Annotated in this window: 201 protein-coding genes, 3 tRNA genes and 3 pseudogenes (2 of these 207 only partly in view); 94 read left to right on the plus strand and 113 right to left on the minus strand. The window is 60.2% G+C overall.

The window, feature by feature from the left end; genetic code table 11:
• A protein-coding gene (gene aceB, locus HALAL_RS0106180; protein ID WP_025273171.1) for a malate synthase A crosses the window boundary here: on the plus strand, positions 1 to 1593 show its 3' portion. Its footprint begins 21 nt before the window's first position; only the last 1593 of its 1614 coding nucleotides appear in the window; its start codon lies beyond the left edge, outside the window; its stop codon occupies positions 1591 to 1593.
• A 4-nt stretch (positions 1594 to 1597) separates the two neighbouring features.
• On the opposite strand, the gene HALAL_RS0106185 is transcribed toward aceB, so the two are convergent.
• The 4 genes from HALAL_RS0106185 to HALAL_RS0106205 form a co-directional block, all read right to left on the minus strand.
• Positions 1598 to 2194 carry a GNAT family N-acetyltransferase gene (locus HALAL_RS0106185; protein WP_025273172.1) on the minus strand — a complete coding sequence of 199 codons (597 nt, stop codon included), beginning with the start codon at positions 2192 to 2194 and terminating at the stop codon, positions 1598 to 1600.
• Positions 2195 to 2283: 89 nt separating this feature from the next.
• Positions 2284 to 3288: an L-type lectin family protein gene (locus HALAL_RS0106190; RefSeq protein ID WP_156937632.1), complete on the minus strand. Its 1005-nt coding sequence runs from the start codon at positions 3286 to 3288 to the stop codon at positions 2284 to 2286.
• 402 nt (positions 3289 to 3690) lie between these two features.
• Positions 3691 to 4104 (minus strand): VOC family protein, encoded by a 414-nt coding sequence (locus tag HALAL_RS0106195; RefSeq protein WP_025273174.1) that lies wholly within the window; start codon positions 4102 to 4104, stop codon positions 3691 to 3693.
• A gap of 954 nt (positions 4105 to 5058) precedes the next feature.
• Positions 5059 to 5526, minus strand: coding sequence for a MarR family winged helix-turn-helix transcriptional regulator (locus tag HALAL_RS0106205; protein WP_025273176.1), 468 nt, complete (start codon positions 5524 to 5526; stop codon positions 5059 to 5061).
• A gap of 74 nt (positions 5527 to 5600) precedes the next feature.
• On the opposite strand from HALAL_RS0106205, the gene HALAL_RS0106210 reads away from it, so the two are divergent.
• The gene (locus HALAL_RS0106210) at positions 5601 to 6137 is read left to right on the plus strand and encodes a carboxymuconolactone decarboxylase family protein (RefSeq protein ID WP_025273177.1); all 537 of its coding nucleotides are present in this window, start codon (positions 5601 to 5603) and stop codon (positions 6135 to 6137) included.
• Between the two features lie 78 nt (positions 6138 to 6215).
• Positions 6216 to 6581, plus strand: coding sequence for a VOC family protein (locus tag HALAL_RS0106215; RefSeq protein WP_029767482.1), 366 nt, complete (start codon positions 6216 to 6218; stop codon positions 6579 to 6581).
• Between the two features lie 126 nt (positions 6582 to 6707).
• Here the strand turns inward: HALAL_RS0106215 and HALAL_RS0106220 are convergent, their stop codons facing one another.
• From HALAL_RS0106220 to HALAL_RS0106245, 6 genes are all read right to left on the minus strand, one after another.
• Positions 6708 to 7376, minus strand: a complete 669-nt coding sequence (locus HALAL_RS0106220; protein ID WP_029767484.1) for an alanyl-tRNA editing protein — start codon at positions 7374 to 7376, stop codon at positions 6708 to 6710.
• Between the two features lie 145 nt (positions 7377 to 7521).
• Positions 7522 to 8139, minus strand: coding sequence for a LysE family translocator (locus tag HALAL_RS0106225; protein ID WP_029767485.1), 618 nt, complete (start codon positions 8137 to 8139; stop codon positions 7522 to 7524).
• Entirely contained in the window at positions 8136 to 8954 is an 819-nt protein-coding gene (locus HALAL_RS17445; RefSeq protein WP_025273181.1) for a 2OG-Fe(II)-dependent halogenase WelO5 family protein, read from the minus strand. Before HALAL_RS17445 ends, HALAL_RS0106225 begins: the two co-directional genes overlap by 4 nt.
• A 200-nt stretch (positions 8955 to 9154) precedes the next feature.
• On the minus strand, positions 9155 to 9568 hold the full coding sequence (locus HALAL_RS0106235; protein WP_029767488.1) for a hypothetical protein: 414 nt from the start codon (positions 9566 to 9568) through the stop codon (positions 9155 to 9157).
• A gap of 181 nt (positions 9569 to 9749) precedes the next feature.
• The gene (locus HALAL_RS0106240) at positions 9750 to 10112 is read right to left on the minus strand and encodes a hypothetical protein (RefSeq protein ID WP_025273183.1); all 363 of its coding nucleotides are present in this window, start codon (positions 10110 to 10112) and stop codon (positions 9750 to 9752) included.
• A gap of 319 nt (positions 10113 to 10431) precedes the next feature.
• Positions 10432 to 11655 carry a M20 metallopeptidase family protein gene (locus tag HALAL_RS0106245; protein ID WP_025273184.1) on the minus strand — a complete coding sequence of 408 codons (1224 nt, stop codon included), beginning with the start codon at positions 11653 to 11655 and terminating at the stop codon, positions 10432 to 10434.
• A 180-nt stretch (positions 11656 to 11835) separates the two neighbouring features.
• Here HALAL_RS0106245 and HALAL_RS0106250 point away from each other — a divergent pair, with 180 nt between their 5' ends.
• The gene (locus tag HALAL_RS0106250; RefSeq protein ID WP_029767489.1) at positions 11836 to 12870 is read left to right on the plus strand and encodes an Lrp/AsnC family transcriptional regulator; all 1035 of its coding nucleotides are present in this window, start codon (positions 11836 to 11838) and stop codon (positions 12868 to 12870) included.
• 347 nt (positions 12871 to 13217) lie between these two features.
• Here the strand turns inward: HALAL_RS0106250 and HALAL_RS0106260 are convergent, their stop codons facing one another.
• The 6 genes from HALAL_RS0106260 to HALAL_RS0106285 all read right to left on the minus strand — a co-directional run bounded on the left by HALAL_RS0106260 (position 13218) and on the right by HALAL_RS0106285 (position 17696).
• Positions 13218 to 13436, minus strand: coding sequence for a hypothetical protein (locus HALAL_RS0106260; RefSeq protein WP_025273186.1), 219 nt, complete (start codon positions 13434 to 13436; stop codon positions 13218 to 13220).
• 247 nt (positions 13437 to 13683) lie between these two features.
• A tRNA-Arg gene (locus HALAL_RS0106265) sits at positions 13684 to 13759 on the minus strand.
• A 149-nt stretch (positions 13760 to 13908) separates the two neighbouring features.
• Complete coding sequence (locus HALAL_RS0106270) at positions 13909 to 14595, minus strand: hypothetical protein (protein ID WP_025273187.1); 687 nt, start codon at positions 14593 to 14595, stop codon at positions 13909 to 13911.
• A 136-nt stretch (positions 14596 to 14731) separates the two neighbouring features.
• On the minus strand, positions 14732 to 16417 hold the full coding sequence (locus tag HALAL_RS0106275; RefSeq protein ID WP_025273188.1) for a DUF885 domain-containing protein: 1686 nt from the start codon (positions 16415 to 16417) through the stop codon (positions 14732 to 14734).
• A 2-nt stretch (positions 16418 to 16419) separates the two neighbouring features.
• Positions 16420 to 17358, minus strand: a complete 939-nt coding sequence (locus HALAL_RS0106280) for a prephenate dehydrogenase (RefSeq protein WP_025273189.1) — start codon at positions 17356 to 17358, stop codon at positions 16420 to 16422.
• Positions 17358 to 17696, minus strand: coding sequence for a GroES family chaperonin (locus tag HALAL_RS0106285; protein WP_025273190.1), 339 nt, complete (start codon positions 17694 to 17696; stop codon positions 17358 to 17360). Before HALAL_RS0106285 ends, HALAL_RS0106280 begins: the two co-directional genes overlap by 1 nt.
• 217 nt (positions 17697 to 17913) lie before the next feature.
• On the opposite strand from HALAL_RS0106285, the gene HALAL_RS0106290 reads away from it, so the two are divergent.
• From HALAL_RS0106290 to HALAL_RS17450, 5 genes are all read left to right on the plus strand, one after another.
• Positions 17914 to 19236: an AI-2E family transporter gene (locus tag HALAL_RS0106290; RefSeq protein ID WP_051462781.1), complete on the plus strand. Its 1323-nt coding sequence runs from the start codon at positions 17914 to 17916 to the stop codon at positions 19234 to 19236.
• Positions 19233 to 21182: an ATP-dependent DNA helicase gene (locus tag HALAL_RS0106295; protein WP_025273192.1), complete on the plus strand. Its 1950-nt coding sequence runs from the start codon at positions 19233 to 19235 to the stop codon at positions 21180 to 21182. The genes HALAL_RS0106290 and HALAL_RS0106295 overlap by 4 nt, the downstream gene beginning before the upstream one ends.
• A gap of 302 nt (positions 21183 to 21484) precedes the next feature.
• Positions 21485 to 22114: a DUF47 domain-containing protein gene (locus HALAL_RS0106300; RefSeq protein ID WP_025273193.1), complete on the plus strand. Its 630-nt coding sequence runs from the start codon at positions 21485 to 21487 to the stop codon at positions 22112 to 22114.
• A 2-nt stretch (positions 22115 to 22116) separates the two neighbouring features.
• Positions 22117 to 23118, plus strand: a complete 1002-nt coding sequence (locus tag HALAL_RS0106305) for an inorganic phosphate transporter (RefSeq protein ID WP_025273194.1) — start codon at positions 22117 to 22119, stop codon at positions 23116 to 23118.
• 637 nt (positions 23119 to 23755) lie between these two features.
• Positions 23756 to 24451: an NUDIX domain-containing protein gene (locus HALAL_RS17450; protein WP_025273195.1), complete on the plus strand. Its 696-nt coding sequence runs from the start codon at positions 23756 to 23758 to the stop codon at positions 24449 to 24451.
• Here the strand turns inward: HALAL_RS17450 and mshD are convergent.
• From mshD to HALAL_RS0106340, 5 genes are all read right to left on the minus strand, one after another.
• A complete protein-coding gene (mshD, locus tag HALAL_RS0106315) occupies positions 24440 to 25396 on the minus strand; it encodes a mycothiol synthase (protein ID WP_025273196.1) in 957 nt (318 codons plus the stop codon). The genes HALAL_RS17450 and mshD overlap by 12 nt on opposite strands.
• Before the next feature lie 142 nt (positions 25397 to 25538).
• The gene (locus tag HALAL_RS0106320) at positions 25539 to 27107 is read right to left on the minus strand and encodes a glycosyl hydrolase family 18 protein (protein ID WP_025273197.1); all 1569 of its coding nucleotides are present in this window, start codon (positions 27105 to 27107) and stop codon (positions 25539 to 25541) included.
• Positions 27108 to 27614: 507 nt separating this feature from the next.
• Complete coding sequence (locus HALAL_RS0106325) at positions 27615 to 28655, minus strand: NAD(P)-dependent alcohol dehydrogenase (protein WP_025273198.1); 1041 nt, start codon at positions 28653 to 28655, stop codon at positions 27615 to 27617.
• Between the two features lie 444 nt (positions 28656 to 29099).
• A tRNA-Ser gene (locus HALAL_RS0106335) sits at positions 29100 to 29190 on the minus strand.
• 97 nt (positions 29191 to 29287) lie between these two features.
• Complete coding sequence (locus HALAL_RS0106340; RefSeq protein WP_029767491.1) at positions 29288 to 30055, minus strand: CPBP family intramembrane glutamic endopeptidase; 768 nt, start codon at positions 30053 to 30055, stop codon at positions 29288 to 29290.
• 332 nt (positions 30056 to 30387) lie between these two features.
• On the opposite strand from HALAL_RS0106340, the gene HALAL_RS0106345 reads away from it, so the two are divergent.
• Both HALAL_RS0106345 and HALAL_RS0106350 read left to right on the plus strand, forming a co-directional pair.
• The gene (locus tag HALAL_RS0106345) at positions 30388 to 31263 is read left to right on the plus strand and encodes a hypothetical protein (RefSeq protein WP_156937634.1); all 876 of its coding nucleotides are present in this window, start codon (positions 30388 to 30390) and stop codon (positions 31261 to 31263) included.
• A gap of 134 nt (positions 31264 to 31397) precedes the next feature.
• Positions 31398 to 31485: transfer RNA gene (locus HALAL_RS0106350), tRNA-Ser, on the plus strand.
• A gap of 1511 nt (positions 31486 to 32996) precedes the next feature.
• Here the strand turns inward: HALAL_RS0106350 and HALAL_RS17455 are convergent.
• The 3 genes from HALAL_RS17455 to HALAL_RS16630 all read right to left on the minus strand — a co-directional run bounded on the left by HALAL_RS17455 (position 32997) and on the right by HALAL_RS16630 (position 34839).
• Complete coding sequence (locus HALAL_RS17455; RefSeq protein ID WP_025273202.1) at positions 32997 to 33656, minus strand: class I SAM-dependent methyltransferase; 660 nt, start codon at positions 33654 to 33656, stop codon at positions 32997 to 32999.
• Positions 33653 to 34027, minus strand: a complete 375-nt coding sequence (locus HALAL_RS0106370; RefSeq protein ID WP_025273203.1) for a hypothetical protein — start codon at positions 34025 to 34027, stop codon at positions 33653 to 33655. The genes HALAL_RS17455 and HALAL_RS0106370 overlap by 4 nt, the downstream gene beginning before the upstream one ends.
• Before the next feature lie 119 nt (positions 34028 to 34146).
• Positions 34147 to 34839: a hypothetical protein gene (locus HALAL_RS16630; protein WP_211240439.1), complete on the minus strand. Its 693-nt coding sequence runs from the start codon at positions 34837 to 34839 to the stop codon at positions 34147 to 34149.
• A 195-nt stretch (positions 34840 to 35034) separates the two neighbouring features.
• On the opposite strand from HALAL_RS16630, the gene HALAL_RS0106380 reads away from it, so the two are divergent.
• Both HALAL_RS0106380 and HALAL_RS0106385 read left to right on the plus strand, forming a co-directional pair.
• A complete protein-coding gene (locus HALAL_RS0106380; RefSeq protein WP_025273204.1) occupies positions 35035 to 36372 on the plus strand; it encodes a helix-turn-helix domain-containing protein in 1338 nt (445 codons plus the stop codon).
• On the plus strand, positions 36369 to 37718 hold the full coding sequence (locus tag HALAL_RS0106385) for a lipid II flippase MurJ (RefSeq protein WP_084471886.1): 1350 nt from the start codon (positions 36369 to 36371) through the stop codon (positions 37716 to 37718). The genes HALAL_RS0106380 and HALAL_RS0106385 overlap by 4 nt, the downstream gene beginning before the upstream one ends.
• A 253-nt stretch (positions 37719 to 37971) precedes the next feature.
• Here HALAL_RS0106385 and HALAL_RS0106390 read toward each other — a convergent pair whose 3' ends face one another.
• The 3 genes from HALAL_RS0106390 to HALAL_RS0106400 form a co-directional block, all read right to left on the minus strand.
• On the minus strand, positions 37972 to 38949 hold the full coding sequence (locus HALAL_RS0106390; protein WP_025273206.1) for an LCP family protein: 978 nt from the start codon (positions 38947 to 38949) through the stop codon (positions 37972 to 37974).
• Between the two features lie 264 nt (positions 38950 to 39213).
• Positions 39214 to 40116: a hypothetical protein gene (locus tag HALAL_RS16635; RefSeq protein ID WP_035534404.1), complete on the minus strand. Its 903-nt coding sequence runs from the start codon at positions 40114 to 40116 to the stop codon at positions 39214 to 39216.
• Positions 40117 to 40164: 48 nt separating this feature from the next.
• Positions 40165 to 40581 (minus strand): hypothetical protein, encoded by a 417-nt coding sequence (locus tag HALAL_RS0106400; RefSeq protein WP_025273208.1) that lies wholly within the window; start codon positions 40579 to 40581, stop codon positions 40165 to 40167.
• A 132-nt stretch (positions 40582 to 40713) separates the two neighbouring features.
• On the opposite strand from HALAL_RS0106400, the gene HALAL_RS0106405 reads away from it, so the two are divergent.
• A complete protein-coding gene (locus HALAL_RS0106405) occupies positions 40714 to 41481 on the plus strand; it encodes a DUF4097 family beta strand repeat-containing protein (RefSeq protein ID WP_025273209.1) in 768 nt (255 codons plus the stop codon).
• Positions 41482 to 41524: 43 nt separating this feature from the next.
• Here the strand turns inward: HALAL_RS0106405 and HALAL_RS0106410 are convergent, their stop codons facing one another.
• The 8 genes from HALAL_RS0106410 to ssd all read right to left on the minus strand — a co-directional run bounded on the left by HALAL_RS0106410 (position 41525) and on the right by ssd (position 48911).
• Positions 41525 to 42802: a serine hydroxymethyltransferase gene (locus tag HALAL_RS0106410; RefSeq protein ID WP_025273210.1), complete on the minus strand. Its 1278-nt coding sequence runs from the start codon at positions 42800 to 42802 to the stop codon at positions 41525 to 41527.
• A 1514-nt stretch (positions 42803 to 44316) separates the two neighbouring features.
• Positions 44317 to 44691 carry an Rv3654c family TadE-like protein gene (locus HALAL_RS18045; RefSeq protein WP_084471888.1) on the minus strand — a complete coding sequence of 125 codons (375 nt, stop codon included), beginning with the start codon at positions 44689 to 44691 and terminating at the stop codon, positions 44317 to 44319.
• A gap of 28 nt (positions 44692 to 44719) precedes the next feature.
• Positions 44720 to 45196, minus strand: coding sequence for a TadE family type IV pilus minor pilin (locus tag HALAL_RS0106425; protein WP_156937635.1), 477 nt, complete (start codon positions 45194 to 45196; stop codon positions 44720 to 44722).
• 24 nt (positions 45197 to 45220) lie between these two features.
• Positions 45221 to 45379, minus strand: a complete 159-nt coding sequence (locus HALAL_RS19280) for a DUF4244 domain-containing protein (protein ID WP_342670470.1) — start codon at positions 45377 to 45379, stop codon at positions 45221 to 45223.
• A gap of 157 nt (positions 45380 to 45536) precedes the next feature.
• Positions 45537 to 46142, minus strand: coding sequence for a type II secretion system F family protein (locus tag HALAL_RS18800; protein WP_051462787.1), 606 nt, complete (start codon positions 46140 to 46142; stop codon positions 45537 to 45539).
• A complete protein-coding gene (locus tag HALAL_RS18805) occupies positions 46139 to 46762 on the minus strand; it encodes a hypothetical protein (protein ID WP_025273215.1) in 624 nt (207 codons plus the stop codon). The genes HALAL_RS18800 and HALAL_RS18805 overlap by 4 nt, the downstream gene beginning before the upstream one ends.
• A complete protein-coding gene (locus HALAL_RS0106445) occupies positions 46762 to 47901 on the minus strand; it encodes a TadA family conjugal transfer-associated ATPase (protein WP_025273216.1) in 1140 nt (379 codons plus the stop codon). The genes HALAL_RS18805 and HALAL_RS0106445 overlap by 1 nt, the downstream gene beginning before the upstream one ends.
• Positions 47898 to 48911, minus strand: coding sequence for a septum site-determining protein Ssd (gene ssd / locus HALAL_RS0106450; protein ID WP_025273217.1), 1014 nt, complete (start codon positions 48909 to 48911; stop codon positions 47898 to 47900). Before ssd ends, HALAL_RS0106445 begins: the two co-directional genes overlap by 4 nt.
• Before the next feature lie 396 nt (positions 48912 to 49307).
• Here ssd and HALAL_RS0106455 point away from each other — a divergent pair, with 396 nt between their 5' ends.
• Positions 49308 to 50738 (plus strand): coiled-coil domain-containing protein, encoded by a 1431-nt coding sequence (locus tag HALAL_RS0106455; protein WP_025273218.1) that lies wholly within the window; start codon positions 49308 to 49310, stop codon positions 50736 to 50738.
• Positions 50739 to 50802: 64 nt separating this feature from the next.
• Here HALAL_RS0106455 and HALAL_RS0106460 read toward each other — a convergent pair whose 3' ends face one another.
• The gene (locus HALAL_RS0106460) at positions 50803 to 51705 is read right to left on the minus strand and encodes an aldose 1-epimerase family protein (RefSeq protein ID WP_025273219.1); all 903 of its coding nucleotides are present in this window, start codon (positions 51703 to 51705) and stop codon (positions 50803 to 50805) included.
• 576 nt (positions 51706 to 52281) lie between these two features.
• Between HALAL_RS0106460 and HALAL_RS0106465 the strand changes: the two genes are divergently transcribed.
• From HALAL_RS0106465 to HALAL_RS16655, 6 genes and pseudogenes are all read left to right on the plus strand, one after another.
• Positions 52282 to 53373 (plus strand): citrate synthase 2, encoded by a 1092-nt coding sequence (locus HALAL_RS0106465; protein WP_029767500.1) that lies wholly within the window; start codon positions 52282 to 52284, stop codon positions 53371 to 53373.
• A gap of 554 nt (positions 53374 to 53927) precedes the next feature.
• Positions 53928 to 56000, plus strand: a complete 2073-nt coding sequence (locus HALAL_RS0106470; RefSeq protein ID WP_025273220.1) for a PIG-L family deacetylase — start codon at positions 53928 to 53930, stop codon at positions 55998 to 56000.
• Between the two features lie 77 nt (positions 56001 to 56077).
• The gene (serC, locus tag HALAL_RS0106475) at positions 56078 to 57196 is read left to right on the plus strand and encodes a phosphoserine transaminase (protein ID WP_025273221.1); all 1119 of its coding nucleotides are present in this window, start codon (positions 56078 to 56080) and stop codon (positions 57194 to 57196) included.
• A 41-nt stretch (positions 57197 to 57237) separates the two neighbouring features.
• A complete protein-coding gene (locus HALAL_RS0106480) occupies positions 57238 to 58119 on the plus strand; it encodes a fructosamine kinase family protein (protein ID WP_025273222.1) in 882 nt (293 codons plus the stop codon).
• A gap of 482 nt (positions 58120 to 58601) precedes the next feature.
• Complete coding sequence (locus HALAL_RS0106485) at positions 58602 to 59627, plus strand: UvrD-helicase domain-containing protein (protein WP_025273223.1); 1026 nt, start codon at positions 58602 to 58604, stop codon at positions 59625 to 59627.
• A 266-nt stretch (positions 59628 to 59893) separates the two neighbouring features.
• Positions 59894 to 61072 (plus strand): annotated as a pseudogene (locus tag HALAL_RS16655) (MinD/ParA family ATP-binding protein); the annotation flags it as partial.
• 39 nt (positions 61073 to 61111) lie between these two features.
• On the opposite strand, the gene dnaE reads toward HALAL_RS16655, so the two are convergent.
• A complete protein-coding gene (dnaE, locus tag HALAL_RS0106495; protein WP_025273225.1) occupies positions 61112 to 64645 on the minus strand; it encodes a DNA polymerase III subunit alpha in 3534 nt (1177 codons plus the stop codon).
• A 371-nt stretch (positions 64646 to 65016) separates the two neighbouring features.
• Between dnaE and HALAL_RS0106505 the strand changes: the two genes are divergently transcribed.
• Positions 65017 to 65973 carry a DUF4192 domain-containing protein gene (locus tag HALAL_RS0106505; RefSeq protein WP_025273227.1) on the plus strand — a complete coding sequence of 319 codons (957 nt, stop codon included), beginning with the start codon at positions 65017 to 65019 and terminating at the stop codon, positions 65971 to 65973.
• Between the two features lie 4 nt (positions 65974 to 65977).
• Here HALAL_RS0106505 and dnaB read toward each other — a convergent pair whose 3' ends face one another.
• Entirely contained in the window at positions 65978 to 67399 is a 1422-nt protein-coding gene (gene dnaB / locus HALAL_RS0106510) for a replicative DNA helicase (protein ID WP_029767503.1), read from the minus strand.
• A 490-nt stretch (positions 67400 to 67889) separates the two neighbouring features.
• Between dnaB and HALAL_RS0106525 the strand changes: the two genes are divergently transcribed.
• The gene (locus tag HALAL_RS0106525; RefSeq protein ID WP_025273230.1) at positions 67890 to 68303 is read left to right on the plus strand and encodes a hypothetical protein; all 414 of its coding nucleotides are present in this window, start codon (positions 67890 to 67892) and stop codon (positions 68301 to 68303) included.
• Between the two features lie 57 nt (positions 68304 to 68360).
• Here the strand turns inward: HALAL_RS0106525 and HALAL_RS0106530 are convergent, their stop codons facing one another.
• Entirely contained in the window at positions 68361 to 69689 is a 1329-nt protein-coding gene (locus HALAL_RS0106530) for a cation:dicarboxylate symporter family transporter (RefSeq protein WP_025273231.1), read from the minus strand.
• Between the two features lie 458 nt (positions 69690 to 70147).
• Between HALAL_RS0106530 and HALAL_RS16660 the strand changes: the two genes are divergently transcribed.
• The 4 genes from HALAL_RS16660 to HALAL_RS0106550 all read left to right on the plus strand — a co-directional run bounded on the left by HALAL_RS16660 (position 70148) and on the right by HALAL_RS0106550 (position 73369).
• The gene (locus HALAL_RS16660; protein WP_025273232.1) at positions 70148 to 70603 is read left to right on the plus strand and encodes a fluoride efflux transporter FluC; all 456 of its coding nucleotides are present in this window, start codon (positions 70148 to 70150) and stop codon (positions 70601 to 70603) included.
• Positions 70597 to 70956 carry a fluoride efflux transporter FluC gene (locus HALAL_RS0106540; protein WP_211240441.1) on the plus strand — a complete coding sequence of 120 codons (360 nt, stop codon included), beginning with the start codon at positions 70597 to 70599 and terminating at the stop codon, positions 70954 to 70956. The genes HALAL_RS16660 and HALAL_RS0106540 overlap by 7 nt, the downstream gene beginning before the upstream one ends.
• 164 nt (positions 70957 to 71120) lie before the next feature.
• On the plus strand, positions 71121 to 72368 hold the full coding sequence (locus HALAL_RS0106545) for an aminotransferase-like domain-containing protein (protein ID WP_025273234.1): 1248 nt from the start codon (positions 71121 to 71123) through the stop codon (positions 72366 to 72368).
• Positions 72369 to 72385: 17 nt separating this feature from the next.
• Positions 72386 to 73369: a D-alanine--D-alanine ligase family protein gene (locus HALAL_RS0106550; protein WP_025273235.1), complete on the plus strand. Its 984-nt coding sequence runs from the start codon at positions 72386 to 72388 to the stop codon at positions 73367 to 73369.
• A 68-nt stretch (positions 73370 to 73437) separates the two neighbouring features.
• Here HALAL_RS0106550 and HALAL_RS0106555 read toward each other — a convergent pair whose 3' ends face one another.
• The 5 genes from HALAL_RS0106555 to HALAL_RS0106575 all read right to left on the minus strand — a co-directional run bounded on the left by HALAL_RS0106555 (position 73438) and on the right by HALAL_RS0106575 (position 76591).
• Positions 73438 to 73638: a hypothetical protein gene (locus HALAL_RS0106555; protein WP_025273236.1), complete on the minus strand. Its 201-nt coding sequence runs from the start codon at positions 73636 to 73638 to the stop codon at positions 73438 to 73440.
• 78 nt (positions 73639 to 73716) lie between these two features.
• Positions 73717 to 74553 carry an ATP-dependent sacrificial sulfur transferase LarE gene (gene larE, locus HALAL_RS0106560; protein WP_025273237.1) on the minus strand — a complete coding sequence of 279 codons (837 nt, stop codon included), beginning with the start codon at positions 74551 to 74553 and terminating at the stop codon, positions 73717 to 73719.
• A gap of 63 nt (positions 74554 to 74616) precedes the next feature.
• On the minus strand, positions 74617 to 75009 hold the full coding sequence (locus HALAL_RS19180) for a cold-shock protein (RefSeq protein WP_051462789.1): 393 nt from the start codon (positions 75007 to 75009) through the stop codon (positions 74617 to 74619).
• A 158-nt stretch (positions 75010 to 75167) separates the two neighbouring features.
• Complete coding sequence (locus HALAL_RS0106570; protein ID WP_245598049.1) at positions 75168 to 75995, minus strand: 1,4-dihydroxy-6-naphtoate synthase; 828 nt, start codon at positions 75993 to 75995, stop codon at positions 75168 to 75170.
• Positions 75992 to 76591 carry a futalosine hydrolase gene (locus tag HALAL_RS0106575; protein ID WP_025273240.1) on the minus strand — a complete coding sequence of 200 codons (600 nt, stop codon included), beginning with the start codon at positions 76589 to 76591 and terminating at the stop codon, positions 75992 to 75994. Before HALAL_RS0106575 ends, HALAL_RS0106570 begins: the two co-directional genes overlap by 4 nt.
• A gap of 100 nt (positions 76592 to 76691) precedes the next feature.
• On the opposite strand from HALAL_RS0106575, the gene HALAL_RS0106580 reads away from it, so the two are divergent.
• The gene (locus tag HALAL_RS0106580; protein ID WP_211240442.1) at positions 76692 to 77471 is read left to right on the plus strand and encodes a DUF3027 domain-containing protein; all 780 of its coding nucleotides are present in this window, start codon (positions 76692 to 76694) and stop codon (positions 77469 to 77471) included.
• Here HALAL_RS0106580 and HALAL_RS18500 read toward each other — a convergent pair.
• Positions 77426 to 77794 (minus strand): DUF2530 domain-containing protein, encoded by a 369-nt coding sequence (locus HALAL_RS18500; RefSeq protein ID WP_156937639.1) that lies wholly within the window; start codon positions 77792 to 77794, stop codon positions 77426 to 77428. The two genes, HALAL_RS0106580 and HALAL_RS18500, sit on opposite strands and share 46 nt — an antisense overlap.
• A gap of 394 nt (positions 77795 to 78188) precedes the next feature.
• Between HALAL_RS18500 and sepH the strand changes: the two genes are divergently transcribed.
• Both sepH and HALAL_RS0106600 read left to right on the plus strand, forming a co-directional pair.
• Entirely contained in the window at positions 78189 to 79358 is a 1170-nt protein-coding gene (gene sepH / locus HALAL_RS0106595; RefSeq protein ID WP_025273241.1) for a septation protein SepH, read from the plus strand.
• Between the two features lie 396 nt (positions 79359 to 79754).
• The gene (locus HALAL_RS0106600; protein WP_025273242.1) at positions 79755 to 81020 is read left to right on the plus strand and encodes an MFS transporter; all 1266 of its coding nucleotides are present in this window, start codon (positions 79755 to 79757) and stop codon (positions 81018 to 81020) included.
• A gap of 52 nt (positions 81021 to 81072) precedes the next feature.
• On the opposite strand, the gene HALAL_RS0106605 is transcribed toward HALAL_RS0106600, so the two are convergent.
• The 4 genes from HALAL_RS0106605 to HALAL_RS0106620 all read right to left on the minus strand — a co-directional run bounded on the left by HALAL_RS0106605 (position 81073) and on the right by HALAL_RS0106620 (position 86354).
• Positions 81073 to 81561, minus strand: coding sequence for a hypothetical protein (locus tag HALAL_RS0106605; protein ID WP_025273243.1), 489 nt, complete (start codon positions 81559 to 81561; stop codon positions 81073 to 81075).
• Positions 81562 to 81951: 390 nt separating this feature from the next.
• Positions 81952 to 83004 carry a phosphoribosylformylglycinamidine cyclo-ligase gene (gene purM, locus HALAL_RS0106610; RefSeq protein ID WP_025273244.1) on the minus strand — a complete coding sequence of 351 codons (1053 nt, stop codon included), beginning with the start codon at positions 83002 to 83004 and terminating at the stop codon, positions 81952 to 81954.
• Positions 83005 to 83016: 12 nt separating this feature from the next.
• Positions 83017 to 84465: an amidophosphoribosyltransferase gene (purF, locus tag HALAL_RS0106615; RefSeq protein WP_025273245.1), complete on the minus strand. Its 1449-nt coding sequence runs from the start codon at positions 84463 to 84465 to the stop codon at positions 83017 to 83019.
• Positions 84466 to 84833: 368 nt separating this feature from the next.
• Positions 84834 to 86354, minus strand: a complete 1521-nt coding sequence (locus tag HALAL_RS0106620; RefSeq protein WP_025273246.1) for a carboxypeptidase-like regulatory domain-containing protein — start codon at positions 86352 to 86354, stop codon at positions 84834 to 84836.
• Between the two features lie 282 nt (positions 86355 to 86636).
• Between HALAL_RS0106620 and HALAL_RS0106625 the strand changes: the two genes are divergently transcribed.
• Positions 86637 to 86969, plus strand: coding sequence for a sterol carrier family protein (locus tag HALAL_RS0106625; RefSeq protein ID WP_029767512.1), 333 nt, complete (start codon positions 86637 to 86639; stop codon positions 86967 to 86969).
• Between the two features lie 18 nt (positions 86970 to 86987).
• Positions 86988 to 88229 (plus strand): arginine deiminase, encoded by a 1242-nt coding sequence (locus HALAL_RS0106630; RefSeq protein ID WP_025273248.1) that lies wholly within the window; start codon positions 86988 to 86990, stop codon positions 88227 to 88229.
• A gap of 183 nt (positions 88230 to 88412) precedes the next feature.
• On the opposite strand, the gene HALAL_RS0106635 is transcribed toward HALAL_RS0106630, so the two are convergent.
• From HALAL_RS0106635 to HALAL_RS0106665, 8 genes are all read right to left on the minus strand, one after another.
• Positions 88413 to 91463, minus strand: a complete 3051-nt coding sequence (locus HALAL_RS0106635) for a S8 family peptidase (protein WP_084471891.1) — start codon at positions 91461 to 91463, stop codon at positions 88413 to 88415.
• Positions 91464 to 91863: 400 nt separating this feature from the next.
• Positions 91864 to 92457 carry a DUF1707 SHOCT-like domain-containing protein gene (locus HALAL_RS0106640; protein WP_084471892.1) on the minus strand — a complete coding sequence of 198 codons (594 nt, stop codon included), beginning with the start codon at positions 92455 to 92457 and terminating at the stop codon, positions 91864 to 91866.
• Between the two features lie 132 nt (positions 92458 to 92589).
• Complete coding sequence (locus tag HALAL_RS0106645; protein WP_025273251.1) at positions 92590 to 93018, minus strand: hypothetical protein; 429 nt, start codon at positions 93016 to 93018, stop codon at positions 92590 to 92592.
• Positions 93019 to 93314: 296 nt separating this feature from the next.
• Entirely contained in the window at positions 93315 to 94115 is an 801-nt protein-coding gene (locus HALAL_RS0106650) for a hypothetical protein (protein WP_025273252.1), read from the minus strand.
• 241 nt (positions 94116 to 94356) lie between these two features.
• The gene (locus tag HALAL_RS18505) at positions 94357 to 94623 is read right to left on the minus strand and encodes a hypothetical protein (RefSeq protein WP_156937640.1); all 267 of its coding nucleotides are present in this window, start codon (positions 94621 to 94623) and stop codon (positions 94357 to 94359) included.
• A 101-nt stretch (positions 94624 to 94724) separates the two neighbouring features.
• On the minus strand, positions 94725 to 94976 hold the full coding sequence (locus HALAL_RS0106655; protein WP_025273253.1) for a hypothetical protein: 252 nt from the start codon (positions 94974 to 94976) through the stop codon (positions 94725 to 94727).
• 215 nt (positions 94977 to 95191) lie between these two features.
• Complete coding sequence (locus HALAL_RS0106660; protein ID WP_025273254.1) at positions 95192 to 96160, minus strand: hypothetical protein; 969 nt, start codon at positions 96158 to 96160, stop codon at positions 95192 to 95194.
• 339 nt (positions 96161 to 96499) lie between these two features.
• Complete coding sequence (locus tag HALAL_RS0106665) at positions 96500 to 97297, minus strand: class I SAM-dependent methyltransferase (RefSeq protein WP_025273255.1); 798 nt, start codon at positions 97295 to 97297, stop codon at positions 96500 to 96502.
• A gap of 317 nt (positions 97298 to 97614) precedes the next feature.
• On the opposite strand from HALAL_RS0106665, the gene HALAL_RS0106670 reads away from it, so the two are divergent.
• The 3 genes from HALAL_RS0106670 to HALAL_RS0106680 all read left to right on the plus strand — a co-directional run bounded on the left by HALAL_RS0106670 (position 97615) and on the right by HALAL_RS0106680 (position 100456).
• Positions 97615 to 98037, plus strand: a complete 423-nt coding sequence (locus HALAL_RS0106670; protein ID WP_025273256.1) for a hypothetical protein — start codon at positions 97615 to 97617, stop codon at positions 98035 to 98037.
• 111 nt (positions 98038 to 98148) lie between these two features.
• Entirely contained in the window at positions 98149 to 99879 is a 1731-nt protein-coding gene (locus HALAL_RS0106675) for an alpha/beta hydrolase (RefSeq protein ID WP_025273257.1), read from the plus strand.
• Positions 99880 to 99943: 64 nt separating this feature from the next.
• On the plus strand, positions 99944 to 100456 hold the full coding sequence (locus tag HALAL_RS0106680; protein ID WP_156937641.1) for a hypothetical protein: 513 nt from the start codon (positions 99944 to 99946) through the stop codon (positions 100454 to 100456).
• Positions 100457 to 100549: 93 nt separating this feature from the next.
• Here the strand turns inward: HALAL_RS0106680 and HALAL_RS18510 are convergent, their stop codons facing one another.
• The 4 genes from HALAL_RS18510 to modA all read right to left on the minus strand — a co-directional run bounded on the left by HALAL_RS18510 (position 100550) and on the right by modA (position 104673).
• Positions 100550 to 101869: a hypothetical protein gene (locus HALAL_RS18510; RefSeq protein ID WP_025273259.1), complete on the minus strand. Its 1320-nt coding sequence runs from the start codon at positions 101867 to 101869 to the stop codon at positions 100550 to 100552.
• Between the two features lie 156 nt (positions 101870 to 102025).
• On the minus strand, positions 102026 to 103093 hold the full coding sequence (locus HALAL_RS0106690) for an ABC transporter ATP-binding protein (RefSeq protein ID WP_025273260.1): 1068 nt from the start codon (positions 103091 to 103093) through the stop codon (positions 102026 to 102028).
• Complete coding sequence (locus tag HALAL_RS0106695; protein ID WP_051462791.1) at positions 103083 to 103925, minus strand: ABC transporter permease; 843 nt, start codon at positions 103923 to 103925, stop codon at positions 103083 to 103085. The genes HALAL_RS0106690 and HALAL_RS0106695 overlap by 11 nt, the downstream gene beginning before the upstream one ends.
• On the minus strand, positions 103864 to 104673 hold the full coding sequence (gene modA, locus HALAL_RS0106700) for a molybdate ABC transporter substrate-binding protein (protein WP_025273262.1): 810 nt from the start codon (positions 104671 to 104673) through the stop codon (positions 103864 to 103866). The genes HALAL_RS0106695 and modA overlap by 62 nt, the downstream gene beginning before the upstream one ends.
• Positions 104674 to 104807: 134 nt before the next feature.
• On the opposite strand from modA, the gene HALAL_RS0106705 reads away from it, so the two are divergent.
• Positions 104808 to 105209 carry a GNAT family N-acetyltransferase gene (locus HALAL_RS0106705; RefSeq protein ID WP_025273263.1) on the plus strand — a complete coding sequence of 134 codons (402 nt, stop codon included), beginning with the start codon at positions 104808 to 104810 and terminating at the stop codon, positions 105207 to 105209.
• Positions 105210 to 105437: 228 nt separating this feature from the next.
• On the opposite strand, the gene HALAL_RS18515 is transcribed toward HALAL_RS0106705, so the two are convergent.
• The 3 genes from HALAL_RS18515 to HALAL_RS0106720 all read right to left on the minus strand — a co-directional run bounded on the left by HALAL_RS18515 (position 105438) and on the right by HALAL_RS0106720 (position 108278).
• Positions 105438 to 106022 carry a hypothetical protein gene (locus tag HALAL_RS18515; RefSeq protein WP_156937642.1) on the minus strand — a complete coding sequence of 195 codons (585 nt, stop codon included), beginning with the start codon at positions 106020 to 106022 and terminating at the stop codon, positions 105438 to 105440.
• A 79-nt stretch (positions 106023 to 106101) separates the two neighbouring features.
• A complete protein-coding gene (locus HALAL_RS0106715; protein WP_025273264.1) occupies positions 106102 to 107853 on the minus strand; it encodes an alpha/beta hydrolase in 1752 nt (583 codons plus the stop codon).
• Positions 107853 to 108278, minus strand: coding sequence for a hypothetical protein (locus HALAL_RS0106720; protein ID WP_025273265.1), 426 nt, complete (start codon positions 108276 to 108278; stop codon positions 107853 to 107855). Before HALAL_RS0106720 ends, HALAL_RS0106715 begins: the two co-directional genes overlap by 1 nt.
• Positions 108279 to 109843: 1565 nt before the next feature.
• Between HALAL_RS0106720 and HALAL_RS0106725 the strand changes: the two genes are divergently transcribed.
• From HALAL_RS0106725 to HALAL_RS0106770, 9 genes are all read left to right on the plus strand, one after another.
• Positions 109844 to 111628: a hypothetical protein gene (locus HALAL_RS0106725; protein ID WP_025273266.1), complete on the plus strand. Its 1785-nt coding sequence runs from the start codon at positions 109844 to 109846 to the stop codon at positions 111626 to 111628.
• 56 nt (positions 111629 to 111684) lie between these two features.
• Entirely contained in the window at positions 111685 to 112356 is a 672-nt protein-coding gene (locus tag HALAL_RS18520) for a hypothetical protein (protein WP_156937643.1), read from the plus strand.
• A 559-nt stretch (positions 112357 to 112915) separates the two neighbouring features.
• A complete protein-coding gene (locus tag HALAL_RS0106740; RefSeq protein WP_035534410.1) occupies positions 112916 to 113221 on the plus strand; it encodes a hypothetical protein in 306 nt (101 codons plus the stop codon).
• A gap of 329 nt (positions 113222 to 113550) precedes the next feature.
• Entirely contained in the window at positions 113551 to 114108 is a 558-nt protein-coding gene (locus tag HALAL_RS18525) for a hypothetical protein (RefSeq protein WP_156937644.1), read from the plus strand.
• A complete protein-coding gene (locus HALAL_RS0106750; RefSeq protein WP_025273270.1) occupies positions 114098 to 114466 on the plus strand; it encodes a hypothetical protein in 369 nt (122 codons plus the stop codon). Before HALAL_RS18525 ends, HALAL_RS0106750 begins: the two co-directional genes overlap by 11 nt.
• A gap of 259 nt (positions 114467 to 114725) precedes the next feature.
• Positions 114726 to 115319 carry a TetR/AcrR family transcriptional regulator gene (locus tag HALAL_RS0106755; RefSeq protein WP_025273271.1) on the plus strand — a complete coding sequence of 198 codons (594 nt, stop codon included), beginning with the start codon at positions 114726 to 114728 and terminating at the stop codon, positions 115317 to 115319.
• On the plus strand, positions 115316 to 116503 hold the full coding sequence (locus HALAL_RS0106760) for an FAD-dependent monooxygenase (RefSeq protein WP_025273272.1): 1188 nt from the start codon (positions 115316 to 115318) through the stop codon (positions 116501 to 116503). The genes HALAL_RS0106755 and HALAL_RS0106760 overlap by 4 nt, the downstream gene beginning before the upstream one ends.
• A 208-nt stretch (positions 116504 to 116711) precedes the next feature.
• Positions 116712 to 117455: a hypothetical protein gene (locus tag HALAL_RS0106765; protein ID WP_025273273.1), complete on the plus strand. Its 744-nt coding sequence runs from the start codon at positions 116712 to 116714 to the stop codon at positions 117453 to 117455.
• Between the two features lie 109 nt (positions 117456 to 117564).
• Positions 117565 to 118896 (plus strand): S8 family serine peptidase, encoded by a 1332-nt coding sequence (locus HALAL_RS0106770; RefSeq protein ID WP_025273274.1) that lies wholly within the window; start codon positions 117565 to 117567, stop codon positions 118894 to 118896.
• Between the two features lie 169 nt (positions 118897 to 119065).
• On the opposite strand, the gene HALAL_RS0106775 is transcribed toward HALAL_RS0106770, so the two are convergent.
• Entirely contained in the window at positions 119066 to 120406 is a 1341-nt protein-coding gene (locus HALAL_RS0106775; RefSeq protein ID WP_025273275.1) for a WXG100 family type VII secretion target, read from the minus strand.
• Positions 120407 to 120430: 24 nt separating this feature from the next.
• Entirely contained in the window at positions 120431 to 120937 is a 507-nt protein-coding gene (locus HALAL_RS0106780) for a hypothetical protein (protein WP_025273276.1), read from the minus strand.
• A gap of 366 nt (positions 120938 to 121303) precedes the next feature.
• Between HALAL_RS0106780 and HALAL_RS0106785 the strand changes: the two genes are divergently transcribed.
• On the plus strand, positions 121304 to 122254 hold the full coding sequence (locus HALAL_RS0106785) for a hypothetical protein (protein WP_025273277.1): 951 nt from the start codon (positions 121304 to 121306) through the stop codon (positions 122252 to 122254).
• A 7-nt stretch (positions 122255 to 122261) separates the two neighbouring features.
• Here HALAL_RS0106785 and HALAL_RS0106790 read toward each other — a convergent pair whose 3' ends face one another.
• From HALAL_RS0106790 to HALAL_RS0106815, 6 genes and pseudogenes are all read right to left on the minus strand, one after another.
• Positions 122262 to 123404 carry a M23 family metallopeptidase gene (locus HALAL_RS0106790; RefSeq protein WP_025273278.1) on the minus strand — a complete coding sequence of 381 codons (1143 nt, stop codon included), beginning with the start codon at positions 123402 to 123404 and terminating at the stop codon, positions 122262 to 122264.
• On the minus strand, positions 123401 to 123937 hold the full coding sequence (locus HALAL_RS0106795; RefSeq protein WP_025273279.1) for a hypothetical protein: 537 nt from the start codon (positions 123935 to 123937) through the stop codon (positions 123401 to 123403). The genes HALAL_RS0106790 and HALAL_RS0106795 overlap by 4 nt, the downstream gene beginning before the upstream one ends.
• The gene (locus HALAL_RS16675; protein WP_156937645.1) at positions 123937 to 126171 is read right to left on the minus strand and encodes an MFS transporter; all 2235 of its coding nucleotides are present in this window, start codon (positions 126169 to 126171) and stop codon (positions 123937 to 123939) included. The genes HALAL_RS0106795 and HALAL_RS16675 overlap by 1 nt, the downstream gene beginning before the upstream one ends.
• A gap of 698 nt (positions 126172 to 126869) precedes the next feature.
• Positions 126870 to 129728 (minus strand): annotated as a pseudogene (locus HALAL_RS0106805) (ATP-binding protein); the annotation flags it as partial.
• A gap of 716 nt (positions 129729 to 130444) precedes the next feature.
• Positions 130445 to 130792 (minus strand): annotated as a pseudogene (locus HALAL_RS19285) (hypothetical protein); the annotation flags it as partial.
• Between the two features lie 187 nt (positions 130793 to 130979).
• Positions 130980 to 131288: a hypothetical protein gene (locus HALAL_RS0106815; RefSeq protein ID WP_025273283.1), complete on the minus strand. Its 309-nt coding sequence runs from the start codon at positions 131286 to 131288 to the stop codon at positions 130980 to 130982.
• Between the two features lie 665 nt (positions 131289 to 131953).
• On the opposite strand from HALAL_RS0106815, the gene HALAL_RS0106820 reads away from it, so the two are divergent.
• Both HALAL_RS0106820 and HALAL_RS0106825 read left to right on the plus strand, forming a co-directional pair.
• Positions 131954 to 132460: a hypothetical protein gene (locus HALAL_RS0106820; RefSeq protein ID WP_025273284.1), complete on the plus strand. Its 507-nt coding sequence runs from the start codon at positions 131954 to 131956 to the stop codon at positions 132458 to 132460.
• A gap of 23 nt (positions 132461 to 132483) precedes the next feature.
• A complete protein-coding gene (locus HALAL_RS0106825) occupies positions 132484 to 133836 on the plus strand; it encodes a hypothetical protein (protein WP_025273285.1) in 1353 nt (450 codons plus the stop codon).
• A gap of 155 nt (positions 133837 to 133991) precedes the next feature.
• Here HALAL_RS0106825 and HALAL_RS0106830 read toward each other — a convergent pair whose 3' ends face one another.
• A complete protein-coding gene (locus tag HALAL_RS0106830) occupies positions 133992 to 135311 on the minus strand; it encodes a S8 family serine peptidase (RefSeq protein WP_025273286.1) in 1320 nt (439 codons plus the stop codon).
• A gap of 432 nt (positions 135312 to 135743) precedes the next feature.
• Between HALAL_RS0106830 and HALAL_RS0106835 the strand changes: the two genes are divergently transcribed.
• The 5 genes from HALAL_RS0106835 to HALAL_RS0106855 all read left to right on the plus strand — a co-directional run bounded on the left by HALAL_RS0106835 (position 135744) and on the right by HALAL_RS0106855 (position 140131).
• Positions 135744 to 136181 carry a hypothetical protein gene (locus tag HALAL_RS0106835; protein WP_025273287.1) on the plus strand — a complete coding sequence of 146 codons (438 nt, stop codon included), beginning with the start codon at positions 135744 to 135746 and terminating at the stop codon, positions 136179 to 136181.
• Positions 136178 to 138058, plus strand: a complete 1881-nt coding sequence (locus tag HALAL_RS0106840) for an alpha/beta hydrolase (RefSeq protein ID WP_025273288.1) — start codon at positions 136178 to 136180, stop codon at positions 138056 to 138058. Before HALAL_RS0106835 ends, HALAL_RS0106840 begins: the two co-directional genes overlap by 4 nt.
• Before the next feature lie 102 nt (positions 138059 to 138160).
• Entirely contained in the window at positions 138161 to 138703 is a 543-nt protein-coding gene (locus HALAL_RS0106845) for a hypothetical protein (protein WP_156937646.1), read from the plus strand.
• A 249-nt stretch (positions 138704 to 138952) separates the two neighbouring features.
• Positions 138953 to 139489 (plus strand): SH3 domain-containing protein, encoded by a 537-nt coding sequence (locus tag HALAL_RS0106850; protein ID WP_025273290.1) that lies wholly within the window; start codon positions 138953 to 138955, stop codon positions 139487 to 139489.
• Between the two features lie 126 nt (positions 139490 to 139615).
• Positions 139616 to 140131: a hypothetical protein gene (locus tag HALAL_RS0106855; protein WP_025273291.1), complete on the plus strand. Its 516-nt coding sequence runs from the start codon at positions 139616 to 139618 to the stop codon at positions 140129 to 140131.
• Positions 140132 to 140372: 241 nt separating this feature from the next.
• Here HALAL_RS0106855 and HALAL_RS0106860 read toward each other — a convergent pair whose 3' ends face one another.
• The 7 genes from HALAL_RS0106860 to HALAL_RS0106890 all read right to left on the minus strand — a co-directional run bounded on the left by HALAL_RS0106860 (position 140373) and on the right by HALAL_RS0106890 (position 149191).
• The gene (locus tag HALAL_RS0106860; RefSeq protein WP_025273292.1) at positions 140373 to 140822 is read right to left on the minus strand and encodes a hypothetical protein; all 450 of its coding nucleotides are present in this window, start codon (positions 140820 to 140822) and stop codon (positions 140373 to 140375) included.
• Between the two features lie 1434 nt (positions 140823 to 142256).
• A complete protein-coding gene (locus HALAL_RS0106865; protein WP_156937595.1) occupies positions 142257 to 142607 on the minus strand; it encodes a hypothetical protein in 351 nt (116 codons plus the stop codon).
• A 681-nt stretch (positions 142608 to 143288) separates the two neighbouring features.
• Positions 143289 to 144719 carry an L-lactate permease gene (locus HALAL_RS0106870; protein WP_025273293.1) on the minus strand — a complete coding sequence of 477 codons (1431 nt, stop codon included), beginning with the start codon at positions 144717 to 144719 and terminating at the stop codon, positions 143289 to 143291.
• Complete coding sequence (locus HALAL_RS0106875) at positions 144720 to 145835, minus strand: iron-containing redox enzyme family protein (protein ID WP_025273294.1); 1116 nt, start codon at positions 145833 to 145835, stop codon at positions 144720 to 144722.
• Positions 145836 to 145867: 32 nt separating this feature from the next.
• The gene (gene sbnB / locus HALAL_RS0106880; protein WP_029767519.1) at positions 145868 to 146851 is read right to left on the minus strand and encodes a 2,3-diaminopropionate biosynthesis protein SbnB; all 984 of its coding nucleotides are present in this window, start codon (positions 146849 to 146851) and stop codon (positions 145868 to 145870) included.
• Entirely contained in the window at positions 146844 to 147809 is a 966-nt protein-coding gene (gene sbnA, locus HALAL_RS0106885; RefSeq protein ID WP_025273295.1) for a 2,3-diaminopropionate biosynthesis protein SbnA, read from the minus strand. Before sbnA ends, sbnB begins: the two co-directional genes overlap by 8 nt.
• A 437-nt stretch (positions 147810 to 148246) precedes the next feature.
• On the minus strand, positions 148247 to 149191 hold the full coding sequence (locus HALAL_RS0106890; RefSeq protein ID WP_025273296.1) for a hypothetical protein: 945 nt from the start codon (positions 149189 to 149191) through the stop codon (positions 148247 to 148249).
• A gap of 271 nt (positions 149192 to 149462) precedes the next feature.
• Between HALAL_RS0106890 and HALAL_RS0106895 the strand changes: the two genes are divergently transcribed.
• The 8 genes from HALAL_RS0106895 (at position 149463) to HALAL_RS16685 (ending at position 157962) form a co-directional block, all read left to right on the plus strand.
• Positions 149463 to 149699 carry a hypothetical protein gene (locus HALAL_RS0106895; RefSeq protein WP_025273297.1) on the plus strand — a complete coding sequence of 79 codons (237 nt, stop codon included), beginning with the start codon at positions 149463 to 149465 and terminating at the stop codon, positions 149697 to 149699.
• A 285-nt stretch (positions 149700 to 149984) separates the two neighbouring features.
• Positions 149985 to 151559: a WXG100 family type VII secretion target gene (locus tag HALAL_RS17470; protein ID WP_025273298.1), complete on the plus strand. Its 1575-nt coding sequence runs from the start codon at positions 149985 to 149987 to the stop codon at positions 151557 to 151559.
• Between the two features lie 165 nt (positions 151560 to 151724).
• Complete coding sequence (locus HALAL_RS0106905) at positions 151725 to 152603, plus strand: hypothetical protein (RefSeq protein WP_025273299.1); 879 nt, start codon at positions 151725 to 151727, stop codon at positions 152601 to 152603.
• A gap of 249 nt (positions 152604 to 152852) precedes the next feature.
• Positions 152853 to 153734 carry a hypothetical protein gene (locus tag HALAL_RS17475; RefSeq protein WP_025273300.1) on the plus strand — a complete coding sequence of 294 codons (882 nt, stop codon included), beginning with the start codon at positions 152853 to 152855 and terminating at the stop codon, positions 153732 to 153734.
• A 39-nt stretch (positions 153735 to 153773) separates the two neighbouring features.
• Positions 153774 to 154553: a hypothetical protein gene (locus tag HALAL_RS0106915; protein ID WP_156937647.1), complete on the plus strand. Its 780-nt coding sequence runs from the start codon at positions 153774 to 153776 to the stop codon at positions 154551 to 154553.
• Positions 154554 to 154602: 49 nt separating this feature from the next.
• Positions 154603 to 155361, plus strand: coding sequence for a hypothetical protein (locus HALAL_RS0106920; RefSeq protein WP_025273302.1), 759 nt, complete (start codon positions 154603 to 154605; stop codon positions 155359 to 155361).
• A gap of 48 nt (positions 155362 to 155409) precedes the next feature.
• Complete coding sequence (locus HALAL_RS0106925) at positions 155410 to 156504, plus strand: glycine betaine ABC transporter substrate-binding protein (protein WP_025273303.1); 1095 nt, start codon at positions 155410 to 155412, stop codon at positions 156502 to 156504.
• A 357-nt stretch (positions 156505 to 156861) separates the two neighbouring features.
• On the plus strand, positions 156862 to 157962 hold the full coding sequence (locus HALAL_RS16685; RefSeq protein WP_025273304.1) for a glycine betaine ABC transporter substrate-binding protein: 1101 nt from the start codon (positions 156862 to 156864) through the stop codon (positions 157960 to 157962).
• Positions 157963 to 158153: 191 nt separating this feature from the next.
• Here the strand turns inward: HALAL_RS16685 and HALAL_RS0106935 are convergent, their stop codons facing one another.
• Both HALAL_RS0106935 and HALAL_RS0106940 read right to left on the minus strand, forming a co-directional pair.
• Entirely contained in the window at positions 158154 to 158705 is a 552-nt protein-coding gene (locus HALAL_RS0106935; RefSeq protein WP_025273305.1) for a hypothetical protein, read from the minus strand.
• Positions 158702 to 160705, minus strand: coding sequence for a SpoIIE family protein phosphatase (locus HALAL_RS0106940; protein WP_025273306.1), 2004 nt, complete (start codon positions 160703 to 160705; stop codon positions 158702 to 158704). Before HALAL_RS0106940 ends, HALAL_RS0106935 begins: the two co-directional genes overlap by 4 nt.
• Positions 160706 to 161128: 423 nt before the next feature.
• Here HALAL_RS0106940 and HALAL_RS0106945 point away from each other — a divergent pair, with 423 nt between their 5' ends.
• From HALAL_RS0106945 to HALAL_RS0106955, 3 genes are all read left to right on the plus strand, one after another.
• Positions 161129 to 165502, plus strand: a complete 4374-nt coding sequence (locus tag HALAL_RS0106945; RefSeq protein WP_025273307.1) for a HAMP domain-containing protein — start codon at positions 161129 to 161131, stop codon at positions 165500 to 165502.
• A complete protein-coding gene (locus HALAL_RS0106950) occupies positions 165499 to 166050 on the plus strand; it encodes a response regulator (RefSeq protein WP_025273308.1) in 552 nt (183 codons plus the stop codon). Before HALAL_RS0106945 ends, HALAL_RS0106950 begins: the two co-directional genes overlap by 4 nt.
• 224 nt (positions 166051 to 166274) lie before the next feature.
• Complete coding sequence (locus HALAL_RS0106955) at positions 166275 to 166586, plus strand: anti-sigma factor antagonist (RefSeq protein WP_029767526.1); 312 nt, start codon at positions 166275 to 166277, stop codon at positions 166584 to 166586.
• An 834-nt stretch (positions 166587 to 167420) separates the two neighbouring features.
• Here the strand turns inward: HALAL_RS0106955 and HALAL_RS0106960 are convergent.
• A complete protein-coding gene (locus HALAL_RS0106960) occupies positions 167421 to 168641 on the minus strand; it encodes a sulfotransferase family protein (protein WP_025273310.1) in 1221 nt (406 codons plus the stop codon).
• 280 nt (positions 168642 to 168921) lie between these two features.
• On the opposite strand from HALAL_RS0106960, the gene HALAL_RS0106965 reads away from it, so the two are divergent.
• The 4 genes from HALAL_RS0106965 (at position 168922) to HALAL_RS18065 (ending at position 172220) form a co-directional block, all read left to right on the plus strand.
• Positions 168922 to 170301, plus strand: coding sequence for a PrsW family intramembrane metalloprotease (locus HALAL_RS0106965; RefSeq protein WP_035534416.1), 1380 nt, complete (start codon positions 168922 to 168924; stop codon positions 170299 to 170301).
• Entirely contained in the window at positions 170291 to 170617 is a 327-nt protein-coding gene (locus HALAL_RS0106970; RefSeq protein WP_025273312.1) for a hypothetical protein, read from the plus strand. Before HALAL_RS0106965 ends, HALAL_RS0106970 begins: the two co-directional genes overlap by 11 nt.
• Positions 170618 to 171215: 598 nt before the next feature.
• Positions 171216 to 171719, plus strand: coding sequence for a tRNA adenosine deaminase-associated protein (locus tag HALAL_RS0106975; RefSeq protein ID WP_025273313.1), 504 nt, complete (start codon positions 171216 to 171218; stop codon positions 171717 to 171719).
• Between the two features lie 12 nt (positions 171720 to 171731).
• Positions 171732 to 172220: a nucleoside deaminase gene (locus HALAL_RS18065; protein ID WP_025273314.1), complete on the plus strand. Its 489-nt coding sequence runs from the start codon at positions 171732 to 171734 to the stop codon at positions 172218 to 172220.
• Here HALAL_RS18065 and HALAL_RS0106985 read toward each other — a convergent pair.
• Together HALAL_RS0106985 and HALAL_RS0106990 are read right to left on the minus strand one after the other, a co-directional pair.
• Positions 172101 to 173621, minus strand: coding sequence for a threonine/serine exporter family protein (locus HALAL_RS0106985; RefSeq protein WP_156937648.1), 1521 nt, complete (start codon positions 173619 to 173621; stop codon positions 172101 to 172103). The two genes, HALAL_RS18065 and HALAL_RS0106985, sit on opposite strands and share 120 nt — an antisense overlap.
• A 197-nt stretch (positions 173622 to 173818) precedes the next feature.
• A complete protein-coding gene (locus HALAL_RS0106990; protein WP_025273316.1) occupies positions 173819 to 175930 on the minus strand; it encodes a (Fe-S)-binding protein in 2112 nt (703 codons plus the stop codon).
• Between the two features lie 1169 nt (positions 175931 to 177099).
• Between HALAL_RS0106990 and HALAL_RS0107000 the strand changes: the two genes are divergently transcribed.
• From HALAL_RS0107000 to HALAL_RS0107015, 4 genes are all read left to right on the plus strand, one after another.
• On the plus strand, positions 177100 to 180174 hold the full coding sequence (locus tag HALAL_RS0107000; protein ID WP_169732413.1) for a sensor histidine kinase: 3075 nt from the start codon (positions 177100 to 177102) through the stop codon (positions 180172 to 180174).
• Positions 180175 to 180199: 25 nt separating this feature from the next.
• Positions 180200 to 180595 carry a roadblock/LC7 domain-containing protein gene (locus HALAL_RS0107005; RefSeq protein WP_029767530.1) on the plus strand — a complete coding sequence of 132 codons (396 nt, stop codon included), beginning with the start codon at positions 180200 to 180202 and terminating at the stop codon, positions 180593 to 180595.
• A gap of 167 nt (positions 180596 to 180762) precedes the next feature.
• Positions 180763 to 181143, plus strand: coding sequence for a DUF742 domain-containing protein (locus HALAL_RS0107010; RefSeq protein WP_025273318.1), 381 nt, complete (start codon positions 180763 to 180765; stop codon positions 181141 to 181143).
• A gap of 6 nt (positions 181144 to 181149) precedes the next feature.
• Complete coding sequence (locus HALAL_RS0107015; protein WP_025273319.1) at positions 181150 to 181734, plus strand: GTP-binding protein; 585 nt, start codon at positions 181150 to 181152, stop codon at positions 181732 to 181734.
• 60 nt (positions 181735 to 181794) lie between these two features.
• Here the strand turns inward: HALAL_RS0107015 and HALAL_RS0107020 are convergent, their stop codons facing one another.
• The 8 genes from HALAL_RS0107020 to HALAL_RS17480 all read right to left on the minus strand — a co-directional run bounded on the left by HALAL_RS0107020 (position 181795) and on the right by HALAL_RS17480 (position 192295).
• Positions 181795 to 182505 (minus strand): hypothetical protein, encoded by a 711-nt coding sequence (locus HALAL_RS0107020; protein WP_025273320.1) that lies wholly within the window; start codon positions 182503 to 182505, stop codon positions 181795 to 181797.
• 10 nt (positions 182506 to 182515) lie between these two features.
• Positions 182516 to 183952: a phosphohexomutase domain-containing protein gene (locus HALAL_RS0107025; RefSeq protein WP_025273321.1), complete on the minus strand. Its 1437-nt coding sequence runs from the start codon at positions 183950 to 183952 to the stop codon at positions 182516 to 182518.
• Between the two features lie 488 nt (positions 183953 to 184440).
• Complete coding sequence (locus HALAL_RS0107030; protein WP_025273322.1) at positions 184441 to 185307, minus strand: GNAT family N-acetyltransferase; 867 nt, start codon at positions 185305 to 185307, stop codon at positions 184441 to 184443.
• 311 nt (positions 185308 to 185618) lie between these two features.
• The gene (locus tag HALAL_RS0107035; protein WP_025273323.1) at positions 185619 to 186500 is read right to left on the minus strand and encodes a DUF302 domain-containing protein; all 882 of its coding nucleotides are present in this window, start codon (positions 186498 to 186500) and stop codon (positions 185619 to 185621) included.
• 53 nt (positions 186501 to 186553) lie between these two features.
• A complete protein-coding gene (locus HALAL_RS0107040) occupies positions 186554 to 187783 on the minus strand; it encodes an RNA-guided endonuclease InsQ/TnpB family protein (protein WP_025273324.1) in 1230 nt (409 codons plus the stop codon).
• 261 nt (positions 187784 to 188044) lie between these two features.
• Positions 188045 to 188746 (minus strand): GH25 family lysozyme, encoded by a 702-nt coding sequence (locus tag HALAL_RS0107045; protein WP_342670471.1) that lies wholly within the window; start codon positions 188744 to 188746, stop codon positions 188045 to 188047.
• A 360-nt stretch (positions 188747 to 189106) separates the two neighbouring features.
• Positions 189107 to 190462 (minus strand): FAD-binding oxidoreductase, encoded by a 1356-nt coding sequence (locus tag HALAL_RS0107050; RefSeq protein WP_025273326.1) that lies wholly within the window; start codon positions 190460 to 190462, stop codon positions 189107 to 189109.
• Between the two features lie 87 nt (positions 190463 to 190549).
• The gene (locus HALAL_RS17480) at positions 190550 to 192295 is read right to left on the minus strand and encodes a serine/threonine-protein kinase (RefSeq protein WP_051462797.1); all 1746 of its coding nucleotides are present in this window, start codon (positions 192293 to 192295) and stop codon (positions 190550 to 190552) included.
• Between the two features lie 103 nt (positions 192296 to 192398).
• Here HALAL_RS17480 and HALAL_RS0107060 point away from each other — a divergent pair, with 103 nt between their 5' ends.
• From HALAL_RS0107060 to HALAL_RS18900, 4 genes are all read left to right on the plus strand, one after another.
• On the plus strand, positions 192399 to 193970 hold the full coding sequence (locus HALAL_RS0107060; protein WP_025273328.1) for an acyl-CoA mutase large subunit family protein: 1572 nt from the start codon (positions 192399 to 192401) through the stop codon (positions 193968 to 193970).
• A 323-nt stretch (positions 193971 to 194293) separates the two neighbouring features.
• A complete protein-coding gene (locus HALAL_RS0107065; RefSeq protein ID WP_025273329.1) occupies positions 194294 to 196057 on the plus strand; it encodes a hypothetical protein in 1764 nt (587 codons plus the stop codon).
• On the plus strand, positions 196054 to 196503 hold the full coding sequence (locus HALAL_RS16690) for a roadblock/LC7 domain-containing protein (protein WP_025273330.1): 450 nt from the start codon (positions 196054 to 196056) through the stop codon (positions 196501 to 196503). The genes HALAL_RS0107065 and HALAL_RS16690 overlap by 4 nt, the downstream gene beginning before the upstream one ends.
• 56 nt (positions 196504 to 196559) lie before the next feature.
• The gene (locus tag HALAL_RS18900) at positions 196560 to 198602 is read left to right on the plus strand and encodes a right-handed parallel beta-helix repeat-containing protein (RefSeq protein WP_025273331.1); all 2043 of its coding nucleotides are present in this window, start codon (positions 196560 to 196562) and stop codon (positions 198600 to 198602) included.
• A gap of 75 nt (positions 198603 to 198677) precedes the next feature.
• On the opposite strand, the gene HALAL_RS0107080 is transcribed toward HALAL_RS18900, so the two are convergent.
• Positions 198678 to 199106, minus strand: coding sequence for a CBS domain-containing protein (locus HALAL_RS0107080; RefSeq protein WP_025273332.1), 429 nt, complete (start codon positions 199104 to 199106; stop codon positions 198678 to 198680).
• A 91-nt stretch (positions 199107 to 199197) separates the two neighbouring features.
• Here HALAL_RS0107080 and HALAL_RS0107085 point away from each other — a divergent pair, with 91 nt between their 5' ends.
• Positions 199198 to 199392, plus strand: a complete 195-nt coding sequence (locus HALAL_RS0107085) for a hypothetical protein (RefSeq protein WP_025273333.1) — start codon at positions 199198 to 199200, stop codon at positions 199390 to 199392.
• A 202-nt stretch (positions 199393 to 199594) separates the two neighbouring features.
• On the opposite strand, the gene HALAL_RS0107090 is transcribed toward HALAL_RS0107085, so the two are convergent.
• Both HALAL_RS0107090 and HALAL_RS0107095 read right to left on the minus strand, forming a co-directional pair.
• Positions 199595 to 199987: a hypothetical protein gene (locus HALAL_RS0107090; protein WP_025273334.1), complete on the minus strand. Its 393-nt coding sequence runs from the start codon at positions 199985 to 199987 to the stop codon at positions 199595 to 199597.
• Between the two features lie 176 nt (positions 199988 to 200163).
• Positions 200164 to 200868 (minus strand): hypothetical protein, encoded by a 705-nt coding sequence (locus HALAL_RS0107095; RefSeq protein ID WP_025273335.1) that lies wholly within the window; start codon positions 200866 to 200868, stop codon positions 200164 to 200166.
• Positions 200869 to 201254: 386 nt separating this feature from the next.
• On the opposite strand from HALAL_RS0107095, the gene HALAL_RS0107100 reads away from it, so the two are divergent.
• Complete coding sequence (locus HALAL_RS0107100) at positions 201255 to 202937, plus strand: phosphodiester glycosidase family protein (RefSeq protein ID WP_156937650.1); 1683 nt, start codon at positions 201255 to 201257, stop codon at positions 202935 to 202937.
• 345 nt (positions 202938 to 203282) lie between these two features.
• On the opposite strand, the gene HALAL_RS0107105 is transcribed toward HALAL_RS0107100, so the two are convergent.
• From HALAL_RS0107105 to HALAL_RS0107115, 3 genes are all read right to left on the minus strand, one after another.
• Positions 203283 to 203747 (minus strand): NUDIX domain-containing protein, encoded by a 465-nt coding sequence (locus tag HALAL_RS0107105; RefSeq protein WP_029767536.1) that lies wholly within the window; start codon positions 203745 to 203747, stop codon positions 203283 to 203285.
• A gap of 158 nt (positions 203748 to 203905) precedes the next feature.
• Positions 203906 to 204535, minus strand: coding sequence for a hypothetical protein (locus HALAL_RS0107110; protein WP_025273338.1), 630 nt, complete (start codon positions 204533 to 204535; stop codon positions 203906 to 203908).
• Positions 204536 to 205112: 577 nt separating this feature from the next.
• Positions 205113 to 206141 (minus strand): GNAT family N-acetyltransferase, encoded by a 1029-nt coding sequence (locus tag HALAL_RS0107115; protein WP_025273339.1) that lies wholly within the window; start codon positions 206139 to 206141, stop codon positions 205113 to 205115.
• Between the two features lie 397 nt (positions 206142 to 206538).
• Between HALAL_RS0107115 and HALAL_RS19290 the strand changes: the two genes are divergently transcribed.
• Together HALAL_RS19290 and HALAL_RS18540 are read left to right on the plus strand one after the other, a co-directional pair.
• On the plus strand, positions 206539 to 206736 hold the full coding sequence (locus tag HALAL_RS19290; RefSeq protein ID WP_156937651.1) for a transposase: 198 nt from the start codon (positions 206539 to 206541) through the stop codon (positions 206734 to 206736).
• A gap of 73 nt (positions 206737 to 206809) precedes the next feature.
• Positions 206810 to 207148 carry a transposase gene (locus tag HALAL_RS18540; protein ID WP_156937652.1) on the plus strand — a complete coding sequence of 113 codons (339 nt, stop codon included), beginning with the start codon at positions 206810 to 206812 and terminating at the stop codon, positions 207146 to 207148.
• A 139-nt stretch (positions 207149 to 207287) separates the two neighbouring features.
• On the opposite strand, the gene HALAL_RS0107125 is transcribed toward HALAL_RS18540, so the two are convergent.
• The 5 genes from HALAL_RS0107125 to HALAL_RS0107145 all read right to left on the minus strand — a co-directional run bounded on the left by HALAL_RS0107125 (position 207288) and on the right by HALAL_RS0107145 (position 212312).
• Positions 207288 to 207908 carry a GyrI-like domain-containing protein gene (locus tag HALAL_RS0107125; RefSeq protein ID WP_025273340.1) on the minus strand — a complete coding sequence of 207 codons (621 nt, stop codon included), beginning with the start codon at positions 207906 to 207908 and terminating at the stop codon, positions 207288 to 207290.
• A gap of 804 nt (positions 207909 to 208712) precedes the next feature.
• Positions 208713 to 209372, minus strand: a complete 660-nt coding sequence (locus HALAL_RS0107130) for a response regulator (RefSeq protein WP_025273341.1) — start codon at positions 209370 to 209372, stop codon at positions 208713 to 208715.
• Positions 209373 to 209396: 24 nt separating this feature from the next.
• On the minus strand, positions 209397 to 210578 hold the full coding sequence (locus HALAL_RS0107135; RefSeq protein ID WP_156937654.1) for a sensor histidine kinase: 1182 nt from the start codon (positions 210576 to 210578) through the stop codon (positions 209397 to 209399).
• Between the two features lie 21 nt (positions 210579 to 210599).
• A complete protein-coding gene (locus HALAL_RS0107140; RefSeq protein WP_025273343.1) occupies positions 210600 to 211388 on the minus strand; it encodes an ABC transporter permease in 789 nt (262 codons plus the stop codon).
• 3 nt (positions 211389 to 211391) lie between these two features.
• On the minus strand, positions 211392 to 212312 hold the full coding sequence (locus HALAL_RS0107145; RefSeq protein WP_025273344.1) for an ATP-binding cassette domain-containing protein: 921 nt from the start codon (positions 212310 to 212312) through the stop codon (positions 211392 to 211394).
• A 146-nt stretch (positions 212313 to 212458) separates the two neighbouring features.
• On the opposite strand from HALAL_RS0107145, the gene HALAL_RS0107150 reads away from it, so the two are divergent.
• Together HALAL_RS0107150 and HALAL_RS0107155 are read left to right on the plus strand one after the other, a co-directional pair.
• Positions 212459 to 213424 carry a sigma-70 family RNA polymerase sigma factor gene (locus tag HALAL_RS0107150; RefSeq protein WP_211240445.1) on the plus strand — a complete coding sequence of 322 codons (966 nt, stop codon included), beginning with the start codon at positions 212459 to 212461 and terminating at the stop codon, positions 213422 to 213424.
• 58 nt (positions 213425 to 213482) lie between these two features.
• Entirely contained in the window at positions 213483 to 215762 is a 2280-nt protein-coding gene (locus tag HALAL_RS0107155; RefSeq protein WP_025273346.1) for an AAA family ATPase, read from the plus strand.
• A 12-nt stretch (positions 215763 to 215774) separates the two neighbouring features.
• Here the strand turns inward: HALAL_RS0107155 and HALAL_RS0107160 are convergent, their stop codons facing one another.
• Entirely contained in the window at positions 215775 to 216287 is a 513-nt protein-coding gene (locus HALAL_RS0107160; RefSeq protein WP_156937655.1) for a hypothetical protein, read from the minus strand.
• A 332-nt stretch (positions 216288 to 216619) separates the two neighbouring features.
• On the opposite strand from HALAL_RS0107160, the gene HALAL_RS0107165 reads away from it, so the two are divergent.
• Positions 216620 to 216958 (plus strand): hypothetical protein, encoded by a 339-nt coding sequence (locus HALAL_RS0107165; protein WP_025273348.1) that lies wholly within the window; start codon positions 216620 to 216622, stop codon positions 216956 to 216958.
• A gap of 164 nt (positions 216959 to 217122) precedes the next feature.
• Here HALAL_RS0107165 and HALAL_RS0107170 read toward each other — a convergent pair whose 3' ends face one another.
• The 3 genes from HALAL_RS0107170 to HALAL_RS17485 are packed head-to-tail and all read right to left on the minus strand — an operon-like array spanning position 217123 to position 219048.
• The gene (locus HALAL_RS0107170) at positions 217123 to 217785 is read right to left on the minus strand and encodes an anthranilate synthase component II (RefSeq protein WP_245598054.1); all 663 of its coding nucleotides are present in this window, start codon (positions 217783 to 217785) and stop codon (positions 217123 to 217125) included.
• Positions 217751 to 218080, minus strand: a complete 330-nt coding sequence (locus HALAL_RS16700; protein WP_025273350.1) for a hypothetical protein — start codon at positions 218078 to 218080, stop codon at positions 217751 to 217753. The genes HALAL_RS0107170 and HALAL_RS16700 overlap by 35 nt, the downstream gene beginning before the upstream one ends.
• Entirely contained in the window at positions 218080 to 219048 is a 969-nt protein-coding gene (locus tag HALAL_RS17485) for a class E sortase (protein WP_025273351.1), read from the minus strand. Before HALAL_RS17485 ends, HALAL_RS16700 begins: the two co-directional genes overlap by 1 nt.
• Positions 219049 to 219391: 343 nt before the next feature.
• Here HALAL_RS17485 and HALAL_RS0107185 point away from each other — a divergent pair, with 343 nt between their 5' ends.
• Positions 219392 to 219652 carry a cell division protein CrgA gene (locus HALAL_RS0107185; protein WP_025273352.1) on the plus strand — a complete coding sequence of 87 codons (261 nt, stop codon included), beginning with the start codon at positions 219392 to 219394 and terminating at the stop codon, positions 219650 to 219652.
• A gap of 41 nt (positions 219653 to 219693) precedes the next feature.
• Here HALAL_RS0107185 and HALAL_RS0107190 read toward each other — a convergent pair whose 3' ends face one another.
• Positions 219694 to 220857 (minus strand): thiolase family protein, encoded by a 1164-nt coding sequence (locus tag HALAL_RS0107190; protein ID WP_025273353.1) that lies wholly within the window; start codon positions 220855 to 220857, stop codon positions 219694 to 219696.
• A 4-nt stretch (positions 220858 to 220861) separates the two neighbouring features.
• Positions 220862 to 221386 carry a YbhB/YbcL family Raf kinase inhibitor-like protein gene (locus HALAL_RS0107195; protein ID WP_025273354.1) on the minus strand — a complete coding sequence of 175 codons (525 nt, stop codon included), beginning with the start codon at positions 221384 to 221386 and terminating at the stop codon, positions 220862 to 220864.
• 89 nt (positions 221387 to 221475) lie between these two features.
• Between HALAL_RS0107195 and folB the strand changes: the two genes are divergently transcribed.
• From folB to HALAL_RS0107215, 4 genes are all read left to right on the plus strand, one after another.
• Positions 221476 to 221841, plus strand: a complete 366-nt coding sequence (folB, locus tag HALAL_RS0107200; RefSeq protein ID WP_025273355.1) for a dihydroneopterin aldolase — start codon at positions 221476 to 221478, stop codon at positions 221839 to 221841.
• Positions 221838 to 222356 carry a 2-amino-4-hydroxy-6-hydroxymethyldihydropteridine diphosphokinase gene (gene folK, locus HALAL_RS0107205; protein WP_025273356.1) on the plus strand — a complete coding sequence of 173 codons (519 nt, stop codon included), beginning with the start codon at positions 221838 to 221840 and terminating at the stop codon, positions 222354 to 222356. Before folB ends, folK begins: the two co-directional genes overlap by 4 nt.
• Complete coding sequence (locus HALAL_RS0107210) at positions 222349 to 222858, plus strand: DUF3180 domain-containing protein (protein ID WP_051462803.1); 510 nt, start codon at positions 222349 to 222351, stop codon at positions 222856 to 222858. Before folK ends, HALAL_RS0107210 begins: the two co-directional genes overlap by 8 nt.
• A gap of 142 nt (positions 222859 to 223000) precedes the next feature.
• Entirely contained in the window at positions 223001 to 224146 is a 1146-nt protein-coding gene (locus HALAL_RS0107215; protein WP_025273358.1) for an ABC transporter permease, read from the plus strand.
• 720 nt (positions 224147 to 224866) lie between these two features.
• Here HALAL_RS0107215 and HALAL_RS17490 read toward each other — a convergent pair.
• Complete coding sequence (locus HALAL_RS17490) at positions 224867 to 225649, minus strand: GNAT family N-acetyltransferase (RefSeq protein WP_025273360.1); 783 nt, start codon at positions 225647 to 225649, stop codon at positions 224867 to 224869.
• Positions 225650 to 225880: 231 nt separating this feature from the next.
• Between HALAL_RS17490 and HALAL_RS0107230 the strand changes: the two genes are divergently transcribed.
• Together HALAL_RS0107230 and HALAL_RS0107235 are read left to right on the plus strand one after the other, a co-directional pair.
• Positions 225881 to 226174, plus strand: a complete 294-nt coding sequence (locus HALAL_RS0107230; protein WP_025273361.1) for an ArsR/SmtB family transcription factor — start codon at positions 225881 to 225883, stop codon at positions 226172 to 226174.
• Positions 226171 to 226560, plus strand: coding sequence for a VOC family protein (locus HALAL_RS0107235; protein ID WP_025273362.1), 390 nt, complete (start codon positions 226171 to 226173; stop codon positions 226558 to 226560). Before HALAL_RS0107230 ends, HALAL_RS0107235 begins: the two co-directional genes overlap by 4 nt.
• Before the next feature lie 71 nt (positions 226561 to 226631).
• Here the strand turns inward: HALAL_RS0107235 and HALAL_RS0107240 are convergent, their stop codons facing one another.
• Complete coding sequence (locus HALAL_RS0107240; RefSeq protein ID WP_025273363.1) at positions 226632 to 227042, minus strand: hypothetical protein; 411 nt, start codon at positions 227040 to 227042, stop codon at positions 226632 to 226634.
• Positions 227043 to 227127: 85 nt separating this feature from the next.
• On the opposite strand from HALAL_RS0107240, the gene HALAL_RS0107245 reads away from it, so the two are divergent.
• Positions 227128 to 227730 (plus strand): TetR/AcrR family transcriptional regulator, encoded by a 603-nt coding sequence (locus HALAL_RS0107245; protein ID WP_025273364.1) that lies wholly within the window; start codon positions 227128 to 227130, stop codon positions 227728 to 227730.
• Between the two features lie 15 nt (positions 227731 to 227745).
• Here HALAL_RS0107245 and HALAL_RS0107250 read toward each other — a convergent pair whose 3' ends face one another.
• Positions 227746 to 228510, minus strand: coding sequence for a DUF3109 family protein (locus HALAL_RS0107250; RefSeq protein ID WP_025273365.1), 765 nt, complete (start codon positions 228508 to 228510; stop codon positions 227746 to 227748).
• Between the two features lie 155 nt (positions 228511 to 228665).
• Here HALAL_RS0107250 and HALAL_RS0107255 point away from each other — a divergent pair, with 155 nt between their 5' ends.
• The 3 genes from HALAL_RS0107255 to HALAL_RS0107265 form a co-directional block, all read left to right on the plus strand.
• The gene (locus HALAL_RS0107255) at positions 228666 to 229454 is read left to right on the plus strand and encodes a sugar phosphate isomerase/epimerase family protein (protein ID WP_035534425.1); all 789 of its coding nucleotides are present in this window, start codon (positions 228666 to 228668) and stop codon (positions 229452 to 229454) included.
• A gap of 130 nt (positions 229455 to 229584) precedes the next feature.
• Complete coding sequence (locus tag HALAL_RS0107260) at positions 229585 to 230505, plus strand: proline dehydrogenase family protein (RefSeq protein ID WP_025273367.1); 921 nt, start codon at positions 229585 to 229587, stop codon at positions 230503 to 230505.
• A 161-nt stretch (positions 230506 to 230666) separates the two neighbouring features.
• Positions 230667 to 230686 carry the 5' portion of a hypothetical protein gene (locus HALAL_RS0107265; RefSeq protein WP_156937656.1) on the plus strand. 1612 nt of this gene lie beyond the right edge of the window, so 20 of the gene's 1632 nt are visible here — the first part of the coding sequence; its start codon is at positions 230667 to 230669; the stop codon falls past the right edge of the window.

Consider the following 230686-nt stretch of genomic DNA (forward strand, 5'->3'; position numbering starts at 1 on the left):
TCGATCAAGATCAGTGGGCCGACCGTCGCGCGCCAGGACGAGATTCTCACTCCCGAGGCGCTTGACTTTGTATTGCAACTGCATCGCGCCTTCATGGGGGAGCGGCACGAGCTGTTGCTGGAGCGTCAACGCCGCCGCGAGCGCATTTCCAACGGCGAAGACCCGACGTTCCTGTCGTCCACCGCCGACATCCGCGACGACACCGAATGGCAGGTAGCGCCACTCGCTCCCGGTCTGGAGGACCGTCGGGTGGAGATCACCGGGCCGTGTGAGAAGAAGATGACGATCAACGCGCTGAACTCCGGCGCGAAGTGCTGGCTGGCCGATATGGAAGACGCTTCCAGTCCCAGCTGGGAAAACGTCATCAACAGCCAGTTGAACCTGATCGACGCCTTGGAAAATCAGATCGACTTTACCGGCGCGAACGGTAAGACCTATGCTTTGAAGTCCTCCGACATCACCGAGCTGGCCACGATCATCGTGCGTCCCCGCGGGTGGCACCTGGTGGAGCGGCACCTGGAGGTGGACGGGGTTCCCGTCAGCGGCGGACTCGTGGACTTCGGGCTCTACTTCTTCCACAACGCGCAGCGCCTGCTCGACAAGGGACGCGGACCGTACTTCTACATTCCCAAGCTGGAGTCCGCCGCCGAGGCGCGCCTGTGGAACAAGGTCTTCGTCATGGCGCAAGACCTTCTGGGGATTCCGCAGGGGACGATCCGGGCCACGGTTTTGATCGAAACCATCACCGCCGCGTTCGAGATGGAGGAGATTCTCTATGAACTGCGCGATCACAGTTCCGGTTTGAACGCGGGCCGGTGGGACTATATTTTCTCGGTGATCAAGAACTTCCGCAATCGCGGTAATCGTTTCGTGCTGCCGGACCGGCAGAGTGTCACGATGACGCAGCCGTTCATGCGGGCTTACACCGAGCAATTGGTTCGTGCCTGCCACCGTCGTGGTGCCTCCGCAATCGGTGGTATGGCCGCCTTCATTCCCAACCGCCGCGACGCAGAGGCCAATGCCAGGGCCTTTGAGGCCGTGCGCAATGACAAGATGCGTGAGGCCGGCGACGGGTTTGACGGTTCATGGGTGGCCCACCCGGATTTGGTTCCCGTGGCGATGGAGATGTTCGACGAGGTTCTGGGTGACAAGCCCAACCAGATCGATCGCCTCCGCGAGGACGTTCGCCCTGATGCGAAGGCGCTGATCGACATCAGCACCGTCAAGGGGACCATCACCGAGGTGGGCATCCGTTCCAATTTGTCCATTGGATTGCGCTACATCGAATCGTGGCTGCGTGGTGTCGGGGCCGCCGCCATCAACAATCTGATGGAGGACGCCGCCACGGCGGAGATCTCCCGGTCACAGATTTGGCAGTGGCTGCATACCGGCTCCTACACCGAGGACGGCCGTCCCGTCACCTTGGAGTGGGTGAGCCGCCTGTTGAGCGAAGAGTTCTCGTATTTGGATCGTTTCGACGGGGATCGCTTCGACGATGCCCGGGAGATCTTGCGTGAGTGTGCCCTGGGAGAGGAATACCCCACGTTCCTCACTCTGCCCGCCTATGCGCGCTACCTGGTGGCCACTCAATAGTCGTCTACCGCAATCGTCGGTAGTCGGTCGGCGCGGCGAATCGGGGACGGGAGCCGAGAGGCGTCCGTTCCCGAGCCGCTCTGCATAATTCGGTTGTTTCGGTTCTATACCAGCGCATTCCACGTGCCTGGTAGTTGCTCATCGCATGAGGGTCGTCCTCCGAACACGTGTGTAGCCATACGCGTTCGGTCCGAGGGCGGCCCTCGCCGCGTGCGGAGAACCTCCACGCCTCCGACAGGCATTCACCGAGAAACCAGCCACCGAGTCGGCGACGTCGAAAGGCGGGGAACAGTCCGAACGAGGCTATCTCCACCTCGCCGGGAATTCTGCCGTCCATTTCGCAGTAGCCGGCCGGAGTTCCGCTGACGTGTAGCAACCAGGTCTCCACATTGCCGTCGGTGGCGAATTCCCTCCATTCGGCGTCCGACCAGGCCAGGCGATCCGTCCACTGCCAGTCGGAGCCGACCGTGATGTAGCAGAAACGGTTCAACTCCGGAACGGGAATGCGGCTCTGCCGCACCACCGCCTCCGCGTCCGGCCGTTCCTTGGGCCGAACGTGTTCGGGAGACCGCGTTTCCAGGTACCAGATTGTGGATGACATGAGGCGAAGGGTACCAAGTCACCGACGGTGTTCCGGGGCGGCGGATACCGCTGTCGCGGCGATCGAGGCCGTCCCGGAGTCACTCGATTCTAGTTGTACGCGTCGATGCGCAGGTGGCGGATGAGGTGCACATCCGTCATCGCACCGGTGGAGGCCGCGAAGCCGTACTTGTAACTGTCGGGAGCCTCGAACGGCACGGTGGCTTCGAGTGCGCGCACCCAGCCGTTCCCGTCCAGGAAGTCCATGTCCACAGTGACCTCCGGATTGTCGTGGCCGCTGACGGTCAGGCGCACGAGACGTTTGGCGATGTCACGGGTAAAGTCCCCCACCATGTGCGGCAGGGTCGATCCGTAGAGCGTGGTGTCGCCTTCCTCTCCGACGACCTCGTCGGTCGCGGTGGTGTCCAGCAGGCAGTACCCCTCGAGTCCGTCACCCGGGCCACGTAGAGCGATGTTCTCCGGTGCCCGTCCACTGGTGTCGGACAGGTGGTCGGGAGCCTGATATTCGGCCGGGCAGCCTTCGCCGCGACCTTCGGAGTCGGCCGAGAAGTTCCCCCAGGCGTCGAGTCCCAGGCCGAGGAAGCCGCCTTCGATACCGGGATTGCCCACCAGCGGCGCATAGCCGAGGCTGCCGCCGTAACCGCCGACGTCCTCCACATCGGTGTCACCGTCGGTCAGGAAGAACGAAATGCCGTCGGCGCCTTCGTCGCTGTACTGCCATTGCGCGAAGGTCACTTCGATTCCCTGTTCAGCAGGAATCGGGTCATTGTGGATAATCGAACCACGGCGGTTGTTGCCCTGGTCGGTCAGCATCAAATATCCGGGTTCCTTGCCGATACGAGGAACCGGTCCTATCAGGTCGTCCCCGCAGGCGGGTATGGCGGAGTCGGGGTCGGTTTCCGTGGCGGCGGTGAGACAGGCGTCGCCGTGGACGACCAGGTTGTCGTCGTATACGGCCGCGTTGTGAAAGTCCTCTTTTCCGTCGGCGAGGCTTTCGGGGATTCCGCCGCCCGATTGAGCCTGAGCCGCAGGTGCGGTGAGTATTCCCGACGCGATCATGATTGAACTGGCGCCCAAAAGCATCAAACGCTTCACAGGAGCTCCTTTCCGTAGTTCCTTGATGAGCACGAATCTTCATTCGGCACTGCGGAAGACCGTCCGTCAGTGCCTTGCGCTTATTCGGTCTGCGTTTACTCGAATAAAACGGCCAGGCACAGGTCAGAACTAGGAATGGCCGTTCGAGTACGGTTCCCGGACTGAATCTATCGAAGAAAAGGACACTACGGATGACTATGCGAAAAGAGCCCGGAATTGTTACCGGAATAATCCCATAGGGGGATAAAAGTGCAGTTGATAGGGGTTGAACTGTGTTTGTGCGAAAAGGAGGAACAATGCCACGAATGTGTTTTTTAAAGGACCGATCGAGCCCCGATACCATCGCGTCTCAATATGGCTACAGTAGACCGGGGCCCGATCGAAAATCCCCATGGGAATTTCCTATTGCGTCGGTGTGGGCATGTAGAACAGTTCCCATTGGAACCCATTGGGATCAATGAAGGTGCGACCGTACATGCCCGCTTCCTCCTCCATTTTGCGGCGATCCTCGTCGATCTCCTCGGTGGCGCCGTTCTGCAACGCCTTCCCCGTGATGTCGTTGACCTCCTCCTTGCTGTCAAGTGCGAGCGCGTAGGTGGCACCGATGGTGCTCTGGGTGTCGCTGATGGTGCGCTTGGTGAACATCTTGAAGAACTCGGGCTTCAGCAGCATCAGGTGGAGCTGGTCTTCCTTGATGACGATGCACGCGGCATTGTCATCGGTGAACATGGGGTTGATGTCCCAGCCGAGCTTTTGATAGAACTCCTTGGACGCGTCCAGGTCGGCGACGGGAAGATTGATGAACATCTTGGTCATGGTGAACTCCTTGGACTGTTTGACCCGTTGTGGCCGCTCAAGGAGCGGTCAACGGTGTCATTGTGCGGTTCTAAGGAGGTAGACGAGCCAAGTCTTGAGAATTCATCGCGGGATCGGGGATCTTCCGACGATTTTTTGAGCCGAGGCGGGATTGCACAAACTCCACTACAAAAGGCTGCGGGGTACGGAGGTGGTCCTCCGTACCCCGCAGCCTCAAAGGGTGTTAATTGAGGGTTTTCGTATGTTCGCCAATAAAGACACGCCGCAGGGGCCAGGTCGGTTGCGACATACATAAGGATTTTTTAAGGATACGTTTCCCCGGTGTTGAATTCGCTTGTGACGCGCTGATACACCGCGCGTCGGCAGGGAGAACGGTGCTCGATCCGAACGGGTCGAAAGTCGAAAACTCCTGGGCACGTATGGAGTGTGCTTAAGGTTGTCGCTGTATGGAGCAGGATTATGATCCGTCTAACATGGGGGCATGAATATTCGACTGTCCTTCGTTCCGGTCGGTCTCATGATGAGTGCCGGGCTCCTCAATCTTGTGATGAGTATTTTCGTCATTTCTGCCACCGAGTCGCGCAATATCGGGTTCGCGCAGTTGACGGTCGGCGCAGTCCTCTTGGCCCTCGGTTTGGTCTATTGGCGTATCCCGTACCTGGCCATTACGCGCGACGCGCTGATATTTCCCTATCGGCCGTGGCAATTTCGAGTGGATATTCCAGAGGGCGCGACGCTCAAGGTCATTTATCCACATCTGTATCTCACCGATTCTGAGGGACATTCGGAACGAGTGCCGGTGCGCTTGTCGTCGACACTCCACCGTGGTGACCTCGCTGAGCTGCGGGCGCGCTACGGAAGGGAAAAACCGTCGACGATGTCGTCCGACAGTCGGAAAGCCGGACGGTTAGCGGCGCGCCTACCGTGCGGCGACACGGAAGGTTCAACCGGTCGTCAGCCTGGGCGAAACGGCTGTGTGCCGTCGTCGCCAAGGGTGTCCAGGAGCGTGTCGAGTTGCGCGCGCAATTCTGTCATCGCGCTGGTTCCGACGTGTTGAGCGAGTTCGGCCTCCAGCTCATGGAGTAGGCGCCCGGCGGTCCGCAGGTGCTCCCATCCCCGGTCGGTCACAAAGATCAGCTTACGGCGGCCTCCACCTGGATGTGGGCGACGCTCCACGTATCCGCGTTGCGCGAGATAGTCGACGATCTGTCCGGAGCCTTGTTTGGTGATGCCCAGCTTCTGTGCCAAGTCACTGCTGGTCATGCCGCCGTCTTTGAGGATCTGAAAGGTGTAGCCGTGGATGGGGCGGAGGTCGCCGTATCCCGCTTCGTTCATACGCGACACGAACTCGGCTAGAAGGAGCTGATACGACATTCCAAGTTTGAAGAGCAGTTCGGATCGTTGAACGTCGGAGGTGGTCATGAAACCATCTTGACACACATGAGTAAAGCGGGTTTACTTACTTGAGTAAAGTTATTTTACTCAAGGAGGAAATGATGACGTTTTACGAACACACGTATGAAACCGCTCCCGAGGGTGCCGTGAAACGTATGAAGGGCGTTGAACGACAGCTGGGCTTCGTCCCCGCCGCGGTAGCCCGAATGGCGACCGCTCCCGCCACTCTGGAAGGTTTTCAGACGATGAGTGCCTTGTTCGAAACCGTTTCACTGGAACCGATAGAACGCGAAGTCGTCATAATGACCGTCGCAGTCCGGTACGAATGCCGACTGTGCATCGCCATGCATTCGGCCAAACTGACAAAGCTCGAGGCAAGCGACGAATTGATCGGAGCGCTCCGGAACGGAAACCCGTTGGACGACCCACGCCTGGAGGCACTCCGCCACTTCACCCTCAACGCGATCGACAACCATGGACACGTCGACGAACCGACCATGGTGGCGTTCGACGACCACGGCTATACCCCACAACAGGCACTGGAAGTCGTCCTCGGAATCGCAGCATATACTCTCTCGACCTTTGCTAACCGCATGACCGACGCACCAATCGACGAACCCTTGCGGGCCTTCGCCTAACTGGCCGCCGAAACCGAAGCGGCCATCGAAGAACTGTGAGCCGTGAACCCGGGGCAGTGCTGTGGCAGTATGGCCGCTATGAAGATTGGTAAAAAAGGAATCGTATTCGACACGGCGGACCTGGGCGCCGAGAGCACATTCTGGGCCGGGCTGCTGGGCGGCACCGTCGAAGCTACCGACGACTGGCACACCCTCGTCACCGAGGACGACTGGTATCTAGCCTTCCAGCTCGCCCCCGACCACGTCCCGCCCGAATGGCCCAACGGGACACTGCAACAGATCCACCTCGACCTCTGGGTCGACGATCCAGAGACAGCCCACGCGGAAGTCATGGCTTTGGGTGCGACAGTGCTGAAAGAAGTCGAAGACCTCGGCGAGCCGGACGTCTTTCAGGTCTATGCCGATCCCGCCGGGCATCCGTTCTGCCTCTGTTGGTCTAAATAGACCGGTACCGGCATGGGGTCCTGGAGCTTGCATGCGCTCAGGGCCCCACCGTCCAATCCGCTGCTCACACAACCGAGCATAAGAAAAACCTCGCCTCACCCCCGGTCGTGGACAGCACGCTCGGAATCAGCGGGAGGCCGGATCGGAATAGGCGACGTCGTAGCCCACACGCATGCCGCCACGCTTGATCTTTATCCCACGCACCGAGAAATCGGACAACTCCGCCAGCGACGAAACATGCGTCCCACCGCAAAGCTCCTCACCGTGCCCCTCGATCTCCACCACACGACCATCGGCTCCATCCTGGACGCGTACCTTGTGATCAGCGGCGATGGCCGCGTTGACCCGCTCCACCACCTCACTCGACAGAGCCTCAAGATCAGGACGTTCCTCCGGCGCAAGAAACTCGATGCGAGCCTGACCAGGGTTATGGCTATGCCCCCGGTACTCAAATCCCATGGAAGCGACGATCGCATGAATCAGATGCCCACAGGTATGCAGCGCCGCGTGACGCAGCCGAGCCTCCGCATCGATCCGAGTCGTCACCGTCGCCCCCTCGGCGTGGACGAAATCCCCACTCAGACCCACCGTCAGAGACTCACCGTCGACTTTAAACGGAACCGCCTCCACACCGTCCACCGTGCCAACATCCGACGGTTGCCCACCGCCCTTGGGATGGAAGATATTGTCGGCAACCACGATATAGCGCCCGTCCGCACCGTCCCGAACTTCGACGACACTGGTCTCCTGCTCAAAAAGATAGGTATTGCCCAAATACAGGTTGTTCTGCAACACGGCAGCCGCCTTTCCCACGCTTCACAACAGAATTCACATCGGCCTGGTCGGTACCGGCAACGCCCGTAAGCGAAAACGACCAACCAAGGTACATACTAGGCGACGCTGACAGAGCGTAGACAGCCGAATGCGACAATGCCCGTCTTCAATAACCCAAAGCCACGGCACCGGCGATCCCAATCAAAATAAGACCCGTAACGACATTAACCGCGGCATTGACACCCGGCCGAACCAACACCGGACGCAGCACACCCACCAAACCAGCCAAGGTAAGGAACCACACGACCGTGATCGTGCTCGCCAGAACGGCGAGCACACCAGCTTGCCACATCCCGCTGTCCGTGGCAATGAACTGGGGAATCAACGCAACGAAGAAGACGGCGGCTTTGGGACTGAGCAGATTGCACAACAATCCGCTGCGCAAGGACTGCCACGGGCCGAATCGAGCAGAAGGGGCCGCTTCCTCGGAGGAACCCGGTGGTTTGAACGCGGCGATGATCGCGGTGATACCGAGGTAGGCGAGATACGCCGCCCCGGCATAGCGAATCGCCGCGAAAGCGGTTGGGGACGCCGCTAGCAACGCTGACAGTCCGAAGGCCGTGATGGTGACCCATACGAACACTCCGGCGGCGATGCCGACGGCCGTCCACAAACCACTGCGGCGCCCACCTGAAACACAATTTCGCACGACGACGGCGAAATCGGGTCCAGGAGAGGCGACGCCCAGGAACATAATTCCCGCAAAAGTAAAATAAGCTGTCATGACCACGCTATGAGTCGACCGTTTGCATTGATGCCGACGAAGAACGACAGCGTCACTCGACGACCGTCGCCCTGGTTCGGCTCCACCTTATGGTAGTTGCGTGGATCGAAGAACACCGCGTCGCCCACCGAGGGACGAACCGACGAAACGGGATAGTCCTCCATCAGAGAAGGCGCGTAACCGTAGCCGTCGCGATGGTCCTCATCGCCTGGAGTCCAGCGCCTCCGGTACACGACCGCTTCGCCTCCGCTGTCCGGCATTGCCAAGTGGCAGTTGAAGGCCAGTTGGACGAGCGGCTCCTCGTCCATGACGCCGGGGAACTCCCGGACGATCTCATCGAAGTGAATCCGCGCGCCCTGATTGATTTCGCGAATCATGCCGGAGAACAGCGCTTGTCCGTCGACCCTGGCCGGCTCGACCGCACTGCCCCAGGCCTTCCCGATACGGTCGAGGGCGGCGTCCAAGGGGTCGGAGCCGTCGAGGAGGGTGCCCCGCGTTTCATTCGACTGCTTCGCGTGATCCCAGTATTCGGCGGCCAGGGAACCGCCCAGGTAGTAATCGAACGCCGCCGGACCGAGTTTCATGATCCGAGGTACCACGACCTGTTCGTCGTACGAGCCGAGTTCGCAGTGCTCGAGGCGCTCGATGATCGCGGCGCACTCCTGCGGGGTGAAGAATTCCTTTACTTGTAGCGCCGATGCCGTCCCGGCGGCAAGGCTGACGATCTGGTCACGAGCGAGTTCGGGGGCGGTCGTGATGTCGAAGAGAGTGTGGGTAGGGGTGGGAGTTCCGGAGTTACCGGTGTTCGTATCCATTGTTCTCCATCGATGTAGAGGTCCTGATGTAAGTATGTCCTTGAAGTGGCGTACCCGAGTGCCAAGGCAGGGAGGAGTTCTGCCGTGACTCATCAGTGTCCACTCAGTTACTTATAGCAGTTCTCTTGCGACAGAGCAATAGTCACTGAGAATAATCTTTGTCCTACTTAGGTAAGAATGTGGATGTAGTGCGAATCCAGCTACGCTACCAAGGACGCTTCGGCTGTTTCGTGCACTGCCAGCCAACGGTAGCCACGCTCCGCTTCAGGAGAATCCACAAGCGTCGCCGTGACTAGGCGACTGGTCTGATCGCGTCCAACGGAATGAGTTTCGCGAAACCGGACCACGTTCACGTGTTGGTTCTGAACTATGACGACCACGTCCGAAATCGTGATGTTCAGGCCTGGCTGCGCATTGCGGGCTGCCGGTAGCTGTGCCGCGAGCTCAGGTCCCGACACAACGCCGCCGTCGACCGACACCAGACTGAAGTCCTCATGCTGTGCGGCGAGAAACCGGTCCAGAACCTCGGGCGCTGCCTCGGTGCCGAGCCAGAAGGCGAGATCACGATGGAGAGCCTCGATTTCCATCGAGACGGAGTGCAATGGGTCAGGCATGGAGAAGTTCCTTCCGGCGTTGTGAGGCAGCGGCGTTCATGATGCATAGTCGGTCCGGCCTTCTTAACGGCCGCGATTGAATCGTCGATTTCTGCGAGGTTGTTATCCGGGATAATACCCGGTCGTTAGGTGACGATACTTCCGCTGAGTTTTCCTGTTTGAAGGAACGGGCAGACGCCGTTCATATCAAGACGATCGTGGATACGGCCAGAGCAGCCGAAATTGCCATACCAGCGATTGTCGCAGGACGATGGACCCCGATGTCGGAGTCATGATAGTTCGGATTGAGGACGAACGTAGCGGATGACCCCGCTACTCCCGACGCGACGATTCCACTGATGAGCACTATGTTGACATCGAGGTCGGAAATATCGAGGAAAAGCCCGGTGGCCAGGATGGCAATCAAGGGAGTAAGTACGTATTTCTCATCGAGCAGATACCAACCAAGTCGGCGTTCCAATTTCGTACCTTTTGGGCGGAAGGCACCGACAACGGTTGCCGTGAGGATCAATAGAACCTGAATCATGGAGACGATCCAAAACATAGAGTCCTTTCCGACGGGCGGAATCCCGTTGGGATACCGGTACTCGATGAACTCATTCTCCCATTCGAGCCAATTTCAATGAGATCTGCTGCCGTGGAAATGCTCAGGGCTACTTCGATGTCGTTTCCCATACACGGTTCCGTTGAGAACGATCTATACGGCCGTTTCGGCGGTAGTCCAAAGGGAACCCACCCTAATGCCGGCAATGCCACTCGGGTACTCCGGCGATTGTCAGGGAGGCACGACGCGATAATCGGCTGAAGCGTTCGACCCACGTATCAGGTCGCGAGCTTCAGCCGACTGTCGGTCTATTATTACGTTAATGGGCGGAACTCGAGACGTGATGATCCGCCGGTTCCCGTTCCAAGCGCTCGAATGCGAGTTGCGCGTAGGTCGCCGCTCCGTCGGAGAGAACCGAATCGTCGAATTCGGCGAGCGGCGAATGGTTGTTGGGAGCCTTCATCGGATCAGCACCTTGAGGTACCGCGCCGAGCATGGTGAAGGCCCCCGGCACCTCACCGATGACTCGAGAGAAATCTTCCGACCCGGGGAACGGGTGTGGTGACCAGTGGAACCGTTCCTCTCCGAGGTTCTCCCTGACACTGTTGGCGACAAAGTCGGCTTCTGAATCGGAATTGACCGTGACGGGGTAGTTTTCGTCGTAGTCGAAGTCCACGCTGAGTCCGTGTGCCGCGGCCAGGTTCTTGATGACGCGAGCGCATTCGTCCTTTGCGGTGGCACGCGCCGCCTTGGAATAGGTGCGGATCGTCGCCTTGAAGGTGACCTCGTCGGTGATGACGTTACTCGCCGTACCGCCGTGGAAGCTTCCGACGGTGAGGACGACGGGGTCGTGTATGTCGAATCGTCGGGTCACCATGCTTTGTAGTGCGAGGACCATTTCGCAGGCGCCCGGCATGGGGTCGCGGGCGAGGTGCGGCATGGAGCCGTGGCCGCCTGCGCCTCGTACCGTCACATACATCTCGTCGGAGGCCGACATGATGGGGCCGTGACGGGTGACGAAGAGACCGCCGGGGATGATGGCGCTGGTGACGTGCAGCGCATAGGCTGCGACCGGTTTATCGCCGGTGGCGTCGAGTACTCCTTCTCGCAACATGTGTCCGGCACCGTCGTAACCTTCTTCTCCGGGCTGGAACATGAAGATCACGTCGCCGCGCAGGGAATCGACCTTTTCGGCGAGAAGCCGTGCCGCTCCGGACAGCATCGCGGTGTGCAGGTCGTGCCCACAGGCGTGCATTCTGTCGGAAGAAGCGGCGTAGGAGGCTCCGGTTCGTTCCGTGACCGGTAGGGCGTCCATGTCTCCGCGCAGTAGAACCGTTGGTCCCGGTTGGTTACCTTTGAGGACGGCGGTTACCGAGCTCAGATCGTTGCCCAGACTGATGTTCAAGGGGAGGTCTGAGATCGATTGGAGAACCTTTTCTTGCGTACGTGGCAGGTTGAGACCTACCTCCGGTTCCCGGTGGAGGCGGCGTCGTAGGTCGACGAGTTCATCCTGCAGTCCACGGGCGTCGTCACGGAACGACATGTGTGTTCCCCCTTTCTTAGGGCGACAGTGGATTCTCGTCGTGGGAGCCGACGGTTGAATCGTCTGTCGCGGTTCTGGACTTCCGGTATGGGGCACCCATCGAGGGTTGAGGGTCGTGCCTTGGACGTGAAGGTACCGAGCAGTCGCACGATATAGAAGAATCTGAAGTATATTGCTTCTATGGCGACGTATTCGCAGGAAATTGCCATGCTGGACGAGATTGAGTTGGAAATCGTCAACGCCGTCCAGATTAATCCGCGTGCGTCGTGGACCCTGATCGGATCTGTTTTGGGGATCGACCCCGTTACCGCAGCGCGTCGGTGGAAACGGTTGACGGATTCCGGACTGGCGTGGACGACCGTTTACCCCAGTTCAGACGCACTCAAGTCGGTGCTGGTGGCCTATATAGAGGTAGAATGCGTCGCCGGTTCGGCGGATACGGTGGCCCGGCAGTTGATCGACGATCCCAAAGTCGCGTCGATCGATCACATAACCGGCTCGGCGGATGTGATCGTGACGGTATTTACCAGCGATCTTGGCGATCTCTCTCGTATTCTTCTTGAAACCCTGGGGACCATCGACGGTGTGAAAGCGACTCGGGCACATGTCGGTACCAGTGTTCACGTCGAGGGGAGTCAGTGGAAACTGCGCTCGCTCAGTGCTGATCAGCAGGATCGGCTTCGATCGAAACTACCGCGAGTGCCCGGGGTTGTGCCTCGCTCTATTGATAGACGGGATGAACCGCTGCTCAGCGAGCTTCAAAAGGACGCGCGAACCTCCTACAGCAGCTTGGCGGAGGTGATGGGCTCTAGTGTCAGTACCGTACGTCGGCGACTGGACTCGCTGATCGGTGCACAGAAGCTGATCTTCCGTTGCGAGATCGCGCAACCGCTGTCGGGGTGGCCGGTGAGCGCGACGTTGTGGTGCCGAGTCCCGCCGGCACGGGTTGACCTTGTTGCGTCGCAGGTGGCGGCCTTGCCGGAGGCACGACTGTGCTCGGTGGTGACGGGTGGCCCCGCGAATCTGTTGTTGTCGGTGTGGTTGCGCTCGGTTTCCGACACGCATTATCTACAGACGGCCTTGACCGAACGTTTTACTGAGCTCGAAGTGCTCAGCAGTGGGCTCACATTGCGTCAAGTCAAACGCATCGGACGCGTCCTGGATAAAAAGCAACATGCGGTCGGTATTGTGCCGCTTCGCATCTGGACGGATTGATGTCGGCGGCGGGGGAACACGGCTTTCCGTCTTCATGTACTCAAATGCTCGAGCTGTTGCCCCTGGATGTAGATGTCAAAGTCCTTGGTATCGCGGTCGGTATCGTCGGCGGTCCCATGGATCAGTGCCTCTTTCGTGGGTGTCATATGGACACGTGGAAATGAGTGGTGCAAGGTAAATTGGAGCCCGGATACTCCATAATGGATGAGCACGCTGGCGGATTCCGGTTTTCGACATTAAGTCAGCATGGACGACTTGATGAACACGCGGTGTTGGGCGAAAGCCCAGTCATATTGATCATTCACCGCCGTGGGGCCTCTGCCCTCCCTTTCAAAGCGGGGCGGATCTTACGTGTTGGATCGGTGGTCGCAGCGATCGTGTTGCTTTACCCGCCTGCTCAAGGTGAGTCGACCGACCGAAGCCGCGATACCGAACCAGGCGATAAGCAACCCCACGATCATCGTCCATCCTGCAATGGCGAAGTACGGTAGGTCGATCGTGACGCTCAAAACGGCCACAGCCGCGATGAGGCATCCAATGGTGGCATGAAGACGGGGATTGGACATTCGATACCTCACTTCGCTTTCCGCTCAAGAGTTCTCCAAAGGACCGACGTCCCATGCGCTTTCGATCAGCTCGCTATGTGCTTGAGCCCCTCGAGGGTAGCAATATTCGGAGTAGCTCGACCGTAGCCGGGCGCTTTCCGCTTTATAGCCGCATCGGCGGGTTGGTTGTGCAGAGGACCATGGGGATGCACTTTAACGGCAGCAAAAAGGCCTCTAACAATGTTTCCATTGTTAGAGGCCTTTGTTTTGGCCCGCCCTGAGGGATTCGAACCCCCAACCTTCTGATCCGTAGTCAGACGCTCTATCCGTTGAGCTAAGGGCGGTTACCGGCTCCTGAGGTCGTTTCCGACCGCTCGATCAGGGCCGCATTTAATATTACTCGCTTCGGAAACGCTTCTGCACTCGGGTGTGCTTTTGTGCCGTGAGTCATGACAATAGGGATGCTTCCGTGTGTTTAGGCAGGTCGCGGCCCCTAATCCAGGATCGTTTCCATGAAATTGCGCCAGGCACCCGCGATATCGTTGTCTCCACCGTCATCGGCCCGTGCGGCGGCCTTCCACACCTGCCGCTCGGCCACGCCGACCTCTTCGTTCAACAGATGCCGGTGCGCGTACTCGGTCCGTTGAGCGGGGCCGGGATACCAGTGTCCATTGGCCGCGAACAGGGCGACATAAGCGCGGTGACAGGAATCCAGGAGCAGGGCCGTACGCTCGAACGGGTCACGTTGCGAGGCGAGCTCGTCGGCGACCTTGTCGGTATCGGACTTGACGCGCTGGATCGCGTTCGGTGCCAACAGCTCGGGCAGTTCAATCGCCCGGGCTCGGTCCTGGGCCCCCGTGCCGGAGTCGTCGGCCAGGAGAATCCCCTCGGCGAACGCGGCCATGATCTGGATCGACTGCGACGACGGATACTCCCATCCGCGCCCGGCCTCCAGCTCGTCAAGGTGGTACTGGAACTCGTTCAGCGTGTAATGGATCGTACGATCCGATTCCGATTCAGGTCGCGTGTCCAGATCCCACACACAGACAAGGACGGCATCGTCTGACTCGTCGTCGCGGGTGGCCGCTCCCGTGGCATAGGCGAACGACAACGCCGGATCATTGTTGAGCGTTGCGAGCGGCCCCGTCGTCAGCCGCAGAATCGCTTGAGGAAGAGTCATAAAACCAGTGTGGCGGGCAAAGGCTCGCACGTCCAGCGTTTGTATAACCGACGACTGAAAATCTTTCGAGGGAATTGGGCGGAACGTCAGCTCGGGCCGAGAAAAAATCCTCTCAGCCCGAGCTGCGAGGAAATTCCTACAGACGTTTCAACGCGTCGGCGAAGGGTCCCAGACCCATCGAACCAAGGTTGAGCGCGTCGGTGTGGAACTGGCGCAGGCTGAAGTCGGCACCCTTGCGGGCCTCGTAATCGGCACGGGCCTTCATCCACAGGCGCTCGCCGACCTTGTACGACGGTGCCTGACCGGGCCAACCCAAGTAACGGTTGCACTCGAACCGCAGGCGGCCCTCATCGTCACGGCAGTGCGCGCGCATGAACTCGAACATCTTGTCGGCGTCCCACTGCTCGCCCGGACGCCATCCGAAGGGGTTGTCCTCGGGAATCGTCATCTCACAGTGCAGACCGATGTCGACGATGACGCGTGCGGCGCGCATGGCTTGACCGTCGAGCATCCCGAGCTTGCCGGCTGGGTCGTCGTCGTAATAACCCAGCTCCTTCATGAGGCGTTCGGCGTATAGCGCCCAGCCTTCGGCGTGGCCGGAGCTGAACATGAGCGTGCGCTGGAAGCGGTTCAGCAATTCGCTGCGGTAGACGGTCTGACCGATCTGCAGGTGGTGACCGGGTACACCTTCGTGGTAAACGGTGGTCTTCTCCCGCCACTTCGAGAAATTCGTCTGCGACCCCGGCACCGACCACCACATGCGACCCGGACGGCTGAAGTCCTCGGTCGGGCCCGTGTAGTAGATGGCACCGTCCTCAGTCGGGGCGATCATGCATTCGATGGCGCGAATCGGCTCGGGGATGTCGAAGTGCTTATCGGCCATGTCGGCGACGATTCCGTCGGCCAATTCCTGCATCCACTCACGGAACTCGTATTTGTCCTGAACGTTCTGCTCGGGGTCCTGGTCGAGATGGGCGATCGCCTCGTCGACGGTGCCACCGGGTTTGATGCGGTCGGCGGTGGCGTCCATTTCGGCTTCGATGCGGGCCAGTTCGCCCCAAGCCCATTGGTACGTCTCGTCCAGGTCGATGGACTCACCGATGAAGTAGCGTGAGGCGCGCTGGTAGCGCTCCCGCCCGGCCGCGTCCTTCTTCGGAGCGTGCGGGGCCAGTTCCTCACGTAGGAACGTCGCGAAATCGGCGGTGGCCTGGCGAGCGGCGTTTGCTCCGGCTTCCAACTCTTCTTTGAGTTCACCGGTGGGGGCCTTACCGTTGACCGTCAGGCGGCCGAGCAGGCCCTCCCAGAAATCGTCGCCGTTGGCGCCGTTCCAGTTGTCACAGTGCCGAGCGACCTCGGTGACCTGGAGGTGGGCGGCGATGCGTCCGGCGGCGGCCTCGGCGCGGAAGGTCTCGATGATCCCGGCGACGGCCTCGGGAACGGCCTGTAGACGCTTGGCGATATTGCGAACCTGGGTTTCGCCCTCCTGCGGCATGAGATCGAAGATCATCCGCACACCGTGGAGGGGGGACCCGATCACGTTCAATTCCAGATGGGCGTCCCCGGCTTCGTGGCATTCGACCTGCAGCTTGACGCGCTCCAGGATGGCTTCTTTGGCCGCGCGCTCGCGTTCGTCGGCGGGCTCGACGGCTTCCAGGTCGGCGATGAAGGTGCGAACCTTCTCGATTTCGGCTTCGCGACCGGCGGGGGAGAAGTCGTCCCACTTGTCGTCATTGGTGTTGTCCCCGAGGAAGGTGGCCTCCGTCGGGTGGGAGGCGACGTAATCGGCGACGAATTGATCGGCGATGGTATCGATTTTGCTCATGGTCATGACGATATATGAGGGGTTTTAGTGGTCGCCACCATATTTTTGTCGATATATTGAATCCATCCGCCCTGTTTTCCAAGATTAAGCAGGTCAGCGTGGTGGAGATGCATTGTGCCGGTTTCCAGGTCCGCCTGAGCGTAGCGGCGTTGGCTGTCCTGGGCTCTTTCGAACCACTCGGTGACGGCGGCTCGTTCGGCCACGTCGTCGGTCAATCCCGCCGAGACGTGAGAGAGGAAGCCGGACAGCCGATCGACCTCGTCACGCAGACGTTCGGTATTGCCCTGCACCATCCCGTCGAACAGCTGCGCCGGGCTGGCCACAACGCGAGTGGTATCGCGATACGAACCCGCGGCCAGAGTCTGTGAGACGGGATCGGCGGCGAGGTGTGCAACGGCGGCGGCGACCACGTGTTCGACGTGGGAGATGCGCGCCACGGCGGCATCATGGTGCGCGCTGCTCAAAGGGACGACGCGACTCCCGAGATCCAGTGCCAGGCGGGTAACCGCCGTCCAATCGTCGAGATCGGTGGATTCCTCCAGGCACGACACCCAGGTACGACCGTGGAACAGTCCTTTCTCGGCCGCTTCCCAGCCGGAGCGTTCCTTGCCGGCCATGGGGTGCGATCCGACGTAGCGGGATCGGCCGCGCGCCCACTGCCACGGTTGTCCTTTGATCGAGCCGGTATCGGTGACGATGCCCTGATAACCGCCGGCCGCCACGTCCTCGAGCGTCGTTTGCAAATGGGGATAGGGTACGGCCACCACCAGTAGGTCCGAGTCGAACAGGCCTACCAGGTCGGGAGTGGTCGTGGCATACGAATCAGCCGATCGTAGCGTCCACGGATTCGGGTCGTAAGCGATGACCTCGTGCGGTGAGTCGGCGAGCGCCTTGACGATCGACCCGCCGATGAGTCCCAATCCGCAGACAGCGACGCGCATTACAAGTACAGACCCGTTCCCTCGTCGTCGACCCGTTTGGAGGCGACTGCGTGAATATCGCGTTCCCGCAGCAGTATATAGCTCTTCCCGCCGAGATCGACTTCGGCTTTTTCGGCGGGGTCGAACAGGACGCGGTCTCCGGCTTGAACGGCGTGCACCAAGGGACCGACGGCTACGGCTTCGGCCCAGCCGAGGCGTTGTCCGACCGATGCGGTCGCGGGGATGACGATGCCGCCGCTGGAACGACGTTCGCTATCGGGGTCTTCGCGGACAAGCAGCCGGTCGTGCAGGAGTTGGATGGGTAGACCGGATACGGAATCTAGTGGTTCGGCATTCACGTGACCCCAGGCTACCCGGAGAGGTGGGACGTTTGCGAATTTCGCACGATTGAGACGGCTGGACATGACGTATAAAACAACGGGCTGTGCCGCAAGGTCGCCGTCGGGTCTGGACTGAGTGCTTGACGGCGGTGTGGGCGCAGTGTTTCCTTTCGGATCGTATCCCGGTACTGTACTAAATACTGCCTCTGGAAACGACTGTTGAATGGTGACTGGAATGGGACGATGGACTGAGCGCCTGCATCGAATGTGGATCGGCCTTCGCACGAACGACCCTTCGGAGCGGAAGAGTTCGAATCGTCCTCCACGCGTCACGGTGAAGGAGTTGGAGGAGGACCCTCCCGCACCGCCCTCGCGACCGTCGTCTGCGGACGACGACGCCGACGGTCGCGTTCCCACCGGCTTGCGGATCGGTGCCGCGTGGGCGTGGCGCATGGTCGTCATCGGTATTGCCGTAGTCGCTTTCCTGTGGTTTTTGGCCAAAGCCAGCATCGTGGTGATTCCCCTGGTCGTTGCCGTTCTTTTGGCGGCCATGTTCCAACCCATGGCGGCCTGGTTGATGAAACACGGCTGGAACAAGTCGCTCGCCGCCTTGTTGGTGCTCGTCACCGGGCTCGCCGCCGTGGCAGGGACCTTGACGTTCGTGGTCGACCAGTTCATCAAAGGTGTCCCCGACTTCGGTCAACAGGCGGTCGAAGGACTCAAAGAAGCACAGAAGTGGTTGGAGTCGGGCCCCTACGGCTTGGACGGCCAACAGGTCACCGCCTACCTGTCGAACGTGGAGGATTCGGTTAGCGACTGGTTCAGCGACAACCAAACCGATCTGGCGCAGAGCGCACTCGACATCGGCGGTTCGGTCGCCACCAGTCTCATCTACACGCTCACCGGTTTCTTCCTGGTCCTGTTCTGCACGTACTTCTTCCTCCGCGACGGACGGTCGATCTGGGAGTTCCTCACCGGAATGCTGCCGGCCCGTGCGGTGGAGCCGACCCGCTACGCCGGTGGTGCGGGCTGGTCGTCGATGGTGCAGTACATGCGCACCATGGTGCTCGTGGCACTGGTGGACGCCTTCGGTATCGGTCTGGGGCTGTGGATTCTGGACATCCCGCTGTGGCTGCCGCTCGCCGCGTTGGTCTTCCTCGGCGGGTTCATCCCGATCGTCGGTGCGACTGTGTCGGGTTCGGTAGCGGTCATGGTCGCCTTGATCGGAACGGACAATCCGCTGTGGAACGCCTTGTTCGTCCTTTTGATCGTCCTCGCGGTGCAGCAAATCGAATCGAACATTCTCCATCCAGTGATGATGAGCCGAGCAGTGAAACTCCATCCGCTCGCCATCGTCCTCTCGGTGACGACCGGCGGAATCCTCGCGGGTATCGTGGGAGCTTTGATTGCCGTTCCGGCTCTCGCCATGATCAACGCCTTCGTGCGCGCCCTGTCGCGCTATCGCGAGGCACACCGACACGCTGAGGAAGAGGACGTCACCCTGGAAGGGGAGGAGTCCGTCGCCCTCCGCCGAGATGAAGAGGAACAAACATCTTGACCGAAGCCAGCGCACTGACGCTTCTCGACGCCGCCGTCAAACAAACTCCCTCCGGTGAGGCGCGAGAGGGTCAACGCGACATGGCCGCCGCGGTGGAGGACGCCGCCCACAACCAGCGACACCTGATCGTGCAGGCGGGAACCGGAACCGGAAAGTCGCTCGCCTACCTCTGCGCGGCGCTCGCCTCGGGACAACGCGTCGTCGTCGCCACCGCGACCCTGGCACTACAGGCGCAGCTGGTCAACATCGACCTACCACGACTGGTCAAAGCCGTGGCACCGGTCCTGGGGCGCGAACCGTCCTTTGCGCTGATGAAAGGACGCAACAACTACCTCTGCCACGCCAAAATGTCCGGTGAGGAGGAAGAGGGCGCCACCATCTCCGGAACCGAGGAACTGCGCTGGGAAGGACAGCGTAAAGGCTTCGCCGCCCAAGTAAAACGTCTCTACACCTGGGCCAACGACACCGAAACCGGAGACCGCGACGAACTCGACCCGGGCGTGTCCGACCAAGCCTGGCGACAGGTGTCCACCTCGTCCAACGAATGCCCCGGAGCCACCAAATGCAGCTGGGGCGACGACTGCTTCACCGAAGCCGCCCGAGCCCGGGCGATGGAAGCCGACATCATCGTCACCAACCACGCCCTGCTCACCATCGACATGTTCTCCGAAAACAACATCCTCCCCGAGCACGACCTCCTCATCGTCGACGAAGCACACGAACTGTCCGACCGGGCGACCTCGGCGGCACGCGGCGAGCTCTCCCCCAGCCGCCTGGAATGGCTCGCCAAACGCTCTGCTCGGCTCCTCGGCAGCGACATCACCGACGACTTCAACCAAGCCGCCGAACAACTCCGCGACTCCATCGACGACATGGGAGAACAACGCCTCAGCGGACCACTCCCCGAAAGCCTCGACGACGCCCTCACCCTCGTCACCGCCGCCTGCAACAACGCCGACTCGGTGATCAAGGCCCTCTCCAAAGACGACAAGAATGACCTCGCCATCAGCCAAGTGCGCGCCGGAGTCGACGAGGCACGCGACTGCGCGATTCGCGCTCGCGAACGATCCGAGCAGGATGTGGTGTGGTCGCAGCCGAAGCCGGCGACGTTGGTGGCCGCGCCGTTGCGGGTGGGTGCGCTGCTGGCGGCCCGGATGTATCAGGATCGCACGGTGGTGGCCACGTCGGCGACGTTGACCTTGGGAGGGAATTTCGACACCGTCGCACGTTCGATCGGTCTGGGGATCGAGTCGGACAACGACCTGTTCGATCCTCCCGAGTGGGACGAGTTGGACGTGGGCAGCCCCTTCGACTACTCGAAGCAGGGAATTCTGTACGTGGCGGGGCATCTGCCGCGCCCGGGTAAGGCCGGTTCGGCCGACGGCTCCCACGAGGAACTCGTGGAACTCATCGAGGCCTCCGGTGGGGGTACTCTGGGGCTGTTTTCCTCTCGACGCGCCGCCGACGAGGCGGCGAGCGTACTACGGGAGCGAGTGGACTATCCGGTCTTGGTGCAGGGGGAGGAAACCCTGTCATCGTTGGTGCGGCAGTTCAAGGACGACCGCGATTCCTGCCTTTTGGGAGTGATGAGCCTCTGGCAGGGCGTGGACGTCCCCGGCGACTCCTGCCGTCTGGTGGTCATCGACCGCATTCCGTTCCCCCGCCCCACCGAACCGCTCACGGCGGCGCGCAGTGAGGCGAGCGAGAAGCGGGGACGGTCCGGCTTCATGGACGTGTCGGTTCCGGTGGCGGCGCAGCGCCTGGCACAGGGGGCCGGGCGTCTCATCCGGCGGCAGAGCGATCGCGGGGTCGTAGCGGTGTTGGATTCTCGGCTGAGCTCCCGGATGGGTTATACGAGTTATCTGCGGAATTCTTTGCCGGACATGTGGTATTCCACCGATGGGGAAAAGGTCAAATCCGCCCTCAAACGTTTGAGTAATGGATAATTATAGCGACTCCGCTTGCCCACGTGCGGAAACCGTAGGCGATAATGGCCGTTTACCCTGCGGTGACGCTGATCTGATCGATTCGACGACCATTCCGGGGTGCGTTGTTCACGCACTTGTTAACTTGATGTTCATGTAAAATTCGTTCTTGATTTGAATTGATAAGGAATTGCGCCACAACGGTTAACTCTAATTTGAGACGTATTCATGTCGATGTTACCGTCACTGTGTTATTGCCGCTTGGGTCGGCGAAAGCCTGTACAGTGAGTGGCGTCAATTCGAGTGAAAGATCGAGGTGCCTGGTGCGATTTTCCCTAAAGCCTCAGGATGATGCTTTCTACGGCTTCTTCAACGAGGCCGCAGAGAATCTCAAACGAGGAGTGACCGTTTTGGCGGAGTTGGGCGACGACAAGCCCGACTTTCAATCCATCTCCGAACGCCTGGTGGATGTCGAACACGAGAACGACGAATTGACCCACCGCCTGTTCAACAAGGTGAACACCACCTTTGTGACCCCGATGGACCGGCAGGACATGTACCTGCTGGCCGGGAAATTCGACGACGTCATCGACGAAATCGAAGCGGCCGCGAACCTGATCTACCTCTACGGCCTGTCCGACCTCCCTTCGCTGCCCCGTGAAATGATCGAACAGATCGCCGTGCTCGAAGCACAGGCCGCGCTCACCGCCGAAGCCATGCCACAGCTCAAAGGTCTGGACCCGGCCATGCGCGACTACTGGGTGGAGTGCAACCGACTCGAAAACGACGGTGACCGGGCCTACCGGATGTTGCTGGTGCGCCTGTACTCGGGCGAATACGAAGCACTGACGGTCATGAAGCTGAAAGAGGTCGCCGACATGCTCGAAGGTGCCTGTGACGCCTTCGAGCACGTGGCCAACGTCATCGAGTCCATCTACGTCAAGGAATCCTAACCTTGGATGCCGCACTGATCACCGCAATCCTCGCCATTGGCGCGGCTCTCTGGTTCTCCTTCACCAACGGGTTCCAAGACTCCGCCAATGCCATTGCCACCTCAATCTCGACACGTGCGCTGAGCCCCCGCGCGGCCCTGCTGATGGCCGCCGTCGGTAACTTCGTCGGCGCACACCTCGGGGCCAAGGTAGCCAAAACCGTCGCCGGAGGCCTGGTCGAGCTGCCATCGGGCACCGAAGGACTCCTGATCGTCGTCGCCGGTCTCCTCGGGGCGATTTCGTGGAACTACCTCGCCACGTACTTCGGCTGGCCTATTTCCGCCTCACACTCCCTGGTCGGTGGTCTGGTCGGAGCCACCATGGCCGGAGCCGGAGTCGTCTTCTGGGACGGCATCGTCAATAAAATCGTCTTGCCCACCCTCATCTCCCCCGTCGTCGGTTTCGGAGTGGGTTTCCTCGTCATGCTGGCGATCTACTGGATCTTCCGCAAAGGACACCCCGTCAAACTGAACCGAGGCTTCCGGCGCGCACAGACCGTCTCCGCCGCCGCGATGTCGCTGGGACACGGTATGCAGGACGCCGCCAAGGTCATGGGAATCATCGTGCTGGCCCTGTACGTCGGTGGATTCCAAGACAACGCCACCAACATTCCCGAATGGGTTTACATCGCCGCCGCGCTCACCCTCGCCTGGGGTACGTACGCCGGTGGTTGGCGCATTATCAAGACCTTGGGACGCAAGATCATCGACCTGAACCCGCCGCAAGGCTTCGCCGCCGAGAGCGTTGCCGCCACCGTGTTGTTCGCCAACACATGGTGGATTGGCGCACCCATCTCTACCACTCACACCATCACCTCGGCTATCATGGGTGTAGGAGCGACCGGAGGTAAGCGAGCAGTCCGTTGGGGTGTCGCCCGATCGATTGTTCTTGCCTGGGTTGTGACGTTCCCGGTTGCGGCTCTCGTCGGTGCTCTGGTATACCTGCCTATAGGCTTGTTTTCATAGTCCGGTCTAACCCCCGAGTACGGACCGTATGAATTACACTCAATGAAGACTTAACTCAGGGGGATAATGAAGAGGGGCGCTACGGCGCCCCTCTTTTTCTTTGGTGGGTGACCGCTGGGGGCTGCTGAGGCACTACGCCTTCGCGCTGTGGGGGATTCTCACGACCTGAAGGTCGCTACGAATCCTCCTCGCACGAATTCGCAGCACCTCAGCAGCCCCCAGCTCCTCTCCAGCTCTACCGCTTCTGCGCTGCGCTCGAAGCTCGCCAGTTGCGTCAGGGGTATGCGTGGTGGTCGAGTTTTCTTGAAGGTACAGGCAGCTCTACCGCCGCATACACACGCGCTTCGCGCGCTGTTGGCGGCTCGCCGGTTGTTTTATCCGTGGGAATAGTGGAGTGGTTGAGCTCTTTAGAAACCCAGAGACCTCCACCACTTTTACGCTGCGTTCGCAGCTAGCACATTGGGTTTTCTCAATTGGATGGCCGTTGTCCACGTTTAACAGTGGTTTTCCACCGAAGAGCCGGCTTTTTTCTTCACACCAAACTAGTTTCGACGGTTTCCAGTGGGATTTCGAGAACGGAATCCGCTCATATGCGGAATTCGTTCAATTGGGGTCTGAGTTGAGTTAGTTTGTCCCTATGGCGATTCAACAGTTCGGCAAATGGGACCTACGCGGGGTGTCCGACCATGCCTTGCGCCGCGCGGAGGAGTATTACACCAGCGGTTCGCGTCCAGCCCGGGCCGAACGCGCCGCCTCGGTGATTCTACTGCGAGAGGCTCCCTTGCGGGTTTACATGATGCGTCATGTGACGGGAGGACCGTTCGCGGACAGTAAGACGGCCACAGTGGTCAACCGGTACGGCTTTCCCAGCGGAATTCACAAACCCGACGACGCCGACGTCGCTTCCACCGGGGTGCGTGAGGTGGAAGAGGAGACCGGTTCCATGGTCGCGCTGCAACGTGCCTGGGCTCGCTGGCTCACCCCCGAATACGAACCGGATCGTTACGACGTCTGGATCTATGTGGCCACCCTGGCCGAAGGCTTCCAACCACGTGCCAATCCGCGTGAGCCCGAGTACGCCACCTGGCTCGGCCCCGAACAGGCTGTTTGCCAGTACGGCGGTCAGATGTCCATGCCCGAGGCGACCGCATTGGCCGAGCTCAGCAACTTCACGACCGTAGGTGAAGTCTTTGCCGCCGCTGAGCAACGACCGATGGAACCGCTCCTTCCACGCTTGAACTACAACTTCGATCCTCCTCGCCTCCTGTTGCCGGGCGAAGAGAACTATCCCGAATACGCCACCACCATCGCGGAGGCGACGTCAGGCTGGTAAGGACAGTGGACGGGAATACTGCACGTCGGTACGGACGGTCTCGAACCCTTGCGAACGATAGAGCCGAACGGCAGGTTCATTGGACTCATCGACGAACAGGGTTATCGTCTTGGCTCCACGGGCGGCCATATGACCCATTCCAGCCCAGGTGAGGATGCGACCGAGACCCGAACCCTGCACCTCGGGATCGATACCGAGAACATAAATCTCCCCGACGGGCGTCTCACCGTCTTCCGGGATCATCTTCGTGAAATGAAATCCGACGACGCCGTCGGGCCCCTCGGCCAGAATGACCCCCTCTGAATCGAACCATTCTTCCTGTTCCCGGGTGATGACGTCCTCAAAGGTCCATTGTCCCTGTTCAGGGTGTGCGGCGAAGGCGGCGGCATTGACACGCACCAGCTCGGATTCGTCGTTGCCGGGCTCGAAAGCGCGCAAGCGCATCCCGTCGGGCAGTGACAGGCGCGGACCGTTGCCGGTCGGCCAGTCCCCGGCACCTTCGGGCCAGGTGCGTGGCCAGTGGATGCGTTGGGAATCAATGCCGAGCTCAAACAGCACGCGCGAGCGTCGGAAACCTTCCGATTCGGCGACCCGTCGAGCCGATTCACCGTCGCCATGGCTCCACAATCGCAAGACCGTCGCGTTGTTCGTGGCACTGGAAACAAGGTCTTCCATAAGCCGCCGTCCGTGCCCTTGTCGGCGATATCGGGGGTCTACCGCCATCTCGGCGTTGGCCTCCCCGTCCGTCAGGGTCAACTGGGCGTAGCCGATGGTGTGGTCACTGGAGCCGATGAGGAAGTGGACAAGGTGGGGACCGGGGATCTTGGTCAAGGACAGGAGGGTTTCTTCATTGAACGGTTCGGCACCGTCGTGCTGTTGGCAGCGGGACGCGAGTGATTTGATACCGCGTACTTGATCGTCGCTGAGCGATTCAACTTGAGCCATAATTTGACTGTACTCATTTTTACAGTCGCCGACATATGAAAAGTTTCAACGGTAGTGACATTCATATGGTTGATGTGTAAAGTGTGGAACCGCTCTGGGCAGCGGCTCCACACCGGTAATTCACCCGAATCGCTCAGTGGAGTTAATTCTGATACAGACCGTCGGTGACGGCACTCCAGAGCGTTCCCGAGGCGTCGTCGTTGGTGATGTCCCAACCCCAGACTCCGGCGAGCCCCATGTCCATGGCCCAGTCGGCTTTGGCGGTGGCGCTCGTGGTGTCGTCGTAGCTCCACCAGGAATATCCGTCCCAGCAGTACGACGTGACGGCGTCGGGGTCGAATACGGTGTCAGCGCATTCCTGTGAAGCGACGCTGTAGGGCGCGGAATACATGTCCCAATTGAACTCCTCGTATTCACCACCCGGCTCGAGTTGGTCGACACCGTCATAGACGACCGCCCACGGCAGCATGGCGATGGCCAGTTTGCCGGGGTCGACGTCGTGGTCGAGGTACCAGTCCACGGACGTGGAGACGTCCAAGCCGTCGGTGGGGCTGTTGATCGCCGCGTCCGCTGAGGTGGTGGCGCTCCAATTCCCTTCGTAATGGAAGGTGACGAGATTGAAGTAGTCGACGTATTCGGCGGCACCGGCCCAGTCGGCGACTTCGAGGGCGTCATCGGGCAGTGGGTTGATCGGGCCGACGGCGGTCACCAGCTCGTCGTCACCGAAGGTCTCGCGCAACGACTGCATCAGTAGGCGAATCGAGTCGTATCCGCTTTCATCGCAGTTGCCCCACGGGTGGCAGAGGTTGGGGAACTCCCAGTCGATGTCGATTCCATCGAAGAGACCGTCCCAACGCGGGTCGTGGACGAGGTCGTAGCACGACTGTGTCCAGGATTCGAGGTCTTCCATGGCGGTGGCAAAGCCGTCGGAGTTGTTCGCACCGCCGACGGACAGCACGATGTTCAGGTGTGGGTAACGATCCTTCAACTTTTCGAGCTGACCGAACTGGCCGCGCAGTTTGTCGTCGGGAGTATCGGCGACGCCGTCCACGGCGTTTTCGGCGGGAACCATGTATTCATGGTCGAGACTCACTCCGTCTTCGTTCTCCCCGATCAGTTCGCACTCGCCGTTCTCGCCGGGAGAGGCGAACGCGTAATAGAGGTGGGTGAGGTCTTCGACGTTGCCGGATTCGATCAGGTCCTTGGGCCAGTAATCGCTCCAGTAGTTGTAGTAGGTTCCGTTGACCCGTTCCTGGCAGGGACCGATCTCCTCCCATACGTCCCAAGTCGCGGATTGAGGTTTCTGGCCCTCGGTCCACCACTGAGCGCGGTAGGCGGTGCCACGCAGGTTGACGACGTCGCCGCGCTCGTAGGCCGTATCGGCCAGCCACGGTGATTCACACCGTTCCAGCTGGAGGCCCTCGTCGTCACAGAGACCGGTTTTGAGCCAGACGCCCCATTCCTCCTCAGGGTCCGGAGTTTCACCTTGCGTCCACCAGCGAGCGCGATACTCGATTCCCTCCACATTGGCGGTGTCGCCGCTTTGGTAGACCGTATCGGCGTCCCACGGTGCGGAGCATTCGTCGGCAAGTGTGGGTTCCTCCTGTGCGGTCGCCGGGCTCGAGAGGACCAAAAGGCTCGAACCGGCCAGTGTGGCCGCAGCAGTGAAAGTGAGCAACCGTTTCAGTGACTTTCGAAGTCGAACCGTCACAGTAACCCTCCTTTCCTCGAAGTTCTAATAGGTTAGGTTATTAATCATTCAGTGCGAGGTGAGGAAAGTCAAGGTGATCAGTTGAAGTATTAAAAATGAATAGATATTGAGATCGAGTCTTTATATGGGCAGGTAAAGGAGAGCGGCACATGCGAGATGATGGAGGGGGTGAGAGAGGATTCAGTCCATAGGGGAGCGTGTTATTTGCATTGGTGCTCAGGGAAAACGGGTAATGCGGAGAATGCCGCGCAAGTCATGAAGGGAGAGGTGAGGCTCAGGTTTCTTCGGGTGGAGTCTGAGGCTTGTTTCCCTCCAATGAATCAGGCTCAGAATGGGTCCACAGTGCGTTCATCGTGGCTCGCGCGGACCGTCGTGTGGCTCGGTAGGCGCACATCGAGCATTCTTCAATAAGGAGGACACAACAGTCTTCCGGTTCAGTCCGGGCACACGCCCCCGCACTGAACCTCAACGCCACTCCCGGCATCGCTCTTATTCGGGACGACGGACTCAGCTTTTGGGTGCCACGACCGCCCGGCCCATGATCTCACCATTGTGAAGCTTCTCGTACGCTTGCGGAGCCTCGTCGATGGAGTAGGTCTCCACGTGTACGTTCACCGAACCGCTGTGCGCCAACTCGAATACCTCGATCAGTTCGTCACGCGATCCCCAGTAAGGCGAGGTGACCGACACTTCGTAGGGCAGCTTTCCGAAGCCGACGCCCAATTCACCACCGCCTAGACCAACGATCGTCACGTCGCCTTCGATGGCCGCGCAGGATCCTGCTGTCGTTACCGTGGGCGGAGCACCGACGAAGTCGAAGACGGCCTCCGCTCCCCGTCCGTCGGTCAGTTCGCGGACCTTTCCGGCCGCGTTCTTGTCCGATAGGACGGCCTCGTGGGCGCCGACTTCCTTTGCGAGCGCCAGTTTTTCCTCCGTCACGTCCATGGCGACGACCCTTGCCGACGTCATGGCTCGCAGCAGCTGGATTCCCACGTGTCCCAGGCCGCCCGTGCCGATGACGACGGCCGTGCTCCCGGGAACGAGTTTCGGCAGCGACGCCTTGATCGCGTGGTACGGGGTCAGCCCCGCGTCGGTGAGTGGCGCGGTCTTCACCGGGTCAAGCCCTTTGAGCGGTACCAGGTGTCGGGGATCATCGACGATCATGTATTCGGCCATGGCACCGGGAGCTCCCAGCCCGGGTGGGAAGATGTGCTGTTTGGCCGCGTTGAGGCAGTAGTTTTCCTTGCCCGCTGCGCATTTGCTGCAGCGACCGCAGCCCCAGGGGCCGTATACGGCCACGTCCTCGCCGGTCGCGACGCCGGTGACGCCAGGTCCGACGGCTTCGACGACTCCGGTGCCCTCATGGCCCAAGGTGAGGGGCAGCGGGAAGGAAATCTGGTCGGCGGGGAACGACATCACCGCGATGTCCGAGTGGCAGAGTCCTGCGGCGGTGACCTTCAGGAGGACTTCGCCTGGCCCAGGTTCCGGTTTGGGGAGTTCGACGACTTCCGGTGATCCGCCGACTTCGCGGTACTGTACAGCTTTCACAGCATATGTCCTTTCCTTCGGGCCTCCTCTGTTGAAAGACCAGCCATCTCAAATCTAACAGTGCGTCATGTTTTAATTACGATAATTTTCAACGCCGTTTCCTGTACCTCGGACGTGACTGCTCCGGCATCAAGTTGCTGCACTATATCGATGTTTTCGCTGGTCTTTTCCCGCTCCGCACCCAGCATCCGTCACCTCAACCTATGCGAAAAAGCCGCCTCCGGGCCTGACATACCCCTGAAACCCGCGATAGCAAGAATGCAGCTCTCCAGAGGAGGACCATTCAGAATGAGGCCTCTGTATCATAAGGGACCGCACCGTTAGTGCACCGTTAGCAGAGGCAAACAGGGGTCAACAAGGGTCAAAACCGGGCGATACAAAGAAAGCCCCGCCCCTCAATGAATGAGAGACGAGGCTCAATTTCTCCTGGTTAACCAGGATGTGTGGCGGAGGATGAGGGATTCGAACCCTCGATCGGGGATCACCCGAAACCCGCTTAGCAGGCGGGCGCACTAGGCCACTATGCGAATCCTCCAAGCTAAATCACGACGGGCTCTAGGCCACATCACGATATAACCGCCACCTACAATACCTGTTGCGGTGTGGCTCCCTCAAAGCGGGGCGTGCGAAAACTAGAGCCAGCTCACGTGGTCGGCGAGCTGGGAATAGCCCACAAACGCGACCACATCCAGAGTGAAATGCGCGATGATGAGCGGGGTGACGCGCTTAAAACGCAGATAGAACAGGGCAAAGACCGCTCCCATAATCGCATTTCCAACGAACGCACCGACTCCTTGATACAGGTGGTAGGAGCCTCGCAAGGCGGCATGTAGGGCTACAATTGTGACGGGCCGAAATGCCAGTTGTTTGAGTCGCTCCACGAGATAGGCGACTCCGACGATTTCCTCGATGAGGGCCGCTTTGGTAGCTGCCAAGAGCAGGATCGGAACGGCCCACCACACATCGTTGAGCCCGGCGGCGGAGACCGTGGCATTGAACCCCAAGGCGCGCCCCAACAGGTACAACGCTATTCCGGGGAGTCCGATGAGAGCGGCGAGACCCACGCCCAGTAGTAGGTCCCGACCAGGACGGCGACCGTCCAAGCCAATCAGCTGGAACGGATGGGGTCGATCCAAGTGAAGAAGGTGGAGCACCAATCCCACCGGGGCGAGCGCCAACAGAATCGACGCCAGCTGTCGTGTCAGATCGAGCCACGGACGTGTCTCGTCGGCGCGTGAGTTGTTCATAGATACGACTGCGTCGGTCAATCCGCCTGGGGCGGTCAAAATAGCGCCGAAGTTTATGACCGACCAAACGGCCGAGGCACCCAGCGAGAGCGCTAGAACAATGACGACTTCGCGCTTGAGGGTGCGGGGTGCGAGCTGGAGCGTGGGTTTCATGGGTATTTACAGTGCCATGGAACGTTCGTCCGGTGCCGATCTGGGGCTGCGGGAATTACGAATTAATTTCTAGTAACGGACTCGATGTGCGATATGACAACAATCCGACACGTCATGATGGAAAACGACTCAGGCGGGATGTCGCATGACAGATAATTCGGCGACGCTTTCCGGTTTGCGGCATCCTGTCCTGTGTCGGACCTTGTGCGGGCCACGCGATGTACTTTGTGATTTGAGAGCGTTGACATCCCTTTTATTGTCAAGTATTTGACAAGCCGGTCTGAGATTCAGGTAAGGTTAGGCGTACCTTAATTACCTGAGGGGAGGCTGGCTTGAGTTATTCACCGGTGCACGTCAAGCATGATGTAGAGACGGTGGACACCGCTGCCCAAGCGCTCTCGTCCCCAGCCGCCTTCCCCGTCCCGGTAATCTGTCCCAGTAACGGTGAAATGTTGGCCCCACTCCGTGACGGCGCGGATTTCCTGCGACGTCGATCGGGTACGCGGCAATTCGCGGGCATGTCCGATTGGCTCAACGAGCGGCCCATAGAGTCGGGTTGGGTCTCGGGGCGGGATCTGTTGACTCAGCCCGAACACTTTAATAACCTCTGCCAGGTCATGCGACGACTGCGAGGTGGAGCCGATCATGTTGTCGCCTCCCTCGCCTGGAAAACGTACAGCTACTGGGTGATCGCGCCTCTCATTTTGGGGTATGTGACCGCGCGCCGCATTCCGGTATTGGACGCGGACTCGTTTGAATACGCCGCCGATTCCTCCTGGGAAACCGTGTTCCACATGCGGCAGAACAGGCCCGCGGCATGGGTTCTCGACAGCGACCCCGCTCGAATGCACGAAGGTGTTCGGGTGTCCACTGGAGACTCCCATTTGTTGGAGCAGGTCCGCCAAGCCGTCTGGGACGATCATCTCGAGCCGCTGATGGCGATGATTCGTCGGCGAGTCCGACTCAGCGAGCGCCTCATGCGTGGGTCGCTGGCTTCGGCGATCGCCTATGTGACGGCCGAATTCGCCGTCATCGGAAGGGAAGCCCCGGAAGTGGTGGCCAAAACCTTCCTGGAGTTGTTCGACGTCGCGGATTTGGTGGAATTGAAGACCAACGACTACGGACGACTGGAATTTCAGCGACGCAGTTGCTGCTTGGCATTGGCTGCCGAACGTCCTGGACTCTGTTCCAGTTGTCCGGCAGCCTGAATCCGGCCGCGACGAGGCTATCCGTTCGGTGCGACTACGGCGACCGTAGGCCATATGCCGTTGAGGTGAGTTCGACGCGGTTTGGTAACCTTCTACGTGGCTTCTCACGTGAATGCTCACGGCGAGATTCGTCTGGAGGAGTCGCATAGTGGACTAGTGCAGCGGTCTTGAAAACCGCCGTAGGTTTGTAGCCTACCGTGGGTTCGAATCCCACCTCCTCCGCTGTTATTGACCCGCATCTAGCCTGTGATCAGGGGGCATAGGTGCGGGTTAATTTGTACTCCTGTATGTTACGGTGACGTGATTCAGGTTGGATTCCCCCACTTTTCCCCCACCTAAACCACTGCACTGATATTGTTTTTTGCCAGTGCAAGCTCTGCTGCTGCGGTCGTATCGCTTTCTACTTCAGGCAGTAGTCCCCCATATGTGTCTGAAGTTACTTTGATTGATGAATCGAGCCTCGATAGATCCACGCGGCACACGCCCCCGACCGCTTGGTCGGGGGCGTAATTTCTATTGGTGTAGCGGTGGCCCGGTAAACTGCCAGGTCGCCGGGCCACCAGCCCGTCCTGTGACTGCTGACCTAGGAAGAAAAGCCCAAGCAAGACGGGCGGTCCTTGTGGCGGGGTTCCCAGCGTCCCCACCTTCTGGGAACCCCACACCGATCGGAATAAGGTCTTTCGGAAAAAATCATCTGGTAGGAGGTCCAGTGCTCGGCATAGGAGATATGTCTGTGAGGAAGGAGCACGGCTAGCGAGGCTTGAGAAATATTTGACCTCGCCGATTCGCCTCCCAACTCGTAGTTCGAGTTCACCTTGAGGAGACCGAAATTCTGCCCCATCGTGATCGATATGTACCTGCCAATTCAATGCCGTACTCCACAAAGTTCGCACACAGCTTTCAGCAGCCCGTTTTTCCATTCCTCGTCGCCATTGCACCATCGGCCATACCACTCTGCGCGGTCCAGCTTGCCTGATACAACGTCGGCCCCCATCACATACGATTCGTTACCGCTAAAAACATAGAGGCGGTCTGGGATTCCTTCGAACGCTTGCAGGTCACAATCGTATGTCTGGCCCGCGAATTCGAATTGTCCATTTGAAGAAGCTAGTGTCACTCGGCCCCTATCCATTTGATAAAATTGAATACGTTGGTCGTGCTGTTTGCGGCCTTGACATATGGATTGCCCGTCTACCAATAGGATTTCGGCCATTTTGGATGACGTGCATTGCGAGCCATCCAGAGTTCGACAGAGGATCTCGACGATGCTGAAACGCGTGGGAGAACCTCGGTTTCTGTCTCCACGAAATGACTGACGTCCTTTCGTCGAATCCAGCTCTGGAGACCAGTAAGGTCGTCTTTCGAGAGGAGCGCGGAGTACTGCCAGTCAGCAATCTCCCGTGCATTGGCCTTGCTCCAGAGGATAAGCAGGAGTGCAGTTCGTACGACACATCCGAATCTGCTTGTCCACAACTGTTTGCACTGTCTACAGCGTTGCTGACCGATGATTGGCTTATACGGGAAGTGCGATGCAGCTTGAGTTGCTACTTCGGATAGTTGAGGGGTATGGGTTAGGATTGGAGAAGCCACGCGAGCTCCTTTCGACGTCGACTTGCGTGGTGCTGCAGCTCGCTAAGCAGAGTTCCAATTCGTTCTAGCGAGCTGCAAGGTCTTAACTTAAGGCGATTCATATGTCGCTTCGTTCGCGTGATACAGCATTCGGTAGCTCGGAATTACGGAGGTTTACCGCCTCTTTCCGCCCAGATAATATGCGCCGATACCTGTTCAGTCGGGCCTATCCCTTGGTGCCAAACGATCTGCATTTGTTGTTCATGCAGTATCGCCGTCCAGGCGGCCAGACCTGTTATGGCTCTGTGAGGCCAGGGCAGTTCAGAATCCATCAGTTCCGGAACTAGGTTTCTCTGCCAAAGCCAGTGCGAATCCGCAGTGGTAAAGACCAATGCTCCCCCAGGTTTGAGTACTCGACGGACCTGAGGAAGAATCCTCGATGGATTAGAAAATTCCAGGGCACCGAATATAGAAACGATGAAGTCCCAGCAGTAGTTCGGCTGTTCGGTGAGGAAATCCGCAGCTTCGCTCTTGACCCAATGTATGGATCCAACCCCAATGTGTTGTTTTGCTCGATTGACCTGTTCAGCGGCGAAATCAACGCCAACACACTTTGCACCGTGTCTTGAAAGGGCAATGAGATTGGAGCCATCACCACAACCCAGCTCCAGGACGTCGAGATTTTCGATATTACCGAGAATCTCGACGCCAGGGCCGATACCGGGGTACTGGCAGAGTTCCCAGCGTTCTGGAATCAGCTCGGTTTCGGGGTGCTGCCGTTGTGCAAGTTGGTTCCAGAACGCGGGTGTGTTTGGGATGCTCATACTTCTGGATCTGTACCGAAAACCTGTAGATGGGACCGGACCGTACGTAGATTGCCAGCGATCCTTCTCAGAGACTCGTGGTCACGCTTGAGAAGTTTCTTGGTCTCATTCATGGAAATACGATCTTCAGGAGTAAGAGGGCGGTTTGACTTCGCCCATCGATCGAGCTGTTCTCGCATGAGATCGGTAAACTTGGCTTGCTGCTCTACGAGTGACATGAGCGCACCAAGCGGCTCGTCCCATCTCTCTGGGCGTGGTTCGCCGCCGGCTCCTGCAGTCTCCAGGTTGTAATTGGTGTGCTGGAACAATGCCAAGGCTTGCTGTGTGTTGTCCCGCGACTCCCAAATGCGACTACGCTCTTCTGTATCCATTATGATCTCCCCATTTGATTGAGGGGCGGAACGCACAGCTCCGCCCCTGGACTGTGAATTACTTTTGGAGAGTCGCTTCGATCCAGGGGATGCGCATCGCAGAAAGTTCCCGGCGGAAATTAGCCATGTCGGCACCGTAGGGCACGACGACACCCCCCGCTCATATTTGCTGCGCTTTGGCAACCGTGCACAAGACGGCCCCCAAGGGCAGCATGAGCGAGAAGCGACTCGCGCCTGCGATGCTCGTTGAACCAGCCAGAGTGGTAGAACTCGTCCATCGCCGTGGCGGTCTTCTCATCGAGATCATAGACCACTTCCATGGCCTTGCACAACATCCACGCCGGTGACGCGTTGGCAATATGCCCGTCCTCATTGACTCGATTGAGTGCCATAAGCACGGAACATTCCCGCAACATCGTTGGGGCCTCTGTTGGAATCCAGTCAAGCTCCGGGTCATCGAGGAGATCGTCACAGAAGAGGTGATCATAGACGTTCCATGCGTGGGTGAGAACCTCTACTGGGTTGGTCGTCTCTCGTCCATTGGCGGCGACGTAGTCCAGAGCAATCTGCTCAATTGCGACACCGGGCTTCTCGATCTGGGGGAGAAGGTCATCCCTAACCTGATCCCAGTCGCACAGAATCCACTGAGGATTCTCGTAGCGGAAGAACCACTTGTCGGGGTCGATGGTGACTCTTGCATTCCCGGTCACTTCATCGGCGGTAACGGCGATTCCGTCCAGACGATTCCAGGTTGTCGTGAAATTGGGGAATTCGGCAGTGAACTGTGCGGTAGTGTCCGCTACGGCATTCATATCGATCTCCATTCTGGGCAGAACCCGTTGGTAATCTTGGCGGACACGTACGCTGCGATTGAGATCGCTGCATGCCATACTGTGTCTGCCATCGCTGTAATCCCAGAATCAGACGAATCGATGCGATTGTCACTATTGCGCCGTTGCCGCAACGGTTAAAACCAGGCACGCAACGGTTGCGCGACGGAGGACGGCATGAATAACGCCGATGACAAGGTTTATGACACCGAAGGTAAGCTCCGCGCCGAGCGCGAGAAAGCGGGCGTCACTCTTGGAGAGATCGCAAGAAAAACCGGTAAAGACAAGGGGCACCTTTCTCGAGTGGAAAAAGGGGAGCGCCCAGTTACTCCGATATTGCTTTACTGCTATAGATGTGCTCTTGGAGTGGAAATTGAGTTCAGTCAGGGGGCAGGTTCCAGTTCGCGAGTTGAGTCTCTTACGATGAGGAACTCGACGGCAGAGGATTCGGAGGATGCCATGCAACGACGAACGCTGCTCGGCAGTGTCATCGCCACAGCCACTGGAGCAGCTGCAGCCGTCCCGATTGACTCGGTTCTATCGACGCTGCCGTCGTATACGGCACCGGCAACGGTGACAACTAGGGACGTTCTTGAACTGCAGCAGGCCACTGATCTATTGACACAGCGTGACGCTGCTGGAGCCGGTTACAGCCTCGTAGCCGAAGGTCGTGCGTTGCTGGAATGGGCATCGAATATGGCTCGCCATGCGCGCAACGAACAGGTTCGCCAGGACCTTGCTGCAGTTAGCGCTTATCTGGCAGATCGAACCGCGTGGGTCGCGCTCAACCTTGGACATCATTCCCTGGCAACGCATCTTCTGGGGCTCGGGCTCCGACTTGCTACGGAGGCGGACGACCCGAACCTCTCGGCACAGATCCTCTGCGATATGGCCGGTCACAGCGTCTTTATTGGAAAAGCTACCGATGCGCTCGCCTACGCCGAAATAGCTTTGGCCGACAACAGTATCCTCCCTCAACTTCGTAGCGCACTTCACGCTGTGATGGCTGAAGCCTACGGTGCTCGTGGCTATTCCGCTGGTGTGCGGGATCGAATCGATGCCGCGATAGACTGCGCTGACGACCGTGACGTGAATACGCTTGATGTTCCCGGCTGGATTCCAGCATTCCGAACAAAAGGAACCTTGTCCGCGTCCACTGGGCTCGCTGCTTCGCTGCTGTTCGATGCTAAACCGACGAAAACCACTTCGCGACTCGCCTTGGAGTATCTCGAAGCGGCAGTGGAGACATTGGGCGGACGTCCAGGCCGATCAGCGACTCTTGCACGTGTCCGGTTGGCAACACTTCATCTGGCAAGCACGAATGGAGATCGAAGCCGCGGGCTCTCCATTTCGCAAGACGCAGCTACTGAAATGACGCATGTCAGGTCGGTGAGGGTGCAACGCGAACTGCACAGTCTTTACGCTGCACTCCGACAGAGAAAACCGGATCCTGCTTGCGACGATATCCGCCAACGAGTCGCGGCATTGTTGAACGGCCAGGCTACACAGGTATGACAGGGGATTCCACCCGGACAGTTGCAGCACGATCAGCAGGTATAGCGACAGCAACACTCACCAGTCGCGCAACCGGCTTCCTTCGGACCGTCTCGCTTAGCGCGGCCCTCGGTGCCGGCCTCGTAGGAAACTCCTATGCCACCGCGCTCATGCTTCCCGGCATCGTCTACGAGATTCTACTCGGCGGCATTGGAACGGCTGTCCTTCTTCCACTGCTCCACAGGGCCCAGTCAAAAGGCGACAAGTACGCTAATGATTTCACTGCTCGCATCATTAGTGTTTCCATACTTGCCTTCGGCACTGTCGTCGTCGTACTGATGGCCATGCTTCCATTGGTCATTCCGCTTCTGGGAGGCTCTTCCGTATCCGCTGAATCCAACCGTCTTGCGATTCAGCTCTCGTTGTTCACAGTGCCTACAATCGCGGCCTACGGCGTGGCAGCAACACTTACCGCCTGCCTGCATTCTCACAAAGCCTTTGGAGTTCCGGCCATCGCCCCAATGGCCAACAACGTAACTCTCATTGCCGCCGCGACCATCCTATTGCTCACTCCGGCAAGCACTTCGAATTCCACCACCATTGGCGTTCTAGGTACTGCGACACTCGCCGGAGCCATGCTCCAAGTGCTTCTACTCAAGCGAACTTTGCAGCGAGTCACAGGCTACCGCTGGTCCTGGCAACCCTCGTTGCGCGGATACGGCCTTAGATCCCTTGCCCGTACACTCGGCTGGGTCATCGCCTATACCGCGATCGCCCAAGCAGGCACCATCGTGACGCTCGGACTATTGCGAGCCAGTTCGACGACCGGCCCCATGATATACAACAACGCCTGGATCATCCTCATGATGGCCTACGGCGTCGTAGCTCTGCCCATCATTACGTCTAGCGCACCAGACCTCACCGCTCACGCAGCCGAATCACACCAAAAGGCCCATGAAGGATACCGGCATGCCTCCCGCTTGGTTCTCATCGTCGCCATTCCTACCTCCCTCGTCGGTGCAGCGCTCGCCGTTCCCATTACACGATTCGTATTCAATTGGGGTCGGTATACGGATGCAGATGCCACCGCAACCGGTCAAGTGCTCGCCGTCGGTCTCATCGCGCTGGCACCATATGCGATAAGTCAGCTTCAGCTCTGGGTTTTCCTGTCCTTGCGCGACGCCAAAACACCCACGATGGTCATGGCTTGTGGAAGTCTTCTCCGAATCGTTCTCTGTGTTGCGGTCGTCACATTTCTTCAATCGGATTTGACAGGAATCGGCCTTATTGCCGCTTGGGGCATTGGCAATCTACTTGTGGCACTCGTCGGCGACGTGGCATTCCGGTACCGTTGCCGCCGTCGTTGATTGAGGCGTGGATGGAGACGATCTAATCGTGGGTGCAAAAACGGTGGTGGGGGAGGGGCGATTTTGACGAACTTCCCCGTTATTCCCCCACCACCGTCTATAGTGTCCGGTTATCGATTGTCTCACCTTTGATTACGGTTAGCATGAGGTTCGAAGTTGTAGGGTTCGAATCCCACCTCCTCCGCAGATAAAAAGCCCGTTCCCGGTGCTAATGCCGGGAACGGGCTTTTTCATGTCCGGTCAATAGGTCGGCCTAATCGTTGACCCATTCGGGGTGCTCGACCATCCATTCCGAAACCGTGTCGGTCTTAATGGCCTCCCACAGCTTATTGGCCTCTTCCAATTGTCCGCTGTCCTCATCCATGACGACGTAGGAGATGCCGTTGATGGATTGTTCCTGGGAGGGAACGCGGACGCGTTGCATGTCCTGGGGGTCGAGGTCGATCATGGCGGCGAAGAAGTCGACGAGTTCGAGTTCACCCAAGTCGATGGTGAGCTTGTCGCCGATGCCTCGCAGTAGCTCAACGGCCTTGGTCGGGTTTTTGTGGAAGCCCTGTTTCTTCGCCTCGGTGAGGAGGCTCATAATGGCCTGCTGCTGCATCTTCTGGCGGCCGAAGTCGCCCCAGGTGCCGTTGGCGTAGTCTTCCTCGCTGTCCCAGCCGTAGCGTTGCCGCACGAGGTCGAGGGCGTCGTCTTTGCCGTAGTACGCGCAACCTTCGGGGTAGAACTTCTTGTCGCCGTGAATGGATCGAATATCGTGCCAGGGGCACAGCTCGATTTCACCGACGATGTCGATCAGGTCGAGGAACCCGTCGAAATTGGCTTCGACGGCACCGTTGAAGGTGATACCGGTGAGGTTGCTGACGGTGTTGATGACGTTGGTTCGGGATTCGTCCTGGTCCTGGAAAGCAGAGGCGGACGCGTTGATCTTATTGGAGCACGGGGTGCCGTAGCCGCAATCGGCGATTTCGACGTAGAGGTCTCGGGGGATGGAAATCAAACTGACGTCGTCGAGGCCCTCGCTGATATGGGCGATCATGATGGTGTCGGCACGTGACACCCCTCCGTCGGACTTGTCGACTCCGAGGACGAGGAAGCTGAGCGGACCGTCGATGTTCTCTTCATCGATCTCGGCGCGGTTGTCTCCCAACATGTCCTTGGTTTCCACCGCATTGTTGCTCTCATTGATCGCAACCTGGGTGAGAGCGGCGGCGCTGGCCGAGGCGGTCATAATGAGGGCTCCTACCCACACGAGCGCGTGAGCCCACCAGGGTGAGCGTCGAGACCGGGCCATAAATCCCCTCCAGATCGATCGTGCTTTCCGACTCCCTACCTAAACGCTTAAGAGGGCTATGAGGTTGCATCAACCTACCAGGCTCTGGGGCGTCAGGGGAGTTCCGGTGTGGTTGTAGCCGGGATATTAACGAATAAAACACGCATTCTACCGCATGAGATTGTGACGTAGGCCTACCGGTCATTGGTCGTCAGCAGAAAATTACTGAGAGTGGGCTACGGAAGTTGTTTCCCACGCCGGTACGAGCAGGCAGCGAGATGTTCTGGTTCCGCAGAGACTCCAGAATGACAGGTAGACCAGTTCGCAGCGCAGCGTTGGGAAGGACAAATCGATGTCAAGGTCCTGTGTGATCGTGTTCGGATCGTCGACGGCCAGCCGGTCCAGGACCAGTCGATTGAACCGGTCGCGTAGGCCGACAAAGGCGTCATGGGGTACGACGTCGGGATAGATGCGGTCGGCATAAGGGGTTCCCTCGTCGTCGTTCAAATCCGGCGGTGTGGTCTCGACGGCTCGGTGGAGGTCGAGGCGTCGAAAGGCACTGGTAGCCGGGTAGAGGTGATGTAGTGGGAGGAGGGTGTTGCCGTACTCGCCTCGCCAGGACACGGTTTTACGCGGACGTCCGATTGTGGTTGATTTCGTCCACGACACGGCACCGCGCCGTGTGGTGTAGCGATATCGTACTGACCCCGACCACAACCAGTACGGCAAGTACGTGGCACGCAGTTGTGCGGTGGTGGCGCGCAATCCCGGACGGCTTTTCCAACGGATCGCTTTTTGAGCGCTCGTGCGGTCGATGGAGTGTGGGGTGTGATGGCTTGGGGTCGGCAGGATACGGGTATCGGGTCGGCTCGGCTTGGCTTCGTGGCACAGCGGGCAGCTTCCGGTGTGGCTGGCGTAGCGGTACCGGCAATACGGACACTGGTAGGTTATTTGCGAAACGGAGGCGACCGGTGATTCCGGCCAGGTCCAATCAGGGTCGATGCTTGGCGGTCCGAGCCCTCCGGCGGGTTTGAGCGCTCCACAATTCTGGCAGCCGGTATCGCAGGGCTGGGGAGCGACGTGATTGATCGACCCACAGAAATAGCAGCTGTATGAACCGTCCACGTGTCTACATTATGTTCCTTGTGGCGCTGTGGGGGCGAAACCACGGCTTCAGGGGATCTCGGGTTGGTCGAGGTCGATGTCGAACGTCGTCGGGCTCCATCCGTTTGATGAATCGCGGGCCTGAAGGTGAATTTCGGTCACGTCGATGGGGATGCCGACGTCGGGGATGCTTCTGGTGAACGGCTGTTCCGTGGGGTGGGGATGGTCGAATTCATGAACGTGCAGTGGCTCGTGTTCGGAATCGAGAACGCGGACCGCATCGGCCCAGCGTTCCGAGGAATCATACGGCGAGGAGACGGTAACGGTGACGGTGAATCGACCGTGGGAACGTTCGGCGACGGCATCGACGATCTCCGGGTATTCGGGTGGCGGCGGTTCGGGGTTACCGTCGTCCGAACACCCGGTCAGTACCAACGGTATGAGGATCATCAGGGGAAACAGGCCGGATTTAAACGCTCGTCGCATGATTTCAGGATAGGGTTCCGGTTCTCGAATTGAAATACCAAGGCGGCGTGCACTAAAGGAGTATTGGCGGTTTTCATGATTGGGAACGTCTCGCTAGCATGAAGAAAACCCAAGTATGATCGTGAGGCCTTCATGTCAGCACTGTCGATTCGTCGAAGCTTGGTCGCCCTCCTCGCTCTATCGATGGTGAGTGCGGGATTGGCGGCGTGCGAACGGGAGCCCACCGAAGCCGATAGCGAATCCAAAGTGTTCGAAGAGGATATTTCCCGCATTGAGGTGGATTCCAATGGGGGAGCTATCAGCTTCAACGCCACCGATACCGACAATGTGGAGCTGGAACGTGAACTGGAATGGTCGGATAACAAACCCGCCTCGGCCGAAGCGGTGGACGACGGTGTCTTGAGCATTGAGGTGACCGGTTGTCCTCTCATTAACCAGCGGGACTGTTTCATTTCGTATCATTTCAACCTTCCCCACGACGTGGATATCGAAGTCGAAACCGAAGCGGGGAACATCGAACTCACCGGCATGCAGGGCGACATCGACGTGAAAACGGAGGCCGGAAACGTCACCGGCAAAGGCTTGGCGAGCGAGAACATCACCGCGCGAAGCGATGCGGGGAATGTGAATCTGCGGGTGGTGGACGAGGCCGATTCGGTCGTAGCCACAAGCGAAGCCGGAAACGTCACGCTGAACTTCGCCAGTCCCCCAGGAGAAGTGACGGCGGAAACCAAAGCGGGAAACAGCACTGTCATCGTGCCGAGCGACGGCACGGTGTATCAAGTGGACACCAAAGCGCACGCCGGTTCGGTGTCGGTGGAGGTGGCGACCGACGATGCGGCCACCCGCACACTCGACGTCTCGTCCTCGGTCGGCAATGTGCGGGTGGACTATCGCTGATTCGGTGCGGGCGAGGCGAACGTCCACACCGGATCCGTATATATCAGCTCTCCGACCAACCGGGAATCGGATACTGCTTGACGAACTCCGAGATCTCCCCGGCGATGGTGGAATACTGGTCGGTCTTATCGGCCTTGGCCGCCTCGATGGTGCGGTCGATCCACCCGGCGATCAGATCCATGTCGCCTTCGGTCATGCCGCGTGTGGTGACGGCGGCGGTTCCGATTCGCAGGCCGGACGGGTCGAACGGCTTACGTTGGTCGAAGGGAACGGTATTGAAGTTCAATTCGATACCGGCCTGGTCGAGCGCCTTGGCGGCGGGCTTACCGCCGATGCCCTTGTTGGTGAGGTCAACGAGGTTAAGGTGGTTGTCGCTGCCGCCGCTGACCAGGTCGTAACCGCGATCGTTCAAAGCGCGTGCCAAAGCCTGTGAATTGGCGACGATCTGATGTGCGTAGTCACGGAAGGACTCGTGGGCCGCTTCGCGCAGAGCCACGGCGATCGCGGCGGTGGTGTGGTTGTGCGGACCACCCTGCAGACCCGGGAAGACCGACTTGTCGATGGCCTTGGCGTGCTCGGCGGTGCTCATGATCATCGCTCCGCGCGGTCCACGCAGGGTCTTGTGCGTGGTCGTGGTGACGACCTCGGCGTGTCCGACCGGGCTGGGGTGCGCTCCACCGGCGACCAGACCGGCGATGTGAGCGATGTCGGCGACGAGGACGGCGCCCACCTCGCGGGCGATCTCGGCGAAGGCGGGGAAGTCCACCGTCCGGGGAATCGCGGTTCCCCCACAGAAGATGAGCTTGGGTCGGTGTTCCTTCGCCAGGTCGGCGACCTCGTCCATATCGATGCGACCGGTGTCCTTCTCCACCCCGTAGTGGACGGCGTTAAACCATTTACCGGTCGCCGAGACCTTCCAACCGTGGGTCAGGTGCCCACCCATCGGCAGACCCATGCCCATGACGGTGTCGCCGGGGTTGGCGAAGGCCATGTACACCGCCAAGTTCGCCGGCGAACCCGAATACGGCTGGACATTGGCGTGCTCGACTCCGAACACGTCCTTGGCGCGACCGATGGCCAATTCCTCGACCTGGTCGATGATCTGCTGCCCCTCGTAATAACGTTTCCCGGCATAGCCTTCGGAATACTTATTGGTGAGGATGGAGCCGGTCGCCTCCAGCACCGCTTCGGATACGTAGTTCTCGGAGGCGATCAGTCGGATTTTCTCGGATTGACGGCGACCCTCGGCATCGATGAGCCGCTCGATCTCAGGATCGGCGGAGGCGAGACTCGCGGTCAAACGTTCGTAAGCGTCAGTCATGTGAAAATGTACCCTTCGGGACCGAGCCCGCGCCGAATTCCTTCGGCGCGGAATCATAATCGCTGCTGGTGACCGGGCAGGTGACCATTGTTCCACGTGCAGGATAACCGCTGAACGACGTCGAGCAAAGGCCACGTGTGCTCGACGGTGAATGTGTCACCGAGCCGGGCGGCGATATGACTGTCACTCTCGGGACGGGTCGTCGACACCGTCTGTAGCCCAGTATTGTGCGTTCTATGTCTTCAGAATCGGCCGCTTCGAAAATCGGTATCGGCTTCGGGATCGCCGCAGCCGCCGCATTGGCCCAAATGGGATTGGCGTGGGGCTTCGGCCTACTGTCCTGGTCCGAGTCCAGTCCCGGGGTGTACGCCTACCGCCAAAGCGCCAATACCGCCTGGGTGACCTGGTTCGCCGCAGTATCGGTCGTCGTCGGTGGCTTGGCTTCCGGAATGATGGGAAGCTACGCCGGGACGCGGTTTTCCGCCCTGGCGCGACTCGGAGCGGTCGTGGCCGCGGCCGTCGGGGGCTTTGTCACCGGCCCCCTCGTTTCCTTGGCGGCCCATCAGGGAACCGCCGCCGGTGGTTTCCCCGCCGGCCCGATCGCCGCCGCCGGAATCGGAATCGTCGTAGGGTTCGCCCTGACGCTGATCGCGCTCGCATCGGTAGCGGTCGCGGTCAACGTGGGCGCTTCCGTGGCCCTGGTGTGGGCCTTCGCCGTGTTCGCCACCTTCACCGACATCGGAAGCCAAGTGACCCCGGTCGTCGAACTGGGCGTCTGGGGCCGTTGGGGTGCGGACGGCACGTTCTTCGACAGTCGTGGACTGTCGATCGGTCTGCCGTTCGTGACCGGCTCCTTCCTCATCGGTGCGGTCGTGGCCGCCTTCGCACGGAAACGACCCACGACGTCGTCCGGCTACCGTATGGCCGCCGCGAGCGGTATCGCCGGCCCCTTGGTCGTGGCCATCGCCCATTTCGTATCCGGTCCCGCCAACGCCGACTCGGTATCGGACATGGCTCTGCTGAACATCGGACCAACCGCCTGTGTGGCAGGAATATTGGGATCGCTGATCGTGGCCGCGCTGCCGCGTTCGGGAGGTCAGATCGATGACGGTATCGCCGATCCGGAGGAAGGGACCGCGACGGCTCCGCAGCAGAGTGAGCCCGACGATCCCCCAGAACCGGCGAACCTCTTCGAACCGACCGGCTCGCAGCCGACGGTCACCAAGACCGCCCCGGCTAAACCTGCCCCCGCCAAAGCTGCTCCAGCGCAGGCCGCCCCTGCGGCAAGCGAATCACGTGAAAAGACCCGCCAAATGCCGGTGGACGACACCGAAGGTTGGGTCCAGGACCTACGTCCCCTGGACAGCGAAACCACCGACACGAACGCGTCGACGAACGTGGACTCCTCGCCTGACGAGAGCGAAACGGCCAAGCCTCGTAAGAAAACCAAAAAGAAAGCCGCGCGCCGCAAGAAGAAACCCAAACGCGACGAGAGTGACGGCAGTGCCGGCGAGTTAGACACCGGTGGTGACAGGACCGGCCCGAGCGTGAGCCTCGGCGGAAATGACACCACCGGACACCACGGTGTCCCGGTACGACACGGTGACGGACACCGCCTCTCCGTCCACCGAACAGTCACGCATGCGCGCTGAATTGCGCTCGGCCATTCGTGTGGCGGCCCGACAGGCGGATGCTTCGCCCAGGGAGAGGTGCTGCGCGGCAGCCAAAGACGCGGTATCGGCCGCCATCTTGGCATGATGCCGGGCCGCCCGCGCCTGCGCCACCGCGCCCCAGGCAAGCGCGATGACGACGATGGCGGCAATGACGGCCACGACGATGATCGTGGCGCTACCGCGTTCGCGTTCGGGTCGTGGAGGCGTATCGAACATGGGTTACTCCTATCGGTGTTTCCAACGATTACTGTGGGAGAGACCGTGGTCGCTGCTGTTGGGCGGCGGAGGCCTCGGATCGCAGGTGAAATTCCGGTGAGAGTGGACCCCACGGCCGCACCGACGCGGTGACCGAAGCGGTGACGATGTCGCCTTCCCGTTCGATGGCCAGTTCGGCCGATTCCGGCAGCTGCGCGGCACTGGCCTTATGCGGTTGGCCTCCACGGGAAGCGGCGAGGACGGCGATATGGGCGGAATCGATCGTGCGGATCTTGGCGGCCACGGCCGCCTGTGCTCCCAACGCCAGTGCGAGGACGGTGATGATCACCGGGAGCGTCACGGCCAGCTCGGCGGTCACAAACCCTCGTTCGTGGCGGCGACGTTGCGATAGTGTGCGTTGGTCGGTGCGTCGGACAGCGAAGGCGTTGGGCATGGGGTCCTTTCGGTGCGACGGTCGGGTCGGTGCCTCGGGTGTTCGCGAGACACCGACGTGATCGGTCGTCATTGCCGTGGTCGGGTATGACACGGGCTATTGCAGGGCGTCCTGTATCAGTCCTTGCAAGGTCTCTTCCACCGCTCCGGAAGTGAGTACGTTGAGGAGGAGCCCTGCGAACGCCACTGCCGCAAGAGTGCCGACGGCGTATTCAGCAGTGGACATTCCTCGTTCGCCGCGTAGGCGCTGTGCCAGGGCTCGAGTGACGACTCCGGGCCGACGGACGGCGCGCGCTCGCGGTCGAGGTGAGCGGTGGTGCGGTTGTGGGCGGGAGATCTTCGAATCGAGAATGGACATGGTTTTTCCTTCCGGTTGTGACGTGTGTGTACGAGGTTGACGTTTCTGTACGGGTTCACCAGGCCTCAAGCCCGGTGAGGAGCGCGGCGACGGTGGGGATGATCCCCAGGAGGACGAAGGCGGGCAGGAAACAGAGGAACATGGGTGCCAGCAGGTGCACTCCGGTTGTGGCGGCCCGTTCGTTGACGGTGGTGTTGTGGGCGAGGTTGATTCCCGAGGCGATGTTTTCCAGCGTGGCCGATAGGGAGGCTCCGGTTGTGCGGCTGCGCTCGACGGCTGTGACGACGCGTTGTCGGCGTGTCAAGCCGGTGAGGTGTCGGCCCGCTTCGTGGGCGTCGGCGCCGAGGGCCAGGGCGGTGCCGAACCGACGCAGTCGGTCGCTGACGTCGTCGTTTGCGGTGTCGGCGATGTGGATCGCCGTGTGGCTGAGGGGTCGACCCGCACGTAGCCCGGCTGCCAGCAGATACAGCGACCAGGCCCAGGCCGAGTCGTGGGTGGCCGTTCGTGGGGTGCGGTTCAGCAGTCGGTGGCCGCTCCATCCTATGACGGCGGCGGTGATCAGGCCGGTGAGGCTGGGGGCGGCGATGAGGCAGGCGAGTGCCGCCAGCGGCGGTATGACGCGTCGGGCCGCAGCGTTGGTTCGGGTGCGTGTGGTGCTCAACGGTGTTCCTCCAGTCGGTGTGTCAGAGAATGAATCCACCACAGTCCGACGCCTTGCAGCAGTAGTCCGAGCAGCAGGTTGAGGTTGCCGACGTCGGTGGTGAGTAGAAAATGCAGCGGATTGGTGCCCAGGCCGTAGGCGAGCGCGATGCCGAGGAGTGGAAGTGCCAGCAGAAGCATGCCGGTGGCCCGTAGGGGTGCGATGGCGGCTCGGGTCTTGGCTCCGGTGTCCTGTTCGTGGCGGATCTGTCGGGCCAGGAGGTGGCAGAGCTCGGCGGCGGGCACTCCAAGGCTGTGGCTGAGTTTCCAGACTGATTCGAGGCGTGTGATCGGTTGCGGTGGCGGCCATTGGGAAACCGCGTGTGCGAAGGCGGATTTGGTATTGGCTCCGGAGGCGAGTTCGGTGGCCAGCGCGACGGTAATGTCACTGGCCGAACGGCGGGCCTCGTCGCACCGGCGACGTCGTTGGGCTGCGGACCAGGCGATCAGCGCACCGATGGTGTAGGCAGTCATGGCCAGCGAGGTGAGGACCATGGCCCGCCATCCCCACGCGGCGAGGGTGAGAACGGCGGGAATACCGGATACACCGAGTGCGAGAAGGATTCCTTTGGAGTTCGGCATTAGGCACCTCGTTCCTCGAGCAGGCGAAGAAGTCGATTCCAGGCGACTCCGTGCCCACGCGTGCTGTAGGCGGTGCTGACCTCCAAGCCGGAGTCGCTGTCGTCGATAAGCGCGATGTGGTCGACATAGCGTTGACGTTTGGTGCGATGGAGGTGGACGATCACGCGCAGTGCCGCCGAGATCTGGGCGTGCAATCCGGTCCGGTCGGCTCCTCCGGGCAATGCGAGCGCTTCGAGGCGAGCGGGAACGTCGCGGGCGGTGTTGCAGTGGAGTGTTCCGGCACCGCCGTCGTGACCGGTATTGAGGGCGCTCAACAGTTCGGTCACTTCCACTCCCCGGCATTCGCCGACGATGATCCGGTCCGGTCGCATGCGTAGTGCTTGGCGGATCAGCTCGGACAGTTCGACGTGGCCGTGCCCCTCCGGGTTCGCCGTTCTGGCCTGCAGCCCGACGGTGTGCGGATGGGCTGGTTTCAGTTCCCGGTTGTCTTCGACGAGAATGATTCGTTCGGAGTGACTGATGTGGCTGAGCAGTGTGTTCATGAGGGTGGTTTTGCCCGTGCCGGTGCCTCCGGTGATCAGGAAGGCGAGTCGGGCGTCGATGATGCGGCGCAGAAGGTCCGCGGTGACGTGGTCGACGGTGTGGTTGTCGCGCAGTTGATTCAGATCGAATGCGCGAGGCCGATGTGTCCGTAGTGAAAGATAGGGGCCTCGCGTCGCCAAGGGAGGCAGGATGGCGTGCAGCCTGGTCCCGTCGTGGAGGCAGACGTCCACGTACGGGTGGGAGGCGTCGAGGCGACGTCCGGCGGAACCGGCGAGACGCGAAGCCAACCGCCCCACGGTGTCGGCGTCGGGGAAACACGTGTCGGTGTGCTCGAGGCCGTGGCCTCGGTCGATCCAGACTTGATCGGGTCCGTTGACCACCACGTCGGTGACGTCGGGGTCGTCAAGGAAGCCTTGTAGCGCACCAGCTCCGGTGAGGTCCGGTGCTACCGCTTCGGCCAGTGATTTGAGGCGCTCATGGTCGGGTGGTGCGGTTTTTTCATCGCAGAGTGCCCCAATAATATGGTCGCGGCGTGGAAACGGGCGTTGATTCTCGGTCAGTCGGCGACGGATGCGTTGGGTGAGGATTGAAGTCATGCTGCCTCGCGGATTCGGTGGTGGATGATGCGGTGAATCGATTGCACGGCCTGCTGGGTTCGTTTACCGAGGCGACGTCGTCGCAGTTGCGTGTCAATGTGTCGCAGTTGGGGAATCTCGCCCCAATGCGAGTGCGGTGTATCGGGAGCGCGGGTGCGTCGCCGTGTCATGAGCCCCAGGTTCGGATGGGCGGGAAAGATGTGGGAGATGGCGCGCATTCGGGCGAGGTCAAGTTGTTTCCCGTTGCCACACAGAACGGTCGCGTCGGCGCGGTCACGTGCGAACTCGGTGGTGTCGTCGGGAGCGGTGGGAAGGTTGAGATAGACCGCTCCGCACGCGGTCGTGGCGGCGTCGTAGACCGACTGCAGCAGCGAGACGCTGGGGTTGTGTGGTGACACCGTGTGCGATAGGACGTAGAGCCGGTTTCCGTGCGGCAATCCCTCCAGCAGGCGCGCGGGATTCATGTCGCCTTTCGCCGAGCGGATGGTGGGCCATCGCCATCCGGGAGCGGTCGCGAGATTAAGTCGATGGTCGACACCGCCGGAATGGGCATCCAGGTCGATCAGTATCGTCGGCTGCCGCCGACTCTCGTAAAGGGCCAGTGCGCACGCCAGAGTGGTGGCCCCCGCTTTACCGTGACCGCTTTGCACGGCGACGACGCGGGCCGGGTCATGGTCGTGTCGCGCGCGATCGAATGCGCGGGTGAGCCATTCCTTACCGGCCGGATAGGCGATGAGATTGTCCGCCCCCAATCGATATCCGTCCAGCCACTGGAGGCCGGACTCGTCGCCGGTATGGCACACGATCACGTTGCGGCGTCGTGGCAGGCCGCGACGTAGGCAGTGCTGCAGCTGTTCGGAATCGACGACGACCACGTCCGCCCGGTTCCAGTCGGCTCGAAGTTCCTCGGAGGGAGTTCTGAGAGTCAAACCGCACTCGCTGCTGGCGGCGAGGGCTCTGACGTCGCCGATGAGTGTCGCGTCGGCGCTGATGAGTAGGCCGCTGGGCATGGAATACCTCCTTGGTGGGCGCTCGGTGCTACTCGCCCCGCGGTCGGCGACGCGGGTGCGGCGAGGTGCCTTTGTTGCGATTCAGTGTCATGGCTGGGAGCCGTCGGGTCGAGGAAACGCCGACGGTTGTGGATAACCGTCGGATTCCTGTGGATAACTGAATGAAATATCCCTTGTGGCCAGCGGGGAAATAGGAATCACTAAACATGGATGTGATGCGAGCGGGCTCCGACCCCACAGTGAAAACACGCCCGACCTGACGTGTCGCTGATCCGGATTCGCCTTGTGCGCCGTGATGATTGTTCATTAGCAAGAGATCGGGACAGTCCGTTCAACCGACCGCTGACGACGCTCGTGTGACATGGGATGTGCCCCGGGTGCGGAGCTGAACTTGACATGATCCTCAACGACTCCGTGGAGATAGAGCCGGGAACGGCCATCGGGGGTGGCCTCAAGCGCGGAGGCACGCGAGCGGGTCGGGTTCTGGAATGGCGACCGGATCAGACACAAGGAGCGGACTGCCCGACCGGTTACGACTTTCATTGGATGGCCATGTCGAAATTTTTTAGTGAATCCCGCCCGGAATTCGCCGTCACGATGCGCGGTTACGACCGGCATCAAGTCGACGATTTCACGCAGAAGCTGTATAGCAACGTCACTCAAAACGAGACGAAGTATCAAGAGCTGTCCGGTAAGGCGCAGGAGGCGGAAAACAAATTGCGCGCCGCCGAAAAGCGGATTCGTGATTTGGAGTCCACGGTCAACAAACGTGCGTCGCAGTTGGCCGAGCAGGAACAGCCGACCTTGGCCGGCTTGGGCGCGCGGGTGGAAAAGATACTGCGTCAAGCCGAGCAGGAGACCGGTGTCTGGCGGGCCAAGGCGAAGAAGCAGGTCGATGAGATCCTCAGCGAAGCCCGCCAGGAAGCCCAGCAGTTGCGCCGTAAGGTCGATTCCGACAGTCGGGAAACGACGACCGCGAACGAACGTGAACTGACCGAATTGCGCGCACGAGCCGCGACCGAGACGACTGAGATGAAGGAGAACGCGCGCCGCAACCACGATCTGGCGATCGACGACGCGAAGCGTGAATGCCAGACGAAACTGGGGCACGCGAAGTCCGAGGCCGAAAAAACCCAGGCGGCCGCCGAACGCGAAGTCGCGGTGCTCAAGGCCACCGCCGAACGCGAGGTGACCGAGGTGCGGGCACAGGCGGCCCGTGAAGCCGATGAACACCGCGCCGCCGCACAGCGTATGCAGTCGGAGGCGGTAGAGGAGCGAAAGCGGCGCACCCAGGAATTGACCTTGGCCGAAGCCGATCGCCGCGAGAAGGCGCAGCGGGAAGAGGCCGAGCGGCATCAGCAGGCCATCGCGACCGCCCAAAGCATCGTCTCCGACGCGGAGGAGCGCCTCGCGCTGGCGGAGGAGCGTGCGCGGGAAGCCGAAAGCCGTTGTCTGGAGCGCAAAGACGAATCGGATCAGCAGGCCCGCGACATGTTGCAACGAGCCACCGAGACCGCTCAGGCGGCGTTGAACGAGGCCAAGGCCGAATCCGAGCGCCTGCGACGTTCAGCGAAAGAACGCGCCGACGAAGAGGTATCCCCTTTGGAAGAGGAGGTGGTGACCCTCCGACGGCAGCACGAAAGCGCCGAATCGAATCTCGGGGACCTACGTCGTCAGTTGGGATTGGTATCGGGCGACGACGGCAGCCCTCTGCTGTCGTTGGACGCCGAGCAGATGCCGTCGCTGCCGCTCAATGCCGAATCCGTCCCCGACGGGGACGCCACACAGCAGCTACCCGTCATCGCCAAGCAACGCACCGGTGGCTGACCGGCTCGGCTGCCTCGGCCGTCGCGCTTCGGCGCACGAGCGGAGGCGGTCGGCCGAACCTCGGTCAGAGAACCGGGGTGATGCCCCAGACTCCGAACCACGCCTGTGACGGACCCAGTTCGATCAGGTCGTCGCCGCTGACGAACGCGTTGGGAGGACAGGTCATCGGCTCGATCGCCACCGACCGGCGCCGACGGTCGCCTTCGCGAGTGTCCGAGGTGAATAGCACCATCCATTTGAAGGCGTCGTCGGCCCACACCTCCACGTACTGCGATTCATTGTCCATATTGCCCAGGCGAGCGCGAACGGTTCCGTATTGGTCAGTATCGATCTCGCTAAAAGCGTTGTCCAAGACGACGTCTCGCAGGGGCGTGCGCCCGTCGACCGAGGCGGCCTCCTGGCCGGTAGGAATCTTATTGGAGTTCAAACGGCATTGCTTCTTAGCCGGTAGATCGATCCAGGCCTTGTCGACCGAGTCGGCACGCGGTACGCGGATATAGGGGTGGGCACCGAACCCGAAGGGCACGGCCGTCGCCCCCGGGTTGGAAACGGTATGTGCCGCACGAAGTCCTGCCGGGCCGATCGACCAACGGGTCTTGAACTGCAGCGGCCAGGGATAACCGGGCTGCGCGGCCAGACGCAGTTCCATGGTGACCGAACTGGAGGTGGATTCGGTGACCGACCATTCGATCCACTGAATCAGGCCGTGGATCGCGGCGTTGTTGGCGATGTCGTTGATCGGGAGACGGTGAGTACGGTCGGCGAAGGTGTAGGTGCCGTCGGCGACGCGGGACGGCCAGGGGGCGAGGAGATGTCCGGAGCATTCCGGGGCGATTTCGTCATCGTCGTAGGATTCGATGAGGTCAACGCCTTGATATCGATATGAGCGCAGTGATCCTCCGACGGCGGCGATGTCCACTTCGTGATCGCCGTAGGCGATGGTCCAGGTCTGACCTGAAAGCGCCATGCATGTCCTCCTGAGTTGGTGTAGGTCGTCCTCGTGCGATAGTGACTGGTCAGGCGACCGCTGAAGCCAAAAAGGGTCCCCCTCGGCTTCCTGCTGCCGTGCTGCGGTGACAAGCGTGAAACACCTGGCGGCGTACACGGGACGAGTCTGGAACGAACCGTGTCGCAAGGCATCGCGGACTTGAATTCCACAGCGGCGCCGTTGTCGCTTGCTGGGTGCGGAATGTGCACGTTTTCGGGCTGTTGACGGCGTAGTCTTGAGGTTATCTCAGTTGCACTGACGCCTGACACACCACTACGTGAGTGCGATGTCACAGAATTTCGTTGGGTCCCACAAAATCCTTTAGCGATACTCGATAGTAAAATCCGACATATAGGGGTAAATAGTACATAATTCTGACACGAAAAGGTCTCGATTCTGATAACGAAATGGTAAAACAGGCCCAGAAGTGCAAACACCGCCCTTTCGCATAGCGCCATTTGTAAGGCACCATTTGCAGAACGACTTACGAAAGTGACGAGACGCCCGGACGCCCCCGGTCGGCATAGTCAATGGCACAACCTCAGGAGTACAACGATGTCTGAGTTCAAGCCCGGACTTGAAGGAGTCATTGCCTTCGAAACCGAAATCGCCGAACCCGACAAGGAAGGCGGTTCGCTTCGCTATCGCGGCGTGGATATTGAGGACCTCGTCAACGACACCAGCTACGGAGACGTCTGGGGTCTGTTGGTGGACGGTCACTTCGGCAATGGGCTACCTCCGGCTGAACCAGTGCCCGTCCCCGTCGCCTCCGGCGACACTCGAGTGGACGCTCAAGCCGCGGTCGCCATGCTCGCGCCGCACTGGGGCCTCCAGCCGCTGCACGACATCGACAACGACACCGCGCGCGACGACCTCGCCCGCGTGTCGGTCACCACGCTGTCGTTCATTGCGCAGTCCGCACGAGGCCAGGGACTGCCGGCCATCCCGCAGAGCGAAATCGACAAAGCGCAGACGATCACCGAGCGCTTCATGCGTCGCTGGCGCGGCGAGCCCGACCCGGCTCACGTGAAAGCCCTCGACACCTACTTCATGTCCGCCGCCGAACACGGCATGAACGCCTCCACCTTCACCGGACGCGTCACCGCCTCGACCGGAGCCGACGCCGCCGCGTCCATCTCGGCGGCCATAGGAGCTCTCTCCGGCCCGCTGCACGGCGGTGCGCCCTCGCGCGTACTGCACATGATCGAAGGCGTGGAAGAGGCCGGAGACGCCCGCACCTACGTCAAGAACCTGCTGGACTCCGGAGAACGCCTCATGGGCTTCGGGCACCGCATCTACCGTGCCGAAGACCCGCGTTCGCGAGTCCTGCGCGCCGCCGCCAAGAAACTCGGTGCCGAGCGTTACCAGGTCGCCGAAGCGCTCGAAGAAGCCGCTCTCGCCGAACTGCGCGAACGCAAGCCCGACCGCGTTCTGGCCACCAACGTCGAATTCTGGTCAGCCGTTCTGCTGGACTTCGCCCAGGTGCCGTCGCACCTGTTCACCCCGATGTTCACCTGCGCCCGTGTGGCCGGATGGTCGGCCCACATCCTGGAGCAGAAGAAGCTCGGCCGCATCGTGCGCCCCAGCGCGCGCTACGTCGGCCCCGAAGCACGGAAGCCCGAAGACGTCCCCGGCTGGGGTTCGTAGTCGGTGACCGCTGGGGGCGGCTGAGGCACTACGCCTTCGCGCTGCGGGGGCCTCTTGCGGCCATAGGGCCGCTACGAGTCCTCCTCGCGCGAATTCGCAGCACCTCAGCCGCCCCCAGCTCCTTTCCAGCTCTACCGCTTCTGCGCTTCGCTCGAAGCTCGCCGGTTGCGTAAGGGACTTGCATGGTAGTCGAGTGCCTCCTGAAGGTACTGTCGGCTCGATCGCCGCATACACGCGCGCCTGCGGCGCGCTGTTAGCGGCTGGCGAGTTTCTTGTTCGTGGTGAGTGGCTGAGTGTTCGAATTGCGAACATGCCTGGTTTAGGCGTGATCGTCTCGCTTCGGCTGGGAGTCAGCTGCTTTACAATACTCGCAGTTCTACTGTGGGTAGTCATAGAACATAAAGCCATCGGCGGTCGCCGGTGGCTTTTGTCGTTGGGAGGCTTAGGAGGACCTGGATCTCAGGTCGGCAATGTCGTTGGATGCGGGGTAGGTAAAGTGTTCTATACTCACAGACGAACCCTCCGCCTACTTTTACGAATGACTCTGGCCCTGTATGACCGCTCCCGATGCCCACCACTCGGCCCGTGGCCGCCCAGTGAGCGAAGCCGCGCGCCTGAAGCGCCGTTCCCTGCTGTTCAAAGGGGCCACCGGCTTGGCTCTGGCGGGTGTGGCCGGGGAATTGGGGTTTCGCTTGTGGGAGTCCCAAAGTCATCCCCTGACGACCTTGCGCGATTCCGTCGGTGCTTCGGTCCACATGCAGATCGTGGCACATCCGGACGACTGTCTCTATTTTATTAACCCCCGTGTCGCGCAATACATTTCACAGGGGTTTGGCCTCGTCACGGTGGTGTTGACGGCCGGGGAAAGCAACGGTTTCAACGGTCACGGAGACGAGAAGGGGAGCGTTCCCGACTTTCCCGCTTATGTGGCCTCCCGCAATGTCGGATTGAGACGTGCTTACGCCTATATGGCAACCGGCGACGCCGCGCATCCGTGGGACCGCGAGGTCATAGAACTGCATAGTGGACAGAATGTGGAGTTGTGCACCTTGCGTGACAATCCCGGGGTGCAGCTCGTTTTCTGTAGCCTGTGGACGAATATCGGTCGCCTGGTGGAAGACCGAGTGCGGCTCATCGAGCTCTGGGAAGGGAGACAGGAGCGTATGCAGGTGCTCCCTCCCGCCGATTCGCGACTACAGCACGGTCCCACGGTCACTCGCACCATGATGACCGATACCTTGCTCGAACTGCTGGATCATTATCGTCCGATTTCGGTCAATACTCTTGATGTGGATCCCGATCGGTCGCCCGTCGAGGTCGGGGCGGCCCAACCCGGCTTTTCCGACCATATCGACCATACCGCCACGGCTCTCTTCGCCTGGGGAGCTCTGTCGAAATGGTCGGGGGAAACGAAGGCGCAGACGTGGCGGGGTTATTACAACCGGCATTGGAGTAGCAATCTCGCCGGTTTCGACAGAGAGGTTAAGGGTGACGCCCTGGATCTCTATGCGTGGCGAGATCGAAAGGATTGCGGTCACTCGGTGGGATGTGGCGACCGGGTCGTCAAAGAAGACGGTGTCGGCTATTCCTACGGACCGAGCACTCATCCTCGCTACAGCAACAACATCGTGGTCCTCGCTGATTCGTCGGGTGCGGATTGCTATGTGGTGCATGGTAATCGTTTGCGATGTACCAGTAAGAACGGAGAAGCGGAAGCGGATTCGCCGGAGCTGCTTCCCGCCCTCGCCACGGCTGGCGATCGCGTCTTCGGGATTGAACTGGGGCTTCGCTATGAGCGCGAACGGCAGCAACGAAACGTCGTTGAATTCGATACTGTGACCGGTCAGTGGCGCGATCTTGGCAATCCCGCTCCGAACGGAGATCCCGCGCGGCAGATCGGGGTTCCCAGCGTGGCGTCCTCCGGCGACGAGATTCTGTTGGCGGCCCGTCACCATGACGGTGGTTTGGTGACCCGTCGATTCAACGGTATCGAGTGGCTTCCCTGGCAGGCGGTGCCCTCGTCGTATCTGCATCAGAGTCCCACCGTAGCGGTCGACCACGATGGTGAGTTTCATGTTTTCGCGCACCATTATCACGGTGTCAAGCGTCTGATCGACCCGGGCGGATCGTCGCCCAGGTGGGAGAACCTGCACCTGCCGCACCCGACCGAGGTCGACCCGTATACCCCGTCGTCGCCGTTCGCGGTGTCTTTTGGCCCGGAAGGGGAAACGGTTCTGGTGAGTCGCGTTCCGGACGGATCCGACTTGGCGCTGCATCGGGAGACCGACCAAGGATGGACGGTGTACCTGCTGGCCAACGAGGGCGGTATCCTTCCGCCGTCGGTAGCGTCCGCCCCGGACGGTCAACTGGCCGTCCTGACCGATTCGACCGACGGCAGGCCGGTGTCGACGATTGTGGACCTGGAGGCTCTGGAGGACGAGGAACTGGTACGTTTGCGGCCGCACGGCGAGCAGATTCTCGCAGGTATGCCCTATGTGCGATGGTCGGAGGGAACGTTCACGGCCACCGCTTTGGCCGCCGACGGAGAGATCTACACGATCTCGTCCGACACGGAGCGTTCCCAGTTCCCGGACACGTGGCAACGGGTCGGTGGAGAGCCGGGTTAAGGCGCTAAGCTGGACGCAATTCATCGCGTCAGCGTGGACGCCCGCACTTACCGTCGATTCAGGAGCGAGTCCGACACATGGCATCTCACGACATTACGATCCCCGACGAATTGAAGCCCGCCGACGGACGATTCGGTTCGGGGCCGTCCAAGGTCCCCGACACGGCGATGGCCGCCCTATCGGCGTCGGGCCACGACATCATGGGCACCTCGCATCGTAAACCCGCGGTGAAGGGCCAGGTGAAACGTCTCCAGGAGGGCTTGGCGGAGTTCTTCTCCCTGCCTGACGGATACGAAGTGGTGCTTGGCGTCGGCGGCACCACGGCGTTCTGGGACGTCGTATCCTACGGCCTGGTCCGCGAGCAGGCACAGGCGGCCGCGTTCGGGGAGTTCGGCAACAAGTTCGTCAAGGCCGTGTCCGCCCCACACCTACGGGCCCCCAGCGTACGTGAGGGAGAACCGGGAAACGCGGCGTATTTGGAAGCGGAAGCCGGAGTGGACGTCTACGGCACCACGCACAATGAAACCTCGACGGGCGTGGCCGTTCCGGTGCAGAGGGTCCCGGACGGTGATGCCCTTACCATTCACGACGCCACCTCGGCGGTGGCAGGCCTGCCCGTGGATATGAATGAGACCGATTGCTATTACTTCGCGCCGCAAAAGGGTCTGGCCTCCGACGGTGGCCTGTGGATCGCCGTGATGAGTCCCGCGGCATTGGAACGGACCGCGGAAATCAAGGCCTCCTCGCGCTATATTCCGGCCTTCCTGGATCTGCAGACGGCCGTCGACAATTCACGTAAGAACCAGACCTACAACACGCCGGCGGTGGCCACGCTGATTCTCGCGGCCGAACAGATCGACCGCCTCAATGCGACCGGTGGACTGGAACAGGCGGTCAAGCGCTGCGCTACCTCGGCCGAGACGATTTACTCGTGGGCGGAGGCAAGCCGGGTGGCACAGCCGTACGTTACCGACCCGGACCTGCGCTCATCGGTGGTGACGACGGTCGACTTCGACGGAGTGGACGCGGCCGATATCGCGCAGGTGTTGCGCAACAACGGGATCGTCGACACCGAACCGTATCGCAAACTGGGACGCAACCAGCTGCGCATTGCCACCTATCCGGCCGTCGACCCGGCCGATGTGTCCCGTTTGACCGGCGCCGTCGATTACGTGGTGGAACGCCTGGCGGCTTAGATTCGATCCCAGAGGATGGGAGCAAGTACAGTGGTGGAACTATGTCCACCACTGATTCGTCGATTCCGTATCACCTCATCCCCGAACTGTTGCACCATCAGCGTCTCCGTTCGACACCGATCAAACGGGAGGCTTCGGCGACGGCGCAGCGCCTGACGTTCAATGACGGAACCTCGGTGTTCGCCAAGACGACCAACCGGCACCGCGAAGGGTTCATGCGTGCCGAGATCGAAGGACTGCGGTGGCTGCGAGAGGCGTCCACGGCGATCGTCGAGGTGCTGTACGGCTCGGACGACCTGCTGGTGGAACCGTGGCTGGAGGAGGTCGAGCCCAGCCGCGCGGCAGCGCGATCCTTGGGGCGGGAACTCGCCGCTGTGCACCGCTGTGGCGCTCCGACGTTCGGGGCGCCGTGGCGCGGATTCATCGGCGAGCTGGATATGGACAACACCGAGACGGCGTCACTGCGATGGTCGGATTGGTACGCGGAACGCCGCTTGCGTCCCTTTCTGCGTCTCTCCCAAGATAATGGAGCATTGTCATCCGCCGATGTCGCAGCGGTGGAGAAGCTGCTGGGGCGGATTGAGGAATTGGCCGGTAGCGAGGAGACTCCGGCGCGACTCCACGGTGACCTGTGGTTCGGAAACGTGGTGTGGACGCCCAACGGTGCCCGATTGATTGATCCCGCTGCCCATGGTGGACACCGAGAAACCGATTTGGCGAATTTGCGTCTGTGGGGGTCGACGCCCTTTGTCGATGACATTATCACTGCGTATGACGAGGAATATCCGCTGAACGACGGTTGGCGGGAGAGAATCGGAATTCATTGGCTCTTTCCATTGCTGGCGCATACGGCTCTATTCGGGCGCTCATTTCGCGGTCAATTGATGTCGGTGGTAACCGAATATGTGAACGCCGGATCCTGAATTCTCGCCGTGATCGATGAAATTGCGGGGAGTGAAGAAGTGGATTCTCAATACCGTTTTCGTGGGTGAGTCGACCAAGCGGGAAATTGTCGGGAATCAGACCAATGTGAGACATCGACATCACCAATGGTAGTTGCTCGAGCACGGTCACTCCGTCGGGTGGAACGGACAAAAGAATCGTGGTCGCCGATGCTGAATAGACGTTCAAGTAATGGCTGACCTCTACGATCGACGCGCGAAGGTGAAATTCGTGTAATCTTCTTCATAAAGTTTTATCGGTCATGTTGATATAGGTTCCGGTTATCTGCAAGAATGCAAGGGTGCGCCATCATCAAAAAAGTTCCCCGTCGCAGATGGCGTCCCCATTGTTCGAGTGGTCGAGCGATGCGGAGCACGCTGCCCCGTCTCGATCACCACGCCGACGTGCAACAGCTTCGGGGCCGTCACACGCGCCATACGTTCCCCTTGCCGCTTGGGATGTAGTGGCTGAGCCGCAACGGGCCCAGCCGGAGGAACCGCTGTTGGCGGGTCTGCACGAGGCGGTGCGATCCGATCCGCTCGTGTCCTTGGATGCGATGCAGCGGGTCGCGGCCAGTGCGTCTCTCGGCCCAATCCTGGTCAATGCGGCACCGGGGACGGGAAAGTCCTACCTGCTCGTGCGCAGGGTGGCCTACCTCATTACGGAATTGGGCGTTCCGGCCTATCAATGCGCCGTGATCGCCTCCAGTGAGGAGCGAGCGCGGCATTTGCGTCAGTCGCTCGACGAATTGTTGGGGGCCGAGGGGCGTGAGGTCATCGTTTCGGGGCCTGATGCCTCCACTGATGTAGCGCATCTATTTATTGATGATTTGCCATTTATTCCGGAAAAGACCTTTCGCTCCCTCGTCACAGGGCGTGACTCCAATACCTCCATCATGGCCACCGGCGACCCCGATTCGGTCATCGACGATTCGGACGACTGGCGGGCCTTCGACATGTTCGGGGAACTGTTTCCGCAGTCCCATATGGTGCGACTGTCGCGTAATCATCGCTCCCCCGCTGCGGTGGTGACGGCGATGTCGCAGATCATCGAGCCGGTCACTCGCGTTCCGGGCCGTATGACGCGATCGCAGCGTACCGTGTCCGAAGGTACCCGCATCGGTCGCTTTTACGCCGTCGACGAGCCGACCGAACGCGAGTTCCTGTCGGAGGTATACGACGCCTTGGAGTTTCGCGGTGTGGAGACGGAGTCGATCCACGTCGTCTCCGCTCCCGACGAGGTCGATCCGACCATGGTCGACGAGCCGCATACGGTCGTTTTGACCGGCTTTGATCGCGACGCTTGGCCTAATGACGCCCGAAGCAGACGACTGCTGTACGTGGCATTGTCACGGGCGCGCGGGGCGGTCTTCATCTCGCATCAGAGTCACGGCTCTGAGGTCTTGGACGGAATCGACTCAGGTCTGTTCGTTCCCTTCGGCTATGTACCTGAGCGCAGTTCGGGACCGGAACAGCCGCGTCTACTGTAGAACAAAGTGTCCCCCGTCTCACTTTCAGACGAGTCGGGTTTACGACTGTCGGTCCATTTGCGACCGTTTTCCCCAGTGCTCTCGTCCGGTCTTCCTCCGGTGCCGTCTGTCCGCTCTGAGGTGTTTACGGCTCTTTCCGCCTCAATTGCCCTCCATGGGTCACAATGTGAGCAGAGGAGGAAGAGATGGAACACAACACAGAGCGCTCCGACGACGAGGAAATCGTGACCGTTCAGCGTGACAACGCGATGGAAACGGGGCGACGTCCGCGGCAAGGCAGTGGCGGCTGGTCTCCTTTCGCGCCTGATCCCTCGCAGGCGCCGCCTTCTCTCGACACAGAGCCGTCCCGCGCCGAGACGCCGGACGTCTGGAATCCGGATGCCGAGCGTGTAGCGGAAACGCCGCAGTCCCCGCCGTCGCTGCCCACCGAGTCGGTCACCCCGCCGGTCGAGCCGCCGTCCCGGGGCGATATCGTCCGCGCCTTCCCGGACACACCCGGAACCCTGGAGCCGATCAACGTCACCGCCGACGACTTCGCGCGACGCCGGGTGGTCCCGCCGCGTCCGCCGGTCGCGGAGACGGGAATCCGCGGCTGGGCACATCGCCTGTCGTTCGGTTTGATCGCCCTCCCACCAGGGCCTCGGGAACACGCACGGCAATTGAGCGTGGAGAAGGTGCGCCGTAATTTCGGCGGCCTGCGACAGGTGACGGTGGTCAACCCCAAGGGAGGAGCGGGGAAGACGGTTGCCGCGCTCATGTTGGCGACGACGTTCGGCCAGCACCGGGGCGGCTACGTGTTGGCGTGGGACAACAATGAGACGCAGGGGACGTTGGGAATGCGCGCACAGCAGGACTTTCATGTTCGTACCGTGCGCGATCTACTGCGGGATCTGGATCATTTTCGAGGTCCGACCGGTCGGGTCGGGGATCTCTCGCAGTATGTGAGGGCCCAGGGTGGGGCGATGTTCGATGTATTGGCTTCGGACGAGTCCGCTACGGCGGGGGAGATGTTGACCGCCCGTGCCTTCAGTGATATTCGCGAAGCGGTGTCGCGTTTCTATAAGTTGATCGTGGTGGACACGGGTAACAATGTGCGGGCTTCGAATTGGCAGTCGGCGATTGATGCGACCGATCAGCTGGTGGTGAGCATGTCGGCGCGCAACGACTCGGCGGAGACGGCGGCGCGCATGTTGGATCACCTGGAACAGAGTGGGCGTCGCGATCTGGTGCGTCAGGCGGTGACGGTGGTGTCGATGCCGGCTCACCGCAAGGACGTCGATCTGCCTGCCGTGCAACGGCATTTTGCCGCTCGTACGCGCGTGGTCCTACTCGCGCCGTATGAGAAGCTGTTGGACTCCGGTGAACCGATTCGCTATGAGGGACTGTCGAAGGCGACGTCGAACGCCTGGTTGCGGATCGGGGCGTCGGTCGCCGAGGGGCTGTAGAAACCGGTGGGGCGCGGTTCCCCACGCCCCACCGAGTCGTCAGCGTACGGTCACGCCGGCGATCGACCGCAGTTGAGTGGTGAGGTCGTTGCTGGGGTTGATGCGCCATTGGCTGCCCAGTTCCAGCATGGGGCCGTGCTCCTCGGCCTGTACCTGGACGTAGACCGGCACGTCTCCCTTGGAGTGGCGGAAGGCGTTCCGTAGATCGTAGATCAGTTCCTCATTGACCGAATCGGCCTCGACGCTGAGCCGTAGCGGCGCGTCGGAGGTTTCCGGGCCTCCCGAGGTGTCGAGAACGGCGAGGTCGAAGGCGATCAGCTGTGCCGTGCCGTCGCGCCGGTCGACCTTCCCCTTGACCGCGCAGATGACGTCGTCGGCAAGGGAGTCGGCCACGATCTCGTAGGTGTTGGGGAAGAAACGGACCTCGATGGAGCCGTCCAGATCTTCGATGGTCGCCGAAGCCCACAGCTTCCCCTGCTTGGTGACCCGCTTGGCGACGTTCTGCAGGATGCCCGCGACGGATACGGTCGTTCCGTCCTTGACGCCGTCGCCGTGCAGGGCCGCGACGGGCTTGTCGCTGCTGCGGGCCAGGAGCTTTTCAAAGCCGTTGAGCGGGTGGTCGGAGACGTAGAGTCCCAGCATCTCCCGTTCGAAGGTCAGTTTGTCCTCGCGCGGCCATTCCTCTTCGGACACGCTGAGGTCCACGCCCATGGTTTCGGGCGACTCCATCATTCCGCCGAACAGGTCGAACTGCCCTTTGGCCTCTTCTTTCTTAATGGACACCACGGCGTCGATGGCTTTTTCGTGCACCTCGGCCAGACCTCGGCGGCTGTATCCGAGCGAGTCGAAGGCACCGGCCTTGACGAGGGACTCCACGCTGCGCTTATTACACACGTTGGCGGGAACCTTGTTGAGGAAGTCCTGAAAGTCGGTGTATTCCCCCTTCTCTTCCCGCGCTTGAATAATGCCGCTGACAACGTGCCCGCCGACATTGCGCACCGCTTCCATCCCGTAGCGAATGTCGCCGCCGACGGCGTGGAACATGTGGCGGGAGTCGTTGACGTCCGGCGGCATGACCGTGATGCCCATCTTGCGGCATTCGGAGAGGTAGACGGCGGTCTTGTCCTTCGAATCGCCGACTGACGACAACAGTGCGGCCATGTATTCGGCGGGGAAGTTGGCCTTCAGGTAGGCCGTCCAGTACGCGACCAAACCGTATCCGGCGGCGTGCGATTTGTTGAACGCGTAACCGGCGAAGGGAAGCATGATGTCCCAGAGGGTTTTGATGGACTCCTTGCTGAAACCGTTGGAGGCCATGCCCGATTCGAAATCGGTGTACATTTTCTCCAGGACGTCGATTTTCTTCTTCCCCATCGCTTTACGCAGAACATCGGCTTGACCCATCGAGAATCCCGCCAGTTTCTGCGCGATTTTCATGATCTGCTCTTGGTAGACGATGAGACCGTGCGTTTCGGCCAGGATCTCTTCCAACGCGTCGGCCAACTCCGGGTGGATCGGGGTGACTTCCTGCCGTCCGTTCTTACGGTCGGCGTAGTTGTTGTGCGAGTTGGCCTCCATGGGACCGGGCCGGTAGAGCGCCAGAACGGCGATGATGTCGGCGAAGCTGTCGGGCTTCATACGTTTCAGCAATTCCCGCATGCCGCCACCGTCGAGCTGGAACACACCGAGCGTGTCACCTCGGGCGAGCAGTTCATAGGAGGCCGGGTCGTCCACCGTCAACGTATCGAGGTCGATGTCCACCCCACGGTTGAGTTTGATGGCTTCGATGGCGTCGCCGATGACCGTCAGGTTGCGTAGACCGAGGAAGTCCATCTTCAACAGTCCGATGTCCTCACAGCTGGGGTAGTCCCAGCCGGTGATGATCGAACCGTCCGGACGTGCCCACATCGGGACGCATTCGGTGAGCGGTTGCGAGGACAGAATAACGGCACAGGCGTGCACCCCCGCGTTGCGGATGAGGCCCTCCAGACCTTGCGCGGTTTCGAAGATCTGCTTGACCTCATTGTCGTTTTCAATGAGTCCGCGCACTTCGGCGGCTTCCTTGTACCGTTCGTGCTTGGGGTCGGTGATGCCTTGAAGGGGAATGTCCTTGGCGGCGACGGGAGGCGGCAGTGCCTTGGAAATGCGGTCGGCGAGCGCGAAACCGGCCTGCCCGTGGTGGACGCGGGCGGCGTCCTTCAAAGCGGCCTTGGTTTTAATCGTGCCGAAGGTGATCACCTGGGCGACGAAGTCCTGTCCGTACTTCTCGGTGGCGTAGGTGATCATCTCTCCTCGGCGACGATCATCGAAGTCGATATCGATATCGGGCATGGAGACACGTTCGGGGTTGAGGAAACGCTCGAACAGCAGGCCGTACTCAAGTGGGTCGATATTGGTGATCTTGAGGGCGTAGGCGACGAGCGAACCGGCGGCGGAACCGCGACCGGGACCGACGTAGATGCCTTCCCGGCGGGCGTAGTTGATGAGGTCGGCGACGACGAGGAAGTACGAGGGGTAGCCGGTTTTGATGATGACGTCCAGCTCGAACTGGGCACGGGACTTGTACTCCTCGGGAATCGTGCCGTCGGGGAATCGTTCGGCCAGTCCCTGGAAGACCTCGCGGGTCAGCCAGCTGCCTTGGTCGTAGCCGCTGGGGACTTCGATGCGCGGCATCCGGTCGGCTTCGTTGAAGACCTCGTCGTAGTCTTCGATCATTTCGGCCACCAGCAGCGTATTGGCACAGCCCTCCTGCCAGGCCTCATCGGAGCGCAGCTGATACATCTGCTCGGCGGAGCGGAGGAAGTAGCCGTCTCCTTCGAACTGGAAACGTTTGGGGTCGTCCAGGGTCGATCCCGATTGCACGCACAGCAGCGCCGCGTGTTCGTGCTGCTGGTCGTCGGTGACGTAGTGGGAATCGTTGGTGACCAGCGGCCGCAGGTTCATCTTGCGCGCCATTTCGTACAGCTCGTCGGCGACGCGGCGTTCCACGGAGTTGCCGTGCTCCATGAGTTCGAGGAAGTAGTTCTCGGGGCCGAAGATGTCGCGGAAGTCGCTGGCCGCCTGGTAGGCCTCGTCGATCTGACCCAGTCGGAGGCGGGTCTGCACCTCACCACCCGGGCAACCGGTGGTGGCGATGATGCCCTCGGCGTTGGGGGCGATGAGTTCGCGGTCCATGCGCGGCTTGTAGTAGGTGCCTTCGAAGCTGGCGTACGAGGAGAGTTTGAAGAGGTTACGCAGCCCGGTGGTGTTCTTGGCGAGCATGGTGGCGTGGGTGTAGGAACCGTTTCCCGAGAGGTCGTCGCGAATTTGGGACGGATCGCCCCAGCGGACGGGCTTTTTGTGGAAGCGGTCGTGGGGCGCGAGGTAGGCCTCGATTCCCAGGATCGGTTTGATGCCGGCCTTTTTGGCCTCGTGGTAGAAGGAGTAGGCCCCGTACATGTTGCCGTGGTCGGTCATGGCGAGGGCGGGTTGGCCGAGGCGTTGTGCCTCTTCGAATAGCGGGCCGAGTTTGGCGGCTCCGTCGAGCATGGAGTATTCGGTGTGGACGTGCAGATGGGCGAATTGCTTCGACATGCGTAGTTTCCTCAACCTGGCCAGGCGTGTTGCGTGCGATTCGAGTGATCGTTCCTCGTTCAACGCCATTCGACGTTCGCGGTTCACGGCGTTGAGTCGCGCGGAGCGTCGCGATGACGATTCGAATGGGCCCTTCAGTCTAGGCCAATGCAGCGACGCGACCAAGTACGCCCGGAGTGTCAGTGAGGTGGTCGGGACGTGCGAAAAGGGGATGTTTCCACGCTCTGTCCCGCAGGATTGCGCCGCGACGAAGAGGGAGAAAAATCGCTCACATATCGCCGGAAAGGGCTAACGTTGAGAGTTATCCACAGGTTTATCCACAGGTGGTCGGATTACTGGACACGTCCTGACGGCGGGAAGAGACTGATGTCATGACTACCGCAGCCAATTCCACGAACGTTCACATCGACAGCGCCGCCGACTTGGCCGGGCTTATCCCTTACCTGCTCGGATACGAACCCGAGTCCGATTCGGTCGTATTGGTCGGACTGCGGCACAACCTGGTGCGCTGTGCCTTGCGGGTCCGGGTCGACGACGGTGAGATTCAGGATTCCGACGTCGAGCACTACGTGGTCATCCTGCGCCACAACGGATGTGACCGTTTGGCCATTATCGGCTACGGTGCCGCCGGTGCGCTGCTGGACAAACTACGGCAGCGCTGCGAGCACGACACCGTCCCCATGCGGGTTATCGTCACCGCCCAAGTGCGCGACGGCTACCTGTACCCACGCTGGCCGGATCCGGATCGTTCCGCCGAGTCCGTTCCCACCGCCAGCCCGGCCGTCTGCGCCATGATCGCGGCGGGCGGATCGGGGCCGAAGAATCGCCGCGACCTGGCACGCCTGTTCAAACCGGCCGAGCGCCGCGAATGCGACAAGGTCGCTCGGGCTCTGGAGGAACAACGCCGTCGTCAGGCCGACGACGATACGACCGACCCGGAATCGCGGGGTAAGGACCTGCTGTGTCTGGATTATTGGCGGCAGCAGACCCGGTTGCCCGAGGCGGCCGAGATCGCCGAGATCGCGCTCGCGCTCAGCGACGTGGAGGTGCGCGATTGGCTCTTGGACTGTATGGGCGATGATCCGGGGCAGAACAATGTAGACTTGTGGATTTGGGCGGCGCGGCATCTACGCGGCACGCCCTGTGCCACGGTGGCGTGCGTGGCCGCCTTCGCCGCCTACCGCTGCGGCAACGGAGTGGTCGCCGCCGAAGCGGTGGACTGTGCGCTGCGGGCCAATCCGCGGTACCGCTTGGCCGCACTGCTGTGGGAGGCTCTACAGCGGGGTATTCCGCCCCATCGCCTGGGGCGGCGAACTCTTCCGGATTGAGCGCCTAAATCGCCAGGTCGACGAACCGGGACAGGTGCAGTTGGCTGGCGACGGTGACGGTATCGGTGGCACCGTTACGGTGCTTGGCGACGATGAAGTCGGCCTCCCCGGCACGGGGCGACTCCTTGTCGTAGTAGTCGTCACGATGTAGCAGGAGCACGACGTCGGCATCCTGTTCCAGCGAACCACTTTCACGCAGGTCGCTGAGTTGTGGTCGACGGTCGGTGCGCTGCTCGGGGCCACGGTTGAGCTGTGCTACGGCGATGATGGGGCATTCGACCTCCTTGGCCAGCAGCTTGAGGCCACGGGAAATCTCCGATACCTCCTGCTGGCGCGACTCCACTTGTTTGGGGGACGTCATGAGCTGAAGATAGTCGACGACCATCATTTTGAGGTCGTTCTTCTGTTTGAGACGCCGAGCCTTGGCCCGGATCTCCATGAGCGTCATCGAGGCGGTGTCGTCGATGAACAGCGGCGACTCACTGATTTCTCCCATGCGTCGGACCAGGCGGGTCCAGTCGTCGTCTTCCAAACTTCCGTCGCGCAAGACGTGCATGGGAACTCGGGTTTCGGCCGACAGCAGGCGCATGACGATCTCGAATTTGCTCATTTCCAGACTGAACAGGGCCGAGCTCATACGGTGATGCAGGGAGGCGTGACGCAGGAAGTCCATCGCCACGGTCGACTTACCGAGACCGGGGCGACCGGCCACGATGATCAGCTGGCCGGGTTGGATTCCCGAGAGCAGTTTGTCGAGATCGGTGAAACCGGTGGGAATACCGGTGATGAGACCTTGATTGTCTCCAATGGTCTCGATTTCGTCCAAGGTCGGCTGCAGAAGATCCTGCAGCATGGAAAAGTCTTCACTTTTGCGGCGGTCGGTGACGTCGTAGACGGCCTGCTGCGAAAGGTCGACCAGGTCGTCGACGTCGCGCCCGCCCTTGCCGCCGCCGTATCCGAACTGCACGATCTTGGTGCCCGCTTCGATGAGGCGACGCAGCACGGCCTTCTCGTGCACGATCCGGGCGTAATAGCCGGCGTTGGCGGCGGTGGGAACGGCGTCGAGGAGGTCGTGGAGGTACGGCCCGCCGCCGATCTTGTTCAAGTCGCCCGAATCGGCCAGCGCGGCGGCAATGGTGATGGCGTCGGCGGGCTCGCCGTCGGCGTACTTGTCGCAGATGGCGTCGTAGATCAGGGCGTGGCTGGGCTTGTAGAAGTCGACGGTCTTGATGATTTCGATGACGTCGGCGATGGCGTCCTTGGACAGCAGCATTCCGCCGAGCACACTCTGTTCGGCGGCGATGTCCTGTGGTGGGGTACGCTCATAGCCCCCTGGCCCGGCGGCGTCGGGCGGTCCGGAACCGTACGGGTCGTCCGGGGGCGGCCCGAACTGGGAATGGAGGTTACCGGTGGTCAGGTCGGTCAACGGTAGCTCCTTGGTGGTTCAGGTCGGTCAAGTCGTCGGTGGCGGTGTCACGCTGCCGTCGCGAAGCGGGAGCCGGTTTCCGTCGTGGAACGGTCCCGCGCCATCGTTCAATGTAACGCCACGAATGCGGACGGTGCGGCGAGACGGGGTCGATTGGCGTTCGGGTCACTGCCGGAAGCCGGGCCGTTCACCCATGTCGATGCGGAGGGCGCGGCAGAACGGGGACGCGTCCCAGGTGTCGATCGCCCGGTGACGTTCCGCCGGCACGTCCGGTCCATTCGACGCTAGAGGGGAAATCGAGCGGTGGCAAGTTCGACGCGACACGAACTGTGGATAACCTGTGGATAACTGGCCCCAACCTGTGGAAAAGGTGTGGACAACTCTGGTTTCACTTTTGTGATTTAATCGTGTGAACAGCTATTTTACTGTCTACAGGCTGTGGATAAAAAATATTTGTCACGAATTTCCCGATCGAGCGAGGGGGCTGACGGTGCGAGGCGGCAGAACGGCCGACGGCGACGATGAGCGGGCGGAGGCACGAGAGCCCCGCACACCTCAGTCCGATCTGGACCGTCCGGGTGAGCGCGCCTACTGGCCGACACTCATGGTGACCTTGCTGTGGTACGTCTCCGGCTTGGTGGTCTACGCCCTCTGGGTGGTATTCGCCCCGGTGGAACGCAGCCTGTGCCCCGAATCGGGGTGTTCCTTCGGAGCGCGGGTATGGGAAGCGGCGAGTGAATCCTGGGCATGGGTGGCCTCGGCACTCACGGCATCGTTTCTGCTGGCGGTGCTGTTGCGGCTCCCTAAATCGGGCTGGAGGGCCGGAGTGGCCGGAAGCGCGGCCGCGATTCTGGGGGCCGGTTTGGTCACCGTCATTCTGCGCACCGCCGGTTGGGACTACTGACGACAACGAGGCCGCGGCGGACTTGACCGCCACGGCCCCGAATATCACTATGTCGGATTAACTCTTCGCACCGACCAGCTCGTCGGCCGGTGGTTCGGCCTCCGCCTGTGAATCGTCCTCGTCAGCGGCGAAGGACGGCACCTCGTCGAGCGGCTGCGGCGGTGCGTTGAACACCGTCCGGTCGAGCATGTCCTCGGACTTGGCCACGACGACCGGAACGACCATCTGACCGGCCACGTTGGTCGCGGTACGGATCATGTCCAGGATCGGGTCGATCGCCAGGAGGAGACCGACACCTTCCAACGGCAGACCCAGCGTGCTGAGCGTCAACGTCAGCATGACCGTCGCACCGGTGAGACCGGCGGTGGCGGCCGAACCGATCACCGACACGAAGGCGATGAGTACGTAATCGGCCACACCCAACGGCATGCCGTACACCTCAGCGATGAAGATCGCGGCGATGGCCGGGTAGATGGCGGCGCAACCGTCCATCTTGGTGGTGGCACCGAACGGCGAGGCGAAGGCCGCGTAATTGCGGTTCACACCCATGCGTTCGGTGACGGTGCGCTGCGCCAACGGCATGGTTCCTACCGAAGAACGGGAGGCAAAGGCCAGCTGGAGAGCGGGCCAGGCCTTGCGCAGCCAGGTAAGGGGTGATACCTTCGCGAAGCCGCGCAGCACGATCGGGTAGATGACCAGCAGAACGATGAAGCAGCCGATGTAGATCGACGCGCTGAACTTCGCCAAGGGAGCCAAGAGGTCCCAGCCGTAGGAGTAGACGGCCCGCCCGATCAGACCGGCGGTACCGATGGGGGCGAGGCGGATGATCCACCACAGGGCCTTCTGCGTGATCTCCAGCAATGACGTGTTGAAGGAGAAGAACGCCTCGGCCTTGTCGCCGACCTTCACGGCGGCGGCACCGATGATGATCGCGAGGAAGACGATCTGGAGGACATTGACCTCGGCGAACGCCTCAACGATGTTGCTGGGAACGATACCGGTCAGGAAGTCCAACCAGGAACCGCTGGAATCCGGCGCTCCCTCATTGTCGATGGCCGACAGATGCACCCCGTCACCCGGGTTGACCACCAACCCGAGGGTGATCCCCACGCCGACGGCAATGAGCGCCGTCGCCATGAACCACAGCAGGGTCTTTCCCACCAGGCGACCGGCGTTGGTGAGATTGCGCAGATTCCCCACGGCGGCCACGATCGCGGTGAACACCAGAAGCGGAACGATCAGGAACAGAAGCTGGACGAACAGACCGCCCACGGTGATGAGACTTTCGCCCAGCCAGCCGACGGCCCACTGCCGAGCGACCCAGCCCAGGGCCAGACCGGCGAACAGACCGATGAACAGCTGCACTGAAAACGGTATGGATTTCAAAAACTTCAACGTGAATCCTCAAACTGTGTTTTTCGCGCAGCCCGACAATGCCGACCGCGTAGGTCGGGCCGGACGCGCGATGCCGAGGTGCCCCAACGGCGGCGGTGACCACCGTGCGACGCTCGGTCGGGCAAGGTACGGATGAACCAAAAGCTCGACGGTCACCGCACACGTCGGGTAAGGACGTATACGGAGACGACGACAAATACGTGTCGAGCGGGGAAGAAGTCCGCCGGAAACCGACGGGCGTTAAAGAATCGCGAGCGAACACAGGCGGGTGGACACGTGGCCGAAATCCAAGTATCGGCGGCGTGTCAGCCATTTGTTCGTTGCGATAAAAGACATCGCCCTCGACGGTACTGCCGTGCCATGCGAGCGGCAACGGTTTGTGAGATAGTGCGCTCACCCGCCGAAGTGGGAATACACCGACTCATTCTCACATCGCTAACCTCGGAGTGGTGAACAGATCCGACAGCTTTCGTCTTTCCGACGTACTGCGCGACACGCCGGTACGGGCGCTCGCTGCCGTCAGCCTCGGTGGAGTCGGCGGGGCCCTGGCACGGTATGGACTCACCCGCGCGTTTCCGAGCGCTCCCGATCAGTTCGACCTGGGAATTTTTCTGGCCAACGCCGTGGGTGGCTTCCTCATCGGTGTGGTCATGGTCGTGGCCGTCGAACTGAAACCGGGCGGGGCTTATCTGCGTCCGTTCGTAGGGGTCGGCTTCCTCGGCGGATTCACCTCCTTTTCGGCTTACATCCTCGACATCGGTGCCGCCGTGGACTCCGGCGAGCGCGGTCTGGCATTGCTGTTCGCGTTTGTGAGTCTCGCGGTCGCCTTGAGCGCCGCCGCCGGCGGCATGTATCTCACGCGGCGTTGGGATGAGCGGCGTTCGCGCAGGAGGACGTCGTGCTGACCGTTCTCGCCGTCGCGTTGGGCGGGGCTCTCGGCGCTCCCGCCCGTTTCCTCACCGACCGGATCGCCGCGCACCTGTGGGGACGTGGTTTGCCGTGGGGCACGTTTATCGTGAACGTCGTGGGCACGTTTCTGGCCGTTATGGCCGCCGTGTTGATCAGCGATCCCTTTCTCTACCGTTTCGTGGCCGTCGGATTCTGTGGAGCGCTGACCACTTATTCCACGCTCTCGTACGAGACGCTCATGCTGGCCGAATCGGGTAGGTGGCATGTCGCGCTCGGCAATGTGGCGGCGAATCTGTGCGGGGGTCTGGCCGCCGGTTGGCTGGCCTTCGCTGTGGCGCACGCCGTCTAGCCACCCGCTTCGGTTCCGGCGCGCGAGTCCTCACCAGTGGGAAACCGTTCGTGGATCCGGTCGATGGCGCGTAATGTAGAGGACGTTATTACCTAAGTCCGGTACGGTCGGCGGCGACCTGCCGGGTACGGCTCTTACGTCTTGTGGCCTAAGGAGGTTACCGCGTGTCCGGAACAACGCTTGACGATTACACCGGTCGGTATGCAGCCAGGGTCCACGGGATGGCACAGAGCGAAATCCGGGCCCTGTTTTCCGTGGCCAATCGCCCGGAAGTGGTCTCCCTCGCGGGCGGTAATCCGTACACCGCCGCCCTGCCGTTCGACGACCTGGAGGAGATGTTCTCCCGGCTTCTTCACGATTCGGGACCCAAGTCGTTCATGTACTGCCCGGGTCAGGGCGACCCCAGACTACGGGAAGCCATTGCGGACGTCTTGGAACTGACCGGTATTCGGGCCTCGGCCGACGACCTCGTCCTGACCACCGGAGCTCAGCAGGGGCTCGACCTGCTGGCCCGCACGTTCCTCGATCCCGGCGACATCGTCCTCGCCGAAGGCCCCACCTACGTCGGAGCGCTCGGAGTCTTTCAGGCGGCGCAGGCCGACGTACGCCACCTGCCCATGGACGCCCAGGGCCTCATTCCCGCCGGGCTGGAAGAAGCACTACGGAAGCTGGAGACTCAAGGGCGGGAGGCCAAGTTCCTCTACACCGTGCCCACTTACCAGAATCCCGCCGGGGTGACGCTCTCCGAGGAGCGTCGTGACGAAATCCTGACCATCGCCGAACGTTACGGCCTGCTGGTCATCGAGGACGACCCCTATTCCATGATCACCTTCGAAGACGAACCTCCCAAGCCGTTGCGCGCCCGGGTGGAGCGTGGCGTGATCTATCTGGGGACGGTTTCGAAGATCTTCGCCGCCGGGCTTCGTCTGGGCTGGGTTTTGGCTCCACCGGCGGTACGCGACAAACTCCTGCTGGCGGTGGAGGCGTCCATTTTGTGCCCACCGGCGTTGACGCAGGAGGCCACCCGTCGTTTTCTCACCGAAATGGAATGGCAGCAGCAGGTCAAGGTCTTCACCACGCTCTACCAGGAGCGGCGCGACGCCTTGCTGGGAGCCCTGAGCGACTACATGCCTCAGGGCACGTCGTGGACGCGACCCGAGGGCGGCATGTTCGTGTGGCTGGACCTGCCCGCGGGCTTGGATTCCAAGGCCATGCTGCCGCGCGCCCTGTCCGAACGGGTAGCCTACGTTCCGGGAACGGGATTCTATTCCGACGGCGACGGAGCCGCGCATATGCGATTGAACTTTTCGTTCCCCACCAGCGACGAGATCCGTGAGGGCGTCCGCCGACTCGGGGGAGTCATCTCCGACGAACGTCGGCTGCGTGACGCGTTCACGGCAGACACCGAGTGACCCGCAGGAGAAGCACATTGACCACAGCTGGAACCCAGAGCCCGGAACGGGACGAGTCCGGAACGGCGGTCGTATTGGCCGGAGGCATGTCGTATGAGCACGACATCTCCATGCGGTCCGGCCGCCGTGCCGCCGACGCCCTCTACGACCACGGCTGGCACGTGCGGCTACTGGATTCGGACCGTCACCTCCTGGAATCGCTCGACAGCGAGCGTCCCGACGTGATCGTGCCGCTGCTGCACGGCGCCGCCGGTGAGGACGGTGCGCTGCGCGCGGTTCTGGAGACCATGGGGTTGCCGTACGTGGGTTCCACCTCGGTGGCGGCACGCCGGTCTTGGAACAAGGCGAACGCCAAGGACTACCTGCACGCCGCGAAAGTCCCGGTGGCCCACTCGGTCACCCTGCATCGACAGGTGTTCTCGGACTTGGGGACTCCACGACTCCTCGACTCTCTGGTGGAATCGGTGGGGCTTCCGCTGGTGGTGAAACCCGCCGCCGGTGGTTCGTCCATGGGGGTCAATTACGTGTCGAGCGCCGAAGAACTCCCCACCGCACTCATGTCCACCTACTCCTACGGCGACGAAGCGATGGTGGAGGCGTTCCTGTCGGGTAAGGACGTCGCCGTCACCGTCATCGACTTCGGCGACGGCCCGCGCGCCTTGCCCGCCGTGGAGGCCGAACCGCTGTCGGGGACGTTCGACTTCACCGCCCGCTACAACCCGGGCGCGACCCGCTGGCACGTTCCCGCTCGCCTGGACGCCGACACCGAGCGCCGCGTCGGCGAGATCGCGGTGAAGGCCCATCAAGCCTTGGGGCTACGGGATTTCTCCCGCGTCGATATCATCGTCGACCCGCAGGGCGAGATCACCGTGCTGGAGGCCAATATCGCTCCGGGAATGACCGAGACGTCGCTGACGCCCATGGCGATAGCCGCCGCCGACATGGACTTCGGAACCACCTTGGCGAGCCTGCTGGACAAATCCGTCACCCGGCGAGCCTGACTAAGAACAAGCGAACGGCGCTGGACGATCGTCCAGCGCCGACGCGTGAAACGGCAACGTTGAGGTGGTTAATCGTCGACACGAGTGTCGACCGGCTGGGCGTATTCCCAATTCAGATCCTCGACCGGCATCGGGACGGTGACGTCGTCGCCGAACGGCGCGGACGCACCGATGTGAGGGGACGTAATTTCCCCGACTTCCAGGTGACCTGTCTGCACGACCCGGCTTTTACCACCCGGGACGGTCTTAGGGAGCTTGTCGTTCGTCATGCCCCTACTATATCTGGGAGGCGGCGCGCCCGTGTCCGCAGTTCAGCCGACTATTGCCGCGCTCGCTCCGCGCGTGGGTCACCGGTAACGTGCGGGATCGGCCAGGAGTTCGTTCATCGCTCCCGAACGGAAACCCTGTGGATCGACCGTCACCGACGTGAAGCCGACGACGCTGTCCAACACGTCCGGTCGGGTTTCCAACTCGCTCACCAGTTCCGCGTCGATCTCCACGCGTGCGGAGTCGTCACCCATGTCGCGAACCCGAAGGTTGCGCACCGGGATATCGTGTCGGCGCAGGGCGTCCCGCAGGTCGGCCTCCGCCTGTCCCACGCGAGCCAGATGACTCGGAGTGATCTCGATGCCGTAGGCGATACGACTCGACAGGCACGCGGCGGCGGGTTTATCCCACGTGCGTAGACCCCACTCGCGAGACTGGGCGCGCACCTCGTCCTTGGTCAACTCCGCGTCGGCCAAGGGAATGAGCGCACCCGCGTTGACTCCGGCCCGAATCCCGGGACGAAACCCGGCCACGGTGTCGTCGGCATTGGTGCCGGTGGCGATATGAGCGAAACCCTCCGATTCCGCCAACGGCCCCAGGACGCTCATCAATTCGGTCTTACAGAAGAAACACCGGTCCCCCGCATTACGCCGGTAGCCTTCCCGCTGCAGCTCATTGGTCTCGGGTAGGTAATGCCGGACGCCCAACTCGGCGGCGAAGTCCCGCGCGGCGGCCACTTCCGCCTCCGGAAGCGACGGCGAGAGCGCTGTTGCGGCCGCGACGCGCCGACTCCCCAGAGCTTTGGTGGCGGCGGCCAGAAGAAAAGCGGAATCCGCTCCGCCGGAGAACGCGACCAAGAGGGAATCGAGGCTCGCGAGCCTACTGAGCAGTTGATCGACTTTGACGGTGCCCTTCATGATCCCCAGCCTACGTCAACGACTCGTATTTCCCCTCGCGGCCAGAACCCGGAGCGCAGCGAACTAATCCAACTCGTGCGCCACGGCACGCAAGACCTCGGCGATCTTGGCCGACACCTTCTTATCCGGGCGACGCCCCCGCGCCAAAGTCGGCATGACCTGAGTTTCCAGTACCCCCACCATGTCCTGCAACATACTGTTGAGCTCCTCAGGAGTATGTTTGGGCTGCAACTCAGCGGGCTTCAACGGTGACTGTTCCAGAACATGGACGCCCATCGCCTGGGCCCCTTTACGGGTGTCGATGATGCTGAACTCGACCTTTTGCCCCTTGACGATTTCCTGCAATCCGTCGGCAAGCGAATCACGGTGAACGAATACGTCCTTGCCGCCGTCATCCTGGGTAAGGAAACCGAAACCCTTTTCGGCGTCAAACCACTTCACTCGACCAGTTGGCACGGCAGAACCTCGTAATCCTTTGTCTCGACGGTCACTAAACAAGTACTACATTAGGTTAGCGCGTCCGCAACCCACAGCACCAGTGGACCATCGGTCATCCGTGGACCGCTTGTCGCCGCGAGACGATACGAACCGTCGACTCTCCCGAGCCCAGCGGCCTACGACTCCTCCAGGTCCGCGTTCAAACGCTCGATATCGGACTCTTCGGCGTCCATGGTCGCGAGCAGTCGCCGCACCGCCACACGACCCGACCGTCCGAGATCGTGAGAAAAATCGTTCACGTACAGCGCGATGTGCTGTCGACACACCTCGGCGTCCATCTCCTGCGCGTGGCGGGCAATGTAATCGGCGCTCGCGTCCGGGTGCGCGCGGGCGTACTCGAGTGAACGACGTATCGCCTTCACCACCGGACGATGATCCAGTGACCGACGCATGACGATCGCCCCCAAAGGAATCGGCACTCCGGTATTGGACTCCCACCATTCGCCCAAATCCAGCACCTTCGCCAAATCCCAGCGATGGTACGTAAACCGCGCCTCATGAATCACCAAACCCGCGTCGAACTCACCCGCCGCGAGCCGAGGCATGATCTCGTCGAAACCGACCACCGTCACCGAGTCCCAACGATGTCCCACCTCCGACGCCCACATGTTCTGCAAGGCATAAGCCGTGGAATACAGCGACGGCACCGCCAAACGACCACCCGTGGCCGCCGCGTCGTCGCCCCGCCGCAGCAGCAAAGGGCCACAATCATGACCCAAGGCGCCCCCGGCCGGCAAAAGCCGCCACTCGGAACCCAAACGCGGCAGATTACCGTACGACACCTTCATAACGTCCCAAGCGTCGTCACGGCGCTCCGGATCATTCGTGACATCGATGTCGGCGAAGTCGACCGCGACCTCAGGGCCGTCCACCAAGCCATGCGTCCACGCGTGGAAAAGAAACGTGTCATTGGGACACGGCGAATGAGCGAAACGCAGAGTCACAGCCGACGCACCGCCTCGGTCAACCGCCCGAACGCCTGCTTCCAATTCCAATTCGCCACATCGCGGTCGCCCACGTAATTGGAGACCGTGCGAATCTCGGCGAACGACACCCCATGCTGCCGTGCGGCCGTAGCGGCCCCGAAACCCTCCATCGCCTCGGCCAAGGCCTTAGGAAAACGATTGGTCAACAACTGAGCCTTATCACCCGTGCCGGTAATCGACGTCAAAGTGAGAAGATCACCCCGCCAACCCTCGACGTCGCGCGTCAACGCCGGATCGGCCGACACCTCGATCGACCCGAAACCCAGGTCGTCCAGCGGCTGGAACTGATCGGCCAGATCCACCCCCAAATCGGCCGCGATGGAACGATCGGCGATCACCACATCGCCCACCTCGGCGCGCCCCGCGAATGCACCACAGACCCCGGCGTTGACGACGGCGTCGTAACGACCGCTCGCGAGCGCCGTGGCGGTCCCGGCCGCGGCAGCCGCCGGTCCAACCCCGACGGTGATCACCCGGTGGGCTGAACCCTCGGACAATCCCGCCCGGACCGCATCGGCCTCGGCGTCCACCGCACATACGATTAGCGTTTGCATCCCTGCAAACTAACGCACTGTGTAGCGGACATATGGTCTGGGCGTATCTAACACCGGGCAAGTCACTACGCGGTAGTGAGAGTGACCTATGCTTGGAGACGTGCCAGAGAGCTCTTCAACCATTGTTCGAAACCGCAAGCGCCGCCCCCGCCTCGACAAGATTCTGGCGGAAGCGGTGGACCGCGCTCGCGAAGCGGCCGAAGAGGCCGGGGAGGGCGTCGGCGCTCACCTTGAGGCCGTCGCCGAGGACGACCGTGTTGTCACCCACTACTTCGAGACCACCCTCGCCGGGTATCGAGGTTGGTGCTGGTCGGTCGTGACGACCCGTGCGCCGCGCTCCCGGAACGTGACCGTCTCCGAAGTGGCCCTGTTGCCGGGTTCGGACGCCCTGCAGGCGCCCGAATGGGTTCCGTGGCTGCATCGGCTCGACGAGGGCGAGGTCGGCGTCGGTGAGATACTTCCCACCTCCGACGAAGACGCTCGTCTCATGCCCGCCTATCAGCTGTCCGACGACTTCGCGGTCGAGGACATCGCCTTCGAACTCGGCGTCGGTCGGGAACGGGTGATGAATCGCGACGGCCGTATCGATACCGCACAGCGTTGGTACGAAGGCGACCACGGCCCCTACTCTCCGGTCGCCGAGGCGGCCCCGCGCGACGCGCGGTGTGGAACGTGTGGCTTCTTTCTGCCGTTGGCCGGTTCGATGCGTCTTGCGTTCGGAGCCTGCGCGAACATGTATTCGAAGGAAGACGGCAAGGTCGTGTCCGCCGATCACGGCTGTGGGGCGCACTCGCAGGTCGGGGAATTCGTCGACACGTCGCCGCGCGGGGTGTTTCAGTCCGAGACTGTGTTTAACGACGCCGAGTCGGAGGAACTGTGACGCTCCGCCTCTCTCGCTTGGCGTACTCGGCGATCGCGGAAGAACATGGTGGTGGTGCCGAGGATGCCGAGCGCGATGCCGATCGCGGCGCAGACGGCCCACCAGCCGCGACCGTCCGCTTCGAGTGAATCCCGGTAGACGACCGTGAGGAGGAACGCCACGATCCATACGCATGTGCCGAGGGCGAATATGGGCATCATGGCGATCCGCAGCGGCTCGGTGCCTCTCTTTTCGGGGTACCGTGCGGGAACGAAGGTCGGAGTGAGTAGCTCCTCTTCGGTGGGTTCGGAACCGTTGTTCGGCTGCTCGCGGTTGGCTGGCACGCCGATAAATGTATCGTACCGACGGCGACACGGCAATCGCCCGAACCGAACAGGTGCTTTACCTCGCCGCGGTGACCGGGACGGGTGGTACGGATTCGGCGGAAACCGCCGTTTGAGATTAATTCAATGCGTTACGGGCTAAAAAGTATCGAATGTACTTCATGCTTGTGGCCTGAAGACGGTACAGTTTGAGGTGCGGAACCAGACTATTCGACCAGACGGGAAACGTTCGAGGCCGTGAGGCAGGACAGTTTCGAGCGAGTGTGTAGAAGCGTTTGATCTGCCACCGGAATCGGCGAACTCGGGCGATGGACCTGGACGACGTCCAGTGCCGTCGCTTCGACAATAGACGTTCTCACGTAAGGGTGCCAACGACAGGGACGAGGTGACGGGCATGAGACCAGTGAGGTTCGTAGCCCTCTCGGATGATGGCCAAGCACTTGTGCTCGCGGATGAGCTGGGCAGGCTATTGGCCCTTCCACTCGACGAACGTGTTCAGTCAACAATTGACATTAGCCAATCCGATACCGGAGACCCCAAGATCATGGTCAAAGACGACGGCAATAAATCCAGTACGCCGCGTCATGCTTTGAACCTGTCGCCCCGCGATATTCAGACGCGGATCAGATCCGGTGAATCGGCCGACGACATCGCCACGTCCGCATCGGTTCCAGTGGATCGCGTCCTGCGATACGCGGGTCCGGTCCTCCAAGAACGAGCCATGCTGGCGCAATCGGCTCGGCGAGCCCATCTCAACACTTCGGGCGAAAACGAACGCATGTCCACTGTGGTGGATGCGAAGCTCGCACAGCACGGCGTCGACCCCGAAACCGTCTCCTGGGACGCCTGGCGACTCGAAGACGGCTCCTGGATGGTGCAGGCGGCCTGGTCGTCCGGAAAGACCACCGCCCATGCCTGCTGGCAGTTGGATCGCACCCGTCGCAGCGTGCGGCCCGACGACGAAATGGCGCAGTTCCTGTCCAGCCAGACACCACAGCCGCGCCTGACCACGAACATGACCTCCGGCCCGGCCGTGGGACGGAAGGACCACGCCAACGCCGACCAGCCCACACGCGATCCCATGCACGGAGTCAGCCGTCAAGCCGGTCTGTCCGGAAGCAACGGGTCCACTGTGGAAGTGCCGGCGGTGGACGACACCGAAGCGCCCGCCCGGACCACACGCGAACCCGCCGCCGTGAGCTCGGCAGGGCTCGACGAACCCCTGGTTGGACGCTCAGCGTCCGGCGACGGAGGATCGTCACCAGCGCCCACCGGCGACCACCTGCACCGCGACCGTCTCAAGGAAGTGCTGGAGCGTCCCTTCGAGCCGGAGATGACAGACTCACGCTCATCACGATCGGGACCCACCGGGCTACCCGGATCCACCACCGGAAGCGAAGAGCGCGAAAGCCCGGAAGTACCGTCGCTGGCGCTCCTGCGCCCCGGCGACCACAAGAACGAACGTACCGGCGGATCCGGAGACGACCCGCTCATGGCCGCCTCGGGCGGGCGCTCACGAAGCGAACTACCAGCATGGGACGACGTCCTTTTTGGTGGTAAGTAGTGACCGCTCAGGCGCTGCACAGCACGTTGCCTAGCGGCGTTCTCAGAACCCCACTATTCAACGCACTGTGCAGCGCCTGAGCTCCTCTCCAGCTCTACCGCTTCTGCGCTTCGCTCGAAGCTCGCCAGTTGATTTATCCCGGGGGATGGCTTGGTGGTTGAGCTCTTTTGGGAAAACGGGTAGCTCTACCGCCGCGTCGCACTTTCAGTGCTTGCGGCTCGCCGATGGGGAGCATTTTGACGATTGGGTCGACGCCGTATTAGCGTCGACCTTTTTGTGTTTGCGGCGTATTGATTACGGTGGGTGTCTAATGGTGTCCACAGTGTTTATGAATGCGGTGACTTTAAGCTCATAGGGTAGCTAGCCGGGCGGCAAGTAAATAGACTTGAACTCGATATGTCGCCCAAATTTACGCAACAATTGCACCAGACCTTCCGTGCCTTGAGCGTCCCGGAATATCGGATTTACGCCGCTGGCCAGGTGGGCGGCACCCTCAGTTTTTGGTTGCAGACGACCACCCTGTCGTGGTTGGTGCTGCTTCTGTCCGGTGATTCCGGTTTGGCGCTTGGCGGAACGCTCGCCCTGCAGTTCGGCCCGATGCTTCTGTTCGGGTTGCACGGTGGACGCATCGCCGACGCCTTCGACAAGCGCCGAATTCTCATGTTCTCCTCGATGGGGCAAGCGACGATCACCGCGTGTCTGTCGGTCATCGTTCTGAGCGGCCACGCTGAAATCTGGCATGTGTACCTTGCCGTCTTCATTTCGGGCTGCATCGCCACCATTGAAGGTCCGACCAGGCAATCGTTCTTCTCCGAACTGGTGGACCGGGACATGCTCCCCAACGCGATTTCCCTGGGTTCGGCGATCTTCAACCTGTCGCGTATCTGCGGTCCGTCCATTGCCGGGCTTCTGATCGCGCTGACGTCGACCGGGACGGTTCTCAGCTTGACCGCGGTCGTCTTCCTGACTCCGGCGGTCGCCAACTATATTCTGACGCACCGTACCTTGAAAAACCAGGTCGTACCGAGCAGGGACAACGCCATTCTTCCGGCTTTGCGATTTGTGAAAGAACGGCGCGATATTCTGGCCGTTATCGTCATGGTCGCCTTTATCGGTGGGTTTGCCTTCAACTTCCCCGTCACCCTGTCCATGTTGTCCAAGACGGAGTTCAACACGGACGCCGACGCCTTCGGGTTGCTTCTGACGAGCCTGTCGGTCGGTGCCTTGGTAGGAGCGTTGGTGAGTGGACGTCGCTACGGGCGTCCTACCGCCTATACCGTCATCTGGTCGGGTCTGGCCCTGGGAGTCGGTACCACGGCGGCCGGGTTTGCCCCGAACATGCTGTACGCGGCTATTCTCTTGGTTCCCACCGGTTTCGCCATGGTCTACTTTGCCCAGGCAGCGAATCAGCGGATTCAGATGGGCGTGGGCGGTGCCATGCGCGGTCGTGTCATGTCGGTCTACATGCTGGTCTTCCTGGGTTCCACCCCGATTTGCGCCCCGATCGTCGGGGTCGCCTCCGATATCGCGGGCGGTCGCGCCGGATTGTGGCTCGGTGGCGGCATCACCATCGCTACCGCGCTGGCCGGACTCGCGGCAAAGGTGATTCGACCTCGACCGGTGGAAAAGGACGAAGTCCAGAAGGTTCCCGCGAGCGCCTGACCGGTGGGCGACGATGCTTCCACCCACCGGTTTCGTCCATGGCCTTAAGATCTTAGGCCGTTTCGAAGTACTCGGCGTATACGGCTTCCTCGTCGGGGCAGAAAATCGCACCGGTGTAGGTCAACAATGACGCGTCTCCTGTGGAGAGCCCGTATTCCTCCGAGATCCATTTTTGGTAATCCAAAAGGGAGTTTCCCTCGTTGAGAGCGAGGCATGACCCTGCCGCCAGCTCGGCCGCCGAGGGGTCCTTTCGTTCGGGTAGATCGTCGTCGTCGAACTGTTCGTGGTCGTCGAATCGCGTGATTTCCGCATTGAATTCTTCGACGATGGATTCGTCCGCCAAGAGGGAACCGACTTTGGAGACGTCGAATTCCGGCTGGGGCGTTTCGCTGTCGTGGTTGGTGGGAGCTGGAACCGAGGTGCTTTCGGACGCTGTGGGTTCCGTGGCGGCGGAACCGCTTTCCGTTCCGCATGCGGCCATGGCCGCGAGAGCCGCCGGGATGGTCAGGGAGGTTAGTATTCGGTTCGTTTTTGAAGTCATACTGTGAAGGCCCCTAGGCGCCGTGGTTCGTGGTCGCCTGTCGCTGTTTTCAGATGGGAGCATCGCACTTGGACCGTCAGCGGATTGGTTGAGACGCGAGTCGTCGTGCGGTCGATGCGTCCTCACAGTAACAAGGACGTGCCACACCACATGGAGCACGCATATTAAGTATGATGCCTATCTATGTGGGAATGGGGTTCTCTGAATCGCCGCAGCATACGGGAGTCGCGGCGCTAAAATCGCTTGCGACGGTGACGTACAATCGAAAGTTCTTGCCCCGTAAGGACTGTGTTCACGGTGGGTTTCACTCGAATACGGGGGATCGTGTGGACGTTGAAAAGGGCCGTTCCGTGGAACGACCCTGAGCGTATTCGATTGTGGTGAAAGCGTTTAGTCCTTGGCGTACGATCCTGTCAGACCGACCTTGTGGTCTCCGGCGGTCACGCGACCCGCGACCCAGGCTTCCACGTGACGGGCGGTCAGGAGCGCGATGGCCCGGTCGACCTGGTCCTCAGGCAGGATGGCCACCATGCCGACCCCCATGTTGAACGTCCGCTCCATTTCCTGCGCTTCGATGTCGCCGATACGCTGCACCACGTCGAAGACGGGGTTCGGGCACCAGCTCGAACGGTCGATGCTCGCCTCCATGCCGTCGGGCAGCGCGCGAATGACATTGCCCGCCAGACCGCCGCCGGTGATGTGGGCGAAGGAGTGCACCTGGCATTCCGAGATCAGTTCCAGGCAGTCTTTCGCGTAGATGTGGGTGGGGGTCATGAGCTCTTCGCCCAGCGTGCGCTGAGAGCCGAACTCCTCCACCACGCTGTCGAGGTTCGCGCCTCCGGTCTTCAAGGCCTCACGGATCAGCGAGAAACCGTTGGAGTGCGCTCCGGACGAACGCATGGCGATGACGACGTCGCCGTCTTGGACCTTCTCGGGACCCAGCACCTTTTCGGCCTCTACGACACCGACGCCGGTGGCGGAGATGTCGTAGTCGGTGCTGTTCATGACGCCCGGGTGCTCAGCGATCTCGCCGCCGATGAGGGCGCAGCCCGCATAGCGGCAACCGTCGGCGATACCGGCGGCGATGTCGGAGATACGGTCGGGCGAGACCTCTCCGGTGGCGATGTAGTCCAGCAGGAACAGCGGTTCGGCCCCGCACACCACCAGGTCGTCGACGACCATGGCGACCAGGTCGAGACCGACGGTGTCGTGTATGTCCATCTGCTGCGCGATGGCGAGTTTGGTTCCGACTCCGTCGGTGGAGGAGGCCAGGAGCGGTTTGGTGTATTTGTCGACGTCCAGGGCGAACAGGCCCGCGAATCCGCCGATGCCTCCGACGACCTCCGGTCGTGTGGTGCTTTTGAGCGCCGGTTTGATGGCGTCGACGGCGGCGTCTCCGGCCTCGAGATTGACCCCGGCAGAGGCGTAGCTAATGGTTGGCATGGGTTTCGACTCCTAGGTTGAAGCGATTTCAAGGAGGTTTTTGCCGAGGTTGTCGGGCAGCTCGACGGGGTACTGTCCGTCGAAACAAGCACGGCAGAGATTATCGGCCTTCTGCTCGGAGGCGGCCGTCAGGCCGTCGAGAGAAACATAGCCGAGGCTGTCGGCACCGATCTGGTCTCGGATACCGTCCAGGTCGTAGGCATTGGCGATCAGCTCTTCACGCGTGGCGAAGTCAATGCCCATGAAGCAGGGCCACTTGATCGGTGGAGCCGAAATCCGTACATGGACTTCCAATGCTCCGGCGTCGCGCAGCATCTTCACCAAGGCGCGCTGGGTGGTGCCGCGTACGATCGTGTCGTCGACGACGACGAGTCGCTTGCCGCGAATCTGGTCGGACAGCGGATTGAGTTTGAGTCGAACTCCGAGTTTCCGCAGCGATTCGGAGGGCTGAATGAAGGTGCGGCCTACGTAGGTGTTCTTGGTGAACCCGAGCCCGTAGGGGATCTTGGACTCGGTCGCGTAGCCGATGGCCGCGGGGATGCCCGATTCGGGCACTCCGATGACCATGTCGGCGTCGGCGGGGTGTTCCCGCGCGAGAGTGCGGCCGACGTTGATCCGCGACTGGTACATGGTCTGGCCGTCGATGCGCGAATCGGGTCGAGCCAGGTACGCCCACTCGAAAAGGCACTGTTTCGGCTGCGGAGCGGTGAAGTGCGTGGACTTGACACCGTTTTCGTTGATGCTGACGATCTCGCCGGGTTCAATCTCACGTTCGAATCGAGCGCCCACGGTGTCGAGGGCGGCCGTTTCCGAGGCGACCATCCAGCCGTTGTCCAGTTTGCCGAGCATGAGTGGACGGAAACCCTGCGGGTCACGTGTGGCGTAGAGGGTGTCGTTGTCGTTGAACACCAGCGAGTAGGCACCCTTGACCTGCGGCAGTACTTCGCACGCCGCTTCGGCCAGGTCGTTGGACTCGTGGCCGGTCAACAGGGCGGTGAGAACCCCCGTATCGGAGGTCATGGAGCCGGGTGGAAGGCCGTTTGCTTTGGCGGTGGCGGCGAGGTCGGCGGTGTTGACGAGATTTCCATTATGCGCCAGGGAGATTGACACGCCGTTGGAATTGGCCCGAATGGTCGGCTGAGCGTTCTCCCAGGTTGATGAGCCGGTAGTGGAGTACCTGGCATGTCCGATGGAGACGTAACCCTGCAACGGCGCCAGAGTTTTTTCGTCGAAGACTTGAGCGACGAGGCCGACGTCCTTGTAGACGACGGTACGGTCGCCGTCGGCGACGGCGATGCCCGCGGCCTCTTGACCGCGATGCTGGAGTGCGTAGAGTCCGAAATACGTTAGTTTTGCTACTTCCTCGCCGGGTGCCCAGATTCCGACGATTCCGCACGCGTCTCGCGGTCCGGGGTTATCGGGTTCCAGGTCGGTGGTGAGTCGGCCATCGCCTCGGGCCACTGGAAAACTCCTCTGTCGGGATTTTCGTCTAGCTAGGCAGTGTGACCGCTGAGGTGGATTCAGCCTCAGTCGGCGGAGCCGGCCGGACTCGAAGAGCTCTCACTCTCGTGTCTTCTGTGCTGCTCGACTACCTAACCACGGTCGGACTGTCGGGTTATACCGTCCACTGGGTGGCTGTTCCGGTTGACCCGACAGGATTCAATCGATGGTGCAAGGTTCGGAACTGAGAAGCTACCGCAAGACCGTCGTCGCGCCGTAGCCTTCACTTCTCAGTCTATATGACATACCCGGAAATGCCATCACCCCAGGACGGAAGGCGTCCCACAACACTCAGGGGCGGGGACGAGCCCCACCCCTGCGGTTTTGCGTTACCAGCCGCCTCGGTCGTCACGGCGGTGTCCCCAATCGCCCCACTGGTTGCGGCGTTCGGGCGGCTCCGATTCACCGTTCCGAGGCGGGTTCGAACCCGCCGGAGGCGGTGGTGGCGGAAGCTGATCGCTCTGCCCCTGGATCTGATTGGCGTTGAACACCTGAGTGGGGGTATCGGCGTTCGGATCCTGCGCGGGGGGCGTCGGGCCGCCTTGCGGTCCGCCCTTTTCCACGGTGGGAAGGATGGTCGTGTCGTCGCCGCCGGGTGCTCCCGGAGGAGGAGGCGGTGGCGACTGACCGGCTCCGTACTGCGGCATCACCTGCGTGGAGGAGTTGTCGTATTCGGGGCCGAAGGCGTTGGCGTTGGGCTGTGAACCGTAGGAGGCGAACTCGTTGTCGTTGATCAACGGGCCGTTATGGACCATTGTGGGCGCTTCCTCCTGCGTGGCCGGGCCGGAGGCCTGGTAGACGCCGGGGGAGCCGACCTGAGCGGCCTGTCCCTGGTGGTCGGGCGGCAGGTTCGGAAGCGGACGGTCCGAATCGCGGTCGTCATCGTCGTCCTTACCGCTGCGCAGGAGCAGGATGATGGCGATGATTCCGCCGATGACGAGGATCGCACCGATGATGATCATGGTCAGCAGGGTGCCCGAAATACCGGACTCCTCGGAGGCGGCTTCGGTGGCCGGTTCGGTGTCTTCGGACGCCGGCTCTTCCTCTTCCTCCGCGGCCTCCTCTTCGGTCGACGGCATCTTAATGGTCTCGTCGAGGGTGGTGAGGACATTGCGGTTGATCGTCTGAGTCTCGTAGCCGTCTTTGGTGACGGTGAGGGTCATCTCGCCGGGGGCGATATAGCGGTCTTCGCTGCCCAGGAACTCGAAGCGTCCCGTGGAGTCGGTGGTCTTGTCGTAGGTGTTGCCCTCGGAGTCTTCGAGGTTGACCTCCGCGCCCTCGATCGGCTCGCCGCCGGATTCGACGGTTCCGGCCACCGAACTGATGGAGTCTTCCTTGGGTTCGCGATTACCGGTGATCGAGACGTTGGCCGTCTTGGGGTCGGGGTTCCCGCTGATGGTCACCTGGAGATTGCCCTGTTTGACGTCTTCGGTGGTCATCTCCGAGTCCGCGATGGGGGAGAGCAGGAAGGCCACCTGTTTGGCCTGACGCTTGAACTTGACCTGACAGGTGGACGTGGCACCGTCGGTGGTTTGTTCGCAGTTGCGTCCGTCGACCGACAGTCCGACTTCCTGGTCGACGCCGCTCAACTGCGCGGTGATGGTCGCCTGTTCGTCCTTGGGGCCGTTGACCGTGGCGGTGACGGTTTGCGCGTTGCCCTGTACCTGGAGTTCGACGTTGTTGGTGTCGATCTTCAACTTGTAGTCCTGGGCAAAGGCCGGGGTGATGAGTGATACACCGGCGAAGAGACCGACCACGACCGCCATTAGCGCGCGTCCTGTCCGAGTGACCACCGGGCGCTCGGCGGTGGTCCCGGCGGCATGGGACGTACCGACGGAACTTCGGGCCATCAAAATCCCCTCCTGGGCTCATAATGTCCTACCGAATCGGTAGGCTAACAGCATGACTGGTCTCGATTTGGTTAACGAATCCGGGTATCGGTTTAGTTAGCCTACTGAATTCATCGCCACCGTGACAATGACCAGTCCACGACGCTAACCACCAGAGTCCGCCAAAGGCACCTGGTCTGCTGAAACGTGACGAGGCAGGCGTCCGTTCCGTTCGCGGGCGGCCTTTCGGTACGGGCTCTTCCTACATTATTAATAAGTATCGCTAAGGAGGAAACCTCGACCATGGCCGACCCCGGTGAAATGATTCGTGAAGCGGTGGCCCACCCCGAGGATCGTGGTCTCTTGAAAGACGCCACGCGAGCCGCGCTCCGGTTGCTGTCGGACAAAGCTCCTGGGCATAGCGTGGAGGTGCGGGTTCCTCCGTTCGGGGCGGTACAGGTCGTCGAGGGGCCTCGACACCGGCGCGGCACCCCGCCGAATGTGATTGAAACTACACCTGAGGTATTCCTGGATCTGGTTACTGGAAAGATCACTTTCTCGGAGGCCGTGGACGCCGGAAAAGTGCTGGCATCCGGCCCGCGTGCCGACCTGAGCGACCAACTGCCTTTGACGTGAACTACGCTCAAGCTCATGATGGCACAGGAATATGGAGTCAACAGTGAGGTCGGCGCCCTACGAACCGTCATGCTGCATCGACCGGGCGGTGAGCTGAAACGGCTCACCCCGAGGAATTCGAGCACCCTTCTCTTCGACGGCCTTCCCTGGGTGGAACGGGCCGGAGAAGAGCATGACGCGTTCGCCCGCGCCCTCACCGATCGCGGTGTTGAGGTTCTGTACGTGCGCGAATTGCTCGCCACGGCCTTGGAGGTCAAGGAGGCACGTAGCGAGGCAATCGCCTCCATTTTCGCTGAGCCGGAACCGTTCGGTACGGCGCACTATTCGCAGTCGCCGACGGCACTGCAGAGTTTCATCTCCGATTACTTGGAGACGCTCGACGGCAACAGTCTCGCGACGGTTTTGATCGAAGGTCTGACAAAACAGGAACTGTCCGATCAGCGGGAGTCTCCGCGCTTGTCGGAGAACTCCTTGGCGTGGCGCATGCTGCACCCCGAGGACTTCGTCGTGGGCCCCTTGCCCAATATGATGTTCACTCGTGACTCGTCGCTGTGGTTGCCCACGGGAGCGGCGGTCACGTCGCTGGCCATGCCCGCGCGGCATAGGGAGACCACCCTGACCAGCATCATTTACAACCACCATCCTCGTTTCGCCGAGGTCCCGCACCATTACGACGCGAGTCTGGAATCGGTGGAGGGCGGCGACGTTCTCCTCCTGGCTCCGGGAGTCCTGGCCATCGGGGTCGGGGAACGGACCACCGCTTCGGGTGCGGAACGCATGGCCCGTAAGGCGTTCAAGACCAACAGCATTCATACCGTCTTGGCCGTTCCGATCGCGCAGCGGCGCGCCACCATGCACATCGACACCATCTGCACGATGGTCGATCGCGACAAGATGGTCATGTACGCACCCGCCGAGGACCAGCTGACCGCCTACACCATTCGCCAAACCGACGACGACATCGCCGTGGAGGGGCCGAGCCCGTTCTTGAAGGCCGCCGCCGGCGCGGTGGGACACGATATCGACGTCATCCACACCGGGATGCTGGACCGTGTGACGGCCGATCGCGAACAGTGGGACGACGGGAACAACACTCTGGCGATCGCGCCGGGAACCGTGGTGGCCTACGAACGCAACACCATCACCAACGAACGCCTCGCCAAGGCCGGGGTTGAAGTGGTGACCATTCCGGGCTCGGAGCTGGTGACCGGGCGAGGTGGACCGCGTTGTATGTCCTGCCCGGTATGGCGAGAAGACTGAACGACGACCCGGAAATATAAGGAACGCGGTGGTGTGAGGCGCGGAGTCGCCGAGCGGCGGCCCTGACGGCGATCAGACCACCGCGGCCGGAGAGACGACCACACCTGCGGACACGAGTGAGGGGCGGCCCGACGGGCCGCCCCTCGACTGTTCTACCAGCGTGGTCCGCAGACCGGCTGGAACTTAATTCATCACGCTGACCAGCGTGGTGGAGGTGTCTCCATTGGGGTCGGCGTAGTTGATCGCACCGAAGTAACGACCCGCGTCGACCTCCCAGCTGAAGTCCACGGTGAAGTCTCCACCGGAAGTGACCTCGAAGGACTCGGGGTCGACTTGAGCGTTACCGGTCGCTTCGGCGTCCACACTCCAGGAGTGCATCACCGAGTCCACCGAGTCGGGTCCGCCCCACAGGTCGACGAAGACGACGTAGTAACCGCCGCCCAGCGTGACCGACTCATTGGAGGCGGCCGTGGCGGAGTTGCCGACCAGAGCGGCCGAACCGTCCTCGAACACCTGGTAGACGAATAGGTCGAGGTCGGCGCCTTCGACGTGATCGTCGTTGTAGGTGGCGAAGCGGACCAGCTCGGAGTCCGTGGCGTCGACCACGTACGACTTGGTGTGCTCACTCTCGCTGGGGTTCGACGTGTCGAAGCTGTCCCCGGTCGGGTTGGTGAGCGTGGCCGTTTTCTCCTCGGACTTCTCCAGTCCGCTGACGTTGGCGGTCATGGTTCCGTCGAAGGACGAACGACCCTCGAAGGTTTCGCTTCCGCTGGCGGTGTCGGCCTTGAACTCGCCGTCCACTGCCGCCACGATCGGCTTGACCGCGATCGGGGAGCGAACCTCGTGACCACGGTTGTCGCGGAGCTTGAGGTCACCGAAGGCGAACTCGTTGTTGACGGCTCCGTCGCTCTTGATGGTCAGGGTGTAGTCGACGCTGTCGCCGGGGCGAACCACCAGAACGCGCTTGTCGATGCTGACGGTGATGCCGTCGGGAGCGTCGATCTCGGGGAAGTAGACACCCATCTTCTCGTCGACGTTGGTGACGGTACGGGTGACTTCCACCGAACCGGCCAGCTTGTCGATCTGGATGGACGGGTAGTTCAGGTCCCACGGGTCGCCGTAGTCCCAGGCGGCGTCGTCGCTGTCACACAGCGGGGCGAGCTCGGGCAGCTGCTGGCCTTGACCGATCGAGCACATGTACTTGATCCAGTCAGGTGCGTCGTGGTTGTACGTAAGGCCCGGGTCGAACATTTCGGTGGGGTCGACGTGACCCGCGCCGAAGTCGAACATGGTCGCGTCCTCACCGCTCCGCTGGATCGTGTTGCCCTCGGTGTCGGTGGTGTAGGCGGTGGTCATGATCGCCGACTTGACTTGAGCCGGGGTCCAGTCGGGGTTGGCGCCCTTCAAAAGCGCACCCAGACCGGCGATGTGCGGGCTGGCCATGGACGTACCCTGCATCAGACCGTAGTCATTGCCGTTGACCCACTCGGGGTAACCGGCGAGGATCTCCACACCGGGCGCGGTGATGTCCGGCTTGAGCAGGTTACCGTCCTGCACTTGGGTGGGACCGGCCGAGGAGAAGTCCGCCATTTGGGGAGCGGTCGTCTCGGAGGTGCCGACCTCTACGGTGAAGGTCGGTTCCTCGGCGGAGGCGGCGTATTCCTCAAGGGCCACACCGTCTTCGTAGAGGACGTGGACCATGGGGACCTCGTAGCTCTGGCTGATCAGGCGGGCTTCGCTGTCTTCCTGGTTGAGAACCACGAAGGCGTCACCGCCGATGCGGTCGACCTCGGTCGCCATTTCGGCGAAGGCGATGCCACGGTCGCAGAGAACGGCTTCGCCGTTCACCGCGTCGGCGTCCAGGGTTCCGGTCGCGCAGTGGCGGGCCTGGTCGGCGTCGGCACCGTCGGCGACGATGTCCTTGGCGTTCACCACACCGAACTCCTGAGTCGAGGTGAAGGCTCCGGCGGGAACGGTGTTTCCGTCGAAGTTCATCTCGGCGCTGAACGTGCGGTCGTGCGTGGAGGCGGCCACGGTGGTCGTCCACGGGTAGTTGTGGGCCACGGTCGAGTCGGGGCCACTGTTACCGGCACTGTTGGCGACGAACACACCGGAGGCGGCGGCGTTGAAGTACGCCAAGGCGACCGGGGTGATCACGCTGGAGCGCGAACCGCCGATGGAGAAGTTGATGACGTCGACGCCGTCCAGCACGGCCTGCTCGATGGCGGCGACCGAGTTGGAGGAGGCGCAGGAGCCGCTCAAGGCCCAGCAGACCTTGTAGGTCGCCACGCGGGCGGCCGGGGCCATACCGGAGACCGACGTGAACTCCTGGCCGTCGATTTCCACCTCGGTCTGGTAGTTACCGGCGGCGGTGGTGCTGACGTGCGTACCGTGGTTGACCTCTTCACGCGGAGAGGCCCAACCGTTGGGGCCGTCGGCTTCGCCACGGGTGTCGAAGTACTGGGCACCGATCAACTTGTTGTTGCATTCGACGTTGTAGGCGTCGTCGGCCTCGTCGCCCTCGTCGCACTCACCGTTCCACTTCGCGTCGATGACGTCCTGATCGGGACGCGGTTCGGGAAGCGGGGCGAGCGACGGGTTTTCCGGCCACACACCGGTGTCGACGATACCCACGATGACGCCTTCGCCGGCGCTCTCGGGGTCGCCGAACTCGTCGTCCCACGCGTTGCCCTCGGAGCCTTCCAGGCCGAGGAACTCAGGCGTGTTGTCGGTGTCGGGCTCCATGAGCTCGTCTTTGTAGACACCCTTCACGCGGTCGTCCTTGGACAGAGCGGCCGCTTGGTCGGCGTCCAGGAAGCCGGCGAAACCGTTGAGGACGGTGTCGTACTCGGCGTCCTGCGTGACGCCGTGGTCGTCGGCCAGGTCGTCACGTTCGTCGTCGAGCTTGTCTTTATAGGAGGCGACTTCGCTGCTGTCGAAGTCGATACCTTCCTCGCCGAGGTTGGGGTTGCTCTCGTTTTCGTGCTCGACGACCGAAGGCGTTTCGAGTTGCACGATGTAGCGACCTTCGTCGAGCTCCTCGGGCTGGTCGCTGAGATTGTCGGCCAGCTCCGGGGCAATTTCGAGGCCGGTCGGTTCTTGTTGTCCGGGGTTGGCGAAGGCCGGGGCGGAAGCCAAGAGTCCTGCGGTAAGGGCAGAGGTGGCTATTGTGGCCCCAAGCAACTTCGCTCGTCTGGTGGTGTACCGGTGAAACACCGTTGGCACATCTCCCATTGATCGAGCTCCTTTGTCGTTGGGCGACAGCAAGAAACTGCCAGTGATTCTTGCGAGTCTATTGCCACCGGAAGTAGGTAGGCTCCTAAGTTTATGAATATTCTTATGGAACGTGATTAAAACGTTATAGTGAGAGAAATTAGTGTATTCTCGCGACTATTTGTCCATAGAGGAATCGATCGAGAAATGTCCTGGGATAATACGATGCTTGATCAGCGAATTGGGGCATACGGATATGTAAATGGAAAAGAATGCGGGGAGAAGTTAATTGCCGGTACTACTCTCGTATGTCGGCTTGGGGATATAGGGGAAACCCTTGCGGGTCGTTATCGGACTTTACGTCGACCCGGCCGTCCGCTCATTGGAGGCACTTCCGCGCCGCATTCTCACGGTCGGGGATTCACCAACGCCACCATAGAAAACGGTGCTCCCGACGAATCTTCACCGATCCCATGTGCGCCTTTCCCGTTACGCGCACTCTCCGTTTCGGTCGCTGGTCGGATTGACCGCATTTATTCGACACACTTCCCATGCTGGCGGTGACGTTGTCCTGAGCGATCCAGTCGTCCGGAAGAATCAGGACGACCTTTCCCGCAAAACTGGAGACATGGACGTTCACTCGCTCATGGGGCATTTCCGCCTGTCGGAAATCGAGGACGACCGTTCCCATACTGGCCTTGACTTCAACGTCCTCCGGGACCGTCCAGACGCCTTTCTGTTTTTGTGAACCCATGTTGGCGTCAAGTGTCAACGGTTCGGTGAATTCGGTGACCGAGCGGCCGGAGACAATGTCGATTTGGCCGTCGGGAATGTCGTCCAACAGGCCTTTGGTGTCGGCGACGAAACGCGCCTGGTGGGCCTTGGCGACGCGTTCGTCGAATTCGCCCAAGTCGAGGTATCCCTCTTCCAGCGCGTCCTGGAGACGCGTCACCAACGTCTCCCGGTCGGCGTGAGACAGTCGCATGGAAGCCTGACGGTCAGGGTACTCGCTCATGGTGGCACTTTCTGGACGACTTGGCCCGGCTATGGGCAACCGGCGCTTATCTTCTCTCGCGTTCGACGATACGAAACGCGGTCATGGACAATCGTACGTCAATCCCGGTACGCATGATGTCCAGGTATTGCTCTATATCTGACGGGGTCGGTAGACCAATCCGCCGTTACACCAGTCGTTGTAGTTGAAAAGTTTGGGTTTGGCCATGAGCCGACGGGTATTGGTGCGCCATAGTCCCACGTATTCGTCTCCGGACTCTTCGGCCTTTTCCAGCAGCTTTTCCAATCTTTTCTCCGAGTGAATACGGTAACGTGTCCGAACCGCGCTGGAAGCGTAAATATAAAGCACATGGAGAGCGAAGGAACGTTTCGGGCACCGGTGATTGGCGGCCAATTCCAGCCACGTGGATATCAATTCGTCCTCGGCGAGCAGCAAATCCCATTGACGACCGTCCGGAGCGGGTGCGGTGGGATCCATGGCCCAGTCACGGATCTCCTCGGCGGTGGGGACGACCGGGTTCGCGAACCCGGGAAACGAGTCGTCCGTCCTTGTCTCCTCCACCGGGTGCACCACCTTTCGTTGGGAATGACTCAGCGTGTCGAGTACACGGCGGGAAGGCCGCCCGAGTCTGAACACACCGGCCTCGTGCCTGCGACGGCTGAGATTTGACCGGACCTTCATTTTAGCCGTCGATCGCCACGGCCATCGAAATACTGTGGCGAATGAGATTCAAGCGGAGACTGACACGAATATCGGCCGCTCCATGGAGCGGCCGATGCGATGATCACCTTCTCAAAGTGGCGCGGTGATCTCTCACGCTCGACCACCCGGATATTCAGCTGTGTGAGCTCGTGCGTTTAGAGGTAGGAGCGATCACAGATCTTCCACTCGTAGTCCTCCTTGACCACGATGAACACCGAATCGATGTCCTCGTGCAGCGGCGAACCACGGGACAGGCTTTGGTAGGCCACTTGGATTTCGCCGTGGACGTCACGCGAACTGAAGTACGTCGTGGTGTACTCGTCGAACTCGTAGTATTGTTCGCCGTCGCTATAGTAGTCCAGGTCCCATTCGATGCTACTGTCCGGATTGTTGCACACCAGCTCTTCCATGGTGTCGGCGTCGAATTCCTTCTGCGCGATCAGGTACTGCAGTGCGACGTCTTCGACCGTGCCGGACTCGATCTCTTCCATGGTGACGAAGTCCGACCAACCGCCTTCGTTTTCTCCACCGACATTGTCATCGCTGGTGTCGTCTCCGTTGTCGTCATTATTGGTGTCGTCACCGGCGGTGTTGTCATCACCGGAGTTGTCGTCGTTATCGGACTCGTCGGATTGTTCGGAGCTCTGCTCCTCGGACGCCTGGTCCTCTGAGTCATTGATCCATTTGGGCACCACGATGACCGCCCCGATTCCGAGAACGAGGACCAGCCCGACGATCGAGGCGAGGACCAACATGAGTTTGGAACGGTTGTCCCCGCCGCCGGGTGGTCCGTAGGGATTATTGGGCGCGTTGAAACCGCCGGGAGCGGTGGGGGGAAGTGATTGATAGCCGCCCGGCTGCCCGCCCGGTGGGCCACTCGGTTGGTAGGGAGGATTGTTCATCGGCTGCTGCGGCTGGGAGTTGGGATCGTATCCTCCGCCGGGGGGATAGGTCATGGTTCTACCTGTTCTCTTGGGCTTCTGGGCTGTTAGGTGTCCGTTTTCGGGAGTGGCACGAGACTGCCGGCCCACGTCGGCCGTACGGCCGCTGCCTGGTACCGAGGAATAGTGTTTCGATACCGGTCCGAAATTCCGGGTAGGTCTCGATCGACTCCCTACTCGATCGTATCGGAAGGCACCAAGTCGACGAGAGCGCCGTCCGGAGCGGTAAGCCGGTGGAAAGCGGGGTGCGGGCCGCTCAACGGCGCGTGGGCCTGTGGTGACGTAGACGTTGTGGAAGGCGCACAACGCGGAATCGAGTGCGACGAACCTTACGGGTGGCGGGCGGCGGAGGTCGGGTCTGGGCGGAGGTTCGGGGGCCGTCCTTGGGGGCGGATTTCCGATTGAGGAGAATACGTACCAGATAGGTTGCCAGAACGGCGAGCGCAGCGAAAGTGATGATACCGAGATTGATAAGAATAAAACTCTCGGTAAAACCTAGCGCGCTCGAGCTGGAAGAACCCATGAGTCAACTATAAGCCGTTCGGGGTTGGGGACTCAATGAATTTGCTTGTCGGATTTGGTTCACCGCAACCGTAGGCGAATTGATCGACCCGCGTGCGCGCGCTAGGAGGATTTGGTAAGCATGCGGCAGACGAGTATGACTCCCAGTATGATCACGATCGCGGTGGCTCCCAGTGCTATGCGCAGTACGTGTGGTGTGATTCCCGGGATGTGAGAAGGAGTGGGTGGGAGCGGGAGACTGAGGTGGGCGTCGTCGTTGTGGTCGCGGCGGAGGTCGAATCGTCGTCGCGGCCGAGTCGGGGGTAGGGCGTCGGATATCCGATAGGGCGGGTGATGTCGACTGTGTTCGTCCATGCGCGTCTGCCTTGGAGGATAGGTCGATTTCTGTGAACCGTGGTGTCGTCCGTCGGGTCGTGGGATCGGGGGTGACCTCCTTTTTGCTCGGCGGTGCGGGCGGATGCCGTCAGGAAAACAGTAAAGAAACTGTTGTAATTGTGGCACTTCAATTTCCACAATGTCAATCGATCGAGCCGTTATTCGCTCGATCGGTATCCGCGTATCACTGTCCATTACAGGTGGGCCAAGCGATTGGCCGTCTGTTGCAATTGGAGTGCTTCACGTTGCATTCCATTGACCTCCAGGGCGTGGATGCGCCATTGCAGGACTTTTTGATACGTCTCGCGATGCCGGTTGGCGTCGGCGTCGAACATGATGCGGGCGCATTCCAGAGCGCGGCGTGAGGGGTCGAGCAGGGTGGAGTTGGGTCGACGTGCTCCTAGGCGCAGGGTGAGATGGAAGTAGTAGGCCGTGGTGAGATCGGTGCCCCAGTGGTAGTTATCGGCGAACAGGCGGATGTAGTGCGCGGTAGCGAAGTTGAGGTGTTCCTCGGCGGGGTCCTTTTCATCGCGCCGCACGAGCTTTTTGGCCGCTCGTAGGGCCTCGTCTCCCGCGCGGGGGAGTTGGGCGGCAGGATGACCGGTGACCTGCTCGTAGGCGAAGCACTCGTCGAGTTCCGCGCCGACCGACTCGGGGTCGAGCTCGAACGCGTACTCGGCCAGTCTCCGCAGGGCTTCGGCGCAGTCGGGGCGGTAGATGCCCGATACATTGGCCGCCAGGCGGCTGAACCGTGTGACGGCGGCGCGGGCCTCTTGAACGGCCTGTTCGGTAAAGCCGCATTCGTGCAGCCATTCGGAGCGATCCGAATGCAGGGCGGCGAGGTCGGCGGTGGAACCTTCCAGGTGGCGGCGTTCCCAATCGGCGTATACGCCGACGAACGGTGCGGAATCGCGGAGGGCTTCGCTGAAGCGCCCCAGTCCCGCGAGACATTGGCACCGCAAGGTGATGACCTTGGCGTAGAAGATGGAACCGACGTCGGTGGTCGTGGAGTCGATACGGGCGTTGACGTACGGGCGGCTCTGCTCCATGGCCTGGTCGATGTGGTCCAATGCTTCGGCGAAGTTTCCGCACTCCGACAGCAGGGCCGACATCTCGTATTCGCCTGCGCCAGGAGTTTCATAGACACCGGGAAAGTCGATCATCTAATGCAATGTAACCAAGTTGTATCTGTCTGTCCACCCACACACGGAGTCGACTTTCCGGCGTAGGTCTTGAGGCCGTGGGTATTTTATGCTAATTGCCGGATTCCCTGTTGAGTCTATTATGGAATCGCCTCGGAGGCCGAGATGATCCATAATAGACTGGCTATAAGCTGTGCTGCGTGACCACAACTACTTTCGGTGTTGTCACGAGGGCTAACCGAGATCACCTATCCAAAAGGGATAGACGGTCTCGCCTGAGCGGCGTGGAGCGGGCACCGCATCATGTCAATTTTCTGACAGCGGTGGTCAGGTGGGCATGACGGGCCCAGCCGGGACCGTTCAACGTTCCGGCCCCGCGATCGTTAGTAGGTGCGAACCCGTGCACAGCAATGACGGCTCGGTCTCCACGCGGCGCAGTACCCGCAGGATATTGTCGCGCGTGGGCTCGTGCGCCCAGAACTCCTCGAGTCGAGAATGCTCGTAAACGGGGCCTTCGACCAGCGCCTGCGACTGGAGCGACAGGTCGGCGTCGGCTGCCTCGGCGGCGATGCCGGCGGGCCAATGCAGATAGGCCCGAGTGAACGCCGACTCGGGGATATCCAAGGCCCCGGTCTCGATCAGTGCCAGGTCTTCGTCTGTGGTCATCAGGGGCTCGCTGCTCGGGCCCCGACGCCGCAGGCTGTCGGTCCATGAGGCGGTCCGGTTGATAGTGGCGATCACGACCGTCGAGCGGGCGACCCGCCCCGCCTCCGCCAGGGCCCGTACGCGGTCGGAGCGGTCCAAAAGGTGATACAGCGGGCCCAGCAGTAGGACGACGTCGAAGCTGTTGTCGGCGAAGGGAAGGTCGCGGGCGTCTCCGACCGTCGCGGTGATTCCGGGGATCGATCGTGCCTGTTCGACCTGAGATTCCACCGGATCGATGAGCGTGACGTTATGGCCGTCGTCGTGTAGCCATGCGGAGTGGACGCCGGTCGCCCCGCCTACGTCCAGCACGTCGAGCGAGCGCCCGGGCAGGGATCGGCGCACGAGGTCCTGTGTGCGAATGAATTCCAACCGACCTCGGGCGTCCTGATTCAGGCGGTGGACTTCGCCGCCTTGTTCATAGTAGTCGTGTACAAAGGGGTCGAGTTCCAGCATATAACCAGGTTACCGGCAACGTAGGATCCCTCTCAATCCAATATTCTCCACCCTGAGCCCTCACGGAGCCGCTCTCGAAACCCATGGGGTGCATACGCGATGACTATTATGTTCGAAACAATTGACGTTTCGGCAAGGTTCCGTCCGTTGCATGTTCACAGTAGTATTTAAATAATTAATATGAGCTCTGGTATAAGAGAGTGATAAACGCGAATTTTCTGTGGCTATAGGGGGTTTCAGTGCCTCTGTGCTCGGCGATTCAGAACAAACGTGTTTGTGACTAAATGGTAAATGACGTTTCCAATGGAGGCAACGGTATGGGGAGTGAACTGAAACTCGATCCCGAAAAATTGGAGACTGCGGCGAGCAATCTGCGCGATTTGGGAGACGAGGTCAGCGATGCGGCGAACAAGGTGAGCGAGGAAGCCTCGAACTCCCTTGTCGACGTTGACGTTGGCAAGTTCGACTTTCGTTCCGGACTGTCGAGTGCGCTGTCGTTCTGGGCGACTCGAAATCAAGACGTCTCCGAACGTTTCAACGACACGGCCGAATACGTTGACACCCATGTGGAAATGGCGCGCCAGGTCGACGAGGACGTTTCCCAGGGGCTGGTGGAACTGCAGGACTCCATTGACGCCGACGACTACACGGAATCGGATTATTATCGCGTCACCGGCACCGAACGCGAATACGCACACCAATTGACCGATATGGGCCCGGGTTACCGCAGCCTTCGATGACAACGCCCACCGAACCCCACAAGTGTAGAAAAGTCCTTGCCCGCACATGACAAACGATGCAGTCCATCGGCCGAGGTCGGGCAATGGCGATGACGGTGAACGGAAACGACGATGAGCGACCTCGATTGGAAGACCCTTCAGGACACCGACTTTTCATATCTGGGCGATTTCGCGGCCTATCTGAAAAAGCACATCGGTGACTGTGAGGAGGTCGAAGACAAGGTTTTCAAGGACAACGATGTGTTCGGGGTGGAGGACAGTGAGGACTTCACCGGGGACGTCGCCGACGAGACTCGGTATTACCTGACGCGAACGGTCAGCCGGTATCTGGACGATCTGGAGATACCCGAACGCATCATGAAAATCGTGCTGGACGCGGAAGAGGAGTTCACCTCTAAACAGACCGACCTCGAGAAGATCTTGGAAGAGGCGGGTCCCGGGTTGAGTCCCGCCGGAACGGTGGGCAACGAGAAGTTCGTCGTCAACGGTCGCGCCGGCGGCTCCGACGTGACCTTCTATCAGGACGTCGAGATCGCCGACCACTGTGACACCATGTCGCAGCGGTTCAAAGAACTCATGAACGAGGCGCGGGAGTACGATTCCGACCTGAAGGAACGGCTCAACGCCGTGGACGACTCGGTCATCGACCTACCTCCGTCGCTGGCGTCGGCGGAATACGACCAGGGAATGTACGAGTACGCCGAAGCCGAATACGAACGGCTGCAGAAGGCCGTCGATTCCGGCGACGCCCAGGCGAGCGATATGACCGACTGGTGGAACTCCCTCGACAAGAGCGATCAACAGCAGATGCTGCAGGAGAACTACGAGTCGATCGGGCGCACCGACGGCATACCCACCGACGCTCGTGACGACGCCAACCGTCTGCGCCTGGAAAACGCGCTCGACCTCAGCTACTCCGATCACCCGGACCTTGACACCGAGATACAGGATCTCCAGGACCGGCTCTCCGAATTGAGGCAGGAACAATCCGGATACGGCGGTGGCATTATCGGAGACCACCCGTTTCTGCACTCCGAGGAGTACCGAGAGACCCGGGACAAGCTCGACGGGCTGTTGCAGGAGAGGGACGACCGCGACCGGATGGAAAACCTGCAGGACAGGATCACCAGTGAATCGCCGTCGGGGCAGGACTACTACTTGATGGACTATGACATCGGAGGCGACGGCAAGGTCGCTCTGTCGGTCGGCAACCCCGACACCGCCGACAACACGGCGGTATACGTCCCCGGTACGGCGGCCGACTTCTCCGGTTCACACGGCGGTCTGATGGACCGGTCCGAACAAATGGCCTTGGACGCCCAGGAACGCAGCCCGGGCGAGGAAACGGCCAGCGTCATGTGGCTGGGCTACGACGCCCCTGACCACGTCGGGGCCGCTGTGACCACCGCCGCTGAAGAAGGCGCGGAAGACTTCTCCAACTTCATGGAGGGTATGGACTCGACCGGCGACTCCAACACCACCGCGATCGGCCATTCGTACGGAACGCGCCTGATCGGCGAGTCCGCGTCGGAATACGGCATCGCGACCGACCAGATCATCTCGGTCGCCAGTCCCGGAATGGGCGTCGACAGTGCCGGTGGTCTCGGTATCGACAGTTCCGACTTCTACGCGGTGAAGGACGACAACGACATCATCGGCGTGGTTCCGGATTGGGATGTGGCTCATGGCCCCGACCCGACCAACGACGACTTCGGAGGTAACGTCTTCGAAAGCGACGCAGGCGATAAGGGCAAGATCGCGACGCACTCGGCATACTGGGATTCGAATAATCCGTCGCGTGAAAGCATGGCCGACATCATTACGGGCGACTACAGTGAATGAATGACCTCCGCGCTCGTATCCGTGGGCGGTGGTGCTGGTATCGGCCGTATTCTTGGGAGGTTGTATGACTGATTCGAACAACGCTGAGCATGCTGCACAGCATGATTTCGATCAGAGTGACGTGTGGCAGCGCCTAGAGTCGGCCATCGACGAGACGCTCGCCGTATTTCCCGAACGACCGGAGAAATTCGAGTCACGTATCCTGCTGAGTTTCGACGACACGTGCGCCCACCACAACCACGCCCAATACGAGCTGCGGTATCGCTTCACCCTGGACGATTCCAGGAGCACAGCGGTACGTCTGGACAACTACGACGCCTTGCACGCTAAATGGGCGTTGGCCGGGTTCAATGTGCACGGAGTCGACGAACCGTCCGGCAAACTCGGTGCCGACCGCAATATCCAAGGGCTGCGGGAAAGCGACGCGGTCAACGTCTGGTATCGCGTCTGGGGACAGGTGTCGATCCTGGCGCAGACCCGGTGTATCAACAAGGTGGACAACTGGAATCCACCGTGCCCGGAGCCGCTGCGACCGGTGGAGCGCGACATCGCCTACGAGCGTTACTGCGAAGGCTAGAACCCCCGGCATAGACGCCGCTTCCGTATACAGAAAATCGGCCGGCTCCGTAGTTCACGGAACCGGCCGATTTATATCAGGTATTCGGTTGTCCTACTCGGTCCGCACCTTCTTGGCCCGAGTGAGATACACCAGCGAGACACCGGCGGCCACGAGAGCGGCCGCGAACCACATCAGAGTCGCGTAGTTGTTGCCGGTCACCGGAAGAACGTCCTCGTCCTTGTCACCCGGGTCGGACGGCTCCGAAGTCGGATCGCCCGGCGATTCGGTGGGATTCTCCGTGGGGTCCCCGGTCGGCTCCTCGGTGGGGTCCTCCGTGGGTTCACCTGTGGGCTCTTCGGTCGGATCCTCCGACGGGTCGTCGGTCGGGCTCGGGTCCGGGCCTCCCACTGCGGTCACGCCGATCTGCAGGCGACCGGACTGGGGATTGTGGCCGATATCGGGCACGCTGCTCTGAACCTCGACCTCACCGGTGTAGGGCTCGTCGCTCGCCCGGCTCTGCGCGCTCGCACCGGCTTCGTCGTCCTCGTCGGCCCCGGGCGAGGTGAGCGCAATGAACGTTCCGTCAATGAACCCCAGGTTCGCGGGTCCCGTTACGCCGTCCTTGAGCTGAAGCGTGGCCAGATCGATATCAACGTGATCCTTGTAGCCGCCAGTCGAAGCGGGAACCTCCAGTTCGGGGAAGCGACAGATCAAGCCGATCTCATCGACTACCTCGCACTCGTCCACGGTGTCGACGATGGTGACTCCGGCGGGAACCTGCGCGCTGACAACGACTCCGTCGGCATCGACCGACCCCTGGTTGTACAGCGAAATTTCGTCCTTACCGAGCGGTGCGTTCTCCCCGAAGGGAATGTCGATCATGTCGGTGCTCTTGACGCCCAGATCAGCTCCCAGGTTGCCACGTGACACCGTGAAGTTCTGCGTTAGCTGAGAGTGCGCGGCGTCCACCGGAGTGGCGCTGTCAACGCTCACCGTTCCGGTCGTCGACTCGGAATCAGGAGTAATGAGCATGAGAATGTCGTAGACGTGGCGGACTTCCCCGGACGCGATATCGCCGAGGTCGCATGCCATATCATGAGGAGTCACCAGCTCGCAGGAGGCGTTTTCGCTGTTACCGTCCAACGGTATGAAGGCGATGTCGCTGGGTGTCTCCTCACTCAACGTCACGCTCATCGTGACGTCCTCAGCGGTACGGCCTTCCTCGTTGTAGACGTCGATCGCCATACGGTGGGCATTGATGTCGGTGTCGCCGTCGAACGTCGCGTTGAGTTCGGTGACTTTCAGGTACGAGTCTCTGGGAGCTTCACTGTTGCTGGCAAACGCCGACGTCATTCCGATCGTCGTGCACGCCAGAGCGATAACACCGCTAGCAGCGGCCAGGGTGTAGCTCCGCCGGGTACGTTGGGGCATTGGGGTCTCCAGGAATCGACTCGTGGCCGACGGCGCACGAGTTTACGGCTGTCTATTTATTCGGGCTATACACGCTGCACTCTATCCGTATGCCCCACGAACGGCCAAGCCGTGATATCGAAACGTTACGCTACATTTGCCGGACCGTGCGGTAGCTCAATCCGGGTAAGCCCGCACCTCGGTGGCCTTCACCGCCGCCCACAGACGACGCCCAGGACTCAACGCCAACTCCGCTGCCGCAGAAGGCGTCACATCTGCCGCCAACCGCACCGAACCCGCGAGCGCCACCCGCACGTGATCACCATGCCGATACAGACTCTCCACCTCCACCGGCCACGAATTACGCGGACTACCCTCCGGCTCAACGGCATGCAACGCCACCGCCTGCGGGCTGAATGCCACGAACGCCGCGCCCCGCAACGATTCGCCCGTCTCCACCGTCATGCCGTTGTCCAACACCACCGACGTGCCACGCGCCAATCCGCGATACAGATTCAACCCGACCAAACGCGCCACATAATCAGTCCGCGGTTGGCTCGTAATCTCGGCGGCCGTGCCCTCCTGGACCACACGCCCCGACTCCACCACCACCATGCGGTCGGCCAAAACCAACGCGTCCACCGGATCATGCGTCACCACGACCGCACCGCCCTGATGCTCGTTCAAACGCTGATGAAGTTCAGCACGCATATCGAGTCTCGTGCGCGCGTCCAAAGCCGCCAGCGGTTCATCCAACAGCAACACCCCAGGCTCAGGTGCCATCGAACGCGCCACCGCCACCCGCTGCGCCTGACCACCCGACAAACGCCGGGGCTTACGACTCATCGCGCTCGCATCGAGGCCAACGCGCTTCAACCAATCCGCCGCCTCGCGACGCGCCGCCGCACGACGCCAACCCCGACGACGCAAACCGAACGCCACATTGTCCAACGCGCTCAAATGCGGAAACAACAGATAATCCTGAAAAACCATCCCCACGTTCCGCCGCTGCGCCGCAAGCCAAACCCCAGTGTCGGGGTCATCCACCACCGTGCCGCCGACGGCGATACGACCCGCCTCCACCGGCAACAAACCGGCCAGCGCCGACAGAACCGTCGTCTTCCCCGCGCCGTTCGGGCCGACGATCGCGACCGTCTCTCCGGCCGACAGCGAGAGCGACACGTCAACGGCGAACTCCCCACGATCCACGACCACCCGGGCGTCCAAAACCGACTCAACGACCATGACCACCCACCCACTTCGTCCGCAACGCGAACAGGATCACCACCGACACCACCAGCAGGATCAAACTCAACACCAAAGCCCCCTCCAGGTCCGACTCCAGCGCCAAATACACCGCCAAAGGCATCGTCTGCGTCCGCCCCGGAAAGTTACCCGCGAACGTGATCGTGGCCCCGAACTCGCCAAGCGCTCGCGCCCAACACAACACCGCGCCCGACACCACGCCCGGAACGATATTAGGAAGCGTGACGTGCAGAAACGTCGACCACCGGCTCGCCCCCAAAGTAGCGGCGGCGTCCTCATAACGGTCATCGGCGGAGCGAAGCGCACCCTCCACCGACACCACCAGAAACGGCATCGCCACGAACACCATCGCCAAGACCACGCCCGTCGTGCTGAACGGAATCACGACGTCAAACCAATCCTCCAACCGCCGACCGATGAAACTATCGCGCCCGAACACCAACAGCAACGCGATACCGCCAACAACCGGAGGAAGAACCAAAGGAACGGTAATGAACGCCCGCAGAACCCCCAAACCACGAAGACGACTGCGCGCCAACAACCACGCCAGCGGAATCCCCAAAACAAGACACACCAACGTCGCAATCGTCGCCGTCTGCACCGACAACCACAACGCACTCCGAATCGCCGGATCGGCCAGCCGGGACGGCAGCTCGCTCCACGGCGTGCGCGTCAGAATCCCGAGCAACGGCAGAACCAAAAACAACGCGCCGAGCATGGCCGGAAACAACAAACCCAACGGGACGCCGTCATTGACCCGACGACTCCGCGACTCCCCGCGCTGCACAAACGACTGTGGTAGGCGAACCATATAACACCGACCGATATCCGTACTGTTCCAAGACGTGCTGCCCGGAAGCCGAACGCACGTAATCGATGAACGCCTCCCCGGCCTCCGGATTCAGCGCGCGTTCGACGAGCGCGATGGAATACGTGGCGAAAGGGTCCAGCTCAGGGGAGAGGGGGATGGGACGTAGGTCGGCGCTCGCGGTGAGGACGTCGCTGCGGTAGACGAGTGCGGCGTCGACTTGACCGAGCTCGAGTTTCGCGAGGGTGGACTTGACGCTCTTTTCATAGGTCTGGATGTTCGGGCTGGAGTTCGATGCGCTGAGGACGCGGTCGGAGATCTGCCCGCAGGGAGCCTCCACGGCGCAGACGGCGACGGTCGCTTCGGAGGCGGCCAGGTCGTTCAAATCGGAGACATCGAAGGGGTTGTCTTCTGGAACGGCGATGACCAGTTCATTTTGTACGAAGGCGGAGGGTTCGGAGCCGAGATTTCCCTCGTCGGCTACGTCGGCCATGTTCACCTCGGACGCGGACGCGAAGACGTCGGCGGGAGCTCCACGATTGATCTGAGCGGCGAGAGTAGCACTGCCGTTGAAGCTGATCGTCAGGTTCAAGTCGGGGTATTCGCTGACGAAGTCGGCCTTGATGTCGGTCAGTGCTTCATTGAGGGAAGAGGCGGCAAAGACGGTCATCGAGCCCGACATGGGTTCGGAGGTTTCCGAATCCGAACTTGCGCCGCAGGCCGATAGGGCAAGCAGTAGAGCGGTGAGCATCGCCAAGCTTGCTGAGAACCTAGAAGCCGTACTTCCGGGCCGAGACGACCGCGCACACCGATCCGGAGGGGTGTGGGGTGCGGGTTGAACTCGGCTCATGACAGAAAGTCTAGCGGGACGATTAGCATCGAGACATGATCACATATACGACCGACATCGCCTCGTCTCCGACTCCTGTGGCCGCTGACTTCTTCGTAGGATGGCCGACCGCTCCGAGTCAGGAATCCTTTCTGGCTTCGCTGAAGGGGAGTCATGCGGTGGTCTTCGCCGTCGCCGAGGACCGCACGATCGGGTTTATCAACGCTATTAGCGATGGGAATTTGACCGCCTTCATTCCCTGGCTTGAGGTCCTACCGGAGTACCAAGGAAAGGGGATTGGGCAGGAGCTCGTTAAGCGGATGTTGGACGTCCTGGGCGACATGTATTCGGTGGATTTGGTGTGCGACGAGGACGTAGTGCCGTTCTACGAAAAGCTGAACCTGATCCGCCTGTCGGGAATGGCGGTGCGGAACGAGGAGGCTCTCCCTAACACCTAGAGAACCGGGTCCCAGAGCAGGCGCTGACTGAATGAAACGATGCAGGATTCAATCCGATATAGAAGGATAACTTGAAGGTCCCAGCTCCCAACCCTGTGAACTGATAGCCCAGTACCTTTCATCGGTGACCTTTGAGTGACCCATCAATAAAGTAACGTTTCAGAGCCAGTCTACCTCGCGGTTTTTGCCACACTGGTACCCAAGTTGGGCAACGTTCTGTATCAGGTTCTATTCGTTTTCCTCTTCCAGTTTTGTGCCATGGTGTTCATCGGCTTCTTCTCGCCACTTCGACCCGACCTTGTCGCCTTCTCGATTGACGCTGTCTAGTGGTGGTATGTATTCCTCCTCGAAGCCTTCAACTGCACGCATGCAACCTGTCTGGATTGTCAATCCTACGCCATACTCCGGGCCTGCTGTATACCAGAGGTGTACTCCATCCGGACGGTCTGCTTCAATTGACTTTTCTTCGTCGTTCGGTCCGCTGGTCCATTCTCTTATGTTGTCGAACCCCTGATTCTGCCAAGCTGTTTTGAGGGAATCATAGTCAGTTGTAAAGTACCGATCTAGGGGTGGTGATTCGAAACCTCGGATGGAGTAATAGACTCGGTAGGAAACGAATGGTGTTCGTTCACCAGTATCGGTATAACAGTATGTTGAACCTCCAGTTTTGCGCGTCATAAAACCAGGAAAATCGTTCGGAAGAAACCTTTGCGTCTGTTTAGCTGCTTCTTCCGCGCGCTGCCACCCTTCTGATTGGTCAAATGAACGTTCTGGATAGTAGTTTTCTATATCTTCAGGTCCGTAATGTTTCATACAACCTCCTACCATCAATAGGATAAGAAATATAGTCGGGAAAAGTACTAGGGAATAATTACGCATTAGCATGGTACTTCTAGGTTGGATTACCTGACATTATCCGGGCGATCTCTTTTACGGCCTGATTTTCTGGTGCAAAGTAGCCAGTGTGGATCTTATTTCCTTCGTTGCTTGGATTTCCGTTACGATCAAGCGAATCGCTTTCGAAGGTTTCTGCTTCGAAACTAGGAGTTGTTGGATCGGAACCGTGACCTATTAGCCCAGATGGTAGCCCCAACGAGTCTCCATTAGCCATGGTGGACCACATGTTGTCCTCATCGATTCCTTCATAATCATGGACCTGGTTTACGTCATTACCGCTGCCGGACGCAGCTACAAATACCAAATTGTCAGCCGGTGTAGGTTCCGAATCGTTGGCAGCTGCTTCGCCGATCAAGAACCCTCCGTAGGAGTGTCCAGTGTAGGTTAGATTTACGTCTGAACCGTTTGTATTAGTTGTATCAATCGATTTGCCGTAGTCGTTTAGAGTTTCATGCCCCGACTCATTTCTGTCGGCCCAAAAAGCTTCTTCGACGTCATCGGGCGCGTCGTAATCCATCCAGAGCACTACAGAGGTATCGTCGCTGACTTGGTCTTCTATGGTTGCTATATTGTCGATATACCGATCGGCATTATCCATGCTTGAATTAGTTCCAGGAACCAGTACTCCAACATTATCCTTTTCATCAGGATTGCCTATTGCGACAACCGCTCCGTTGGTCTCATCAGTATCGTACTTGAGGAGAAAAGAGTCGTCGTTCGACGTAATTTTATCTTGTAGGTTGTTAAGATTTGCATAGTCTCGCTCCAGCTTTTCTAGGCGTTCAATCTTCTCTCTAGTTTCGAGGTATTCCTCAGTGTAGATTGTTTCCATTCCGTTTCTTGGTGTAGGTTCTTGTTCATATTTTTCCTCAATGCCAAGATCCATTCTCTCGATTTTGTCTCGGAGTTCGTCAAGCTGGTCAAGGTCGTCGTATTTAGGATCGTTTAGTTCAAGGTCGAGCATGAGTCGATTTGCACTATCGCGGTCGTTGCTAGGTATGCCGTTAAGCGGTCCGATTTGTTCGTAGTTGTTTTCGATCATCCATTCGCGATTTTCTTCGCTCAAGGCGTTCCACCAGTCGTGGACCTTATCTGGATCCTCTTCACCTTTGGTAAAATCATCGAGTTCATTCTCCAGGAAACTTCGAGTCTTACTCTCGTAGTCCGCAACCGCCAAGGTGGGAGGCAAATCTATGAGGTCGTCGTCAAGGCTTGACAGATTGTTATCTATATCGTCATCCAGGTCACGTACATTTTCCATGAGCTCGCGGAACCGGATACTCATCTCTTCGCAATGGTCGTCAATATCCCAGTTGCGGAACGACGTTACCTCCGGGTCGTCGGGCTTGTCGATGCCCCCTGAATCGCGTCCGTTAATCACGAACTCTTCTTTTCCTGGTTTACCGGTGGGTGTAAGGCCTGTACCCGCCGTTTCAAACAGGTCTTCCAGATCTGATTGATAGTCACTGAGATCATCTTCAGCTCCTGCCAGCAACTTCACGATGCGGTCGAGCATTTCAGTATTGTCGAGATAGCGAGATACTGTTCTGTCCAAAAATGCTCTGGTTTCATCGGCGGTATCACCGGCAAAATCATCGCTGTCGTCGTCGCCAAACACTGGATTGTCTTTGAAAACGCGATCCTCGGTCTCTTCGCATTCACCTATGTATTTTTTCAGGACGGCGGCGAAATCGCCGAGCGAGGAGAAGTCGGTGTTGCGGAAGGTTTCCCAATTCAGTTCACTCATCAGCTGAACCGCACCTCGCCATTCCGTCCACTCGGCGTTTGAGACTCATCGGAGCTGGACTCAGCTCCAGTAGCGTCTCGGTAGTCGGACGTCGTGTAATCATCGGCGCTAATGGCGTCTTGGAGTTCAACAAGGCTGTCTGAGGCGTTCTCGTCGGCTTCTCGTGCCAGGCTCACGTGGGTTTCAACATACTCCGACGCATCCTCTATACGATTCGCGAACCCTTTAGCTCGGTCGTACCAAGCATCAAGCGCCCGGATCAAACCCGCACGAAACTGGTACTCCCGAATGTCGATATCTATTAGGGCATTGGACGATTCTGAGATGAGTCCGCTAGCTGAAGTTGTCGTTTCGTCAGCTAGATCGCGTAGATTCTTGGAGGCTGACTCAACTTCATCAGTATCAAGCCTCAGAACGTTTCCCACGGGGGAAGCCAATCCTTTCATTTGAGATGAGGTAGGCCGTTGTTATTTATGAATTAGGGGGTGTAGATACACTGGTATGGTGCGTATTCTCCGCGCTCAGAATCGCCTCAGCGAGCCGTAGCATTGTTAGAATCGACCTAATTGGTTCCGGTCATTGGGGTTCAATGCCTGTTTCTGCACATGTACAGCTTCCTGCGTCAGGATTCCTACTGGAACGGAACACATCAGCGGTATCTGGGATTATCAGGGGGATACGGTTACTGCAACGTAACCGTTACTCCAATTGCAGAGTACTGAAGGGGTGCAAGGAAGTCAACCTTGGGTCACCGAAGAGCTGTTTGTGGAGTGCAGGATTGCAGTGCCAAGAGCAGACAGTTGGGTGCGATGGCGGCCGATTGGACGGTTTGAAGCCTTGGGTGTGTCGGTTGTTGTCGTCGAGTCAGTCGATATGTCAAATACACCGTTGTCCGCATCGTTGAAGACAGCGCACATTCTGTGAAGACGCTAGATATTTGGCGCGGAAGTCAACCGCCGCACGTCCATGTCAGAACGATAGCTCATATTAAGGTTCACCGCAGAATGAACCGTCGAGTTCCGGCTCAATAGTCTGTTCTGTATCGTTCGCGGCGAGTCTTGTGCAGTTGACGTTTGGATTTGCACCCGTGGGGAATGCTTCCTCGTCGATTAACGGGTTCGGAGTCAAAGGTATTCCGTGGTTGATTGCGATAGAACGGCGAACGTCGGTGTCCATGCCTAGCTCGGTGACACCCAGGGAGATTTCGGCGCCTTTCCGTATGAGGACATTCTTAGCAGGGGTCGTAGAAGCTGCAATCGTACTGGGTGAGTGGTGTGATGTCCGGGACCATGATGTTTCGCGTGGTTTCGAGGTCGGCGAGAATGTCTGAGACGGGTACGTACAGGGTGTGGGCGGGATCGCTGCCGTAGTTGGCGTGTCAAGGTGCCGTTGCCGTTAACCAGCAGGAAGGAGTGTCTGTCGGTGTTCCTCGTATTGTGGCGGCGGGATTCGTAACGCGCTGCTTCGGTAAGGCCGAGTTGGGTTGGAAGCTTCAAGACTGGAGAGATCGTTGTCGGCCCTCGTCTGGATACGGATGTCGATGGGGTGAGTGATGGTGGAGAGGAATCAGTCCATGTCGGAGATGGTGGTGCGGAACCTGGCGGCCCTCCCTAACACCTTGAGCTGAGGGTTCCTTGAAGGGCCACTCGCTGAATAAGGTTACGTCGAAGGGCACTTGCTCGAAACCGGACAACACCACCGTGGACCGATGTGCTCGACTTTGTGGCCGACACAAACTAAAACCAGTCGAAACACCACACAAAATTTCGAAACTTACGCCTCATGCTCAACGGAGTATGAACGAGCGGGGACAGACCGTGTGTCCCAGATGCCCGCAACATTTCGCTAAACCTTAAACCTGGGTAGTTGTGGTATATCTATTCAGCTTATAACGTATCTGAAATCAGTTGGTTACAATGCCTTATGGTGGTGCTAGAACGATTGTCCCCCAGCCATACCGCCTGACTTGTTCGAAAGGACCCGAGATCGCATGGGCCAGGAACACGTAACTCACGTTGAATCACTATTGGAGAAGTTCGAGAAGGCATTGGCTTGGCGGCATACCGTCGATATAGCTGAGACGATGTCAAGCTATGCACTGGAAAACGCCGCTAGATTCCCGACGAACGAGGTGGGTCCTGGGCATATGGCGCTGGAGGGTGGCGGCAGTGGAATGCAAGGCATGGTGGATTCCATTGCAGCAGGGCCGGAAGCGCTTAAGGTGCTTGCTGAAAAGTGGAACTTCTTGAACAATGAAACCATTCAACGTCATCTCGGATATTGCGATACCCTAAAATTTATCGATACAGGATCAATGCCCTCTGGAGATCCAAGGGAGTACAACCACAGAGAATGTAACTTCCACGTTCCAAACGGTAATACGGGCGACGGTGAAGAGTACAGCGTTGACCAAGAAGTCCTAGCTGAAGGTTGCCAGGCGATACAAGTGCTCAGGACAGCCAACGAATGGGCCGCTGAGGATAGAGACGTGCTAGAGCGAGAAATCCTCTGGTTCGCTGACCATGATGTGGAGGAACTTAAGGATCGGTGGGACTTGCTTGTTCGTGCCATCGGAACGCTTGACCACCCTATGGATAATGCGGCGTCGCCGAGCAGCGACGTAGAAATGATGCGTGACCTATCGCAAGACGTGTCTCTGTACGAGGCTGTACAGACCATTGATACCAGTCGGGGCGGATCAGCTTGGATGGTTGACTGGACCGGTCTTGCTGCTGATACTGCTGCTGAAGGCTTCTTTTCTAACCTTATAACAACATTGGGTAATCAATCTGGGATTATGGTTGGATGTGCACAAGCAATTAACGCTCGAGCAAATTCGATTGTTCAGACCCGTGAGCAGACGATAGAGATCCTGGAATCCGCTATAACAGCAGCGTCCAACATACAGACAACGGAAACTCACCTAAAGGATCAAGGTGATGCGTTCAATGTTTCGAAAGCAATCGTCGACCTAGTTCCTGTCATCGGTGATTCTATTTCGAGTATTGTAGGAATTGCCCAATGGCAACAGGCAAAATTTGGAGATCCTAAGACAATATTCATTAACAACACAATTGAAGTTGTTGTAAAACATTATGGTCTCCTAAGGGCGATTAAACATGAAGTAGAAGAGTTTGAAACGCTATACGAAACCTCGGTGTCCAAATTGTATTCGTCTCTTGGGAGTGTCCCCTCACGCAACCTAGAGCTATATGACATTAGCCGGAATAATCCGGAGGGAAGCGGTAATACGCAAGACGGATACCACGTTGATATAAGCGTTCTATTTGGAATGGCGAAGCAGCTTTCCGGCCTAGGTGAGGGTTATGATCGTCTAGTGCACGAGGTTCGGGGCCTTGATTCCAGTCTTCCTAGCCTTGCAACCCATGATGGATCGGCAACACCTCCCGACAATATGGTTACCGATTTGAATGAATTTATAATCGACATTATACGTACTACTTCTGCTCGATATTATGCAGCTTGTGAACAATTGCGTGATGCGGCTTTGGCGTATTCTGAAGCCGACAACGATTCCGTGGAAGACGCACAACGGTATATCGATGATCTTGAGGATGCCGGAAAGCTAGAAAACGATTTTAATCCGGGAGATATTAGCGCGACTGAAACGGATTTCCCTGCTGGTGGTGATGATACAGGGAACTATGATTTCGATAATCCTTATTGGGAGGAACTTGAGGGGTATGACCAAATGGATTATGTAGAGACCGATACGGCGAAGCGTGGATCTCGTAAAATGCGGAATGATAACTAGACGCAGTTATGGCAGCGAGATATACGTGGAAACCTGCAGATTGAGAGGAGAGACGGATGGAGACAAGGTTTAAACAGATGATGCTCTTGGTGTATCGGGTTTTGGGTATTGTAGTGGCTATATCATTTGTAGGTAGCTGTACTTCACAGAATGGTAATGTTAACCCAGTCCCGTCTACCTCCGAGGAATCAACGTCATATATCCCATCGAAGGCCATTTCTAGTCCTGATTTTTGCCCGAAAGAAGTCCCATCGTCTGTAGCAGACAAATTTCCAGGCGACGAAGAAATCGATTCGAAATCAGGTTCGGTAACGGAGAGTATTTTGACCTGTAGATACAGAGTCGGCTGGGATGAGGTGCGCAAAAATTTTGCAGATGCTGACAATGGAGATATTTCTGAGATTCAGGTACTTGTAGCTGTTCGTGGTGAGGAACCTATTGAAGAAACTGATTGCAATTACAACGAAAAAACCGATTTTAATACGAATAAAACTGAATGGAATCAAATGAATGCGACTGTTAGTAATAGTGAAGTTGAGGTACCAAATAGCGGGAGTACCTATAGTACCCACCTGATTGACTTTTGTGGCCTTATTAGGAACGTTGAAATATCTGCACAAGCTACTGTGAAAGGATTCGGTCCAGACGAGCCTCAACTTAGTGAAGTTAAGGAAATTCGTGAGCTTGCCGAGTTCATCTTGAAAGACCATTGGGTTGAGCGAGACTGAAATCGGGGCCTTAACCGGCGAGTTCATACTACGATCCAAGGTATGATCGAGAAATATTGATGAACTGAATTTGTGACGGTGTGAAGCTATATATCGGACTAGGGACTCTTGTGAAGTCATTCCGTTCTAGAGGAACTCAATGTATGAAGAGAAAAGCATATAGGGAATGAAGAATTGGACGGTTTGTGGGCCCGTGGCGTGTTGGTTGTTGACTTTGTGTCGCGTGTGGGTGACACTGTCGACTGCCGGGCGATCCCGATGATCGTCGAGGACTTCAATCAGGCATCCAGTCCGATTGCAGTAGTGGCTCGCCAGCCATGCGACCAAACAAGGTTCTGGCGAGCCACCGCAACAAAAACAACACCTCGAAAGGAGTGCTTTGTGTTTTCTCATCTTAGTGGATAGCCCTGTCTTTTTCCACCATCACCACCGCCGGTCGCGTCGGTAGCGCTTCCGTCTCGCACTCGGCGTCCGTTTTTGCTCCCTTGAACCGTTGCACCATGTACCGTCCACACCCCCTTCATGCCTTGTGTCTGGAAGGGGAGATCGGAGCATTGTTATGCCTACAGTGTTGAAGACACTGACGTTCAACGGCAACACCATCGACATCGTCCACAAAACCAGCCGCCACACTCTCTGGGTGGAGATCAACGGCAACTCCGCCGCTACAGTCCACTGCGGCACGGGCACCAGCTTGTTGACTCCGGTGTCGGGGTGGTCGATCCCTGCGGGGATGGACGGCTGGATACTCGGCCACGCCATGGAAGCTCACGACCAACTTACTCACCTGGACAGTGCCCACGCCCCTGACGCGGAAGCTATCGCGGCCCGCGTGGAACAGCAGCTGGGTGGTGTCCTGTCATGATCGATCCGCTGTATGCAGAAATCACCGTCATCGCCAGCATTGTCACCTTCGTCCTGGCGGCTTTTCGCCTCGCCACGGTTAGTGTCGCTGCCAATGGCGCTGCTGCTTCAAGTAGCCTCGGTAAAGCCAGGCGGAGTGCCAGAACCAGCACGGCCGGGGCCGACGCCGAGCCTGCTGTTGGACGGTCGTTCAGTGCGACCGATGCCCCGTTGGCCACGGGTCGGTCTACCGATCGGACCACGAGCCCCGATCCTCGTGCAGGATCTCGTCACGCTACCGGATCCGCTCCTCGTACAGCCCCTGCATACGGTCGCGGTCTCGCAGAGGGGATGAGCACCGGTCACGGTACGGACGATGCCACCGGCCAAAGACTCGGCTCAGGTCGCAGGGCCACCACCGTCTCGCGTGACAGTGGTGGCCGTTTCGCTGGGGTCAACACGTCACCTCCTCCGGGATATCGAACACGACCGTTGGGACACAGCCAAGACCGCACGGCCCCGTATGAGCGGGAATCGTTCTACCCCGAGCATCGTCAGGTCTGCTGGCGGGGACAACTGCCCACGACCGGACCGGTCATCGCGCGAGTGGGATTCCTGGCACGCACTATCGAGTTGCGGCGAATGACGCTCATGTCGGCGGCCATCGTCGCCGTCGAGCCCGGCGGAGCCGAAACACTTCTGGGATCGATTGCCTGGGATGCCCAGTATGCCGACCATATCGACTGGAGTGATAATCCAGCACGTCACAGTCTGATCGCCAACGGCACGATGGACATGTTCTGGCTCGACCAACGTCTCCGCGCGGCGGTGGAACGATTCTTCCACAATCGCCACGTTCCCACTCGGTTCATCGATCCTAGAGAGGAGCCCGTGACTCATGCCGGTTAACTATTTGCCGACCGACGCCGTCGTCATCGGCACCATCGAACACGACCGGCACCACTGGCACGCCCACCTCGATGTGACCGGTAAAACCGTCTACCTTCTCCCCGTCAACACCAGGACGAATGACGGACTACGAGGCAGAGCCACATCGTGCCTCGAGCCTGAAGGGGAGAAGGAATCGACACCTGAACGGGAGTGTCCACCGGACGCGATCGCCTACTGCCACGAATGGAGGCGACCCAACGTAGTGCTTTACAACGAACGCCTCTACACCCGAGCGCGCCGTAGCACCACCTGGCTGCCCGAACTGACCGACAAAATCGCCTGGACCGTCAGGCCCTACCTCAACCAACCCGACTAACCAACCCACCGAACCACCTACCAATGAACGTGGCCAGGGACATGAGGCACCCCTGGCCACCATTTCTTGGGATAAACGACATCGCGTAACCAGAAACCGAAACAATTCTTACCGTCCAATGTGCCAGCTGAAAAACCAGGTCATTTGAGGAGATACGGGCAGTCGCTGCCGTTGATCGTCGCCGCATCAAGGACCGTTGGCTAGACGGAAATGTCGGGAAGTCTTGTACAAGTACGGCACTGCGTGGTAATTTGGTCACATGACCAAGACGAATGACCAAGAAAGTGCTCCGCAATCCCGGGGCAGTGAAGTTCGAGAGAAACTGCTGGAAGCGGGTGCTGAACTGATACCCGAGTTGGGTTGGAACGGCGTCAGCACACGTAAGTTGGCAGAACGAGCCGAAGTTAGGTCCGGGCTCGTTCACTATCATTTCGATTCGCTGCAGGATTTGCTGTGTCAGTCCGCCATGCGAGTCATACGCGAAACCCTGGGTGCCGTAGGCGGTGCATTGGCACTCGTCGACCAGCCAGAAGACGCGGTTGACGCCATGCTCGCCCACATCGACATGTTCTCGGGTCTCGATCCGACTTCGTTGCTGTTCGCGGAAACCTACCTTCAGGCAACGCGCGATGAGCGGCTACGGGACGAATTCACCACGGCCACAGTTGAGTTCCAAGAGGAGGTCGGGCAGTTCCTCGAACGCCACAACATATCGTCCGACGGGCCGGCACTCACGTTCATGTCCGCACTCGACGGGTTCGTCCTGCACAAGGCGCTCAACCCATCTCTCGCAGCATCAACGATGGCACCCTCACTCAAGCAGGTCCTCCGGTCGGAAAGTGGTGCGGCATGAAAGCGCTTATCAGTGGAGCCGGAATAACCGGAATGGCCGCAGCCGAACGGTTGACCAGTCATGGATGGGATGTCGCTGTAGTCGAAAAAGCGTCCGGTCCACGCCCGCAGGGATACATGATCGACTTTTTCGGTCCGGGCTATGAAGCCGTAGAGCTCATGGGGTATGAAGATCGTCTCCATGAATTCGGACAACAAGTGGCGCAGGCCGACTACGTCGACGCCGACAATAACGTGCGGGCACGGTTGCGGTACGGCACCTTGGAGAAGGCCATGAGCGGAAAACTCGTGAGCATCATGCGCCCGGACCTGGAATACCTACTGACCGAAGCAGTCGGGGACCGAGCCGATATTCGCTACAGCACGGTCATCGAGTCGATTGATGAAACGTCAGAAACGGTTGTCGCGGAGTTGTCCGATGGGACGACCGTCGAGGCCGACCTGTTGATCGGCGCTGACGGGATTCATTCGCAGACTCGTGAAATGAAATTCGGTTCCGAAGACAAGTTTCTCTACCCGCTGGGAATGCATACCGCTGCCTTTGTGTTCGACGATCCAGAGGTATTTGATCAGGTCAACGGTTCCCTGATTCTCACCGAATCGTTGGATGCTCAGATGGGGTTCTACGGGACGCGGGAAGGCAAGGTTGCCGTATTTACGGTGCATCGCGATTCGGGGCCATTGCCTGACGACCCGCGTACCGTTCTTAAAGAGCGATACGACGGGATTGGGCCATTGGCGCAGCGAGCGCTCGACGGGTGTCCTTCTCCGTCCGAGATCTACTACGATGTTGTCGCCCAAATCGATCTTCCACAGTGGGTCGACGGTCGCACGATGTTCTTGGGGGATGCGGCTTATGCGGTGTCCCTGGTTGCGGGACAGGGTGCGTCATTGGGGGTGGCCGGTGCGTATGTTTTGGGAGAACGTCTACGGGATGTGACATCGTCTGAGGATGTTCCGTCGGCGTTGCGGGAGTGTGAGTCACGGCTGAAGGACGTAGTACGCGATCGGAAAATGACGGCTCGGAAGAATGCGGAGAAGGTCTTCCTGCCGCAAACGATGGCGCAGTTGTGGTTGCGGCGATGGATGGTGAAAGCCATGCGGGTTCCGGGAGCGAGCCGGGTTCTCCGTAGCGGGCTCGTGGGGAAGGACCACTCGTCGGTAGCGGCACTGAGCGACTTTTAATACTAATTCTATGATTGCCCAGTGTACGGGTTACTGGTATGGGTAAGTACCGGTTACCTTGCCGAACTTCATTTGATACTAGACTGAATCTAGATCACTGTATTGGTTTGCGAAACACGGTCCAATTGGGCTAAATGGCTACCAATTGCGTTGAGGACGAAGTGAAGATGGTATTTGGGATCGATGTGAAGGCTGCAAAGGTGGATCAGTGTGGGATCTAGGTAAGGTGACGAAGTATCATATTCGGTTCAAGGTTCGTGCCGCGCTTGTTCTGGCTGTCCTATTCCTCGCTACATCGTGTACCGATGACCCATCAAGCGCGGATGCGAATTTGAATATTGTGTACCCCGGTAGTGGTGAGATGGAAGAAATGTACTCGCATCTTGAATATGACGTATTCACAACTATGGATGTGTCTCCAAGCACAACCTATATTCAGGATGTTGTACCCGAGCAGTACACTCGTTACAGCTTGTTTGCCGCATCGCATCATGGGTCATCTGTCAGGGATCGCGTTGAGTGGGAACTTCTCGGTGGATACGTTCCTGAGAGCCTAGCAAGTACGGCAAGTTTGACCTGTAGCGCTAATTATGAGTTTGAAGAGCTTACAGAACCGGAGATTAAATCAGCGCTGCCCATCGATGTCGAAATAGAGGTTGCGTTGGCTAACTCCCAATCAAGGCTGGAATGGCCGGAAGACTTGAGCGTATTGGAGGAAGAACCGAACAGTCCGGATAATCCTGACGGTTGGGATCAAGTGGATAGGTTTCAATCGATCACGGAGTCCAGCAGAGGCGTTACAATGCAACACTTTCATTTGGGTGTCCAAAGGGAGAATCTGAGTATCAAAGTCCACCTGGGTTCCGGTAAGTCCTCGTACGACGAGGAGGAGTGGAACGATATCGCGATGAGCTTGATTGAGGATATCGAGCCAAGACTCGTAAATGAGTAGAACCATCCAGCTTGGGTGCGCTTGTGTGGGCGGAGTGTTGCGGATAGTGATGGTTCGCTATGGTTGTGTCTATAAGTCCCCCATGTCAAGCGTTACGTAAGGATGCGCGATGATCTACGGTTCCTTTGGCCTGGCGCGTTGGCCGGTTCGGTGTCTGGTCTTGCTGATCGCGATGGCGATGTTGGTTATTTGGTCGAGTAGGGCTGGAGCGCAGACGGAGGCGTTCGAAGACGGTAACCGGTGGGTTGTCGATCAGATCAATGCGGACGAGGCCTGGGATACGACGCAAGGCGAAGGAATCACAGTCGCCATCATTGACGATGGCATTGCTGCGCATCCAGTATTCGAGGGTATGGATATTCGCGACGGAGTTGACTCAACGGCTCCTGAGCGGTCCGCTCATAGTCGGGCCTCGTATCACGGCACGGCCCTTGCTGGAGCGTTGGTAGCGGTCGCCCCTAAGGTCACAATTCTCCCGATTGCAGTGTGGGCACCGGAAGAGATTGCACCGGGTATGAAGCCGAATCGTAATTCTCGTGCTTTTGCTGATGCGATTTATTATGCGGTGGAGGAGGGTGCCGATGTTATTAATATTTCGTCGGGGTTGAGTGGCGGCCCGAGGGAGCGGGAGCAGATGGCGTTGCAGTATGCCATGGATCAGGGTGTGGTTGTGGTGGCGGCTGGTGGGAATGATCCCGATGCGGCTGTGGGTGATCCTGCGAGGGAACCGGGTGTGGTTGTGGTGAGTGGTACGGGCCGTAATGGCGATTCGTGGTCCTCGTCGACGACGGGTCCTGAGGTTGTGGTGGCGGCTCCGGCGGATTATCGCCCGTGTTTGTTGACGCAGTCGGCGGAGGAGCGTCCGGATTGGGCTCCGGAGGCGACTGAAGAGGATTTGTATGAGGACTGTCAGGGGACGTCGTATGCTGCTCCGGCGGTGGCGGGTGCCGCGGCGTTGGTGAAGGCGTCTGACCCTAGCTTGACTGGTAATGACATTATTCAGCGTTTGATAGACACCGCCTCCGGCGTCGACGGCAGCCGTTCCGACGAGCTGGGGTATGGAGTTGTGGATGTTCAGGCTGCTATTGAGAGCGATATTAGTGGCGTGGAGTCCAACCCGTTGGGCTATCCCTTGGGCGAACAAGGGGCCAGCGAGGAGTATGCGGCGGAGGCTTTGGCAGACAACCGCCTCGTCGACACCCCCGAGGCCGACGACACTGCTCCGGAGTCTGATTCGGGTTCCGAAGGTGAGGAGTCTGCTGGTGCTGAGTCTGAAGCGGATAGTGGCCAATCGTTGGGGTTGTTGATAGGCGCTGCCGGTTTGGTGGTGCTTGGTGGCGTGATCGTGACGGTGGTGTTGGTGCGCCAGCAGCGCCGCAAACGCACCAGTCCTGGTCCTGTTGGAACCGGTGGGGCTCAGAACCCATTCGGGCCTCAGTAGCCACCTCTCCGTGTTCGACAGGGAAAGCTAGCAGATGGAGATCGGAGAGGGAGGACGCGATCCTAGTGCGCTGTCGTGGATCCAGCGTCGTTCGGGTTCGGGTACTACGACACCGTTACCGCTGGTTTAGCCAGCACGGGTGGCATTATGTTGTGGTGTTGGTTGGTGGTTAGTCGTCGTATTCTTCGGGGTTGAGGTAGACGTTGAAGTCGAAGTGGTCTTCAAAGAGTTGTAGGCGGCGTTTCCGACGGTTATCGGTTGTCTCGGAGTCGTCATCGCTGTCGTGAGCGGCTGTAGTGCTTCCTGCCGTTGTTGTGGCGGTGTTGCGGGGGAGGCGGTTGAATGGTTTTGGTCGGCCCTGCCGTGACCGCTTGTTTTTAGCGTCGTCATCGTCGGGCGTGGAGGTCTTACTGCTGGTGGCGTTGGGGGAGCGTCCCATCCCTCCCGGGGCTTGTGATCGGCTACCTCCGGAGGTGGAGCTGGTGGTTGATGTTGTTGATCCAGCGGGTCGTCCGCCTCCTGCCGCGCTGTTACTGCTACCAGGCGTGGTGGTGCTCGGGTTGGTGGAGGTGATGGTGGTGTCGGGTGTGCCGGGGACGGTGGGTCCGGCAGTGGGGGTGTTGGGTTGGATGGGGTTTCCGAATAGTCCGTATTGGGGTGTGGGTGCTCGGCTGGCGGCGAGTCCGGTGGCGGGGTCGGTGTCGAGGTTGTCGTAGGTGTCGGGGTTCCAGGCGACGAAGTCGTCGTCATCGTCGTCCCACGGTGCTGGGTCATTCTCAGTGAGGTTATTGGAACCGTCGTCATCAGCTGTCGCACCGCCGGGGTTAGCTCCCGACGTGGTGGGGTTGTTGATGGGTTCGCGTGTCGATGTGGCTTGTGAACCTTGCGGGGTCAAAGACACGTCATCGGGATCTAGACCGGGAGGTGGTGGGGGAGGGTCCATTTTGTCGAATCCGTCGCGGTAGACGGCGTAGACGTCGGCGAGGTCGGAGACGATTTCGGCGAATTGGTCGAATCGTTCTGATTTGTAGGCTTCGTAGCGTGCTTTTTCTTTGGATTGTTTGAAGCCGTCTTTGGAGAGGAAGTTTTCTCCGTGGTGGTGTTCGCACCACTCGTCAAACGTTAGGTTGTAGGCGGGATTAAGGCCGAACTCGCCGTATTCACCGACCTGTTTAACACGCGACCAGGCATCCTCTAGTGCACGTTGTGGTTCCGAAAGGTAGCTACGTCCGATTGATTTAAACTCTGAACCGTGCGTATCCAGGTATTCTTTGAGTTCGAATAGTTTGGCGGCGAAGCGTTCGGCTGCGGGGCCGGTCCAGAAGTGCATGAGGGTGTCGGTTTGTTGTTTTGATTCGTTGCCGAGGGCTTCGACTCCGTCACCTTTGTGCGTGTAGAAGTTTTCGGCGTGGGCGAGTGAGTCGGGGTCGGAGGTTGAGAATTGTTCCCAGAGTTGTTCGTGGGTGAAGTTGTAGCGGTAGTAGTCGAATCCACGACCCTCGCTGGACATAGCCGCTCAATCCTTCCTAAAGGGTTAGTCGAATTCGTCCATGATGCCTTTGAGCTTGGCATTCGCATTGTCGTCAGCGTCGATATAGCGGTCTCGGGCTGCGTCGGCCCGTGCGACGGTTTGGTGACCGGCTTCTTTGATCTGCTTGAGTTGTGCGGCGCGTGGCTCGTAAACGTTTTTGAAGAATGAGTCTCGGACATCCAGAGCGTCTTCAAAGTCCCCGAAAGCGGGGTCGTCGCCGCGATGCTGCACCGTCGTTTCGATGTAGCCGTTTCCGTTTGAATCGAACTTTGGGCCTTCGTAGGAGTTGCCTGAATCCATCTTCGAGATGATTTCCACGAACTCGTCGAGTGAGCTTCCGAGTTTGAGTGAGAACTCGTCGAGCGCGTCTTCGTCGAAGTTGATAATGCGTTCGCCGCCGTAGTAGATGGCGACGCCTTGGGAAGTGCGGGACGGGCGGATTTCGATTCCACCGGGCAAGGTGACGCTCGAACCGGATTCAGGGGCAAAGCTCTCGGGTTGGTCGGTCATTTCAAATCCTTGGGGGAGTTGGACTTGTTTAGTTACGTACAAAGCAGTGAACGATTTGTTACTTCATAGTTGCATACGTTAGCAACCGGTGTATGAAGGGGACAGTGCTATGAAACGCTGGGCCACACCGGAAGGTCCGGGGAGCGGCGTGGGATGGCATGGCTGGGTGCTGGTGGCCCAAGCGAAGCACTTCAGCAGTTGTGGAGCGCAGTTTGTTGGTAATAAAGAAGCAATAGTTTCTCTGGGGGCGATGGTCTCGAGGTGAGCCGGAAGTTGAAAATTCACTCGGACTCCTGTTCTGAGGATCGCAATACATGCGAAGATTGGAAGGAGATAAAAGTGATGGGTTGTGGAGGTTGAACATCGATGGACCGACGTCGTGACAAGAAGACGGCGAATCCTAAGGATGAGGCTAAGCCGTTTTTGGAACCGAACACGTCGATCGATGACCCACCCCGTGACTGGCGCAAGGTTGGGGCCATGGCTGGTGCATGGATTGTGGCGCTGGGAATGGGCGCTTGGCTAGGTCCGGCAGTAGCGCAAGGCGGCGCGGATGGTGAGGACGAGGTAGCGCTTAAGGATCAAGCCCCTGCGTCTGAAAAAGTTGCGGCAGACCGATATTTGCAGCATGGGTCAAAGGGAAACGAAGAATATGTTGCCATTTGTGACGGAGCAGATCCAGAAGTCGGTATCGCTACCTTGAAATCTCTGCGTGACGACTTTGAATCTGATACTGGTAAAGCGGGCCAAGTCGATATTCGACCGGTTGACTCCTACGAAGAGAATGGCCTATATACCGTGGTTCGGGACTTGTTTTTCCAGAACGACTCTCGTCAGCATTATCGCTTGCAGGTATCAGTGCTGAAGCAGGGCAATGGGTTCTGCGTTAGTAATGCTGTCTTCGTGGATGATGGCGGTACTGAATCCGAGTCTGAGGGCGGGTCGGTGACACCAGAGCAGCTGGCAATAGAATTCGTCAACCAGATCCGTAAACATAATGATCCTATAGCCGCTCGAGAGATGCAATGCGTTGAATCTTCTGGTGATGATCCGCAGAAGGTTGTCGAAGCCATACAGGAGATCACTTCTAGCGGCTATGACTCTGGTAGGACAGGTTCCAACGGTTCCGCCGAACTTGAGGAGGACGTGGTATCTGTTCCTCTGAAAATTACCTTCCAAAACGATAACGGTGCAGATTCTTTGCAGGTAAACCTCACCGTTGATGTCAACGTTACTGGCGATAGCTGCGTATCCAACTTTACGACAGGCGACGAACTGGAACCTTGGATGCCAACGTCATCAGAAGATGACGATTGAGTATTCACTACCCCAGCTCGGCCCCGACCTGTTCCATAAACGGGATTGGATCAACTGCGCCTGACGCACTGCCGTCATCATTGACATGCACTTCATAGTGCAAGTGAGGTCCAGACGAGTTACCGGACGAGCCAACGATCCCGATCTGTTCCCCTGCCTTGACGTATTGTCCAGGCTTAACGTACGGCTCTTCTTTCATGTGGCAATAGCGCGTAATGTATCCGGCAGCGTGTTGTATATCGACATACCATCCGCAGCCTAGAATCGCGGGTGATCCGTCGACGTCGCAAGAGTATGGATCTCCGGCTCCTGTATAGGCATTACACAGCACTTTGATCACGCGACCGCTGGCTGCCGCGTAGATCGGTGTACCGGGATCGGCCATGATATCGACCCCGTGGTGGTCGGGCCGGGTCATCGTGCGGAAGCTCGAACTGACCGGTTCGCCGGGGACCGGGGATGTCCAGCCCAGTGCGGAAATATCACCTGGACCAGCGCATTCACCCAAATTGACCGATACACCGGAGACTCGTCCGCCACCGCCGGTCAGTACGTTGACGATCTCGCCTGCCTTGGTTTCGTGCTTGGCATATGCGCCTGGAAAGGCGGAACGCTGGACGGCCTGCGCCGCTTCCGTGAGTGGGAGCGCTTCCCATCCGTCGATCGTCTGCAGCTTTTCGTAGAACTTGGTCGAAGCATAGACCGGATCCATGATCTCTTCGGGCGTTCCCCATCCAGTGCTGGGTCGCTGTTGAAAAAGTCCGAGTGAGTCGTGGTCGTTGTCGTCTCCGAGGTGCCCGAGGTTGGTAATACGCGATTCCTGCATCGCGGTGGCCACGGCTACGACCCAGCCGCGTGCCGGTATATCCATTTCCTGTCCTACCGACACGATGATGGCGGCATTCTGAACCTGTTCGGATGAATAAGGTGGGACTGGCGGAAACTCGTCGTCGGGATCGACCTCGACGTCGTTGCCACAACCGGCCCAGTAAGCCTCGTAGTTATTACCGTCGTCGTCATCGCCACTAAATACTTGGACAAAGGTGAAGACGACCCCAATACAACACACCGCGACCACGGAGACGAGCCCGATCAGTAGGCGCTTCCACCTTCGAACGGGCTTGTCGAAACGTTGAGCTCCCAACGTCATGCCGGAGTCCAATCGAGTTCGACGATTACCGGACTCTTCCCGTACGCCTCTTCATCCTCCGAGACGGTGAGGTGAATTGTTCCCTCTCCAAGCTCCACATCCACTTGATCCTCATTGATAATCGGATCCCCTTGCACGTCGTCGGCGGGAACCGCCTCGAGGTCAACGGTTTCCAACGACTCGTGAATGTACTCGGTGAGAAACGGTTCCAATTCCTGGAGCCAGACGTCCTGGCGCTTACCTTCGACGTCCAAATAGGCCTCTACGAACTCCATGGCGAAATCGACCGCCTCCGGAGACAGTTCTGGATCGGTGGTCTCTTCGAATACGACGTCGCCGTCGTCCATCGGTTCGTTAGGGGCGGATTCGTTCGATTGCTCGGCGTCCGAACCGGTCACCTGATCATCGTGGCGCATGGGCCCGGAGACGCGTTGCTCGACGAAGACCAGTACGAGGCCCACCGCCAGCAGAATCATGATCACTATGCCGAAGCGGCTGAACGCCAGTTTCCCCAGCCATCTCATGACCATCATCAACGACCACCCCCTGGACGGTAAACATCGCCACCGAACGACTGAACCGGTTGCTGTCCCGGAGCGTAACCGCCGTGTGCCTCCTGGCGTGGAGTTGAGGCTTGATCGGAGACCGAACCGGTGTCCGGGCGAGTTTCGGGGCGGCGTTGCGCCTGTTCGCGACGCATCTGACTGATGTTGGTATTCGTGTCCTGAATGCTTTGCGTTTGCTTACGGGCATTGGAGTCACGTTCGTTGTTCGAGTCATTGCGCGCGAGCAGGGAATCGGTGGCCGATTGGCTGCCCTGCATGGAAGCGAGCCTTCGGAACGGTCGCAAGAGCATCCACGCTGATACCCCGACCAATCCGATCAGGACGATCTGCAGCCAAGAGGGCAAATTGGCTCCCAAGATCAGGGATGCGGCGTATAGATACACCACGGCGGCCACCGCAAAGACCATCACGTTGATGATCGAAGCAAGCACGATGTTCACCAGCCGTTTGAACGGACCGCCTGCAGGTCTGAGCAAGGCGACCGTACCGATGATCGGCAAGGCGATGATCGCGAAGCGAACCACCATGAATCCCAGGATGATCAACAGCGAAGACGTCAAGTCGAAGAGGGAGAAGAACAACGCGGTAACGAGTGCCAGCAAGGCGGTGCCGGCGCGCTCCCATGCACGCTCACCGACCAAAGCGGCGTGCGCTTCGGGGTCTTCGCGTTCGATTTGAGCGGCTAGGTTGCGCCAGGTCTTTTGTTTCTCCTCGAAGATCTCCGCTCGGTTAGCGGGGTCTTCCTCAGCGCGCTCGTTCTCGTTCCACGTCAATGCCTGCGCCCAGTACAGTGCGGGACCGTATTTGTAGGCGGTGTTGGCATCGGTGACAACCGGGTTGCCGTCTTCGTCCTCGTCGTCGGTGGGGGTGAATTCAGTTCCTTGACCGAGCATGGCACGCAGCCAGTTTTCGTAGAGGACTTTGTCCACGACCATGTCGGAAGCCTTGACCGCACCGCCACGAGTGTCGATGCAGTCATCCGGGTTGTACTCTTTGATCTCTTCGTACTCGTCTTGGTCGGCACCCGGGGCCTCGATACACCCTTCCGCGCCTTCGTCGGGGAGCATGTTGGTGGAGACGTTCAGTCCCATGGTCAGCCCCTTGTCGGCCCAACCGGACGCCTGCGTCGGCCACTGTGCGACCGCGATGACGAGCACCATGATCAGCGCCGCCCACGACGCGGTCGTGACCGCGTTGCTCATCTCCGCCTGACGCGAGCGCCACAGCAGGTACAGCCCCACGATGGCGAGCGTGATGGCTCCGAATACGGAGAACACGCGGGTGTAGACGGCGTTGGTTCCGGTTTCGAGGAATTCGTCTGACCAGCTCCACATGGTTCCGGGCTCCCAGGCGTATTGCCGCATGGAGTTGGAGGCTCCGGTGGTGGCGGTGGCGAGGTTGAACTGTAGGTTGGCGACGGCGTTGGCGGAGTCGGCTCCGTTGGGGAGGCTGAGGGCGTCGACGCAGGATCCGGCGACGCTGGGTGCCTTGGAGCCGTACATCGGTAGTTGGTAACCGGCGTACCCGTAGGAGGTGTACATGCCGATGCCTTCGTCTTTGTCACTGTCGAGGGTGGGTTCGGCGAACCATCCGGCCATGCCGCTGTCGGGGCTGGAGGGGGTGGGTTCTTCGGCGCATTCGACTTCGGGGGCGTCGGGTAGGTTGTCGATGCAGTTAAACCATTCGTTGTGCCATTCCCAGTCGGTACAGGAGTTGGTTTGTTGTGGGGTGACGTCGGATCCGTCTTCGTCGCCGGGGCTTTCCTCTTCCTGTGGGGTTGGTTCGTCGTCTTCGTTCGGGTCGGTGGTTCCGTCGTCGCCGTCGTTGGGCGGTGGGGTTTCTTCTTCGTCGTCGTTTTGCTGCTGTTGTTGCTGTAGATAAGGGTTTTCTGAGTCGTTCCAGCCTTCTCCGTCTTGTCCTGTGTCATTTATAGGACTAAACTGATATGTGCGGCCCTGTTTGCTCGTATCTGAATAGCGAGGCTGAGTGTTTTCGGGCAACGTGTTTTCAGGGGGGAGTACGAGCGAGGACTCAGGGCCGTCCATTATGTCTTGGGTGAAGCTGACATAGCGGGTCTCTTGTGGACTGGCGCTTGTGGATTCATCGGAAAAAGTAAAAGCCTTAGCAGCCGCTAGAGGTACGAACACCAGAAGAACCAATAGCAAGGCCGCCAAGGCAAATGACGGCCAGGTTGGTCGCATTCCCCCCGGAAAGGATTCTTCATAGCGCTTAAACCCTTGACCAACCCGGCTGGGTACCATCTTGGCACAATTTGAAGTGACGCCGCAATCAACACGCCGGGATTCGTCTACGTACGTCGTGCCGCGTGTTGTCCGTCCACGGCGTGCTTTAGCCGGTTGTTGCCGGGAAAAGGCCTGCTTAAGCACTGGAAGAACCCGTTTCATGCGCGATTTCCTCCCGAGCTCGGATTGGAATTGTGTCCAGTTTCACCCTTTTTGGGGTTAAATGAGGTATTCTCGGGAGATCGCGTGGGGCGCATGCTGTTCTGCTTGGTGCGCGGTGGCAGCCCCATCTCAATAGATCTGTCCACAGTAGCCCCATCGCTCTTCTGTGACGGTGGCTCACGACGGACCTCCGAACTGTCCTCAATGGCCCCATCAGAGTCCTCCGACTCGGATTCGCTCCCCTCGCGGTCGGAGGAACGCCGTAGATCGGCCCGATCCCGTCGGCGCAGCTCGGCATCCAACTCGGCGTCGGCTTCCTTCTCGAGCTCCTCCAAGACGTTCGTCCCGTCATAGCCGGGCGTGGAATCGGGATTCGGAGAGTCGCCGCCCTGAGTTTGCTCCTCGCGCTCCCGAGCGGCGGCATCGGAACGCACTCGCCCATCGGCGGCACGCTGCGGTCCATCGTCGCGCCCCTTGCCGTTCTTCTGGTTCCGACTTCCCGGAGTGGTGTCGAGGTAGTCGAGAAGCCCACGCACCCAACTGAAATCAGCCCGGATGCGCTGCACTCGCCCGTCTACGTCCCGCATCAGAAACTCACGATACGGCAAGCGACTGGATTTGTCAGCATCAATGGAACTGAGCGACGCCAAGACGTCCTCGTAGCCCACACCGGTCGGAACCCGCAACATCCGCAGGGCATCGGCCGCCACCTCGGCGTCTTCGGCGATACGACCGACGAACACGTTCGACACGAGGTTCTGGACGTCCAGACTCAAAATGTCATTGGGGTTCTGACTCGCCACCAAGGCCGACAGGTTCCACTTACGCGAATCCCGCGCCAGACGCACCAAGAACGAACGCCCCGAACGCCAACCCTCCATGAAGTGAGCCTCGTCCAGCCCCACGAGCTTTCGGCGATTGATATCGGTCCCGTACGCCCGCCGCACGGCCAAACGGTGCGCGGTGTGCAGCATCGGCAGGGCCAACGCCTCTTCGGCGCTCCAGTATTCGCGTTCGATGCCGAGATCAGGCAGACGCAGACCCGACATGGTGATCACCGTCAGAGCGGTGTCGTCGTCCAAAGCCCCCTCGGCGGGATTGCCGAAGAACAGCTTCGCCAACGGCATCTCGGCGGTGTCCAACAACAACGCCGCCAACTCGGCACCGTCGTCGCGGCGCTCGCCCTCGGCGTCTTGCAAGCATTCCACAATGTCTTCCAGCGCGCTGTCCTCCTCCGCCGGAACGTAGCGCGCCGCGTGACGCAACAGCCGCGCCGTGGACGCCTCCCGCGCCACCTGCGGCGGCAGCAGCATGGAACAGATGTCCTGCACCAACATGCGGCGCTCACTCCGAGCCCCCGAAACGGCGATCTCGTACTCCCGGTCGCCCTCGGCGGTGTCGGGATAGTGATCGCGGTTCGGGCTGGGAATCAACGCGTACGGGGCCAACGTCCCGTACTCCGAACCCGTCAGGTTCAACACCCGGCTGTAGGGCTTCATCTCCGGCATCTCGCACAGCTCCGCCAAGGGACCCGACGGATCGAGCAGCGTCACCTGCACCCCACGCCGTGCGGCGAGATAGCCCAACGCGCCCATCATGGTCGACTTACCACCACCGGGTTCGGCCACGAACACGCTCAGGCCCGACTTCTCCCGCACCTCCGTAGCGAAATGCAGGTCAAGAAACACCGGTCGGCGGCTCGTGCCACTGGTATTACCGATCAGATCCCCACGATGATCACCGATCGCACTGCCCGCCTGCGGAAGACCCGCCGCGAAGAGCTTCACCGGCATCCGACGTACATAACCCGTCGACGCCAACGGCTCCCCCGGGATGAACTCCCGAGCCAGCCAATCCTGATTCTTCGGATGCTGCACGCTAATGCGCATGTCGCGCTGATAGGTCTGAATCAACGTCCGCGCGCGCTCCAGGCACTCCTCCTTCGTGGGAGCCGAAACGGCGATGCGGTGCCAACCGTGCGCACGGGCCGCCTCAATAGGCAGTCCCGTGGTCATCTCGTCTCCCACCACGAGCGCCCGCTCAGCCAGACGCTGCAACTCCGGAGGCGCATCGAGAGCATGCTCGTCATAGTCGTGCTGCTGGGAGCGAATCAGACGCAGGCGGTGGTCGAGATCCTTGAACGCCTCGCCCGCCCCGAGAATGTCGACCCGGCTACTGATCTCCAACGGCCAAGGACAGCGCTCGTGGAAATGCAGCCACGGCTCATGCCGCTGCGGAATCTCCAGCTCCTCCATACGACCGACCGTGACGATGGCGGTGTGAGTCTCTTCGCCGGTGAGGCGATTGACCAGCTTGACCGACGAGCCGTACGGAGAACGGTAGCGTTCGATCTGCTCGGTCAGCGCCAGAGTATCGCCGATCTCCCAATCGGAGCCGAGCCCGGACAGGTGCGCCGGAGGCTCCATACCCAACGCCACCGAACGGTAGATCAACCACTCGATCTGCTGCGTGGACGCACGACGGGCACGCACCCCGAACGACCCCAGGATCTCGTCGAACTGCTGGCAGCGTTTCTCGACGCGCTCGCGTTCGCCCAAGGTGCTGCTGCGTCCGAACATACGCGACAGCTTGTCGCCCCACTGTTCGAAAAGACTACGGCGAGCAAAGGTAATACCGAGGTAGGTCTCGCCTTCCGAATGGCTCAACGAATGCAGATGCTGTTGGGCGGCGACCAGGTGATCGCCCCAGGACGTTCCGCCCGGCACGCCCGGCAGTGGCGTCGGCGTGTTCTCATCGACCGTGCGCGCCCAGTCGGCGGCCGGGAACGGGCGGGTGGTGCGGCGCAGATGCAGGCGCATCCCCGCCAAAGACGCGTACTGTTCAGCGATGGCGGTGATGAGCGCTTCGCGTTCCAAATCGGGGCGGAACGACCAACGCACCCCCGGAATCACATACCATGCCGTCACCGTTTGCGGAGTGAACACCACGTGCCCCGAGATCTCGGTCAGAGACAGCTCACGGTTCGGCGGTCGCTCGGAATCACGCTCGATCGGACGCGTGGCACGACGCGGCTTGGGTTGCTTTTCCTTGTCCTTTCGCTTGCGTTGCGACTTCGTCGCATCGTCGGTCTGCTCGACGGGAACCAGATCCGACGACGGATCGGCGGCGGGCGGCGGGACGGCCGACGCCTCCGTTTGGCTCACATGCGGCGGACGCGGCTGTGCGTTCACTTGGTTATCGGTGACCGCTCGCAAGCGCTCTTCCACATCCGGGGGAAGCCCCCGATTCGCCTGTGGATAATTCACAATGTGCCCTGGGGAAAAATGCCCGTCCTGTGGATAACCGCCACTGGCCGAAGCCGAGTTATCCACAGGATGTGGCGGAGTCGGAGCCCAATTCGCATCAGCTCCACTTCCGGCACGTCTGTCTGAAACCCCGTTATTAACGCTGGTAGAAGCCGTGGGATCGCTCGGCGGCGGGGTGGTGTGACCAGACTGGGCGGGCATGCCCGAATTGTCCGCTGAGTTATCCACAGGGTGAGATACGACCTGTGGATAACTTGGCTGAGTCTGTGGATAACTTTTGCCATCCTGTGGATAACCCTGTGGAGAACTCGATCGACCCGAGTCCCTATCCCCACGTGTAACCCCACGATTCTGTGATCGTTCAGGCACTGACTGTGATGTTTGTTTCGCGGCTTCAGGGGGCGGCTGCTCGGCCCGAAACACCGCATCCACCAACGCCGTCGTATCGTCCAACTGATCCAAGGCCTTCGGCTGGCGGGCGCGTTCGCGCTCGCGAACCTTGGCGGGAGGGCGGGGAGCCGAGAACTTGGCGACCGGCGCGGCGGTACCCGGATCGCCGGAGCGGTCAGCCCTTTCGGAGTCGGCGGATGCCGAGCCGTGGCCGGCGGCAGGACTCTGGTCGTCACTCATCGGGCACTCCCATTAGGTTGACTGACAATATTTCTTCCCCGAAGATCACGTTGCGTACGCACATGCGCCCGGTTGGCCATGGGCGACGCCTGGAGCGGATGTCGCCGCCGACGTTGTCGTTGCCTATGCGCTTCCAGGTGTTCGGCGGCCACGGACGGTTCCACCACCAAGGGCCGCAGTCGTACCTTGCGGGCGGTGAACGAGGGCAGGGGAGTCGTTTCGGCGGCGTCGCGGGAGCGTCGCCAGTCGGTCAGGGCGGTGCGAATGACCGCACGGGCAGGGCGGTCGGAGTCGACGAACTTGAAGATCACCGAGGTGGCAACGAGGGAGAGGGCGATCTCGATGGACGGGAACAGGTCGACCGTGCCGGTGATCAGCCAGCGCAGAAGCATCAAGGTGGCCAGAAGCAGCGCGAAGACCCCGTACTGGGCGTACGGGAGATGGAACGGGAGGGTGTATCCCGGCGGCCCGAGGTAGAGCAGTCGGGCGCGATAAATGTCGTCATCGGTGCGCAGCTTCATCGCGGGGGTGGTTCCTCCATTCTGGATGTCGGTCACGTTATCGGCGAATGTCGGGCATTGTGGAGAGGTTGGTCCGCGTTTTCCTGGGCGGGCGACACGCGAGGCGATCAGCCGCCCCGAGTGGCCCCCGAATGCTTAATGACAATCATTTCCATACCGTAACCGGCTTCGAGGGTCGCGGTACGGCCTACTCGCCGGATTCATCGCCGCCTTCGGTGAACATGACATCCACAAGAGACCCACCGAAGGCGATCAACAACCCGGCACCCGCAATGAAGGCAATGCCGAGGATCGCGATCGTGGAGGACGTAAGGACTCGGCTGACCTCACCTTTATTGGCGCGGGCGATGAAGATGATTCCCAGGATGGCAAGAAGGATCGGGGCGATCTTGGACAGGAAGAAGCCGATGATGCCGCTGGTATCGAGTTCGGCTTCTTCTCCGTCTTGTGCTAGCAGCTGGGCTTCGGTAGCCGCGAGCCACAGGGTCTCTTTCATCTGGCAGGTCCTGTTCCATGACATTGCTAGAGGAATACTTATGGGCACTCGCAATAGCGAAGAATGTTCAATTATGCTTTGTTTCCAAGTGCGGTTGACACCTTACTAACATCATAAGGCTCCCTCACTCGATAAGTCACCATCGTTGCCGACTAAAGCTGTGACACTGTCGCGTCTCGTAGTCACCTCGCTTGAAATTGTAGGCGTGTCGGCAATCCGACAACCGCCTGTCTCACAAGGCAAGAGAATGCCGTTCATATTACCGAGCGACGGGTGCTGTACTCGTCACAACACCATGGTATAGCGAAATGTCAATGGGCAAAAGTAGGCGTTGGGCGGGAGTGCTGTCCTCCTGGTAAGGACCTCGACCTCGGTTCCCTGCGTATGTGAGTGGTCGATGGTTCAGGGTGCGACAATCACGGTTTGGGGCTGGGAGGTAGCGGCGTGATGAGGCGACATTGTTTGGGGTGCGTTGCGAATTAGGGCTCAGCTATGTGGATTCAGCGACCGAAGACGTTTAGATTGATTGTCTAATGCTGGGGCACAAAGGGTTCTTTCGTGTCCCCGGCGTATGTGGTTTGCAGGAGTATGCAACCATGTAGTAACAAATAGTTCGTCAACGTGTACGTTATAGAGCCAAGTCCAAGTGCCCCCTAGGATTTGATATGACCGATCACCCCGAAGATTACGACCCCAATTTTGACGAGGGAGTCACCCTGCCGGGTGGGCTGACCATTGTTCCGTCCCGGACCTCCAAAGGAGTCGCGTTCTACCAAAACGGCGAGCGCATCATCCACTTTGATGAGGATGCCCTCGACGAATTCGCCTTGCGTTTCGACAGCTCGCTTACCGAGTTTCTCGAAATCATCTCCAAGATGGATTCGGGTAATTCTTATGAGGGTCCAAAGTTCGACTCCAACGGAAACGGCTATGTCGAAACAATGGTTCGACACCGTGGCGACGATCCCGCCTTCGGCGACTTCGATGATGCGATTGACGTCCGTAATTCGATCCACAACAACGTTTACCAGCCACGTTCGGCACAACTAAAGCAGATCAGCCAGGCGGGTGGCGAGACCATATCGCAGGCGGAGACGGCTCGCGATCGGTATATCGACGCCGACGACAGTGCTAACGCCAAGCTCAAGAGCGTTATGGACGAATTCGATTAACACTCTGGGAAGGAGCTGCTCCGATGTCTGGTGAAGATCGTGGATTTGACCATTATCGTTACAACTTCACCCATGAAGAGTTGTGGGAACAGTTCGCCACCTCCGACCCTGACTCGCTTGCCTTTGCGGGTGACTTTTACGCCCATAAAGGTGAAGGTCTTGAAGCGTTGGCAAACGAATCCAAACACCACACCGATAATCTCATGGACTTCTGGACGGGACCGGCAGCCGACCGGTTCGCGGCCAAGGTTTATGAGCTGAAGGATTACCTGGAAGAACAAGGCCTCGATCTTAAACTTATAGGTCGACGACAGTTTGCCGAGTCTCGTAAGGCTCTGGAGCAAGCGTGGGATCAGGTTAAGCAGGAAGGCGACTACGGTGAGTTTGGGTTGAATCCGGCCTACAACCTGACGTTTGACGAGTGGTGCGAATACCATCATGGGGAGAATTTCCTTTCCAAGGACGGTTTCAAGCAGTCCAAGGAAAAGGCACGCTATGAGGCGTATAAAGCCGAACGTTTCGACCAGTTCGCTCAGGTCGTCGCTGATCTAGCCGATACTTATGCTCAATCACGCGAACAATTCGATAATTTGCCACCTCCGCCGCCTCCTCCGGGGCTGAACGACGATGGAAATTTGTCGCCGCAGGGGTCGGGGGTGACCGCTTCGCGTCAACCGATCACCGAATCGACACCAGACCAAACACCGCATACTTCTGAGGGGTATGGTACTCCTGATGATAGTGTGTCTCAAAGTAATCCGCTCCCGTGGGATGAGGATGACGGTGATGAGTTTGTAGCCTGGGAGCCGGATAGTTACGACGATCTGGACACCGGCCCGGGAGCCGGGCTTGCCTCCAACCGTGCCCCTGTGCCACAACAAGGATTGTTCGGTAACACCATCACCCCACATGCGCCAACCGGATCGGTAGGGGCCACTCTTCCGACCGGGACCGATACCCCCACGGCGAATACTGCGGCCACTCAACCGGCTGGTAACGGCTCGTCTAACAGCCGCTCCGGCCCCGGCGGAACAACACGCACCACCGGAGGTATACCAGGAAATCAAAGCACCCCCTCCGGTCGAACACAACCACCTGGTGGAATGGGGCGCACGCCTACCACCGGAGGCGGTAAGACACTCTCCCCGGACACTTCGGAGGATAAGGACCCGCGGTCACGTCGAGGACGCCCGAAACCGTTCAACCGTCTTCCCCGAGACACTAGTGCCACGACAACGGCTGGCAGCACAACGGCCACTCACGACAGCGACGACGGCTCCGAAGCAACCGATAACCGGAGAAAACGCCGCCTACAACTGTTTGAAGACCACTTTGACTTCAACGTCTACCTCAACCCTGAGGAATACGACGACTAAACACCAACCAACACCAATACGACACGATGTCACCAGCGCTGGCTCGAGCAGTGGGAACGGAGTCGAAATAACCAAACGATGCTGGCCCCACCACAGCGCGGCTAGGTGGCGTCCACTCACCCCGGCTGACGCCCTTCGAGCCAACAGAGTAGTGGCTACTGGGGTCTCTGAGCCTCACCGGTTCTAACAGGGCTAGAACCGGGACGGTTGCGGTGTTGCCGGCGCACCAACACCACCGTAACGATCACCCCGCCAAGTACCACCAAACCGGCAGCGCCCACCAACAACGCCAATGACTGGCTACCGGCCGACTCAGATCCACCAGTAGAGTCCACATCGTCAGAACCTGAATCCGACTCCGGAGTAGCTTCATTGTCGGGCTCAGGAGCATCGACTAGGGGGCTGTCCGCCAACGCCTCAGCCGCATATTCCTCACTGGCCCCTTGCTCCCCCAAAGGATAGCCCAACGGGTTGGACTCCATGCCACTAATATCACTCTCAATAGCAGCCTGAACATCAACAATGCCAAAACCCAGCTCTTCGGAGCGCTTACTATCGGCACCGGATGCGGTGTCTATCAAACGTTGAATAATATCGTTTCCCGTCAGGCTCGGATCCGACGATTTCACCAATGCCGCAGCACCTGCTACAGCAGGCGTTGCGAGAGAAGTACCCTCGCAGTCTTCGTATAGATCCTCCGCAGTGACTTCCGGGGCCCAGTCTGAACGTTCCTCAAACGATTGAGATGTCAGGCAAGTGCGGGCCGCCGCCGGTGCCGCAAGATCCACTTCCGGGCCCGTGGTGGAATACTGCCAGGGCTCGCTGTTGCGGTTGGAACCGCTGACGGTGACCACTCCCGGAGCGGCAGCAGGTTCGGGGACTGCCATGCCGGGGTCGTTTCCAGCGGCAGCGACCACTACGACGCCCTGGTCCATTGCGTATTGCAGGGCTTTACGTTCCCGTTCTTCCGGTCCTCCCGATAGGCCCGATGCCACCGCTATAACGTCGGCTCCTTCTTCCACTGCGTAATACAGTGCATCTCGAAACGAGCGCGAGTTTCGATTACCCGGCATCCCCAACAACGCATCTGAAGGGGTCCATACCGCTATGGGGAGAACGGTTACCTCAGGAGCTACAGCAAACAGAGCTCCCACCAAAAACGTTCCGTGATCGGCGGCACGCGTTCGCGCGGTGTAGTCCGGTGCGACGGCATCGATGCCGTCGCGGATGTCCTTGTTTTCAAAGAGTGGGTGCTGACCTAGTCCGTCGTCGATGACGGCGACCGTCGTGTCGGCACCTTTGGTGGTATTCCAGGCTTTGTCGGCGTTGATTTGGTCGACTACCCACCGGTTGCCGTCTTCGAATGGTGCTGTTTGCGCTGTTCCTTGACTGGACCACGCCATCAACATGACTAGTGTCAGCAGGGCAACCATGAGTCGAACCGCTCGGTTCGCTGTGCCAGGCGAATCGTTCATTTCTGGGTGTCCTTACACAACGTTCTGCATGGGGGACTGGTAAACACAACCATAGCGAATCGTCACTATCCGCAATCGTGCACGGTCGGTGTGAGGTCACGGCCAGGATCCCTGGGTGGGCTACAGGCATTGTGAACTGCGGTTCCGGAAGTAATCTCCGCGTTGAATTCCTAGCTGGTTCTCACGACGGCGATTGATGTACCCCAAACAGGCGGTGAGAGGGGAAGTGCGTCAGCTGAAGCGATCCCATGTACTGAAGGACAACAATAATCATTCATATTCGCAGGATAATTCATTGACAGGTGCCAGTTTTAATGGACTGTAGCAACCCGATATCGAAGGGTTGCAACGATCTTGTAGCGTAGCTATATGCCGAGATATTCAATTGTATCCCCCTTTATTTAGATTGTTATCAGAGGAGGCAAAGGACCGATGGGAAAAGTGTTCAAACTCGATCCTGAAGTCGCCGAGTCAACGTCATCGAATATCCGGGAGACCGTAGACGAGATGGAGGCGAGGTCCACCAGACTGGTGGCCGATGTCGCCTCCGAGATGACTGACCTTCCCAACGACCAATACTCTTTTCGTGACGGACTCGTGTCGGCATTGCATTTTTGGCAGAAACGGAGCAATGACTCCGGGGACCTATTGAATGATGCATGCGATTACATCGACACCCATGTAGAGCTGGCCCAACAAGCCGACGCCGACGCTGCGTCGGGCCTCATTGAAATCACCGATTCGATCGATCCGAACAACTTCACCTCAGACGACTACCGTGACGTTACGGGCGAAGAGCCCACCGGTTCGTCCAGCGGTGACGCTGTGGGCGGCGATCGCGTCGGTGAGAACGGGATGATGATTCAATGAGCGACATCAGTTGGGAGGGGTTCCTTGAAACCGACTTTGTGACGATGTTCGACAACATCGGCGGGATCCTGAAAGGTGCTGCAGCTGCGGCGGAAGAGATCGAGGACGAGGTCATCAAAGACCACGACATCCTGAAGGATGACGATAGTGAGGATTTCGCCGGTGATAACGCCGATGAGGTGCGCGCCTATGTGCGCCGGGTCGTTCAGGGGCATCTGGACGACGCCGAAGTCGTGCAGGCGATGATGAAGCTGGTGAACAAGGCGGCGGATGACTTCACCGACAAGCAAAAAGAGCTTCAGGATCTGATCGATCATGCGGACGTGGAAGGCCTGTATCCGACCGGAGGCACCGGGGAGGAGAGGTTCCAATTTAGAGAATCTGCCCTGGAACGTGACTCCGACGATGGTAATGGGTCGTCGATTCCGCTGCCGCTCAAGAATTTGGGAGCGATCCGTAGTGGCCTGTCATTCGAGTTCGCAGTGCTTATGGGCGAGGTGCGGACTCTTGACGATGAGTTGAGGGCGGATTTCAAAGCCCTCGACGATGATGTCTCGGACCTTCCGCCGTCGATTTCTGAGCCGGACTACACCAGCAAAAACCAGGAGTACCTGCAATCTGAGCTGGATGATCTTCTCAGCGAGGTGGAAGACGGCGACGCTTCACCCGCTGATGTGAACGACTGGTGGAAATCCATGACCGATAGCGACCAAGAATGGTTGGTTCAAAACCAACCGGAGGAGGTCGGTTCGCTGGATGGGGTCCCCACCGCTGACCGCGATACCGCAAATCGACGTTACATGGACCAGTGGCTGACGGATTTCAACCGAGACTATCCCAACATCGACGAGCGTATTGAGTATCTGGAAGAACAATTGCAGGAGATGGAGGACGACGGGAGCGCCTATAGCGATGCGACAAACTTCGCTGGAGGACTGCCGACTGCTCCTGAATATCAACCACTGGCTAATGAACTCGGCGAGTTGAAGGAAATGACTGAACGCAGGGATAACGTGGAATCTCTTAAGGATAGAATTGACGGCCCTGCGGGCACAGGGCAGGACTTCTATCTCCTCGGGCTTGACCCCGCTAACGACGGAAGAGCGATCGTGTCAGTCGGCAATCCGGACACCGCCGATTTCCGCGCAACCTACGTTCCTGGTACCGATTCAGACCTTGGAAACTTTGATACGTCCCTTGACCGCTCGGAGCGAATGTCACGTGATGCGAGCGACGTATCTGAGGGCGAAACTGCAGTCATTACGTGGATGGATTATGACGCTCCTGACGGAGTAGTCAACGCCGCGTCCAAGAGCTATGCGGAGGATGCCGCTCCGGCGTTGTCGTCATACTCTGCAGGTTTGGAAGCGACCAATGAGAGTAACGGGCATACCACGATGATTGGACATTCATATGGAACTACGGTAGTTGGTCATACTGCGGTGGAGGATAGTCTGGATACCGACAAGATCGTGGGAGTCGCCAGCCCTGGTATGGATTCCAAGCATGCCTCCGAACTTGGAGTTGGTGAAGAAAACGTCTTTACCACCACCGCAGAGGGCGACGCAATTCGGCTGACCACTGACGTCTATTCAGAAATCGGTGAAGCATTCGGGTTCGAAGCTCCTCCTGATGACTCGGACGGAGACAAATACAGAGCTAAGCACGGTGGCGTGAATCCGGTTCATGATGGCTACGGTGCAACCGAGTTCGCGAGCGATCCAATGGATTCCGATGGAAATAAGATTGATCCGGGATTTTTCACGCCAGTCAATAGCGAAGGGCGTGCCATTCATAGTGGTTACTGGGCGGAAGACAATGCTGCTCGAGACAATTTGGCATGGATAATCACAAACCAACCTGAGAAAGTGGCATAAAACAAGATGGTCACGTTTCATCATGCTCGGAGCCGTCGTCGGCACCAGCGCTTCATTTGTGCCACTGTCATTGTGGCAATTTTTCTTACCTTGGGGGCTTGCATGGATCCTAGCAAGAACGGAAGTAATAATTTGCCGGATCGGGACGTTGATCAGTCTACTGCCTGGGAACGAATGGAAGAGATTATGGCGGATTCAGTTTCCCAACTGCCAGATTTTCCAGGTTTCAAGCATCGGATGTTGTTCTACGGCGCATGCGATCAGAACGATGGAACTCTTTCAGAGGACTACGTCGGAATGGAGTTGGTATATCGCTTTGATGAATCTGCATCAGAAAGCGATCTTATTACGACAACCTACCACGAGGTATTGAAAGAATACTGGAACGATAAGGGTTTCGAGATTACCCGAGAATCAGAGTACGGCGACGGAAGCGACCGCACCATGGTTTCGAAACGACCAGATAAATTCACCTATGTATATAAGACGCGTCGGCTCGCCACTCTGACTATTACCTCGGGATGTGTCAAACGAGTAGACGACTGGAAATCCGAGTGCATACCTCCTCTCGGTGGCGTAAAGCCTGAGGATGACTACGCCTCCAAACACTGTATTGCTCCAGAAGATGGAACCGTTGAGTTATAGCAGCGGGCTGCGAGGGACGTGACATTCATAGTGGTTATTGGGGCGATGGCAACAAAGCACGTGAGAACCTTGCACTCATAATTACTGATCAGACAGGTGACGTTGCGACTCAATTGGAAGACAATGCAGAGTGACTCGAAACCAGTGAGCAAACGTAGTCTTCTCAAACTGTCTGCCATCGCAGTGGCAGCGTTCGTATTTATTCTGGGAGCATGCACAAACCCGACGCGTACTGAGGGTGAGAATAGGGTGAAGCGTGATATTGACGAGGCGAGCGCCTGGGAAGAACTGGAGAGATTGGCAGCGGAGATCGTCGAGGAACTGCCTGATTTTCCCGGTTTCGAAGTACGGACACTCGGCACCCTCGCCTGTGAACGCAGTGATGGACTCACCTCACAGGAATACGTTGTCATGGAGTTGTCCTACGAATTCAACAAGGCGGATTCGCGGAGTGAGCTTGTGCGTGAAACCTACCGATCAGTGCTAAAAGATTACTGGAACAAGCACGACATCGAGATTACTCGCGAAGACGATTTTCGCACCAATGACATCTACACTTTGGTTGCTAAGCATCCTGATGGATTCACTTACATTTACCGTGCATGGGGCACTTCATCGTTGCGAGTTACCTCAGGTTGCATCAAGAAGGTTGACGATTGGGATCCCGAATGTATCCCGCCTTTGGGTGGAGTCCAACCCGAAAATGACCGTATTACCACCGGTTGCCGTAACAAGGATCAGCCAGAGTCGTTGCCATCGCATTCACAAAACGAGACCGTTGACTGATGACAAGAGTTTCGTAGGTGGTTGAGTCTCATGGTAATAAGGTCAGTGAATAGTTCCGGCAAGTGCCCAATTGGCGGACCGGGTTTCGTAGCTGTGGTAATCACCGTATTTATGCTTGGTGGTTGTATGACGGACCCTTCGACTACTCCTGAGAGCCAAGGGCCGTACCATGATTTTGATCAGAGCGAGGCCTGGCAGCACTTGGAAAATGCGCTGGAAGAGACCTTTGTGTTGCTTCCTGATCTGCCTGAATCGTTTGAGTTCCGGTCATTGCTCATCTTCTCGGATTGCCGAAATGAAAATCATGTTCAATATAGGCTTGACTATGAATTTAAGCTGGAAGATTCACAGAAGAAGAAGGTTCGGCGTGAGTACTTCGACATTTTGCGGGATAAATGGGATGCCGCCGGTTTCGAGGTGCATGGCATCGAAGACCCCTCTGCTGACCCTGATGAAAAACGAAATATTCAAGGTCTTCGCAAGGACGATTTGGTGAATGTGTGGTTTCAAGTCTGGGGCAAAGTAGGCTTCACGGCGCAGACGCGGTGTATTGAGAAGGTGGACGACTGGAACCCATCCTGCCCAGAGCCGTTGCATCCGGTCGAACGCGATCCTGCATATAGCCGCTATTGCAAGGACTAGCCGTTTTTACGCTACGGGCACCAATAAAATTAGTGTGGGTTGATGAAATTACGTGCTTGCGACGCCGTGTAGGGGTCCTGTCGGGGCTGCCCACCTATCTGAGCCCCGACAGGACCGGGGTTCTCTCTCCCGCAGCGCCGGTTACCGGGCGAGAGAACCGGGAGTAAAGATCATGAACCGCAACGCGACGCACATTGGCGGACGTGTTGTTTCGGCGCGGGTTCGTTGGTTGGTGACGGGATCATTTGGGTCGCCACTTGTTGTGGCGTTGTCCGGGTAGACGGTGTCCTTTCGGTTGTGTCCGGTCGGGGTCGAGGTGTGGTGTCACCGTTTGGTGGAGTGTGTGGGCGAGTCGGTGGATCCATCCGGCGTCGGTGATGGTGTGTTGGAAGAGTCGGTCGTCGTAGAGCACGATGGTGGGTGTGAGTGGGTTGGTGCAGTTGGCCAACACGTCCGGAGGTCGGTACTCGACAATCACACTGTCGTCGTGCAGCTTGTCCGACAGGCTCTGAAAGTCACCGCTGCCCACGCCTGGCTCGTCTTCAGAGTTGGGATTGGTGTGGTTGGTGGTGAGGAACAGGAATACGTTGGAAGAGGCTACGTCGAGTCGTCCGTGGAATCGGTAGGACTCGTGGGTGATGGTGCCGAGGTTGAACGTCCCGATGGGGAGATAACGAACCGACATAAGCATTCACCGCCTCCGCCTGTGTCTGCGCTCTTACTTCTGTTTTCGTTCGTGTTGTTGCTGGCGGTCGGGTGTGTGTCTGTTGGTGTCTGTGTCGTGGTTGTGCTGGCATCGTCGCTTGTGGTTGTCTCTGTGTTGGTGTGTGTATTGGTGTTGGCGGGTTGGCGGTGTTTGGTTCGTGGTTGTCGTGTCGCGGTGGTGTTGTGGTTTGTCGGTGGCAGACCGCTTCGACTGCTTGGATGAGGCGGTCGGTGAGCGCGACCGATTCACGGCTGCCGTGTGGCACGAGGTGTTGTTGGGCGGGTCTGTCGGTCCAGGTGGGCGGGTGGCAGGCTTGGGCGTCCCACTGAATCGCACCCAACACCGTTGGCGTCCTGTCGGGGCCAATGGCAAGGAGGGTGGCTGATCTGAATGAGGCTTGCCGCACCTCGATGCGGTAGTCCCACCAATCGATCGTGGTCAACACCGGCCCATGAGTGGACTCGCTGCTCTCTACGTCCGTTGTTTCCGGTGGTGTCTCCGGGCTCGTCCAGGGGCGTTGCACCGGGATCTCTTGACGCTCATACACGGACGGCCGGGACGATGCCGAGCTTGACCCGGGTGTTCGCACGTGGGTATACGGGCGAGACAACGCAGTTCTGCGGTAGGTGGGCCACTGGTAGGTGGAGCGTTGTCTGCTCAATGGTTGGCTGGTGGGCCGGTGGTGGGTTTTGTGTTTTGTCTGGTGGGCGGGGCGCTGGTAGGCACTGCTGTAGTAGGTGACAGGTTGACTGACCGTGTTCCACCGCTCCAACCCCCGCGACGGGTGCGGCGACTTGGTAAGGTGGGAGGCTGCTCGTTTCGCTACCGTATGCCGCCCTTGCGATGAGCGGACCGTTGCTTGTCGGTCTCTCCTGTCGTGGCTGATGAGGGCAGCGTCGGTGGCATGGCGAGCCTCGGGACGGTAGTTGCCGACCGGCAGTGTGAGGGTATGTCCTTCGGCTGATTCACGATTGGCCGTGTCCGTCTCGGTCGCGCGGTGACGTCCTGAACTGTTGCCGTGCGAGTACTGTGACCACGGGTCTTGGTCGGGCCGGTTATGCTGGTGACCAATGTGGTTCTGGTGCGTGGTTGACCATCTGGTGCTGTCGGGCTCGACCGAATCGTTCTGTTGCGGTGTACGGTGATCGCCTCTCCCGTTCAACGGAACATGGTGACGGTGGGATTCACGACGATGCGATGTGTGTGAATCGAAACCAGGACAATAGGTGTTTGTTCTGGTGGTAGTGACACGTGGCCAACGACTGGTGCTTGTGGTGTCTTTCTGGGATGTTGTGGCGACGGCGGTGATGCCTGAACGCTTATCCCGGACTCGGTCGTGGACCAAGATCATTGGTACCGCCACTAGGTAGGCGATGAGAATGACCTCGTAGAGGGCGAACAGGTTGTGAGAGTCGATGTTCATTGCACCGCCTCCACATCACGACCGACCGACGGGTTCGGACTGGCATCTCGACCAGCTGGTGAGGTCGGTTCCCTGTCGTGGTCGGAGGATTCGGCCGGTGTCGTCGGTTCGATGTCTGGACAGACGCGAACCTGGTTGGTCTGTGCGGTAGCGGCGAGGCGCATGAACCAGGATTGGATTTCGTCAAGAATCGTCCAGTTGTTATGTGGACGGAGGCGAGTTCCGGACGTGTGGACGAGCGCGGCCAGTTTGCCGTCCACGGTGACCCATAGGGTTTGTCGTCCGAAGTGTTGAACAATGTCGACGCGGGAGCCTTCCCACGTCACAGTGCCTATCAGTTGAGGCATGTCGGTGATCTCCATTCTCCCCGGGGATCGGGGGATAGGTGAGAAACAAAGAGGCAGTCGAATTGAGCCGGCTCCACCAATCACCGCGTTTCCAGTCGAACCCCGCATTTCAACGACCTTTCCCGAAGCGAGTCCAGAAACACGATGAGTTCGCTAGGGCCCGCTTTGTGGGCATGACGGGATAGCCGCGTGTCCCTTCGAAGCGGCCACAACCGTCCGTTTTTGGACACACGTGGATTGGGAATTAGCTGGTATAAACGGTGATTGCGGTGAATATGCCGGTCAGGCGGCGGGTTAGTAGTAACTGACGCGCCCGGTGACACCGGCTCGTGACTGGAATTGAACGTGCGAATGCACTACCATGTGTGAGAACACGAGACCTCCTTTCGAGGTTTTGTAGTTGGGGGCGACTCGCCAGTCCGAAGTTGGTAGCTTGAAGCTGGCGAGTCGCTATCGTCGGCAAACTGGATGTCTGTCGAAGATCCTGGGCGACCATCGGGATCACCCAGCGATCGTTAGTGTCGCGTATTGCTAACGCAAAGTCAACAATCACAAACGCGTGTCGCGCAAACAAAAACCCGAGCCAGGTGTCAAATACCCGACCCGGGATCCCTGCGTTCGTTCGCAACGACCGTCGTATCCGACCTTTGTATCCATAGGGGCCGTTGCGAACAGCGTTGCTTAGCCGACGGTCCAGAGGGCGAACGCTCCTCCCGTCAACGCGAGGTAAACGCCGACGGTCACGGCGAGACTGTAGCGAATCAGCATGGTGTCTTCGCCCTTCTTACCGTCCCCCGCGATGGCGAGCGTCAGCAGAACGATCGGCATGGAGGCGAAGACCGTATGCCCGGCGGCGGAATTCTGCACGGCGGCGAACAGGAGCGGTTGACCGAGCTCCCCGCCGACGGAACTTTGCAGCGGCATCATCAAGGCGTTTCCGCCGACACCCGATCCGGTGAGATAGCCCGATGCCATTCCGAGCAGTACCGAAACGAACAGAAAACCCGTCACCGTCGTGACCGGTTGGGCCTCGCCGATCGTCTTCACCATCGAGCTGTACACCATCAACTGCGCCATGAACGTGAACCCCGCCAGCGCGGTAATCGGCTTCCACGCGCGTTTCCCCGCCTGGCGAGCCAAGGTCCGGTCCGGAGTCCCTCGAGCCAAAATCAGCACCGTTATCAACAGAGCCAGCCCTGGAGAGGCGAGAAGATTGAACGACACGTCGCCCGAGTCGATGGTCAAGGTGTCATGCGGGATGCCGAGGGACGGCAGGATACGGAGGAACGCCACGAGACCGAACATGATCGCGTAGGGCCGGACCGCGCTCCACGGTGGCAGTTGCAGCCGCCGTCGCCCGGAGAACAGGACCAGGCCGATCAACGTGGTGGAGACACCCGCACCGACACCCGCCAGTTCGACGACGCCGAAAGCGTTGATGCCCAACAGGGACGCCGAAAACACCGCACCCAGGAGCGCCCCCGAAGCGAGCGCCCCGATCCGCTTGCCCTTGGCCGCGACCATGACCGCCGTGAGGGCCCCGAACAAGGGGAACACTCCGGCGCTCACGACGGCCGTGGCCAGCGAGAGCTCGGTCGTGGGACGCCCGGCCAGCGATGAACCGATGATGGTCGCCAAGCCCAAAGTCCCCCACGGCATGATGTTCATACCCAGCAGTGACTGTTTGACGGCCGTCGATCGGTCGGTCATGGCCAACAAAAGCGGGACGGTCACCAGCAGAGAGACGCCGAAGCCGGTGAGCGACTCCAGTGCCGGAGCCACCGCCACGACGACGAGCGCCGATTTATGCGGCGGCGACATGGGAAGACCCTGAGTCCAGTCGATGAGCTGTTGATCAACGTGCCGCTGCGCCAGTTGCTGATTGAGGTAGAGCCCCGGGACGATGACCACTGCGGCGCTCAAGGTGATGATCCCGGCACCGGCCACCGCGTTTCCCCAGCCGTCCAACCCGGTCGCGAAGGTGGGAACGGCGACGATCAGGAGGGCGGTGAACGCCATCCCCAGCAAGGACGCCAGGTGTGCGGGTCGACGCAACACGGCCGTCAGTAGCAGAACGATGAGGAGGGGTGAAACCGCAGCCAGGGTCGTCATTTAGAGGGAGCTCTCCTTGCTTGAGCGAAAGTGGTCCAACCACTGATCATATTGCCTTTTACCCGCCTCGGCCGCAAGATGAGCGCCTTGTAGAACCTGTTTGATCTCGCCCGCCGTCATGCGGGGGCGTTGGAACCGCACTCCGTCCGCCAGCTCGTCGGCGTGGCGGGGGTCGACGGCGACGTGTGCGGCAAAGTAGACGCGACGGTCGGCGTCGTCGATTCCGAAGCGGTCCATGGCCGTCAGGATGTTTTTGAAGTGCGGGGCGACCCAGCTTTCGAACACCAGGAAACAGCCGTAAGCCTGCTGCGTGTAGGCGGGACGGGACAGCAGCATCGCATTGGTGTTGGAGGTGATCTTGGCGAACCACGGGTGTCCCTGCCGATAGTCGTAGAAGCCGTCCCAGCCGTTGTCGCTCGACTCGATGAGTCGCCGGAGCCAGAAGGTATGGAAGTTCTCCAAACGCCCCCGTCCGCACTCGTCCCAGAGGTTGGCGGCGACGACCGCCTTCTGACTGCCTTGCAGGCCGACGGTCAGGAGCGCGACCTCGTCGTCGACGATCTCATTGCGGATCGTCTCTCCCCGAAGGAACATTTCCAGGTGCTCCTGCGGGGCCTCGGTCGCCAGATAGTCGAACAAGGGATGGTCGACGCCCGGGTTGGTCTCGGCGAGATGTTCGAGGTGATCGGCGGCGTCCTCCTGCGTGTCGATCTCCGGTACGTCGGGAAACGGAAGCCATCGGCCGATATACTCGCGTTCCAAGCACACCTTGGCGGTGTGCATATGGACCTCGAGGTCGTCGTCGACCTCCGTGTGGGCGGGGCTGTCGCGGTAGCCGAAGAGGTTCGGGTAGATCTCGCCGAGCGTTTCATGGAGAAAGCGGCCGTGTTCGCGCTCGTCGCCCCGCAGACCGGCGAGGATGCTCTCACGCTCGTCATTGTCGGCGTGGAGGAACGCCTTCACTTCGTCGTCCCATCCGGTAAAGGTCGGTACGGGAGGAAAATAGTTTCCGTAGAGCCGTTCGACCTGCTCGGCCGACGGACTGGACAGCCGGTTCCCGAGCATCGATTTGGCCTGTTGTGCTGCCCCTTGGTCAAGTACACCGTCAGTTGTCATACTGTTCGTCTCCTCGTGATCGCACGTCGTTGTCAGGCAAAGAATTCAGGTATCCGGATTGCGGTCGACTCCTTCAGGGCACGATCGAGCACGAAACTCCCCACGGCGATGTCCAAAACCCCGAGCCCGAACGGAGAGAAAATGATCGGGCGATCTCCGGTAACGTCGTCGCGGCCGTTGAGAATGCCGCCCAGGGTTCCGTCGATGAAATCGCGCTTGCCGGTGATCTGCTCGGCGAGATGCGGAGAGGTGTTGGCCTTGAGACAGTGGTCCACGTCGTCGACGACGTTGGCCGCCTCCAACACCGTCTCGGGAGCCAAGTCTCGTAGGGAGACGTTCAAAACGACCTGTCCGGGACGGAAACGGTGCTCTGCGGGCACATAGGGAGTGCCGGCGGTGGTAGCGAAGACGACCAGGTCGGCCTCCAACGCCGTTTCCAAGTCCACCGAACGAGTCGGCCAACCGTAGCGATCCCGCTTGTCCTTGAGGAGTCGTTCCGCCCGATCGCCGTCGAGATCGTGACACATCAGCTCCGGAATATCGACGTTGGTGGCCGCCAAGTGGTCGAGCGTGGTGGAGGCGATGACCCCCGCCCCGACGACCGCGACGCTCCTGGCGACCGGCCCGCCGAGGGTTTCGGCCGCGAGCGCCGCCGACGCTCCGGTTCGGTGAGCGCTGATGTGTGCCGATTCCAGGCAGGCGAGCGGTCGGCCGGTGTCGTAGTCGTTGAGCACCAGCACGGCCGATGCCCGGGGAATCCCATGGGCGAGATTCCCCGGGAAGCTGGAAATCCACTTCATGCCGATCCGGTCGACGTCGCCTCCGAGATAGGCGGGCAGCGCGATGACGCGGCTGTCGGGTTTATCGGGAAACCGGAGAAAGTAGCTGTCGGGATTGACCGTCGCGCCGAGGTCGTGCACGCGGTACGTCTTTCGGACGTGGGAACCCACTCCGGTGAGGTCGTTTTCCAGGGTGGTCTTACAGACGGCACCGGGTACTATGTGGAATTCAGACACTGGTCGTCTCCTTGTCGATGAGGTCGGGATGGCGGGAGAGCCATTCGTGGGAGTAGACGGTGGGCAGATATTTTTCGCCCATGTCGGGGGAAATGGAGGCGATGCGGGCTCCCGGCGGAAAACGTCTTCCGTATTTGCGTATCGCGGCGAGGACCGTTCCGGTGGATCCCCCGGCAAGCAGACCGTAGGTTCGCGCCAGCCGGTGGCATTCGGCGATCGTGTCCGCTTCGGGTATGAGTACCTTGTCGAACGATTCGGCTTCGGAGTAGATCTCGGGCTTTCGGCTCGCCCCGAGACCCGGGATGTAGCGACGCTTCGGCGGTCCTCCGAACGTCACCGAGCCTTCGGAGTCGACGGCCACGATGGTGTGGCGACGTCGGTGCGTGCGGCGGAACTCCAAGCAGCCCATCAGGGTGCCGGAGGTTCCGGTTCCGACGAAGAGCGCGTCGATCGGTCCGAGCTCGTTGTCGACGGCGTGTGCGGTGGTGGCGGTGTGGGCCCAGACGTTGGCGGGGTTGGAGTACTGGTTGAGCCACACCAGGTCCGGGTCGTCGTTGAGTGACCGGTGTATGTAGTCGATGCGTTGGTGGAGGAACCCGCCGGTGCTGTCGGGGCGTTCGATGATGGTCAACCGTGTTCCCAACGCTCGCATCGTTCGCAGGGCTGATTCCTGGACGTTGGCGTCGGTGACGATGGTGAGCGGGTAGCCTTTTGCGGCGCAGGCGGTGCTGAGAGCGATGCCTAGATTTCCCGACGAGGATTCGATGATCTTTTTCCCGGGGCCGAGACGTCCGGATTTCTCTGCGTCTTCGAGGAGCGACGCGGCCGCCTTGGCTTTGATGGAACCGGACGGATTGAGGCCTTCCAATTTGAGGAAGACCTGGCGTTGTGGAAGGAAGTCCTTGAGGTTGACGAAGATGTCGTCGGTGATGATTTCGCTGACGTCGTTGTACAGCATGCAGTCTCCTTGTGTGTGGAGCGCGTGGTGTGGAGTCGGGGTCATGGTTCCCCGGGTGCTGATGATGTCGTGCGGCTCGGTCGTGTGGAGGGCGACGGCGGACGGTCCGGGGTCGTGACAGGCACGCCTCGCATAATCCTAGATTTATATGCATGTATATGTCGAATATAACATTCGCTCCGTGATAGGGCGTTTCAAGGTCATTGTCCGGTTGCTCGGGTTCAGATCATGTGGTGGAGGTGATCATTCAGTCTTGACTCATCCCACCGGAGTATGCGGATTGTCGAGCGAAATGTACTGAGACACAACGTCAATCGAATACGACGGTACTCGGGTGGAGTGGACCGAATCAAGACCGACTCGTGAGTATATTCATCGACGTTTGTGCGGCGGCGCGGTGAACCATGGGATGGGTGGTCATGTAGAGGCAGCCGATGTTATTCGTATTCTTCGGACTTGCGGATCCCCCAGGGATCGTCGCGCAGTTCATGACGATCGATTCCGGTGTCGGCCATCGGAGCGGTGGGTTTCAGTTCGAAATCGTCATCGTCGTCGATCTCCGGTTCGGGCGTCGCTTCGGGGTCCTCGGTGTGGTCGTTGTCGTCGGCATAGGGATCGTCATCGTGATCGACGGTGCCCCAGTCTTCCGTCTCCGCTTCGGGTTCGGGCACGTACAGGTAATCCAGAATCCGTTGGAACAACTCGGCGGCGGTGTCGGGGTAATCGGTTGCCAGATGTTGCACCTGAGGATGGTCGGGCACATCGGCCACCTGGAGGGTGCCGTCGAGTATGGCCCGTCCCAACGATCGCAGCAGTGGATCGGGATCGTCGAGTAGGGAAGTGGCAAAGACGCTCTGGTCGCCGTTTCCGCTCATCCCGTAGTCGCGGTAGGCGTGCGAGCGAATCAAGTCGGCGGCCGACAGCTCTTTGCTCGGCTGCTGCGCGCCGGTTGTCGACGTCTCGACGGAGCCGTCGGGAGGATCGGCTTCTGAAGTGGAAGGAGCGAGGTCGTGTTGCCGGTCGGGGTCGAAGTCCGGGTGGCTGGATCGGGCGCGCGACAGCGCCGTGGCGTCCTCGGTCAGGTGCCGGGAAATCACGTCCAGCATCGCCTTGGTCTCGGGAAGATTCGCTTCCAGCCCTCGGAAGACGATCGATACGTACGGCTCGGCGAAGGCCAGATCCCACAGTTGAATCCGGTCGGAGGCAAGGCGGCGTCCGATTTCGGCCCAGTCGTGGTAATCGGAGTCCGCGAGATGCTGAAACAGGTATTGATGCCGTTCATCGTCGGCGATGTCGCTGGGCGTGTCGTAGTGATCGGACACGACCTGTTGGAAGTCCGCCTGTACTGATTCGGGAGTGGCGGGATGTGGTCGCTGTGGCACGGTCTTCTCCGTCGGGAACGTGATTGGGCCGGGGCGGTGTCACTTTAGGTTAACGCCGCCACCGATTCGGGGTACGGGAGTGGTGCGACTTTTGGAATTCCGCTTGATGAGAATGTGTCTCCGCTGTAAGGAATCAGTGCCATAATATTCTTGAAATACCTTGGCGCACAAGGATAAACTGATTTCAAGCAGTAGACGAACCGAGTTGTTTTCGGCCGCTACGGTACCTGGCGCGGCCGGGGTCGTCTCGGTTCACTGGCGAAAGGAAATCATGCGGAAATACACCACGAAAATCGCCACCGGTCTGATGGCCGCCGGCGTCGTGGCGGTGGGAGCCGTTGCGGCAAGCGGATTCTCGACCGCTTCCGACGAGCTCGAACCGCAGACCGACGTCGCCGCTGGCTGGAGCTGGTGGAGTGAGGACGCATCCGTGTCCAATGAGGACGGCGGTTGGAGCTGGTGGAGCGTCGAGCCCACCAGCGAAGAAGACGGCTGGAGCTGGTGGTAAAACACTGAACTCCCATTGAATAGCAGGCTGTTGATTCACCGCCGACGTGGTTGCCGGGGGTGAAGTGGCGGAGTGGCGCAGGGCCACTCCGCCTTTCGTCGTATCGGGGAGGAATCGACACCGCGAACGCTCATGGGAACGGCCTGTGACAACCGGGAGTCGGCATAGAATTACGGATCGGTTCGTTGCCGACCAGCTTGTCTTCTGTGGCGTACAACAGTCACAATCGTAGATGAGCATACCGCTCATGCCCCCAGATTCCCGATATGTGCGGAGGCCTTACTCATGAGTGACCAATCCGAGGACGAATTCGTAGGTTGGAGCAGCTCCGGGTCGACCGACGGCGATGGTCCGTCGACGGGGCGCGACGACGTTGAGATCGGCTTGAAACCGCCGGAGCACGGATACATTGAAGTGCCGCTTCCCGAACCCGTGCCACACAGCGACCTCGAGCAGTACCTGGGCATCGCGTCGTGTGAGGACGGTGCCTGCCGCAATTCCGACGTCAATCTCGCCGAGCGGCCGTGGCTGCAATTGATGTCGGCCGTTCCCAAGTCGGGTCAGGAGTTCTACCCGATGGACCCGGGGATGAAGATGCCGAGTCAAGACAGCGTCACCGCCTTCATTCGACGGCTCCGCCCGGAAGACGTCGAGGCTCATTCGGTGGAGACGGTGGCAAGCGAGTGGAAACTAGTGGCCGACGGATTGCGAGAAGTGGCCAGCGAGTTGAAGACCTCCATCTCCGACCTCGCGGAGTCGTGGTCGGGAACGGACTTTGACAACTTCGAAGACACCGCGTCCGAATTGGTCATGGGAATGCAGAGCCTTGCCTACGAAATCGCTGACGACGGCGGTCTGGTTCCACAGCTGGAGGACATTACCGAAGCGGTCGACTCGGCGCAGACCGGAGATTCTGAGGGAATGGCGTATCCGCCTGTACAGATTTCTCCGGTGGATGAAAAGCTTTTCGGCGGAACACTCCACATCCGTACCCCCTTCAGCGCGCCGTGCGAGAAAGAGGAGAGCGAGGACATGGAGGAAGCGGCCGAAATGGCCGGATTCACTCCAAACGTGGTGGGAGAGTCCAGCGATTGGGTCTACAGCCGCACCGTATTCGTGCACGACTTCTTCAACCAGCCCGATGTGGCGGAATACTACGGACGGGATCCGGGTTGGTTCAGCCCCGACGAAGCGCAGGAACAGGCGGAGGAAGAGTTCGCCTCGCGTTGGTCGGACGCCGCGGTGGAGCCGCTGATGAAATTCACCGAACGAGCCGTGAGCCTGAACGGCCGCGTGAACGAACGCTGGGATTCGGCCGACGAGGTACTCGCGAAGCTCGATGCGACCGCCACTCCGGCGGTGGACGACACCCTCTCGTCCGGATCGGTGGAAGCGGAGTCTTACTCGGGCTTGGAATCGCCCACTCCCCTGGGTGAAGGCATCGCGCCTCAGGTCGCCGACTACACCGAACCGACCGGAGTCCCCGAAGACCTCGTCGAGGACAATCCGGAGGTCTTTGAAAAAGACTGGGAAGACGGCGGTCCCGGGGGCATCGGCGGGGGTTCCACCGGAACCGGTTTGGCCGGTGGTCCCGATTCGCCCGGAGGAATCAAGACCGGTTCGGGCGGAGCCGGAATGGCCGGTGCCGGACTGGGTCCGGGCGGTCCGTCGGCGGGGTCGGCCACCGGCGCCGGAGGAGCCGCCGGTGGCGGCATGATGATGGGCGGCGGCGGTGGCGGCGGCATGATGCGCAATATGGGCGGTGAAGAGAAGGAAAGCGAAGGCGACGCTTCCAAATGGCTGGTCGAGGAAGACAACGTGTGGGGTCTTTATGACGAGGACGATGATCCTTACGCCTAACCACCGAGCGGAAAACCAGCCCGCTTGAAACGGTGACAGAACACCGTCGGTAACGCCATAATCGGTACTACACCGGCCCAGCGGCCACCGGGACGTCGTCGAACGTTCCAACCGTGGTCGCCCGGTCGGTGGTGCGAACCGTTTCCGGTGAAGTGAGAGGGCAGCATGGACATTATTGACGACCACGTTGTTGTGGTGGGGAGCGTGGCCGGTGGCGCACTTGTGATCGCCCTGTGCCTGGCGGCGTTCTCGGCCACCGCTCTCGGCAAGGTACGGGCCAGCGAGAAATGGCCGACCGCACCGGCTCCTCCGATCGGACACAATCTGGCCGTGACCGCAACCGTGGCCGGGCTGTTGACGGCCTCCTTTGCCGCCGGAGCGCTGTCCCTGGTCTTTCTGGCAACCGGTTTGGGAGACAACCTGCGAGTGCTCATCGCCCTCGGAGCGGCGATGACGGTATTGATCCTGGGTGCCGGTGGAGTCAGTGTCATTGCGTCACGCTATGAGATGCGCGCCCTAGTGGACATACCGGAGCATCGTCGTCCGGAACCGGCTCCGCTGCCGGTGTCGGGGGAACCCACCGACTTTCAACGCCCGGACCATATTTCCACCCCCACCGATGTGAGTCCCGAAGCCTACAGCCCGATTACCGGTGGAAACGCGGGTCCGTCGCCTGTACAGTCCCATGTACACGCGACTCCTCCGTCCCAGGCGTCCGAACCTCAGCAGCAGTACTTCTCCCAGCCGCAGAGCTTCCAGCCCTCCCCGGTGACCGTGAGCGGTGCCGGGAATCCCCTTGCCAATGCGCATACCACTTCGGTCCCCACCATTCCGACCGATACGCAGCCCGGATGGGTGTTCCGTGACCGGTCGACCGGCGCTTATTACGCGGCGGTGCAGCAGTCGCGCGGTGGAATCGGCCTTCTCGCACTCGCGGATTTCACCGTCGCACGGACGGCGTCCCTGGTCGGACCCCTGGATCTGATCGGCAGTGTGGAGACGAGCGTGTGGCCGATGGAGCGCGACGGTGCCATGGAGGAATAGTCGGGTTTATTCCCGTCTGTCGGGTTATAACTGGGCCCAGCGCGAGCTTTGTCACACTGACGTTCGATCAAGCGGTAGCCTGAAGTGAAATAGGAAAGTTGTCAGGCTGTTCTCGCCAAGCGCAGCTTAGGAATCGAATAATTCCGACAAGACGGGCAGCTCTCCATACGGTATGGCAGGCGACTGTCATCATGGAAAGTGCAAGAAAATCACAAACACCGGTTTGAGGAAGCAGATGAGGGCTGACCGATGACCTATCCACCACCACCCGGAAACAATCAACCACCTCAGGGGCCCGACTGGGGGCAGCCCGGAGGACAGCAACCCGGTTATGGGCCACCGCAACCGGGCTATGGTCAGCAACCCGGCTACGGACAACAGCCTCCGCCCCCCGGCGGTGGCTACGGCGGTCAGCCTCCCGGCGGTCAACCGCCGTACGGGCAGCCGCCGCAGCCGGGTATGGACCCGTACGGTCAGTATGGTCAGCCTGGGCCGCCGCAGAAGAAGTCCTCGGCGGGAATCATCATTGCCATAGTCGCGGCGTTCGCGCTTCTGGCCGGCGGCGGTATCGGTGCGTACCTCTACGTCAGCAATGACGACGACGATTCGAACGACTCCGCGTCGGACAGCGATTCCGATTCCGACTCCGATCAGGACGGGGGCGACGAGGACACCGACGACCCCGATGACGGTGGAGACGGAACCGACGGAGGCGACGACCCCGACACCGGTCCCGGAAACGACGTCGACATGTCCACGGAACTGGACGCCTTCGTCACCTCGATGATGGACGACTACTACCAGTACTCCACTCAGCTCGATCAGAAGAGCGCGGTCGAGTCGCTGCGCGACCACTCCTGCGGTGCCATGAAAGACGGGCTCGATCAGGCCATCGAATCCGGGAACTACGAGACCGAAGGTCTCGAGCAGTGGAGCGGTGAATGGGAGGTCCTGGCCGCCGATGAGCAGGCGGACACGGCCGAGGTCGACATTCGCGAGCAGACCGAAGCCGTCGTCAGCGGAACGACACGTTCCTCCGACAACCTCTCCGTCATGACGCTTGAGATGAACGGCGGGAGCTGGTGCTTGGTTGACGCGAGCTCGGAAGAGTACACCGGACAGGACCTCTAAAAGCAGGGCCGTTGACAATATTTAGATGAGGATTGAACGTTGAGCTACCCTCCCCCTGGTTACAACTCACCGCAATCTCAAGGGCCCGGTTTCGGGCAGCCCGGGGGTCCGCACGCCGTACCCCCGGGTGGTCCCCAGGCGCCTTATGGCGGTCAGCCTCCCGGCGGTCAACCGCCGCAGCCGGGTATGGACCCGTACGGTCAGTACGGACCGCCGCAGAAGAAGTCCTCGGCGGGAATCATCATTGCCATAGTCGCGGCGTTCGTGCTTCTGGCCGGCGGCGGAATCGGCGCGTACCTCTACGTCAGCGACGATGATGACGGAGAAATATCGGCGGCATCCGACGACGAATCGGATTCGGAACAGTCCAGTGAGGATGACGAATCCGGGGCCGGCGATGACTCCGGCAGTCGATCAAACGTCGCGCCGAATGTCGAGATCTCGGACGACCTGTACGACTTCGTCAGTGAGATGATGAACGAGAACTATGCCTATACCTCCCAGTTGGAGCTCAAAAAGGCACTGGAATCGATGCGTGACCATGCGTGCGGTGGTATTCGCGAAAACATTCAGGCGACCATCGACATGGAAGCGTATGGAGTCGAGGGCTTGGAAGAGTGGGGCGGTGAATGGGAAATTCAAGAGGTTGACGAAAGCTCCGACAGGGCCGAAGTCGAGATCCGTGAAGTGCACGAATTGGTCATCGACGGGGAAGACGATCGTACAGAAACGCTCATGACCGGCGTGTTCGAAGTGATCGAGGGAGATTGGTGTTGGGTGGATACGATCGATTCCACCGGCAGTGGACAGGGCCGGTAGGGCTCGGGTAAGACTGGATCAAAATCTACTCGACGATAAGGGCTGACCGATGACCTATCCACCTCCCGGTAACAATCCACCACCCCAAGGACCGGGTTACGGACACCCCGGCCAGCAGCTTCCGTACGAACAGCCGCCACAGCATCCGGGCATGTATCCCTACGGCCAATTCGTACCGGCCCGGAACAACTATGCGGCAGGCATCGCCATCGCCGTTGTCGCGGTCTTGGTGCTGGCGACCGGTGTCGGAGTCGGTGCATACTTCTACCTCGGCGACGACGATACCTCGGATGATTCAACGGCCACGTCGGAGCCCGAGGTTGAGGCGGACCGGCCCGGACCGAGCGACGATTTCTTTGGAGACGATGGTGAGGGCGGCAGCGCGGACGACTGGGCCGATGACACTCCAGGCAGCGGCAATACCGATATGTCCGCCGAGCTGGACGCTTTCGTCACCGACATGTTCGAGGTGTACTACGAGTCGTACTCGCGTCTGAACGAGGAAGAAGCGATGGAGTCGCTGATCGACCGCTCATGCGGCGGTCTAAAAGATCTTCTCATCGATAAGCGTGATAGTGAATCGTATAAGCTTGCGGGTCTGGAAGAGTGGAGCGGCGAATGGTCGCTCCTCAACGTCGACGAACGGTCCGATTCCGCTGAGATCAATGTTCGTGAGCAAGTGGAGCTCGTCGCCGACGGGAAGACTCGACAAGTAGACAACAATTCCAGTTTCAGCTATGAAGTGGTGGAAGGGGACTGGTGCTTGGTTCATTTGAGTACGAGGCCGTACGACGGGCAAGATGTGTAGAGAACCGGATTGGTTCAATCTGCCAACCCCGTAGATGAGAGATGATCGATGACCTATCCACCTCCCGGTAGCAATCCACCACCCCAGGGACCGGATTACGGACACCCCGGCCAGCATCCGCCGCAGCCGAACATGTATTCCTACGGTCCGCCCGCTCCTCCGCGTCGGAATTATGCCGCTGGAATCGTTATCGGCGTCCTTGCAGTGTTGTTGCTGTTTACAGGCATTGGCATCGGGTCGTATTTCGACCTCGGCAATGATAGTGATAGCGCGGAGATCTCTGCACCGTCGACCGAGGAATCCGCGCCCGGCTGCAGTACCAAAGAGTGCGCCGACACGGGATTCGATATTCCCGCTGGGAACGGATTCATCGATATCGCCTACCTCAGCGACTGGCAGGAAAACAACGTTATCAGCCATATGTGGAAAATGGCGCTCGAAGACGCCGGATACGATGTCCGGCTTCACGATGTCGTCAGTATCCCGGTGGTTTTTAAAGGTCTCGCCGGCGATGATTACGATCTGTTCTTCGGCGCCTGGTCCAACACCCATGTAACCTACGTGGACGGTTACAGCGACGACGTCGAAGATCTGGGTTCTTGGTATGACAGCGCCGAATTGACGCTGGCGGTACCCGAATACGTCGACGAGGTCGACAGTATTGAGGATCTAGCGGATCACGCCGATCTCTTCAATGGTGAGATCACCGGAATCGAAGACGACTCCGGCATAACCACCATCACCGATGAGGTCCTTTCCACCTACGACCTGGACGACTTCGAGCAGATAAACTCTTCGACCGACAGCATGCTGAATAGTTTGGACGCCGCCATCAGACAAGTGGATCCGATCGTGGTTCCGCTGTGGAAGCCACATTGGGCCTACGGGGCCTACGATCTCAAAGTCCTGGACGACCCCGAAGGGGCCCTCGGAGAAACAGAGAGAATTCATACCCTGGCGCGGGACTATTTCAGTGACGAGTATCCCGAAGCCGTCGAAGCGCTGCAAACCTTCTACATGAACGATCAGGAACTGTCCGAACTGGAAAGTGTCGTTTTCCAGGATGGTGCCTACGAAGACGACGTCAAAGCCGGTGTGCTGGAGTGGTTGCGGGACAACCCTTTCAATGAGCTGAAGAAGTAATCTCGGTCTGGGAACGGCCCCGTGGTGGGCGTTCGTGAGGCCAAACCTCATCGCCGACTGCCGTGCGGGAACTCCAAACGGTACGGACATCGTTTCCGGTTTGGGAGAGTGGAACGACCAGTGCTCGTCTTTCAATACTGTAGAACGGCTCGTTACGGCTGACGTCGATGTTCCTGAGCAAGTGGAGCTCGTCATTGACGGGACGACTCAGCGAATCGACGGTAGTTCCAGCTGCCTCTTTGAAGTCGTGAAAGGTAACGGATGTTTGGGGGCTTGAGTGTGACGCCGCATAACGGGCATGATGGGTAGGGAATCCGTTTGGCTGTATGGGCATTCTTCGAAGATGAGGACTGATCGATGACGTATCCCCCGCCCGGCAACAATCCTCCATACCAGGGTCCCGGACACGGTTACCCCGGCCATCCGCCTGGTCCGCCGCGAAGGAACTACGCCGCTGTCGCCGCTATTGCCGCCGTCGCGGCGCTGGTGCTGTTCACCGGCATTGGCATCGGGGCGTATTTTTACCTTGGTGACGATGACGACGGCGCCGAAATCTCCGCGCCGTCGAGCGATGAATCCGAGTCCGGCGATTTCGACGACGAAGAAGACATCGACGACGAGACCGACGGCGGTATTGACGAGTACGCCGACGCCGGCTTTAACGTTCCCGACGGGACCGGTGGCATTACGATCGGCTACCTGGCCGAATGGGACGAAAACGTCGTCGTCAGCCATATGTGGAAGATGGCTCTTGAAGATGCCGGATACGACGTTGAACTGAAACCGACCACCTTTCCAGCCGTCTTCTCAGGTCTGACGACCAACAACTTTGATCTTTATCTCAACGGCACACTGCCTCGTACCCATGGCAATGATATGGACAGGTACGGCGACGAAGTGGAAGACCTGGGCGTTTGGTACGACACTGTGGAGTTCGCTTTGGCGGTGCCCAAGTACGTCAAGGAGGTCGACAGTATTGAGGACTTGGCGGACCATGCCGATCTTTTCGATGGTGAGATCAACGGAAACGAGTACAATTCCGGTCTCGCCACCGCCACCGATGAGGTCATTTCGACCTACGATCTAGACGACTTCGAACAAGTTTACTCCTCAATGAACAAGACGCTGAAGAGTCTGAGTACTGCGATCGGTCAGGAAGAACCGATCGTGGTGTCGCTGTGGAAGCCGCACTGGGCGTATGGTGCCTACGATCTCAAAGACTTGGATGATCCCGAGGGAGCCCTCGGGGAACCTCAGAAGATCCATAACCTGGCTCGCGATGGTTTCAGTGGCGATTTCCCGGAAGTCGCCGAGGCGATCGAGAGTTTCTACATGACCGACGAGCAGTTGTCTGATGTGCTGCATCTGGTGTTCCAGGAAGAGGAGTACGAGGACGACGTCGGGAATGGCGTATTGGAGTGGTTGCGGGACAACCCGTTCCGCGAACTTACTCGATAGATCTTATGGAATTTCCTCGGTGAGGTATTGCGTCGGGTGCTGTTGCACCAAGGTCGACCTCCGGGGGTGGGTCGGTTAGACCGTTCTGGCCGTTTAGACCTGGCCACGTCGAGGTCGTTCATCCTCCGGATTGCCGTACCTCCGCACTACCGCTGATACGGCGGTGTGTGCGACGTTCCCGACGTTCGACCCTATTCCGGGCGGCATTCGGTGTTGACGCGCCCCGTCACGCTCGCCATGTCCTCTCCACTTGACTCGTGCAGATTCATTCGCACCCTGAGGTACCGATCCGTTCGGCCGCCCCAGTACGTGTCGGTGGCCTCCGATTCGGCGGCGAAACCGTCTTCCAGGGCGTCTCCGGTGTCGGTAAACGCCTGTTCGGCGTCCTCGGGATAGGCCACGAACTCCCACACCAGTTCCTCACCCGAACGCACGGGAGTGATGTCGCACGACTCGCGATGTGCCGGATACCAGTAGAGAACGTGGTTCCCCGAATCGACCGAACCGTCGATTTCGGTGTCCATACCGTCCAGGCGTTGCACCTCGGCCACATACGGGAGCAGCGAATCCTCCACCGCCTCACGGAGTTCCGCGCCGTCCTGTTCGGCCTCGTCGATACTGACCTGTTCGCGGACGGTGTCGTTGTCCGACAGAAACATGACCACGACCAGCAGGACGCCCCACGCGGCGGCGACGACTCCGATCAGGCGTTTGGTGCGCGGGGACGCTCCGGCTACGCTCATGAGCCCACCGCCGGGTTCTCTCCGTCGCAGCGGATCACCAGAATGGCGATGTCGTCGCGCGGTGCTTCGGTGGAATAGTCCTTGACCGCCTCAAGCAGGGTGGCGGCAATGTCGGCGGCCGGTCGACCCGCGACACCCTTGACGGTTGAGACAATGCCGTCGCCGCCGAACATCTCACGGTCGTGCCGCCGTTCGGTGACCCCGTCGGTGTAGAGAATGATCGCGTCTCCCGGTTCCAGGTCCACGTCCACGGGTTTGACCTTGACGTCAGGGAGTAGACCGATCGCGGTCCCCGCGGTACCGATCCACTCATAGGAACCGTCGGCGCGCAGGAGCAACGGGTGGTCGTGGCCCGACAGCGATACCGTCGCCTGCAACGTCGGTCCGTTACGTTGGGCGAACGCGCTGGCAAGAGTGGCATAGCGATTGTCGTCCTGCTTGTCCAGCAGTGTGTTGTTGAGCAGCTGCAGCGCGTGCGGTAGTGGTGAGCCGTCCTGAGCCATCACCCGCAAGACGTCCCGTACGACCCCGGTCAGCGCCGCCGCTTGCGCGCCCTTCCCGCAGACGTCGCCGATGGCGACCCACAAACGATTGTCGGCCAAGGGCATGGCGTCGTAGAAGTCTCCTCCGACTTCAGTGCCGAAGGCGGCGGCGGGCAGATACTCGGCGGCGAAGGACACCCCGTCCAGTGACGGCAGCGTACGCGGCATCAAGTCCGCTTGCAGGTCGTGGGCGATGCGGGTGCGCTCGCTCAACACCCGGGCGTTCTCCAACGCAAGGCTGGAGCGTTTGGCGAGGTCGGTGATGATCTCGCGCTCCACGGACGTATGTGGTCCGTCGAGAGTGTTTCCCACCGCGAGAACGCCGAGTGGTTTGAGCCGTGCGGTCAGGGGAATGACCGTGCCGCCGAACCCGCGTGGGGTGGGCAGCTCCAATCCGGTGAAATTCGTGCGCTGCAAGGACTCGGCGAAATCGGGAGCGGCCGCTCGCAGACGAGTCTCCAGTTCTTCGATCTGGGTTTCCTCCGCGTGGTGGGCCGTGGAGAGGGTGAGTTCTCCGGCGGCGGTCACCGAATACAGCGCCGCCCACTGCCCGAGGCGCGGCACGAACAGTTGCGGAATGAGCGCGGTGGTGAGCTTGTCGTCCAAGGAATGCGCCAACAGTTCACTGGAACCGGCGAGGAAGGTCAGCCACCCGGAACCCTGGCGCTCCTGCTCCCGTAGATTGTCGATTTCAATCGCCAGGGCGCATCGTTCCGCCGCCAGACTCACCAGTGCCGCCGTCACCGCGGTGGAGTCGATTCCGGTGAGCTGAATCGAGCCTTCGCCGGGCGGAGTCAACGGCAGGGGATGAGTCACCGCTTCGCCCGACGGACGTCCGATGGAGACGAGAGTCCGCGACTTCGGGCCGTTGAACGAGGTGACGGTGACGTCGATCGACGTCGCGCGGGTGACTTCGGCGAGTCGCTGGCACAGTTCCTCGAGCGTCTGTTCCAGGTTCAGAAACCGCTGAGTATGGGGATCTATGGTGAACAGGGCCGCCAGCTGGGCGGGGTCGAGGGTACTGACCTCCGGAGCCTGGGTGACCGGTACCTCGGGTGCCTGGGGTGCCGCGTCGGTCTCCAAGCGGAACCAAATCGACTTGCCGGCCTTGTCATGGGTGGTGCCCCATGCGGAGGCGAAACGATCCACCAACAGCAGCCCCCGGCCGCCTTCGGCGGTGATGTCGGGCAGGGTCGGATCATCGGTCGCGACGCCGCCCATGCGATAATCGGTGACCGTCACCGTGACCGCGCTTTCCTCGGCGGTCACCGCGATCCCCACATCCGTGCGTGCGTGCACGACGCCGTTGGTGGTCAACTCCGTCGTCAGCAGCAGGGCCTCGTCCAGCAGATCGAGATACCCCGTTTCGGTCAGGACTTCGCGGACGAGGGCACGGGCGGAGGCCGGAGAACGGTCGTCCGCCGGCAAATGTATACGTCGGGTGGTTTCCCTGGTCACGCTTCAAGTGTAATAGCCACGGCAACCTCCGCCGCTGAGGCGGGGGCACTGTTTGTCCCGGCCCTACGATATACAGGCACAACGGCGTCGCTGTGAGTTGTGACAAATTCGCGGTATGTTCGAAATGCATACTCCGGTGACCACCTAGACATCTCACCGTTACCAGGCTTTTCAATGAAGGGCAAAGTATGACACCCTAGGAAGTCCAGACGTGTTTCTAGGGGCATTCATATTGTGCTAACACGGGAGGGTGCGCGAACGGCCCGGTTACGAAGGATTGACAACCGGACGCGACGTTTCGCAGGCACGAAGTCATTCGCGTGGACCGGAAAGCCAACGCTTCACCGATCGTGCGGACGGGCCTGGGAGAATCCAGCGGTCACCTAACCACATAACCCCCACTGTTGTACGTAGGAGTACCGGATGACAGAACCAACCACGACCTCGACGTCGCAGCATGAAGACGTCCTGGAGAGCCTGGCGGGTGCGCTCGCCCAAATGGAGAAGGGCGATTTCAGTATTCGACTTCCCCGCCGGGAAGGCGCGGAAGGTGAGGTCATCGACCGGTTCAACGCGGTCATCGAGCAGGTGGATCGGCAGAAGCGTGATATTCAGCTGATCAGCCGCGTGGTGGGGCGTGACGGGCGCTGGACGTCTCGTCTCGACATCGAGCACCTCGACGGCGACTGGAAGCTGACAGAGGAATATCTCAATGAGCTTATCGATCAGTTGGTGCGTCCGACGTGGGAACTGTCGCGCGTCATCCAGGCGGTCGCCGAAGGCGATCTCAGCCGAGTGGCGTCGTTGAACTACAACGGGCAGGAACTGCGCGGCGAATTCCGGCACCTGGGTGAGACGGTCAACGGCATGGTCGGCTTCCTGGGGAACTTCGCCGACGAGGTTACGCGTGTGGCCCGAGAGGTCGGTACGGAAGGAAAGCTGGGCGGTCAAGCCGAGGTCGTGGGGGCCTCCGGAGTCTGGCAGCAGCTGACCGAGTCGGTCAACACCATGGCGTCGAACCTGACCGATCAGGTGCGTTCGATTTCAACGGTGACCCAGTCGATCGCGGCGGGTGATCTGAACCGCCGTATCAATATCGCCGCTCGAGGCGAGGTGGCTCAGCTGGCCGAGACGATCAACTCCCTCACCGAGACGCTGCGAATCTTCGCCGGTGAGGTCACGCGTGTGGCACGCGAAGTCGGAACGGAAGGCCGCCTGGGCGGTCAAGCCGACGTGCCGGGCGTGGCGGGTACGTGGAAGGACCTGACCGACAATGTGAACTCCATGGCCTCCAACCTGACCACTCAGGTACGTAATATCTCGTCGGTGGCCACGGCGGTGGCGTCGGGGGATTTGAACCGCAAGATCACCGTCGCCGCGCAAGGCGAGATCCTCGAGCTGAAGAACACGGTCAACACCATGGTCGACCAGCTCTCCAACTTCGCCGCCGAGGTCACGCGTGTGGCCAAGGAAGTCGGCACGGAAGGGAAGCTGGGCGGTCAAGCGCAGGTATTCGGAGTGTCGGGTACGTGGCGCGATTTGACCGAGAACGTGAACCAGCTGGCACGCAACCTGACCGACCAGGTCCGTAACATCGCCAAGGTGACCGAGGCGGTCGCTCAGGGAGACTTCAGTCAGAAGATCACCGTCGACGCCTCCGGTGAGATCCTGGGTGTGAAGAACACCGTCAACATCATGGTCGACCAGCTGTCCTCGTTCGCCGACGAGGTCACGCGTGTGGCCCGTGAAGTCGGTAGCCAAGGGAAGCTGGGCGGACAGGCCAATGTCAAAGGCGTGTCGGGTATCTGGAAGGACCTGACCGAGAACGTCAATTTGATGGCGTCGAATCTGACCGCGCAGGTGCGAAACATTTCCGACTTCGCCACGGCGGTGGCCAAGGGTGACCTGGACCAGCAGATCACTGTCGACGCACAAGGTGAGATGCTGCGGTTGAAGAACACGCTGAACTCCATGGTCAACCAGCTCGACAAGTTCGCCGACGAAGTGACCCGTGTGGCCAAGGAAGTCGGTACCGACGGTAAACTCGGTGGTCAGGCAAACGTGCCCGGAGTGTCGGGTATCTGGAAGGACCTGACTGAAAACGTCAATGGTATGGCGTCGAATCTGACCGCGCAGGTGCGAAACATCTCCGACTTCGCCTCCACGGTCGCCGCCGGTGACCTGTCCGGGCAGATCACCGTGGATGCGCAAGGCGAGATCCTCGAACTGAAGAACACGCTCAACTCCATGGCCGGGCAGCTGTCCCAATTCGCCTTCGAAGTCACGCGTGTGGCTCGCGAGGTCGGCACGGAAGGAAAACTCGGTGGTCAGGCGAACGTGCCCGGGGTGTCGGGTATCTGGAAGGACCTGACCGACAATGTGAACTCCATGGCCTCCAACCTGACCGCACAGGTACGTAACATCTCCTCGGTGACGACGGCCGTCGCCGCCGGAGACCTGACCGGCCAAATCACCGTCGACGCACAGGGCGAGATCCTGGCGTTGAAGAACACCGTCAACAAGATGGTGAACCAACTGTCCGGCTTCGCCGACGAGGTCATCCGTGTGGCCAAGGAAGTCGGTGTGGAAGGAAACCTCGGTGGTCAAGCCAAGGTCACCGGGGCGTCGGGAACCTGGCTGGCCCTGACCGAGAACGTCAACTCCCTGGCGGCCACTCTGACAACCCAGCTGCGTGGTATCGCCAACGTGGCGCACGCGGTGGCCCGTGGAGACCTGACCCAATCGATCGACTTCCCCGCCGCCGGTGAGGTCGCCGACCTGACCGACTCGATCAACCAGATGATTCAAGCCCTGCGGCAGAAGACCGCCGAGAACGCCGACGCCGACTGGTTGAACTCGAACCTCGCGCAGGTATCCGGACAACTGCAGGGACACCGCAACATCGAGCACGTCACCGCCATGATCCTCGAGACGGTCACCCCGCTGATCGAAGCGCAGACGTCCAGCTTCTACGTACGCGACGAAGACGTGGAAGGCGACGTCGTCTACCGGCTGGCGGCGGTGTACGGACGCGACGAGCCGCGCGCTCGCCAGACGATCTATCAAAACGAGGGGCTCGTCGGGCAGGCGGCCGCGTCCAAACGCACCATCCTGCTCAACGACATTCCCGAAGGCTATATGGACATCAGTTCCAGCCTCGGTTCGGCCCCGCCCAAGAGCCTGGTGATTCTGCCGGTCCAATTCAACGACAAGGTGCGCGGCGTCATCGAGATGGCCTCGTTCAACGAGTTCTCTTCACTGCATCGGCGTTTCCTCGACAACCTCGCCTCCAACATCGGCGTGGCGCTGACGACCATTCACGGCAATATCCGTACCGAGTTGCTGCTGAAGGAATCGCAACGCATGGCGCAGGAGTTGCAGCAGACGGCCGAACAACTGCAGACGACCAACGCCGACCTGGAACAGCAGACCAAACTGCTGGCCAAACAGAACCGGACGGTGGAGGACAAGAACCGCGAGGTCGAAGCGGCGCGGCGCGACATCGAGGCCACTGCCGACCAGCTGGAACGTGCGTCGCGATACAAGACGGAGTTCCTCGCCAACGTCAGCCACGAACTTCGTACTCCACTGAACTCGCTACTGCTGTTGGCACGTCTGTTGGCGGAGAACCCGGACAACAACCTCAACGAACAGCAGATCAACTTCGCCACCACGATTTACAACGCGGGCAGCGATCTCCTGTCGCTGATCGACGACATCCTGGACCTGTCCAAGATCGAGGCCGGCCGCATGGACGTGTCGCTGCACGAGGTGAACCTCAGCGACATCTTCAACGACTTGGAAGCGACCTTCCGTCCTCAGGTGGAGGACAAGGGACTCGATTTCGGTCTGTCGCTCGATCCACGACTGCCCCGGTACTTGACCACCGACGGCCAGAAGTTGCAGCAGGTGCTGCGTAACCTCTTGGCCAATGCCGTCAAGTTCACCGCCGAAGGCTCGGTGAGCCTCGAGGTGTCGCGTCTGGAGCACAACCCGCAACCGGGCGTGGAGTCACTCGCCAACGCCGAGCACGTGTACGCCTTCCGAGTCCACGACACCGGAATCGGGGTGCCGGAGGACAAGCACAATTCCATCTTTGAGCCGTTCCGGCAGGCGGCGACCGGTTCCGGGAAACAGTTCGGCGGAACCGGACTGGGCCTGTCGATTTCCAGCTCGCTGAGTGAGATGCTGGGCGGTGCGGTCTACATCGAACACACCAGTGAAGCGGGATCGACCTTCACCCTTCTGGTGCCGGGAATCTCCCAGCGACCGGCCATTACGGCGGGCGACGACAACGAGGCCCTGCCCACCAACGCCGTCACCACCGATATCCTCACCGAGACCGATACCACGGTGCAGCACAATCTGGAGGGCATGGAACTGCTGATCGTCGACGACGACATCCGCAACGTCTTCGCCCTCACTGCCGCTCTGGAGCGTCACGGTCTGATCGTGCACCACGCCGACAACGGGCGCAACGGAATCGAGGAACTGCGGGAATACCCGGGTACGTCCATGATCCTCATGGACTCCATGATGCCGGTGATGGACGGAAACGAAACCACCCGGACTCTGCGTGCCATGCCCGAATACGCCGAGATCCCCATCATCTTCCTCTCCGCCCAAGCCCACACCGAGTACCACGAGAAAGCCAGGGAGGCAGGCGCGGACGGTTATCTGACCAAGCCTGTGGATCTGGACCAACTGTTCGATACCATGAACCAGTTTGCCCCTCTGGAACGTCAAAACGAACAGCCGGACGATACAACTGAAGACCCAAGTGAAGGGGATAAATGAGCACCGCCCGCGTTCTATTGGTAGACGATCGCAATGAAAACCTTGTCGCGTTGGAAGCGATCCTCCAGGGGCTTCCCGTCGAGTGCGTGGTCGCCCGTTCCGGAGAGGAGGCGCTACGGCAACTGCTGCGTGGAGAGTTCGCCGCTATTCTGCTCGACGCGCAAATGCCGGGGATGGACGGATTCGAGACCGCTCGCCACATCAAACAGCGCGAGCGCACTCGCCATACTCCGATCATATTTCTGACCGCCGCCGACCGCGACAGCCACCTGGAGATGCGGGGTTACTCCGTCGGTGCGGTCGACTACATTACCAAGCCGTTCGACCCCTGGATGTTGCGTACGAAGGTCAAGGTGTTCATCGACCTGTGGAAGCGCGGGGAGGAATTGCGGGAGGTGCACGAGCATTTCCTCAAGTTGGAACAACGACAACAGGAATTGTTGGACAAGCTGCATCAGGCGGGCACTCGGGTGAATAAGCTGAAGAATGAGCATCCGAGTGTTGATGTTGACGAACTCTCCAAAATCGTGCAGGTATCGCCGGACTGATACCCTTCCAGTAGGGGTCTGGTTGGCAGACCGGATAAGCCGGGAACGGGATTGGGCGTAGCGGCCGGTGAGGCAAAGACGCCCGGTCGGTGAGCCCCGAAACCGTCTTACGAGTTCGGACAACGTCGGAGACCATCCCCTCTCAGCGACGGCCTGACCAATGGCCGTAGCGTGAAGTGCGAGAGTAGGTAAGCGCAGTGGACCAGCAAAGACTTAACACCAAAATGGTCGTCCACGACGAGAAGGAAACGGTTGTGGCGGTCAACGGCGAAATCGATCTGCAGACCAAGGACGTTTTGACCGCCGAAGTCGAATCCGCGCTGGCCCGTCATCCGCAACGTATCGTTCTGGACCTGGAAGGGGTCACCTTCTGCGACTCCACGGGGTTGGGGACGTTGGTGGTGCTCAACCGCGCGGCCGCCAAGGCGCGGGCGGTTCTGATCTTGACCGGGGTGGGAGAATTCCTGCGGCGCTTGCTGTCGGTCACCGGCACCACCGACCACTTCATCATTCGCAACAAGAGTCCCGAAGTATAATCTTTGGTTGGTTGGTTGGTTGGTTGGTTGGTTGGTTGGTTGGTGGGTGGGTGGGTGACCGCTCTTTGGTGGGTGGGTGACCGCTCTTTGGTGGGTGGGTGACCGCTCTTTGGTGGGTGGGTGACCGCTCAGCTTGCCCCAGGCACTCCATATTTACGCTGTGGGGGCCTCTTGCGGCCATGAGGCCGCTGCGAGTCCTCCGCGCGCAAATCTGCAGCACCTGGAACAACCTGAGCTCTTCTCCAGCTCTACCGCCGCTGATCTCGCGCTTCGCGCGTCGGCCGCGGCTCGCCGGTTGCGTTGTCCGTGGGGAGGGCTGGTCGGTGGAGCTCTATTGATAACACACAGGCAGCTTCGCTGCTGCCGCACTTACGTTTCTGCAGCGATCAGGTTGTCTTGGAAGTGCGGTTAGCTCTTCTACCTTGTTGGGCGTTCAGAAATTTCGGCTTCTAGGTTTGGTAACGGCCTATGTGATGTCGAGTTCGGGGTGACCTTTCCGGCGGCTTAATCAGTGAGCCGGCTGTACCTTCAGGAAGAACTTGACCACCACGTACTTCCCTGCCGAAGCCGGCGAGCTTCGAGTGCAGCGCAGAAGTGATAGAGCTGCCTGTGCTTTCACAGCAAGACTCGATGTCCCGCAAACCCTTACGCAACCGGCGAGCCGCCAACATCGCGCCGTAGGCGCGTGTGCAGCGGCGGTAGAGCTGGAAAGGAGCTGGGGGCTGCTGAGGTGCTGCGAATTCGTGCGAGGAGGACTCGTAGCGACCTTCAGGTCGTGAGAGGCCCCCGCAGCGCGAAGGCGTAGTGCCTCAGCAGCCCCCAGCGGTCACCCACCTACAAACCGCCTTGGTTCATGGACTGGACAAGTCGGTTATAGTCTCCGAACGCTTCCGAAACGTGTTCGGTGGTGAGGCCGTAGTCGGACAGTTGGTATTCGTGGCGGCGCATCTTCTTGGGGCGGTTCAGTTCTTCTTCCAGTAGAGCGGTGTCGCTTTCGGTCCACTGTGCGTTGATGCGGTCGTAGAGGTCGGGAACCATGGTGTAGGGGTCGGCCATCAAGCGGTGGTAGGGGAGGTCGATGATCGATCGGGGAGGTAGATTGTGTCGGGCCTTGCGGCCTTGTTCCACGTCGTGGGTGAGGATCTCGAGCCACAGTTCCCCGATCCGTTCCCGGTCGATGTCCTTGACGTGGATGCCGTGGGCCGTTTCGGCCAGCGAACACATCGATCCCATGACCGTTTCCGGTTCGCGGTGAGTCCAGACGATCTGCGCGTCGGGGAAGACCTTCATGATCGTATCGAGGTGAGCCAAATGCCCTGGATACTTCATGATCCAGCGTTTCCGTTGCCGTCCGTGCTGTAGGACCTGCAGGGACTGCTTCAGGTAGGTCAGGTCGTCGGTCATGTCGCGATCGCGTAGCCAGCGCCAGTATTCCGGCATCGTGGCCACGCACAGGTGTGCCCAGGTGTGCGGCAGAATCATGATCGTCTCGTCGGGAAGTTCCGCGCGGACGGGGTGAATGACGTCGAACGCGGGGGAGAACTTCGGGAGCATGGACAGGTCTTTGGCGACCTTTTGGATGCGGTTTCGCTCGGTTTTCTCGTCGACGGTCAGATCGGTGTACTTCATTTCCCACATCAGCGGCCCACGGTGTCGGGCGGAGCGCGCCAGGATTCGGTGTGTCAGGGAAGTCGCCGTGCGCGGCAGGCCCACCACGAAGACGGGCCGTTCAATGGGTTCGGCGGCAATTTCGGGGCGCTCGCGCAGTAGACGGGAGACGCGCAGGCGATTGTCCCAGCGTGATTTGGCGTCTTCGAACTGTCCCAGCCAGCCGAGTGCGCGGAAATCGGGTTGTTGGCAGAACTGCCGCAGGAGGTAACCGTAGTCGGCGAGGTAGGCGCGGTCGCTCGCGGACGGTTCGACACCGGCCTGCTCGGCCATCTCGTTGGCGGTGTCTTCCCACAGTCGCAGGGCCTTGTCGGGATCTTTCCGGGCGGAGGCGATGGGAGACAGGAAGGTATCGACAATGCGGGCCTTGCGGGTCAGACGTTCCATGTCATTCCTTACGTTCGGGTGTGCGTGTGATGGGCATCCGGCGGGGACGTGGGCCTCCCGAAGCCGAGTGTCCTAGGGCCCCAGGAGAAGATTGTCGATTGCCTGGATTGTTCACTTATGGGCGGCAGTATATTCCATGCCGTATTTCCACGATTCATACGGGTGTCGTTTGCTAACGTCCTGTACAACATGTGTGTCAAACCGGAAAAACCCCACACGGTCGTCACGGCGAGTGGCTTGGTATTAGGCTGGAATGGACGCGACTAGAAGGAACGATAAGGTGACAGACGACCCCACTGCGGCGCGCCCCCAAGGAGCCAACCAGGCCGTTTTGCCTCCGGTAACGGTTCCTCGACCTCCTGGCGGCATCGCGCACCGACCTCCCGTCGATCCGCGCGGCTATTACACCCGGAACCGCCGGGTGGTGTACTGGCTGATCAGCCTCGTGGCCTTCCTGAGCGGCGGCAGCGCGATTGCCTGGGTCATTCTCGCCAGCAATGACACCATTGCGGTCGGCGCGGGCGTGCTCGCCGCCTTTCTCCCCGCACCGCTGCTGGTCGGCTCATTCCTCTGGATCGGACGCCACCGCCACTACGGATGGAAACCGCTGGCGTTCGCCTTCGCCTGGGGTGCCACGGTCGCCACCGGCATCTCGGTCGGCGTCAACACCTACGTGGCCAAGCTTCTCCACGATGCGGACGTGAGCACCAATTGGGCGGCCGTCATCTCCGCTCCCGTCATCGAAGAACTCACCAAGTTCCTCGCCCCACTGGCGATACTGATCTTCGCCGCCAACCACCTCCGGACCGGACTCGACGCGCTCGTCTTCGCCGGACTCTCCGCCGCCGGATTCGCGGTGGTGGAAAACGTCCTCTACGCGTCGGGGGCCTACCAATCGGGAGTCGAACTGTACGGAGACGGAGTGGCGAACGTGACCGTGCTGGTGGTGGTACGCGGAATCCTCACCATGTTCGCCCACCCCCTCTTCACCTGCGTCATCGCCTTCGGTTTCGTCCTCGCGATCGGGAAAAGCACCGGAGTGAAACTGCTGTGGGCCTTCTCCTGCCTGCCTGTGGCCATGGGACTGCACGCCCTGTGGAACTGGTCGGCCGTCTTCGGGGCCGAACACGGTCAGCCGGCGCTGTTCATGATCCTGTACGTCGCCCTTCTCATGCCCCTGTTCACTGGGCTGCTCGGCTATGCACTCCGGGCCCGAGCGAGCATCGCGCGACAGACGTATCACGATCTGCAGCCCTTCGTCTCCAGCGGGCATATCGCCCCACCCGAGGCCGCCGCCGTCGCGGGGTACGGAAACCGGTCGCGCTCGCGCGCCTGGGCCCGGAGGCTCGGCGGTCCCGATGGTGAGCGGGCCATGGCTCGGTTCCACCGTCTGGCCGATGACATCTCCGAGGGGGTCCGGTTCGGAACGACGTCCGAGGCGTTGAGCGTGCAGCTGCGGGAAATGGATCAGCTGCGGCAGTGGTTCTTCCTGCGCGATCCCACGATGCCCCGCACTGTGTGGGACGGCACCGCGTACCACATCACCTTCCCCAATCAACAAGTCCATCGTGTGGCACGCACGTCCCCGGATTTGATGCCGATTCCGGTGCACGCCTCTCAGATTCAGCCGGGGGCGGTTCGGAGGCCCTATGGCGTATGAGGACGAGGGCGGCCGTCCGTTGACGGCGGAGGGACGCCCTTATTGGAGAGAGCCGCACCCGGTGACGGCGGGGTCGATCATCGGAGCGGCGGCGATCTCGGGCCTGGTGCTCGCCGTAGTCATCATGGCAGCGTACGGTAACGCTCCGCTGACTTTGGTGACCTTTACCGCCAGTTGTGTTCTCGGGGGCGTGGCGATGATTCTGACGCGCTACGGTATTCGAGGCGCGGGGGTCGGCACTGCGGCCGTAGCGGCCACCGCCGCCGCGATCGCCCTCGCCGCAGCGGCGGTCGACTTGGCCATGGCTGTGCTTTAGGACGCGGAACACGTCCCCGGAATCGGTAACCGGCCATTGCCCACGCCGGGATCGTGCCGCATAATGAAGCTCGGCCACAGGACTTTGTTCCGGTGTGGATCGGTGGGTTCAGCGTAGTCGCCGACGTTGCCGCTGCCTGGAGGGCAATGCGGCCATGACGGGGGCTTCGTCGGCACGGTTGCCGGAGCTCATGGTTCATCCGCCGCTTTCAAGCCGGCACTGCAGTGTCCTGCTTGGGAGAGGTCCTAACATTGGACTGTCCAAGTAGAGCCGTGTGCGTCGCGGGTGTCCCTGTGACGTTTCATCTGGAATCATCGGGTTCCGTTGAGAATCCCAGTACGACCGGACCGGGAACATCCGGGTCGGGCCGTGAGCGTCCATGCCCCTCGCGGGGTTTGGCGGGTTTCTCAGTGGCCCCGGCACGTCCAGTGCCACACTGAAAAAGAATCGACCGGGAAACTACGGAAGTAGAGCCGTCCATGTTTTCATGGTGAGCTCCGGCGCCGCACAATGCGTCGATCGGCGGGGGTTTGGAAGAATCCGTCGTGGCGTGCTGTGGTGGGGCGGAGCGTACCTACCACCAACCTGAGGAGGGGAAGTGTCGTACTTCGCTGTTGCCGTCGCTCAGACCGGCGACGACTGGGAAGCCACTGAAGTGGACCTTGACGATGTCAGCGACGTGGAAGATGCCGCGGACGTCCTGCGAGAGACCTACCAGGACGCCGATGTCGGGCTGCTGTTCGTTGACGCCGACGACGAGTACTTGACCGTCATTCGCCTCGACGAAGGGGACGGCCTCCGGGTATTCGGCTCCGACAGTGAATACGCCAACGGCTCACGCCTGGGCGCGGCACTTTTGGGTGAATTGGAGCCCGAGGACGACGATATCGACACCGAGGACGAGGACGATATCAATTCCAAACCCACCGAGCTCGACGCCGAGCCGGTCGGAGAGTCCGACCTGCTGTCCGATCTGGGAGTCACCGGAAGCACCCTCTTGGCGCTGTGCGCCAAGGAAGGCCTGATGCCCTCGGACGTCATGGCCGAAATATCCGAAATGGCGGGATTCGCCGAGGTTCTGGAAACGGCACAGGGCGCCTAGGACCGGATCACGATGGATCGCCTCTCGCCCAGCCGTCGACAGACGCACCGGAGCTGGATGCGTCGGGCTCTAGAGGTGGCGGCACGGGCCGGTCCGGACATCCCGATCGGAGCGGTCGTCTACGACCCCGACGGTCGAGAACTGGCCGCCGCACACAATCAACGGGAAGCACTGGGCGACCCCACCGCGCACGCCGAAATACTCGCCCTGCGGCAGGCCGCCACCCGCCACGGGGACGGTTGGCGGTTGGAACGATGCACACTCGTGGTCACGATCGAACCCTGCGCCATGTGCGCGGGCGCGGCCGTGAACGCCCGTATCGGACAGATCGTGTTCGCCGCGTGGGAACCCAAGACCGGAGCGGTCGGTTCGCTCTGGGACCTACCGCGCGACGAGCGGCTCAACCATCGCCCCGAAGTCTACGGCGGAGTCCTGCCCGACGAAGCCGCCGCACTCATGCGGGACTTCTTCGTACCCGAGACGGACAACGGCGGGCCGTAAGCCCCGTCGCTCGCCCGACACCGTGCTTGCGGGCTCCTCGTCCGTCGAATGCCGTCCGTTCAACCATCGCAGTGACGGCAAGGCGTGCTCGAACGACAGCACCACTCCGAGACGCGTCTGCGTCAGACTCGAACCCACCAGGACCCCCAGCGCGATCGACATGACCGTCAGCAGAGCGGTGATGATGTCGGCGATACCCGAGCTGATTCCGGTGCCCGAAACGAACTCCGCCACACCCGCCAGACCCAGCGAACCGGGAACGATCAGCCAGAACGCGGGAAAGAACGTCACCTGAGCGGGAGTACCGTTCTCCTGATTCTCGATCGAAAACGACAACAGCGGCAGCACGAGCCCGGCGCAGAAGGCCCCCAACAGCGGGGACGCGAGGATCTGGCCGACGAACATCGCCATCCACACCCCGTACAGCACCACCATCACCCAGAACAGCGAACCACGCGGAGCCGACAGGAACAGATAGAAACCCACCCCCGTGATCGCCACGCCCAGCCAAGCGGCCCAGCCGCCCAGCGCGTCGTTGGACGGCACCCCCGTTCCCGTCCGCATCAGCTGGTATCCGATGAAGATCCCGAACGCCAACAGAAACAGCATGTTGAACGCGTACATCATCCGCGCCGAACCCGCCACGATCGAACCGGTCGCCAACTCGATCGTGCCGATCGTCAACGCCGCCCCGGGCAGGAAGATGATCAACGGCGGAATCAACAGACGGACCGGGTCGCCGCCGGTCAACGATGCCGGCAGGCTGAACGCCAAGACCGTGACCAGAGTTCCCGCCACCACCGGAAGCGCCAAAGACAGGATGCGCAGACGCTCGGCCACCAGCCACAGCAGACCTACGATCAATCCGAGGAAGGCATAGGTGAACACCACGATCGACGGCGGCGTCCGCGTCAAACCCAGACCCACCGACAGCAACACCACCCCCAGGACGGCCACCGGCGTGCTGAAACGCCGGTTGCTCAGCTCGATCTGCTTGATGCGACGCAGACCCTCCTTCGGATCCAGGCGCGTCTCATACGCCTCCCGCATCAAGTGGTACAGCTCGGAGATCTGATCCAGACGCAGGGGAGTGCTCGACGCCGCCGCGAAGTCCGTAGACGTCGTCCCGTCCGGATCCTGAATACGCACGAACGCCCCGGTGGGAAGCACGAACACGTCGACCTCCGACGCCCCGTAGGCCCGAGCGATCGACCGCAGCTCCTCGGTCGCCTTGGTGGTGGAATCTCCGCTGGACGACAGCAGGACCGCGATGGCGCGCAGGAAGTCGATCAGATCGCGCGACGGCGGCGGAGGCCCGTCGGACCGCACGGCACCGGCCTGATGCCGTCCCTGCCACCTTTGGTTAAGGGAGACAACGTTTTCCCTGAAGCTGCGAAACATGTCCTTGACCTCGATCGACAATCCTCATGCAAGAGGAATTCTAGGCCGCCGACGGCCCTCGAGAGAGCGATCGGCGAGGACGAGACCATGAACACAAAAATGAGCCCGTCTCGGGATCGAGGATCGATCCCGAGACGGGCTCATACGTACACAGCGTGGAGTCAGCGGCCCTCCGGCTCACCCCTCCACGTCAGCGGTCAGCCCGCGCCGTTCTGACGCGCCAACAGCTGAGCGACGTCGACCACTTCGACATCGTCCTCCTTACCGGCATCGGCGACACCGTCACGCAGCATCGTCGAACAGAACGGACAACCGACCGCGACGGTCTCCGCTCCCGTACCGATGGCCTCGTCGGCGCGCTCGCGGTTGACGCGTTTACCGATCGGCTCTTCCAGCCACATGCGGCCACCACCGGCGCCACAGCAGAACGATTCGGTGCCCGACCGTGGCATTTCGGTCAGACCCTCACCGATGAGCTCACGCGGAGGCGTGAAGACGCGGTTGTGTCGACCCAGGTAGCAGGGGTCGTGCCAGGTGACGCCCTTCTGCTCCATCGGCTGGATCTTGCCCTCGTCGACCAGCTGCGACAACAGTTGGGTGTGGTGGACGACCTCGTAGTGGCCGCCCAGCTCCTCGTACTCGTTGCCGATGGTGTTGAGGCAGTGTGGACAGGTGGCGATGACCTTGGTGACGCCGACTTCGTTGAGCGTCTCGATGTTCTGCTCGGCCATCATCTGGTACATGAACTCGTGTCCGATGCGACGGGCCGAATCACCGGTGCAGGTCTCGGCCTCACCGAGCACGGCGAACTTGACCCCGGCGGTGTGCAGGAGCGTGGCGACCGCACGGGCGGTCTTCTGCGCCTTGGGATCAAAGGCACCGGCACAGCCGACCCAGTAGAGGTACTCCCAGTCGCCGCCCTCGTCGGCCATGGGCACCTCGAAGTCGAGGTCCTTGGCCCATTCGAGGCGCTTGTTCGGGTTCTCACCCCAGGGGTTGCCCTTGTTCTCCAGGTTGCGCATCATCGTCTGCGCCTGTTCGGGGAAGTCCGATTCCATCATCGTCTGGAAGCGACGCAGGTCGAGAATGGTGTCGACGTGTTCGATGTCCACCGGACACTGCTCCACACACGCCCCGCACATCGTGCACGACCACAGCACGTCGGGATCGATGACGTCGCCGATGATGTTGATGCCCTCGTGGGACTCTCCGTTGGCCGAGGCCGCCTTCAAATAAGGTGCCTCGTTGTAGAGGTGGTCCCGCAGGTCGGTCACCAGTTTCTTGGGCGAGAGCGGCTTACCGGTGTTCCAGGCCGGGCACTGCGACTGGCAGCGACCACACTCGGTACAGGTGGAGAAGTCCAGCAGACCCTTCCAGCTGAAGTCGTCGATCGTGCCGACGCCGAAGGGATCGGTCTCGGGGTCGGCCGTCTCGAAGTCGGCGGGCTTGCCGTCGATGAGCATGGGCTTGGCGGGCCCGAGTGCGACGGAACCGTCGGCGTTGCGTTTGAAGTAGATGTTGAAGAACGCGGTAATGCGGTGCCAACCGATCCCCATCGTCTGGTTGAGACCGATGATGAGGAAGAACGTCCAGGAGATGATGATCTTGATTCCGGCCGCCAGAGTGATGGCCAGCAATGCGGCATCGGTCGAGATACCGCCGTACAAGTTGGACAGTCCTGCCGAAATCGGCGATGCCCACGTCTTCTCGGTGGCACCGGCGGCGAACTCCATGGATCGGATGACGAAGAAGGCCGCCGCGATGCCGAAGATGGTCCCTTCGACGTAAAAGGCCTGCCACTGGGTCGAGTTCTCAAAGCGCGAGGAGCTCTTGCGCTGTCCGTCCGGGCTGGCCTCGCCTTCCGGCGGTACGGACTTGGCCTTGGGCTGGTTCAGCATGCGAATGCTGAACAGCGTGATAATGCCCAGCCCGGTGATCAGTGCGATGAACTCGGTGGCCAGCATCCACGGGCCCCAGTGGCCGATGAAGGGAAGTGACCATTCGGGGTTGAGTACTTCCAGGTAAGCGGTGACAAGGATGGGGAACAGCGAGAAGAACCCGATGAAGACCACCCAGTGCGCAATCCCGACCAGCGTCCATTGCAGCATGCGGGTGTGTCCGAGGGTTTCTCGGATGAGCGTGGTCAACCGTTGTTTACCGGTGCCGTTGAGCTTGCCGCTGCGGCTGTCATCTTTCTTGCCCAGCCTGATGGTGGCAAGCATGCTGACACAGGCGCGCGCGAACAGCCAGATCGCCACGCCGGTATAGGCGAAGGCGATGATCGCCGTAACTATCTGGACGGCTCCCATTGGCGTCCTCCCTAGGTGCGTTCTGCGGTGCTTGATAGGTCAGGTGGCCGCTGGGTGCGTCCCGTCGTCGCGCGTTGCGCTTCGCGGTTACGCTCCAGCACCTGATCGGTCTCGGTCGCGTTCATGGACACGCCGTCTTAAACCCTAAGTGGCGGCGTCCTCCCGTCGCCCTGCGGGCCAGAGGCATCCTGGAATGTCGCCCTGGCTCGGGCCCGTTAAACACGCCCTAACAGTACATGTTACCGGCTAGTAATTTCCATTCTGTGCCGAGGTCGGGTTCGGTTTGTTGCCGCTTTGCGACATGAGGGGACATCATGGCTACGGCGGCGTTCGCGAGTGAGGCTCCCGAACGACTGGGTAACGGCCATGACCTGCGTCTCTCCGGGGTGGTCCAGGCTACGTCCGTTGTGGAATGGTAACGAAGATGGTATGGAATCGAAATATAACCCTCCGACAGTGGGTATTCATAGCTATCCATGCAAGCGCCTGATTGGATGATATTAACACTCCAACATTCAGATTGAATTTTTCTGAAAACGGTTGAATAACAAGTATTCTGATGTCCGAAATATGGGGTTTTGTCCTGAAATAATTGCTTCGTCTGTACGTTTATGAGAGAAGAACCGAACTAATGGACGCCCCTGGTGAAATCATTGAACGTTCGTCATGCTGGAATTAGCAGGGTTCACCGCTATCCGATCAAGGATCAATGTCGTACGACCGCACCTAGCGGTGCCGAACGGACTTGTCTCTCATGACCGGGTAGCAGGACTTGAAGCGCGACGCAGCGGCGTTCGCGCTGGACAGTAACTGGATTCGATCCAGGTGCCTCGAATGTGGCAGGAAAGGAACCGTCGTGGCCGATGGCCGGGTACGGGCCGAGACCGACATGCCGAGGCTCTTGGGGCGGACCCAGAGGACACCTGCTCGGCGAACCGGTGGCCCCGCGCTCTGCCGTCAGCAGAGGACCGGCACTTCGTCAGATCCAGTGCCCCTTTCAGTAGCCCATGAGCACGCCCGCGTCGAGCAAAGACGAATACGGCTCATTCGGTGCCCGGTGATTCACGCCTGGGCCCGAATCGCGGACGGTCCAACAGCGTCTATGCGCGGTGGGCCGCTACAGCGTATGGACTGCTCAATTGAAGATGACCGCCCAGGAGGCAGCAAAGGTGAGTAAACGCAGCTCAAGTCGTAAGGCTTCAGCGGTGAAGCGAGGAGCGTTGGGCTTCCCGCGTATCTCGGATATGAGAATCAGGTCCAAACTGGGTCTGATCCTCCTGATCCCATTGATCGTCCTGCTCGCGGTCGCATCGCTCCGTCTCTATGATCTGACCGATCGGGCCTTCGATGCCGACGACATGGTCAACCTGGTGGAATTCAACGACATTACCGCTGAACTTCGTTTCAACCTCCAGCGTGAACGTTCTGAACTCGTCACCTTCCTGCGCCGTGACTCCGACTACGTCGAAGGTCTCGACCCGGACGACTACACCGAAGAGTCGATGCGGAAACTGATGGCCGCCTCAGACGAATCCTTCGACGACTTCGTCCAGGCCGGACAGAATCTGCCCCTCGACAACGACGAGATCGACCGCCGTATCACTCTGGTCGCCGATACGCGCGAGAGCTTGAAACGCATTCGTGACAATGCTTTGGAAGACCCCGAGACTTCATCGATCGCCTCGACGTCGCGTGTATATCAGAACATGATCGGATCGCTGGTGACGATCACCGACGTTTCCGCCCGTGTCGTGACCGACCCGGAAATCGCCCGTCAATTCCAGGTTATGGCCGCCGTGACCGAACTTCTGGAACAGACCGAGGAAGAACGCGCCATCGCCGTCAGCGTCGGAAACGGTAAGACGTTCTTCAACAACGGTCGCGCCCGTGACTTCGCCTTCCGCGCCAATCAACGTGAAAAGGCGCAAGAGGACTTCCAGAGTCTGTCCAACCGTGACGAACAGCAGTCGTTCTACTTCGGCAGTGGCGGATTGGAAACCAATGAGGTCCAGCTGGCCACCGAATTCGAGGACGAGACCAAGGCCGCCAACTCCGACACTCCCTTGGACGTCTCGGCCGAACTATTGGCCTCGTACGACGCCCTTCTCGAGGGTGGCGCCGGATTCATCGACGAGGTCAGTACGGAGACGTTGTCGGACGCGCAAAGTGAACGTGAAGCTCAGATCTTCCAGTTGTTGCTGGAAACCATCGTTATTCTGGTGGCCCTGATCGTGGCGACGCTGGTTGCCCTGGTCATCGCCCGCAACATGGCCAACGGGCTGAAGCGTCTGCGTGAAGGTGCGCTGGACGTGGCCCACGTTAGCCTGCCGCGCGCGGTGGCGGAGATGCGTGATCAAGACGCTCTGGGATCGCGCACTCCCGATGAAGTCGCCGCCGACGCCGGCAAGGCGATCGAGATCGACCAGCGCGACGAGATCGGTAACGTGGCGCAGGCCTTTAACATCGTCCACACCGAGGCGATCCGAATTTCCGCCGAACAGTCGGCGCTGCGTGCCAACGTCGCGACCATGTTCGTCAACCTGGCGCGGCGTTCGCAGGGTCTGGTCGACCGTCTGATCGGGCACCTGGACGAATTGGAACGCGGTGAGGAAGACCCGGACCGCCTGTCCGAGCTGTTCAAGCTCGACCACTTGGCGACCCGAATGAGGCGTAACGACGAGAACCTGCTGGTTCTGGCCGGTGCGGACTCGTCGCGTCAGGAACGCCACCCGGCTCAGGTCGGCGACATTCTGCAGGCCGCTCAGTCCGAGGTCGAGCACTACACTCGCATCGAGTTCGGTCAGATTCAGACCGACCGCGACGTCAAACCGGCAGCGGTCAACGACGTGGTTCACCTGGTCGCCGAGTTGATGGATAACGCGACCTCCTTCTCGCCGCCGGAATCGGGCGTCCTGTCCGAGGCCGTGCAGTTGAAGGTCAACCATCCCGAACCCGGCGACGGCATCCGTATCCGCATTATCGACAGCGGTATCGGAATGTCGGACGCACAGATCAACGAGATCAACGAGCAGCTGTCGCACGACACCAGCTCGGTGGACATTACGACCTCCCGCATGATGGGTCTGGTCGTGGTGGCGCGACTGGCGCAGCGTCACGGTATTCGGGCCGAACTGCACGCCGGGGCGGAACGCGGCATCATCGCCGAAATCATTCTGCCCGAGTCGGTCCTGACCGAGCCGAAGTTGAACCGTCGTCCCGCCGACAACACGGCCAATATTCCGTCGATTCCCGACAGCCCGGAGGGCATGTTCGGTACGTCGCAGCCGGCGCCCATGTCGCCGCCGATGCCGAACGGCCAGGCCGATCCGCTGAACGGTTCCGCGCCGTCGATTCCGTCGCAGCGTGAACCGGCGCCACCGCCTCAGCCGGCCGGGGACGGCGGATTGATGTTCCGTCCCGGTGGCTTCTCGGAGCCCACTCCGGCGGAGGAACAGCGTCCCATGGAAGTCACCGGGGAGATCGTTCACTCGGAGAACGTGGCGCTGCCGAAGATCCAGCTGGAAGCGGCTCCGCAACCGGAGCCGCCGTCGTGGATGGATACCGCCAACACCGGTGGTACGGCTCAGCCTCAGGAGAACTCGGGCCGCATTTCCGCCTTGGACGAAACCACCGAGCTCCCGATCTACCGGGAGGCGGAGTCGGCCTGGTTCAAGGCCACCACTCCGCCACCGCAACCGGCGACGGACGCCGCCCCCAAGGGTGAGCCCGAGTCCGTTCCCGGGGGTTCCGGCTCGGTGACTCCTTCCGATACAGTCGAAAGCGACGCTTCGATTTCAACCTCGGATGGGAACACTATGTCAGAGCAACGGAGTGCTGACGCCGGAAGTCAGACCGGTTCACCGGAATCGGCCGCGGCGACGAGCGGAACTACTCCGGCTGCGGAATCCGCGAGTGAACCCCAAGGGGCGCAAGAGGATGCGTACCGTCGTCGGCTGGGAAGTTCTTCACCTGCGGACTCGACAAACGGTGAGGAATCCGCTTATTCTTGGCGGACGGCAGCTGACAGCGCGTGGGAACGCGTCGATTCCGCCTTGGGTAGTGAGGAAACGGATACCACCGCGAACGGATTGCCCAAGCGTCGTCCCGGCGCCAAGCTGTTGCCGGGTGGCGTTACCGAACCACAAGAGACTGTCAGTGCCCAGAAACGAAACCCCGAAGGCATCCGGGGCTTGCTGAGCGCCTATCACCGAGGGGTTCAGCGTGGCCGAGGCAGTGACAACTAGGTCCCAATTAAGGAGCGACTAATACATGAGTACTGCTGGAACGACTCCCCAGGACTTGGGGTGGCTGCTGGCCGGCTTCGCTGAGCGCGTCCCTGGCGTCGCGCACGCCGTGGCCGTGTCGGCGGACGGACTCCTGTTGGCCTCGTCTCGTGACCTACCCCGGGACCGAGCCGACCAATTGTCCGCTGTGACATCAGGTTTGGTGTCACTCACTCAAGGTGCGTCACGGTGCTTCGAAGGCGGTTCGGTACTTCAGACGGTCGTGGAGATGGATCACGGCTTCCTCTTCTTGATGTCCATTAGCGACGGTTCGTCCTTCGCTGTGCTGGCATCCAAGAATTGCGACGTAGGTCAGGTGGGTTATGAAATGGCCCTCCTGGTCGACCGTGTCGGACAGGCATTGACGCCCAACCGGCGTTGATCGATTACTCTCAGGTCGCAGTGTCGGGACCAGCTCGAGGGTCAAACGCACACGTTTGATACAAATTAGCTAACACGTTAATAGGTTTTTTTCAAAATCAACGGACTGCGCGTCCCATTGGAGCCCTCTTAAAGCGGGAATCCGTGAGGCAGCGGTTGGAGGTAAACATGGTCTTCGGTGGTGGAGAGGAGCCGACTGGCTCGCTCGTGCGGCCTTATGCGGTGACTCGCGGCCGAACACGACCGCAACTTGAAATCGCTCTGGAAGCGCTGATCGAAACGACCATGCGTGGTCGTTCCGGTGAATTTCTGGGTGGAAGAGAACAGCAAGCGATCGCTCACCTATGTGGGGGAGGTTTGCAGTCGCTCGCCGAAATCGCCGCCCGGATGGAAGTGCCCATCGGTGTTGCCCGCGTGCTCGTCGCCGATATGGCCGCAAACGGCCTGTTGGCAGTGCACGAACCGACTGCTATCTCTGACGACACTTCCGACGATACCGTCGGTACCGACCTTCTTGAGCGCGTGCTCTCTGGACTCAGGAGGCTTTAGAACTTAATGAACGCTCCCGCGAATAATGCTCGCGTCACCAGTGCCAAGATCGTGGTCGCCGGCGGGTTCGGTGTCGGTAAGACGACCCTTGTCGGGTCGGTCTCCGAGATCACCCCACTGACCACCGAGGCCATTATGACGTCAGCGTCAGAAGGGGTTGACAACAACAACCTCGTGCCGGACAAGGGCACCACGACCGTTGCGATGGACTTTGGGCGTATCACCATCGACTCCGAACTGATTCTGTATCTGTTCGGTACTCCCGGACAGAACCGGTTCTGGTTCATGTGGGACGAATTGGTACGCGGTGCCATCGGTGCGGTGGTACTGGTCGACACTCGCCGATTGGCCGACTGCTTCTCGGTCGTCGACTTCTTCGAACACCGCAAATTGCCCTATGTGGTGGCCGTGAACTGCTTTGACGGCAAGCAACTGCACGATCTTGAAGATATTCGTGACGCCCTTCAGGTGTCGTCGGACGTCCCGATCATGTACACCGACGCGCGCAACAGGGAATCCACGAAACAGGTTCTGATCAAACTGGTCGAGTACGTCTTGACCATGCGTCGCACGCAAACGGTCGGTGTCTAAACACGACCAAGCCATGAAAAAAGCCCGCCTGAGCGAAGCTCAGGCGGGCTTTTTCGTCCTCTAGCCCCACTGGATCCTCTCACTGATCTTGCTGATGACGGCGCGCCAAGCGATCGCGGTCTGTTCGGTCGGTTGACGCTTGATGCGGCGCTTGGCCCGCATCCCCCGCAGCCCGCCGTTCAGGCTGTCGCGCAGGAAATTGTCAAAGACGTCCAAGGGCGATCCGGGGTCGAGCGCCTCGGTGACCGAATCCAGATCCAAGACGTAGGCGGCGTCGCGGGAGAACTCTCCTGCCGCGATAAGGTCTTCGGTCTTCCACGTCCCGCGACGCAGTTCGGACACCACCCCGCTGAGTTCGTACTCGTCCTCTTCGGCCGGTGCGATGTGCTCAACGGTCAGAGTCTTCTGGAGTTCCTCGTATTCGTCCAACCAGTCCAATTGGTTTCCGTCGTTGGCTTTGACGTAGTCGACCAGGGCCTCGGGCTCTTCGAACAGCAGAAGCTCGCCTTTGCGTACCAGCATGACCGGGACTTCCTCCGGCTCGGCGTCATTGGCACTGAAGTCGATATCCTGCGGCTCGGGGTTCGACTCGTCCTCCGGTTCGTCCGAGACGGGCGGGTCCGAGAGATTGCCCGACCAGTTTGGCAGGGTGTCCGACATTCGATACGCCCGTAGGGTGTAGCCGGTCTTGTGGTTAACGGTGACTGCGATGGGGTCGATACCGAGATCTTTCCAGTATTGCTCGACCTCACGACTGCGTTTGGAGCTCATAGTTCCTTCCCTAGTAGGCGATCCCCAGAAGTCCGTTGACTTCAGTGGACAATGCCTCCACGCTAGCGCGTGCCCGTTCCCGCGATACCGCCAGGCCGGGTTGTGAGGATTCCTTGACTTCGGCCCGGAAATGCGGGCGAGGAGAGTTGTACAGCCGCACGGTGAAGCTCGCACTGGACAGGCTGACGTGGTCGTCGTCGGCGGCGACGGCCCGCACGTTTTCGTCCAGCAGTCGCTCACACTTCGCCAAGCGTCGCAGGTAGACGTCGGCGTCGTTGTCGGCCGGAAGCGGTTGACGGTTGCTGACGAAGACCCCGTGTTCCTCGGCCAGCTCGTCCAGACGCTCCACCGGGGTACGGAACTGGGCCGCCATCCCGGCGGCGATCTCGGTGAGCACCAGGGCGGTGGCGATACCGTCGCCGTGGTCGACCAGGTCCGGCGCGGGACAGTGTTCCCTACCGTCGGGGCCGGCGGTGAAACGATAGGCCGGACCGTCGTCCCCGACGGCACGCCATTCGACACCATGGGTTTCACACAGGGCCTGAATCAATCCGTGGTCGCCGATGTAGGTGCCGCGACGGCCCTTGCGCATCCAATGGTCGGCCAGCAGAATCCCCATGTCGGTCGCCGAGAGGTCCCGCCATTGCTCATCGTCGTGATAGCTCACCGAACACGTCGTTCCCTCCGGAGACAGCCGCAGTATCAGACGGCTGCCGTCGGATTCGGCCTGCTCGTCAAGCTTGTCGGAATCGGTGTGCGTCACGGGACCGAATCCCGCCTCTTCCAAAGCTTCGGCCAGCAGGGGATGGTCGCACACCAGGGGAATGATCTTGGGATCGAATCTATCCACCAACGACACCAGAGATTCGAGGTATCGCTCCCTGAGGTCGTCCGGAGCCACGTCGGGTTCCGGGCCGACGGGGATCTCGGTCAACGGCCCGATCTGCGCCGTCGTGGAAGGCAATGTGGCCTCGTCGGGCCCGTCGATGACGGTCATTCGCGCCCGTTCGCCTCCGACGTCGCTGGCGGTGAACATGATGCCGCAGACGGCGGCCGTATGCCGGGTGGCGTGGGTGAGAACCGGAGTGGCCACCGGATCGGAAATGATCAGGGCCTTCCGGCCGGAACCGGTCACGACTCGTCCGGCCGTCTCCGCCAGGCGCGCGGTTGCCGCCGAGCCGTCGTGGGCGAGCAACACCGGTCCGTCGAGCTGCAACCGCTGGAGCAGGGCGGTGGTGTAGGCGCGAACGGTGGCGGTGTTGAGGCCGTTCGGTCCGGCACGCAGCGGTCCCTCCAGAATGTGCGGTTCGTGGAAGCGGTCGCGTAGTTCGGCGGCGGACTCGGGGAGCCGATCGAGGAGACGATACAGTTCGTCCCGATCGGCCGGGTCAGGGTCGTCGGTAATCCAGGTGAAAATGGTGGTACGGAGATCTGCGATATCGTCCATGCGTTGATCTTTCCATAAAATCGGGTCGATGAGTTCCCGTTCTCAACGGATTCAGCGACGGGCGTGTGGCGTTCCCACCATTGCCGACCGGGGTTCGGTCGGCGGTCACGAGGACGTACGGCGGTGCGGTGCACCAGCGCGAAGACGCTCGTGGGGTGGGAGTCGGTAGCACGAGGGCCGTCGATGGGACGGATTGTCGTTGTCGTGTGTCGTGCGAGCCGGCCGTAACTCGGTGGGAGTGGCGGCGGCAGAGCCGTCAGGGCATGTCGTGCCCGGTTGGAAATATGTTACTACAGAGTATCCGTAGACGCACGCCTGTTAGGCAGTCGATTGACGTCGCCGATGGCGACGATTCGAGGCGGTCCTTGCTGCGGCGTCCAGTGATGATGCGGTCGTTTTCGGGGCGAACGCCGCCCAAGGGCGGGATACATTCGGGCTCACCACGTTGGCCACACGCTTATTATGCCCAACATGGCTCACCAGACGTTCTATCCGACCCGGCGCAGATCCGGTACTGCGGGTTCTGGCTGGTATCCGGCGGAGCGGTAGGTGGCGACGGCTGCGGTATTGGAGCCTTCGGCGCATACGGTCGCGCTGGACGAACCCATGTCCTGCAAAGCTTCGGCGGCGGCGACCGCAATTGCCCTGCCATAACCGTGTCCCTGATGGTCGCTGTGCACGCCCAGAGGTTCAAGCATGCCGATGTTCCCTGGACCCGCTGACCAGACGGTCGTGCCCGCGACCGCGTCGCCTCGGTCGTCGTACCCGATAAGGCATCGGGCATTGGCGTACATCGGCCCGGCGGCAACGGCCCGCCATCGCTCCACGCTGAACTTCGACCCGGTGAACGCCCCGCGGTGAACCGCGACCCGGTCGGCGACCCGATCAGGGCCGACCACCTCGACCCGCAGGCCACAGTCCGCAACAGGTTCGCTCAGATCACGAAACATCGGAATCCACGGTTCATCCGGTTCCCAGCCGTCTTCCAGAAGAACCTCGCGGAATCGGCCCTTCCAGAGCGCTTCCACACTGCCGTTTTCCGCCGACAGGACGCCACGGTCGGGTCGCGTCAGATCCTCGGCCATCTGACGGGCGAGCGCTTCATCCTCGCGCGTTTCCGGATCGATGGCCAACCGCACCAGGTCGGGGCCGTCGAGCAGACCGACTCCGAGAATCCGATCCCGGCGACTCCATGTTCGTACCGCCGCGGCGGTCTTCTCCGGGCCGAACTGCCAGTACCATCCGATGTCCCCCGGATGCAGTTGCGGTGGAGCCCCTTCGTACTGCCACTCCATCATCGTGTGTACAACCTCGACCAAGTCGCCGGGACTCGGTGTACTCAACAGAATAGTCATCCTGTGATTAAATACGGTCGCACCCAACGCGTCCAACGATTTTCCACCAAACGCCGGCACAACGGCTCGACGCCGGCGGCAACACCTGCTCGCTACCGGACGATCGGATTGTTGACCCGGAGTGCTCCATCAGCAGTGGCGGGACCTGGCGACACGATACGCGAAACAGGCCTCGATGTACCGAGCGAGCCTGCTGGTTGCCGACACCTTGTGTTCCTCAAAAAAGAAGGGCCGTCCGTTGGATTGGACGACCCTTACAGTTCGGGTTACCGATCGCAACACGATGTCGCGATGGCGATGTAGTTGAAGGACTATTCCGCCAGTGCCGCGTCCCAGAGGAAGTCGGACACCTGCGAACTGATCTCCATTCCCGCGTCGCGGAGATCGGAGTCTATAGCGCTGAGTAGCGGAAACGGGTCAAAGTATCGTACCGTGCTACCACCGCTGGAGGTTTCGGTGACGATCGCGTGCGTGGGGACCACCAGCGCCGCCTCCGGGAACTCCTCGATCAGCGACGAGCTGTCGGTCTCTCCTTCTACTCCAAGGGCGATGAGGTTCTGCGATTCGGCGGATTCCAGGTGCTCGACGGTCACGTCCTGCGATTCCGCTTGATCGTCCAGGGTTTGGAGAAGATCGGAGGCGGAATGCTCGGAGTCGACCTGCGTGAAGGTCACTGCTGCGGGAGTGCTGATGTCGGGATCGCCGTCGCTGAGGTCCGTAATGCTTTCTTCGATGGGATCCCAGGCGGCGGCGACGTCCTCGGCCGATTCGCCCATGTTCTGTTCGAAGATGTCGACCTGTGAGTTCGGGCCGAGGTAGCTGATTCGGCTACCGGCCTCGTCCTCCCAGACGCCGATGCGGAAGGGAAGGATGAGATTGAGAGTCGGGTGCAGCTCGGCGGTGTCCACATCAGTCGGAGTAACCGACAGTATGCCGAGGTCGGAATCGGACTCGACCTCGTAGGCGTCGTCGAGGTCATCGGTGAGCGTCGCGCGAACGGATTCGGGATCGTCCTCGGCGAAGTGGCTGCGTATTTCCAAGTCGGAGTCGGGGAAATCGGGATCGGGACCGAGTGGTCGGTCGTCCTCTTTTTCGGGAAGTTCCGAGTCGTCATCGCTGGAGTCGGAGCAGGCGCCGACTCCCACCAGGAGAGCCGACGCGAGCAGAAAGGCGCTGATCCGGGAGTTTTTCATTGCTTCTCCTATGGGTACGGCGTAGTTGCGGCACTTGACTTCCTCCCCACGGCTCAAGGCCGGGGGATTCCAACCGGTGAGACCGGTTGACGCACGAGCCCTCGCGGGTGTGCTGGTTCCTGCTTCGCAGACTGACTCATGTCTCCGTCTCCACAGGCTGAGACCGCAAGCCCTGCGGCCTTAAGGATGTTTCTCGCCGCGTTCACGTCCGCATTCGCCCGATGCCCGCAGGCTGTGCAGCAGAAACTCGCTTGGCTATCGCGGTTGTCCGCTGCACAGTGTCCGCAGGCATGACAGGTCTGTGACGTGTACGCAGGATGGATCGTGACCAGCTTGGTTCCGGTGTACCGGGCCTTCGAGGCCAGCGCGAGTTCGAGCCGGTGCCAGCCTTTGTCGAGGATGGCCCGGTTGAGTCCGGCTTTCGCCTTGACATTCCGCTCACTCGCACGCGCAGTCATGTTCTTAGTCTTGAGGTCTTCCAGCACCACCACGGCATTGTCGGACGCGATCCGGTGCGCCACCTGCGCGGTGAAATCGCCGCGCCGATCGGTGACCCGGCAGGACAGACGCCGCAGCCGAGCCAGTGTCCCGCCCCACGACGCCGAGCCCTTCCTCTGCCGGGCCAGCTGTTGCTGGAGGCGCTTATACCGCTTCACCTCGCCGGGAGTGACGAACGCGCGGTCATGGAACCGGCCGTCCGACGTAACCGCCGCATAGGTGACACCCCGATCGATCCCAACCGCCGCACCAGGGTCCGAATGCTGTTCAGGCGTGGTCTGGCCATCGTCCACAAGAAACGATATCCACCACCGACCTGCCTTAAACGATACGGTAGCCGACCGTATCGGACCACCGAGAGCACGTGTAGAACGGTAAGTGACCCACCCGAGTTTGGGGAGCTTCACCCTCCCCCATTTCCGGTTGATCCGCTCCACGGCCATGGGTTTCGGGTCAGGAAACCGAAACGACGGAGACCACCGATGCTTCGCTCTCCACCGGACGGTAAACGTCCCATGCTCCCGGCACGCCCGGTCAAGATCCCGCAAAGTCTGCTGGAGGAGGTGCGACGGCGCGGCGGCCAGCCATTCCAGGCCGGGTTCGCGTTTCGCTTCGGCCAGTTGGCGGGCTTGTGGAACGTAGTTCGCCCATGCTCCTTTGCGACGCGCCTCCCGGCGCTGATCCAGCGCGGCATTCCACACCGCCCGGCAGACGCCTCCGTACTCGGTACACGCTTCGACCTGCTCGGGGGTGAGCTTGAGACGAAAACGGCGACCGGTCAACATGCACACCACCTTATCGTTGGGGTCTGACATCGCGGTCATTGATGTGCTTACCCCACGGCTAAAGCCAGGGCCCTGCGCACTACGAATCTCCGATCAGGGGCGAGGAGGTTGATATGCATTCATATCACGTTTGTACGATACCCGATCCGAACCCGGTAGGGAACTCGCGAGCGCGGCGAAATCTGTGCGAAGGGAAGGTACTCAGGGGGACAGGGGTTTGAGTCGGGATGCCGGGCACCCCGACTCAAACGGGCAACGGATTTAGGTGTTATTGGCGAGCGCGATCAGGCGGCTGCGCGATCCGTTGAACTTGTTGCGGTCGACGTTTCCGGAGATTCCAGAGACGCTGCCGCTGTTGGTGTACTGCCAGAACGTCCAGAAGGTGTTGTTCCAGCCTGCGGGGAGGCTGGGGTTTTCGCTGGACGTCCAGTGGGCGACCCACAGCGGGCTCTTGCTGGCCATTCCGGACCAGTAGTTGGTGCAGGTGTTCCACCAGCTGGCGGTGGTGTAGATGACGACGTCGCGTCCGGTCCGGGCCTTGTAGGTGTTGTAGAAATCGGTGATCCAGCTGCGCATCTGTGAGGCGGAGAGTCCGTAGCACATGGCGCCGCTGGGGTTGTTTTCGATGTCCAACACACCGGGCAGGGTGCGGTCGTCGGCCGACCATGCTCCTCCGTTGGAGGCGAAGAAGTTGGCCTGGGTGGAACCGGCGGAGTAGTTCGGGCGGGCAAAGTGGTAGGCACCGCGGACGACTCCGGCGTAGTAGGCGTTCGGGTAGTTGCTGTTGAATTGCGGGTCGGTGTAGCTGGTACCCTCCGTCGCCTTGATGTAGGCGAATTCGATGCCATCGTTGCGAACGGCCGACCAGTTGATGCTGCCTTGCCAGTGGGAGACGTCGACTCCCTGTACGCCGGAATAGTGCGAGGCCGATGCCGGCGTGGCCGTGAGGAATCCGCCGAACATGACGGCGAATGCCGATACGGCAGCGACAAGGAGCGTCCGTACGCTCCGTTTACGTCCTGTAGCCATTTGTATTTACCTATCCATTCTTGTGAATTTCTTGGATGGGATGATGTGAAGGTAGGTCAAATTACCTTCGCGTAGATTGTCGGATGATCCCACGCATGAGTCAATAGGAATATAGGAAAATATTGAATTAACATTCGGGCAAGTCGAGTCGCCGAAGTGACACGGGACGTTGACATGCCGATATTGTCAAGGGGAAAAGTGAGGGGCGCAAGAAGATGCAGGTGTATAAGACGTAAATATACCTAGTTGTCGCCAACCTGACAATCGTGTGTCCGATGTGTGCCACCGACACTCTTAGACGACCCGTCCGGGGTTCAAAATGCCCTGTGGATCCAAGGCGGCTTTGATGCCGCGCTGCACCGCTAGGTTGGTCTCGTCGACCTCTTCGGCCAGCCATTGCCGCTTGAGGCTGCCCACACCGTGTTCACCGGTCACCGTGCCGCCGCTGGAGAGCGCCAGGGTGAGAATGTCGTTGAAAGCCGCGTGCCCCCGCTCGGCGCTCCCTGGATCGTCGCCGTCGATGACGATGTTGGGATGTAGATTGCCGTCTCCGGCGTGGGCGACCACTCCGACGGTCACCTGGTGTTCCCGCCCGATGCCTTCGATTCCGTGCAGCACCTCGGCCAATCGGGATCGGGGAACGGCGATGTCGTCGACGAGGATGGCTCCCTGGCGTTCGATGGCGTGCAGGGCGCTACGGCGTGACTCCATCAGCGCCTCGGCTTCGGTGGCGTCGGTGGCGCGATGGACCTCTTCGGCTCCGGCGGCGCGACAGTGCCGCTCCACGTCTCGCAGTTCTCGTTCCGGCTCGGAGTCGGCGGCGACGAGAAGAAGCGCCGCCGCATGGGTGGGAAGTCCCATGGGGCGATATTCCTCGATCGCCCTCAGGTGGGTGTGGTCGATCAGTTCCATCAAACTGGGATGCAAACCCGCCGACATGATGTCGGTGACGGCTTGACCGGCCGTCGCCATGGTCGGAAAGACCGCCGCAAGGGTGAGCCGTTGCGTGGGAATCGGGCTGAGCTTCACCGTGGCTTCGGTGATGATGCCGAGGGTGCCTTCGGAACCACAAAACAGGCGCACGAGATCGTATCCCGCTACACCTTTGGCCGTATCGCTGCCGCATCGCATGACCGCCCCGGAAGCCAGCACCACTTCCAGAGAACGGACGTATTCGGCGGTCACCCCGTACTTCACACAGCACATGCCACCCGCGCCCGTTGCGATATTGCCCCCGATGGTGGACTCCCGCCACGATCCCGGATCGGGTGCATAGCGGAGACCGTACGGTTCGGCGGCGGTGCTGATGTCGGCGTTGACGACCCCGGCCTGACAGACGGCCAGCTGGTTGACCGGGTCGACGTGCAGGATATCGCGCATATCGGTCAGATTGAGCAGCAGGGAACCGTCCAGGGCCGACGCGCCTCCCGCGAGGCTGGTGCGGGCTCCTTGGGTAACGATCGGGACGTCGTGCCGCGCCGCGAGGGTCACCGCTTCGGCGACGTCGCGGGTGGAGGTGGGGCGCACGAGCGCCAGCGGCGCACCGGCCCGGACCATGGGGGTCTGGTCCTGGGCGTAGGCGGCGAGAACGTCGGGGTCGGTGACGGGGCGCAGCCCGGTTTCGGTGAGTTCACTGAGGATCTCGTGCATGGCTCGATTGTTTCGCACTCCACAGTCCACGGCAAACCGGGTGCGAAGCGACTGCGGACCTCACGTCAGCCTCGACGATCGCAGTGGTCAGTTCAGAGTGAAACTCTCGAGCGCGGCGTCGAAGGTCTGCTGGGAAACGTCGGCGTGTTTTTCGGCCCCCGAGACGTATACGCCCCACGTGAACCCGTTCGGTCCATAGGCGAGCGCGAACCACGAGTGGTATTCGACGCCGTCGTCGCCGGTGTTGGTGTATTCGACGAGGTGGCCGTCGTAGCCGGAGATGTCGACCGCTTCGGATGTGACGATCTCGCCGCCGTAGTTGTTGGCCAGCTGGGTCAGGTGTGTTTCGGGGTCTTGGTCCTGTAGCTGGTAGGAGTTGTTGTAGTAACGGGCCCAGTGGCTGTCGTCCTCCGGGTTGACGAAGACGTTGTAGTCGTCGCCGTCGGGGCCCTGTTGCCAGTCGGCCGGGTGGTCGGCGCTGTAGCCTTCTCCGTCGAATGTGGCGGTTTCGAGGCTCGGTTTCTCCTCGCCGTCGGTGAGTTCGTCTTCGCTGGGCGGTTCTTCGTCGGGGCCCGCGTTCGATTCGTCGGAGGCCGTTTCGGAGTCGTTCGACGAATCGTCGCCGTCCTGGGTCCACAGGTATCCGAGGAACCCCAGCCCCCCGATGACGAGTACGAGGACGCCGATGATGGCGACGACCTTCCCGCTGTTGGATTTGGATTCGCGTTCCGGCCGTTCGCTCGGTTCGCGCCGGGCGGTCGGTCGGGGTGGTTCGGGGTCGTCGTTTCGGTTGTCGTTGGAGGCGGCGGGGTGGACGCCGCTGTTGAGGATGGGGGAGTTGGTGCTTTCGGAGAACGGCCCGGACAGAAGCGCGCTGAGTTCGTGGCGTGCTTCGTTGAGGGTGATGCGTTGCTGGGGGTCTTTCTTCAGCATCGCGCCGAGCAGTGGGGTGAGTGCTCCCGCGTTGAGGGGGCTTTCGGGGGGTTCGTTGACGACGGCCCGCATGGTGGAGATGACGTCGCCGCGGTGGAACGGGGGCCGTCCTTCGCAGGCGGCGTAGAGCGAGACGCCGAGGCTGAAGACGTCGCTTCCCGGTTCGGCCTTTCCGCCGACGGCTCGTTCGGGTGCGATGTAGTGGGCGGAGCCGAGTACTTTGCCGGGGGCGGTGCCGCCGGAGAGGGAATGCTGTTGGGCGGCTCCGAAGTCGGTGAGGATGCATCGCCCGTCGGCGGTGATCAGGACGTTGCCGGGTTTGATGTCGCGGTGAATGATTCCGGCTTCGTGGGCGGCCTGGAGTGCGCCGGTCAGTGCGAGTCCGATCTTGCAGACGACGCGGAGCGGCAGCGGACCGTCGCTTTCGAGGATTTCGGCCAGTGAGCGTGCCTGGAGTAGTTCCATGACGATCCAGGGGCGTCCGCCGTCTTGGACGACGTCGAAGACGCGGATAACACTGGGATGGGAGATTCCGGCGGTGATCTGCGCTTCGCGCATTGACCGTTCGATGAGTTGCTGTTGCTCGTCGGCGGAGATTTCCTTGGGGAGCGTGACGGCCTTGACGGCTACGTCGCGTTGCAGCGTGGTGTCGAGCCCTTGCCAGACGGAGCCGTTACCGCCGCGTCCGATGAGGTTGGTGAGTTGGTAGCGGCCGCCGATGTGGTCGCCGATTTGGGGCTCGCGCTGTTCCGGGATGGGCTGGTTACCTATGCCTGAGTTTGTCGTTACATTCGGTGATGATTGATTCCATGAGGCGGTTTGGAATCGGTTTCCAAAGGCGCCCGATGGTTGCTGTCCTTCGGGCATGGCCGGACCGTTTGGGTCGTTAAAGTACGACATATTTCCTATAACTCCTCACCACACCAGCATAAGATGTGGTTTTTTACCGCCTGAGGCAGCCGCCACTCACACTGTACGGTCATGTGTCTATAAGATCAAGAATATGGATCGAGACGTACAAGGTCGTACAGGGGTTCCGATCGAACCGCTCTATGAATCATATAAGCGAGAACCAGAGCTGGGTAAACCCGGTTCCTTTCCCTACACACGCGGTGCGTACCCCACGATGTACACCACCAAACCGTGGACGATGAGACAGTACGCGGGCTTCGCGACCGCTTCCGAATCGAACCAACGCTACCGGGAACTGTTGGCCAACGGTTCGACGGGGTTGTCGGTCGCGTTCGACCTGCCCACCCAGATGGGTTATGACTCCGACGCCGCGATCGCGGCCGGTGAGGTCGGCAAGGTGGGGGTCGCCATCGATTCGATCGACGACATGCGCATCCTGTTCAACGAGATCCCTCTCGATCAGGTCTCCACCTCCATGACCATCAACGCCCCCGCCTCCGTCCTACTGCTTCTCTACCAGCTGGTCGCCGAGGAACAGGGCGTCTCCGGCGATCAACTTCGCGGCACGATTCAAAACGACGTGCTCAAGGAATACATCGCGCGCGGCACCTACATCTTTCCCCCGGAGCCGTCGCTGCGTCTGATATCCGATACCTTCGCCTACTGCTCGGCGGAAATGCCGCAGTGGAACACGATCTCCATCTCCGGCTACCACATGGCCGAAGCCGGTGCCGACGCCGGACAGGAACTCGGATTCACCCTCGCCAACGGCATACAATACGTTCAAGCCGCCATCGACGCGGGCCTGGACATCGACACCATCGCCCCGCGCCTGTCGTTCTTCTTCGTGGCGCGCTCGTCGATCCTCACCGAAGTCGCGAAGTTCCGCGCCGCCCGGCGCCTGTGGGCCCACGTCATGCGCGACCGCTTCGGGACCGACAACCCCAAGAGTCAACGGCTGCGCTTCCACACGCAAACGGCCGGAGTGGAACTGACCGCGCAACAACCCGAGATCAACCTCTCGCGCGTCACCATTCAAGCGCTCGCGGCCGTCATGGGCGGCACACAATCGCTGCACACCAACAGCTTTGACGAAGCGCTCGCGCTGCCCACCGACAAGAGCGCCCGGCTTGCCCTGCGCACCCAGCAGGTTATCGCCAACGAAACCGACCTGACCGACACCGTCGACCCCTTCGCCGGATCGTATGCGGTCGAAAGCCTCACCGACGAGATCGAGGCGCAGGCCACCGAGCTCATCGACGCCGTCTTCGCACACGGGTCGGCGGTCAAGGCGATCGAACAGGGCTTCCAGAAAACCGAGATCGAACGCACCGCTTACGCTACGGCCCAACGGATCGACGCTGAGGAACAGGTTATTGTAGGGGTCAACAAATACCGAACCGAGGACGAAGAGCCTTACACGCCACTGCGAGTCGATCCCGAACAGGAAGCCTCACAGGTTAAGTCGGTTCAAGCGACCAGAAACGACCGCGACAACGACGTCGTGGCCGATAAGTTGGCGGCCTTGAAATCGGCCGCCGGTACGGACGACAACATCCTCTATCCGATGAAGGAGGCCCTGGCGGCGAAGGCGACCGTCGGGGAGGTCAGCGGTGCGCTGGCCGAGGTATGGGGCCGTTACGTCCCGCCGGAAACGTTCTAGTCGCCGTCGCCGTCCAAGCGCCGCTGTACGCGGGGCATTGGACGGGCCGGTATAAAAGTGGGAAATAATCCGCTATAACTGTGGCAATCCGAGCAAGCATCGGTAATCCTTGACTACGGGTTGAATATCATTCGAATCTACTTGAGGACTCGAAACGATAAACCATACTGGGGACTTACACATCAGCCGCATGGCAATGACGCTGCGGTCGGCACGGAACAACCCACCGATCGCACTGCGACGCGCACTGAACCGGCGTCTCCGGTCGGCAGACCGCCAAGGCAACAACGGCCCTGAACAACGCGATGGAAGGAAGACGATACGTGGACGTCTTTTGCGGGATCACCACCGTGATGCAGGAAGACGAGGAAAACGCCTGCGCCATCGCGCTCGTCAACTCCACCGGTACACTCCTCGCCTCCGACACCTTCGCCGACGATATACGCGGCTGGGTCCAATTCCTCCTCTTCACCCACCCCCACCGCAGATTCCCCATCGCGGTAGGCGACGCCGAGACCCTCATCTCCGACCTCGCCCACACCACCGGGCACCACGTCACCGTCGCCGAAACCCCCGAAGCCGGTAAAGACGAGATCGACAAGGCCATCTGCCTCGCCCGCAGCATGGCCACCGGAGAAATCTCCCTCGGCACCGACAACCACCACCCCGCCTCCGGGCACCTCCGCCCGCTACTCGACAGCCTCGCGCAGGCCTGCGACTGTCGTGAAGCCGCCGTCCAGACTCTCACCAGCCTGCTGCGCGCCGTGTTCCCGGCCGCGCTCGCCGCGTGGGACGATCCCGGTGACCCGGGCGCCGTCGCCATACTGACGCGGATGCCGCAACCGGGTGCGCTGCAAAGTATCTCCACCGGAGACCTCGCCAACGACCTGGCGACCTTCGCCGATCCGGCACATATCGCGGCCTTGGCCACCGCACTCACCCAGTCGATCAAGGAAATCGGCGGAGGCGACGACTCGATGGCCGCGCCGTCGATTTCGGCCACCGCCGAAGCCGTGGCCTCCTGGGACCGGTCCATCGAAGGCCTGACCGCCCTCGTCCAAGCGCATCGATCGCAGAACAACCGGCAGATGCCCGCCGCTGCGCCTACGGTCCCCGAGCCCGTTGCCGAGGAAGAGGACTCCTCCGACGGGCTCAGCATTAAAATTCCCGACGACCTTCCCCCGCGCCGCAGTCTGCGTGCGCTCGACCCGGCGACGGGAGCGGCACCGATTGTGGAACGGGCCGCCGAAGCCGCCACCCAGGAGTTCACCTCACCGATCGCGGAGACGAACGACGAGACTCCTCCTCCCGCAGAAGCAGAAGAGGAAAAACCGATCTCCGACACCGAAGCGGCCACTCGAATCCTGGAGGCGCTCAACTCGGAGGAAGAAGGTCGGACGGACGAGGAACCCGACGGCGACTCCGAAGGGGACTCCACCTCCACGATGTCGCTGCGTCCCGGACGGGCACGGCGCTCGTTTCGGAGGCGAGCCGAGGAACCACGGGACGAACCGACCGAACCACTCGCAGCGGCCGCACCATCCGCGTCGGAGGAAAGCGGACCGCCACTGCCGCGACGCGAACGCGCGTCTCGCCACGCCGAGCCGGAGCCGGAAGCTCCCCAAGCGGCCGAACCGGAGCCGGAACCGGTGCCCGAGCCGGAGGCGCCGACTCAACCCAACATCGCCGACCTGCCCATCTCCGACGGCGACGACGACGGTCTGATGATCTTCAGTCAGACGCGAAGCGCCTGGTTCCAACGCCCCGAAAGCAGTGAGACCCAAGAATGGTCGATGCCGTCCGATGAGGAATGGCGAGCGGCCGCCGAGGTCACTGAGGCACCGAAACAGAGTGATCAGACTTCTTCAGGGTTGCCGAAACGTGAACCACAGGCTAACCTACTTCCTGGTTCGGTTCTGGCCGAGAAGGACGTACGCAGCAAAGCGCCCATCGAACGCGATGCGGATCTGTTGGCGAACAACACGTCAGGATACTTCCGTGGCTGGAGTCGCGCCCGCACCGCTGATCGGAACGCCGAATCAGTCCCCGCAAACGCCCAGACGGGCCATAGGATGGCACAACCATGAGCGCAGACCTAGGAGTTTACGAACGTTCCCTGTCCATGCTGCTGGGTTCCCTGGTGGCCCGCACGCCCGGACTGTCACACGCTGTTTTGGTGAGTGTAGACGGAGTCGCATTGGCGGTGTCCACCGGTCTGCCGCGTGACCGTGCCGACCAATTGGCGGGCATCGGTTCCGGTCTACTGTCCATGGGCGAAGGTACGGCCCGTGCCATGAGTCAGGGTCCCACGCAACAGGTCGTGGTCGAAATGGCCGAAGGCGTGCTGGTGTCGTCCCCGGTGAGCCCGCAGATCTGCTTGACGCTGTTGGCCGTTGCCGAATGCAACCGGGAACAGCTGGGGTATGAGATAGGACAGTTCACCATGCAGGTAGGCCCGCTCCTCGCGGAAGCCCTGCACAACACCGGATCCCATCCGGTTGTGGCGCAAGAAGCCGGCGGTTACAACGCCTGATCACCAGACGCCTCGCGTCCTTTGCTGTTGTGTCGTAGATCGCATATCATAGGGGCATGTTTCGCCGTGCCCTCCTGAACCTCGCCCTCATCGCGATCACCGGCCCCGCGATCGTGCTACTGACCGCCACCACCGCCAACGCACAGACCGACGACGAACCCCCGAAGCCACCCGACGTCGTCGTGTGCGACCCCGACGAAGACGAATTCCACGAACGCAACGACGAGATCGAATTCGGCATACGGATGGAGAACCGCGATCTCTTCAAACGATGCCTGGAAGCGGAAACCTTCGACCTCAGCGCGGCGGTCACCGAAGCCGACGACGGCACCTCCATCGCCGTCCTCCCCGGACACTACCCGGTCACCGAACCGCTGGAACTGACCGGAACCACCGATATAGAGCTCTACGGCAACGCCGCACAACCCGACGACATCGTCATCGAAGCCGACGACGACCTCGCCACCCTCCTCGCCGTCCGCGACTCCACGGCGACAACCCTGCGAATGCTGACCTTCCTCCACGGCAACGACAACGCCGTCGACATTCGCGACAGTGCCGACGTCGACATCACCGCAGTCGTCGCCAAGAACAACGGACGCAACGGTTTCTTGCTGAACAACACCGACGAGATCACCATGACCAAAACCTCGGCGTCCGGAAACGCCGCAGCCGGCCTCCACTGGAACGCCTCCAACGGCAGCGTCACCGCAGGAAAATACCAACACAACCGCCACGGCCTCCACCTCCGCGACAGCAGCGTCGACATCGAAACCGTCTCAGTGGGACGCAACCTCATCGGAACCTACCTCGACGAATCCACCACCGTACGAATCCAAGACGGCGACTGGTACGAAAACAACCTCAACCCCCTGCGAGACAACGACTGCGACAAACCACTCTTCGAACGCTCCCCGTCCTCGGTACAGATGTGCCCGTCAGTCGGCTCCTCCAGCGGCATCGGACTATGGATACACGGCAGCACCGACGTCACCGTCACCGACAACCACTTCTGGGGCCACCGAGGAACCGCCGTCGTCGCCACCGGCGACGGCGTCAACAACCAAGCCAACGACACCATCACCGTTCAAGGCAACCACTTCGGCGAACGCAAACAAGGAGGAAGCCAACACAACCACACCGACATCTGGTGGGATGGCCAAGGAGAATCCCTCTGCTTCGACGTCGACACCAGCGACGTCACCCGCCCGGCCGCACTCCCCGCCTGCGACGACGGCATCGGACCGGTCAACCGCTACCTCGGCGACCCCGTCTCCACCCTCAAAACCGAATACTGCGGACAACCCGACTACCAACAACCCCAGGACTACTGCGACTGGCTGGGAGCACCGGCCTCCGAACGCCTCGAATTCCGCGTCGCGCTCGCCGTCGCGGTGGGAATGTTCGTACTGACCGGCCTAGGCTGGCTGGCGGCGGCACGCGGAACGCGCCCACCCGGATTCAACTCGGCGGGAGTATCGACCCTGACCCTCGCGGCGGCAGTGTTCCTCACGGTGGCGGCGGCCTGGTCCAACCGTTCGGATTACGAGGCCCTGGCGTTGGTGATGTGGGCGGTCGCCTGGGTGATCGCCGCACGGGCCTGGCGAGTGAGTGGGCTGGCGGCGCTCGCCTGGTTGAGTTATATCGTGTCGTTCCTTTTGGTAGTGGACGCGACCGATCGCGCGGTATGGACGGTTCCGTACCTTCCGGTGTCACCCGGCTGGTTGTGGCTGGCGCTGTTGCCCGTCTGGTTCGTCGTCATGTTCTTTTACCTGGTTCGGAAACGTCCGACCGACCCCGACGACCAGCCACCACAACAGCGGCAAGAGGAAGAGATCGCCGAGTACAACCGTTTCCATTGGGGAGATTTCCACGGTCAACCTCGAACATTAGCGCGGGCGATAAGCGGTAAAGTGTCGGTATGGCTTGGACATGGAAGTTTGAAGACCCCGACGGAACCGCGATCGAAATCGAGTCCGAAGAGCACGACAACCAGGGCGACGCCGAAACGTGGCTGGGCGATATATGGCGTGACCTACGCGAAAAAGGCGCTTCAGCAGCGGTTCTCTTCGACAAGGACACCGAAGTGTACCGAATGAGTCTGGAAGACCCCAACGCGTAAGAATTCCACACGACAGGGGAGGTCACTCGGTGACCTCCCGATAAAAACACTTCTAGTTGTTGGGTGGGGCGGCGTAAACGCGTTCCACAAACTCGGCCACCTCGTCTTCGCTCAAATGCTGCGCGATGTCGGCTTCTGAGATCATGCCGACCAACTTGCGATTGTCCAGTACCGGAACGCGGCGAACGGAGTTGTCCTCCATCATCTGCAGGCAATCGTGTATTTCGGTTTCGGCCTCCACCCAGATAAGTCGATCGTCGGCCAGTTGACCGGCCGTGACTGTATTGGGGTCGTGGCCTCCGGCAATGCATTTGACCACGATATCGCGATCGGTGATGATGCCGTGCAGTCGATTGTCATTGCCGCAAATGGGAAGTGCCCCGACATGGTCGTCGCGCATCCGTTGGGCGGCCTCGCTCAACGATTCATTGGCATCGACGCACTCCGCGTTGTTGTGCATGATGTCGCGGGCGGTCATCATGGCTTCTTCCTCCTCATAACGTCCTCATTGCGGCTTATCGGACCGTTCCCGACGCCTGAATGAGAAATATTCAACACTTCTTCTTGTCAGTGTGGCGGAAAAACGCCGATCAGAGGCCGGTTATAAAAAACCAACCATCGCGCTGGTCGTGTTGTCGCGTTTTGGCCGTTTCGAGGCCGACCTCCGCCGGTTCCGCGTCATAGTTCTGGGTGTGGTGGCCGACGGCGGTTTGACCATTGAACGGTCGCACGTATCGAGCGTCCTAGGGCGATTCGAGTTCGGTTAGGTGTTCAGGGGCAAGATGGGTGGCGGCAGGAAGGTTGACGTAGTCGTAACTATGTTCGATACGTCCGGGAATACCTGCCCATTTGAGTTCGGGCGTACGGTTATCGCTGTTCAGCGACTTCCCCGCGTTCTCCGTGGTATTCGGCTTGTGTATGGGTGTCCCAGGTCCAGTGGTCATCGGTCTTATAGCAACCACTGACCGACTATCGACGTTCCCATGGAGGTAGAAGCCATCTGGGTTTTCCTTTGAGAATGAGGGTAAACATGGCAACGGTAGTTCCGACGAGCAGAATGATGAGGATAAGCAGAACTGCCGTCAATATCAAAAGCACCGCCCCATCGGAGAAGTCGGATTGGAGGACGATCGGAATGACGATAAAGAGCATCAGGAGGTATATCGACAAGGTGGTCATCGGGGCATAACCGCGATACCAGTACCTGAGAGATCGACCGTACTTTTCCATCTGCCGTGACCGCCGGTGCAGCAGCTTCATGATTCGTGCGTTGCCGGTCCAGACCAGAATTCCTAGAACTGTGGTCGCGATCAGCGCTGCGATAAATATGGCACTTATGATCATGCCAGTAGTACTATCCATAGCAATATTCCTGTTAGGGGCGGGCATTCCGGGCGTCGGTGGTAAAACTACGGCGATATCGGAGTGTAGGTGATCGCCTGAACCACCAGATATTTGGATCATACGTCCGACTCTGATTACCCATCCGAGGTAGGTGGCTGCAGGCAAAGGGCTCCGCACACCGCATTGGTAATGGCCTACTCGGCAGCGAAACGTTCGATCAAATCGTCGATGGATGAGACAGAGCCCCATGCATCACCGAGCTCATCATGAGAAACCCCTACTCCAGTTATGGTGTCGTCTGATTCGGCTTGAAACCACATCCAGCCCGGTCCCGATTGGTATATGGGTGCGTCTTCGGGGATATCGGCAGGGCGATTGATAGTTACATCGTCCAAGTCCGTATAGGGATCCCGTTGCGACGCTTCGACACCGGCCATGACAATACGAAGTCCAATTCCCGCGTCGTCCAGCGTGGTCATCGTTCCATGACCGTGAAGTGACTGGTACAGGTAAATCGATTCGGCCGAATCATTGAGTCCCATGAGGTTTTGATCGACTGTGACTTCCAATATGATCGATTCGGTCGGTGTTTGGAAGTCTTCTAGAGTCATGTCGTTGTCTTCTTGATATTCGGGGTCGTGGAACTTATCGTGGTCGAAGCTCAAACCCTCGTGGACTGCGATGATCGACCCCGAAACAATCACGTCTGCAGTCTCGGCAGCATGTTCCGGCGACACCATCGGTTGGTAGTCGATGTCTTCTGACCCCGTGAGCTGCGAGGTGAAATCACGTGCCTTCGGGCTCGAATCTGCTTCCGCTGTGTCAGGTGCGCTGGTACAGGCGGTCAGCGTGATGGTGAGAAGGCTTGCGACGAGGGCGATGCTGTAGCGATTCACCATTTGTCCTCCGTGTGCACGATAGGGGTTGCAGGTATGCCGACATCCATTGGAGATGTCAACGCCGTTGTGTACTTCTCGGCTAGCCAAATGCACACATCAACGTCGGGTAGGGTAGCCGCAATGTTGATACCGTGCCAACACTCGTGAATCGGCACGATACGAATTCACCCATGCTCACAATGGCCCACCGGCCGGAGTGTTTGACTCCCATTCCAGTAAGCGTTCGTCCTAGTTCGACGTCTTAAGATGTGATCCGGTTTCGTCGTCGAGTGTGTTACTGAAAGCGTGGCGCATAGCGCGGCAGCTCGACTTCACAGGGCGCAGTGAGCCCCAACGCCTCGCGGGTGATCTTTCAGCCCCGCCCTTAAGGAACATAGACAATTCCGTTGCGCCTCAAGGAGAACAGTATTATTGTTAATTGTCCTGTCAATGATAGGAAGGACAGAACGTTGCGAGATACGATCAAGTCAATTGCGCTCGCAAGTACTGCCGCGATTGCCATACCGCTGGTCCCCGCACCGGCGGCAGCGCAGCAGGAAAGTACCGTCGAAGAGATCGCCCCTGGTGTGGTGCACGAGACCTACACCTACAAGGGGCAACCTGTCAATCAACTGTCCGTCAGCATTGTTGAAGACCATATCAGTGCTGACGTCCTTGTTCCCGACTCCATTGCCCACACGGAGAAGCCCTCGTTGATGGCCGAGCAGGCCGAGGCGACGGCCGTGGTCAATGGTGACTTCTTCAATAATAGCGAGGACGACTGGCCTCGTTATACCGATGCCCCGGTCGGCCCGATGATTACCGACAACGCCGACCTGTTTCCGTCGCTTTCATTCACCGGACAAACGTATGTCAAGGGTGCAGTTCCTGGGAAGCAGCGTATGGGCCCCGGGCGCCCAGAGGGTTCACCGAACGAAAGCGCCTTGGCTTTCCAAGACGGTCAGCCGATCATGACGGAATTCCATGTCCAAGGAACGATTGACACCAACCGAGGTAACCATGTCCTTGAAGGAGTCAATCAATACGGCCTTGCTCACGACAGCATCGGATATTTCGATTCCGGCTGGGGTGCAACAGATCGTTACCGAGCCGTCTGCGGCGACTATGACGACAGGACTAAGCCTTGTAGCGAGAACATCCACGACGTTCTCGTGCGTGACGGCGTTGTGGTTGGAATCGACGATATCGTTCCTCCTGTTGAACCAGGTGCCTATACTCCGTTCGAGCATTACCGAAACATACGCGACAACGAGTTCATTCTGCTCGCTCGTGACGATGCGGCCGATTGGCTACGGACGCTTGAGCCTGGAGACGAAGTGACTCCTAATTGGTCGCTTGACTCCCCTGACGGACCGGTCGATACGGCGATCGGAGGGATGCCGATCGTGCGTGACGGTGCGTTGGTACCTGGACTTCCTGAGGCCGACTATGATGACGGTGAGCTGGACCAGCCCAAGAACGCCGCCGTGCGTACCGCTGTTGGATACAATGCCGGAGCCAATGTTCTTTACATGGTCACAGTCGGTGAAACCGATGGCCGAGGAGTCACCCTTCGCGAACTAGGCGATCTGATGATCGATCTAGGCGCAGTCGATGCGCTCAATTTCGACGGAGGTGGTTCGACGATGATGGGAACCGCCACAGATGACGGATCGATCGAGGTGCGTAACGATCCGACCGACTTCTTTGGCGAACGCTCCGTGGCTAACGCTTTGGCTATCTTCGCCACCGATGAACGAGTCTCCTACATGGAAGGGCGCTGGAAACTCCAGAACGGCAGCCCCTTTGCCCCCTCATTGCTTGTTGACGAACGGGGCGCCACTCGATATATCGGACACAACTCCAGCGAGTTTTTCGGGCCTTTGAAGGTCTCATCGGCATCCTCGGCTGCTCAATGGGAGATGTCGGCTGACTTTCAGGAGTACTCGTATCTGGATGACACCATTAGCGACGGTTTCACTTTCACTTTGAACGTTGAAACAGATTCGCCTAACCTGACGCCGCAACCCGGCGATCAATTCGTCGATTCGGATGGGAATGTCTGGGAGCGGCAGGAAGAAGAGCAATAATACGTTCTGCGCTGTTGACAAGGACGGTATAACAACGATTGGACGCATTTGAGAGGTTCCGGCGTGATCGGGGGTGGCCTTTGGGCACCCCCTGCATCCGGTGAGTCTTGAATGGGATTAATGGGCGGGCCCGCAGCAGCTCGCCCATTTCACCGTTGGCCACCCGCTTTCAGGGCGCGGAGTCTCCACGGTGGTCAACGATGAAGTGTCCTATGACTACGATCCACGTAGGTCGCCTCCACAGTGCTGCCGATGGATGCATATGCCGGATCGGCAATCGGGGTGGAATACGGGTGAGCGGCCTACTTTGCACGATTGGTAGATCTCGGCATAGCCATGCGCTACTCAGAGTCCGATGTTTCGCTTGTGCCCAACATACTGGCCCGTATCAGGGAAACCCGAACGGACGAGCTCGCTAAACTTATAGGTAAAGCCGTAGTCTGTCAGCTCTTCTATAGGAACAAATCGGACGGCTGTGATCGTATTGTCGTCATGTTCATTGGTCGGAAGCCGCTCCTCTCCGCCGAGATAATTCATCTGCAACATAAAGTGGACGATTGGGGGAGTACGCTCTGGAAAGTCTGATACGTACAGGAGACGATCGACGTTTGCTTCGATGCCTGTCTCTTCAAGGATTTCCCGCGCGGCTGCTTCGCCGATAGCTTCGCCTGTCTCAAGGTGTCCACCTGGTAGAGACCATGACCGGCCTTTATCCACCCGTTGTCTCACAAGAAGAAGTCGGTTATCACGTATGAGTACACCGGTTACACGGATATTGATGGCATATTCGGGATGGAATTCGTTAGGCATGGTAGTTGCGCTTTCCTAGGTAGGGTGATGACAAACAAGCATAGAGTCTGACGTATGTTGAATGATCCTGACTGTGGTAGTGGATTGACCGTGATGTCGCCAAGGGATTTTGGGTTGGGGTGGGAACAATCAAGGTCGGTCAATGCAGCCGGTTGGGACTATTCATGTTTCTTTTGGAAGACACCCATTTTGCCGTATAGGCGGTAGCCGATGGCTTCATTGATCGCGATCATATGATCGTTGACAGTGGCGTTACCGGTGATGACGTATTTCATGTGAGGGCGGTAGCTTTTCAGTAGCCGCTGGTTGGCGATCTTGACCAGCAATCCGAGGCGATGTCCTCGGTGACGGGAGTCGACGACGGTGTTACCGTGTCGTGCCCAGGCTTCGCTGGCCGCTGGAACCGAGATGCTTGAATCGGCCACCACTGTGTCGCTCTGGCGGTGTAGTGCGATGGTTCGGATAGTCAGGTCACCGCGTCGAAGTTGCTCGGTCTGCTCGCGCCTGACGCGGGAACTGTCTATATTGGCGAGCTGCAGATCCCAGTCCTCAAATGGCATATCGGTGATAAGGAATTCCTCCATGCGGGCGATCCCGGCAAGATACCTTTTCGGAATCATGCCAATCCCGCTGACGATCTCGTAGTCGTACGTTTTGGATTCGGCTTCCGCCTTCAACTGGTCGATTCTGCCTTCATCGACCGCTTGCAACTCAACTCGACGTATATCCTGGGTGTTAACGTCACTGTATCCGAGACTGGCGCCGAATGGAACGGCCGTGTCGGGCACTCCGGTTTCTCCGTCGGGTAATACTGCACACGTTTGAAGAGAGGTGCGATTCTCCTCCCGAGCAACGGCTTCCAGGAACCTGATGAACCGGCGTCCAATACCACGACGACGGTGTTCGGAGGTGGGCCTGCAGCTCGAAGTCAAGAATATGCGTGTTGTTGGCATCGGCGAGAAGATCCTCAGTCCACGCAACGGCTTTTCCATCAGTGAACGCCAGCCAACGACGGGTACGAGAGTAGTATTCACCTTCTAACGGGCCAACCAAAGTTCTGGTCTCACTGTAAGGCGGCAGCCGAGAAAAGTCGTGTTTGTCCAACGTCGCCATCAGGCTGAACCAGTCGTCAAGGTGCTAGGGTTTATTGCGGTCGAGCGGAACGATATCGAGATCGACGTTAGTCATACTTCGAGGCTCGACCACTGACCTTGATCGGTCAAAGCCTTACCTGGCGGCTGGGCAAACATGCAGTCTGAAGATCGCAAGACTGCATTCTGTGCGATCTCCTCAAAGCCATCCGCATCGGGAGTCGACATTAATCGAGTGATCCCTAATGTCACAATCGATCTAACCGTTTCAGGCTCATTCCAGTTTTTTCTGGAGTACGCCTTCCTTACCGTATAGGCGGTATCCGATCGCTTCGTTGATCGTGATCATGCTGTCGTTGACCGTAGCGTTGCCGGTCACGACGTATTTCATATGGGGACGGTAGCTCTTTAGTAGCCGCTGGTTGGCGATCTTGACCAGCAGTCCGAGGCGATGTCCCCGGTGTTCGGGATCGACAATCGTACTTCCTTGGTGAGCCCATTCCTCGCTTCCTGCGGGAACCGAGATTTTGGTCGCGGCAACCACCGCGCCACTGGAACGGTGTACTGCGATCGTCTGCAATATGAAGGAACCGCGTCGAAGTTTTTCTAGATGAAGTCGCTGAATCTGAGCCGGATCAATCTTGGCCGGGCGGAGATCCCAGTCGCCCATAGGCATATCAGTCAGCATGAACTCGTCCATTCGGGCAAGACCCTCGAGATACTTCTCTGGAATCATGCCGACCCAGTTAACGATGTCGTAATCCGTCGCCTTTGCTTCGGCCTCTTGCTTAAGACGCTCGATCTCGTCCTCATCGACCGATTGCAATTCGACCCGTCGCAGGTCCTGAGGGCTGGCGTTCGTGTAGCCAAACTTGGCTCCAAAGGGCGCGGCGGTATCTGGAATCTCGGTGTCACCATAGGGCAGTGCCACCCATGCTTGAAGTGAGGTGCGACCCTCTTCACGGGCTATGCTCTCCAGGAATTCCACAAACTGACTACCGATCCCATTGCGACGATGTTGAGGGTGTACTTCCAGTTCGAACTCGAAGATATGCGTATTGTCGGTGTCTGGAAGTTCCACTTTGGCCCAGGCGAGAAGTTCCCCGTCGACAAATCCGAGCCAGCGTTTGGTGCGGGAGTGCTTTTCGCTCTGTACTAGTTCAGCGAGCATAGCGGTGTGGCTGGTGGGTGGGAGCTTGGAGAAATCGTGTTCCTCAACGAGATCGAGGAGATTCAGCCAGTTTTCTATGTGGTCGGGGTTAGTGGGGTCGAGTGGAACGATATCGAGCGCGACTTTAGCCATGCTCTGAAGTCTCCGGTACCGATCACCATTGGTCAATCGAATTTCCATTCAGGCACTGCGTTTCAACCGTTCTACATGGCACCCGGTCGATCCACCCGTATACAAGCGACATTGCATTTGAGGAGCAGAGTCAAGTATCTGACATCAAAATACGCATTCGTCTTGGCCGGCACGCGTTTGTGGCTGTTGACTTTGTGTTAGCAATACGCGACACTAACGCACGCTGAGTGATCACGATGGTCATTCAGGCGTACTTAGGGAGCGTATTATGGTGGATTGTCGGGTTTAGTTTTGTCGTGTACCTGAAGTGTTCTCTCGTTCGTTGGTTAGGTATGAGCGATGACCGTAGGGCTTATCCCAGTGATATGACCGATAAGCAGTGGGAACGATCAGGCCGATGGTAGAGCCGTGGCGGGAAGCGCGCCAAAAGCGCGGACTGGGGCTTGATCGCCCCAAGCACACGTTGCGTGAGATCGTTAATGCGATCCTCTACATGAACTGTACAGGCTTCCAGCGGGCGGACCTCCCCCATAACTTCCCTCCCTATCGGACTGTCCATAACTATTATCGTGATTGGAAGAGGGAGGGGAGCTGACAAAGCGATCCATGACGCACTGTGCGCCAAGGTGAGACGCCGGTCAGGGCGAGCGCCCCGACCGACAGGCGTCATGGCGGATGCCCAGTCGGTCAAAACATCGCCCAACGTGGGCGAATCTGACCAGGGCATTGATGTGGGAAAGAAGATCAAAGGTCTCAAACGCCATATCGTCACCGATACCATCGGTCCGAAATTGACGGGGATGGTCACCGCTGCAAACATCTCCGATACTGCCGGTGGCCGTGACCTTGTCGAGAGGGTTGCCGTAGACCATCCGTCCGTCTCAAAGTTCCAGGTGGACAACGGATACCGAAAATCGGTGACCGAAACAGCTGAGGCGGTAGGTATCGACGTGGAAGTGACACAGAAACCCAACCAGACCAAAGGATTCGAACCGACGAGGCGGTAGCCGGTCGAACGAACCTTCGGCTCGTTCATGCAGCACCGTCGGCTGGCACGAAGATACGAAACGACCGCGCGCTCAGTCGAATCCATGGCCTATTGGCCCATGACCGACACCATGTCCCACACCCTGCACACCGTCCCGCTCACTGCGAAATGACCGGCTGGCGGAGGATTGTACGTTGCCTCTCCGGCTTTACCTTCCGGAAGTCGCTCAGGTAGATCTCGTGATGCCTCCCGGACATCCGTAGTCCATTATCGGGTATGAACGCCTCATGCATCTCCCTCAACACTTCTGCCTCGTCATCAAACGAACCGATATGCAGGGTCTGTACACACCGAGTTTCAGAAAGAGACTCAAAACGGATATCGTCGATCCGCGCAGGTGGTTTCGTCTTCCGCACATATTCGATGGTTGCAGTGACCATGTCCTGCCCAATCCAATCGGGGACCATCAACATGATCGTCCAATCCCACTGCGATTTATCACGCGCCGATGTAAAGGTATCCATATCCTCAGCTGACCACAGTCCCTCCAGCGGAGGAACAACATAGTCGCGTTCAAGTTCCCGTTTGCTGGCGAACTTCAATTTATAGGCCACTGGGTACAGTGATTTTATAGCGTCTCTAAAAGCAGGCGACGTGTTCGGGTCGCCATGTCCATCGATCATTAGGTACTGCATGTCGGGCACGTCCAAGATACGGAACTGACTGCGCCGTGCCTGGTAAGAGCCGGAAAACTTCTTAAAATCGATTTTCGTTGGCATTGAACGGACACCCGAGCCGATTTTAGGCTCATTTCCTTTCTGCGCCTAAGTAGCACGAGCCGATAGTACTATCGCACGGCGACAATTTCAGGAACGAAACTGGTATTCATCAAGTCCGAACTCTTGTTTCGCGTCCTCAAAACGCGTTTCGATGGCCCACCGTGAACCATCCCTGGCAATCAGATCGGTTTTTGTGTCCAGAGAGGGATGACAACACACATAAAATGCATGATCGTTGTTCTCTAGTGAACGCCTCGAGAGGACAGAACGAGTAAATCATTGTGGTGCTCTCGTATCCGGCACTAGCGCTCCCCCGACCCATTGACACTCAACCGGGCCTCGTTTGCCTTCCTCCTTGTGGCGCTGTCTCCCATCGATGCTGAGGGACCGTCGCCATCAGGTCACGTATCTCCTTCTAACGGCCCTAAACATCCGTAAGAACATGATTGCTGCGTATTTCCAGAACGTACCGTATCCTCTCGTCTTCCACGAACTGACACAACGGGGGTATAGTTCCCATACGTGCTTTTGTCAGTGGCACAACTGTAGGCAAGATGATCATCATTAGCGTCGGCCACCATACGCACTGTGCTCTCGGGCTTGGTGATCATCCCTTGGGTAACACGCTCGGAAAGAATCCCTGCCTGATCGCACCGGTCAGGGTTCTCGACCCAGGTACGTGGTAGATAGAGTTCCGTTTTAGAACGCTTTAAATCTTAACGCAGGGATCGAGTGTCCCCTTATTTCCCCGGTTAATCCACCCACTAAACCTCATGAAGAGCCCTAAAAGGGGAGTAATAACGACTAACCACGTGGCTTAACGAGCTTTACGTCGTAGGCGTAGATGACTGCTTGGACGCGGTCTCTCGCACCGATCTTCTGGAGGATACGACCGATATGGGTCTTCACCGTCGATTCGGCCAGGAACAGTCGTTCGGCGATTTCGCCGTTGGTGAGCCCTTCCGCCATGGCTTGGAGGACTTGCTTCTCGCGGTCCGTCAGCTCGGAGGCGGTTTCGGGATCGGGGACGTCGTCGTCGGGGAGATGCCCGATGAATTGGTCCAGTAGGCGGCGGGTGAGCGACGGGGCGACGACGGCATCGCCGGAAGCGATGGCGCGCACGGCGTTCAAGAGTTCTTCGGGCTGCGCGTCTTTGAGGAGAAAACCGCTCGCTCCCGCGCGTAGAGCCGAGTAGACGTACTGGTCGATGTCGAAAGTGGTGAGAACCAGGACGCGGGTGCGTCCGCCGGAGCCGACGATCTGCTTGGTGGCACTGATACCGTCCGTGCCCGGCATGCGTATGTCCATCAGGATGACGTCGGGGTTGCGGTCGGCGGCGAGTCGAACGGCTTCACTGCCGTTCTCCGCTTCACCGACGACGGTGATATCGTCCTGGCTTTCCAGCAGCATGCGGAAGCCCATGCGTTGTAGGGATTGGTCGTCAGCGATAGCAACCGTGGTCACGTTGAGGTCCTTTGTCTCGTGGCGTTAATTCCCATTGACCGGTAGGTGGAGCGTGACCGTCCAACCTCCGGTGGCACTCGGTCCCGACTCCATTGTGCCGCCAAAGGCGCGAGCGCGTTCGGCCAGCCCGCTCAGTCCGCGACCGGGTTGGGCGTTGTCCACCAGGATGCCCGGGTTTGAGATTCGAAGGTCGACGTCGTCGCTGCCGTATTCGAACTCGATTGTCATGGGCGTGCCTGGGGGCGTGTGTTTGAGCGCGTTGGTCATCGCTTCCTGGATGGTGCGGTAGATGACCAGTTCGTGTCCTTGGTTCAGTTCGGGGCGTTCGCCGTGTGTGCGGTAGTTGACGTTTCGTCCGGTGGACCGGACGCGCTGTATCAACTCGTCGATGTCGTCCAGACCCGGCTGTGGCGCGATTTCGGCTTCTTCCTCGTCGTCGTGGCGTAGGACTCCGAGGACACGGCGTAGTTCGTTGAGTGCTTGGCGGCTGGTGTCGGATATCGATTCGAGTGCTTGGGTGGCTCCGTCGTGGTTTCCGGCTTTGGCGGCGTATTGTCCGCCGTCGGCGAGGGCGTTGACCACGGCGAGGTTGTGTCCGATGATGTCGTGCATTTCTCGGGCGATGCGGTGGCGCTCTTCGGTGGCCGATTGCTCGGCCTGTTGTTGTTCGAGCCAGACGACGTGGTCGCGTTTGGTGCGCAGGAGGAGCGCTACGGTCAAAATAAGTCCGAATATGACCAGGCTGGACGTGATGTCGGCGACGATGGTCCAGATATAGCCGTGGTTGGTGGTGATGCTGTCGATCAACCCGTTGAGGTTGATCAGGATGAAGGTGAGGGTGACCTGCCAGTTTGGGCAGCGCATCCCCACATTGAACAGGATGAGGATGTAGGCCACTCCGTGGCTGGTGGCCATGACGGGGTCGGAGGACAGAGCGCTGATGAGGGACGGAACCATCACGATGAGCATGACGGTGAACGGGTTACTCCGCCTCCACACTAGCGGAATGAGCAGAGCCACTTGCAGAATCAAATAGGCGATGTCGCGCTCTTGGAACTCGCCCATGAACCACGGTACGACCCGTCCGGCAATGGTCACCAGGATCCAAAAAACGACGACGGACACGTCCCACCACCGTGGTCGCCGGGAGTCGAACTCCCAGAGTCGGCGGAGAGAGTACCGTCGTCGCTTTTGATCCGTTGTCACTATGCCAACCTAATACATCGGCTAGACGTCGCGTTGCTTGACGACCAGCCCGGCGAATCCGAAGGCCACGATGAGCCAAGCGGCGATGCCGAGGTAGGCCGCGCCCATGCTGACGTCACTCTCGAAGCCTTGCAGAGGTCCGACAAGCTGTGCGGGAGCGTAGTTCATGGCGGTGTCGACCCATTCCCAGGGCAAGAGGCGTGCCAGGTCGGGAAGAATCATGACCACCGCGACGAAGAACGTGATCGCTCCGGCCGTGTTGCGCAGTAGGAATCCCAGCGCTACACCGAGCAGCGCGTAATACGCCGACGCGACCGAGTAGTGGAAGAGGGTGCTCAATACCTGGTCGTCTCTCAAGCTGAGTGCACCGATGTCGGTTCCCGACGTCATGGTGGTGAACACGTAGAACATCACCAGGCTCACCAACGCGAAGAATACGAAGACCACCACCGCGTTGACGGCGGCTTTCGCGAAGACGACGGGAAGTCGACCGGGCACGGCCGTCATCGTCGGTCGGATGCTGCCGGTTCCGTATTCCCCGGTAACGGTCAAAATCGCCAGAATGGCGATGAGGATCGACGCGATGCTCACGGGACCGAGGATGAGCGACATGGGGTTGTCCCACATGGCCATCTGGCCGTCGTTGTAGGTGTGCGCGGTGATCCCGGCAAACGTCAGGGCGAACGCGGCGGCGATGAGATAGATGATCCACGTGGATTTGACGCTCCACATTTTCTTCCATTCGCCACCGATCACGCCGCCGAGGCGTAGGTGTACCCCTTCTTGCGGGGTCAGGGTTGCAGTCGTCATCGCTTAGGCTCCTTGCTTGGCTTCGGTGGGACGGTACTCGACGGCACCGGCGGTGAGGTCCATGAATACGTCCTCCAGCGAGGACTTCTCGGTGGTGAGCTCGTGTAGTACGTAGCCACCGGCGGCAGCGGCACGGCCGACGACCTCGGGTTCGATTCCGGTGATGCTCAGGGTGTTGGCGTCGGATTCCGAAATCGTGACGTCGGGTCCCTGCAGCGACCCCTTCAGGGCGGCGGCGTCGGGAGACACCACGCGCACGGTGTTGCTGCTGCCTCGGTTGATGAACTCCGACATGGACGAGTCGGCGAGCAGTTTGCCTTGGCCGATGACGATGATGTGGTCGGCGATCAAGGACAGTTCGCTCATCAAGTGTGAGGATAGAAAGACCGTCCGTCCTTCGTCGGCGAGGCGGCGCAGCAGGTTACGCATCCATTTCACCCCGTCGGGGTCGAGGCCGTTGACCGGTTCGTCGAGAATCAGCGTCTGCGGGTTGCCCAGCAGTGCGACGGCGATACCGAGACGTTGCCCCATGCCGAGGGAGAAGGCACCGGCCTTCTTTTTGGCCACCTGGCTCAATCCGACCAGGTCGATGACCTCTTCGACGCGTTGACGTCCGATGCCGTGGGTGCGGGCGATCGCGGTCAGGTGGTTGAACGCGCTGCGGCCCGGGTGGGCGGATTTGGCGTCCAGCAACGCACCGACCTCTGAGATCGGCGCGGCCAGTTTCCGGTAGTCCTGCCCATTGACCGTGATCTGCCCGCTGGTGGGTGTGTCGAGGCCGATGATGGAGCGCATGGTGGTGGATTTTCCCGCGCCGTTCGGGCCGAGGAAGCCGGTGACCTGCCCGGGCTTAACCGTGCAGGTCAGGTCGTCGACGGCGACCTTCTTCCCGTAGCGCTTGGTGAAGTTCTGGATTTCGATCATGAACCCAAGGTTATGGGCGTTATGGAGTCACCACATCGGTCCATTGACTCAATTTCGACCGGTCGGGTAGTACCACGGTTGGACGCTGCGGAGTCCTTCTGTGAGGGGAGTGGTGTACGTCGGTGGTCCGGGGCATAATGGCACCTATGACCATCGACGCCGCTAAATTCGAGCCCCATCGAGTGGAACTGCGCGCCTACGCCTATCGCATGCTCGGTTCGGCAGCGGAGGCTGAGGACGCCGTCCAGGAAACCTTCGTCAAGGCCTGGAAGGCCGCCGACTCCTTCGAAGGTCGCGCCAGCCTCCGCACTTGGCTGTACCGGATCGCCACCAACGTCTGCCTCGACATGATCAAGTCGGCGCAGCGCCGAGTCCGTCCCATGGACATGCGTGTCTCCGGCCGCCCCGACGAGAATCCGCTGGAAACGGCCAACCCGGAGGCCCCCTGGCTAGGTCCCGTTCCGGACGAATGGGTGACCTCCGGCGACCCCAGCCGGTCGTTCGACAAGCGCGAAACCATCAAACTCGCCTTCGTTTCGGCGGTGCAGCATCTTCCCGCCCGGCAGCGTGCCGCCCTGATCATGCGCGACGTGCTGTCCTTCAGCGCTCGCGAAACGGCTGATGCGCTGGATATTTCCCCCAACTCGGTCAACAGTGCCCTGCAGCGCGCGCGAGCGACTCTGTCCGACCTGCGGAGTCAACCGTCCTACGCTCAACCGGAGTCGAACCGGGTCAACACCAAGCTCGCCGAGTCGTACGCCAATGCCTTTGAGACGTTCAACATCGACGCGTTGAAGACGCTCCTGCACGACGACGTGGTCATGTCCATGCCTCCGCTGGAACTGTGGTTGACCGGACCGGACAACGTCGGTGCGTTCATCACCGGTCCTGGGAAGGGATGCGAAGGGTCCAAGCTCATACCCGTTCACGCCAACGGAAGTATCGCGTTCGGGCACTATAAACCCGACGAAGAGGATCCCTCGATCCTCACGCCCTGGTCGATCACCGTCCTGGAGACCGACGACCACGTCATTACCGGACTCAACTACTTCCTCGACGTCGAAACGCTCTGGCCCATGTTCGGCCTCGCGCCCCAACTGCCCGCCGACTGACAACGGATCACAATATCGCCCCACCGAAGCACCGGAAAGGATCTAATATCCTGGAGAGGTGACTTCGATCGAACTTATTACCGCACGTGCCCGCGCCGGACTCGAATCCCGGCGCGGCATTGTTCGACTTCATCCCGAAATCTTCACCGCCCTGGGGCTACAGCCCGGTGACGCGATCACCATGCGCGGACGGCACACGACCACGGCCATCGCCTTCGAGGCCGACCGCCACGCCTCACGACGGTCGCTCTACGCCGACGACCTCACCCTCGGCAACCTGGGCGTTCGGGAAAACACCGAAGTTGACGTCAGCCCCGCCCAGCTCACAGCGGCACAGAACATCACCATCGACGCCCCCGCCTCCATCGTCGCCGGAGTGGACACCGAAATCCTCCGCCGTTCCCTCCTGTCGAAAGTGGTGACCGAAGGCGACGACATATCTCTCCTCCCCATCGAAATCGGCGACAAAAGCCTGGCCGGTGCCACCCGCCGGACACTCAACAACACCCTCGGCATGGGTTGGACCAGCTTCATCCTGACCGCCACCTCCACCGACCCGGATGGACCGGTCATGATCACCAACGACACCCGAGTGCAATGGCTCAACCCGATGACCCACCGGCTCCGTCCCGAAACGACCGGTCCACGCCTCGCCACCGCCGAAGGCGACCGAGCGCCGCACTCAGTCACCAGCGCGCCCAGCTCACCGCAGGCCATCCGCCCCACGCCGCCGCGCGCACCGGCGATCAACCCCGGCACCCAGACGAGCGAGCTTCCCGACAACACCATCCCGTACGCCGACCTCGCCGGATACCGACAACCGGCAGAGGAACTGCGCGAGCTACTCGACCTCGCCTTCTTCCACAGCGAAGTACTCACCGTCGTAGGGACCAAGGTTCGCCTCGGCATCATGATGACCGGACCCTCCGGAACCGGAAAATCCACCATCGTCAACTCCGTCGTCAACGAACTCGGCATCAACCTCCACGAACTCAGCGGCCCCGACCTCGCCGCCATGGACGCCAACGCCGCCGCCGGACAACTCCGCGACACTCGCGGCAACCTCAACGGCCACAGTGTTCTCCTGCTGCGCAATGTGGACGCCATCGCGCCGGAAGACAAACCCACTCCACTCAGCACCATGTTCACCAGGTTCACCGAGGAGATCCTGGAAAGCGGAAACGCCGTCATCTGCACCACCACCAACATCGACGCCGTCAGCCGCGATCTGCGTGCCGCCCTCGAACACGAAGTCATCGTCGACCTCCCCGACCTCGAAGCACGGCGTGACATTCTCACCTACCTCACCAAGTCGATGAAGCTCGACGACGCGGTCGACCTCGACGCCATCGCCGCCCGAGCCCAGGGGTACGTCGCCGCCGACCTCGACGCCGTCATACGCGAAGCCGGAGTCAAAGCCGCCCTGCGTGCCAAAGACGGTGGAGCCACCGCACTGCAGACCGACGACCTCACCACCGCCCTCGACACCGTCAGCCCGAGCGCGCTCGCCGACGACCACGTCGATCTCGGCGGGTTGACCCTGGCCGACGTCGGGGGCATGCACGACCTGAAACAGAGTCTCACCGAAACCATTCTCTGGCCACTGTCCTATCCGGACGCCTTCACGCGCTTGGGCATCGAACCGCCACGCGGCATTCTGCTGTACGGGCCGCCCGGGTGCGGAAAGACCTATATCGTTCGCGCCGTGGCCGGGGAGGGACAAGCCAACGTCATCACCGTGAAAGGCTCCGAACTGCTCAACAAATGGGTCGGGGAGTCCGAACGGAACGTGCGCGAACTGTTCCGTCGCGCTCGGGCCGCCGCGCCGACGCTCATGTTCTTCGACGAGATCGACGCCCTCGTCCCGCAACGTGGAGGAGGAAGCGACAATCCCACCGCCGACCGGGTCGTGGCGGCATTGTTGACCGAACTGGACGGAGCCGAATCGCTTCACGACGTCGTCATCGTGGGCGCGACCAACCGACCCGACATCATCGACCCCGCGCTACTGCGTCCCGGACGCCTGGAGCGTCTGCTGTACGTGCCACCGCCGGATGCCGAGGGCCGTGCCGACATCCTGCGCGCCGGAGCCAAGAACGTTCCCTTCTCGGAGGACGTGAACCTGGACGAGCTGGCCGACGAACTGTGGCTGTACTCCGCCGCCGACTGTTCGGCATTGGTACGCGAAGCCGCCCTCACCGCTATGCGCGAGAGCCTGGACGCTTCGGTGGTCACCATGGCGCACTTGGAGAGCGCCCGGCAACGTATCCGCCCGAGCCTGGATATGAAACAGCTGGAGGACTTGGAGAACTACTCCGAAAAACGCAATGGGATGTAGTCGGTGTGCCGACTAGGTTCTGTCCTCGGTGAGTTCGGTTTTCAGGCGGCCGCTCAACCAAAGGAAATAGCCGGTGGTTACCGTGAGCACGATAATCACCGGCATCTCGAGGAGAAACTGAGCGAAGAGACTGGAGGCCAGTACAACCGTGTTGCATACGGTGGCGATGCGCTGCCAGTGCCGTTTCGGCAGTCGTGCGGCACCAACGGTTTTGGTGTACATAATCGCCGTGACAGCGCTACCGATGCCGGCCAGAACGGCAAGGGGGCCGAACAAGTCTATAAGCCGTGACGTCGCGGCAGTAGGGCTCCACCACGCTTGAAGGAGAAGCCCTACAAGGAAGGTCCCCAATATTGCGATGAACGCAATATGCGTGGTGGCGACGGCAATGGAGAACGGCTGAAAACGCTGTACGGCCCGTCGGTGTTGTTGCCGTCGTTCGTCCTTTAGACGCTGATTGACGATTTCGCGCACCTGACTGATCTGTTCGGGCGTCATTTCGGGGGAATCATCGGAGCTTGCCACATGGTGAATGGTACTCAGCGGTATTCAATCGTGACATCGCGACGTGTATCCGGGTCGAAGTCGCCGCTGCCGGTTGGTGCACGATCGTCTGAATGTTCGAAACGACTTTGGCTGACAAATCCGCCTCCCATGTGTTAACGCGGTTCCGCAGCGCCGAGCCCGACAGAAGGTTACGCTGAATCGTTACAGGAACGGTTTCAACCCGAGCGGGAACCAAACGCCACTACCGCGGTCCAGCAACAGCGCACACGATCAACGAGACCGCCGTAGTGGCTTTGTCGTCCCGCTTGAACTGACTGCGACCGGTGTGAGGCCGCATGAGGGGGACGACGATGATGACTATCGACGCTAGAGAATCATTCACCTCCGCTGCCGCACGTCCCGCTGACGTCGACGTCAGCGAAGCGTGTGTGCTCGGCCGCTTCGGAGACGACAGTCGCCCGATGGTGGCGGTGTGCCCGCCGAGCGAACGGCCGCACGTGGTGCTGGTGTACGCCGAGTTCCCCCATCGGATACCGCAGTTGATCTGCACGCTGAAGGTTACCGACGACGATGTGGACTCCACCTGGCACTCCACTTGCGAGTTGACCGGACCCGTGATTCGCCAGTGGGTGGAATACGAAGCGTTTCGACTCCTCTGCCGAGCTATGGAACGCGCCGCGCACTGGTAATAATGCGGCTTCCACCCGAAGCAGTGGGATTCTGGACGCACCTGGCGTCTCCACCGTCGGATATTGATCCAGCACGTGTCGTTCAACCGTTCCGGCAGGCTCGATCTCTCCGGGCTCAACGGGTACGTGACTTGAAAGCCGCTGATGCCGACCGCAACTCGTGACTAACCGAATTGCGAAGTGAGCGCTCGCGACGTGTCGGTCGATCGGGCCGCGAGCCCACCGACCCAATTGCGCAGTAGTCGGTGACCGTCCACCGTCAGGATCGATTCGGGATGAAACTGCACGCCCTCGACGGCCAGTTCCCGATGCCGCAGCCCCATGACAGTGCCGTTTGAGGTGGACGCCGAGATCTCCAATGGAGACACCACGGTCGCCGGGTCAACCGTCAACGAGTGATACCGCGCCACGACGGTGGGGTTGTTGGCGATACCGTCGAACAGGGTCCGACCGTCATGGACGACCTCCGAACTTTCCCCGTGCCGCATTTCCGGGGCTTGATCGACCGTCGCCCCCCAATGTTCGGCGATGATTTGATGCCCGAGGCAAACACCCAGGATTGGAGTGTGGCCGGCGAACTCGGTCAGGATCTCGTGTCCGAGACGCGCCGAACGAGGATGGCCCGGACCGGGCGACAGGATGATTCCGTCCGGCCGCAAAGCGTTGACGTCGCCGACCGTGATGTCCTCGGCACGACGGACGGTCGCATCGGTTCCATAGGACCCCAGGTATCCGGCGATGGTGTGGACGAAGGAATCGCGAAAATCCACCAGAAGCAGGGACGGACGATACTTAATCGTCGGACTCCCATTCGTCTTGAAGTTCACGTCCTTCTTCCTCATCGGCGGTCTCATAGTCGGAGGGATCGAACTCGTCGTCGGGGCAATTCACCCCGGGAACGCAGTCCTCATCGCCGTCCTCGGAATCGGACGGCAACATCTGCTCGTCGGAATCGCCCGAATCGCTCGCGGCGGGATCGACGTTGCTCCACGGCATGTAGGGGCGTACCGCCGGGAACGTCACAAACCATAGCAGGTAAAACGCCACCGCGACCAATGCGAGAGAACCCACGATCTTACCGGGAAGACCGCCGGGGAGCTTAGCCCAAACCCAGGAATACATTACGCGTCCACCTCCACGGCCTCGTCCGGCAAATCACCTTCGGAATCACGGGCATAACTGTCTTTCAACTGTGAATACACCACATACCGCTCATAGTTGTCCCATAGCGGGTGGCAGGTGAACAGCGTCAGCCAATAGTCGTCGTCCCCCGGAGTCGCGCCCGGCTGACGGGGAACCGGAGCGGTGACGTCGACCTGGGTCTCGTCCACGATCTCATGACGCTGTACTTCGTAGATGTAAAAGGTGTCCTTGGTTTCGATGACGACATTGTCGCCCGGCTCCAGATCGCGAATTTTCTGAAAAATAGCGGGATTATTGTGACCGGCGAGAGTGAAGTTGCCCTGTTCACCCGGATACGCGCCATCCAAATAACGTCCCGGAGCGTAGGCGATATCGGACATCTCTGTGCCCTCCACCAATGTCCACGACTGTTCACGGATCTTCGGAGCCCACATGCGCGCAAACGCGTCACCCAGTTCGGGAACCGGGTTCCCCTCCTCATCGGTCTGTTCCGTTTCGGCCCAGATATCGTCGAGGGTCTGCGACAGCTCATCCTGTTCCGCGTTGATCTCCGCGCTGACCCCCCAAATCTCATAGGCGGTAAACAACATGACGATCGCACCGAAGGTCAACAACAGCTCACCGGCGACCCGAACCGTATTGCGCACCCCGTTACCCGCACCCGCGCTACGATGCCGCTTCACGTTCAACGAATCACCGCCGGAGTCCGGCCCCTGATCGCCGTCGTCGATTTGCGGTAGCAAGGTGGTCTCATCGGGGCCCGGAATCAGTCCCGCCGGCTCCCCCTTCTGAGTCGACGCCGAATCGCCGGTCCCGGCCGTGCCGCCCTGAGCAGCGGGAAGGATGACCGTGTCGTCGTCGGCGGGACCAGAGCTCGCCGCAGGCCCGGACCGAGGATGAGGGCTCGGTTTACGTCCTCGCGGGGACTCACTTCCAAATCCAACCATGCGTATTACCTGCGCCTCGCTGTCATCTATCGGGGGTCACGGAGCCGTATCGCCGACCAACGCATCCATCGTCGTCCACTATAAGAGGTAGTGCGGAAAACATCGCCTCCACAGGGAGCGAAGAATGTCGTCGTGGAAAGCGGCCTCCACACCATGTAGTCAATATACGTTCTATCTGTAGGGTCTAACGATCGGCTGAACGGAGGGTTTTGCAAAAGACCTCGTCTTCTACTTCCGCTTATACACGAGTGTCGAAAATTCGCACGCAGGTCGGGTGCGGGGGTGGCTAAGCTGACCAAAGCAGGTAATCTGGTGGCGTCAGACCACGGAAAGAGAGTTCGCGATGCCTAAGTCACGTGTCCGCAAGAAGAAGGTGTACCACTCCAAGAGTGGCTCCAGCTCATCGACCGGAGACCAGTACGAGCCCAGTCCAGCCTGGGTTCCGGCTACGGCTGTCGGTCTGATCGTCTTCGGTATCGCATGGTTGACGATCTTCTACCTGTCCGGGCAGGAATATCCGGTTCTCGCATGGGGAAACTGGAACCTCGCCGTCGGATTCGTCTCGATGGTGCTGAGCCTCCTGGTGCTGTCGCGCTGGAAATAACGACAACGGGGCCTGTCCATGCCCGGACAGGCCACCGCAATTTAATTCAACAGCTCATAGACGGTAGCGTTGGCCATTCCGCCGCCTTCGCACATCACCTGCATCCCGTAGCGTTGCCCGGAATCCTGCATGTAATGCAAAAGCGACGTCGACAGGCGCGCCCCCGTCGCACCCAGCGGATGCCCCAGAGCGATCGCACCGCCGCGCGGATTCAAACGCTCGTCGTCGGCGGCCAGCCCGGTCGCTTGCGCCCACGCCATCGGGACCGACGCGAACGCCTCGTTCACCTCGAAAACCCCGATCTCGTCCGGACTCATCCCGGTACGCCCCAGAATCTTCTCCGTCGCGGGAATGACCCCGTCCAACATCATGACCGGATCAGAACCCACCGCCGCATGATCGACCACGCGGGCCATCGGCTTGCGCCGCAAAGTACTCGACTTCTCGGCGCTCATCACCACCACGGCGGCGGCCCCGTCGGAAATCTGCGAGGCCAGACCGGCCGTAATCGACCCGTCCTCCGAAAAGGCAGGTTTCAGGCCCGCCAACTTCTCCAACGAGGTGTCTCGAATCCCCTCGTCAACCTCGTACTCGTCGAAGGGAACGATCTCGCGATCGAAATCGCCCGCATCGCGCGCGCTCGCGGCCTTCTGGTGGCTGGCGAGGGCGAATCGTTCCATCGCAGCGCGGTCGATGCCCCATTTCGCGGCGATCTTCTCCGCCGCGACACCCTGATTGAACGGCAGCGTGCGGGTGGTGTCGAGTTGTTCGGCGTAGCGGGCCCGTACGGCCTCACCGTAGGGTTTTCCGTCGGCGGACGACGAGCCCATCGGGACGCGGGACATGGATTCGACTCCACCGGCCACGACGACGTCGGCCTGTCCGCTGGCGACGAGGGCGGTGGCGAAGGCGATCGCCTGTTGCCCCGAACCGCATTGCCGGTCGACCGTCGTGCCGGGGACCGTTTCAGGCCAACCCGCGGCGAGAACGATGTTGCGGGCGATGTTCCAGGACTGTTCGTCGACCTGGGAGACGCAACCGACGATGACGTCGTCGACTTGGTCGGGCAGCAGGCCGGAACGGTTCAAAGCGGTCTGGAACACCGGGGCGGCGACGTCGACGGGGTGAATTTCGGAGAGCGCGCCGCCCGGTTTGCCCACGGCAACGGGGGACCGGGCGGCGGAACCAATAACTACTTCGCGCATGTGATTACTCGGTTTCGATCCGGTAGACGGGGGTAAGGAAGCCACGCGCCAAGACGTTGAAGATGATATTGAACGAACCGACCGCGCAGGAAGCGCCGGGGTCGATGTCGACCTTCTGTTTCAGGGCGTGGACGGCGAAAATGTAGCGGTGCGGGATGTCTCCGGGGGGTGGCGCGGCACCGGCGAAGCCGGTCGAACCGGAGTCGTTGCGCAGTTGGACGACGCCGTCGGGCATATTGTCGGCCGCGCCGGTGTCAAGGCTGGTGACCGAGGCGTCGAGGTTGTGAGCCAGCCAGTGCCACCAGCCGCTGCCGGTTGGCGCGTCGGGGTCGAAGCAGGTGATGGCGAAGGCGGCGGTGTCGGAGGGGAAACCCGACCACGACAATTGCGGAGACACGTCGCCACCGGTGGCGGTGTGCTTGTCGGCGAGGGTCTCGCCGTCGGAGATGTCGGTCGAGGTCACCTCAAAGCTGGGCACTTGAGGTAGGTAGTCATACGGCCACGGTGCTTGTGGGCGTTCCAATGACATGTGTTCGTCCTCCAAAGCAAACGAGATCAATGCACTTACAGCCTACCGTCTTGATGCGGCGGCGATGTCCTTCCCGATAGGCTAAAAGGGTGTCAGATGATGTAATAACGCTGAAAGGGCTGCGGGCTTTCGGCTACCACGGAGTGTTCGATCAGGAGCGACGTGAGGGACAGGAGTTCGTGGTCGATGTGGAGTTGGAGACGTCGCTACGGCAGGCGGCTCAAACCGACGACGTGTACGACACCATCCACTATGGCATTCTGGCGGACCGGGTCGCCGCGATCGTATCGGGCACGCCGGTCAATCTCATTGAGACCCTGGCCGAACGGATCGCCGACATGTGCCTGGTTGAAAGCAATGCGACCCGAGTGGCCGTGACGGTGCACAAACCGCACGCACCCATCGAACACGCCTTCACCGACGTATCGGTGCGAATAGAACGGACCCGCCGATGATCACCGTAATACTCAGCCTGGGAGCCAACCTCGGCGAACGAGAAGAGACCATCCGACACGCGGTAGCGCAACTCCAGCCGGTAGCGGTATCGGCCCTGTACTACACGCCCCCATGGGGAGACACCGAACAGCCCGATTACGTCAACGCCACCGCCGTCGTGCGACGCGACGGATGGGGGACGGCCGAATGGTTCGCGCACACCCGCGAACTGGAACAACAGGCCGGCCGCGTCCGCGACCCGCAACGTCGGTACGGGCCGCGCAGCCTGGACATCGACCTCATCGCCGCCTGGGACGGCGAAACGGCGATATTCAGCGACGACCCCGAACTGACTCTGCCGCACCCCCGTGCCCAGCAACGCGCGTTCGTGCTGCAGCCGTGGCTGGAGATCCAACCGGACGCCGAACTGCCCGGACACGGCCCACTCACCGAACTACTACAGCGACCCGAGCTCGACTCCGATCGAGCCGCCATCCGACGAGGCCCAGAGGTAGGACCGCACCACCATGACTGACCAAGAGCCCACACCTTCGCTGAAACCCACCACGGCCGGAAGCATCGCCGTCGCCGCACTACTCGGCCTGTCCATCGCCTATGTAGTGGCCTCGTGGTGGTACCAAAACCTCCCCACCCTGGAGTGGTACAACGCGGTCGCACTACTGGTACTGGCTCTGATATTGGCCTACCTCGCGTGGCGAACGCGGAAACAACTGCGCACCCCGACCTCCGAATACGAGGGCGAACCCTTCCACGCACTCCAGATGGCACGCCTGGCCGTGCTCGGCAAAGCCTGCACCGTAGCCGGGTCCTTCGTCGCCGGAGCCTACGCCGGATTCAGCCTCTGGCTACTACTGCCGGTATCCCAAGAAACCGCCGGAACACAGCACGACACCCCGAATGCGATTGGGGGCCTAGGTGCCTCAATTGTGCTCGTCGCCGCCGCCATATGGCTCGAAAGATCCTGTCGGATTCCCCCGGAAGATACAAATCCAGAGGGCGGTGACGACGAAGGGTAACCAGTTAAGGTAAGGGCTTATCTTGACTCTGAGAGTACGAATAACCTGCCCCAAGTCAAGACGAAGCCTGTAAGCGGACACAACCGTTTTCGAGGTCGTCAAAGGGTAAGGCACAACCTATTTGGTGTGGAGAACGGTATATATGGAAACCGAGCAGAAGAGTCCAACCCGCGACCGCCTGGGAATACACCTCGTTTGGGAAATCGCCTTGTTCCTATGCGCGGCGGGTCTGCTTTTCGCCCTGACACGCAGCGGGGTAGGGCCGTTCTCCGAAACCGGATGGTCGGGCTTCGCCGCAGCGCTCCTGCCACTACTACTGGGCACGGCCGGAATGGCGCTGTCCCTACGAGTCAGCACAGTCAACCTGGCCATCGGGCCGATCGCCCTCTTCAGCGGATGGCTATTCGTAGACGCCTCCGCCTCCGGAACCGTCCTGGCCATCGGAATGGCGTTGGGAGCGGCGTTCTTCCTCGGCCTCACCTCGGCACTGCTGAACGCCTGGCTACGAATCCCCGGCTGGGCGACAAGCATTGGCATCGGTGGCAGCCTGATACTCCTCAGCCGCAGCGAACCGGGAGTATTCCACCTCGATGCCTTGGGAAACAACATCGTCTATCTCGCTCTGGGCGCGACCGTGGTATTCACCCTCGGACTAGCCACCATCGGGGCGTTCGCGGGAATCCGCGCCCGACTGGAAGCCAACCGAGAAACCCCGGACGGACAATGGCGACCGCACCCATGGCTGCTGGGAAGCGGCATCATCGCCTCCTTCCTACTGGCCGGAGCGGCGGGAGTCGTATTCTCCTGGAGCGGCAGTAACGCCGAGACGGCGACGTTGATCAACCCATGGGAACTGAGCCTGATGGCGCTGGGAGCCGCCCTTCTCGGCGGCACGTCCGTCTACGGACGGCGCGGTGGCTTCGCGGGAACCTTCCTCGGTGCCGTAGTGGTGCTGTCGTCCATGTGGTTCCTGGAAGACCGCGGTTGGTTCAACCCGCTGTGGATTCCGGTCGGAGCCATCGTGTTCGGATTCGTCCTCACCCGCGTCGTGGAAGTCTGGAACAGCGCTGAGGACAGCGACGACGAAGTCGCCGAACGAGCCGGAGACATCGACGACCTGAAGGCGGACGCGACGACGATCCTGCCCGGCGGCAACTCCGGTGAGGAAACGAAGCCCACTTCCATGCCCACCTCGGCGGACCCGGTACAGGACAACGACTTCGCGGCCATGGCCAACGGCACCGGAGTGTTCGACCAGATGCCGGGAGAGGAAACGAACCGCCGGTAATCCACGTAGCTGCGGTGGCTGGTCCGGCGCTCGCGGTCTGCTCCGGTGAGCAGTACGTGGGGATGCGACTTATGCAGTGTGTATGGCTGCGGGACAAAGTGCGCCGTTTGAGCGGGCAAAGCGTATGTTCCTGGTGAACGTCATCGTTGTGGGAGCGTGAGTCGCGGCTGGATTATACGTAGAAGCTGAATAGTGTGCCGTGTGGATTTGCAGAAGGGGAGAGACGGGTGAATTCAGAATTTAGGGACCTTTGTAATACCACCGGTTTTAAGATAATGAAGTATGGCATGCGCGTATTTCTTGTAGTCATGCCCGTGACAATCATAAGTTTTCTTATTGACATGGGGTATTTTTCGGATTATCCACTGGTGAACCATATAAGAAATTTCCCACCGGCTATAGTGTTCTGCCTATTGGTGGCAAATCTCGGAGTTATGGGTGTGGGGGCAGGTGAAATAGTCAATCGGCTAAAAATATTGCCTTCCCAGCATATGTCATCGGCTGCCATATGGGACCTTATGGATTTTTTCCTTGTTCTATATGAAGCGCTTCGACAAGCTGTGTTTCTTAAACCACGAGCATTATTGGACCGGAACCGAATAGGCTCTGTCGCGCTCGATTGACATCACTTGATGTGGTTGAAAACGATCGAGCGAACGACTTCCTCAGATAAGTAAGTTCGTGAGTCGCTGCGGTTCTATTTCTTATTGAGTCCGCAAATCAGTTCCATGTGGTGCGGGTGTGCGAAATATGGAATCCTTGGCGGGCGAGATTGGCATGGCTGGGAGACGCGAACGCGGTAGTCGCGATAGCCAAGTCGCTGTGCTCGGCAGCGTCCGACAGTCGTCGTTCGACAAGTGCTGCCTGGCAACCCCGCTTCCGGTAGGCCGGAATTGTGGCCACTCCGGCAAGGAGACTCGTCGAGTCGTCGGTGAAAAGCGCGGCGGCCGAAACGGCCCGGCCGTCGATCAGGGCGATGTACCTACGTAGGCCGGGAGTCGAGTGCTCCACCGCAAGCATGCGACGGAACGCAGTGGCACTGCGGGGCACGTCGTAGCCGCGATACAGCACGTCCATATATCGCCGGTCGTCAAGGCCGACTTCCTGAACGTCCACGATTGACGATTGTGATGGACGCGGTCTGGTATGCAATGCGGCAGTGGTGATCGACGGTTGCAGACCGGCGTCCAGCAGCGTGCGGTGTGTGGCCCGATCGGCGTCGGCAGCCCAGACTTCGACGGACGGGTTCAGGGCGTATTCGGAATAAAATCCGGTCAGTTCCTTAAACCGGTGGCATTCTTCCTTCCGGTAGCCTCGCACTTTGTTGTACGGCACGTATTCAGGAAGTTCCGGTAGCCGAGTCGCTGGCATGGAACCGAGTCGGCGGAATTCCGCTCCAGTGGATTCCGTTGCGATGCGGGCGAAGTCGCGTTCAGCCTTCACGGTGAGGATCGATTCGGCACGTTGAATCATTGTCAGGCACGAATTGTCGGAGTTGTGCATCGCCTTGGTCCCTTCAGCTGTATCGGTCTTTCAGCCTAGTTTGACCGCCCGGGCCGTTTCGGCGGCAGCTAAACCTTCTGTAAATCGTGGACGTTCTCCACCTGTCTTTGTCGATCGCCATTGCGTTCGGGCCGGTAACGGGACAATCAGAGTGGCTCGTTGAATGGAGCACGTTTATGTTAGGCAAGGGACTACTTGACAGTCAAGTCGATACTTGCCTATGGTGTAGGCATGGCTGAAGAACCGTTCAAGGCCTTGGCGGACCCTACTCGGCGGGTGATCTTGGATGAGCTTGCCGAGCGGTCGGGGCAGACGCTTTTCGAAATCTGTTCCCGATTGGTCATGAAGCACGGCATCAGCATGTCCCGTCAGGCCGTTTCACAGCACATGGCCGTGCTGGAAACGGCGGGTTTGGTGGAAAGCCGGCGAGAGGGCCGCTATAAGTTCCATGATTTGAATACGGCGCCGCTCGAACAGATCACGCGGCGCTGGCTCGATCCCGACCGACAGGAGAGCGACGAATGAGAATCGAGTTGACCAGTGTCTACGTCGACGACCAGGACAAGGCCGAGAAGTTCTATACGGAGGTACTCGGCTTTAAGAAGAAGAACGAGGTTCCCATGGGAGACGGGGCACGGTGGTTGACCATGGTCTCGCCGGAGGTTCCGGATGGGCCGGAGCTGCTGCTGGAGCCGTCGGGCCATCCGGCAGTGGCCCCTTACCGTGACGCCTTGGTCAACGACGGCATTCCGCTTGCCCAGTTCGCGGTGGACGACGTGAACGCCGAGGTCGAGCGCCTGAGGGAGCTCGGGGTGCGCATCACGCAGGAGCCCATGGAAATCGCCGGGGTGACCTTTGCGGTGTTCGACGATACCTGTGGCAATCTCATTCAGATCATTCACCAGGCTTAAAAGCTCCCGGTCAGGCTCCCGGCCGGTTCCAACGTCGGGTGCCTGACGTCCGGGCTATGGCTTCGTTCCGGCTAGGCGGTCAGTAGGCCGATGCCCAGCGTCAGTGTTCCCACCGCGAGGAAGACGGTGCCGATCCAGAGCAGAACGATCAGACCGTTCGGTCGAGTGACGTTCTTTCCCAGCGAGCTGAGGAAGAATCCCGCCGGTATGAAGATGGCTGATATCGGTACTCCGGCGCGAGCGATCCATCCCAGGATTCCCTCCAGTCCGGTCGCGTCGGCGAGGATGATGCCCACCAGCCCCAGCGTGACCAGCACACCGGCGTGAGCATGGCCGGCCCGATGGAAGTTCGTTTGAAATTCCGTCAGAGGAACTTGTCCCCGCGCGACACGCAGGAGGTAGGTGCCTCCGAACTCAATGGTGACGACCGTCAGCAGGACGATGCCGGCGATGGTGCGTGATTCCTGTGTCAATTCAAGCATGGGTGTTCCTTAAAGCGATTTATCTTGACACTGTCAAGTTATCGGAGAGGCTTGACAGTGTCAAGATTCTGCTAGGATTCAACGCATGTCCGATCGGTATCATCACGGGAGTCTGCGCGAGGAACTCATACGGTCAGCCGTCGAACTCATCGACGAGACCGGCACGGCGGCGGTCAGTCTCCGAGCAGTGGCTACTCTCGCAGGAGTGTCGCACGCCGCCCCGGCTCACCATTTCCACAACAAGGCCGGACTTCTCACTGCCGTTGCCACACAAGGCTACTCCGCATTCGCCGACCGACTCGCCCAAGCGTGGGAGCGCACGGGGAGCCTGGCGACGCTCGGTGCCACGTATCTGCGATTCGGACTGGCCCATCGCGCCTATATGGAGACCATGTTTCGTCCAGAACTGTTGAACAATGACGATATGGAATTGATCGCCGCACGGAATCGGGCACGTGCGCTGCTCGATCGAGGTGCGGCGGACGGCGAGCATGCGGCGCGGAGTCGTTTTGAGCCCGGCGACGACTTCAGTCAGGTGCGATCGATTGCCGCGTGGTCGCTCGTTCACGGTCTGACCGATCTCATCCGCACCGGCAATCTGCCCGCCTCGTACGCCGATGCTCCCGAAGAGACCATTCGTCGGTTGACCGAGTCGCTTGCCGAACTAGGGCACGTGCCTACCGACTGAGGTGTCGATTACGGCTCACTCGCCGGGGTCCGCGGGGTGCGGTGCCTGTAGGCCGCGCTCGACCGACTGGTCGCAGATCTCGGCCAGACGTTGGTAGGCCGAGGCACCGAGCATCGCGGTCAGTTCGGGTTCGTAGGACTGATAGACCCGTTTGGCACCCTTGTGCGCCAGCTTGGCGTCGGTGCACCACCAGTGGAAGTCGTGTCCTCCCGGCCCCCAGGAGGCTCGGTCGAACTCGTCGATGATCGTCACCGGGGTGACCGAACCGTCGGCACGATCGATGCTGGTGAAGTCGCGTTTGACGGGCAACTGCCAGCACACTTCGGGCTTGTAGTCCATCGGGTGTACGCCGTCGCGCATGGCCTGCTGATGCAGGGCACAGCCCGGTCCGGTCTCAAAGCCCGCACGATTGTGGAAAACGCACGCGCCGTCCACGACGGCCGTTTTCACGGCCGGTTCCTCGACGCCGTCCTCGTTTTCGAGGGTGTCGTCTTCGAGTACCTCGTCCCAATCGCGATGCAACTGCCAGGTTTCCGGCGTCAACTTCTGCGCGGCCCGGCGCACGCGCTCGACGTCGTCCTCGTCGGTGAAGAACGCCCCATGAAGGCAGCAGCCGTCCGCCGGTTGACCGAAGTCAATGCCGGGACAGCCCTGCCCGAATATGCAGTTCCAACGCGACGTCAGCCACGTCAAATTCGCCCGAACCACCGTCTCGGAATCAGCGGGATCGTAAAATTCGATCCACTCGCGGTCAAATGTGGGTTCCACCTCATCAGTCACGACTCCAACATACGCGGTTACTAAAAATGTACGCAAACCAACATCCGGGTGTCGGACGGTGACTTGTGCTGTACCGCATCCCCAATCGGGCGTGATACGTCAACGGCGTCGCGAGAGGTCGATTGTCCGCCAGTGGACATGCGTATGCTGGACGGGTGAGTGATTCGGCTGACGTGCTGCTATCCACCACCGCCGTTTATCCTGAGCCCACGGCGGTGGGATTCGAGCTGGCGACGGAACTGGGCTACGACGGGGTTGAACTGATGGTTTTCACCGATCGGGTGAGTCAGGATCCGTCCGCGGCGGCCCGACTCTCCAAGCACTACGGTGCCCCGATCAAGGCCGTCCACGCCCCGTGTCTGTTGGTGACTCAGGGAGTATGGAGCCGTGATCCCTGGAAACGGCTGCGTAAAACGGTGGCCGTTGCCCAGGATCTGGGTGCCGGCACGGTCGTCATTCATCCGCCGTTCGCGTGGCAGCGCAATTACGCCCGGAATTTCTCCACGGTCCTCCAAGGCTTGAAGGCGCGCTATCCGGCCATCACCATCGCCGTCGAGAACATGTTCCCCGTCAAAGTAGGGCCCGGGCAGCTGGGGGCGTTCAAACCGCATTGGGATCCGACCGTTGAGGGATATGACGCCTACACCCTCGACCTCTCGCACTGCGCCGCCAGTGGCGCGGACGCGATGGAAATGGCGCAGAGAATGGGTGATCGACTGCGTCACCTGCATCTATGTGACGGAGTAGGGCCGGGAGTGGATGAACATCGGGTTCCGGGTCGCGGCGAGCAGCCCTGCGCGGATATACTGGAACAGCTCGCCGATAAGAGATGGGACGGCCAGGTCACAGTGGAGGTGTCCACGCGCAAGGCGAAGTGGCGTGAGGAACGGCTTGAAGACCTATATGAATCTTTGAAATTCGCCAAAAAATACCTGCGGCACTAGGGAAAACAAAGGTTAATTTGCAATTTGGCTTAACAATTAACGGCCAAAATAGTGATTTGGTCGCATGTTCTCGCTCACGACCTTCCCCCTCGTTCCTGACAGGCACTCACACTGGAGATAATCTTCTTATATGTTGCGTTCTGTAATTCTTGCCGCTGCTCGATCAAAGAAGATGGAGCAGTTCGTAGGGGCCGCGCCGATCAGCCGGTCTCTCGTAAAGCGCTTCGTCGCCGGTAAAACCACCGCCGAAGCAGTCGCCGTTGCCCGCGAACTGGCCTCCAAGAACCTGCTGGCCACGTTCGACTACCTGGGAGAAGACACCCTCGACGCGGAACAGGCCGACGCCACCCGCGACGAGTACGTGCGGCTCCTCAAGGCCCTTAAAGCCGAAGGGCTCTCCCACATGGCCGAAGTCAGCGTCAAACTCTCCGCTCTGGGGCAGATGTTCGACGAGGAATCGGCCTTCGCCCGTGCTCACGAGATCGCCTCGGTAGCCGCGGACGCCGGGACCACCGTCACCGCGGACATGGAAGACCACACCACGACCGACTCCACGATCGCCACGGTCGAGCGACTGCGGGAAGACTTCCCCAGCTTCGGCACCGTCCTGCAGACCTACCTGCGTCGTACGGAAGACGACTCCAAAGCGCTCGCCTACAAAGACAGCCGCATTCGGCTGTGCAAAGGCGCCTACAACGAGCCTGAGACCGTCGCCTACCAGCGCAAACTCGACGTCGACCTCTCATACGTGCGTTGTATCAACGCCCTCATGGCGGGGGAAGGCTACCCCATGCTGGCCACGCACGACCCTCGGCTCGTCGAAATCGCCATCGACCGCGCACGGTGGTACGACCGCGACCCCGACTCCTTCGAATTCCAGATGCTCTACGGCATCCGCCCGACCGAACACGAACGTCTGGCCAATGAGGGATACCGCATGCGCGTCTACGTACCGTACGGAGACCAGTGGTACGGATACCTCATGCGACGCTTGGGTGAGCGTCCGTCCAACATGATGTTCTTCGCCCGTTCACTGGCGTCCAAGAGCTAACGACCGCCACGGCGGGGAATCCGGCTATATCAGGGCACCGAGGCCAACCGGCCTCGGTGCCCTGACCTGTCGGGTCGGACGATACGACCTTCACCCTCCTACCGGGCACGCCCCCTTTCCCCCTGACACCGCATGTCGCGCCCGACCCTTACCATGTGAATATGACTCAGCCCCCGAACGA

Origin of the sequence: Haloglycomyces albus DSM 45210, assembly GCF_000527155.1 — a bacterium.
In the GTDB taxonomy this organism is placed as follows: Bacteria; Actinomycetota; Actinomycetes; order Mycobacteriales; family Micromonosporaceae; genus Haloglycomyces; species Haloglycomyces albus.

What these genes read in the sequence shown, in the direction of transcription:
- HALAL_RS0107235 (WP_025273362.1), top strand. Translation starts at nt 226,171, where the DNA reads ATGAGAATCGAGTTGACCAGTGTCTACGTCGACGACCAGGACAAGGCC.
- HALAL_RS17475 (WP_025273300.1), top strand. Translation starts at nt 152,853, where the DNA reads ATGACCTATCCACCACCACCCGGAAACAATCAACCACCTCAGGGGCCC.
- HALAL_RS17470 (WP_025273298.1), top strand. Translation starts at nt 149,985, where the DNA reads ATGAGTGACCAATCCGAGGACGAATTCGTAGGTTGGAGCAGCTCCGGG.
- HALAL_RS17485 (WP_025273351.1), bottom strand. Translation starts at nt 219,048, where the DNA reads ATGGTTGGATTTGGAAGTGAGTCCCCGCGAGGACGTAAACCGAGCCCT.
- HALAL_RS0107210 (WP_051462803.1), top strand. Translation starts at nt 222,349, where the DNA reads ATGACTGACCAAGAGCCCACACCTTCGCTGAAACCCACCACGGCCGGA.
- HALAL_RS0107195 (WP_025273354.1), bottom strand. Translation starts at nt 221,386, where the DNA reads ATGTCATTGGAACGCCCACAAGCACCGTGGCCGTATGACTACCTACCT.
- HALAL_RS0106205 (WP_025273176.1), bottom strand. Translation starts at nt 5,526, where the DNA reads ATGACCACCTCCGACGTTCAACGATCCGAACTGCTCTTCAAACTTGGA.
- HALAL_RS0106240 (WP_025273183.1), bottom strand. Translation starts at nt 10,112, where the DNA reads ATGTTTTGGATCGTCTCCATGATTCAGGTTCTATTGATCCTCACGGCA.
- HALAL_RS0107245 (WP_025273364.1), top strand. Translation starts at nt 227,128, where the DNA reads ATGTCCGATCGGTATCATCACGGGAGTCTGCGCGAGGAACTCATACGG.
- HALAL_RS16690 (WP_025273330.1), top strand. Translation starts at nt 196,054, where the DNA reads ATGAGCGCAGACCTAGGAGTTTACGAACGTTCCCTGTCCATGCTGCTG.
- sbnA (WP_025273295.1), bottom strand. Translation starts at nt 147,809, where the DNA reads ATGCTGTACAACGACGTCAGCGAAATCATCACCGACGACATCTTCGTC.
- HALAL_RS0106775 (WP_025273275.1), bottom strand. Translation starts at nt 120,406, where the DNA reads ATGTCCAGCGAGGGTCGTGGATTCGACTACTACCGCTACAACTTCACC.
- HALAL_RS0106840 (WP_025273288.1), top strand. Translation starts at nt 136,178, where the DNA reads ATGAGCGACATCAGTTGGGAGGGGTTCCTTGAAACCGACTTTGTGACG.
- HALAL_RS0106695 (WP_051462791.1), bottom strand. Translation starts at nt 103,925, where the DNA reads ATGGTTCGCCTACCACAGTCGTTTGTGCAGCGCGGGGAGTCGCGGAGT.
- HALAL_RS18515 (WP_156937642.1), bottom strand. Translation starts at nt 106,022, where the DNA reads ATGAAACATTACGGACCTGAAGATATAGAAAACTACTATCCAGAACGT.
- purM (WP_025273244.1), bottom strand. Translation starts at nt 83,004, where the DNA reads ATGCCAACCATTAGCTACGCCTCTGCCGGGGTCAATCTCGAGGCCGGA.
- HALAL_RS0107030 (WP_025273322.1), bottom strand. Translation starts at nt 185,307, where the DNA reads ATGACTATTCTGTTGAGTACACCGAGTCCCGGCGACTTGGTCGAGGTT.
- HALAL_RS0106680 (WP_156937641.1), top strand. Translation starts at nt 99,944, where the DNA reads ATGACTGATTCGAACAACGCTGAGCATGCTGCACAGCATGATTTCGAT.
- HALAL_RS0106405 (WP_025273209.1), top strand. Translation starts at nt 40,714, where the DNA reads ATGTCAGCACTGTCGATTCGTCGAAGCTTGGTCGCCCTCCTCGCTCTA.
- HALAL_RS0106620 (WP_025273246.1), bottom strand. Translation starts at nt 86,354, where the DNA reads ATGGCCCGAAGTTCCGTCGGTACGTCCCATGCCGCCGGGACCACCGCC.
- HALAL_RS17445 (WP_025273181.1), bottom strand. Translation starts at nt 8,954, where the DNA reads ATGGATACGAACACCGGTAACTCCGGAACTCCCACCCCTACCCACACT.
- HALAL_RS18900 (WP_025273331.1), top strand. Translation starts at nt 196,560, where the DNA reads ATGTTTCGCCGTGCCCTCCTGAACCTCGCCCTCATCGCGATCACCGGC.
- HALAL_RS0106835 (WP_025273287.1), top strand. Translation starts at nt 135,744, where the DNA reads ATGGGAAAAGTGTTCAAACTCGATCCTGAAGTCGCCGAGTCAACGTCA.
- HALAL_RS0107215 (WP_025273358.1), top strand. Translation starts at nt 223,001, where the DNA reads ATGGAAACCGAGCAGAAGAGTCCAACCCGCGACCGCCTGGGAATACAC.
- HALAL_RS0106690 (WP_025273260.1), bottom strand. Translation starts at nt 103,093, where the DNA reads ATGGTCGTTGAGTCGGTTTTGGACGCCCGGGTGGTCGTGGATCGTGGG.
- HALAL_RS0107240 (WP_025273363.1), bottom strand. Translation starts at nt 227,042, where the DNA reads ATGCTTGAATTGACACAGGAATCACGCACCATCGCCGGCATCGTCCTG.
- HALAL_RS0107050 (WP_025273326.1), bottom strand. Translation starts at nt 190,462, where the DNA reads ATGCACGAGATCCTCAGTGAACTCACCGAAACCGGGCTGCGCCCCGTC.
- HALAL_RS0107150 (WP_211240445.1), top strand. Translation starts at nt 212,459, where the DNA reads ATGACCATCGACGCCGCTAAATTCGAGCCCCATCGAGTGGAACTGCGC.
- HALAL_RS0106340 (WP_029767491.1), bottom strand. Translation starts at nt 30,055, where the DNA reads ATGAAACCCACGCTCCAGCTCGCACCCCGCACCCTCAAGCGCGAAGTC.
- HALAL_RS18505 (WP_156937640.1), bottom strand. Translation starts at nt 94,623, where the DNA reads ATGGGTTCTTCCAGCTCGAGCGCGCTAGGTTTTACCGAGAGTTTTATT.
- HALAL_RS0106465 (WP_029767500.1), top strand. Translation starts at nt 52,282, where the DNA reads ATGTCTGAGTTCAAGCCCGGACTTGAAGGAGTCATTGCCTTCGAAACC.
- HALAL_RS0106480 (WP_025273222.1), top strand. Translation starts at nt 57,238, where the DNA reads ATGTCCACCACTGATTCGTCGATTCCGTATCACCTCATCCCCGAACTG.
- HALAL_RS0107035 (WP_025273323.1), bottom strand. Translation starts at nt 186,500, where the DNA reads ATGAAAAACTCCCGGATCAGCGCCTTTCTGCTCGCGTCGGCTCTCCTG.
- HALAL_RS0106825 (WP_025273285.1), top strand. Translation starts at nt 132,484, where the DNA reads ATGTCTGGTGAAGATCGTGGATTTGACCATTATCGTTACAACTTCACC.
- HALAL_RS18525 (WP_156937644.1), top strand. Translation starts at nt 113,551, where the DNA reads ATGAGCACCGGTCACGGTACGGACGATGCCACCGGCCAAAGACTCGGC.
- larE (WP_025273237.1), bottom strand. Translation starts at nt 74,553, where the DNA reads ATGAAGGGCACCGTCAAAGTCGATCAACTGCTCAGTAGGCTCGCGAGC.
- HALAL_RS0106790 (WP_025273278.1), bottom strand. Translation starts at nt 123,404, where the DNA reads ATGACGTTGGGAGCTCAACGTTTCGACAAGCCCGTTCGAAGGTGGAAG.
- HALAL_RS0106460 (WP_025273219.1), bottom strand. Translation starts at nt 51,705, where the DNA reads ATGGCGCTTTCAGGTCAGACCTGGACCATCGCCTACGGCGATCACGAA.
- HALAL_RS0106635 (WP_084471891.1), bottom strand. Translation starts at nt 91,463, where the DNA reads ATGGGAGATGTGCCAACGGTGTTTCACCGGTACACCACCAGACGAGCG.
- HALAL_RS0106445 (WP_025273216.1), bottom strand. Translation starts at nt 47,901, where the DNA reads ATGACTTCAATCCTCACCCAACGCATCCGTCGCCGACTGACCGAGAAT.
- HALAL_RS0107080 (WP_025273332.1), bottom strand. Translation starts at nt 199,106, where the DNA reads ATGATGACCGCCCGCGACATCATGCACAACAACGCGGAGTGCGTCGAT.
- HALAL_RS0106425 (WP_156937635.1), bottom strand. Translation starts at nt 45,196, where the DNA reads ATGACGACCGATCACGTCGGTGTCTCGCGAACACCCGAGGCACCGACC.
- HALAL_RS0106780 (WP_025273276.1), bottom strand. Translation starts at nt 120,937, where the DNA reads ATGACCGACCAACCCGAGAGCTTTGCCCCTGAATCCGGTTCGAGCGTC.
- HALAL_RS0106400 (WP_025273208.1), bottom strand. Translation starts at nt 40,581, where the DNA reads ATGCGACGAGCGTTTAAATCCGGCCTGTTTCCCCTGATGATCCTCATA.
- HALAL_RS0106905 (WP_025273299.1), top strand. Translation starts at nt 151,725, where the DNA reads ATGGACATTATTGACGACCACGTTGTTGTGGTGGGGAGCGTGGCCGGT.
- HALAL_RS0107045 (WP_342670471.1), bottom strand. Translation starts at nt 188,746, where the DNA reads ATGTTCGGCGGATTCCTCACGGCCACGCCGGCATCGGCCTCGCACTAT.
- HALAL_RS0107260 (WP_025273367.1), top strand. Translation starts at nt 229,585, where the DNA reads ATGTTGCGTTCTGTAATTCTTGCCGCTGCTCGATCAAAGAAGATGGAG.
- HALAL_RS18045 (WP_084471888.1), bottom strand. Translation starts at nt 44,691, where the DNA reads ATGTTCGATACGCCTCCACGACCCGAACGCGAACGCGGTAGCGCCACG.
- HALAL_RS0107005 (WP_029767530.1), top strand. Translation starts at nt 180,200, where the DNA reads ATGAGTACTGCTGGAACGACTCCCCAGGACTTGGGGTGGCTGCTGGCC.
- HALAL_RS0106245 (WP_025273184.1), bottom strand. Translation starts at nt 11,655, where the DNA reads ATGTCGTTCCGTGACGACGCCCGTGGACTGCAGGATGAACTCGTCGAC.
- HALAL_RS17455 (WP_025273202.1), bottom strand. Translation starts at nt 33,656, where the DNA reads ATGAGCATCCCAAACACACCCGCGTTCTGGAACCAACTTGCACAACGG.
- serC (WP_025273221.1), top strand. Translation starts at nt 56,078, where the DNA reads ATGGCATCTCACGACATTACGATCCCCGACGAATTGAAGCCCGCCGAC.
- HALAL_RS0106270 (WP_025273187.1), bottom strand. Translation starts at nt 14,595, where the DNA reads ATGACTCTTCCTCAAGCGATTCTGCGGCTGACGACGGGGCCGCTCGCA.
- HALAL_RS0106235 (WP_029767488.1), bottom strand. Translation starts at nt 9,568, where the DNA reads ATGCCTGACCCATTGCACTCCGTCTCGATGGAAATCGAGGCTCTCCAT.
- HALAL_RS0106210 (WP_025273177.1), top strand. Translation starts at nt 5,601, where the DNA reads ATGACGTTTTACGAACACACGTATGAAACCGCTCCCGAGGGTGCCGTG.
- HALAL_RS0106990 (WP_025273316.1), bottom strand. Translation starts at nt 175,930, where the DNA reads ATGGGAGCCGTCCAGATAGTTACGGCGATCATCGCCTTCGCCTATACC.
- HALAL_RS0106380 (WP_025273204.1), top strand. Translation starts at nt 35,035, where the DNA reads ATGAATAACGCCGATGACAAGGTTTATGACACCGAAGGTAAGCTCCGC.
- dnaE (WP_025273225.1), bottom strand. Translation starts at nt 64,645, where the DNA reads ATGTCGAAGCAATTCGCCCATCTGCACGTCCACACCGAATACTCCATG.
- HALAL_RS0106260 (WP_025273186.1), bottom strand. Translation starts at nt 13,436, where the DNA reads ATGTCCAATCCCCGTCTTCATGCCACCATTGGATGCCTCATCGCGGCT.
- HALAL_RS0106830 (WP_025273286.1), bottom strand. Translation starts at nt 135,311, where the DNA reads ATGAACGATTCGCCTGGCACAGCGAACCGAGCGGTTCGACTCATGGTT.
- sepH (WP_025273241.1), top strand. Translation starts at nt 78,189, where the DNA reads ATGAGACCAGTGAGGTTCGTAGCCCTCTCGGATGATGGCCAAGCACTT.
- HALAL_RS0106755 (WP_025273271.1), top strand. Translation starts at nt 114,726, where the DNA reads ATGACCAAGACGAATGACCAAGAAAGTGCTCCGCAATCCCGGGGCAGT.
- HALAL_RS0106770 (WP_025273274.1), top strand. Translation starts at nt 117,565, where the DNA reads ATGATCTACGGTTCCTTTGGCCTGGCGCGTTGGCCGGTTCGGTGTCTG.
- HALAL_RS0106985 (WP_156937648.1), bottom strand. Translation starts at nt 173,621, where the DNA reads ATGTTTCGCAGCTTCAGGGAAAACGTTGTCTCCCTTAACCAAAGGTGG.
- HALAL_RS0106185 (WP_025273172.1), bottom strand. Translation starts at nt 2,194, where the DNA reads ATGTCATCCACAATCTGGTACCTGGAAACGCGGTCTCCCGAACACGTT.
- HALAL_RS0106815 (WP_025273283.1), bottom strand. Translation starts at nt 131,288, where the DNA reads ATGAAAGAGACCCTGTGGCTCGCGGCTACCGAAGCCCAGCTGCTAGCA.
- HALAL_RS0106925 (WP_025273303.1), top strand. Translation starts at nt 155,410, where the DNA reads ATGACCTATCCACCTCCCGGTAGCAATCCACCACCCCAGGGACCGGAT.
- HALAL_RS0107060 (WP_025273328.1), top strand. Translation starts at nt 192,399, where the DNA reads ATGGATCGAGACGTACAAGGTCGTACAGGGGTTCCGATCGAACCGCTC.
- HALAL_RS0106640 (WP_084471892.1), bottom strand. Translation starts at nt 92,457, where the DNA reads ATGAGCGAGTACCCTGACCGTCAGGCTTCCATGCGACTGTCTCACGCC.
- HALAL_RS19290 (WP_156937651.1), top strand. Translation starts at nt 206,539, where the DNA reads ATGGTAGAGCCGTGGCGGGAAGCGCGCCAAAAGCGCGGACTGGGGCTT.
- HALAL_RS0106855 (WP_025273291.1), top strand. Translation starts at nt 139,616, where the DNA reads ATGACGGACCCTTCGACTACTCCTGAGAGCCAAGGGCCGTACCATGAT.
- HALAL_RS0106870 (WP_025273293.1), bottom strand. Translation starts at nt 144,719, where the DNA reads ATGACGACCCTGGCTGCGGTTTCACCCCTCCTCATCGTTCTGCTACTG.
- HALAL_RS0106750 (WP_025273270.1), top strand. Translation starts at nt 114,098, where the DNA reads ATGCCGGTTAACTATTTGCCGACCGACGCCGTCGTCATCGGCACCATC.
- HALAL_RS0106215 (WP_029767482.1), top strand. Translation starts at nt 6,216, where the DNA reads ATGAAGATTGGTAAAAAAGGAATCGTATTCGACACGGCGGACCTGGGC.
- HALAL_RS17450 (WP_025273195.1), top strand. Translation starts at nt 23,756, where the DNA reads ATGGCGATTCAACAGTTCGGCAAATGGGACCTACGCGGGGTGTCCGAC.
- HALAL_RS0106820 (WP_025273284.1), top strand. Translation starts at nt 131,954, where the DNA reads ATGACCGATCACCCCGAAGATTACGACCCCAATTTTGACGAGGGAGTC.
- HALAL_RS0106675 (WP_025273257.1), top strand. Translation starts at nt 98,149, where the DNA reads ATGAGCGACCTCGATTGGAAGACCCTTCAGGACACCGACTTTTCATAT.
- HALAL_RS0107125 (WP_025273340.1), bottom strand. Translation starts at nt 207,908, where the DNA reads ATGCCAACGAAAATCGATTTTAAGAAGTTTTCCGGCTCTTACCAGGCA.
- HALAL_RS17490 (WP_025273360.1), bottom strand. Translation starts at nt 225,649, where the DNA reads ATGCACAACTCCGACAATTCGTGCCTGACAATGATTCAACGTGCCGAA.
- modA (WP_025273262.1), bottom strand. Translation starts at nt 104,673, where the DNA reads ATGCTCACCGCTCTACTGCTTGCCCTATCGGCCTGCGGCGCAAGTTCG.
- HALAL_RS0106760 (WP_025273272.1), top strand. Translation starts at nt 115,316, where the DNA reads ATGAAAGCGCTTATCAGTGGAGCCGGAATAACCGGAATGGCCGCAGCC.
- HALAL_RS0106605 (WP_025273243.1), bottom strand. Translation starts at nt 81,561, where the DNA reads ATGACTTCAAAAACGAACCGAATACTAACCTCCCTGACCATCCCGGCG.
- HALAL_RS0106740 (WP_035534410.1), top strand. Translation starts at nt 112,916, where the DNA reads ATGCCTACAGTGTTGAAGACACTGACGTTCAACGGCAACACCATCGAC.
- HALAL_RS0106875 (WP_025273294.1), bottom strand. Translation starts at nt 145,835, where the DNA reads ATGACAACTGACGGTGTACTTGACCAAGGGGCAGCACAACAGGCCAAA.
- HALAL_RS0106225 (WP_029767485.1), bottom strand. Translation starts at nt 8,139, where the DNA reads ATGACAGCTTATTTTACTTTTGCGGGAATTATGTTCCTGGGCGTCGCC.
- HALAL_RS0106725 (WP_025273266.1), top strand. Translation starts at nt 109,844, where the DNA reads ATGGGCCAGGAACACGTAACTCACGTTGAATCACTATTGGAGAAGTTC.
- HALAL_RS0106670 (WP_025273256.1), top strand. Translation starts at nt 97,615, where the DNA reads ATGGGGAGTGAACTGAAACTCGATCCCGAAAAATTGGAGACTGCGGCG.
- HALAL_RS0106250 (WP_029767489.1), top strand. Translation starts at nt 11,836, where the DNA reads ATGGCGACGTATTCGCAGGAAATTGCCATGCTGGACGAGATTGAGTTG.
- folK (WP_025273356.1), top strand. Translation starts at nt 221,838, where the DNA reads ATGATCACCGTAATACTCAGCCTGGGAGCCAACCTCGGCGAACGAGAA.
- HALAL_RS0107025 (WP_025273321.1), bottom strand. Translation starts at nt 183,952, where the DNA reads ATGGACGATATCGCAGATCTCCGTACCACCATTTTCACCTGGATTACC.
- HALAL_RS0106455 (WP_025273218.1), top strand. Translation starts at nt 49,308, where the DNA reads ATGATCCTCAACGACTCCGTGGAGATAGAGCCGGGAACGGCCATCGGG.
- HALAL_RS0107230 (WP_025273361.1), top strand. Translation starts at nt 225,881, where the DNA reads ATGGCTGAAGAACCGTTCAAGGCCTTGGCGGACCCTACTCGGCGGGTG.
- HALAL_RS0106660 (WP_025273254.1), bottom strand. Translation starts at nt 96,160, where the DNA reads ATGATCGACTTTCCCGGTGTCTATGAAACTCCTGGCGCAGGCGAATAC.
- HALAL_RS0106385 (WP_084471886.1), top strand. Translation starts at nt 36,369, where the DNA reads ATGACAGGGGATTCCACCCGGACAGTTGCAGCACGATCAGCAGGTATA.
- HALAL_RS16630 (WP_211240439.1), bottom strand. Translation starts at nt 34,839, where the DNA reads ATGAATGCCGTAGCGGACACTACCGCACAGTTCACTGCCGAATTCCCC.
- HALAL_RS0106955 (WP_029767526.1), top strand. Translation starts at nt 166,275, where the DNA reads ATGGTCGTCCACGACGAGAAGGAAACGGTTGTGGCGGTCAACGGCGAA.
- HALAL_RS0106715 (WP_025273264.1), bottom strand. Translation starts at nt 107,853, where the DNA reads ATGAGTGAACTGAATTGGGAAACCTTCCGCAACACCGACTTCTCCTCG.
- HALAL_RS0106865 (WP_156937595.1), bottom strand. Translation starts at nt 142,607, where the DNA reads ATGCCTCAACTGATAGGCACTGTGACGTGGGAAGGCTCCCGCGTCGAC.
- HALAL_RS0106650 (WP_025273252.1), bottom strand. Translation starts at nt 94,115, where the DNA reads ATGACCTATCCCCCCGGCGGAGGATACGATCCCAACTCCCAGCCGCAG.
- HALAL_RS0106935 (WP_025273305.1), bottom strand. Translation starts at nt 158,705, where the DNA reads ATGAGCGTAGCCGGAGCGTCCCCGCGCACCAAACGCCTGATCGGAGTC.
- HALAL_RS0106470 (WP_025273220.1), top strand. Translation starts at nt 53,928, where the DNA reads ATGACCGCTCCCGATGCCCACCACTCGGCCCGTGGCCGCCCAGTGAGC.
- HALAL_RS0106785 (WP_025273277.1), top strand. Translation starts at nt 121,304, where the DNA reads ATGGACCGACGTCGTGACAAGAAGACGGCGAATCCTAAGGATGAGGCT.
- HALAL_RS0106655 (WP_025273253.1), bottom strand. Translation starts at nt 94,976, where the DNA reads ATGGACGAACACAGTCGACATCACCCGCCCTATCGGATATCCGACGCC.
- HALAL_RS0107095 (WP_025273335.1), bottom strand. Translation starts at nt 200,868, where the DNA reads ATGGTGAATCGCTACAGCATCGCCCTCGTCGCAAGCCTTCTCACCATC.
- HALAL_RS0106410 (WP_025273210.1), bottom strand. Translation starts at nt 42,802, where the DNA reads ATGACTGACGCTTACGAACGTTTGACCGCGAGTCTCGCCTCCGCCGAT.
- HALAL_RS18510 (WP_025273259.1), bottom strand. Translation starts at nt 101,869, where the DNA reads ATGCCCCAACGTACCCGGCGGAGCTACACCCTGGCCGCTGCTAGCGGT.
- HALAL_RS0107040 (WP_025273324.1), bottom strand. Translation starts at nt 187,783, where the DNA reads ATGTTGACCGGTCGCCGTTTTCGTCTCAAGCTCACCCCCGAGCAGGTC.
- HALAL_RS0106705 (WP_025273263.1), top strand. Translation starts at nt 104,808, where the DNA reads ATGATCACATATACGACCGACATCGCCTCGTCTCCGACTCCTGTGGCC.
- HALAL_RS0107190 (WP_025273353.1), bottom strand. Translation starts at nt 220,857, where the DNA reads ATGCGCGAAGTAGTTATTGGTTCCGCCGCCCGGTCCCCCGTTGCCGTG.
- HALAL_RS16675 (WP_156937645.1), bottom strand. Translation starts at nt 126,171, where the DNA reads ATGCGACCAACCTGGCCGTCATTTGCCTTGGCGGCCTTGCTATTGGTT.
- HALAL_RS0107165 (WP_025273348.1), top strand. Translation starts at nt 216,620, where the DNA reads ATGATGACTATCGACGCTAGAGAATCATTCACCTCCGCTGCCGCACGT.
- HALAL_RS0107145 (WP_025273344.1), bottom strand. Translation starts at nt 212,312, where the DNA reads ATGATCGAAATCCAGAACTTCACCAAGCGCTACGGGAAGAAGGTCGCC.
- HALAL_RS0107185 (WP_025273352.1), top strand. Translation starts at nt 219,392, where the DNA reads ATGCCTAAGTCACGTGTCCGCAAGAAGAAGGTGTACCACTCCAAGAGT.
- HALAL_RS0106795 (WP_025273279.1), bottom strand. Translation starts at nt 123,937, where the DNA reads ATGATGGTCATGAGATGGCTGGGGAAACTGGCGTTCAGCCGCTTCGGC.
- HALAL_RS0106390 (WP_025273206.1), bottom strand. Translation starts at nt 38,949, where the DNA reads ATGACCGCCTCGGCCAGCGCCGCCGCTCTCACCCAGGTTGCGATCAAT.
- HALAL_RS0106960 (WP_025273310.1), bottom strand. Translation starts at nt 168,641, where the DNA reads ATGGAACGTCTGACCCGCAAGGCCCGCATTGTCGATACCTTCCTGTCT.
- HALAL_RS17480 (WP_051462797.1), bottom strand. Translation starts at nt 192,295, where the DNA reads ATGTCGTACTTTAACGACCCAAACGGTCCGGCCATGCCCGAAGGACAG.
- HALAL_RS16685 (WP_025273304.1), top strand. Translation starts at nt 156,862, where the DNA reads ATGACGTATCCCCCGCCCGGCAACAATCCTCCATACCAGGGTCCCGGA.
- HALAL_RS0107140 (WP_025273343.1), bottom strand. Translation starts at nt 211,388, where the DNA reads ATGACGACTGCAACCCTGACCCCGCAAGAAGGGGTACACCTACGCCTC.
- HALAL_RS0106920 (WP_025273302.1), top strand. Translation starts at nt 154,603, where the DNA reads ATGACCTATCCACCTCCCGGTAACAATCCACCACCCCAAGGACCGGGT.
- HALAL_RS18540 (WP_156937652.1), top strand. Translation starts at nt 206,810, where the DNA reads ATGGCGGATGCCCAGTCGGTCAAAACATCGCCCAACGTGGGCGAATCT.
- HALAL_RS0106600 (WP_025273242.1), top strand. Translation starts at nt 79,755, where the DNA reads ATGTCGCCCAAATTTACGCAACAATTGCACCAGACCTTCCGTGCCTTG.
- HALAL_RS0106895 (WP_025273297.1), top strand. Translation starts at nt 149,463, where the DNA reads ATGCGGAAATACACCACGAAAATCGCCACCGGTCTGATGGCCGCCGGC.
- ssd (WP_025273217.1), bottom strand. Translation starts at nt 48,911, where the DNA reads ATGCCCAGCGGCCTACTCATCAGCGCCGACGCGACACTCATCGGCGAC.
- HALAL_RS0106280 (WP_025273189.1), bottom strand. Translation starts at nt 17,358, where the DNA reads ATGCGCGTCGCTGTCTGCGGATTGGGACTCATCGGCGGGTCGATCGTC.
- HALAL_RS0106860 (WP_025273292.1), bottom strand. Translation starts at nt 140,822, where the DNA reads ATGCTTATGTCGGTTCGTTATCTCCCCATCGGGACGTTCAACCTCGGC.
- HALAL_RS0107105 (WP_029767536.1), bottom strand. Translation starts at nt 203,747, where the DNA reads ATGCCTAACGAATTCCATCCCGAATATGCCATCAATATCCGTGTAACC.
- HALAL_RS0106290 (WP_051462781.1), top strand. Translation starts at nt 17,914, where the DNA reads ATGGGACGATGGACTGAGCGCCTGCATCGAATGTGGATCGGCCTTCGC.
- HALAL_RS0106625 (WP_029767512.1), top strand. Translation starts at nt 86,637, where the DNA reads ATGGCCGACCCCGGTGAAATGATTCGTGAAGCGGTGGCCCACCCCGAG.
- HALAL_RS0106665 (WP_025273255.1), bottom strand. Translation starts at nt 97,297, where the DNA reads ATGCTGGAACTCGACCCCTTTGTACACGACTACTATGAACAAGGCGGC.
- HALAL_RS0106950 (WP_025273308.1), top strand. Translation starts at nt 165,499, where the DNA reads ATGAGCACCGCCCGCGTTCTATTGGTAGACGATCGCAATGAAAACCTT.
- HALAL_RS0107010 (WP_025273318.1), top strand. Translation starts at nt 180,763, where the DNA reads ATGGTCTTCGGTGGTGGAGAGGAGCCGACTGGCTCGCTCGTGCGGCCT.
- HALAL_RS0106370 (WP_025273203.1), bottom strand. Translation starts at nt 34,027, where the DNA reads ATGGATACAGAAGAGCGTAGTCGCATTTGGGAGTCGCGGGACAACACA.
- HALAL_RS0107015 (WP_025273319.1), top strand. Translation starts at nt 181,150, where the DNA reads ATGAACGCTCCCGCGAATAATGCTCGCGTCACCAGTGCCAAGATCGTG.
- HALAL_RS0106630 (WP_025273248.1), top strand. Translation starts at nt 86,988, where the DNA reads ATGGCACAGGAATATGGAGTCAACAGTGAGGTCGGCGCCCTACGAACC.
- HALAL_RS0107115 (WP_025273339.1), bottom strand. Translation starts at nt 206,141, where the DNA reads ATGGCTAAAGTCGCGCTCGATATCGTTCCACTCGACCCCACTAACCCC.
- HALAL_RS0106505 (WP_025273227.1), top strand. Translation starts at nt 65,017, where the DNA reads ATGACTACCGCAGCCAATTCCACGAACGTTCACATCGACAGCGCCGCC.
- HALAL_RS0106845 (WP_156937646.1), top strand. Translation starts at nt 138,161, where the DNA reads ATGGATCCTAGCAAGAACGGAAGTAATAATTTGCCGGATCGGGACGTT.
- HALAL_RS0106195 (WP_025273174.1), bottom strand. Translation starts at nt 4,104, where the DNA reads ATGACCAAGATGTTCATCAATCTTCCCGTCGCCGACCTGGACGCGTCC.
- HALAL_RS18520 (WP_156937643.1), top strand. Translation starts at nt 111,685, where the DNA reads ATGGAGACAAGGTTTAAACAGATGATGCTCTTGGTGTATCGGGTTTTG.
- HALAL_RS0107020 (WP_025273320.1), bottom strand. Translation starts at nt 182,505, where the DNA reads ATGAGCTCCAAACGCAGTCGTGAGGTCGAGCAATACTGGAAAGATCTC.
- mshD (WP_025273196.1), bottom strand. Translation starts at nt 25,396, where the DNA reads ATGGCTCAAGTTGAATCGCTCAGCGACGATCAAGTACGCGGTATCAAA.
- HALAL_RS18805 (WP_025273215.1), bottom strand. Translation starts at nt 46,762, where the DNA reads ATGCCGAACTCCAAAGGAATCCTTCTCGCACTCGGTGTATCCGGTATT.
- HALAL_RS0106575 (WP_025273240.1), bottom strand. Translation starts at nt 76,591, where the DNA reads ATGCAAACGCTAATCGTATGTGCGGTGGACGCCGAGGCCGATGCGGTC.
- HALAL_RS0107090 (WP_025273334.1), bottom strand. Translation starts at nt 199,987, where the DNA reads ATGGATAGTACTACTGGCATGATCATAAGTGCCATATTTATCGCAGCG.
- HALAL_RS0106945 (WP_025273307.1), top strand. Translation starts at nt 161,129, where the DNA reads ATGACAGAACCAACCACGACCTCGACGTCGCAGCATGAAGACGTCCTG.
- HALAL_RS16700 (WP_025273350.1), bottom strand. Translation starts at nt 218,080, where the DNA reads ATGTATTCCTGGGTTTGGGCTAAGCTCCCCGGCGGTCTTCCCGGTAAG.
- HALAL_RS0106970 (WP_025273312.1), top strand. Translation starts at nt 170,291, where the DNA reads ATGGCGTATGAGGACGAGGGCGGCCGTCCGTTGACGGCGGAGGGACGC.
- HALAL_RS0106555 (WP_025273236.1), bottom strand. Translation starts at nt 73,638, where the DNA reads ATGACGAACGACAAGCTCCCTAAGACCGTCCCGGGTGGTAAAAGCCGG.
- HALAL_RS0106275 (WP_025273188.1), bottom strand. Translation starts at nt 16,417, where the DNA reads ATGAGCAAAATCGATACCATCGCCGATCAATTCGTCGCCGATTACGTC.
- HALAL_RS18065 (WP_025273314.1), top strand. Translation starts at nt 171,732, where the DNA reads ATGGATCGCCTCTCGCCCAGCCGTCGACAGACGCACCGGAGCTGGATG.